Genomic DNA, 230686 nt, shown 5'->3' on the forward strand with positions numbered 1-230686 from the left:
TATTCTTTAGTTCATTATAAAGATAATAAGGAGGGACGATGTGGCCGCCATTTTTATTGAACGCGATTATAATTCCCGATTTTTATGTAAGTTTGTATAATAAAAATTGATCAAATGGCAACACTGATTATTGAGAGTTCCGATCCAAAAAATGTAAAATTGCTTACCGAATTGGCCAAAAGACTGGGTGATCGCGTGAAGTCCATCAGTGCTACGGAAACGGAAGACTTGCTTTTAGGGGATTTGATGAACTCGGTTAAGACCGGGGAATACGTAGACAAAGTCGACGTAATGAGCGCATTACGTTCCTAAGTATTGCCTAAAGTCTAAAGTTCAACCCTAACCCTCCATGAACCTAAAAGTTTGACAGATCTTTTTTGAAATCCGTTGAGAAGATTAAGGATGCTTTACTAAAACAGAAAATTGCGGATATCATCGATGATGTGGAATCCGCTCAAGATCTGAGCGACATTAAGCAACTCAAAAAGTTAAAAGGTTATAAATCCTATTACCGAATTAAGATCGGTGATTACCGTGTTGGCATCGAAGCCGGACAACCTGATGAGGTGACTTTCGTTGTCGTCGCCCACCGAAGAGAAATTTACCGGCGCTTCCCTTAGCATTTTTATATTTAGTCCGCGACAGATACGCAATTGCATTACAGCCCCACGTCCCCAGTGGTGGCACCGCCTTTGGCCGGCGTCGATCGCCGCGGCCAAATGATTACTAACAGATTTGCAAATCTGCCCTATCTTCTCGAAATTCGCGATACCTCACGACGGGTATAACTACATGTTAATGGCTCACAATAATCGCATCATCGGTCTATGTTTACTGCTTGCTGGTATTAATTATCAGGCTTTAGCACAGCAGGCAACACCCCATAATCAATATACCGACAGTGTTCTTACGGTCATTAGAAGTATAACGGATAAAGACAAAAAATTTACCAGCTATCTTGATCTAAGCCTTTACTGGAGCGAAATTGACACAACACAGGCTTATCGTTTTATTGATGAAGCAGAAAAGCTGCTTCCAGATCGCCCGTCTGATTTTCAAAAAGGATTAATCCAGCTTTATACAGCCAATGTGATTTTCCACCACGATATTGAACGTGCCAGAAAGGCCTATATGCATGCCGATAAATTACTTTCCACATACAAAACACCCACGTCGTATAAGTACCTTTCGAAAGTATGGAATAATTACGGGATCCTTTACCAATTAGCAGACCGCCCCGAAGCCTACATGCAGGTCATCATAGGCAAAGTGATTCCCTATGCCCGCCTTGCCGGAGACAGCTTAGCGGCAGCCAACGGTTTGACAAATATCGGCTTGCTGCTCACCAACAAATTGTTATATGACGAGGCCGACCGTTATTTCAGTCAGGCAATCCATGCTTTAAAACATTCGGAAGGAGATAAAAGAAATCTTTTTACGGCATATATCTATGCCGCAAACGCCGCCGTACTGGGGGGCCACCTGCAAAAAAGCCGGCACTATCTCGACGACGCTTCCACATTGAGCAAGTCCGTGCCCCACGCCATAGATATTCCGTACTATTACCGTACAGAAGGCCGTTATTATCGTCATATAAAAGAATACGACACGGCGAGAGATTACCTCTTGAAAGCCATAGAACTTGGCAAAACAGGCTATGACGATAAAGCCATCCGGGATAGTTATTATGAATTGTTTCAAACGTATCGGGATGAGGGCAATTACTCCGAAGCAAAAAAAATGCTCAGCCAATCCAATCAATACAATGCCGGCGTAATCGGGTCAGACACCTTATTGCATTTGCGCGAAATGGCCGATATCGATTACAAACTCGGCAATTACAGCGTGGCATTTGAACAAATGCAGCGATACGCGTTGGCGAAAGATAGCCTTTATCGCGCAGACCAAACCAATGAAATCATAGCACTTGAAAAGCGGTTTGAAACACTGGAAAAAGAAAACGAAATCCTCCGATTACAAGACGCTAACCAAAAACAGCGGCTCGCGTTGGATAAGAATCGCATGTGGGCTATTTTATCGACATCGTTAGGTATATTGGCATTGGTCGTTGCATTCTTTTTATGGAAATTGACAAGGGCCAACCGGAAGCGGCTCATCCAGAAAGAACAATTACATCAGCAAAAACTCCAATCCGTAGCGCAAAAAGAGCGATTAAACCAATACCAAACCATATTGCAGGTACAGGAAGAAGAACGAAACCGTATCGCTCGTGACCTGCATGATGGCTTAGGTGGCCTTTTGGCCGGAATAAAACTTCGCCTATCCACGCTGAATGCACGCAGTTTAAGCGTTGCTTCACAGGCTGAGGAAGAACAAGATATGTCGCTTATCATTGGGGATTTAAACCAAGCCTCCAATGAATTAAGGCGTATCGCCCGAAATATGATGCCCGAGGCGCTGTTAGACATCGGATTGGAGCATGCGCTTTCCGACCTGTGCCAATTCCTCGCCTCCTCCCGTACCCGCATTCTGTTTCAAGGATTGGATCTGAAACAAACGTATGTCAATCGTGTGATGATAAATGTTTACCGCATCGTTCAGGAGTTACTTAACAATGCACTTAAACATGCGGACGCTTCTCAAATCATTGTACAATGCAGCGATGAGCAAGACCATCTATTTCTTACCGTGGAAGATGACGGAAAGGGATTCGATACATTAAATCTGAAATCCAAAGGAATCGGATTGAAAAGCATCGAAAATCGGGTCGCCTTGCTAAACGGCCGGATGGAAATAGATTCACAGCTGCGTCGGGGTACTACCATCAGTATAGAAATTCCGTTATGACCAGAAAAATCAAACTCATCGTGGTAGATGACCACCCTGTCGTATTGCAAGGCTTTGCTTACATGCTACAGCACATCCCCGAATTTGAGCTGCTGGCAGATTTTAACGAAGCCAAGCCAGCAATGGCATTTATAGCAAGGGAAAAACCGGACGTAGTCCTGCTGGACATCAGCCTGCCCGATATCAGCGGAATTGAAGCCTGCAACCAAATCGTCAAGTCCAATCCTGCTATAAAAATCATCGGAATCAGTAATAGCAACGAATACAGTATCATCCGGCGCATGCTCGATGCCGGTGCATCGGGATACGTGTTGAAGAATGCTAATGCCGAAGAAATACGAACCTGTATCCATTCCGCGATAGCTGGCAAAACCGGGCTGAGTGAAGAAATAGACCGGCTGATCAACCATCCAAAGGCGAAAGACACATTTCCGGTACTGACCCATCGGGAACAAGAAGTACTTGAACTGCTTGCCCAGGGTCTCAATTCATACGAGATTGGAGAAAAAATTTTCATCAGTCATCTGACTGTTGAAAGCTATAGAAAGACGTTGCTTAAAAAATTCAATGCAAGCAATGTCGCCGCTTTGATTTATAAAGCTTCGGAGATGAAATATATTTAAACACTAATTAATCCAGAATGTACCGCCGTCAACCGCTGGCAGGGTATTCTCGCCTTCGGGCTTTATAATGATCACATCCGCACTATTGTCCATATTATAAACCTGTCCGTCGTTCGGGACTACGGCGAGGTTCCAATAAAAGAATGTCGGCCCGATTTTTTTTGCTACCAGCAAGTGTTTCCCATCCGGTGAGAAGTCGGCGTGAATTTCTCCATCACTGCTTTCCGTTACTTGCCGCAAATTGTTGCCGTCTACGTCCATCACATAGATATGATTGCTTACCATCATGGAAAGCTGGGTGCCCTGCTTATTCACCCTTAGGTTGCCCCATTGGGTGTATGGCATGTCTTTTACCAAAGATAGGCTCGTATATGGGGGAGCGGACTTGAGTATATACCGGTCGTCCAGCGTGAATAGGATGCTATTATCAGGAAGCCACAGCACCTCATCGCTGATTCCAAACGCCACAGGTTCCTGTCCGACATTTACAGCTTCCAAATGGGTGATTACGTTTCCGTCTAAATCAGTAATGACAATCCCATTGTCAAAAGTCGGGTTATACACCACTTTCGTATTGTCCGGGGACAGCAAAGCTGCTATGTCGGTGTCTGTCCCGTACGGCGAGTCGTAGTCAAATTCATCTACGATAGCTCCATCTTCATTGCGTACCAATGTAATTTTGGCCACATCAAACACGCCGGCCTCCCGTTCGCTGGTTAGCCTAAACTGCTCATCCAAGCTCATGTCCCAATTGTTGAATCCGTACGTATTGTAGGTGAAGAAGACACTTTGCTGGTTTGTTTTTAAGTCCAGCTGGTACACATTGCCGGTAAAAGAGTAAATCAGTTTTCCCGCTAACTGTTTAGACGAGCCACCGCCATTCCCGTCAGGATTTGTATCATCGTTTTTGCTACATGACAACACACCGAAAGCAGCAACCCAAGCAAGCGCAATAGCCTTTATTTTCGTATTCATAATACCTCAAGTTGTATGAAAACAAAGGTATACGGCGCTTTGATTCCAGACAATCCCCGAAAACAAGGAAAATGAAATGATACCGTTAGTTCTCAAAATCCTATGTATGTTTGTATCCTAAATAGCAGCCAAATGGACAATCACCTCCCTCCTATTATCGATGCTCAAGGGCTAAGTTCGCTTTTTCATGACCCCAACCTCATCGTCATTGACGCCAGCGGCGGAAAGGAGGCCAGACACAACTATGAGCAACGGCACATAGACGGTGCCTTGTTTGCAGACCTTGAAACGCAGTTAGCAGATACCAAAAGCGATCCCGCCACCGGCGGCAGGCACCCTTTGCCTACGGCCAGCCAGTTTGCCGATACACTTGCCCAGCTCGGCATCACAAAAACGAGCCATATTGTGATCTACGACGACAAGCACGGTTCAAATGCCGCAGCCCGCCTTTGGTGGATGTTGCGGGCCATCGGACACCAGCAGGTACAGGTACTCGACGGCGGCCTACAAGCCGCCGAACAATACGGCTTGCCGATAAATAACAGTCCGGTGGAGCGCAGACAAGTTGAGCCCTATGCGGCAACCGATTGGCTTTGGCCAAAGGCCAATATTGACGAAGTAGCGGACGCCGCACAAGACGCAAACCACATCGTCATCGACGTACGCGATGCCGACCGCTATCAGGGATTGACCGAGCCGCTGGATTTGATAGCCGGGCATATACCGGGTGCCATCAATGTGCCTTATACGACTAATCTTACTCCGGATGGCCGGTTTAAATCGCCTACCGAACTACGGGCATTGTACACCGATATATTGGGCAAAAAAACGGCCCACCAAACCATCGTGCATTGCGGTTCGGGTGTGACGGCATGCCATACGTTGTTGGCCATGGCCAGCGCAGGTTTTGATGTTCCAAAACTCTATGTCGGCTCGTGGAGCGAATGGTCGAGAAGCGGCAGGCCCATGGCAACGGCTTGAGGACTTTCATTATGGAACCATTCATCATCATGTTATCTAAAATATTGGTTGGCATTGTAGCAATTGAGCATCTTTATATTTTATGGATGGAAATGTTTCCCGCCGCCGAAGCATTAAAAACGGCAAATCCCCGCCCCACAAGATGGAAGCGAGGATTTGCCGGGGCTACGCACCGAGCATGGTCACGCAACGTTTAGTCCCTTACAAAGAAAGGAATATTGGCGGTGGCCACATTGTTATTGCCATCCGAAACATAGAGAAACAGCCGGTAGGCGCCGCCTTTGGCCGGAGCCTTAAGGGTAGCTTTGTCCACGGCTGTACTGCTCACCAGCCCCGGAATGGCTTCAGGCCTGCTCTCGCGGTCGCCGCCCTCCTTCAAATCCGTACTTTCCGGCAGCAGTTCCCATCGCGCCGTGAGCTTGTCGTTGTCCGGGTCGGTGACGTATACAGCCGCCGTGTACGTTTGCCCCGGCTTGAGGTAAATGAAGTCCAGCGTCTGCTTGCCATCCAGCAATACGGAGTCCAGGTGAGGCGCGCGGTTCTCGGGCCATTGGCCCGTCCACAGGTATTGCATCACGTCTACCACTTCGTTTTCCTCGCCGGTCTCAGTGAATAATCCGTACCACGTAGGGGTACGTTCCTGTTTCTGCCCCCACAAAAACACATAAGAGCCCAGGCAATGCTTGTCTTTTGCGATGGAAGCTTCATAGCGGCTTTTATAGACCGCTGCCTTCTGACTGCTTGTTTCTTCTACCGAGGCCTTCCAGGGTGTTTGCGGGCCTTCCCAATGGCCGGTAGGGCCCCATTCCGTGACGATGTAGGCTTTTTCCCAGCCGGTGGTCCTGATCTGCTCCGGCACCGACGCGAGCCCGCCGTATACCTGCACCGCAATCAGGTCGAGCGCGGGGCACTTTGCTTTGATGTAATCTATCTCCTTCTGGTTGATGCCTGCAAGCATCGTGGTGACGAGGTGGTTGGGATCGACTTCATGGATCATTTCGGCCACGGCATTCACGGCATCCCATACTTTCGGGTTACTGTAATGCAGGTTCAGCTCATTGCCTATCCCCCAAGCAAGCAACGCCGGATGGTCTTTGTATTTGAGCACTTCCGCACGGACGCGCTGCAATTGCTCAGCCACGGCTCCCGCATCGTTATAATCGAAACCATGGCGCTCATTGCCCATGCTGATGCCCATGGTCACCGTGAGTCCCAGCCGGTGGGCCTCGTCCAGCACCTGTTGTCCGTTAGCGGTGCTCCACGTACGGATGGAATTTCCGCCGTAGGCTTTCAATCGGTCCATATAACTGGTGCCGCCCGCTCCTTTGATGAAGTAAGGCTTCCCGTCGCGCAGCAACGTGTAGCCCCCGTCTTGTTTGACGATCTCGGTTTTTATGGGTTTGCTTGTCTGGGCTGATGCGTGGAGTGCCAGCAAGAACAGTCCAGCAAGCATCCACGTTGTCAACTTAGAAAAATTCATGATAATCGGTTTTTAATGTCCAAACGTTTCCTGTTACCTGAAATTTGTATTCGCGTCTATTTGTGTCTGCGGTATGGGCACATATTCGCTCTGCCCGGGTACGAAGTCCGGTCCGAACACCTGCTGTGCCCTTCCCGTGCGTACGAGGTCATTGAAACGTTCGCCCCACCACTCGCAGGCAAATTCGGCCCGGCGTTCATCAAGGATCTGATCAAGTGTGACGCCCGTAATAGGCTCCATATTAGCGCGTTCGCGCACCAGCCGGAAAGGCTCATCGCCGTTCTGCCCTTTACGCACCCTGGCTTCGGCATTCAACAACAGCACATCAGCGTAGCGGAGGATACGCACGTTGTTGTTGGCCCCATATTCCAAACGGCCCTCGGTCATCTGCGATGTAGGCAGGTACGTTTTGCCGTTGAAATACTTTGTCCCGAAATCATTGCCGTATACACGGTCGCCGCTGGGCGTTTCGACAAACGTCGTCGGATTGCCATCCACACCGCAGTATAAAATGGTGGTGCGCAACCGGGTATCGTCGCCGCGATTCGTCAGGAAATCAACGATATTTTGCGATGGTGGAACCCATCCCGCTCCGGAGATGGCACTCCCGCGCTGATCGCCTGCGGGTCCCTGCCAGCGGAAGAAGGTACCCCAATCGACACCGGGACGCACAATGTCTCCTGCCGGAAGACCAAAATCGGAATACTGCAACTCAAAGAGCGACTCGTTTGACAGCCTGCCGGGGAGCTTGAAAAGCTGGTAGAAATCCGGGTAGAGCGAAAACTTGTTGCTGGCGATGATCGCATCGGTGGCCTCCAGCACCGTGTCCCAGTATGGGCTCGCATTGTCGTTTCCAGCCAGATCAGCCGCTGCTTTGGCTTTCAACAACAGGGCCGAATACCGGGTGACCGCCCCTATATGTACGGACTCATTCGGCCGGGCGTCTTCCAGATCGGCAATACAAGCGTCCATCTCGGCGATGATAAACTGGCGGACTTCTGCGGCCGTGCTTTTTTCAATAGTCGTAAGCCGAGCGATATCACCGCTGTCTGACAGGATGGGTACATCGCCAAACAGGCGCGTGGCCATCAAATGGGCATAAGCCCGCAAAAAACGCACTTCAGCCTGATACTGCCTGTTGAGCGCGGCATCGGCGGTATTGCCTGAAGGGATCGTCTCGGCGAAGCGTTCCAATTCCATCAACGCATTGTTAGCGCTGATCGCGAGGCTGTAGTAGCTGATCCACGATTGATTGAGCCCCCAGTACGATTGTATCGTCACATCGCGCTGGAAATTTTTGATGCTCATCAGCTCCGGATTGTCATTCGGGTTGGGTGCTCCCTTCTCGTAGTCGTCTTCGCGTACGCACCGGATGGAGAGGTCTATCCAGTGTACCAGGTTGTCGTCAGACGCGGCACGATAGACACCCGATACGGGCGCATACATCAGCGAAAGATTGGTATAATCGATTTCTTCAGATCGCTGCTGGTTTTCCAGCGGCTTATCCAGGAATTTTTCGCATCCACTCAGCAAGGATGCCGTGGCGATGCATCCACTTAGCACGATATATTTATAGTTATTCATGGTTATCATATTTATGTCGTTCACACTTAGAAAGTAACATTCAGACCCAAGCTGTACGTGGCCGATACCGGGTACACGTTGGCATCATACCCCATGCCGGATACCTCCGGCGTAAATCCGTTGTAACCGGTGAAAATAAACGGCCTATCTGCCGTAGCAAACACGCGTACGGGTATGGTTTCGCGGATGTTGAAACTATATCCTGCCTGGATATTCTGAACGCGCAGGTAGGCGCCGCTTTCTACAAAGAAGGAGCTCGCCTGCAGGTTCCACGCGGCGACACTGCCTTGGGCCGATGGATAGGTGTTGGTAGACCCTTCGCCCGTCCAAAGCCCGTTGATAAAGGCTTCATCGGCATTCATCTGCGGGTACTTGCGCCGCATGGCCCGGTTGAGGTTGTGGATTTTATTGCCGGCCACGCCCTGCAACGCCACGCTGAAATCAAACCGTTTGTAATTGAGCGCGATATTAAGACCGTAAGTCAATTTAGGCAGGTAATTGCCCAAGTTTACACGGTCTTCCTCATCCAGCTCGCCGTTGCCATTCTGGTCTTTGTACTTCAAATAACCGGGTTGGATGGGAGCGCCCGGGTTGACAGCATTGTATCGGCTTGCAATCGGATCGGCATCGATTTCCGCTTGGTTTTGATAGACGCCCGCCACTTCATATCCGTAATAATAATTTATGGGTTCATTCTCCTCAATGCGTGCCGGGAATTCAGCCGTCCACTCCGGGAATCCATTCATGATGTTGTCAAGTCCACCGAGATCAGTGACCTTGTTGCGAAGCGTGGTGGCATTTACGCCGATGGAGTACCCCAATTGGCCGACCTCATCTTTCCAGTCCAATCCGATTTCCCAACCGCTGTTGGCTACGCTGCCCCAGTTGCCGTACACGCGATCCCAGAGGAAGGGTATCGGGCGGCTGAAGGCCAGGTCTTTCGTGCGGCGGTAGTAATAATCTACCGTACCGTTCAGCCGGTTGTCCAGCAGGGCAAAGTCAATACCGCCGTCCCATTCTTCTACCACTTCCCAGCTGACCTGCGTGAAGAACCTGCTCACCCGGTAACCCGGAATACGGCTTCCGTAGCTTGTACCAATGCTGCCGAATATCGCAGAATTGTTGTTGCCCGAGTTGATGATGGCATACCCGGCATTGGGCTGGATACCGTCATTACCCAGAAGACCCCAGCTTCCGCGGATCTTCAACAGGTCAAACAGCGACTGGCTCTCCATAAAACCTTCACGGCTGAGCACCCATCCCAAGCCTACCGAGGGGAAATACCCCCATTTGGTCTGGTATTTGGAGCTACCGTCTGCACGGAAGGTGGCGGTGAGCAAGTATTTATTGTCATAGTCATACGTGCCCCTCGTAAAGAAAGAAACCCCGGCATTGCGGAAGCCTCCTTCGCCGTAGCCGGTAGCCGATCCGATACCTTGTGCGCCCTGCCCTACATACCAGAATTCGGACGATTCCGGCACGTCGTTGGCAGATACCCACGTCTCCCGCCAGCGCTCTTCACGGGTAGACTGCCCAAGCAGCACCGTCCAGTGATGCGCTCCGGCATTATCCCGATAGGTGAGGAGGTTGTCGAGAATGTAATTATTATTCCGCGCTTGGGCCGATCGTAAGTAAGACCTATCGCTCCGCTGGTTGTTGTCAATATAGTATACCGGCGTGTAGCCAATGGCATGCGTAGATTGGTAGCGTTGGCTCAGCTGCGACCGGAAGGTGAGTTTCTTTTCCCAGAATTCGGCTTCTACATAGGCCGTGGGCAGTATCTGGAATCCTTTGTTTTCGCTGTGGTTGTAGTATGCCGTGGCAATCGGGTTGTTGAACCAGAAGCCGGAGGGAATGCCTATGGATGCGCTGGTTCCAAACTTGATTGGATCGGCGAGTTCCAAATTGGGATCGTATACCGGATACAGCGGAGATGCAAAATAGGCCTGCCGGAAGGCAACGTTATTCGGCGTAAACTCATTGAAATTGTTCAAGTGGGCGGTGATACCGATTTTTAGCCACGGTGCCACCCTCGCCTCGGTCTGCATCCGGATATTGTACTTACGGGAATAGTTTTCCGCATCCATGATACCATCTTGGTCCAGGTAGTTCGCGCCGAAGGTATAGGTGATCTTATCACTACCACCCTGCACGTCCACATTGTGGTTGGTGATGAGCGCCTGTGACCGCAGCAGCTCGCCATACCAGTCGGTATTCATGGTGGGGCTGTTGCCTTGCCCGCCAAACTGCGCTACCGAATTTTCGACGACATAGTTATCGCCTTTGGCGAGCGAATAGGCTGCAAATTGTGCCCCATCAGCCATTTTCAGCACATTACTCGGGGTCTGGAAACCGACGTAACCATTGTAGGTGACGCGGGGCTTCATATTGAGACTTCCTTTTTTGGTGGTGACGATGATCACACCATTTGCTGCCCTTACGCCATAAATCGCTGCACCTGAGGCATCTTTCAATACAGACATGTCGGCGATGTCATTGGGGTTTAGGAAATTGATGTTGTCCATAAACATCCCGTCTACCACATACAGGGGGCTCTCATTGTTAAATGACCCCACACCCCGCACACGCACGGTGGGCGAAGCGCCCGGCGCGCCGGAGCTTACTACCTGCACGCCCGTCACGGCGCCCTGCAAGGCGTCCATCGGGGTAGCGATGGTGCGCTTCGCGGCGTTCTCCATATTGACCGTGGCAACCGGCGCAGTGAGATCACCCTTGCGCTGCGTACCATACCCAATCACCACCACTTCGTCCAGATTAAAGCCCACGTCGGGCATCAATTGGATATTCATCGCAGTACCGGAAATCGCCAACGTCTGCCGCGTGTAGCCAACGGCAGAAACGATCAGCGAATCGGCTGCCGCCGGAACGGACAAGCTGAAGGTCCCGTCTTCGGAACTGGTGGTTCCGACACCGGGCAAGTCCTTTACGGTGATCGAGGCCACCAGCGGATTGCCCGCTTCATCAGTGACGTTGCCCGTCACTGCCCTACTTTGTGCCCATACATATCCATGCATGCAGGACAAAAGTGCTATCATACCAAGTAATAATACACCTTTTTTCATTAGCATAATTTTTGTTTTTAAAGCCATGAAGCTTGCGCAACTCATGCAGGTTTCATTAGCCATCTGTTAAATTTGGATCTTGTTTACAACTAGTGGGGTCAAAAATAGTGTGATGCCCCAAAAAACACACAAAGACCCACTACATCATTTCTACATCAACATGCCGTAATCCTTGTTTTTCGCTATATTTGCGTGTTGTAGACACTCATGATGCATAGCTGGCGGTTGCTATCCGTTTTATTCGTAATGCTTCCTTACGTCCTATGGGGGCAAAATACCCTGGGGATTCCGCTGGTGTTTAATTACAGCAAGGCCGTATTCCAAGGTGGAAGCCGTACCTGGGATATCAAGCAGGATAGCCGGGGTATCCTATACTTTGCCAACAACGACGGACTAATCACGTTCAATGGCCACTATTGGAGCACCTATCCCCTACCCAATACCACCATACTGCGATCGCTCGAAATCGATGAAAACGATCGGATTTATGTAGGCGGACAGGGGGAGTTCGGCTATTTTGAAGGGAGCCCCCGTACCACGCTGCATTATACCTCGCTCAATGACCTCGTGCCGCAAAACCACCGGAATTTTGCGGATGTCTGGAACACGGCTACTTTCGGCCAATCGGTTTTCTTTCGGGCCACTGATCGGATTTTCCAATTGACGGACGGCCGTATCGCCGTGCATACCCCTGCTGCCGAATGGCTGTTTCTGGGCCGGGCAGGCAAACGCCTGTTTGCCCAGGATAAAAACCGAGGCCTGCTGGAATTCAGGAACAACCAGTGGACATCGTTGGAAAACGGAAACCTGATGGAGGGGATAAATATCGCTTCGGTATTCTCCCTGGGCAGCGACAGCATCTTCGTGGCGACGATAACCAATAAAACTTTCCTGTTGCTCGGTAATACGCTCCAACGTATGGACACCGCACCATGGCAGGATCTATACACGCCGTCGTTTGCAAAAATCAGTGATTCCACTTATGTGGCGGCGACTGCTACGGCGGGATGTATCATTCGCAACTTGGACGGTAGCGCAATGCAGCACATCGCCAATGCGGAAGGCCTGCAAAACAATAATGTCTCCAAGGTATTCATCGATAAAGACCAAAATATATGGGCAGGCATCGACAATGCCATCGCCGTGATCAGCTACAACAGTGCGGTCAAGTATTTCCGTCCAAATCTGGAAAACGATGTCACGGGGTTCTCGACGCGGATTTTCAAGAATAACCTTTACGTCTCTTCCTCCAACGGCGTATATGTAGCGCCGCTGACTCCTGACGTAGCCGATCATAGCCTTTCCCGAAGCACCTTTTCGCTGGTCAGCGTCAGTGACAGGGGTGAAGCCTGGCGGCTGGAGGAAGTAAACGGGCAGTTGCTTCTTGCCCATAACAAAGGGGTCTTTGCCATAACGGACAGCATAGCCAGCCCGATTTCGACGGGTACGGGCTCCTGGATGTTCCTGCCGCTATCATCGCCGCCGGCGCGAGACGTTCTGGTAGGCACGTACCGTGGCATCGATCTGCTTCGTTATGCAAACGGCCTTTTTGAGCGGGCTGGTACACTTGCAGGCCAAGCTGATTCGTATCGCTTCCTGGAACGCGACGAGCAGGGTACCATTTGGGCATCACACCCGTATCGGGGCATCTACCGCCTCACCTTATCGCCGGATAGCACGGAATACACCGTACGCCTCTATACCAACAAAGACGGGCTGCCGTCTGCTTTCCAGAATTTTGTCTTCAACATCAGAAACCGAATCGTATTTGCTACCGAAGCGGGCGTGTATGAATTTGACAGGGCGACCGACCGCTTCATCCCGTCGGAATCGTTTGGGCAATTTACGGGTATCCCGATAAAGTACTTACAGGACGATGCCGAGGGGAATGTGTGGTTTTGCAGTGGGAAACGGATCGGCGTGGCCAAGTTTGCCTCAGGGAAGATCGCTGCCGGCATCACCTATTTTCCGGAGATAGAAGGGCTCAACACCTCCGGATTTGAAAACATCTATCCGTACGATAAAAACAATGTCTATATTGGTTCTGAAACGGGCATCATCCACATCAACTACGAGAAATACCAAGCAAACACGCCTCGGCCCTCGGTACTGCTCTCGCGCGTGAATACCACCAATGGAAAGGACAGCACCATCTTTGGTGGTTATTTCCCCAAAAACGGGACAGGCTCCTTCATCCAGGACAAGAAGCAGATACCCCGACTGCACGCGTCGTTTGATGCGTTCCATTTTGAATATGGCTCACCGAGCTATGGCATACAGCACCAGCTTACCTATAGCTATTGGCTCGAAGGCTATGATACCGGATGGTCGGCCTGGAGCGCCCATACCGAAAAAGACTATACCAACCTGCCGAGCGGCACGTATACGTTTAAAGTGAAGGCGCGCAATAACCTGAACGACGAGTCTGAAACGGCGGTTTTCTCCTTTGTAATCTGCCCGCCATGGTACCAAACGAGATGGGCCGTGCTGGGCTATGTGATCGCTGCCCTAATCGGCATATACCTGCTCATCCGATGGCAACAACGTATGTGGCGTCGGCAACGGAACAAATACGAAGAACAACTGGCACAGCTGCGCTACATCCACCAGTTGGAAATCGAAAAAAACGAGAAGGAGATCGTAAAGCTGCAAAATGAAAAGCTGGAAAATGAGGTTTGGGTGAAAACAAAGGAACTGGCTAATACCAGTATGCAGCTCATGGAAAATACAGATGCCTTGAGTAAAGTCAAGATCGAGCTGAAGAAATTACACCTAAGCCCAGAGGACGAAAGCGACCTGAAACGAATCACTTCGCTACTCAAGGATATCGAAAAGAATAGTGCCAACTGGGATCAGTTTGCCTCCCATTTTGATGAGCTGAACGATGGCTTTCTCAATCGGTTGAAAGCACAGCATCCCCACTTGTCGCGCAATGATCTCAAAGTATGCGCTTACCTGCGATTGAATTTTTCTTCCAAACAGATTGCGCAGCTTCAAAACATTTCGGTACGCGGCGTGGAAATACACCGCTACCGGCTCCGGAAAAAACTGGGCCTGCAAACCGAAGTATCGCTGAACGAGTACCTTACCTCCGTTTAAATTGTAACGTATACAGCGTTGGTGCGTCAAAGCCCCAAGACGATTAACCAATGCTGAAAAGAATAAACATGACCACCGAAGCTGCGCTCCTCGCGGGCTTCATCCTCGCAAAATTTGCCCTGCAAGCGATACTGATCAGTCCAGCATACGAGTTGCACCGCGACGAGTACCTTCACCTCGACCAAGCGAATCACCTGGCTTGGGGGTACCTGTCCGTGCCACCGCTGACGTCGTGGATATCTTACCTCATCAAGCTCTTGGGCAATTCAGTATGGTGGGTGAAATTTTTTCCGGCGTTATTCGGTGCGCTGACCCTCGTTGTGGTTTGGAAAGCTGTAGCGGCACTCGGCGGCGGACTGTTTGCCCGTGCATTGGCTGCCACCGGCGTGCTGTTTTCGGTATTGCTGCGCCTGAATACGCTCTACCAGCCCAACTCGGTGGATGTGCTGTGCTGGACAGCTTTTTATTACACGGTAATCCGGTATATCGGCACCGAGCGGCCAAGATGGTTGTTCATCGGGGCAGTGGTGCTGGCCATTGGATTCCTGAACAAGTATAATATCATTTTCCTGGTCGTCGGTCTGCTTCCCGCCATCTTGCTCACGACACAACGAAGCGTACTGTCCAACCGCCGGTTTTGGGCCGCGATGGGCCTCGCTTTACTGCTCATATCGCCCAACCTGATCTGGCAATACCGCAATGGCTTTCCGGTGGTGCAACACTTGGGCGAACTCGCGGATAGCCAATTGGTACATGTAGACCGTTGGGGGTTTCTGCGGGCACAGCTCGTTTTTTTCTTAGGCTCGGTGGTGCTCATCCTCGCGGGTTTATATGCCCTGCTTGCCTACCAGCCGCTACGACGGTACCGCCTGTTTTTCTGGTCGTTTTTTGCCACACTGGCCGTGTTTATCTATTTCAGGGCAAAGGACTACTACGCCATTGGCCTTTACCCGATATATCATGCTTTCGGGGCGGTCTTTCTCGCCGACGTATTGGACACGGGCTGGAAGCGGCTGCTTAGGCCTGTGCTGCTGCTCTTACCGCTCTTGTTTTTTATACCAATGTACCGCTTCGCCTTCCCAAATAGATCGCCAGCATATATCATGGCCCACCACGATAGCTACCGTGAGATAGGGTTGCTGCGGTGGGAAGATGGCAAAGACCACGATCTCCCTCAGGATTTTGCCGATATGCTGGGTTGGAAGGAACTGGCCCGCAAGGTGGATAGCGCCTATGCACAGGTGCCCGATCCCACACGGACGCTGGTGATGTGCGACAACTATGGCCAGGCAGGGGCCATCAACTATTATTCGGAGCGCGGGATACGCGCTGTGTCATTCAATGCCGACTATATCAATTGGATGGACCTGAGCCAGCCGTATAGCCACTATATACGGGTAAAAAGTGCTTGGGAAGTCGAAGACGAACTGGAAAAGACCAGTCCGTATTTTGAGCGTGCAAACATTACAGGGGCGATAAACAACCGCTATGCTCGGGAATACGGTACCACGGTCATGGTATTCACCGGAGCCAAGATAGACATCAATGAACGCCTACGGGCTGAAGTGATGGAGAAGAAAAATGCCAGTCGGCGCTAAGCCGCCATATCCCGCAGGATACCGATGGCTACGCCGATATCATGCACTTGCTCAAAGGCGATACGGAGCGAGCCTTTGACCTCCTTGAGGTTGCAGATGGTAGGATTTTGCTGCACGAACTGGAGCACCTTGCCAAAGCGGTCACTTTCGAAATAGCCGGGATTGGTGGCAAAATAGCCCCGCAGCAAATTGTTTTTATAAGAGATTTTCTCGAAGCCGATTTCACGGCCCAGCCATTGGAGGCGCAAGGTATTGAGCAGCTCTTCCACCTGACGGGGTACGGGACCAAAGCGGTCGCGCAGTGATTGCTTGAAGGCATCGAGCTGCTGCTCGTTTTCCAGCTTGGCGATTTCGTTGTACAGGTTATACCGCTCGGAAATATTGGTCACATACTCATCGGGGATGAGCACTTCCAAGTCGGTATCGATTTGGGTGAATGATACGTAGTCACGCGGTTTTACATCCTTGAAAAGGTCCGCAAACTCGTCATCCTTCAATTCCTGTATGGCCTCATCCAAGATCTTGTGGTACATCTCAAAGCCGATTTCGGCGATGAAACCACTTTGTTCAGCGCCTAATAGGTTGCCGCTGCCACGGATATCAAGGTCGCGCATGGCCACATTGAAGCCACTGCCCAGCTCGGAAAACTCTTCGATGGCACTGAGCCGCTTATAGGCCTCTGACGTGAGCGTGGAGAGCGGCGGGCTCAGCAGGTAGCAAAACGCTTTCTTATTCGTTCGTCCCACACGGCCGCGCATTTGGTGTAGATCGCTCAAGCCAAACATATGGGCATGGTTGATGATGATTGTATTGGCATTGGGGATATCCAGTCCGGCTTCGATGATGGTGGTAGCCACCAGCACATCATAGTCGTGGTTGATGAACTTGAGCATCACGTCTTCCAGCGCATCGCCTTCCAGCTGACCATGGGCTACTCCTACGCGGGCGTCCGGCACGAGCTTCTTGATGAGGAGGCCCAATTGCGGCAGGTCGGCCACGCGGTTGTGGATGAAAAACACCTGCCCACCACGGTCAATTTCATACGACACGGCCTCTTGTATCAACGTCTCATTGAAGACATGCAGCTCGGTCTGCACCGGCTGTCTGTTGGGCGGCGGGGTATTAATGATACTCAAATCGCGCGCACCCATCAGCGAAAAGTGCAACGTACGCGGTATCGGCGTAGCCGTAAGCGTAAGTGCATCCACGTTGGCACGAAGCTGCTTGAGCTTCTCCTTGACGCCCACACCAAATTTCTGCTCCTCGTCTACAATCATCAGGCCGAGATCCTTGAATTTGACGTCCTTGCTTACCAAGCGGTGGGTGCCTATAATGATATCCAGTTTGCCCTCGGCCAACCGCGTCAGGGTATCCTTGATTTCTTTGGTGGTCTTGAATCGGTTGATGTAATCAATAGAACAAGGAAAACCCTTAAGCCGCTCGGAAAATGTGCGGTGATGCTGCATGGCCAAGATGGTGGTCGGCACCAATACCGCCACTTGCTTGCTATCGGCTACGGCTTTAAATGCTGCCCGGATAGCTACCTCGGTCTTGCCAAAGCCCACGTCGCCGCACACGAGCCTGTCCATTGGGTGGGGCGATTCCATGTCGCGTTTCACGTCCAGGGTGGCCTTCTCCTGATCGGGCGTATCTTCGTAGATAAAGGATGCTTCCAGTTCGGTCTGGAGGTAGGTATCCGGGCTGTATGCATTGCCGGTCTGTGCCTTACGCTGGGCGTAGAGCTTAATCAGATCCCGGGCGATGTCCTTAACTTTTTTTTTAGTGGTTTTCTTGAGCTTATCCCAGGTGTCGGTGCCCAGCTTGTTCATCTTGGGTACCGTACCCTCCCTGCCTGTATATTTGGAAATACGATTAAGCGAGTTAATATTGACATACAGCAGGTCATTATCGGCATACACCAGCCGAATCATCTCCTGCATCTTGCCATTGACCTCCACCTTTTCCAACCCAGCATATTTGCCGATACCATGGTCGATATGGGTGATATAGTCACCGGGCTTCAGATCGCGCAGTTCCTTGAGCGTAATGGCCTGCGATCGCTCGTAGCCTTTTTTGCGCTTGTATTTGTAATAGCGGTCAAAGATCTGATGGTCGGTATAGCAGGCAACGCCCAGTTCCACATCGACAAACCCTTCGCGCAGGGCGGTATTGATGGGCGTGAACATGACAGATTTATCCAAATCATCCAAGATGGTGAGCAGCCGCTCAATCTGCTTGGGTGAGTCGCTGAAAATGCAATTGTGGATACGTGCTTTTTCGTTTTCCTTAAAGTTGTGTATCAGCAGGTTGAAATCTTTGTTGAATGAAGGCTGCGGGCGCTGATCGAACGGGATGGTTTCGGTAGGTTGGTAGAAAAACTGCTTCCCAAATTCTACCACGGCAAAATCATACAGCATGGCGGCAAGGTTTTTCTCGTCAATAAAATTATACCGGGGATTTACCCATTCGGGATTCTGATGCTTATCAGCCTCAGGGAGCGCCTTCCATAGTTCGCTTGCTTTCTTGTAACCTTTGGCTACGACATCCAGCGTGAATTGTACATCTTCAAACCAGATGGCTGAATCTGCCGAGATGTATTCCAATAGCGAAATGTTGCCTTCCGTCAAGAACTTGGCCTGCACATTGGGGACAATCGTGACGGTGTGTATCTTGCTTACCGACAATTGGCTTTCGATATCAAAGGTGCGGATGCTTTCAATATCATTGCCAAAAAATTCGATACGGTAAGGCAGGTCATTGGAAAACGAAAAGATATCCACGATGCCGCCCCGTATGGCGTACTGGCCCGGCTCATACACAAAGTCTACGCGCTCAAATTCATATTCTTGCAGAAACTCGTTGATGAAGTCGATATCGAGGTTGCTGTTTTGGGTAATTTCAAGCGTATTCTTCTCCAGATCATTCCGATTGATGACCTTTTCGGCCAGCGCTTCGGGATAGGTGACCACCATTTTGGGCAGCTCAGTCGTATGGTTGAGCGTACTGAGCGTCTCGGCACGCTGTAATACATGCGCGCTGTCCGTCTGTGTGAAGTCAAATGCCTTGCGGTAGGATGCCGGGAAAAACAGCACCTGCCTATCCAACAGGCCTTCCAAATCGCTGAGGAAATAGGAAGCATCCTCATGGTTGGGCAGCACAAATATCATGGGCCGCTCCTGCAACTGATAGCATGCCACAGCCGCCATCGCATCAGCCGATCCGATTAATCCACGAAGCTGGACTTTCGGATTTTTGCCTTGCAATGCCTTTGCCAAAGCGCGTGTGCGGTCGCTTTCCTGGTACTTCGCTAAAATATCACCTATACCCACTGTCTGAAAAACGGGGCAAAGGTACGGAAAAATTGGGGCTTATAAAACTATATTACCTTTTCCATACCCATTTCCGGTCTGCAAACTGGATGGCGCATACCGCGATAGTGACAAAAACGATGATGGGCAAATAGGCTTTGAGCCACAACAACGCGGCTTTGAGCTGCGGGAGATCGACCAGGTAGTAAAATACGGTAAGGGCCAAGAGCCCGGAAAAGATACCCAGCGCAAGGTGAATCGCATCTGCCCGGCGGTCTTTTTTGTCCTGGATCAGGATAATCTCAGCCATCACATCGTCTGCCAACCCCAGGTATGGTTCTTGGCTGGCCGTTGCCTTTTCCTTATCCAGCGATTCAAAGAGCAGGGTATATGCTTCGATGTCTGCCATCGTGAGCGGCGATTGTTCGGTTTCGGCTTGCTCTTGCAGCAATTTCTTCAATTGTTCGTCTGTCAATTTCATGAGTTCCCTCCTAGTTATACCAAGCTGGCCAATTTTTCTTTCAGCAATTTCCGCGCCCTGAACAGGTGGCTCTTTATCGTGCCCTCAGACAGCCCCGTTATTTGGGCAATCTCCTGATAGGAATAATCATCGATGTGAAACAGGCTAACCACCAACCGGTAATTCTCCGGCAGCTGGTCAATCATTTTCAAGATAAAGGTACGCATTTCCTTTTGATCCAGCGCATGTCCGGGATGGTATTCCCCGGCCAGCTTGTTCTGGTAGTCATCTACTTGATCAGTGACCGCCTGCCTCCGCATCATGCTTTTGAGGTAGTCCAGGCTGGTCGTGTAAGCAATCTGGGCGATCCATGTGGAAAGCCTGCTCTCCTGCTTGAAATGCTTCAGGTTTTTATATACCTTGATGAATACTTCCTGGCAGACGTCTTTCACACTTTCCTCATCTTTAATCACGCGCCGTACCATGCTAAGCACCAGCCGTTCGTTCATATTGACCAGCAACCTGAAGGCATGCAGGTTCCCCGCATTTATCTTGGCTATCAGTTCGTGGTCCGAATACATCATTGCCTGATTAGACGATGGGCGATGGCTACAGGTTTCAAAAAAAGAAAATTAAAATAGTTGCAACTTTCGGACGCCAAAGACCGTCACACGGGCAACATTTAAAAATTAAAGAAAATGAACGGACATGTTGAATCAATCATGGTGGTGGGAATCATCTTCTTCACCATCGCTTACATCATCGAAACCATACTGAAATATCGCCTACGCTCGCGGATTGTTGCTTCAGGCCTTACCGATGAGCGAGTCATCAAGGGGTTGTTTTCCAGCAAGGTGGATAATAAATTCAGCTCACTAAAGTGGGGGCTTATCCTGTTATTCAGCGGTATCGGACTTATCGTGCTGGAGTATGTGCCTCATGATTACGAATCTCCCCTGCCCTACGGCATTGAGGGGGCTTTCATTGCATTGGGGTTCCTGATTTATTTCTTTATCGTGAATGGCAGGCAACTCCAATCCAGCGGCACGCAGGAGCCGGGCATTGATTGACGAAAAACAGAAGGGATCGTCCATGCCAAAAAGCAGGGCGATCCCTTTTATTGTTTTATCATTTTCAGAAATCCAAGACCGGAAACAACGTTTATATAATGAAATGGCTTTAAGTGATGATACGGTTTAAAAACTGAAGTTTTTGCCGACAGCCGAATTCTGTTGATAGGTACTAGGAAGATTGGCCACAATACCTGCAAAAAGCTTGGTAACTACTTAGGCACGAAAAACATTACACTTATTAACCGCACACACGCCAATAGGTAAATGAATGCACAAAAAGGAAACGTTGCATAATCAATCTATAGAACTGAGCAATTTTTGCTCGTAAATTGCACTCAATGTTTCTTTCGAAAACGAAGCATTTAACCATTTGGAATCCAGCTCGACGTCATACTTTTTATAAAACCTAATCGCTGATTCGTTCCAACGCAGCACCAGCCCAGATATGCCGGTATACCCACCTTCTATAGATTGCTTGATTATACGTTCGAAAAGTAATTTTCCGATACCGCCGCTACGATGGGTTTCGCACACATAAAGCTCTTCAAGATAAAGCTGGCGGCCCGTCATGGTACTGTAACTGGCATAATATAAGGCGTACCCAATGATTAAGCCGCTATCCTCTGCTACATAAGCATCCCAAACTGGCATTGCACCAAAGCCGGCATCTTCAAACTCCGCCAGTGTAACTGTCATCTCCTCGGGTGCCTTTGAGTAGACGGCCAGTTCGTATATCAACCGCTGTAATCTCCGGCAATCCTCTTTTATTGCCTTTCTTATATGAATTTGACCGTTCAAATAAGAAGCTGTCTGATTCTGCATAAGTATTTCATTAATCGTTAAATTCTAAGTCTATTTTGATAATATCTGCTCATTTATACGGGTTTCAGCCATAGGTAAGCGACCGCCATAATCTTTCCATTGGCCCTGCTCCGTAACGCTTCACCCAAAAGTTACTGAGGGCGATCTGTAAGCAATAGATCATCACAGCGACGATCATTGATTGCCAAAGAGTTAATTTTCCAGACAAACCAAATGCGTAGCCGTAGAATAAGACCATGCAAAACAGGGTCTGAATTAAATAATTGGTAAGTCCCAGCCTTCCCGTATTACCGACCCAGCGGATCAATGTGCCCGACCGGGATTCCAGGGAAGTGGCGAGAAAACACAGGTAGCTTACCGTCAGTAACGGAGTTCCGATAAATTCACCCAGCGTAGCCAATAACACATTGTACCTCGTAGCGCTTCCGCTTAGCAACTGTACATTCAGCAGATCCAAGCAGGAGATGCCTTTTAAAACCAGCGCGCCCGGTAAAAGAATTATTGCAGCTTTGACCAGCTTTGGCTTTAATTCAGTTATCCGGCTAAACAAGTGCAACTTGCCCGCAATGAGCCCCAACAGGAACATGATTTCATAATGAATAAAACCCAGCAGGCCATTCATGACCGACATTATCCAAAGCATGGCCACGCCCAATTTTTGAAGACTGAGCACTCCGATAAACGAGCCGTGCTGCCAAGTTTGAACGACCTGCATGATTACTTTATCCATTTCCGGGTCGGGGACAGCGGTATCCGCGGGTGAAAAAATAACCGGCCTTGCCACTTGGAAAGTGATCTGTATGCACACTAATGTCGTGATCCAGCGCAGGATAATAGCTACGCTCTTTCTGCTGAAATAGATCAAGGTAAAACCCAACAGGGCATATTTATGCAAGATGTCGCCGAACCAAAACACGAAAGCGTGAACCAGGCCAAAAACCAGCAGCACCGTGAGCCTGCGTCTGAAAATTTTTATCCCGTCCAGCCCAAGGCGATTGTTCTTTTTCAGCATTAAGTAAAAACCCAGTCCAAAAAGAAAGCTATAGATCGTGTAAAACTGCCCTTTGATAAAAAGGTGGATAACGAACTGCACTGGTACATAGGTATCCGGCTGGTCCAGTTGAAGGTCGTAGACCTGCTGCGGACGCAGAAAGGCGAATAAGGCATACGTCTGGATGTTAAAGATCAGGATGCCGAGAAGCGCGATGCCTCGTATCACATCAATACTGACGATACGGATACCCTCGGAACCATTGGGCCGTGTTGGAAAATTGCTCATATATTTTGGTAATTAGTATGTTACTTTAAGGATTTTCATACTTATCCTTTTGAAACGTAAAAAGAGCAGTAATGATGCTGTCATTAAACTAAGTGTTAACCCACACCAGACACCTTGAGCGCCCCAATGAAACACAATACCCAAAACAAAGCCGATTGGTATACCGAATATCCAATAGGCCAGGAAATTGATAAAGGTTGGTATATTCACATCTCCCATACCACGCAGAATACCCAGGCCGACAACTTGCAGCCCGTCAAACAACTGAAAAATTGCTGCTATAATAAATAATTGCGCAGCCAGAGATACAACCGCCTGGTCTGAAGTATACATCAACGGCAGCAGGTGATTAAAAGAGGCGAAAATAATAGCGGTGAAGCTCATAAAGATGATCACAATATGGTAGGTCGAAATTGCCGACCGCTGCAAAAGATCAGCGTTCCCGGCACCAAAATGATTGCCTGATTTGATAGCGGCCGCTGCCGCAACTCCGCTGGCCATAATGTAAGTTAGTGATGCCATATTCATCGCAACCTGGTGGGCTGCCTGCGCTACCGGACTTATGGCACCAACAAGAATACCGGCTCCGGCAAAAGCACTTACCGCAAATAGCTGTTGCATCGATACCGGCAAGCCGATTCGTAACAATGCGTGAAAACTACGCCGATCAATATGTCTCCATAAAAATTTGGTTAAGTATTCCTTAAAGTGCGTTGAACGAAATACATAAAAAACCATGAAGACAGCCATCAGGGCACGTTCGATCAATGTGCTGTAACCTGTACCTCGAATACCCATCGGAGGAATACCGAATAGCCCCTTTACAAAGATGATCCCTAAAACAATATTCAGGATGCTACCCCAGATGGAGATCTTCATGGCCTGTTTCGTGAAGCCCAATCCTTCCGCAAACTGTTTGAAAGTATTGAAGATCATGAAGGGGATGAGCGATACACCCATAATGAACAAGAATGGCCGGGCCTGCTTAATCACCTCGGGAGATTGTCCCAGATAAGGCAGGGTCAACACCACACCTGCGCATACGACCGTAAACAATATAATTCCCGCCGCAGTATTTAGCAGTAAGCTATTGATCAAAAGCTTGCCGCATTTATCTTTGCGCCCCGCGCCACTGTATTGAGCGATCAGCGGTGTAATGCCATAGCAGACACCGAGGCCCATCATCAGCGGGATAATAAACAGGCTATTACCAAGCGATACGCCGGCTAGGGGGATAATGCCTCCAAAATGACCGATGACCACGCTGTCGCTCACTTGCGTTAAAATGTTCCCGGTTCGGGAGATAACCAGCGGAATGGCCAGCCGTAGATTTTCCCGGTAATGGGAATGGTATTTCGTATATAGTGCTTTCATGTAACAGCGTGTTGCGGTTCACCGAAAAACTCGCTAAACCGGCTGAAAGTAGCCAGTGCGGAAGCGGTAAGTGCGGAAGCCGCTTCCGGATCATCCGAGTAGGCCTCCAGGGCGTCCTGAAAGGCCTTCCACATCTTTCCTGTTTCCGGGCCGTAACCGGAAAAGAAAGACACTCCTTTGCAGATGCCATGCTTCGCCAGCATCTGCACGATGACGCTGCCGCCCATTATAGAGCCTTCCATGACGTACAAGGCACCCAGGGCTTGCGCGGTACTCGAAATTTCCGGCAGCTTTGGTTGGGGTAGGCTTTCGCTGCTGCCCCCGAGTTCCACAAGATCGGTTTTCAGACGTTCCGATTTACGTCTTTGGGCAAAATCTGGCAAGACGGTTTCGTTAATAAACGGGGCAATGGCCTTTTCCAGTGCGCTGAAGTAGCTGTAAAAATAGCCGAGCAAGCCGGCGTAATTTACTTCGCTGCGGATGGCTTCAAGTTTAAGGACCACGATTTTTTCGAGTTCCAAGTGTGCAGCCATGGTCGTGGCCTTGATGTGTAGACTGATCATAAGTTTCATAAATTAAAATAACGTGTGTCTGACAGATGTGCAATTGCCGAAGATAACCTGCTCAGCCATATCCGCTGGATTTCCGTCATCAAGCCCCGTTCAGTTTCTTCTCACCCAACAGCCACGCCGCTTTCCGTGGCGGCTCCAGCTTGATACCCGGCGATATCCGGGCATGTTTGCTGATATGCGCCACCACCTCCTCCACGGAGTCGGTAAAAAGCAGCAGATCCATGTCTTCGGGGCTGATGGTTTTTTCCGCTACCATATGCCGGACGTGAGCAATGGCTGCCTCATGGAAGCTGACCCCCATCACCACCATCGGAAACCGGTCTATCTTGCCGTTCTGGATCAGCGTCAGCGTTTCGAAAAATTCATCCAGCGTGCCGAAGCCCCCGGGTAGTACGATAAAGGCAAAAGAGTATTTCCGCAACAGTTCCTTACGGACAAAGAAATATTCCAAGGTCACAAACCGGTCGAGGTACGGATTGTGACCTTCCTCATGCGGCAAAACAATGTTGCACCCCACCGACAGTGCACCGGCCTCCCGGGCACCTCTGTTGGCGGCTTCCATGATACCCGGTCCGCCGCCGGTCATAATGGCAAATCCCAGTTTGCCGATCTCTGCAGAGACCCGTCGCGCCAAGTCATAGTAAGGATGGTCTTCTTTAAAGCGTGCCGAACCGAATACCGTGACACAGGGGCCGATAAAGTGCAGTCCCCTGAACCCTCTGAGGAATTGGATAAATACGCCGCCTATATATTTGAGTTCTATCCAGCGGCCGCGGGCCCCTTTCAAGAACTTCTTTTCTTCTTTAATAAATGGATTGTTCATTGGATCAAAAAGATAGGGCGTAACCGTATTAAAAGCTGATTTCCAAGGAGCGGATGCGTATTCATGAGGTAAGTGAAGTCTTTAAAATATTGAACAGCTTATTAAAGTATTCCGGATGCGTGTCCAAAGCGGTAGCTGATCGCCAGTTCATGCGTGGTGTTACTGATACCGCGGCTCAGCGATTTGCTCCCAGGATTGAACTGGTAGCTGTAGCCAACCCCGAAGCCATTCACATTTACCTGCACCATTCCCGCCAGTTCCCCGTAGTTCCGTATGTTCATCCCAAGGCCGAACACCTTTTTCGCAAAAATTAGTACCCCGCCCTCCACCTGTGGGCGCAGGCTCTCCGAATGGGTCACCAGCAGCGATGGTCGCAGGTGGAAGTCCGCATTCAACGCGAACACCGCACCCGCCGTCAGATGGTACACGTTGCGGAAGCTGTAACGGTTTTCCCTGCCGATCCCCAGGCTGCTCAGCATCAGGCGCGGCAGCGACAGACCCACATAGTAGCGTTCGGGGCGGAAAACGACCACCCCGAATCCCACCAGTGCGTCCGTCTCCATCACATCCGCTCGGAATGCCGGATCCGAGGGATCCAGTTGCGAGAAACGCCCGTTCAGGTAACTCACCCCGGCATTCAGCGACAGCCCCACAAACTCCCTACTGGATATCCGTACCGATTTTGCGAAAAATGCACTTGCTTCCGTCAGCTTCTCCACACCGAGGCTTTCGTGGCGTATGTTGGCACCTGCCGTCGCCCCCAGGTTTTTAATCCCCATATATCCGCTGCCCCAGAACACGGTAGGGGCACCCTCCACGCCTATCCATTGCCTGCGGCCGATGAAGGAAACCTCGCCCTCCATGCGTATTAAGCTGGCCGCCGGGTTCAATGCGGTACGCAACTGTCCGTAATGGGTGGGGGTCAATGGCTGCTGGCCGTTTGCGGTCAGGCCGGCCGCAATCAACAGGACTGTCGATACAATGTTTTTTATATCCTTATTCATAAATTTATTCCCTGTAAAGCATCAATATGCCAGTACAAAATATCCCTTCTCATACGCCATTTTTCCATTCACCTGCACCTCCACGAGGTAGAAGTACGTCCCGGCGGGAAGCTTTTTCTCACTTGTGCCCACCCCGCGGAAAGCAACCCGGTCATTGTCGTAGTTTTCGGCGCTGTAGATGATGGTCCCGTTGCGGCTGAACAGCGTCACTTTGTTTTCCGGATAGTCGCGTATCCCCTCGATGATCAGGAATTCATTGATTCCATCGCCGTTGGGCGACACGGCAGGGTGTACCTTTACGGGTAGCTTAGCCGAGGGATCGGCCACACGCACGGTGGCCGTTACCGGTTCGGCAGGTTCGTGGTTGGCATCGCCCGCCTGTGTGGCCGTGATCCGCACCGTGCCCAGCCGATGGATGTGCAATGCGGTGCCCTCTACGGTTGCCACCAGTGGATCGTCCACCGACAGCACAACCGGCAGGCCGCTCGTTGCCGACACCGGTATTTCCACGCTTCCCGCATCCCAGCGGACTTCCGGCGGCACGGACAGCGTGATGGTCTGCTTAGCCTTCCCAACGGTGAGCACCTGCGACACTTCCGGCCTGTTTTCGTAGTTTGCGTTTGCCGGCACGGTAGCCGTAATCGTGGCGATACCCGCCCCGGTAATGTGCATTCGTCCGGCGGCCGATACGGTGGCCACCGCCGGATCACTGCTGCTGTAGATCACCTCCCCCTCACTGCTTGACACAGCCCCGGCATCAAAGTCCGCATCGCCGTATACTTTATCCGGCAGCCCGGGGAATTCCAGTGACCGCCATGCGGGTTCCACACGGAGTGTGAATGTCCTGCTCGCTGCCCTGTAGTTCCGGGTTTCCGGAGCGCTTACCGACACGGTATAAGTGCCTGCATCCGTATAGAAACGTGCCGGAAGATAAACCGGATCGGACTCCGGATGGTTTAGCCGCACCGCCAGCTCCTTCGGTTTCCCATCGTAGATGAAAAGCTGCGTGGTTTCTCCCAGTATCCTGCTTTCCGCTTTATTCACCGTCAGCATCACCTCTTTGCTGACCGTTGCATAGGCCGCATTATCCGGTATAAAGGTTACTTTCAGTGTATGGCTTCCTGCGGGCAGGGATGTGCCGGCGGCTGGCGCATACGTAAAGCTGCCCTTCACATCCGCCGTGCCGTTCAGCTCAACGCTACTTAAGGCCGTGCCGTAGGTGATGGCTGCGGGCGGGTACCAAGTGATCACCGGTGTACGCACGCCGGTGATCCTAAGCGCCATGATCCTGCTGGCAGCTTCATGGTTCCGGCTCTGTGCAGCACGGATGGTAATACGGTAGGTACCCGCGTCGGTATAGCTTTGCTGTGGATCGTAGGTGAGCGGACTCTCACTGTGATTCAGCGTTGCGATTACCGACTTGGGCGTGCCGTCGTAAACGAATGTCTGCACTGGGTCGGCCGTAATAACGGCCTGAGCCCGGTTGATAATAAGATCTGCGGTTAGTACTTTATCCACGTAATTCTGTTGCTTTATAGTTGCAGTGACTGTATAATCGCCGGCATTTACCTGGTCATTGCCGGTGTATGCCACGGTTGCATCCTGCGGCAATCCCGCAACAGCCAGCGATTTAACGCTGCCGTCATAGGTAAACGTTCCGTCGGCCAGCGTTACGCCGGCGATCGTCGCCGGTTTGATGACCAGGGTTACCCGGATAAAGGCCGCTTCGTAATTCTGGCTTTGCGCTGCACGTACCGTAATGCTGTAGGTACCCGCATCGGTGTAGCGCTGCTGCGGGTCATAGGCCAACGTACTTTCGCTGTGGTTCAGCGTTGCGATTACTGACTTCGGCGTGCCGTCATAGGTAAAGACCTGCTCACGGTCTGCCGAAAGAACAGCCACTGCACGGTTGATTACAAGGTTAGCCGTCAGGGTTAGGTCTTCAAAGTTCGGCTTGCTGACCACCGCTGTTACCGTGTAGCTGCCGGCATCGGTTTGGTCATTGCCGGTATATTTTACCGTCGCATCTGCTGGTGCTCCGGCTACAGCAAGTGACTTGACCGTACCGTCGTAAGTAAAGCTACCGTCCGCCAGGCTAATACCATGGAACTGGGCAGGTAGGATTTCGAAAGTTACCGTAACACTTGCCGCTTCATAATTCTGCGTTTGAGCCGCACTAATGGTGATCGGGTAAACGCCCACATCTACGTAACTCTGCTGCGGCGTATAGATCAGCTGTGTTTCATTATGGTTCAGTTCGCCGGTGGCGAATTTATCTTGCCCGCCATACACGAAGGACTGGTACAGGTCGGCCGTGATGACAGCCACTGCACGGTTGATGACCAGTTGGGCCGTTAAGGTCAGGTCATCGTGGTTCGTCTGGCTCACCACAGCGGTTACCGTATATGTGCCGGCATTGGTCTGGTCATTGCCGGTGTATTTAACCGTTGCATCCTGCGGCAAGTCGGCAACTGACAGACTGTGTGGCTGGCCATCGTACGTGAATGTTGCATCCGCTAGCGTTATGCCAGTGATCGTTGCAGGAGTAATGGTTAAAGTACCGGTCACATCCGCAGCCGTATAGTTCGGATTATCCAAACCGGCAACTACCGCATAGGTTCCCGCATCCGTTGGCGCAGTAGCTGAGCCATCATAGGTTACCGTAACGGAGCTTCCCAGCCCGGTTGGCGTTGTGGTTACCGTAACGGCTTTTGCCGTGCCATCATACGTCTGCGTAAGGTTGCTTAACGCAAGCGTGGCTGTGGCTTTGTTGACTATAAAGCCGGTTGTATGCTGCGGCGCAGCATTAAATTCATTGTTGCCCGGCTGATCGGCAGCCAGAGTAACCGTACCGGCGCCGGTAATCGTAATGATATTATTGCTGATGGTGGCCGGGCCGCTCACAATGCTGTAGACTACCGGAAGCCCTGAACTTGCTGTGGCTACATCAGAAATATCAAAATCAGGATCACCGTAGGTCTTGTCAGCTATCGGTGTGCCAATGGTAATGGTCTGATCGGTTTTTAACGTAGTTACATTCGCCGGATTATCGGTAGCTGTTGTCAGGTTATATAACAGATCGGTGCCGGAGCCGTTGTATTCAACCACCATTACCCGGTAAACGGTGTTAGGCAGTAAGCCGGTGACCGGAGTAGTATGGCCTATATCATTATAAATGCAGTACCAGTCGGAACCGTCTAGTTGCGTATCTGCTGTTCCAAAAGCACTATTTGCCTCGTAGGCCGAACCATTTACCAGAACAGGCGTGCCATTTTCAGTAGCGGCCATGAATACCGCACGGCCCTCACCATTACCATTGGTCCAGTTGATGCCCGTAGACGTATTTTTTGTATCAACGAACGTGATCCCGCTTGCCTGAACAGTAGGCGTGGCATGATAAGGTAATTCATAGGCGCCCATATCTATCTGGTCTGCCTGAATCCGGACATTGCCCGCCAAATCCCTGGCTCCGGCCTGTAGGGCATACCCCTCATTATTGGTTTGCGGGTCGCCAGCATCCACCGCCGGGCTGCCTTTCATTAACGAATAATCGCCATTGGCCGCATTGACAAACAAGGGATCGGCAACTAAATTGCTGCCGCTTTGTGACATGTTCGCGACTATACTGTAGGAGAAATTAGGTTGCTCGCCCCAATAGTAATAAGAAGCAGACTCGCTTTGTGAGTTTCCCCCCGCGCTATTGCCCCATATGATGCTGTTGCTAAGAATCGTAAGCTCCGGATTATCAAGTTGGTACAGACCGCCGCCATCCCATTCGGCCTGATTGCTCACTATGGTGCAGTTGTAAATGTGACACCATGCCTGACCATCGTTCATGATGGCACCACCGGATCTACCGGCTATGTTTCCTGTAAAGAGGCAATTCATGAATGTAGGATGCTGACTTGCGTCATTCGCTACGTTATAAACACCTCCGCCATAATCCATGGCCCGGTTGCCCGAGATGATGCAATTCGCTACTTCCAGGGCAGACCCCAAAATCACCATGCCTCCGCCAGAATAATTGTAACCGAGCCAACCATAAACAGTTCCATTGGCAATATTATTATCAGCATTCCCACCGGTAACGGTAAATCCGTCCAGCGTAGCGGTACCCATGTTATTAACCGCGATAACCACTTTATAAGTATTGTCGCTGTTGTCATGTGGCACCCCTCTGTCCCCGGAAAGTATGGTGACATTCCGCTGCCAGTTTCTTTGGTTGCGGTCGCTTTCTGTACCAGCAAAACCACCATAGACCTCCACATTTGCAACCATCTGAAAGGCGTTGTAGCGTGTGTTGTCTTTATCGTCATCGCCATCAAATGGGCTGTATAGTGGCTTATAAGTGCCTTTTGCCACCCAGATCTGCAAAGGGGCGGCAGTCCAGCTACTGGCATGTTGTTTTGCCCATTTTAATGCATCAGCCAGCTCTGGTATTGCGTTACCCCAGCTATTGCCAGAATGATCGCCATCCGGAACAGCGCTATTGACGTACAGAATACTGTTGTTGTCTGGCGTGATGTTTATTACAGGGATTACAGGTGTAAAGGAAGATTCAAATGCGCCCATGTCTACCTGACCGGCCTGAACCCGCATGTTGCCTGCAAGGTCCGTATTTCCGACTTGCACAGCGTAACCTGCAGTATTTGTTTCGGGATCACCGGCATTAATAGCAGGGCTTCCTGATTGTAACGAATAATCGCCGGCTGTTTCATTGGTAAATAGCGGATCGCCAAAAATATTGCCTGTGCCGGGAGTAGAAGCACCTTCAACTAAACTATAATTAACAGTGGTGTTAGCGCGATACTCGGTCCTCATGTTCATCGTATACAAGTAGCCTCCGCTATCCTTGTTACCGTATAGGATAGAGTTATTAATTATACTATTAGTTCCTTGGGCATTATTGATACCACCTCCTTGCTGACTGGCAATATTTGCGGTGATCGTGCAGTTCGTAATCACCGGCGAGCTGGAATTAAAATTGAATATCCCGGCAGCCCAGGTGGCATTGTTTTTAATAATTAGACAGTTAACGATCTGCGGCGAGGAGTTATCATTGCTAATGCCTGCGCCATCATTCGCATTATTGCCGCTTATAATGAGATTGGAAAGAACCGGGGATGAATTTTGGTTAGAAATACCACCGCCATGACCGGTAGGAAGATTACCTCCGGTAATGGTGAAGCCGTCTAAAACGGTCAGGTTCGATACATTGTTGCTGACAACCACCGTACTGCCATTACCCTGCAAAGTAGTTACATTGGTGTTCCGGTTGCGTTCGCTTCGTGAACTTTCTGTTCCGGCAAAACCGCCGTATATACCAACGCCCTCAACCATGCTGAAAGAGGTGTTAGCTGTCGGTTGATAAGTGCCGGCAGCTACCCAGATCTCATCATGCGGCGAGGCCGCATTGATCATGGCCTGCAGGTTGCCTGACGAATTCAACCAGCTGCTTCCATCGCCCGTACCGCGGGGCGTTACATAATACACTTTGGGTTGCAGCTCGCTGCGGAAGACAGAAAGTGTATTTATGGGGTTATTTACGCCGCCGTTGGCTACTACCAGGTCTGCCTTTCCATCCCCATCCAGGTCTCCCGTGGCAAGACTGAAGTGTCCGCTGCCCGCAGTATAGTCAGCCCTCGGCGCAAATGAGTTGGTGCTGATACTTCCTTTTGAAGATATGTTGAGGAAGACCGACATGTTCGTCGCGGCCTCGCCTATCACCGCCAGGTCGGGGCGTTGGTCTCCGTTAAAGTCCCCGATGACAACTTTTCGCGGACGGGCTGCCGTCCTGGTATCAACTCTCGGCGCAAACGATCCTGCGTTAATGGTTCCCGGCGTGGCGGTATTCCGGAAGATGGACAACTGTGCAGTAGCGTAATCAGTCGAGATCAGGTCCGGCTTTCCGTCACCATCAAGATCGCTGATAGCTATGCAGCTAGCATTACTTGGGACAGCAAAATCTACATTTGCAGGAAATGAGTTTACGGAAAGGCTACCCACAGACGCCGTGTTTCGGAATACGGATAGGCTGGGGTTGGTGTCGCTATTTCTATTGGTTATCACTAACTCCGGCTTTCCGTCACCGTCCAGATCGCCAATCGCTATGCTGACCGGCACTGTTCCCAGTGCCAGGTTGATCACGACAGGAGGTTCAAACGAGCTTTGTGTAATAGCTCCCGGCACAGAAATAATATTGTGATACAGGAAGATCGAATTGTTGAACGTATTGACAACTGCAAAATCCAGCTTTCCGTCACCATCAAGATCACCAACTGCCACGTCGGCGGGGCTGGCGCTCGCTGTAAAATCTACTTGATCTGCAAACGACGACGCGGTTATGCCGCCTGGCTGCGTCTTATTGCGTAATATCGAAACCGCGCCATCGGCGTCATTTGTTATGATCAGATCGGGCTTTCCATCACCATCCAAATCACCGATAGCCACAGCCCTCGGCCCGCTTAAGGTAGCATAATCAACTTTGGCAGCAAAAGAGCCGACGCTGATCGTGCCGGCCGACGAAATATTCCGGTAGACCGAAACGGTATTATCATCCTTGTTTAGTGCCACCATTTCCGGTTTGCCGTCTCCATCCAGATCGGCAATGGCAACGTTCACAGGATTCCTTCCCGTTGCAAAATCGACCTTTGGCTTAAGATCGTAAAGCAGCATTGCACCTGCGGAAGAAACCAAACAGGTATGGCATACGATGGTGGAAAAAATAAGGTAGAACTTTTTATTCATAGTGGCAAATTGGATAGCTTTCTGACTTATTGCGGTTTGGTTTTCTTGACATATGTATAGGTTGGCGCTATGCTTCATGTGTCTTTTGGTAGTGCTGCCGGTAAATGAACCACCTCCACAGTCTTTCCAATGGGCCACTTTGATAATACCGAAGCCAGAGGGTACTCAGCATGACCTGAACAGCATAGATAACCACCGCACATATTGTCGCTCCCAGCAACGTGAGTTTACCCGAAAGGCCAAAGCCGTAGCCATAAAATAAGACCATACAGATCAAGGTCTGCGAAAGGTAATTCGTCAGTCCAAGGCGTCCGGCATTAGCGATCCATTGCCAGAACCGAGAACGGATATTTTGCAAAGCAATAACCAGAAAAATGAGGTAAATAATAGTAAGTATTGGGGTACCGACAAATGTGCACAGTGATCCGAACAGCTTCGCGTATTTCCCTGGACTCAATGGTAGTATAAATTCGAGGCAACTGATACATTTCAGGGCAAGGCCGAGCGGCAACAGCTGCACTGCAGCCGTTTTCATTTGTTGCCGATATCTGCCAATTTGCGAAAACAGGTCAAGTTTTCCGGCAATCAAACCGAGCAAAAACATGATCTCATAATGTGCCAGATTCGAAAGGCCGCTTTTTGCCAGCAATACATATAACATTGCTACACCCAGTTTCTGTAAACGAAGGATATCGATCAACGTACCGTGTTGCCACGTTTCTACTATCATCATCACCACTGAATCCGTTTCCCGAACATGAGCAGCATTTTCCGCCGCCGACGGGGACAAAAAAATCGTGGACAAAACTTGAAATGCAACGCTGGCCAGGCTGATGGCAATGATCCAGTTTTTCAATGACCGGACGGATTTTTTATTAAAGTACAGCAGTGTAAAACCAAGGAGCGCATATTTGTGCAGCACATCACCGAACCAGAAAATGAAGGCATGAACAAGCCCAAGAAATAGCAGGAACCATAACCGCCGTTTGAATAAACCGTCGCCATCCAGTTTGTTGGCAACCGATTTTTGCATCATCAAATGGAAGCTCAGGCCGAAAAGGAAACTATATATCGTATAAAACTGTCCCTTGATGAATACATGGATCAGGAACTGAACAGGCGCATAGGTTTCCGGCCGATCCAAGTGCAATGCGTACACCTGTCCCGGCCTGAGAAAAGCAAATAAAGTATACGTTTGGATATTAAAGATAAGGATGCCTAAAAGTGCGATTCCACGAATAATATCAACCGTAAAAACGCGTTGATTAATAGATTGATTCATAGCATTGCCATATTTTTAAGCTCTATCATCATGTTTCAATTAGATGGTATCCACCAAAAAAAACAACGCAATTCCCGCAAATGATATCCAGGCAAATGCAAGGAAAGACTTTTGAAGCTGTCTGGATCGGATGATATCTGCTACCCTCCCTGAATTTTTTAATCGTCCAGACCGATGCTTCTGGATTTTGTAAAGCAAAAAGGAAACAAAACAACATATAGCGAGCAGATCCACTATAGGCCAATGCGTAATGCTAAAAGTCATAGACAGATAAATTGTGTTTTTAATGGAATTGATCGCAAAAGTAGCCCGCAGTGTAAAGGGGGCTCATAAGGTTTGTTTCAGCAGTATATAAATATTGTTTCGCTGATGACTCTTATAGCTGATGCTCGTCTTATAACAAACTGATTCCAACACCTGGCAGGATGAGAATTTTTAAATTACTGGTAAGAACACACGGTTAAACATGCACCACTGGTAGCGAAGACTCATTGAGCGCTCTGCCTGATTGAAACAATATCGATAAGGAAATTGCACATATTTTATAGCCTATAAAAGATAGAAAGACCAATATTGCAAAGACTTTTTGCGAGTAGTAAGATTAATTATGCCTACGGATAAAGCAGATTACTTAAATGGATAACAAGTATCATTTATTACTTACATTTCACCCCAAATCATCCTGCCATACGTCTCTCAATAGAAATGAGACTATGTACAAAACCATTCAATTAAGCTGCTTGATATTTTTTTTATTTGTCCAAACCAGCGCTCCCGGCCAGTCCCTGAAGCCGCTTATAAAAAACGACGAACTACCCCAGTCCTTCGTATCGGGATTAGTGCAGGATACTACAGGGTTTATTTGGGTAGCTACCCTTAACGGATTGGCCAGATTCGATGGACACCAGTTTAAGATTTACCAGCATCATCATGACGACCCGCGGTCCATCGCATCTAACCTAATCATTTCCCTAAAAGAAGATCGTCACGGCGATATTTGGATAGAGCATGATTCGGGACAGATTGACCAATTAGCGGCGTCTACCGGAACTATCACGCATTTTCAAGCGATAAATTTTTTGAGAAAAACCGAACCCCGATATATCCGCAAAGCGTGGACCATTGATGCCGATCATACTTTTTGGGCCATTACTCCGACTAATGAATTAACCAGCATCCCGGAAAATGGCAAAAAACCAAGCTTTTATCAATTTACTGCAGGCGAAACCTTAAGCGGGGTTTTTGAGGATTCCAAGAACAATCTCTGGGTTTTAGCGCACAAGGCTATCTATTTATTTGATAGGAAACAGAAAAGATTCCAGCGTTACGCCATCCCGGGAAAACAATTATATCCTCCAGCGCTGGAAACATTCGGACAGATCGTTGATATTCATCAGCGTTTAAACGGCGAATTAATGTGGGCAGATCGGCAGGCACTATGGCTATTTGATACACAGAAGAAGAGGTTCAGAAATATTCCGTTGCCCAAAATATATAAATCAGTCGTTATGTGGATACGAAGCGGTCCGGACGGCAAAGCGTATTTTGAAACAGGCGGGGACGTGTTTCGATTTGATGATCCCGATCTAATACATATATCAACTCAACAGGAAACGCACCCGCTCGATGTCACTTCCTTTTTGGTTGATCGCCAGGGCCTTATTTGGGTGGGAACAAATGCGCAGGGAATTTATCGACTCGATGTGTCTGCACCACATTTTGATTCTTTTCAAGGGGACAGGCAGTTTCCGTCAGAATTGCTGCTGCAACAGTTGAATATATCGTTCTCCAGGGAATTTAACTGGACCGCTCAGGACAAGTCGACTTCCAATGCCGGATACCATTTTCGGTCCTTTTATGAACCTAACGGTCGGTTATGGATGGCACTTAAGAAAACGGTCTGCTATTATGATCCGAGGACAAAAAGATGCATTAAATTGCCGGTGGTCCCCTTCCTGGACGACGCGGCATCATTGCCTTCTACCATCAAGGGGTTAACCATTGATCCGATTGGTTGTATATGGGTGATCAGCTCTAAGGGACAGCTAATGTTTTTTGACAAGAAAGCCGGCGTATGGCACCCGTTCTGGGATCACGGCCAGCTTAGAAAATTAGTTAATCCCGATCTTTTGCCGCAAGATATGTGCTATGACGACGATAAACTCTGGTTAACCACGGAGCATGACGGACTGATAATTATCGACCTTAAAACGGACAAAATCAAACAAATAAAAGCGGCCAAAGGCGGGCTTCCTTCAAATCAATTACTTGGATTGTTGCCACAACGCCAAAAAGCTGACCATATCTGGATTGGCACCTATGAGGGACTGGTTTGCCTCAACAAAAAAAATCTATCCGTGAACGTGTTCTCTTTAGATGAAGGGCTGCCAGACAATAACGTTTATTCTGTACTTGAGGATACACAGGGTTTTCTTTGGTTGACAACCAATAAAGGGTTATGCAGATTTGACCCGGTAACCCATCGTGTCCGCATATTTAAGACTACGTACGGACTACCGGGAAACGAGTATAACAGGTTTCACCATTTCAAATTGCCTGACGGTAGGATTGCTTTTGGGGGGCCATACGGCTGGACGGTATTCGATCCATCAAAGATTACGGACGACCGTTATCAACCCCAAGTGGGTCTTACAGATTTACAGATCAATAACAAAACCCACATAGCGGAGCCTTTGAATGACGGTCATCGGTTGGTGTTGCCCTATGACCAAAACACACTCAAATTCAGTTTTGCAGGTTTTCAGTATAATCTGCCGGACGAACTGGTGTATCGCTACCGGCTCATTGGCTATGATAAAAACTGGGTGCCAAGCGGCCATGCCACGTTTGCACATTATACCAGGGTTCCGCCCGGAAAATATGTCTTCCAGGTAAACACTTCGAATACCTCGGGTATGTGGAGCAAGCATACCAAGTCATTGCTGATCACCATTGAGGAGCCTTGGTGGAATACCTGGTGGGCATACCTGATTTATCTGATTATCGGTTGCGGTGCCATCTGGCAATTTATCGCCTACCGTGTCAATAGCAAGGTTTACCGTCGGGAGCTGGCCTTAAAACAACAGGAGACAGCCCAGCTAAAAGAGCTGGATAAAATGAAGGATACATTCTTTTCTAACATCACCCATGAGTTTAGAACTCCATTATCGTTAATATTAGGCCCCGCGGAGAGACTCCGTACCGTAAATCTCAGCCGTGCCGAGCAGGAAAGTCTGGCGATGGTGATCAAAAAAAACGCTGAACGTTCACTTGAACTGATCAATCAGCTTCTGGATTTTGCCAAGATAGAGTCAGGCACAATAAGACCGATACTAAAGACGGGAAGCCCCGCTTTCGTCATACGGGCTTCACTGGATTCTTTTCTGGCAATAGGGCGTGAAAAAGGCATTAAACTCTCCTTTACCGATTTGACCGAAGGCCAGCTGTACCGCTTTGACAGTGACATGCTGGAAAAGATCGCCTATAATATGATTTCCAACGCCGTGAAATTTACGCCATTTGGGGGACATGTTGTATTGCACCTGCTCAATGGGGCAACAGGCGTAAAACTGATCGTCCGGGACAACGGAATAGGAATCCCTGCGGAGCAACAGCAATTGATATTTAAACGTTTTTATCAATTGGATCCAAACGGAAAGCAAACCTTATCAAAAGGCACCGGTATCGGTCTTGCGCTGGTACAAGAACTTGTTAATATACAGGGCGGCAAAATTACTGTTGAAAGCAAAACGGACAACGGTAGCTCTGGGACCATATTTTTAATCAGTCTGCCTTACAAAAAAGCCGACAGTCAAGGTGAGGACTTGGCTCAAGGGGGTTCCGTTAAGCATGGAATACTGATACGAAAAAACGACGCTGATCAACCCAAATGCAATATCCTGTTGGTAGAAGACAATGATGAACTTGCAAACTACGTCATTGGGCGCCTTTCCCCGATGTTTAACATACAACGAGCAGTGAATGGCCAGGAAGGCCTTGACTTGGCGGTGAAAAACTTCCCTGATATTGTCATCAGTGATATTCTCATGCCGGTAATGGACGGCTATGATTTTTGCAAAAAGATGAAGGAAGATATACGAACGAGTCATATACCCATCATCCTATTAACCGCAAAAAATTCACAGGAAGATCGTATGGAGGGTTTAGCGAGTGGGGCCGATGCTTACCTCATCAAGCCATTTTATGAGACTGAATTACTGTTAAAAATACAAAATCTGTTACAACGGCAGGCAAAGCTAAAAGAACATCTTCGAAAGCAACTGACCTCACCGGCATCGGTCATACAACTGGAAAACCCGGAGGATAATGACGCGTTTATCTCCAAGCTACATGGATTTATAGAAGATAATTTAGATGACTCATTGTTTAATGTTGAGGAATTGGTCGTTCTGACCGGAATAAGCAGAACGAGTCTTCACCGGAAAGTGAAAGCCCTGTCAGGACTTACAACCAGCGAATTTATCCGCAATTATAAGTTAAAAAGAGCGACTGTATTTCTTTTAGAAGGCTTATCCAGTACGGTAGCAGCTAATAAAACCGGATTCAGCAGCCCGGCCTATTTTACCAAATGTTTTCGGGAACTGTATGGCATGACTCCTAGTGAATTTATCAGACAAAGTACCAAGATTTAAGGCTGAGGAGGCATTTAATCTATGCTATAACTTTTTTACAATTAATCCCCGCTATGATCCAGACAATTATCATTGACGACGATCCGCACTGCGTCTCAGCCTTATTACACGACTTGGCCCGGTTATGTCCACAGATCCGTGTGGTCGCCACGTGCCAGTCGGGTAAGAAAGGTATCGCCGCAATCCGGAAACACAATCCCGAGCTCGTTTTTCTAGATATCGAAATGCTGGCGATGGATGGTTTTGATATGCTGGAGACCCTAGGAGAAGGCCGTGGGTTTCAAGTTGTGTTCACAAGTGCTTATGATGAATTTACCTTGAAAGCCATCCGCATTAATGCAGTGGACTACCTACTGAAACCCATTGGCGAAGCGGAGTTGACACAGGCTGTAGGTCGGGTTGAGCGGCATTTAAAAACCACTATGCATACAGATGAGCATATTAGCAATCTACTCCGCCAGATCCAGCGCGACGACGAACAGCACATCGCATTGCCCAATCGGAACGGTTACGAATTTATTAGTGTCCATGATATCATTTATTGTCAGGCAGACCGCTCGTATACACTTTTTAAATTGACCGATGACCGTAAAATATTGGTTTCCAAGGCATTAGGAGAAGTCGAGGAGTTACTGCCTGAACGGTTTTTTGTAAGGATACACCACTCGACGGTAGTGAATATCAAGAAAATCGTTCACTTAAGGAAACTAAAAACGAGTGTGATAGCACTAACCAATGGCGAATATTTGAATGTATCACGAGCCAGACGGCACGAATTGTTGCTACGGATGGGGGTAAAGTAACGGAAGAGGAATACACTTTATGACGAAAGGCAGGCCTATTAAGAGACATCTGAACACCGCAAGACGGTGGACGCATCTAAAACTGCTGAAAAAGCTGGCTTTCGTATTTCTTTTCTTGATTAGCTCATCGGTTGGAATTGGGCAAACGGACAAGACCTTTGTTTACGTTCTGTCCCCAAATTCGGCTAACATTATCCATGTGAATCATGCTATCTCAGGTGGCAATGGCTCAGGCGATTCATGGACCAACGCCATCTCTGAACTGGCCAATGCTTTGCGGTGGGCACGCGAGCAATGGGGAAAAGATGGGACTTGCGCCTCTTGGGATGAAGCAAATCCACTGCAAATATGGGTGGCGGCGGGTATTTATAAACCGTTGTACCATGCTGGAGATGATCGATATATGGTTGATGGAGGGCGTGACAATGCCTTTGTTTTGGTGCCACACGTAAAGCTTTACGGTGGTTTTCCTGCTGACGCTACCAATGACACGGGCATGGACGACCGCGATTGGGAAGCTAATAGGACGATCTTAAGTGGTGATTTCAATGACGATGACCTATTTGACGAGGCGGTTGGCTGGATGATGAGCGGTAATGAAGAGAATGCTTACCACATAGTGGTCTCGGCCGGGAACGTTGGTACGGCCGGGTTGGATGGTTTTACGGTGACGGGAGGCAATGCGGATGGAAATGGAATACACAGCCTTCAGGTGAACGGGTTGGATATAAGTAGGATGCGGGGTGGCGGAATAGTTAACCACTATACTTCTCCTATATTGACCAACCTGGTCATCAACGGCAACAGTACGGTGGGTGGTGGCGGTGGGATGGACAACCGCTGCGCTTCGCCAGTGCTTACAAACGTGACAATTAGCGACAACTTGGCAAACTACGGTGGCGGAATGGCGAATTCGTTTTGCGCCGCACCGACATTAGTTAATATGACTATCAAAGGCAACGCCGTGCCGAATGATGGCGGGGGTGTCTACAATGCTGATCGTGCTTCCCCGGTGCTGACCGGAGTAACCATTACCGGCAATTTGGCGAATGGCAACGGCGGCGGGATGAGCAACCATGCTGATGCAAGCCCGGTATTGAATGATGTGATTATCCGCTGCAACGTGGCCGCGAATGGCGGTGGATTGTTTAATGCTGGCAACGTTTCACTCACGTTGACCAATGTAGTTATCAGGGACAACTCGGCGGGCGATGGTGGTGGAATATATGTCGCTAGCCATAATGTGTCCATGATGCTGACTGATGTGGTCGTCGGAGGTAATTCGGCATTAGACGGTAGCAGTGATATAAGTATTATCGAAAACCGGAAAAAAGATTAAATAGAGGGAAACTATTCGCCGAGCCTGCCGACAGCACCTTGGCTGTGTGAGCTATCAGGAAGCGGTAGATACCTGATGGTGTTGGCCTTGCGCTCAACCCGCTTCATCAAGACTTCTGCCCTTCGTCTCCGGCACGAAACGCCAGAGGAATACAAAATACACAGCACAGATGCAGGCAAAGAGCAAGAATGTCTGCGCAGTGGAAAATCGATCCACAATGACGGGGAATGCATACGTCAATGCGAAGCAGGCTACCCAAAGCATCGTAGAGGATACAGCCACGGCCAGCTCACGCACTTTTGCCGGGAATATTTCCGAAATCAGTACCCAGGTGACCGGAGCTAATGTAGCAGCGTAGGTAGCAATAAATGCCAATACACTGGCACTAAGCAGGTACCCCGAAAACAGTTCCTGATAAAAACAATAAGCGATGAGCGCAAGGAAAAAGGCCATCAGCCCGGCTCCGGAAAGCATCAGCCGTTTACGGCCAACGCGATCGACCAGTTGCATAGCCAGCAGCGTGAAGAGCAAATTGACCGAGCCAATGAGCAACTGCTGGAAAAGCTGATCGCTGATGCTCATCCCCGCTTTCTCAAAAATAATGGGTGCATAAAACAAGACGGCATTAGCCCCCGATATCTGCTGAAATATGGCAATGGTAACACCAATGACCAACAAGGGTAATACGCCTTTTGCAAAAAGCACCTGAATGGGTGCGCTTTTCACGGGGTTGCTGGCCTGCTGGCTAATCAACATCATTTCACGATCCACCTCACCAGGGGGCAATAGTCGCTCCAACACCTTCCGGCCACGCGCCGCATGCCCTTTCCTGATCAGCCACCGTGGACTTTCCGGAATGAAGAATACGCCTAAAAAGAACAAGGTAGCGGGTACCGCCCCACTTCCAAACATCCAGCGCCAATTGCCCTCAAGCGGCGCAAGCAAGTAATTGGACGTATAGGCCAGGAGAATACCGATGACGATAGCCAGCTGATTGATGGAGACCATCCGGCCACGGACGGCGGCTGGGCTAACCTCAGCGATATACAAAGGTGACAGTACCGAAGCACCGCCTACGCCAATGCCGGCCAGGATACGCCATACGATGAGGGATTGGGAAGTCGCCGCCAGCCCCATCATGATGGAAGAAACCGCAAATACCACGGCAGCAAATATCAGCGGCCGTTTGCGGCCCAGCCGCTTGGTCAACCAGCCGGTAATCAACGCGCCAATCATGCACCCTACATACAGGCTACTGGCTATCCAACCCAAAGCCGCCGCATCCAACTGGAAATGCGGCTGGATAAACGGTATGGTTCCGGAGAATATGGCAATGTCAAATCCGAACAACAGGCCACCTAATGCGGCGACCAAACTGATGAGCCATGCTTGGCGGTATGTTGTATTCATGCTTGGAAGGGTCTATCTTTTGGATGGGGCTAAAATAAAGAAATCGGCTACACGCCGAAATGGAAAATACCTTACAAACAATGGACTTTCTTATCATCGGTTTTTGCGCATAAGGCTGAAAGAAAATAATCCAGCTTTAATCCAGCTTTATCCATTTTGGGTGATAGGATAACCCCTAAATTTGCGTTGAATCTTCATATAACTACACTTATAAACTTATGAATACCGGCGTAACGATTTGGACCGAAAGCATTAGTCTCCCCACATATCCCTCAGGCAAGCCCGAAAAGAATCCGATGTTTCTGGAAAAACGGGTATACCAAGGCAGTAGTGGCGTGGTGTATCCTTATCCGGTCATCGAGAAAATCGAGGATGAAAAAGTGGATCAACAATACCAGGCACTTTTTTTGGAAAACGACTATGTGAAAATCATGATCCTGCCCGAATTGGGGGGGCGTGTGCAGATGGCTTATGATAAAATCCGCCAACGCCACTTTATCTATTACAACCAGGTGGTCAAGCCGGCATTAGTGGGCCTCACGGGCCCCTGGATATCGGGCGGCATCGAATTCAATTGGCCTCAGCACCATCGGCCCAGCACGTTTTTGCCGGTAGATTACACCATACAGGAACATGCAAACGGAGCCAAAACCATATGGGTCAATGAGGTGGAAATCATGTTTCGTACCAAGGGAATGGCGGGTTTTACATTATATCCTGATAAAGCCTACCTGGAGATCGAAGCACGGCTTAGCAACCGCACGCCTTTCCCGCAGACGTTCTTATGGTGGGCCAACCCGGCGGTGAAGGTGAATGATCATTACCAATCGATCTTCCCGCCGGATGTACATGCGGTATTTGATCATGGCAAGCGGGATGTTTCCAGCTTCCCGATAGCCACGGGCACGTATTACAAAATGGACTATTCCCCCGGCACGGATATATCGAAATATAAAAACATCCCCGTGCCTACTTCATTCATGGCCGTAGGCTCCAAATATGATTTCATGGGGGGGTATGAACACGACGTTAAAGCAGGTGTATTGCACGTGGCCAACCACCACACCGTGCCGGGCAAAAAACAATGGACCTGGGGCAATGCGGACTTCGGCCAAGCTTGGGATCGCAATCTCACGGACGCGGACGGGCCCTATATCGAGCTGATGACCGGGGCTTATACCGATAACCAGCCTGACTTCTCTTGGCTACAACCCAATGAAGCGAAAAATTTCGTGCAGTACTTTATGCCTTATGCCGAAATCGGCATGGTCAAAAATGCCTCGAAAGACTTTGCCTTGAACCTGGAAATGCAAGACGGAAAACTCGTCATTGGTATATACGCCACAGGTACGTTTCCCGAGGCACACATATGCTTAACGAAAAAGGGATCGACCTATTGGAGCGAAACGACAACCTTATCGCCCGCGAACGCCTATGTCAAGCAAATCGACACCGTCCCCTCCGACGTGCCCGAATGGGACCAGTATGCGCTGGAAGTGTATGATGAGGAAGGAAATTTATTGCTGGCTTATCAGCCGGAAAAACACGAAGAAAAAGAACTGCCCGATCCGGCGACTCCGGCACCACCTCCCACCGAGGTGGGTACCACCGAAGAGCTTTACCTCCATGGCCTGCACCTGGAGCAATACCGCCATGCAACCTTCGATCCGCTTGCCTACTACCAAGAGGCACTAAGGCGTGATAGTGGGGATCTGCGCAACAACAACGCCATCGGATTGTGGTTGCTGCGGCGGGGTGCGTTTGATGAGGCAGAAGCGCATTTCAGAACAGCGCTTGCCCGGCTCACGATGCGCAACACCAACCCGTATGATGGCGAAGTGCTGTACAACCTGGCCTACACGCGCTTTTATAACGAGGCGTGGGCAGAAGCCTACGACCTGTTTTATAAAGCCGCATGGAACGCCGCATGGAAAGACAGTGCCTACCTCATGCTGGGCCGTATCGATCTGCACTTGCAACGCTATGAATGGGCACTCCGGCACATTGCCGAATCCCTCGTGCGCAATGCGCATAGCAGCCAGGCCCTCCACCTCAGGCTTGTGGCGCTCCGAAAGTTACAGCGCTACGACGAGGCCTTGGCGCTAGCGGCCGCGGCATTGGATCTCGATCCGTTTAACTACGGGGTCTATGTGGAGTGCTACCTTCTGCATGAGACTTGCGGCAGCGTGGAGTCGGCCACACAGGCGAAACATACGGCCATCGGGCTTATGCAGGATAGAACAGCCACCTATATTGAATATGCGCTTGACTATGACTGCGCGGGATGCTATGAAGAAGCGCTATTGTTTTTGGATTGGGCAGCCGAGGACGACAGGCAAGCCCAGCATCCCCTACTCCACTACCACTTGGGATATTTACATACCAAAGTCGGCAATGCCGAGAAGGCAACCGCTGCATACCAACGTGCTGCCGCCTGCCCGCCGGACTTTTGCTTCCCCAACCGCGTGGAGGATATGCTGGCACTGGAAGCCGCCTTGCAAGACCAGCCGCAGGATGCCAAGGCTTACCACTACCTGGGAAACTATTGGTATGGTAAGCGCATGCATGATAAAGGTATCCGTGCATGGGAGCAGTCCACCGCACGGGATCCGCACTACCCCACGGCGAAACGCAACCTCGCCCTGGCTTATTATAACAAGAAACAGGACTACCAGGAAGCCAAGCGGCTATTGGAAGAGGCCTTCAACCTGGATACCACAGATGCCCGGATATTGATGGAACTCGACCAGCTGTACAAATTGCAGCAAATAAGCCCGCAAGAGCGGCTTGCTAAACTGGATCAACTCCCCGCATTGGTGGCCGAGCGTGACGACCTGTATTTGGAGCGCATCACCCTGTTAAACTGGCTGGGAAGGTACCAGGAGGCTTTCCAACTGCTCACCGCCCGCAATTTCCATCCGTGGGAAGGTGGCGAAGGCAAGGTCACGGGGCAATACCTGATTGCCGGAACTGCACTGGCTAAGCAAGCGCTACTGGACAACCAACCAATGGAAGCGCTCCAGCAGCTCCAGTCGCTGCAACATTATCCGCACAACCTGGGTGAAGGAAAACTGCCCAACGCTCCTGAAAACGACCTGCATTACCTGATGGCGACTGCTTTTGAACGAATGGGCGACGGAGTCAATGCCGCCAATCACCTGCGAGAAGCGACAAAAGGCGATGACGAGCCGGTCCAAGCCATCTTTTACAATGACCCGCAACCCGACCAGATTTTTTATCAAGGATTGGCTTGGCGAAAACTTGGCAACATCGAGAAAGCGGCGGAAATCTTCCAAAAATTACATGATTTTGGCACTCGTCATATGGATGACAAGATAGCTATTGACTACATGGCCGTTTCGTTGCCGGACCTCCTTGTTTTTGAACAAGATCTGTCAGCGAAGAACCGCATACACTGCTTGTATATGATCGGACTGGCCACGCTTGGAAAAGCGGATTACCAGCAAGCCAAGCGTCTTTTTGAGGAGGTGCTCGGATTGAACAATAGCCATATGGGTGCACAGGTACACTTGGAAATGATTGGCTTCCTGCAGCAAATCGAGGCACTCAATGTATAAGGTGCATCAGGCACGCTGCTCCAAGTTATTGCGGTATACCGTGGGGGATACGGTCATGTGTTCCTTGAACAACCTGGAGAAGTAATACTGGTCATCAAATCCGATTTCGAGGGAAATCTCTGAGATACGCTTGTCCGAAAATTGAAGCAAGTGGCAAGCCCGTTGTATCTTCAGGTGATTGAGGTACTCAATGGGCGAATAGCCGGTCTTATGCTTGAATAGCTTTGAAAAGTGGGATACCGACAAACAAACGTGGCTTGAAATATCCGTCAGTGTTATCTTCCGGCTGAGGTTTGCCTTTAAAAAAGCAATGGCTTTTTCAACCACGTCGTGCTCTGCCAGACCGCTTACATCATTGAATTTTTCGGAGAATAAATACCCGCTAAGGAAATAAGGGAGCGACAGCGCGATGAATTCGAAGTTTTCCTTGGCATACCCCTGAAGCAGCAGGTTGTACATCCTGTTGAACAACTCAATATGCTGCTCACCCATGATCAACGTGTTGTTCTGCTTCAGCACCTTGCCGTAAATCCGATCAGCAACCACTGGCGCTTGGGTACCGCCGAAATGCATCCAATAGATGGTCCACGGAAAATGTTCATCGGCTTTGTAGAAGTGTTTTTTCTCAGCCGGAATCAAGATGAATTCATTCACGGCAAGGTGATGCCGCTGGCCGTCCACGATGACTGCACCTTTTCCATCCACACAATGAATCAGGATATGCTCCCTGCATCCACGGGTACGTTTGCAAAAATGGTGCATCGCCTTTGGATAGTACCCGATATCGGTAATATTGAAACTGTTCGAAATCGGGTTAGCTTTGTATTGTTCTACGACTACAGGCGGCACAATGATTCGCCGTTCACCGTCAAAACCTTCTTCTTTTTTTAAAATCATTGTCATGTTCGTCTATACCTATGGTCAAAAAAGAATATAATCCATTATAATGAATGATAATTCTATGAATCAAGCAGTCCGCAAGGAATATATTTGTTATCAAACAATATTATGAACCTTTTTTCAGAAATGAAAATTATTTGCATGAGATAGCATGATGGAGCAATATGTCATTGAAAACCGCAACGGAATGCGGGCGGGCATCCTCAACCGGGGAGCTACCATTACCGAACTATCATTGCCTACCCGACACGGCGGGCGGGTCAATACCGTATTGGCTTATCCACAGCCCGAAGACTACCTTACCGACCGCTATTACGTGGGTACAACAATAGGACGGTATGCCAACCGGATTGCCAACGGCCGTTTTATGCTGGGCGACTCTGCCTGCCAGCTTACCGTGAATGAAGTGGGGTGCAACAATCACCTCCATGGGGGACTCCACGGGTTTGATAAAAAATGGTGGTCAGTGGCCAAACACACCGCTGAAGAAATCGTGCTTCGTTGTGAAAGCCATGACGGCGAGGAGGGATATCCCGGCTGCTTACAAGCGGAGGTCACCTACCGGGTGTCTGATGAAGATGTGCTGGAAGTGCATTATGCCGCAAAAACGGACAGAACAACCGTAGTGAGCTTGAGCAATCATAGCTATTTTAACCTGAGTAAGGACGCACCATCTATCCAAGGGCATACTGTCCGCGTGTATGCGGATAAATTCACCCCGCTGGATGGGCGTAACCTCCCCATAGGGGCAATCGCATCAGTAGCAGATACGGTCTTTGACCTCCGACAGGGAAGCGATGTGAATGAGGTGATGGACTGCATCGTTAACACCAACTACGCCTTCGATCATACAGGAAACACGCTCGCCGTAATGGCGGTATTGACCGATAAGGAATCCGGCAGGATGCTCACCATTAGTTCAGACTATCCGGGCATGCAGCTGTATTTCGGCAATTTTCTGGGTGGGTATTTTAGTCTATGTCAAGGTATTTGCCTGGAACCGCAATACTTTCCCGACTCACCGAACAATAGCCATTTTCCTTCGGCGATACTTGAACCTGGCGAACATTATAAGCATACCATTAACTATAAATTTTCAAAATTTTAGTACCATTGCCAAAAAAGTGCCCCGCGCAATAGTTGTAAATCATTACGCCGGGGGACTGAGGAAAATCAAATCAATCGACAATGTTAAATACCAAATGGTTGGGCAGATCGATGGGCATCTTGTGGTTGCTATCCACATTTGGCACCACAAATGCAAGAACTGCCTATGAGCAAAAAGACGAAAATCTACAATTGTGGTACGACAAGCCAGCCCAGCAATGGGAAGAAACTATTCCGCTGGGCAATGGTAAAATCGGCATGATGCCGGATGGTGGTTTGCGTGAGGAGGCCATCGTATTGAACGATATCACGCTGTGGTCCGGTAGCCCGCAGGATGCCAACAACTATGAAGCGCACAAATACCTCCCGCGTATACGCCAACTGCTGCGTGAGGGAAAAAATGATGAAGCGCAGCAACTGGTGGATGCTCATTTTATCTGCGAAGGCTCCGGCTCTGGCGGGAAACAGTGGGGATGCTTCCAAACCATGGGAACCTTGCAACTGGCATATGGCTATGATGAGACGGCAGTCGGCGAACCAACCGGCTACAGGCGTCGGCTTGATCTGAATGACGCGCGCTCCACCACGGCTTTTTCCTTAGGCGGTACCCGTTATTTGCGGGAATACATTACCAGCTTTGGGGATGACGTAGGTGTCATTAAGCTCCAGGCCGACCAGTCGGGAAAAATCAATGTGCGTATTACCGTGGGCCGCCCCGAACGTGCGACCACCCAGACAGTGGGCGAAGAGCTTCAACTGATCGGACAACTTGATAATGGCATGGATGGAAAAGGCATGCGGTTTATCACCCGCATCCGGGCAAAGGCAACGGGCGGCGTGCTGCAAATGACAGAGGATGCCTTGATCATCCAGCAGGCTGACGCTGCCGAAATTTACCTGACCACCGCTACGGATTTCAGGGAAACGGACTACCTAAATGCTTCCGCAAATACGTTGGCAGAAGCGATGCGCAAGTCCTATGCCGACCAGTTGCGGCAGCACACCGCAAACTACCAACGGATCTTCAAACGGTTGCATATCCATATCGGGGAATCCACCGCTCATGAATTGCCTACCAACGAGCGGCTGGTTCGATTTGTGGAAAATGCAGACGCCGATCCGCAAATGGCGGCGTTGTTTTTCCAATATGGTAGGTATCTGAGCATCAGCAGCACACGGATAGGCCTTTTGCCTCCCAACCTGCAGGGGCTTTGGGCCAACCAGTTGCAGACCCCCTGGAATGGCGACTACCACCTGGACGTGAATGTGCAGATGAATCACTGGCATCTTGATGCAGCCAACCTCGGTGAATTGAACCTGCCACTGGTGGAACTGGTAAAAGGACTGGTAAAAAACGGAAGCCGGACTGCTAAAGCTTATTATCAGGCCGACGGCTGGGTGGCGCATGTAATTACCAATGTATGGGGTTTTACAGAGCCGGGGGAATCAGCTTCCTGGGGTGTGGCCAATGCAGGGTCGGGATGGCTATGCAATAACCTCTGGCAGCACTACGAATACAGTGGCGATACCGACTACCTGCACGATATCTATCCGATCTTGAAAGGTGCGGCCCAATTCTACAACAGCTGCCTGATGGAGCATCCGGAAACGGGCTGGTTGGTAACGGGGCCTTCGGTATCTCCGGAAAATGCATTCCAGCTGGCCAATGGAAATCATGCCAATGTGTGCATGGGCCCGGCCATCGACAACCAGATAACACGTGAGTTATTCACGAATCTCATCCATGCAGACGAGGTATTAGGCTTGGGCGATCCGTTTTGCGACACGCTACGTGCAAAGATACGCCGCCTTCCGCCTCCGGTGCAGGTAGCTGCTGATGGGCGTATCATGGAGTGGCTGGAGCCTTACCAAGAGGTCGATCCGCAGCATCGGCATATTTCCCACTTGTACGGCCTATTTCCTGCCAACCAGATTTCAACCGACCGTACTGGCGAATGGGCAGAAGCGGCGGCCAAATCTTTGGCCGTGCGCGGCGACGACGGCCCGAGCTGGGCTATTGCCTACAAGATGATTTTCTGGGCACGGCTAAAGGACGGCGAACATGCCTATAAACTATTTAGGCAGCTATTGACACCCCGCGTGGAGACCCATATCAATTATGGGGCGGGTGGCGGCACCTATGCTAACCTATTTACTGCTGGCCCGCCCTTTCAGATTGATGGCAATTTTGGCGGTGCGGCTGCCATCGCGGAGATGCTCATCCAAAGCCAGGACGGCTATATCGAATTGTTGCCGTCGCTCCCCCGTGCTTGGCAGGCAAAGGGTTCCGTCAGTGGGCTGAGGGCACGGGGCAACGTGACCATCGATGTGGCTTGGGAAAACGGCCAAGTGACCGACTATGCAGTCTACGCTACCCATCCGGGAAGCGTGGATGTGAAGGTAAACGGGCAACTGAAAAAAGTAAGCATGCGTCCGCTAAACATGGAATCGATGTAAACATATTATGTGGCAACACCCCATTTAGAAAAAACGACGTAAAGGCTCAGCATTGCCAATATAAGCAACAGCGATGCCCAATGCCGACGCTTCCATGGTGCCAACCCAACAACATCTGGCACGAATTCAGCGGTTTGGTGCCGCTGCATGGGCCATCGGCGGCCGATGGCCAACATCAATAACGATGTTGCCCCAAACAGGATAGCCAGCACATGGAGGAAATGGAGGCTGATATCCAGCACATATTGGCAGGTAAAATAACTTACCATAAAAAACAACAGGCCTGCCTTGGCGGCGGAGGGTGGCACCCGTTTGGTAAGAAACCCGATGACTACTATCGTGAAAATGGGGATACTGAACAAACCTGACACCTTTTGCAAGTAGGTATAGAAACCGCTGTGCGCAAACAGGATAAATGGTGCGGTAAACATCGCAAGCAGCGAGACGGCTATTTCAAACCGCTTACCGACACGAACAAGTTCGCCGTCGGTCGTCACGTGGCTCCGTTTGGCCTGATAGGGCTTGTAAATATTCAGCACGAACAAGGTACTGCTACCATGGAGGCCGGCGTTGTATGTGGTCATGGCCGCCCCGAAAACCAGGGCGGCTGTCAGGCCCAGCAACACACTGGGGAGCACATGGGCAGCCAGCACCGAAAATACCGATGCCGTATTTTCAATGCTGGGGTACAGGTGCACAGCGATAAGTCCAGGCAAATTGATGAGTACCGGGGTCACCAGCTTGCCCACAGCGGCAAACGCCATACCTTTCTGGGCATGTGCCAGGTTTTTTGCGACCAGCACCTGCTGGACAATATATTGTTCCATGCCCCAATAATAGATATTGACCAGCAACATACCCGTAAACAAGGTGCTGAAAGGTACGGCATCCGTTGCTGAACCGATGGCATTTAAATGCGTGGTGTGTTTGGTGAGCAACGCGGTCAGTCCCCCCACGATGTTGCCGTTGCCTAAGGTCTTCAATGCAAACCAAGGTAGGCAGATACCGATAATGAGCAACCCGCCGCCCAACACGGTATCTGAAATGGTGATGGCCTTCAACCCGCCCACAATGGTGTAGATACTTCCCACCAAACCAAGTATCCAAACCATGATCCAGATACATTGCCAATACGACACGCCAAACCAGGTGGGCAAATCGAACATGCCCGTCATGGCCACGGCACCGCCATAAAGAACCGGCGGTAGCAAATTGACCATGTAACTCAGTAAAAAGATGATCGATACCAGCCGCTTTGTCCCTTCATCATACCGATCGGCAAGGAAATCAGGCGTCGTAACCATACCACCCTTAAAATAGACCGGCAGCAAAAACTCGGACACCAGGAGCATCGCCACAACAGACGTGACTCCCCACGCCATGACAGACAGGTTATTTACATAAACCGACTCGTTCTCGCCGATAAACTGATTGGCGCTGAGGTTGGTAAGCAACAGGGAGCCAGCAACGACCAGGTAATTGTTGTTTTTTCCCGCCAAGAAAAGGCCCGAAACCGACCTTAGGTTGACCGAACGGGTCTTATACCAGGAGATAACCGCGACGAGTACGGTACAAGCGACAAAACTTATGGCAACTGTAGCATTCAATCAAAGTGATTTACGAAGGTACAACGCCGTGGGCACCACCTGCTGGATTTTTTCACGGGTAAGCACATAATTGGCTGCCAGTCTACCCATTTCCGCAAAATCGGCGGAAAAAGTCGTAATGCCACCCGCAATGATTTCTTTGACCACGTCGTCATTATGTGCCAACACGGCGAGATCCTTACCCAGTTTCCATTTTTTGCCCATCACATCTTTCAGGATGGCATAAAGCTCCGGATTGTGGATGGTGAAATACACCTTATTCTTCTCAATACTGCCAGGTTCATAGTGCTTTTTCACGGTACCTTTCAAGCCAGCGTCCTTCAGGAATTTACGGAAAGATTGCAGGATTTCAGGGGGTTCTGCCGTATGCTTCCGGAAGAAAAAGATGATTTCGTCATAGGCGGCCAGCTTGGGTGCCAACTGCTGAAACACGTTGTAGGAGGACAACCGAAATTCCTGTGTGATATAGGAATAATCTTCGCCAAGTGCCACATGACGGTCAATCACCAACAGCTTGAACGGCGGGATGGTAGTCAACAACGCTTTGATGCGATCGGTAGGTATCGGTGCCACAATATACAATCCATAATGGCCTGCAATCCGGTTGAAGATGGCTTCGAACACATCCGGATTATTGTGGTGGAAATATAGGTCTATGTGGATATCTTTTCCGATATGGGTTTTCAGGCTATCATAGAGCGTTTCCTGGAAGGTGTCAAAAGCATACATCAGTAGCGCAACCTTTTGCTGCTGACGGATATTGCCGCTGATGACAAAATAGCCTTTGCGGTTTTTCGAAGCGATGACACCCCGCTCCATCAACTCCTTGTAGGCTTTTACGATGGTCTCGCGTGCGTACCCCAATTCGCTGATCATCGTATTGACGGAAGGCAGTGCGGCATTCGTGCGCAGCCCGCCCTCATCAATGGCATCCAAAACACCTTGTACCAGCTGCTCATGCTTGGAGAGCGACTGCAAATTTTCCAACGCACGGATCTTTTGGATGACAAAAGTGACAGGATCGACCTGGTTTATCCCCATAGACGTTAGTTTTCTTTTGTAATCCGGTAAATATAGGCACCTTCTCCGTCAAAATCCACAACAAAATGTTGCTTAAACGATGTGCCACTGTCATCCAGCAACTCCGTAGCTTGATAAGTAGCCTCCGGATCAAGCCCCAAAGCCGATACGTCCAAACGTTGCTTAGTAGATACTTTACGATAGTTGAATACCGCTAAATAGGTTTGCCCAGCTTCATGCCGGATAAATGCCCGGCTGGCGGACACCCCGGTATTTCCCTCCACGGGCCGGAACGTTTGGCCGGTTTGGATCAGCGTTTTTACCGCAGGCCGTTGCAGCCAGTTTTTGACATGCTGCTGCCACGGAGCACTAATGGAATAATCGTCTCCCAAGATAACCGGTCCGGTGACCAGCCCGGATATCAACCGGGCACGGTTTGCCCCGATACTTTCCTGCTCAAATACGAGGTGATCGGCATCGATATAGTCATACAGGAAATCTTGCCACCACCCATAGGAAACACTATTAAGTGTGTATTCCGTGTCTTTGATAGCCTTCCAGGCATCACACGCGATACGACGCATGTGCACATAACGTGCGGAGGCCAGCGAAGGGGAAATCGCCGCATATACGAGCATGGTATTGTCGAGCAGGTCACACAGGTATTCCATGCCGACGCGGTATGCCTGCATTCCGGTAGTCACTGATTTGTCGTAGAATCCGGTGGATTCAATGGCGGCATGGCCCAGAAAATCAATCTTAATCATCTTGAAACCACACGCTTTCAGCTTGTTGAGGACAAACTCCATGCGCTTTCGGGTGCCCGGATGGGTGGGATCCAAGGCACGACCGCCATCCAGATCGTGGTAACCGGTAGCCGTGCGTGTCCACATCTCGGAAAAACGGTATGTGCTGCCTTCGGCAACCCTGTCCTTTCTTCCGCGGTGCCCCCAATCGGTAAAAGGCGCCCAATAAACACCCGGCTGCAGGCCCCTGGCCTCACAATAGGCCACAAATTCATTCAGCCGGGAAAAATCACCCCGAAAGCCCCCCTGTACCATATTGTCCCAAAACGAATCCAAATCGATGTATGCCGTTCCGTCTTCGTTCCGGAAATCCGGCACCTCCGTATGGAAGAAATCGGCCACACCTGTAGCCTTTTCATAGGTCAGGTGTTCTTTGATGACGCCCCAACTGTTCCACCCTACGGGCGTAGCCTTATCCCACGCGGCGATGTAGCGGCCGTTCAAGGCTGCTGCCCGGGCATACATTTCCATGCCATCGCGCCAGTCATTGAAATAGCCAATGAAAATCTTGGGTGAAAAAACCGTGTCACCTTTTACTATGCCATGCGGCATGGAATCGCGCGTCACCGCCACATCGGTATAGCCAGCCCATACATCCAATTGCGTCAACGCCCCTCCCTTACCTGCACTACGTACGCCGGTTTTCCAATCGGTATGTACCAAGGAACCCGTTACCAATCCCTTTTTGGTCTTGTCATCATAGACGATACCTACTTCTGCACTGGTATTGGCGGTATCGCTAAGGGATTTGGCTTCGTACCGGATAAACGTATCGTTGTCGAAAGGTACAAACAGGGTATGTACCTCCCCTTGGGTATCCAGTGCTGCCCGGCGGGCCAATAACGGCGCCATGTAATTTGCACTGATCTGCTTGCCTGCTATTTCCAATTCCGTCATCAAAAACTCCCGGTTGGTGTAGCAATAGAAATGCTGCTTAATCTTAAGACCGCCATTAAGCTGCCACACCACCGTGTACTTCACGCCGGATCCCTCGGCATCGCTGAATGAAGCCTGGCTAAACGTGCGCTCAACGGCATCGCCGCTGCCATACGTCGTCCCGTTGATGACGACGGCTGCCGCCGCATCGCTGATTACCGGGAAATCACCGTAGCGGACACTATACCGTCCGCTTTGTAGGTCATACGTCAGCTCATTGGCTTTGCCAAAGGATGCTTTCAATTGGGCCTGCGCAGTTCCTACCCACAGGACGGTTACCATCGCGATGGTGATTAAAAAAGGTGTTCTGCCCATGTTATTCCGCTGTTAGCTGGAGGATGACACTTTCCCGGCCTTTCCTTACCTGTGGATTAAACCCTATTTTCATTAAGAAATCACCCGAATATACCTGCTCACTGTGTATGGGTGACGATGTACCCGGATACAGGTTTAGCTCGGATATCCGGTAGTTGCGTGCAGGATCCAGTCCCGCCAATTTTATGGGAAGGTGGCTGCCTTCATCATACCGGTTATTTACGAGGTAATTGAATAGCACCCCCGCTGCTTTCTCTTTGTCTACGAATAGCATGCTGGCCACGCTGCTTTCACGCGGATGGGTCAACCGGTACTGATCGCCATGCCACACGATCCCCTTTATGCCATTATAAGTTTGTACGGCGTTTTGGCAGAATTTCAGGTCGCTGTCATTCAAATGGTCGATGACGATATCAAAACCCAGTTTACCCATCATGGCGACATCCGTGCGGAATTTGATGGGCTGCTTTCCCCAATCCGTCACGTGGTTTGCGCTGGCAATCGCTGGATAGAAGTAGGAGTTTTCCCATTGGATGAAGATACGTTCCATAGGGTCGGTATTATCGCTGGGCCAATATTCAGTAAAATATTGCAGTGCAGCATAATCAACCCGGCCGCCACCGCCCGAACAGAGCATCAGGGGCACCGTGGGATACTTGGCCCGTACCCTTTCCAATACCTTGTACAATCCGCGTACATATTCGATATACAGATGCGACTGATTGTCCAAATGCGCGGAATAGGCATTGTAAATGACCGCGTTGCAATCCCATTTGATATACGCCAAATCCGGATTTTTGGTAAACAGATCATCCACCACGCCGAATACAAAGTCCTGCACTTCGGGGTTGCTCAAGTCCAATACCAATTGATTACGAAAATAGTATTCATCGCGTTTGGGTTGCTTAATGACCCAATCTGGATGTGTTTCATACAGTTCGCTCTTGGGATTCACCATTTCCGGCTCAATCCAGATACCGAATTTTACCCCGTTGGCGGAAGCCTCTTTCACCAGTGTACCGATGCCATTAGGAAGCTTCGTCCGATTCTCCGCCCAGTCGCCCAATCCGGCCGTATCCCCGTTGCGGGGGTATTTGTTGGCAAACCAGCCATCGTCCAGCAAGAACAAATCTACACCAAGCTTTTTGGTATCCTTCAACAGCGCTTTCAACTTGTCTTCGTTGAAGTCGAAGTAGGTAGCTTCCCAATTATTCAGCAACGTAAGCCGCTGCCCATTGCCATCCAGCAGCTTGTGGTTGCGCGCCCAATTGTGCAGGTTGCGGCTGGCAAGTCCTTTGCCTTCAGCAGAAAACGTATACATGAATACCGGCGTGGCAAACACCTCCCCAGCTTCCAGCGAATAATCGGATGCGTAATTGTTGATACCTGAAATAATCCGCAGGTTATTTTGCGGATCCAATTCGAGGTCGGTGCGGAAATTGCCGCTCCATTGCAGGGAGCCCAGCAACACCTCCCCCTCGCGTTCCGTTGCCGGCCTGTCCAATGAGACCATGAAAATAGGCGGCTGGAACAGATTGGCCCGCGTGCCTAACTTGGAATCCAACACTTTGATACCATGTGTTAGCTTTTCTTCTTCCGGCTGCATCTCACGGGCCCAGTCGCCAAAGTACTGCCGAAGCCAGTATTCGCCTGCTTTCAGGTGAAGGTTGGCCGATGCGAATTTGTGCAGCGTAACCGTTCCCTGCTCTTCATGTCTGATCTCGCTCCATTGCTCCACGACATCGTCATTGAAATAGGCTTTGTAAAACAAGCGCACTTCAAAGGGATAAGCTGGATCTTTCAATAGGATTTTCAGCAGGGATATCCCTTCTCCGACCTGCTCCAGTTCATGGCTCACATACCGCAAATCCAGCGATTTGTTGCCATCGGCATGGGTGACCGTGATGGCAGGTTCTACCAGATTGCGGGAGCCCGACGGCGTATAGGCCGAAGACAGCAGACCTGTATAATCAGTGGCCTGCCGATATGTACCCGGGATAGCCCCATATTCGGCCGCCTTACCCAACCGGCGACCTAAATAAATAATATTGACGTCTTTTTGTTCGCTCACCTGGAGCACTAGTGCGTGGCGCCGCGTTTCCAATGGAATAGTCTGAACCTGTGAAAAAGCAATGCCATAAAAGCAACAACACATCATCAGATTAGTCAGCAATAGCAGCCGCACACGTTTTTTTTGCATCATCATGAATAAAAGTTTCAATGTTCGTTTTAGTTTATAATCCAGCGGTCGAGCAGACATCAAGAATAATACTTTCCCATAGCTATTCTACTCTGTTCTATCGAACAAAAATAATATATTATTTATAGAATCAAATACTTCAAACAGATTTTAGTCGCTGGAATAAGAGTGCTGTCGCTTTTTTTGGGCCATATGAACCCTATACCCACAAAAAGTTAAAAATTATTTTGGCATTGATTTATTTTTTTCTACTATTGCATATATATAGTATAGTATAGTATAGTATAGATTGAGGGTGATACCAATTCAAAAACCAAGCTAATTATTATGATGCGACACTGTACATCAGAAGGCCCCTTGTAAACCAAAAATAAAATGGATTCGGATATCTACATATTTCAAGAAACTAGACGGCCCCTGCGTAAGGGCTTAATCCATTTCTTTGATAAAAAAGTCTATGGATAACGATCCGGCAACCCGCTAATTTTGTTTGATTGTTCATTACCAATTTTAATCAATTATAAGCAGCTTATGTATTCCAATTTACACACCAAATCAATTATTGTGCGATACCTTGCGCTTTTCATGGTGCTCTTGCCGTTGTGGGGCATGGTGGCCAAGGCTCAAGTTGGCGAAAGCATCCGTATCACAGGACGTGTTACGGACAGTATCGGCACCCCATTGGAAGGAGTAAACATTACCGTCGTCGGGAATCCGGCAAGTGCCTCCACCGGCGCGGATGGTGGCTTCCAAATCACGGCCCCTTCAAACGGGACGCTTCGCTTCACCAATGTAGGCTTCATCAGCCAGGATGTGGCCGTCGATGGCCGGACATCCATTACGGTCGTTTTAGTAGAAGACGTGACTTCATTGACCGAAGTGGTGGTAGTAGGGGCATCCCTGAAACAACGTGATCTGACAGGCGCGGTGGTCAACATCAACGAGGCTACCCTGAAAGAGCGCCCCGTGCTGAGCATCAACGAAGCCCTGCAAGGCAAAGCTGCCGGGGTGCTCATCCAAAACTCGCCGCAACCCGGTGGAAATGCCTCCATTCGAATCCGGGGAAACAACTCCATGCAATACGGTGGCAACCCCATCTATGTGGTAGACGGCATCGTGATGGAAGGTGACTTCAACCTATTGAACCTACACGACGTGCAGTCGATAAACGTCTTGAAAGACGCCTCTTCTACCGCACTTTACGGATCGCGGGGCGCGCAGGGCGTGGTCGTCGTCACGACCAAGAAAGGCGGCGCGGGACAGGGCAAGGTGACTTATGATGGCTGGGTGGGGGTCCAGGAATTTGTCAATGAATCATTGACCTTGGGTGCCAAGGACATGTATGAGCTGCGCATCGAAGCACTGGAAAACTCCAACACGGTAGGCGGCAATTTTTATGCAAATAATCCCGGAGCCACCCACCAGGATTTTCTCGACCAAGAACTTTTCGCTCCTGGCAAGCTGTGGTTTGCCGATTATGAAAAGACCGCTTATGCAAATGGCAACAGCTACAATTGGCTGGATGCAGTGACCCGCAGGGCGGTACAACAAAACCATGCGCTGGGATTCTCAGGGGGTACTGACCGCAGCTCCTATTACCTGAGCTTTGCGCTGAATGACCAAAATGGTTTGGTAGAAAACTCCAACTATAAGAGCTATTCCGGGCGGATTAATGCCGAGCAACAAATCAATAAATGGCTGAAAGTAGGGACAAACACGTCATATACCAGCGGACGTGACGCCTATGCCGATGATAAAGTGTTTGGGGTGGCCCGTGCGGCTAATCCCTTATTACCCATCAGCGCTGATTCGCTATACTTGGCTTGGGGCAACAACTGGGATATCAACATGGAAAATCCGCTGCGCTCCTTGACCATCGACCGTGAGCGCACGCGAAATAAAGTACTATCCGCAAATTACTTGAATGTCAATCCGATTGAAGGATTGAATATCCGTACTTCATTTTCTATTGATGTGCTGGAACAAAAGTACTATGAATATATCCCCAGCGATATCCAACAAGCGAAACGCGACTCTTATCGCGGCAGGGCTATTCACAACATCGATTCCCGGAACAATTATCAATGGGACAACTCCATCACGTATGACAAAACCATCGGCGAACATTCCATCAGTGGGTTAGTGGCCACCAGCATGAGCAGAAATTCCTTTAACTATACCAATGTAACCGCCCGCGACTTCCCCATTGATGACTTTCGGTATTATAATTTAGGCGCTGCATTTGACAAGCCAAACTTTGCGTTGGGCTCGGATTTCGTTAGTTCCACGCTCCTCTCCTATTTGGCGCGGGCCAATTATTCTTATGCAGGCAAGTACTTAGCAACAGTGACCGGGCGGTTTGATGGTTCGTCCAAATTTGCAAAAGGCAACCAATGGGGCTTTTTCCCCTCAGTGGCCTTGGGATGGAACATCGCACGGGAAGATTTCCTGAAAGACGTTGAACAGATCAGCCAACTGAAACTCCGGTTTGGTTATGGCAACGTAGGTAATCAACGGATTCCTGACTATGCATTCTACAGCTTGTATAATCCGGCATATTCTTCGGGACAGGTTTCATTCAACTCTTCCGGACTCCGGGGTTCGCCGGATCTGACCTGGGAAAATCAGCGGCAGTTGAACGTAGGGGTGGATATTGGACTCTTCAGAGATCGGCTGACCTTGACAGCTGACTATTTCGATATCGTAAACTCCAATCTGCTGATGCGCCGGTCGCTCTCTACGCTGACGGGATACCGTGAGGCCATTGTCAATATCGGCGAGATGACCAACAGGGGTGTCGAGCTCTCGGTGAATGCCAACATTATCCGCAACAACAGCTTCAACTGGGACTTGTCTGCCAACATTTCTACCGATAAGAATACGATCACCCAATTGTATGGCGACGTGGATGCTATCTACGCCTTTGGCGGCTTCACGGGCACGGATATTCAGCGCGAAGGCAATTTCTTTCTGGGCGAGTCATTAAACACCATCTATATGTGGGAATTTGACCGTATCATCCAGGAATCCGATATGGATTATGTCAACAGCCTGGTGCTTCCGGGGAAACAATTACAGCCCGGTGATATCCTGCCGAAGGACCAACAAAACCCCGGGGAGCCCGGCTATGGTGTCATTGACGAAAATGATCGCGTGATCATCGGCAAAAAGGACCCCAAATTTTATGGCGGTTTCTCGTCCAACATAGCCTATAAAGGCTTATCGCTGAATGCGGTATTTGTGTATTCGTATGGCGCAAAACGCGTAAGTGGATATTACGAAAGCCTCATGAGCGGAACAGGCTACGGCCCCACCCATAAGGACATGTTAAACCGGTGGACGCCCACCAACACCAACACCAATATTCCAAGAGCTACGTATGATAACCCTGTCCGATTCTCCAGCGGAGAAACTTCCTGGGGCATACAAGATGGATCTTTCTTGCGCTTGGCTACCCTTTCGTTGGGATACAGTTTGCCTCAGCAGGTCTATTCCAAAGCAGGGCTGAGCGGGTTCCGATTGTATGTGTCTGGTAATAACTTATTCACGGTAACAAAGTATAAAGGATACGATCCCGAAAATGGCGATGGGTATCCTACTGCAAGGATGTTTGTGCTGGGGGTGAATGTTAGTTTATAGAAAAAGTAATAGCGATATATTATGAAAACGAAATTTATAAAGGCAATTTGCTGCTTCGTAGCGTTGGGTACGATCAGTGCGTGCTCAAACTTTTTGGATGAGCTACCCAAGACCAGTTTGACGGAGGAACAGGTATTTGGGGATGAAGAGAACATCCAACTGCTCATTTCCGGATTGTATACACAATGGCGGAATACCAAGCAAGATAGGGGTGGTTTCATGTTTACATTGGGTACTGACGAAGCCAAGCAGGGCGGACAGCAAGTACAGGAAAATAACGTACAGGCTGCGCTGGATAAGTACAGCAACGCACTGAATGCTCCCAACTCCTCACTGGCCGAACAGTGGAATAAACGGTGGCCCGTAGTCACTGCTGCCGCAAAAGCCGCTTATTATGCGCAGTCTAATAGCTTGAAAGCGCAGGCCCGCTTCATTCGGGCGACCATCAACTTTGAATTGGCTATGTTATGGGGCCCTATCCCGATCATCGACCAAGAGAACATGCGGGAGGCCAGGCAGCCCCTGACGGATGTTTTTGATTTCATCATCAAAGACCTGGAATTTGCCGCAGAGTATCTTGAAGACACGCAATCCGACAAGAAAATCCCTACAAAAGGGGCAGCATTGGCCTTGTTGGGGAAAGTATACCTGTCCGCACCGGAAGAAACGGGTTTCCGCGACTATGAGCGGGCCATCTCCTATTTTGACCAGGTCATTCCGCAGTATGCACTCCTGGATAACTATGCCGATTTATTCAACACGACATTAAACCAAAATTCATCGGAGTCCATATATGCCTTCCAATTCATCAATCTCTCTCCTGATAACAACATGGCCCAGCACCATGCCGGCTCAAGGGCGGTGGCTGATTTGGATGGAAACACGTATTTCGGTGGCTATGACCTGATCATGCCGACAGATTATTATGCCAATGATCAGACAAACGGCGGCGTATGGGAGCCCGGTGACACACGCAAATTGGCGAGCATCCGTTATGACTTTACCTTGCCCGACGGCCGTGTACCGACCATCACCTGGACGGGGCAACAGGACGAACTTGGCCCTCACACCCGTAAATTTGAAGACATCAGGACCCAAGGCGTACAAAACTTCTGGTATTCGGGTGGATTGATTCACTATTTGCGCTTAGCGGATATCCTACTATGTAAAGCGGAGTGCTTGAATGAACTCAATCAAACCGCTGAAGCTATTCAATTACTGAACACCACCGTACGCAGGCGCGCATTTGGCGGCACCATCCCCGAAGGATACTCTTGGGAAGGCATTTCAAGAGAAGAATTACGGGAGCGGATCATGGACGAACGTATTCGCGAACTCGGCTTCGAAGGATGGCGGAGGATGGATCTCATCCGTACCGGCAAATTGGTGGAATATGTCTCCGAACGCAATCCCTGGGCTAAAGCAGAGGGAGCAATACGGGAATTCCACAACCGCTATCCAATTCCGGAATCTGAAATCAAACAGAATGATATGATCAACGAAGAGGACCAAAATCCGGGATACAACTAAGTATTATTCCTTGTTCGGCCCTATACCGGCGGCCAAAAATCCATTGCTGTGTTCAGTACGTTGACATGGCAATGGATTTTTGCTGTGCCCCCTTTGGCATGGCCTTTGCCTTTTTTACCTTGTAAAACAAAACTATATCATTATGAAAAATCAAATGAAAGTATTTGGGGCGTTAGTGATAGCTTCATTGATGTTTGTAGTTTCATGTGACAAGGACACTGATCCTGCAGATAGGGACGTATTCGTAGGAACCTATGAAGGGACAATTACCTTCAATGACAGCGAACGAACAATCACGGACGAGGATGGCCGAGTGACGGTAACGAAAGTAGGTGATTCTTACTCGTTTATCTTCGGTAGCGGCATACCGGATATCACGGGCGTTCGTTTCGAACAAGGTGATGACAATGTCTATGTCGGCATTGGTGAAGGATTTACAGGCATCCGGATTACGGCAAGTTCACTCAACATAGCGGTAACAAACGGCCAAGGCACGTGGACTGCGGATTGCAGCCGATAATTATACTTAATTTTAGGGGCGACCGGTGACGATCGCCCCTTTTTTCTTATTTTGCGGGCCTATAAGAAACGTATGGAAAGTGTGACACCAAGTAAACAAGGCAAGACAACCCGAACAAAAACATGGACAAAGGCAAAAAATGGTAACATCAGCTTTATTCTGTTGATTACCATTGGTACAGCGTTTTTTTTGGTTTCATGCACGCTGGACAAGCAGGCCAAAGCACTAAGGGCCCTTGAAAAATGCCGCTATGAATTTGTCTCCGCAGACAGTGTGTTTTTAGCCGGTACAGATATAAACAAATTCATCGCCAATGGGCGATTAGACATCAGCCGTCTCCCTGGTGTCGCACTGGGTTTCCTAAACCGTGATATCCCACTTTCGGGCATCCTACGCATCCAAATCACCAATCCTACGGACAACTTGGCGGGAATCAGTCAGTTTGCTTACAAAATAGCCATCGAAGATAAGGAAGTGATCGATGGCACCTCAGATTTGCCAATAGAAGTGCCTCCCGGACAAACCATCACCGTACCGGTAAAACTACAGACCAACGTATATAAATTTCTTTCAGACGGGCAAACACTTGATAGGTTGCTTACATTTATTCAGCGTGCACAAAGCGGGACTGCGGACGAAAAAATCAATTTAACATTCAATATCAAACCCACCCTTGCCCTGGGCAACAAGCAAATCAACTATCCGGGCTATATCCGTATAGATAAACAGGTAGATGCCGACTTGCTCATAAAAAATGGCCTTATCCGTTAACGACTTGCATATTGCTCTTCATAGTACTGCTGGTAATGTCCGGAAGTAACGTCCTGTAGCCATTCTTCATTGGCCAAGTACCAGTCTACCGTCTTTTCCAGCCCTTCTTCAAATTGCAGGCTAGGTTTCCACCCCAATTCGCGCTTCAGCTTGGTCGCGTCAATGGCATAGCGGAGATCGTGGCCGGCACGATCTTTAACGAAGGTGATAAGTTGGGCCGATTCGCCTGCTGGCCGTCCCAGTTTACGATCCATGATGCTGCACAGCAAACCGATAAGGTCAATATTTTTCCATTCATTATGCCCACCGATGTTGTAAGTTTCTCCTGCGGCCGCCCGATGAAAAATCACATCAATGGCACGGGCGTGATCTTCAACCCACAGCCAATCACGCACATTCTCTCCCTTGCCGTACACAGGCACAGGCTTATTGTTCTTGATATTATTGATGGCCAATGGAATAAGTTTTTCTGGAAAATGGTGCGAACCGTAGTTGTTGGAACAATTGGAGATGACCGTATCAATGCCATACGTATCGTGATAAGCACGCACAAAATGGTCTGACGAGGCCTTGGAAGCCGAATAAGGTGAGTGCGGATCGTATTTGGTGTCTTCCGTGAACATGCCCGTATCCCCCAAAGCGCCATAGACCTCATCGGTAGAGACATGGTAAAATCGGTGTGTATCGTATGCACCCTGCCAATAGTTTCGGGCAGCATTCAGGAGCACAACGGTGCCCACCACGTTGGTCAGCACAAAATCAATGGGGTCGCTAATAGAGCGGTCTACATGTGACTCGGCGGCAAGATGGATAATGGCATCCGGTTGCTCCGAGGCAAACAAGCTGTCGATAAATGGCGCGTCGGTAATGTCGCCTTTGACAAAGCGGTAATTTGGTTGTGTTTCGATATCCCGAAGATTGGCCAGATTACCGGCATACGTGAGGTTATCAAGATTAATGATTTGGTATCCGGGATACGTGTTCACAAACCGACGCACGACATGAGAACCGATAAAACCAGCACCACCTGTTATGATTATTTTCTTCATCTTTACCTGAATTATTTCACCTTGCGAAATTAATCATTTAGTGGATTATCCTTCAAATACTGCTCCCATTTCCACGCCGAACGCATCATTTCTTCAATACCCAATTCAGCTTTCCATCCCAGTTCATCGGTCGATTTGGACACATCACCCCATACCTGCTCCACATCGCCCGCGCGGCGGGGGCCTATCTGGTAATCGAGCTTCACGCCTGTAGATGCTTCAAAAGCCTTGATAACCTCCAGTACGGAATTGCCCTTGCCCGTACCGATATTGAAGACATCGTAGTTGCCGTTTGGATTTCCTTTCTCGAGCAGCCTGATAGCCGCCACATGGGCTTTGGCTAAATCCACCACGTGAATGTAATCGCGGATGGCCGATCCATCCGATGTATTGTAGTCATTTCCAAATACAGTAATCGGCCCGCGTTTGCCGATCGCACTTTGTGTAATGAAGGGCACAAGATTTTGGGGAATACCCAATGGCAGCTCACCGATGAGCGCACTTTCGTGTGCCCCTACCGGATTGAAGTACCGGAGGGATACGATGTTGTAATTAGGGAACGCCGCGGCAGTTTCCGACAACACTTCTTCCGAGACCTGTTTCGTATTGCCGTAAGGCGACTCTGCCCGCTTTACCGGAGCTGCCTCCGTGACGGGCAATGCATCGGGCTGGCCGTATACGGTACAGCTTGATGAAAACACAAAATTCACCGGCTTTCCCTGATAGGCATTCAGCAGGTTGATGAGTGAAAAAAAATTGTTGTAATAATATTTCAGTGGTTCACGAACGGATTCTCCTACTGCCTTATAGGCCGCAAAATGAATAATGCCCGTAATGTCGGGGTGATTAGCGACAAATTGCCTGACCTTTGCCTCATCGCAAAGATCAAATTGGTAGAACTCGGGTTTGACACCGGTGATTTTACGGATTTGCTCCAGTACGCCAGCGTTCGAATTGGATAGATTATCGATTATCACGGGCGTATAACCGGCATGTTGCAATTCTACGACAGTATGGGATCCGATATAGCCCGTACCGCCTGTCACTACTATTTTAGCCATTTATTGTTTGTTATAATAGGTAAAGTCCTTGTGTTTTATCTCCTTATCCGGCAGGGACTTGAAATACTCATAGGTGATGCGCAGCCCCTCGGCACGGCCCACCCGGGCCTCCCAGCCCAGCAGCTCACGGGCCTTGGTGATGTCCGGCCGCCGCTGCTTGGGGTCGTCCACCGGCAAATCCCTGTATACCAGCTTCTGGGTGGTGCCCGTCAGCTTGATGATTTCCTCGCCGAACTGCCTGATGGTGATCTCATCCGGGTTGCCGATGTTCACCGGGTAGGGGTAGTCGCTGTGCAACAGCCGGTAGATGCCCTCCACCTGGTCGTCCACGTAGCAGAACGAACGGGTCTGCGAGCCATCGCCGAACACCGTGAGGTCCTCCCCGCGCAGCGCCTGCCCGATGAAGGCCGGCAGCACCCGCCCGTCGTTGAGCCGCATCCGCGGGCCGTAGGTGTTGAAGATGCGCACGATGCGGGTCTCCAGCCCGTGGAAGGTATGGTAGGCCATGGTGATGGCCTCCTGGAAGCGCTTGGCCTCGTCGTACACGCCCCGCGGCCCCACCGGGTTCACGTTGCCCCAGTACTCCTCCGGCTGCGGGCTCACCGTGGGGTCGCCGTACACCTCCGAGGTGGAGGCCACCAGGATGCGGGCCCCCTTGGCACGGGCCAATCCCAGCAGGTGGTGGGTACCCAAAGAGCCCACCTTCAGCGTCTGGATGGGAATCTTCAGGTAGTCTATCGGGCTGGCCGGGGATGCGAAATGAAGGATGTAGTCCAGCTTGCCCGGCACATGCACGAACGTGGAAACATCGTGGTTGTAAAACTCGAAATGCTCCAGGCTGAAAAGGTGCTCGATGTTACGGAGATCCCCCGTAATCAGATTATCCATGCCGATGACGTGGTAATCTTCCTTGATGAAACGGTCGCATAGGTGAGAACCCAAAAAACCTGCGGCACCGGTGATGAGTATGCGTTTTCTCGACATAATTGCGCAGTATAACCGATTAAGGAAACGGTTTTTGATATATTTGCTGCGAATATAACGATTTATCGTCAAGATGTGGGTGATCTATTTCTTCGGAATAAAAATTTATGGGCTGTTAATTTGGATTTTGTCACCTTTCAACGACAAGGCAAAAAAGTGGATCCATGGACGGAAAGGATTACTCGCACAGGTCGCCAGGGAAGTCGACCGTCATAAGGGTTGTATTTGGTTCCATTTTGCTTCCTTGGGAGAGTTTGAACAGGGGCGCCCTGTATTGGAAATGCTCAAATTACAGCGGCCAGGCAAACCCATTGTCATTACCTTCTACTCACCCTCAGGATATGAGATACGGAAAAACACACCCCTTGCTACACATGTATTTTACCTGCCTGAAGATACCCCACAAAACGCGGCAATCTTTATCCAACTAATCAACCCTGAAATGGCCATATTCACGAAATACGAATATTGGTATTTTTATTTCAAAACCTTGGCCTCCAAAGGCATACCGCTATATCTGATTTCGGCCATTTTCAGGCCGAACCAAGTGTTTTTCAAGTGGTACGGCGGTTTCTTCCGGCAAACGCTTGGTTATGTTACCTATTTTTTCACCCAAAATGAGGAAAGCCGTTTACTATTGAATCGCTTAGGTTTCACCCATGCGAGCGTAGCTGGTGATACCCGTTTTGACCGCGTAGTAACATTACCGGAAACACGGAAACACATCCCTGAAATCGAAGCGTTTGCCAATGGCAATCCGGTGCTGATAGCGGGTAGTACTTGGCCGGCCGACGAACAATTATTAACACATATACAGGAGCGGTTTTCTTCATGGAAAATCATTATTGCTCCGCATGAAATCCATGAAGAACACCTTTGTGCCATTGAGAAATTGTTTCCACAAGCCATTCGGTTTTCCGACAGCCAATTGGCCACCGATCACCGATCGCCAGCCCGTGTCCTCATCATTGACAACATAGGTATGCTTTCTTCGCTCTACGCCTATGGCACGATAGCTTACATAGGCGGAGGCTTTGGTGTAGGTATCCACAATACGCTGGAAGCAGCTGCATACGGGCTTCCCGTAATTTTCGGACCCAACTACCGCAAATTCCAGGAAGCGAAAGACTTGATTGCGAACGGAGCAGGCTTCAGTATACCGGACGGCGCGGCATTAGTAAACGCCTTCAGTCAATTGTGCAATACACAGCTGCGGGAGCAGGCGGGAAATACTGCAAAACAATATGTACAGGATCATGCAGGGGCAACTGCCCGGATACTTAGCCACTTAAACGTGGATGGCGATAATTAATCATACACGTTAAACAAACAGTTCTGCAGCAATGTGGTCTGCGAGCAGCTTGCCGTTTTGGGTAAGGGTGGCTACCGACCCTGTAAGTACCACGGCAGCATTTGACATAAAAGGCTGTAGCCCTGAATAAAGGGCGTCGCGGCAGTCCTTACCAAACACTTGTTCCACATGGTTCAGGTCTATTCCCCAGATGGTGCGCAAGGCCGTCATAATATATTCATTGAATTTATCCTGCTCACTCAATGATTCCCTGTCATAGGGCAATACGCCAGCCTGTAGGGCCCGGATATATTTAGCATTATTACTTACATTCCACTGCCTGCTGTGCCCGTTGAACGAGTGAGCCGATGGGCCAATGCCGAGATAGGCTATGCCCTTCCAGTAATTACTGTTGTGGCGTGCGTAATGTCCCGGCCTGGCAAAATTGGATATTTCATAGTGTATATAACCGTTGGCAGTGAGCATCTCCATCAGGTATTCAAATTGGGCTGCACTTTGCCCTTCGTCCATAGCAGATTGCTTGCCCTTACGGATAAAAGCGGCCAATGCGGTTTGCGGTTCCACAGTCATGCTGTAGGCTGAAATATGCGGAATACCGAAATCCAGCAGCCTGCCAATGTTATCGTGCCATTTGCCAGACGTAAGCAATGGATAGCCGTAAATGAGGTCGGCAGTGATATCCGTATATCCCGCATCCTGCACACGCTGTAATGCTTGCTTTGCTTCATCTGCAGTATGCGCTCGATTCATCCAACGTAAATCTTCTTCAAAAAACGATTGTATGCCGATGCTGAATCTGTTGATAGGCGTTTTCTTTAATGCTTGTAGTTTCGTACTGCTGAGGTCATCCGGATTAGCCTCGATGGTAATTTCAGCATCAGGCTGAATGTGGAAGCGCGCAGCAACCTCATCAATAAGTTGCAGGATGTCAATCGCCTCAAGCAACGAAGGCGTGCCGCCACCAAAGTAGATGGATTCCACCGGCTGCCCATTCAAATACGGCACTTGCAGGGCAAGCTCCCGTTGCATAGCATGCAGCATTTCATCCTTGTACTTCAATGACGTACTGAAATGAAAATCACAATAATGGCATGCCTGCCTGCAAAAAGGTATATGGAAATAAATGCCGGCCATGCTGCAAAGATAGTTAGCTTTTTATTAAATAATTGAAGGATTTATTTTGGCAATTTCTGCTGGCCGCAGGGGCTTTTTTGCGTTTGTGCGCAAGGCTTTTTCGTCCTCCATGCCGGACAGGCGTGGTACTTTTGCGATCAAAAGTACCCAAAAATCACCGCTTGGATCTTTTGCTACAAAGGTAGTGCATCAACCTGCTTGCCGCAAAATCTCCTATGCGGTAAGCCAAGCTATACGGAGGGTTGTTGCTGAAAGCCGGACGTGATTATCATCGGAGCCGGACCGGCTTAGGCCGTGGAGGAAGCCATCGGCAGCGAAGCATCCCCCTGTGGGAATAAAACGCGGTAGCGGACGTATTTAAGCAGACCGACGAAGCGAAGTAAGGGCACAGCGGGGGCGTCTGCGGGATGCGTCCGGGGATGCCGCAACGGATGGCAACGGAGCGGCCAGCCGAAGCGCTTTGGTTACTTTGGCGCGCCAAAGTAACATGCCCGCGCGGCATAGAGCGCAAAAGAAAGTCGCTTCCAGCGACAAAGGCCTGCATGGCCGCATGTGCATAAATTAAACCTTCCTTTCCATTACAAAAAGAAAAAACTCCTATCTTTCAACCATGGAAATCTTCCAACAACAGCTGGTATTGCGGGCACGGCCAAGGGGGTTCCACCTCATCACTGCGGAAATAAATGACCGGTTATCTGCCATTTCCCATTGGAAATCGGGGATATGCCATGTGTTTATCCAGCACACGTCGGCATCGCTCACTATCAATGAAAATGCAGACCCTACGGTACGGGGGGACTTCGAAACTTATTTTAATAAGGCCGTTCCGGAAAACGATCCAGACTATCTCCACGACTACGAAGGAGCTGATGATATGCCTGCCCACATCAAGGCCTCAATGATGGGCGTTTCGCTGACCATACCCATCGAAAACGGACAATTGGCACTGGGTACATGGCAAGGGGTATACCTTTGCGAGCATCGCAATCGTGGTGGTAGCAGGCGACTGGTGATCACGGCTTGGGGGGCATAAAAATAAAAAGCCGCAAGCAGACATGTCCGTTGCGGCTGATCATCCACTTACAATTATTATTAATTGCCAGCTTCACGCAGTGCTTCCTCTTTCATCTGATCATTGGCCACGATGACGATTTCCACCCGGCGGTTTTCAGCGCGCCCGGCATCTGTATTGTTATCCCCTATGGGTTCATGGAAGCTACGCCCCTCCGTCTTAATGCGGCGGGTAGCAAGTCCCTGTGACACCGCATAGTCCCTTACCGCTTTGGCCCGGCGTTCGGACAATCCCTGGTTATAGCTATCGGTGCCTTTATTATCGGTATGCCCTACGACCAAGATATCCGTGTTGGGTTCTCCATTGAGCGAAGCAACCAACTTACCGATGTTTTCCCGGGCAGCAGGCTTGACCTCTGTTTTATCAAAGTCAAATAAAATGCCCGAATCAAACTTCACAATAATACCTTCATCAGCCTTAATCACTTCTGCACCGGCTACTGTCCGCTCGATCTCCGCAGCCTGTCTGTCCATTTTTTTACCAATCAATCCACCAGCCACTCCCCCGATAGCCGCCCCGGCGAGCACGCCTACGGCGGTGTTACCGGCCTTGTTGCCAATGATGGCTCCTAATGCACCCCCTGCTACAGCGCCTGTGGCTGCCCCCTTCTGTGTATTACTCATTGACTGAATGGTACTGCAACTTCCCAACAGCATAGCTGACGTCGCTATCGAAAGCCCCAGTAAGGCTATTTTTCTATTCATCATTACCATAACATTGATTATTTTACAGCATAGATACAAACCCAATGCCAAAACTACATCGGGAATTATAATCAGTAGCTATTGGGCGGGATTGGCTTCTAATTTCGGCAGTTTGGGCGCTACCGGGCGACCATCCCGATCAAATTGCTTAAATGACTGGACGATATAAGCAGTAATGTCGTAGTCAGCCCAATACTGTGCTTTTTCGTAAGAAGGGCGATACCAAATCATAAAATTGGTCAGGTCGTCACCATCGAGACCGGTCAGCTCCTGGATTTTACCTCTACTGAATTTTTTGTCCACTTCCGTTTCTTCCAGTTCTTTTTCCATATAATTGCCAAAACGCCGTGCATTGCGGGGTGTACGGCCCAGTAGCTCATAAAGTGACGTAATGGGATTGAAAACATACGCTAAAGCGGGTGGCTTGCCATTATAATAAACACCCTGTTTCCGATAACCCCGCATGGCGTCATTGAGTTCAGCTTCTTTGCTCATCCGGTTTACATCGACCTGATCAAGCATGATGCTCCCCGGTCGCATATCGATGAGTATATCACTCAATGTCTTCACTTCGGTGGATATTGGCGTGTATCCCATGATGTTTGCCGTAAGTGTATCCCCTACCGAAACGTTTAGCTCAAAAGTACCTACACCACTGGAAACCGTGGATTGGCCTGTCTTTTTATTGGTGATCGTCACACTCCCTAACCGATTACTCGTACCGGCCTCGACGACAATACCCCGAATCGTCCCTGATTCTTGGGCGTAAAGCCATACCGGCGGCAACCAGACGGAAATAATCAGCATGATTTTAGCAAGACGACTCCTATGCATTTCCATTTGACTGCTTTTTATACTAAACGTTTAAAGGCCTCGTTTTCTTATTTGTCGATACGGCACCTTACGCTTTATACGGATAGAATACAAAATTGGCCCCTTCGGGTACAATAACAAATAAACACATGAAATTTTCAGGTTTCTTATACTGCTTGATAAAATGGGCCTTACGTTCTTCCTTGATAATCCCCCGTTCTACAAATTCTTCCAATGTGGAAGCATGGACAGACCATTCCGTACCCAATTCCTTCCTATCCAATATCAGCTCGCCCAAACTAACTTCGTGCTGGTGGGCAATGAAGATGGGATAAGCAGATAGTCCTTCCGCCATAATTTCTACGGCGATTTCCTTGATGGACTCACTGTAAAAATCCAAATCTACCTTAAGGCTTTTTAGTGGACTATCTTTTTTCGATTGCCCATCATCACCACCTTGCGCGCCAAGCAAATCTTGTAATTCCATAATGCTATCCTTTCCGTGTGAGCAAAGCTACGTTTTCAACATGTTGTGTATGCGGAAACATATCGACCGGCCGAATCCGACCAACCTCGTATTTTTCATTAAGCAATGCCAGGTCCCGGGCCTGTGTAGCTGCATTGCAGCTCACATATACGATTTTTGCCGCCTCCATCTCCAATAGACGGGCCACCACATCGGCATGCATACCGGCGCGGGGTGGATCGGTAATGACGACATCGGGCTTCCCTTGTGCTGCAATAAACTCGGGTGTTAGCACATCTTTCATGTCCCCGGCATAAAACCGCGTATTGCGAATGCCGTTGATGGCGGAATTAATCTTGGCGTCTTCAATGGCTGAGGGCACGTATTCCACGCCGACGACTTCATGCACATGCCGTGCAACGAAATTGGCAATGGTGCCTGCCCCCGTGTATAAGTCGTAGACCCGTTCATGGCCACCAAAGCCAGCAAAATCACGGGCTATCTTGTACAGTTCATAGGCCTGTGCCGAGTTGGTTTGATAGAACGACTTCGCGCCGATTTTGAAGCGCAGCCCTTCCATCTCCTCAAAAATATGATCGCGCCCCGCATATACCTGGATATCTTGATCAAAGATCGTATCGTTCTTCTTTTGATTGATGATATAAAGCAATGATGTGATGGCCGGAAATTCATGTTGGAGAAAGGTCATCATGTTGTCGATGGTATCCTGATCAACGTAAGCAAACACCACAATCACCATCAACTCGCCCGTGGATGCTGTGCGGATAATCAGATTGCGCAGTGCTCCTTCATGCTGCCGGAGGTCGTAAAAGGAAACCTGATGTTCCAGGGCGAAAGCCCTCAGTCTGTTGCGGATATCATTTGAGGGGGACTGTTGCAAATAACAGTGCTCAATGTCCAATATTTTGTCAAACCGGGAGGGCACATGAAATCCCAGCGCATTCATCTCCAGACTCGCCTGCTCGTCATCGATATTAGTAAGCCATCGCTTGTTGGAAAATGTGTATTCCAGCTTATTGCGATAGTATTGGGTCTGCGGTGCCGCCAAAATGATTTCCATCGAAGAGATGTCTACGCCGCCCAAGCGGGTAAGCGCGTTGTTCACGCTCTGCTGCTTGTAGGTCAATTGGGCAGCATAATCCATATGTTGCCATTTGCAGCCCCCACATACACCGAAGTGCTGGCAAAAAGGCGCAACCCGATGGGACGACGTGTTGATGAACCGCTTCACCCTGGCCTCGGCAAAATTCTTTTTCTTGCGAATCACCTCCACGTCCACCACATCTCCGGGGATGGCTTTGTCTACAAAGAGCACCAGCTCGCCTGCCCGGCCTACACCCTTGCCTTCTTCGGCAATATCGATAATCGAAATATCAGATAACTGCCGCTCTTCGGGCAAAATCCTTCTTTTACTCATAAGGATGCAAAGGTACGGCGTTTTTTTACCACTACCTAATCTACCGTGGCTTTGACCAAATAGGGCAGGATTTCCTTTTGGAAGGAAACGAAATTCTTCCGCACATCCGCCTCGCTGACCGACGTGAAAGCAAAAGAAAATACAATATTTTTACTGGCTTTGATAAGGAAGGTTAGCTTTTCAGGTTTTACGGCTTCGCCGATTTCCGCGTTATTGATAAAGGAGCTGATCAATAAAAACTCCAAATCATCTGACAGTGTGCGAAGATATTCCTGTGTGTTGGCAGATTCACGGATAAAATCCCAACCCAAAAATTCATTACAGATGGTATACGTAAGTCTGCTAACACGCAGAATAGTATTCCCCAAGTAGGTTTCGAGATCTGCCTGCTTACTATATTTGCTTAATAAATCCGCTACACTTTCGCGGATATAGTCCATTAAGATAGCATGCAAGACCAACTCTTTGCTATCGAAATACTTATATATCGTTGCTTTGGCGATTTTTGCTTTGCGGGCAATCTCATTGACGCTGGTTTTTTTATAACCGTAGCGTCTGAATAGTTCACGCGCTGCCTTTTTTATCGATTCTTTTACTTTATCGGCTTCCATTAGTTTGAAACGATTATGGTTTCGCCGCTCCGCTGTGCCCGGTAAGGCTTAAGCGGACATTCTGCGAGTTCAGCAGGCGATCCATTAACTAATACATAACGTGCACCCGAACAGGGATCCTTGGCTACAAGCCCCCCCTCCTCCACTTCTACGGCACACCGTCTTCCGGCATCTACCGTGCTGCATCGATCGTATGCCACATAGCCCTGTCCGGTATTCACTATTATTAAACCAGCTACACCACCCCGTTGGGTCACCGCATACCCTCCGGGTGTGTAAAGTTGGGAATACTGGACCATGGAAATCTGCTCCATGACCGACACATCCTGCACTACATTACATCCACCTTTCTTACAAGCCCCAGGCAGTACGATAACAGCGATGAATGCAATATATTTAATCATCTAAATGAGTTCCCCTTCAAACTGGCTTAAGAAGCGTACATCGTTTTCGGAAAATAACCGCAGATCTCTGATCTCGTATTTGAGATTGGTAATCCGCTCGATTCCCATACCGAAGGCAAAACCGCTATACGTCGTGCTGTCAATTCCACAATTTTCAAGCACATTCGGATCAACCATGCCACAGCCCAATATTTCCACCCAACCTGTTTCCTTGCACATCGCACATCCCTTTCCTTTACAGATGGTACAACTGATATCCATTTCTGCCGAAGGTTCAGTAAACGGGAAATATGACGGACGGAAACGCACTTTGGTATCTTCTCCGAACAACTCTTGAACAAAGTGATATAACGTCTGTTTAAGATCGGCAAACGAGACGCCTTCATCTACATATAACCCCTCGACTTGGTGAAAAAAACAATGTGCGCGAGCAGATATCGCTTCATTGCGGTACACCCGCCCTGGCATAATAGCCCGAAAAGGCGGTTTACCGTTTTCCATCATCCTTACCTGTACCGAAGAGGTATGTGTGCGCAACGCGATGTCATTGCCTTCCTGCTTTTTGATGAAGAAGGTATCCTGCATATCACGCGCGGGGTGCTCAGGCGGAAAATTAAGCGCAGTGAAATTGTGCCAATCATCTTCAATTTCCGGCCCTTCAGCAACGGTAAACCCTAATTTCTTGAATATTTCAACGATTTCCTTACGGACCAGCGATAGGGGATGGCGCGAACCAAACACAAACCCTTCGCCAGGTAAGGTAAGATCGGTTTCTGCTTTCTTTTTGGAGGTCTGTATGGTGGATGCAAACTGTTCTTGTAGTGTTTGATATTTTTGCTCTGCCGCTTGCTTAAATTCATTAAGAACCTTCCCAAGAATACGTTTTTGATCAGCGGATACCTCCTTAAACTCTTCAAACAGATTACGCACGATACCCTTGGCTACTAAAAACCTAAGCCTAAATGCTTCTACGTCTTCATGAGATTGAGGCACAAACCGCTCAATCTCTTTTGTATACTGCTGTATTTTCTCTTGCAACATGACGCCAAAGATAGGAAATTTCTCTTTAGCTTTTGAGGTTCACCTTTCGCCCATCCACTCACAAAGTACAATTTTCGGTTGCTCAAAACAAGGCATCCTCTTCTCCGTCATTTTCCTTAAAGTCTACGACGGAGCTGTCGTCTTCTGCTTTCTTAACAGACTGTTGGCTTGTACCACCCTGGCCACTTGGTGATTCAAAGTCGCTTTTGCGACCCAATAAGGTAAAGTTTTCGGCCACCACCTCTGTTGTATAGCGCCTTATCCCTTCTTTGTCTTCATAAGTCCTTGTCCTCAGCTTACCTTCTACATACACCAGTTTACCCTTAAATAAATATTTTGCTGCTACTTCCGCCAGCCCCCGCCACATGACGATGTTATGCCATTCGGTCTGTTCAACTTTGCGCCCATCCTTGTTATACATTTCCGAAGTGGCCAATGGGAAGCTTGCTACCGTGACGTTTCCCTCCAAATGGCGGATTTCTGGATCTTTACCTAAGTGACCTACTAAAATAACTTTATTGATGCCTGACATAATAATTTAGGTATATTTGGATACTTCTATTCAACCATATATTCCTCTAAAAAAGAATAAATTAGCTTCGGTTTAGCTAATGTACCTAAATCTTTCATAAAAACATAATTCCATTTCATTTTTTTACCTATAATTTCATCCTGTACATCAATGGCGATAAACTGGGCAAATAGGTTTTGATGGCTTAGCACATGTTTCACAGGACCAGCCACTAACCGCAAATCGGCGCCCTTACCGAAACATTCAGCCACTTCTTGTATACTGGCAAGCTCCCGCACATCCATGAGGTAGGGAGTCTCTATCAACGGCAGCTCATAGAGGTTTTCCCAAATGTCTCCCGTCCCCCGTTTATTCATCAACAAACGGTCGCCCATCGTTACCACGAAATAATTAAAATAGCGGTTTCGGCTAGCTTTCCCTTTTATCTTGACGGGCAATTGGTTTACACGCCTTTCTGCAAGTGCACGGCAATCCAAACGGAGCACACAGTTGGCACAATCCGGATGCTTAGGCTTGCATTGTATCGCACCGAACTCCATCACTGCTTGATTATAAAGACCAGGGTTTACCTTGTCCAGCAAGTCATCAGCCAGCCCCAGAAAAAGCTTTTTTCCTTTAGACGAATTAATGGGTTCGTCTATTCCAAAATAACGGGCCAATACGCGGAATACATTGCCATCAACTACAGCCTTGGCCTCATTGGCAGCAAACGAAGCGACAGCGGCAGCCGTATATTCGCCGACTCCTTTTAGCCGGATAAGATCTTCATATTTCTTCGGGAAGATACCATCATATTCCGCCACCACGGCCTTAGCCGCTTTATGCATATTGCGCGCCCTGGAATAGTAACCCAATCCCTGCCAATGGAGTAGTATCTCCTCCTCAGGGGCACCGGCAAAAGATATGACGTCAGGGTAATGCGTCAAAAATCGATAAAAATAGGGAAGTCCTTGCTCCACACGTGTTTGTTGCAGGATAACCTCAGAAAGCCAGATAACATAAGGGTTACGGGTGTGACGCCAAGGAAGATCCCGCTTATGCTGATTATACCAGGTAATGATTTCATCAGAAAATGCCATGAGGCAAAAATCTTAATTTTTTCTTATACCACAGCCATATGATGGTGGGATATCATTTGCCTTGTTCTACGATGCGGACATCGTTATTGCGATCCATGGTCAGATTTACATGCTGAAAAGCAGATGTGCCCGGTAGCTCTACCGTAATGTTGCGCATTCGGCTAAGTTCTATTTTTAGCGCACGGGATTCAAATCCAAAAACATGCCCGCCGGCCTGCTTGTCTGCAGTAAGTAAGTGGAAATGAAAACCGTCAACATTGATGTTTTTAAGAAAATGGGGCACAAAGAAACCAACCATGGTACCCTTTACTTCATTTAGCGTAAATGTATGTTGGTGATCGTTCAGGTGTTCAAGCAATGTTGGGTATGGGCGGTGGGCTGGAGCTGGGGCCCTGGTACGCACTTGCGCAAAATCGCCAATGATGCGGATGGCGTAAATATGATTTGCTTTCAACAGGCGGCCCAAGCGATCTTGGAGCCCTTCGTAACTAATGGGGCCATCAGCGGCATTAAATTCAAAAACAGTATCGCGCTGAAAAAATGTGGCAACGGCAAAAGGAGAGGTTTCTGAAGGTGCTACCGGATAGGCTTTGCCATCATGGCGAATACGATATAGCTCACCTTCATTCATGAATAGTTCACCATCTACGGCGTTAAATGTCCCAATACCAAAATCGCCCTGCGCACCCAAATCCGACATATGCAAATCACCTTCAAATACACCGCCCAACAGCGCGTCAATCGTGGAATATTGATACAGTAGATTATCACTCCGCTTATCCGGCGTATCCTCCCCTGAGCAAGCAACACTAAAAACACCTAACAAAAACCACCAGTATGTCTTTATCATATAGAAAAATTTTGAAAGCCCTCATTGACGTCGTGAAGATAACTTTTAATTTTCAATTAAACTATTTTTCCGCTGTTTTAGCTTCCGGCAAGCTGCCAAACTGTCATCCATTCAAAATATTATTGCTAACTTTGTAGCCTTTAAACAAACGACGATGTTTGAAATACCAACAAGTACGAAACAACACGACGAATCACGGCAGGGAGAGGCGCTGCTCTTGGAAAAAGATCCACAGAAAAGCAATGGCCGCAAGCTCTATATTGAAAGCTATGGCTGCCAGATGAACTTTTCCGATAGTGAAATCGTTGCCTCTATATTGCTGGATAAGGGATTTGAGACCACACGCGACTACAAGGAAGCGGATGTGGTGTTTATCAACACCTGTTCCATCCGCGAAAATGCAGAGCAACGTGTACGCAATCGGCTCAAGGAATTTGAATCGGCCAAAGCCAAGAATCCGGGCATGGTGGTGGGTGTGCTTGGCTGTATGGCCGAGCGCCTGAAATCCAAATTTCTGGAAGAGGAAAGGCTGGTTGATGTAGTCGTGGGGCCTGATGCATATCGGGATTTGCCTAATCTTATTGAAAAAGTAGATGAAGGCTCACGTGCCGTGAACGTATTATTGTCCCGCGAAGAGACGTATGCAGATATCAGCCCGGTACGCCTCAACACGAACGGCGTGACGGCATTTATCTCCATCATGCGCGGCTGTGACAACATGTGTTCATTTTGCGTAGTGCCCTTCACGCGCGGTCGCGAACGAAGCCGCGACTCACAATCCATCGTAAAGGAGGCGCGGGATCTCTTCGATGCCGGGTACCGCGAGGTGACGCTTTTGGGACAAAACGTGGATTCTTATAACCATGAAAACACAAACTTCGCCAACTTGCTGGAAATGGTGGCCTTGGTAAATCCATTGCTGCGTGTACGATTCTCCACGTCACATCCCAAAGATATCACCGACGAGGTGTTGTACACCATGGTGAAGTATGACAACATTTGTAAGTACATCCATTTGCCGGTACAATCGGGCAACTCCCGGATATTGAAGTTGATGAACCGCACTTATGATCGTGAATGGTACAAGGAGCGGGTAGATGCCATCCGCCGGATTATTCCGGATTGCGGGATTTCAACCGACGTCATCACCGGTTTCTGCAGTGAAACGGAGGAGGAATATCAGGATACCCTATCTATGATGGATTATGTCAAATACGACTTTGCCTATATGTTTGCTTATTCTGAGCGCCCGGGCACGTTGGCAGCCAAACGCTACGCTGATGACGTACCCGAAGAGGTAAAGAAACAGCGCCTGACAGAAGTAGTAGATCGGCAGCGGCAGCATAGCTTAGAACGACTGACAACATACGTTGGCAAAGTGCATAACGTACTGATCGAAGGGACGTCCAAGCGCTCGGACAAAGATTACTGCGGCCGGAATGATCAGAACACCATGGTTGTTTTCCCTGTGGACGAACGCTATAAAAAAGGTGATTATGTACGCGTCTATGCCGAGACATGTACCTCGGCAACGTTGATTGGTAGGATTATCGGTTAGTGACATAGAAAATGGATATTCAAGACATCAAAAATAGATTCGGGATCATAGGCAATTCGCCCTTATTGAATCGGGCCATCGATATAGCCCGGCAAGTAGCTCCTACCGACATATCTGTGCTCATCACCGGTGAAAGTGGCAGCGGCAAGGAAGTGTTTTCACACATCATCCACCAGCTCAGCGCACGCAAACATGGCCCTTTCATTGCCGTCAATTGTGGAGCAATACCAGAAGGCACAATAGATTCTGAACTTTTTGGGCACGAAAAGGGTTCTTTCACCGGTGCGCATGAGGCCCGAAAAGGTTATTTTGAAGTCGTAAATGGCGGCACGATCTTTTTGGATGAGGTAGGCGAATTACCATTAGGCACACAGGCCCGGCTGCTGCGCATCCTGGAAACTGGAGAATACATACGTGTCGGCTCGTCAAAGGTACAAAAAACCAATGTGCGTGTGGTGGCTGCTACGAATGTGGACATCTATGACGCTGTCCAAAAAGGCAAATTCAGGGAAGACCTTTATTATCGGCTCAATACGGTACCCCTTCGTACACCTGCCCTGCGTGATCGCAAGGAAGATATCCACTTGCTTTTCCGCAAATTCATCGCAGACTTCACGGATAAATACCGCAGTCCCAATGTGCAGCTAACCGAAGATGCGCAACAGCTGCTGGCCAATTACCCTTGGCCCGGCAATGTGAGGCAATTGAAAAATATTGCCGAACAAGTTGCCGTGCTGGAAAAAGAACGCCTAATAGACGCACGGATACTCCAGCAATACCTGCCAACGGACAATAGGAATACCTTGCCCATACATGTAGCATCTGGGGGAAACGATGATTTCTCCGAACGCGATCTGCTCTACAAAGTGCTTTTCGATATGAAGAAGGATATGGTGGAGTTAAAAAAATTGGTCGTTGAAATCATTCAAAATGGGATTAATTCGAGGATAGTCGAGGATAATTCACCCTATATCAATAAATTATACCGGGAAGTTGATAGTTCTACACCGGAGCAGTTGGTACCGCCTTCTACCTTGACCATCCACCATTCGCCTGCTGCGGGACAAAATGACGATTTTCATTTCCATACCCAGGAGGCTGAAGAAATAGAAGAAGAATCGCTTTCATTGGTAGAGAAAGAATCTGATTTAATTAAAAAAGCACTCAAAAAACACAAAGGCAAGCGCAAATCCGCCGCACAAGAACTCGGAATATCTGAGCGGACCTTATACAGAAAGATAAAGGATTTAAACCTTAATTGAACAGGATGATGGCATCAAAAATTATGGCAATGAGAAACCGTTACGTATTGCTGTTGTTTTCGGCCCTACTCATCCAAGGGTGTGGCGTCAAATATGGTTTTACCGGCGGGTCTATCCCCGAAGGAACCACAACATATACCGTAGAATTCTTTGAAAATACCGCACCGATAGTTTATCCTACACTCAGCCAGACATTCACCGAGGCACTCAAGGAACGCATCCGAAGCCAATCAAGCCTCAGCCAGGTAACCACAGATGGGGATGCTATTTTTGAAGGGCGGATCACGGGCTATAGCATTGCACCAGCCGCCGTGGAAGCCGGTACCGATCGCGCTGCACTCAACCGGCTTTCAATTACGGTCAACGTAAAATACACAAACAATAAGAAGCCTGAAGATAATTTTGAACAGCCATTCACCCGTTTTAAGGATTTTTCCTCGGCTGGGGGATCCATCCCGGCCCAAGAAGAATCACTGATACGCGATATAAACGTCATGCTTACCGAAGATATTTTCAACAAAGCATTTGCAAATTGGTAAACAGGCTAAATACAAGCGCCATAAATAACTTTGGTTGTCTTTAACAAGAATAGGTAGTGGAGCATATAGATTACAAAACGTTATACAACAAAGTATTGTCCAATCCGTTGGATGCCGATGCGGAAACATTGGCAAAACTGATCGACAGGTATCCCTATTCGCAGCCCTTACGTTATATTCAGGCGAGAAAGGACTATCAGGAGCAGGGATTAGCCAATGGTGACACCGCATTATTATACACCTCGTTTACCGATTGGTTGCTGGCCTATGTAATTTCCGATGAAGGAGACACAGGTGATGCAAACTTGAATGACGAGGTAGCATTACAAGACGAAGCAGCATTACAAGACGTCGTACCACCAGCAATAGAAGTAATAACTGCTGCGTCTGAAACCACAGGTGACGATCCGGATGCGATTGACCAGCCAGGCAATGAAGCCGAACTAATCGAGCACCCGTCAAGCATTGATTATTTCGTTTTCGAAGAAAAAACCGACAATAAACCCGTGGGAGAGGAGACCGAAGACGCTTCCCAAGAAGTGGTACCGCTATCACAGGCGACGCCGCACGAACGGGTGAGCCGTTATAATGACGAGCATATGCCTTATAGTTTTCTTTGGTGGCTTCACAAAACCCGTATTGAGTTTGCACACACGTACCAACCTTATGCACCGCTGGACGACAGATTACCAGATGCGGATAAATTGGAAGAGGAACAGGTATTAGACCAACAAATCAAGGAGCACATTTTCCACCTGCAATCTCCGGAGGAAAAGTTGAGCGCTGAGCACAGGGCCCAAACCGTGCCCTTCCAAATCCCCAAAAAGATAAATCCTGTCATCGAACGTTTTATCCGCGAAGAACCCCAAATCAAGCCTCCTCCCGCAGATAAAATTGACTTGGAAAATAAAGCACGGAAAAGCGCCGAAGATCAATTGACACTGGTTACGGAAACCTTGGCAAAAATATATGTGGAACAAGGCTTATATCCCAAAGCCATAGCCATCTATAAAAAATTAAGTTTGAAATATCCCGAAAAAAGTGCTTACTTTGCCACCCAAATAGCTGAGTTAGCGAATAAATTAACGTAACGGAATAAAGAAAAATGCAAACGTTGTTGATCATATTGATTATTTTGGCCTGTATCCTATTGGCTTTCCTCGTGCTCATCCAAAATCCCAAGGGCGGTGGGTTAGCAGCCGGTTTTGCTGGTGGCACTAACCTGATGGGGGTGAAACGTACGGGCGACATCTTGGAAAAAGGCACTTGGGGATTGGTGATTGCCATTATGGTATTCTCACTGCTTATAAATATCATGGGCCCATCTTCCGGTTCAGGCGGCAGTGGTTTGACCGATCAGATCACGCCTACAGCTCCTGCAACTTCCCCTGTCCCTCCGGCAGAAATCCCGGGCACCGTACAGGATACAGACACTACGCAATAAAATACAAGGATATAATTCCCATTGACACTTGCTCAAGGCTTGAAGCCTCCGGTAAAAACCGCGAGGCTTTTTCTTTTATTCCGGATTGCATGCTGCCATCTACACTGACATCCTGACATCATGATGACGAAAACCCCGCCCAATATCGGGTTGTAAAAATGAAAAAATGGCAAGGCTATACTGGAAAATCAAGAGTTGGCATAGTTGATGAGGTAAGGTGGGAGGAAAAATTAAAACACATATTAAATTAAAAATAAGATCAATTATGGCGTTAAGTATTAAACCTATCGGAGACAGAGTGGTGGTGGAAGCCGCCCCTGCAGAGGAAAAGACCGCATCAGGTATCTATATTCCGGATACCGCCAAAGAAAAGCCACAGCGCGGAACAGTAGTGGCTGTCGGTGCAGGAAAAACGGATGAACCTTTGACTGTAAAGGTAGGCGATCAAGTGTTGTATGGCAAATATGCCGGCACCGAAATCACTTATGAAGGAAAAGAATACTTAATCATGAAGGAATCCGATATCTACGCTATCGTATAAGCAAGTAGCGATCGGACCTGTGGTGTATTTCTTCATTCATGGGTACTTAATCATTTAATGGTAAACTTAAAAGTTACAAGTTTAACATCTCAAATCAATTAAAAAAATGGCGAAACAAGTAAAGTATAATGTAGAAGCACGTGATGCGCTAAAAAGAGGCGTGGACACGTTGGCAAATGCGGTAAAGGTGACATTAGGCCCACGCGGACGTAATGTGATTATTGAGAAAAAATTTGGTTCTCCTTCAATCACTAAAGACGGCGTTACCGTTGCAAAAGAAATTGAATTGAAAGACGCGCTTGAAAATATGGGCGCACAGATGGTGAAAGAAGTGGCTTCAAAAACTGCTGATCAAGCAGGTGACGGTACCACCACCGCCACGGTGTTGGCGCAAGCCATCATCGCTCCCGGCTTGAAAAGTGTAGCTGCTGGTGCTAATCCAATGGATCTGAAGCGCGGTATCGACAAGGCTGTTGCTACGGTAGTTGAAAGTCTGCAAAAACAATCACAAACGGTAGGTGAAGACAACAACAAAATCAAGCAAGTAGCCAGTATCTCCGCAAACAACGATGAAGTGATCGGTGCATTGATCGCAGAAGCGATGGAGAAAGTCGGTAAAGACGGCGTTATCACGGTTGAGGAAGCCAAAGGCACGGAAACAGAGGTTAAAACAGTAGAAGGTATGCAGTTTGACCGCGGTTACCTTTCGCCTTACTTCGTGACCAATACGGATAAAATGGAAGCCGAATTGGAGAGCCCTTACATCCTGATTTACGACAAGAAAATCAGTAACATGAAGGAATTGCTTCCCATCTTGGAAAAACAAGTACAAACGGGCAAACCCTTGTTAATCATCGCAGAAGATCTTGACGGTGAAGCTTTGGCAACCTTGGTAGTCAACAAAATCCGTGGCTCACTGAAAGTAGCTGCAGTAAAAGCTCCAGGCTTTGGCGATCGCCGTAAAGCCATGTTGGAAGACATCGCCATCCTTACAGGGGGTACAGTTATTTCTGAAGAAAGAGGATTCAAATTGGAAAATGCCGACCTTTCTTACTTGGGACAAGCGGAAAAAGTGGTTGTTGACAAAGACAACACCACCGTCATCAACGGCTCTGGCAATCCTGAGGACATCAAAGGTCGCGTAAACCAAATCAAAGCGCAAATCGAAACAACCACTTCCGACTACGATCGCGAAAAATTGCAAGAGCGTTTAGCTAAGTTGGCCGGCGGTGTAGCGGTATTGTACGTAGGTGCGGCTACCGAAGTGGAAATGAAAGAGAAGAAAGACCGCGTAGACGACGCTTTGCATGCAACCCGTGCTGCCGTGGAAGAAGGTATCGTTGCAGGTGGTGGTGTTGCTTTCATCCGCGCCAGCGAAACATTGAAAGACCTTAAAGGCGCCAATGAAGATGAAAACATCGGTATCGAAATCATCAAACGTGCCATTGAAGAGCCGTTGCGCCAAATCTGCAACAACTCCGGTATCGAAGGTGCTGTAGTGGTACAAAAAGTGAAAGAAGGCACAGCTGACTTTGGCTACAATGCCCGTACAGATAGCTATGAGAACCTGATTGGTGCAGGTGTAATCGATCCAACCAAGGTGACACGCATCGCATTGGAAAATGCTGCTTCCATCGCTGCCATGTTATTGACTACCGAAGTCGTATTGGCAGACGAGCCAGAAGAAGAAAAAGCTGGTGCTGGTGCTCCCCCGATGGGCGGAGGCATGGGCGGAATGATGTAAGAATTGTCCCGATATGTGTCGGGAACTATCATATACGCAAAAACGGTACATCACATGATGTACCGTTTTTATTTTAGTCGTTTTTTATTTCAGGTCGTGAAGCTTATTGTTATTCCGGTGTCGATCTGCATCCCGGATATTTTTCTTTTCCAGGTTTTTAGCTAACGCTTCCGTAAGGTCAATACCCGTCTGATTGGCCAAGCAGATAAGCACAAAAAGTACATCCGCCATTTCATCAGCAAGGTCTACCTGCTCATCGGATTTCTTGAAAGATTGCTCACCATATTTGCGCGCCATGATGCGGGCTACCTCCCCTACCTCTTCCATGAGGATAGCCGTATTGGTCAGCTCATTGAAATAACGGATGCCTGTCGTATTGATCCAGCGATCAATTTGTTCCTGCGCTTCTTTAATGGTCATAGCAAAAGCTTCGTCGGTTTTTATTTAATGGTTGTCTTTATCCCGGGTATCCATAATGATGGTTACAGGCCCATCGTTGACGAGTGAAACCTTCATATCAGCGCCAAATATCCCGGTGGCTACCGGTTTGCCCAAATGAGCTGAAAGTTCCACCACCATTGTTTCATACAGCGGTATAGCTTTGTCAGGTTTCGCCGCACGGATAAATGACGGGCGATTACCCTTTTTTGTCTGTGCAAATAGCGTAAATTGGGATATCAACAAAATATCGCCGCTGATATCGTGGATGGCTCTGTTCATCAATCCGTTTTCATCCCCGAACACACGCAAGCCGGCAATCTTTTGGGCCAGCCATGTCACATCTTCATGGTCATCGGTTTCCTCAACGCCCAATAATACCATAAACCCTGGCCCAATGGCTCCGGTAATGTCGCCATTTACCTTGCATGAAGCTTCAGATACCCGTTGGATAACCGCCCTCATTTCATTCAGAACACCTTGGCGAGCTACTTATTTGCCAATCCGATAAAGCCGCCCGCCGTCCGTAACCGCGTAAAGTGCACCATCGTTACCTTGTTTCACATCACGGAAACGTTGGGCTTGATCCTCCAACAGCCGTTCTTCGCCTACCACCTTATTGTCTACGATAACCAACCGCGCAATATGCACGCTGCTCAGTCCTGATATAAATAAGTTGTTTTCCCATTCGGGGATTGAATTTCCCTTGAAGAATGTAATACCACTGGGTGACAACACAGGATCATAATAATACACGGGCTGTTCCATTCCTTCTTGTTGCTGGATAGCATCGCCAACCTGGTTGCCGTTATACTCTATGCCATAAGTGATGGTTGGCCAGCCATAATTTTTGCCCGGCTGGATGAGGTTCACCTCGTCACCCCCGCGAGGGCCAAATTCGGTTTCCCAAAGATCCCCCGTGACCGGATGGATGGCCAGCCCCTGTACATTACGATGTCCATAGGAGTAAATCTCGGGCCGGGCATCGCTATTACCTTCGAAGGGATTGCCCGCCGCGGGTTTGCCATCCGTCGTAATCCGCAGCACCTTTCCCAATGCCGAATTCAACTCCTGAGCCTGTGGCCTGGTCACGATATCCGAGCGTTCACCCGTACTTACAAATAGGTTGCCATTTTTATCAAACAAAATACGCCCACCATAGTGCAGATTACTTTTGTGGGCCGGAGTGGCCTGGTAAATCACCTGTGCATTTTCAACGGTCTTTTCATCGGCAGCTAAGCTTCCCTTGGCTACAGCAGTAAGCGTTCCATTCGGTGTGTCTTGGGAAAACACCCAATAGATCATGCGATTGCTTTCAAAAGCAGGGTCAATGGTAATACCCAATAAGCCACCTTGGCCGTCAGCATTTACTGCAGGAATACCTGTAATCGCATCGCTTAACCCACCGTCTGCCGTAGCAATCCGAAGCGTTCCTTCTTTCTCGGTAATCAATAGCCGTCCGTCCGGCAAAACGGCAATACCCCATGGCCTGTTGAGTCCTTCACTCAACACCTTTACGTTGTAGGGTGAATTGGTTTTTACACCAGCGATCCGGGTTTGCCCCTCAAAAGCCGGCTTGTAAGTCGAATTGGCTGCTTTAGTTTCTACAGGTGCATAAGTCGAGTCTGCTTGTGTTTGGTCCGTTTCCTTGGACGCAGACGAGTCGCACGCAGCAACCATCAAGGTTAGTCCTGCAAATGCGCCTATTGTTCTTAGTGTGTATTGCATAGTGAAAATTTTCCCTAAAGATAACGACATTTTGGCCATAAAGTCAATGGCAGACCCACACACAAAAAAGCAAGTGCACCATTATTTTTACAATAGTGCACTCATCATCATCCATTTAAGGCCACACTGGGCTAAAATCGAACATTCAGTCCCAGCAGGAAATTTGCTGTCGCCTGTGGATAATAGAAATTATAATCCACCCTATCCGTTTCAGACAAATAGTACCCCCAGGTATACCCGCTCGATGAATATTTTTCGTTAAAAACGTTGTTGACCAGCAACGTTACCCCCACGTTCTTTAATTTCCACAATGAGGTATTGTATGCCAATCGGACGTGATTCACCAAAAAACCGTCGATGCTTCGGCCGGTATTGCCTGTATTGTCAAGGTATTGCCGAGACACATACTTACTGAGTAGCGCAAGTTCAACGAAGTTCCACGGTTTAATACCCAATTCACTTGACGCCACCCAATTCGGTGAAAATGAAATAGCCGTGGTTTCATAAAAATTCTCCACATCGCCCACCACTTCCGTGAAATCTTTGATCTTGTTCTGACTATAAGCCAGTGTCGCTCCCCAAGTAAGCCAACGCACCGGTGCCCACCTACCGTCAAATTCCAATCCGATACGGTAGCTATCATCGACGTTTCTACGCAAAGTTGCCCCCACATCATTGAGCTGCCCGGTAAGCACCAGCTGGTTCTTGTAAAGCATGGCGTAGCCATTTAACCCAACAGTAAACCGCGGTGATCGGATGCGGTAGCCCGCCTCAATATCATGTAATTGCTCGGCTTTGGGCGTTTGATCAACAGGCCAGTCCGTAAAATCGCTGCGTACCGGTTCTTTGTTGGCCAATGCATAGGAAACATATAAATTGCTTGCAGCCGACAAATGGTAGGTAAGCCCCACCTTGGGATTAAAGAAATCATATGTAGCATCCTGCGTAATGTCGCGCAGATCGTTGTCTATACCCGCGATGGCATAGTCGATATGCCGGTACTGGACATCCGCAAACAAAAACCAGTTGTCTAATTGATAAGAAGCTTTCACATACGTATTGAAGTCTTTTTTCGTCGCCTCTCCATCATAGTAGCGATATGCGGTTTGGAATACCCCTTCCGGCCCAGCAGGATATACCCTATCCGTAGCCAATGGGTATTCGGACCAAACGATATCACCATAATGCCCACCTTTGTATTGATTATACCCACCGCCCCACATCAGCTCAACACCAGCGTTGTTATCAAATACCAGCGAGTAAGTACCCCCGTAAAAATGATTATCCAGCCACCGTTGGCGCACGAGATCTGTCTCTGCTATCGTATTGTCACCGATAGCAATGGGAGACAGCCCGTAATCGGCAAAGTCATCTCCATCACGAAATTGCTCATAATACCCTTTACCGCGCGTATAGTGGAGGGCTGTATTCAACGTGAGCCGTTCATTCAGGGCCGAGGAAAACAACAATTGGTAATGTGTCTGTTGGTAATTGTCGGTCTCATTGTCGTACAGATATTTGTTATACCGCCGATCCGAGCGCAGCAGGTTTTCAATTTCATAGTCGGTCAATCCGTCGTCTCCCGCATAGGCCTCCATGGCAGCGACATCGCCTGTAAGCCGGGATTCTGGCGTGCCATACCATGCTTGGTATGTTTTCTCTTTACCACCAAATACATTGGCACGCAGCAAGCTGTTTTTGCCATGCCAAGCACCCGATAGGAAAAACGATTGTAGATCGGAGGTGGCACGGTCGATATAACCGTCGCTTTTGATACGGGACAGCCGTCCATCAAAGCTAAATTTATCATCGATAAGCCCTGTCCCCAGCCGCACCGTGTTTTTCCACGAATTGTAAGAACCAAAAGAATTATCCAGTTCAGCATACGGCTCCGCATTGAGGGTATTCGTCTGGATATTGAGGCTGGCACCAAAAGCACCCGCGCCGTTTGTAGACGTACCTACCCCACGCTGTATTTGTATGTTATCTACTGAAGAAGCAAAATCCGGCAAGTTGATAAAAAAAGAGCCGAGGCTCTCTGCATCATTCAATGGGATGCCATTGACAGTTACATTCGTACGCTGCGCGTCACTCCCCCGTATGCGCATACCTGTATATCCGATACCAGCGCCAGCATCAGACGATATCACCACACCCGGTGTTTGGTCGAGCAGGTAGGGGATATCCTGCCCAAGGTTGTTTTTGGCGATATCCGCTTTGCTCAGATTTTTGTAGGTAGTAGCCGTATTTTCGGTAGCACGTGTAGCCTGCACCACTACTTCCTCCGTCAAGAACGCGGTCCTTTTCAGCGACAAATGGATCTGTTGATCACCGTCAAGCGAGACCTCCTGTACTGCGGACAGGTAGCCCAGGTGGCTCACTGTAACGGTATAAATACCCGCTTTCACATTGCGGATAATGGCCTCACCATTAGCACCGGTCTGGCCTTGATACATGGTTCCCTCCAAACGTACGGAAGCCCCTGGCATGGACTCGCCACTATCGGCATTGGATACCATCACTGCTAGGCTATGCTGCGCCATGGAAATTCCTGCATACGCAAGAAATGCGATTCCTGCAATTAACTTTTTAAACATCTATAACCTGTAATTTTAGTTAAACCTTACTGTCATAAGGGGCCCATGGCAGTCCAATTATTTAACTTACCTTCCCTACGCCGGCATTATCCGGATCAGGTGCTTGGCGCCACGCGCCAATGGGTATAATCTCAGCCTTTATTCGTGTCTGTCGGTACAAACAAGGCACCCCTAATTGATGGAGCAAATCTATGTTATTTTTTACGCTATAGCAAATCGTGTATTTTTGTTGTTAATGGAAGGATTTTATTTTGCCAATTTCTGCTGGCCGCAGGGGCTTTTTTATTTGCTTTTGCGCTCATGGCTTTCCGTCGCTCGCCGCTTGGGTCTTTGCTACGGTTGGTAGTGCATCAACCTGCTTGCCGCAAATCCCCTATGTGGCATTTAATGGTGTACGGAGATTTCTTGCGCGCAGCCGCACGCGGATAAATTCATGGCCGGACCGGCTTAGGCCGCAGAGGAAGCCATCGGCAGCGAAGCATCCCCCGACGGAAATCATCGGCGCAGCGGACGTGGTTAAGCAGCCCGACGAAGCGAAGCGTAGGCCTTGTACTTGGGGGCGTCTGCGGGATGCGTCCGGGAATGCCGCAACGGATGGCGACGGAGCGGCCAGCCGAAGCAGCTTGCGCACTTGGCTGCCTCCAAGTGCGAGCCCCGCCGGCTTGAGGCGAAGAGAAGCAGGTCGCTTCCAGCGACAAAGGCCCGCACGGCCGCACGGGCATAAATTAAACCTTCATTTTCTCAAAACAACCCCCTAATTTATAACCATTCTAAATATCTGTGTTTTACACGTTTCTGACACAGGTCAGCAGATAGATATTGTACTTTTGTTACCGGAAATTAGTGAGTATAGTACAACCTTGAAGAATCTCAAAGTCATAGCGTTCACCCACAAACATGTGGATCTAAAGGATTTAGGCAACCTTGTTATTTGCAACGAGGAACTGGAGAGTCGGCTAATTAGTTTAAAAAATAGCTTTGACATCCCTGAAATTTTTTACATCGGCACTTGTAACCGTGTGGAGTTTGTCTTTTATGGAGCGCATGAGTTGAAGCCGGAGTTTGTCAAAGAATTTATGCACAAGCTCAATTTCTGTGTTCCATCGGAGCGGCTGGAATGTTTCCTCGGACAGGTAACCACCTATGAAGGCCTTGATGCGCTGAATCATTTGCTGCGCATGTCTTGTTCCCTGGAGAGCTTGGTGGTTGGCGAAAAGGAGATCCTTGCCCAGGTGCGCAGGGCTTACGAACGTTGCCGACAAAGCGGGTTTACAGGCGATTTTTTGCGGTTGGTAATGAATTGCCTGGTCAAAACGGCCAAAGAGGTATATACCCACACGCGGATATCCCGTAATCCGGTCTCCGTAGTTTCGCTTGCTTATCGCAAACTGCGGGAAATCAAATTGCATGACAATCCGCGCATCCTCATCATCGGTGCCGGTGAAACCAATCAAAACATTGCTAAGTACCTACAGAAGCATCGGTTTTCCAATTTCGTAATATTTAACCGTACATTAGGAAATGCACTCGCATTGAGTACCGAACTCAATGCCAAAGCTTTCCCATTGAGTGAGTTGCCTTATTATAAAGGTGGTTTCGACATGATGATCACTTGTACAGGTGCCCCTGAAGCCATCGTAGACATTGCCCTTTATCAATCACTCCTCAATGGAGAGACGGACAAAAAGGTCATTGTGGATTTAGCAATTCCAAACGACGTCCATCCAGATGTGCTCCAACACCATCCTATCCACTACATTGAGGTAAGTGGTTTACAGGCCATAGCTTCCAAAAACTTGCAGGAACGCTATGAAGAACTGGCTCATGCAGAACGTATCATTGCTGAAAACATCCGCGAGTTTATTCCCCTATTAAAGCAACGCCGGGTTGAACTGGCCATGCGTGAAGTCCCCGAAAAAGTAAAGGAAATTCGGTCGTTTGCACTTAATGAAGTCTTCGCCACTGAGGTCAATGCATTGGACGCCAATTCGCGTCAAGTGCTTGAAAAAGTGATCGATTACATGGAAAAAAAGTACATCAAGGTACCCATGGTCATGGCAAAAGACATTCTGGTAAAAACAAATCCGATAGACATCAATTAAATTGATTGGCTGCTTTCATTCTGTCTTCATTCATCCGCCCATGGATATTCTTTTGATATATCCGTTCGGGTAATACTTTTATTCGTTAAATTTGCTTATGCTAATAGAAGAACCCTTGGTAAAAACTGCGGCAAGCACACAAAAAACAGACCGAACACTCATCATAGGCACTCGTGGCAGTGAGCTGGCTTTGTGGCAAGCCAACTATATCAAAGACAAGCTGGCTGATATTGGCGTCAGTGCCGAACTCAAAATCATCAAAACTCAGGGTGATATTGTACAGCATTTACGATTAGACAAGCTTGAAGGGAAAGGTTTTTTCACAAAGGAATTGGAAGAAGAATTGCTGAATGGCAGTATTGATTTAGCCGTTCACTCGCATAAAGACCTGCCCACAGTGCATCCGGCGGGGTTGATTATTGCTGCCGTGAGTTCCCGCGAGGATCCCTCCGAATTGCTCATTATTCACAAAGATTGCGTAGATCTCAAAAAAAGGCTGGCACTGAAGCATAACGCCATTGTAGGCACCTCATCAAATCGCCGAAAAGCGCAACTGCTGGCCTTACGTCCTGATTTGGAATTTGATGACCTGCGGGGCAATGTTATTACACGTGTCGAAAAGTTGCGGGATGAAAATTATGACGCTATCATGCTTGCCAAAGCCGGCCTTACCCGCATAGCAGCAGATTTAAGTGATTTCCATGTGGAGGAATTGCCCCCCGTAGAAATCATTCCTGCTCCAGCTCAGGGCGTATTGGCGGTGCAAATCCGTGAAAACGATAAGCAACTGTATGACATCTTACAAACCATAAATGATGCTGACGTAGCCGACACTATTGCCGTGGAGCGTAAAGTATTAAACCTATTCGATGCAGGATGCCATGCTCCCCTCGGCTGTTATTGCCGCAAGCAGGAAAGCAAGTATGAGGTGTGGACGTCAAAGGCGGATGAGCAGGAAGAATTTCCAGATCGCCTCTACCTTTCATCAAGCAGTACGGAAGGCTTGGCCGAACGGATTGCCGCCAAATTTGACAAAAACCGCAAATTCCCCTCCCAGGTGTTTATCACGCGGGACATTTCAGAAACAAGCTATTTCCACAGGGCTATGGCCAAACACGGCATAGCGGTGGAAGGTCGTTCCCTCATCCGGATATTCCCCATTATTAATAAGCTTGACCCCTACATCCTCAAATATGTAGATTGGATTTTCTTTGGCAGCAAAAATGGCATTGAAAATTTCTTCCGGCTCCAACCACGTCTCAGCAAGCGGACAAAGTTTGCTGTCATCGGCCGCGGATCTGAAGAAATGCTCCGGCAATTTGGTTATGCACCCGATTTTTCAGGGGAGCAGCTGGGCATCAATATGGATGAAATAGCTATTGAATTTGCCAAGGTAGCGGCAGGAACTACCGTATTGATCCCAAGGGCCAAGGATTCGCTTGAAACGATACAAAAATCATTGACAACAGATACGAAGACGATTAATCTACCAGTCTATCAAACCCGGATGGACACCAATGTAGATAAATCAAACGCTGATGTCCTCATTTTTACCAGCCCAACCAATGTAGAAGCTTATTTCGTGGACAATTTAGTCGATCCCGGGCAAAAAATCATTTGCATAGGGCGCTCCACAGGCAAACGGATCGAAGAACTGGGCCTTTCATATACCCTCCCCTATTCGCCGGATGAAATTGGATTGGCCGAGGCGGTTTTTGGGCTGGACTATTGATGTTGGAAAGGACAGGGATGTTACGGATTAAAAAAAGATACTAAACACACATGTTGATACGACCCAGAAGGAACCGCAAATCGTCGGTTATACGCGATATGGTGCAAGAGACGCAGTTAAGCGCCGCCAACTTCATATTTCCTCTATTTATCATCGACGGAAATAATTTACAGACCGAAGTAGCTTCTATGCCTGGTATTTACCGGTATTCCATTGATAGGCTATTGCATGAAGTAGAAACGTGCATGAATCTCGGATTACGTGCATTTGATCTGTTTCCCAACATCGATGAATCACGCAAAGACAAGTATGCTACGGAAAGCTACAGGGAAGGAAGTTTGTACCTCCGTGCCATCAGCGAAGTAAAGCGGCATTTCCCCGAAGCATGCATCATCACCGATGTGGCTATGGATCCGTATAGCAGCGACGGCCATGACGGCCTTGTCGAGAAGGGCGAAATCCTTAATGACGAAACCCTCGCTATCCTAGCCAAGATGGCTCTGGCCCATGCACAAGCCGGCGCAGATATTGTTGCTCCCTCGGATATGATGGACGGCCGTATTGGTTACATCCGCAATGTGTTGGACGAAAACGGCTTTGCCAACGTATCCCTCATGTCGTATACCGCCAAATACGCCAGTGCATTCTACGGGCCCTTTCGCGATGCCCTAAATTCGGCCCCAAAACATGGGGATAAAAAAACGTATCAAATGAATCCGGCAAATCAGCGGGAAGCCTTGATTGAAGCCGAATTGGACACGCAAGAAGGTGCCGACTTCCTCATGGTGAAACCAGCGTTGGCATATTTGGATATCATCAAATTGCTTAAAGACAATTTTGACCTTCCAATAGCCGCATACAATGTAAGCGGCGAATACGCCATGATCAAGGCTTCGGCCCGCAACGGTTGGCTCGATGAACAACGGGCCACCATGGAAGTCCTCACGGGCATAAGGCGGGCAGGTGCCACCGCCATACTCACCTACCACGCCAAGGAAGTGTTAGCAAAGAAATGGCTTTAAGAATCTCAGGACAAACACGATCAAATTTATAATGCTAAATTCACTCAAAAAAGCTTTCGGCGGAAACGACGAACCCCGGCCTTCGTCCGGGAAAAAAGGGGATATAGTCCGAGAGAAGTCTGCCGAACTCTATGAGAAGGCCAAAACTTACTTTCCCGGTGGGGTCAACTCGCCCGTGCGGGCATTCAAATCGGTATATGGCACGCCTTTATTCATTGAGCGCGGCGATGGCTGTTTTCTTTGGGATGCAGATGGCAATCAGTTCATCGATTTCTGCTGTTCATGGGGCCCGCTTATTTTGGGGCACAACCATCCCAGAATACGGGAAAAGGTGACCAAAGCATTGGAAAAAGGACTAAGTTTCGGTGCCCCGACTGCCTTGGAAAACGAACTTGCCGAGCTGATTATCAAGCATAACAAATACATCGAAAAAATCCGTTTTGTCAGCTCCGGCACCGAAGCAGTGATGTCTGCCATTCGCTTGGCCCGCGGATATACCGCCCGCGATAAAATTGTCAAATTCGAAGGTTGCTACCACGGCCATTCAGACTCGTTGTTGGTCAAAGCCGGATCAGGGTTGGTTACCTTTGGCGAAACGTCTTCTGCTGGTGTGCCCAAAGCATTTGCAGATGAAACCATCGTCATCCCCTTGGACGACCGGACAGCATTAGAAACTGTTTTTTCGGATTTTAAGGAGCAGATTGCAGCGGTCATCATCGAAGGGATTCCATCCAACAATGGCCTGCTTATCCAAGAAAAGGAATACATCCAATTTCTGAGGGATATCACCAAGGAAAATGGCTCTTTGCTTATTTTCGATGAGGTCATCACCGGCTTTCGCCTGGGCTTTGAGGGTGCCGCCGCTCACTATGACATACAACCAGATATCATCACGTATGGCAAGATCATAGGAGGCGGTATGCCTGTAGGTGCTTATGGCGCTTCTGCCGAGTTGATGCGTCTTATCTCTCCAGATGGCGGCGTCTACCAAGCAGGCACCCTATCCGGCAATCCTGTAGCCATGGCGGCTGGGATCGCACAGCTCACCGAGCTGCGTACGAGCAACTTCTATAAAAACCTCAATACCAAGGCAGAAGAGTTCACAGGAGCCATCCAGCGGTATGTAAAAGCCAAAAACTACCGGGTCAATATCTTCAATGTAGGTTCAATTTTCTGGTTTGCCTTTACAGATAAAGCACATATCCGGGCTGCAGGTGATATCGATCCGGCCAGTATGGAGTATTATAAAGCCTTTCACCGCGAATTACTTAACCGAGGCATTTACCTCGGCCCCTCAGGTTATGAGGTCGGATTTGTCTCTGCTGCGCACAGTAAAATCGAATTAGAAAAAGCCAAGCGCGCGATTTTTGAAAGTCTGGATGAAGTATTTCGGCATAAGCCTGCGGTTTGATCCGCAAGCTTGTGCCCAGCCTATGCTAAAATCCTACGCTTTTCAATCGTAAACCTGCGGTCTCTTCAAGCCCGAATAGCAGGTTCATGTTCTGAACGGCTTGGCCGCTGGCCCCCTTCAGCAGGTTATCAATAATGCTCACAATAAAGAGCTTGTTGCCATGTTTTTCAACATGCAGGATGCATTTGTTGGTATTCACCACCTGTTTCAAATCGATGTTTGCCCCGCTTACGTGGGTAAAGGGATGCAATGCATAATACGCATCGTATAAGGCAACAGCCTCCACTTCATCGAGGTCACTATCCAGATAAATGGCGGATAAGATACCCCGTGTAAAATCACCTCGTTGGGGGATGATATTGATGCGTTGTTGCGCTTTTTTCAATAATACGCTTTCATCTTCAGGCAGGAAACCTGGCTGTAGTTTTTCCAACGACTCACTTATTTCCTGCAGATGTTGGTGCGCAAAAGCTTTGTAGGCTGACAGGTTATTGTTGCGCCAGCTGAAATGCGAGGTAGCGGAAGGTTTTTGTCCAGCACCTGTAGAACCCGTTGTTGCATTGATATGGATTTGGTTTGGCAACAATCCCTTAGCTGCCAGCGGCAATAGGGCCAGTTGGATACCAGTAGCAAAACACCCCGGATTGGCAATGTACTGTGCATTACGGATGGCCTCACGTTGCAGCTCGGGCAAGCCATACACAAAAGACACCCCTTGATATGCTGTATGGGTACTCAATCGATAATCCTGTGAGAGATCAATGATCTTGACACGCGGGTCAATGGCGTTGGCCTCCAAAAATTTCCGCGCGTCACCGTGCCCCACACAGAGAAACAATACGTCGATATCATCATGATAGGTATCGCTGAAGCGCAAATCGGTATCACCGAATAAGTCAGCATGCACATCTGATACCTTGTTGCCTGCATTGCTGGCACTATGTGCGAATACGATATCGACATCAGGGTGATAAATCAGGATGCGCAGCAATTCGCCACCGGTATAACCCGCCGAACCTATGATGCCTATTTTGAGCTTGAATCCGCGTTCCATCCTACTTCGCATTTACTTTATGCCAAATGGACACCTGGTTGCCAAATATTTTCGAAAAACCTTTCACATCATCGCCTGTCCAAGTATTATTCATTTCGCCGTAGCTTCCAAATTTGCTGGACATCAGATCGTGTGCCGATTCAATACCGATTACAACGAACCGGTAAGGGTGCAATTCCACGATGACTTTGCCGGTAACGGTTTCTTGGGCGCTTTGCAGGAACGCCTCGATATCACGCATAACGGGGTCATGTAACTGCCCTTCGTGCATCCAGCTACCATAAAATGCAGCCAGTTGGTCTTTCCAGCTCAACTGCCACTTGGTCAGCGTATGTTTTTCCAGTGTATGGTGCGCCTTTATGATGATCAAGGGTGCCGCAGCCTCGAAGCCCACCCGGCCCTTGATACCGATGATGGTGTCGCCTACGTGGATATCCCTTCCGATACCATACGGCTGGGCAATGGCCTGCAATTCCTGAATCACCCTTACCGCGCCGATACGTTCACCGTCCAATGCCACGGGCTCACCTTTTTCGAAGTCGATGGTGATGCGGCGGGGTTCGTTTGAAGTCGCGGGTGTGGGCCACGCTTCCTCCGGCAACGTCTCATGGGATGTCAGCGTTTCTTTTCCACCTACGGAAGTGCCCCATATACCTTTATTGATTGAATACTTCGCCTTTTCGGCGCTGAATTCCACACCATGCTTATGTAAATATTCGATTTCTTCCTCTCGGCTCAATTTCAGGTCACGGATAGGTGTAATGATTGCCACCTCCGGAATTAGAATATTGAAAATCATATCAAACCGCACCTGGTCATTGCCGGCCCCGGTGCTCCCATGCGCCACGTATTCCGCACCTATTTGCTTCGCATAATTGGCAATAGCCGTGGCCTGGCTCACCCGCTCGGCGCTTACTGAAAGCGGGTATGTGGCATTTTTCAATACATTGCCGAAAATAAGGTATTTGATACTGCTGTCGTAATAGTTTTGTGTTTCGTCTACCACGGCGTGCGATTTGACGCCGAGGGAATAAGCCCGCTTCTCAATTTGCGCCAGTTCTTGCGATGAGAATCCACCGGTATTGACGATGACCGAATGCACTTCTAAACCCAGATCCCTGGATAAATAAATACAACAAAATGAGGTATCAAGCCCCCCACTAAATGCTAATACGACTTTCTTCATTATTATTTATTGAGTTATGTGACTATACCGCTTTCGGGTGCCGGGCGATAAAGGCGGTAACCATCTTCTTGGTGGATTTCCACAATTTTGCCTCGATGCGCTTCAAGAGCGACGACTTTTTGGTAATTTGTTTCAACCGTTCTTTTGCTTTGGCTTTCATCTCGATCCGTTCACGCAATTCTTTTTCTTTCTCCACGGGATCCCACAGCATGGCCGTACACATGCAATTCTTGCGTTGCTTACTGGTCAGAATATCATAGTTGACGCAGCTTTGGCAACCTTTCCAAAATTCTTCATCCTGCGTAAGTTCCGAATAAGTCACCGGCTCATACCCCAATTCAGAATTGATTTTCATCACTGCCAATCCAGTGGTCAGTCCGAATATCTTCGCTTTAGGATATTTTTCCCTAGAGAGGTCGAAGATACGCTTTTTTATGGCCTTGGCCAAGCCTACCTTCCGGAATTCGGGATTGACCACCAAACCCGAATTAGCCACAAAGTCTCCATGACTCCACGTCTCGATGTAGCAAAAACCAGCCCATGCATTGTCTGACTTGCGCAATGCAATCACAGCCTTGCCCTCGCGCATCTTGTTTGCCACGTATTCCGGACTGCGGCGGGCGATGCCCGTGCCCCTGGCTTTTGCAGACTCAGCCATCTCATCGCAAATCTGCTCGGCATAACCAACATGCTGTTCGGTTGCAGGAATTACCAAAAAATCTGAAAGTTCCATTGAATGAAGGACCCCAAAAACTGAAAACAGCCAACCGAAGTTGTATGTTTTTAATGATGTTAAAAAACGCTAAATGTCATTGATGATGTACAGTTATCGGACCTAATTACTGTACGTTTTCGGAAAGGGATGCCCCACTATTAAGCCCGGGGCAATATGGGTCGTCGGAATCGAAGTACCGGTCGCTCGGCAGTTGAGTTTTCACACAAAAAACACATCATGCGATGCTGGAAGCACGACATGGTAGATACTGCGATTATAGTTTTTGTGTTCATCATTAAAGCTATTGCAGCCCTATTGCAATTTGGGTGCCAAATATAGGTTTTTTTTCTTTCATTGTATATTTTTTGACGAATTAATATTACATTTACATTTGCCCTACATAAACTTTGGTTAGATAGGCAATAGTTACCTGTCCAGCTACTTCATATTTATCAAACAACTCCCGAAGTGCTGACACCATGGCTGAATATCCCTCACTATTCTTTTGGGGCATATAAGAAGAGGATAATAACCTACCCTCCAATCCGTTATAATCAAGTTGCTGCGCATTAGGAAACGCCTTTAGCTGGTAAGCTTTAGGGCTATAAAAATCTCCTATTTCCTTTTCGCTGATATTCCGGTGATCTACTCGCTGGTAGTCCTGCGCATGGTCAATAACCAATCTTTCAAAAGCCTTCCCAAAATCGTCATCTTCCTGCCGCTCATTCCAAATAAGCACCACGAAGCCATTAGCCTTCAGTATTCGCTTAAATTCCGATTTGGCCTTCCTCCGATCGAACCAATGGAAGGCTTGGCCGGACAGGATGGCATCTACTGCTTGATCGGCTAAAGGAATATTTTCGGCCGTCCCATCCAATGCGGTGAAACGTGGGTAGCCCTGAAGGAGCTGAATCGATTTCTCACGCATTGGCTGATTTGGCTCTACACCAATTACCGTATATCCCTTTTTCAAAAATAACTCAGCGGAAATGCCCGTTCCACTACCGATATCTGCAATCACATGACCATCAGCCAAGCCATAGGTTTCCTGAAGAAAAGCAATAACTTCTGCGGGATAGTGTGGCCGATACTTCACGTAATCCTCCACGCGGCTACTAAATCTTGTCGTACTGTCCTGTTTCATTTGAGCAAAGTTAAAAAACCATATTTGCATTCCATGGGTTTTCTTCCGACCTTTGCGGCACTATGACTGGAACCAGTTGGTTTTTTATCGTTATTTTTGCCATACCGCTCATCGCTTTCCTCGTTTGGCTGATGAAACAGGATAAGCGTAAAGGGATATGGGGTATCATCATCGTTATCATCCTCACCGCCGGAGCCATATTCGCTTCCTCAAGGGCCAGTCGGAACGCTGTTGAAAATTTTGAATTACAAAAAAAAGAAGCACAAGGAAAAAGCACCCCTTCTCCTACTCCGTAATCCCTTCCAGTGCTAATAAAAATGCATATTCCAACGCCACTTCCTTGAGGTAGTCAAACCGTCCGGATGCCCCGCCATGTCCGAAGTCCATTTCAGTCTTTAGGAGAAGTACGTTATTGCCGGTTTTCATAGCACGCAATTTGGCTACCCATTTAGCAGGCTCAAAATATTGCACCTGGCTATCATGCAAACCAGTAGTTACCAATATATTCGGGTAATCCTTAGCCTCCACATTTTCATACGGCGAATAGCTTTTCATGTAGTCATAAGCCGCCTTCTCGTTGGGATTTCCCCACTCATCATACTCATTGGTTGTAAGCGGTATCGTTTCATCAAGCATCGTATTGACTACGTCCACAAATGGCACCTGCGCAACGATACCGTGCCAAAGGAGGGGTGCCATATTGGCCACTGCCCCCATCAATAATCCACCAGCACTACCACCCATTGCATATAGGTGTTCGGGAGCCGTATACTGCTGCTCCGTCAGAAATTGTCCACATGCAATGAAATCGGTAAACGTATTTTCCTTCTTCATCATTTTTCCATCTTCATACCATTGCCTCCCCATTTCCTGCCCGCCCCGGATATGCGCGATGGCATACACAAAACCCCTATCCAACAAACTCAACCGGCTCGAACTAAATGTCGGATCCATTGTCGCCCCATACGAACCATATCCATACAACAATAAGGGTGCGCTGCCATCTTTCTTGAATCCTTTTTTGTATACCAATGAAATAGGCACCTGGGTACCGTCTTCTGCGCGGGCATACAAACGTTCGGTCACATAATCCGCTACCTGATAACCTCCCACTACCTCCTGTTGTTTCAGCAAGGTCTTTTCACGGGTATGCATGTCATAGTCGTATGTGGATGATGGTGTGGTGAGCGACGTATAACCATAGCGCAGCGTAGTCGTTTCATACTCCGGATTGGTGGAAGGATATGCCGTATATGCTTCCTCACCAAAATCAAGGTAATGTGCGCTACCATCTTTCAAGTTGCGGATAGCCAATTGGGTAAGCCCATCCTTCCGTTCGGACACTACCAAGAAATCCTTAAACTCATCCACGTCTTCCAGCAACACATCCTCCCGATGAGGAATCACCTCTTTCCAGTTCGCTACGCCCGTTTGGTCCAGCGGACACTCCATCAATTTGAAGTTTGTAGCGTTTTGATTGGTCACAATGAGAAAACGGTCCTCCAGTGCCGTCACGTTATACAGCACGTCCTTCATGCGGGGCTGAAACACCTTAAAGGCACCTAATGGATTGTCCGCTTCCAAATAACGGGTTTCAGATGACAGCGTGCCACCCGAATAGATGTAGATGAACTTACCTGACTTGGCTTTCCCCACACCAATATAGTTTGTATTATCCGTTTCATGGTATACCGTAGCATCTTCCCGGCTATCCGTGCCCAATGTATGCCGCATAATCTTTTCGGTGAGCAACGTAGACGGGTTGTTTTTGGTATAAAAAAGCGTCCGGTTGTCATTGGCCCATACCGATCCGCCAGATGTGGCTGGAATAGCATCCGTCAATAGTTCGCCGGTTTCCAGATTTTTGACATGGATGGTATACTGGCGTCGTGATACGGTATCCACGCCATAAGCCAGCAATTTATTATCCGGGCTTATGTTGAATCCACCCGCAGCATAATACGGATGTCCTGCGGCCAAGGCATCGACATCAAGAAGCACTTCCTCAGCCGCTTCCAACGAGCCTTTCTTCCGGCAGTATTTATAATATTGCTTGCCCTCCTCGGTACGGGTGTAGTAATAATAGCCGTTTTTGAAATAAGGCACCGACTCGTCCTGCTCCTTGATACGACCTTTCATTTCATCGAACAGCTTGGCTTGCAGCGGCTCCGTAGCCTTCATCATCGTATCCGTATACTCGTTTTCCGCTTGAAGGTAGGCGACGACCGCCGTCGAATCTGCGCCCTTTTTAAAATAATCGTTCAGCCAGTAATAATTATCCATTACTGTATCACCATGCAGCGCCCGGATATGGGGTTTCACATCCGCTACCGGTGCAACAGCATCCGGCCATTCATAGGGTGTCCGACTAACGTTGGTTTGCGTACAGGAAGTAACTATCGTGCTCATTAGCAATATATAAGTAAATTTTTTATCCATGGCAGTAATCGCTGTCAAAAGTACCAATTCAAGACAAAATACATAAGCAAACGTATTACACATAACGTCTACTTCCATTACAAATGAAAGAATTATAATTCTTCAATTAAACTTTTCGTCTCGATATTTATCAAATTTTAACAATTACGTCGTAGCAATAAACAGTATATTTGCCCGCACACTTAAAAAAACCATTATATGGCGTTTCATAAACTGCTCAAAGCATTCCTCATCTTCTTGTTGCCCCTATTTTCTTTCGGACAAGCGAAAGACACTCCGCCAGCCAATTGGTTCAACCTGGATTATGAGCAGGATGGCGTAATGGGTATCAGTACGGAAAAAGCTTATGAGTTGTTATTGAAAGACAAAAAGAGTACCCCGGTAGTCGTGGCTGTAATCGATGGCGGTGTGGATGTAAACCACGAAGACCTGAAAGACATCATCTGGATAAATGAAAAAGACAGCGCCTCAACGGGCGACGACGCAGATGGTAACGGCTATATTAACGACAAATATGGCTGGAATTTTTTGGGTAATGCCAATGGCGAAAACGTACAATATGACAACCTGGAAGTAACGCGTTTAGTTCGGGTCTTGGAGCCTAAGTATGTATCTGTCCTTCCCACTACTCCCATGGATGGAGAAGAACGCCGTGAGTTTCAGGAATACCAAAAAATGGTCACTTATTATGCCAACAAAATGCAGGAGGCCCGGTTTGGTCAAATCAGTTACACCGGCCTTAAGCGCACAATAGACACGATAGTCACCCGCATTGGCAAGGAAAACCCCACACTTGCCGATTTTGACAGCTATCGGCCGGATGGCGACTTCGAAAAAATGGCCTTGCGAATTGTCAGAAAAGAATTGAAAGACAAACCGGATTTCCCGAAGTTTTACGAGGAATTGGAAGAAGGGGTAACCCATTTCAACAATCAAGTTGACTACCACCTCAACAAAGCATATGACTCCCGTTCCATTGTCGGTGACGATTACGAAAACAGCCGGGAACGTCATTACGGCAACCCAGACGTCGTTGGACCTGATGCTGAGCACGGCACCCACGTAGCCGGCATCATTGGCGCTGTACGCAACAATGACATTGGCATTAAAGGCGTGGCAGACGATGTACGCATCATGGTATTACGTACCGTGCCGGATGGTGACGAGCGCGACAAGGACGTAGCCAATTCCATCCGATATGCTGTGGAAAACGGCGCTAAAGTCATCAACATGAGCTTTGGCAAAGCCTTTGCCAAAGACAAACAGGTCGTCGATGATGCCGTACAATTTGCGATGGAAAATGATGTGCTCTTGGTACACGCCGCTGGAAACGAGGGACAGGACAACGACGCCAATCCCAACTTCCCCAACCGCAACTATGTAGACAGCTTAGGTATCAATAAAGGAGAAGCCGATGCATGGATAGAAGTAGGTGCTACCTCTTGGAAAAACGATGGCGATTTACTAGCCTCGTTTTCCAATTACGGTCGCCGATCCGTGGATGTTTGCGCTCCCGGTGTCGATATCCACTCCACCATGCCGGGCTCAACGTACAAAGACCAGCAAGGAACCAGCATGGCAGCCCCTGTTGTAGCCGGTCTTGCCGCGCTAATACGATCCTACTATCCACAGCTCCCTGCTATGGAAGTAAAACGCATCATCATGCAATCGGTCACACGCGTCGACCAACGGGTGAAGATAACGGGGCCTGACGGCCGGACTATGCGGGTGTCCATGAACGACGTCTGCGTAACGGGAGGTATCGTAAATGCATATAAAGCACTCCAACTCGCCGCAGCGCAAGCGACAGAATCCGAAAAAAAGAAATAATCCCGAAGGCGCATTCCCAGTACCATACTAATACACCATTTAGGACGTTATAATATACATATAGCAACTAATGACGGATGCTTATGACAGAAACGTATACCACCAAAAGCCCCGCTCGCGGGATCATCAAAAGACTAGACAAGGAAACTATTCGGTTAGATGTTGATGATCAACTATTCTATGAGTTGATCAAAAGTAAAATGGACACCATCCTCCGCCAGCCACATCCGGGAAGCATCACGAAAATTTCTTCCTATTCCAAGGCTTGGCGTACGCCGTTGACATGAGCGAAACAGCATATGCGCAAAAAGGAACGGTATCAGGCTTTTGTGGCCTATTTTTCCACGCACAACCCAGATGCACAGACCGAATTAAACTACAGCAATCCTTATGAGTTGCTCGTTGCCGTGATTCTTTCTGCGCAATGCACAGACAAGCGAATCAATCAGGTGACCCCCGCGTTGTTTAACCGTTTTCCCGATGCAGAAAGCCTCGCTGCAAGCACCCCTGATGAAGTATATACGTATATTCGAAGCGTAAGCTATCCCAACAACAAAGCAAAGCATTTGGTAGGCATGGCACAGAAGCTTGTCAATGATTTCGACAGCGTAGTGCCACAAAAGATTGAAGATCTCCAAAAATTACCCGGTGTGGGCCGTAAAACCGCCAATGTCATTGCATCTGTAGTGTATCAAGCCCCAGCAATTGCCGTAGATACGCATGTATTTCGAGTAGCAAATCGCATTGGGCTCACCGACAACGCAAAAACACCGCTCGCCGTCGAGAAACAATTGGTCAACTATTTACCTCAAGATACTTTGGCGATTGCCCATCATTGGCTAATTTTACACGGGCGATACATTTGTGTAGCCCGTAGGCCCAAGTGCGAGGAATGCCCGATTACAGGAATGTGTAGGTATTATGAGAAGAATCGGAAATTGAGCGCAGCGAAATCCTGAAGAATTTCGGGGCGAAGCCCTGATAAACGGCAGTGATATTGGGATCGGAAGTCATAAACAAAAAAATAGCTGATTTCCTATAAAAATCGAAAAAAATTAGTATTTAATCAAAATTAGCGTTACCTTTGACCGAATAATTACTAAAACCATGAGCAACCAAGAAAAATTAAAAGCTTTACAGCTTACTTTAGATAAACTGGAAAAATCTTACGGAAAAGGCACCATCATGAAGTTGGGTGATGCTGCGGTAGAACCTATTGACGCTATTTCCACTGGTTCCATTGGTTTGGATATCGCATTAGGTATCGGTGGCGTGCCAAAAGGCAGGGTTATCGAGATATACGGCCCCGAATCTTCCGGTAAAACTACCTTGGCCACACACATCATTGCCGAATCCCAAAAAAAAGGCGGCATTGCGGCATTTATTGATGCAGAGCATGCCTTTGACAAATATTACGCAAAAAAACTCGGCGTAGACATCGAAAATTTATTAATCTCCCAGCCTGACAATGGTGAGCAAGCGTTGGAAATTGCGGACAATTTGATTCGATCCGGAGCCATTGATGTGATCGTCATCGACTCGGTCGCTGCGCTTGTTCCTAAAGGTGAAATTGAAGGCGAAATGGGGGATTCCAAAATGGGCCTCCAAGCCCGTTTGATGTCTCAGGCTTTGCGGAAACTCACCGGCACCATTTCCAAGACCAAATGCTGCTGCATCTTCATCAACCAGCTACGCGAAAAAATCGGTGTCATGTTTGGCAATCCTGAAACAACCACCGGTGGAAACGCCCTTAAGTTCTACGCTTCCGTGCGTCTGGACATCCGCCGCATGGCACAAATCAAGGATGCAGATGAGGTAGCAGGCAATCGTGTAAAGGTGAAGATTGTGAAGAACAAGGTCGCTCCCCCTTTCCGTGTTGCCGAGTTTGACGTCTTGTTTGGCGAAGGTATCTCCAAAGCTGGCGAGATCATTGACTTGGGGGTAGACTTCAATATTATCAAAAAATCCGGTTCGTGGTTTAGCTATGGAGACACCAAACTCGGCCAAGGCCGTGATGCCGTGAAAAACTTGCTCCTTGACAATCCCGACCTCATGGACGAACTTGAAACCAAAATCAAAGCGGAAGTAACCGCAGAGAAACTGGAGGAGCTGTAAAAGCTCCTTTTTTGTTTTTTTCAGCTGGCCCCGTCGTCTATCAGATTAATCCAACACTTACAACCCCGTATTAAGGCCTCTTGATATTCCCTGAATTTACTACCTTCGCAGGGAAAACCAACGATGGCCGCATACTCCAACTATACGGATGAAGCATTGGTGCCTTTACTACAGAAAGGCGACAAAGCCGCCTATACCGAAATTTACAACCGCTATCATGGCCTTCTTTACATCTTTGCTTACAAACGCTTAACCGATCGGGAAGAGGCAAAAGACATTATCCATGAATTGTTCCTCAAGCTCTGGACCGATAGGGATAGGCTCGAAATCACCGGCCACCTTTCAGCCTACTTGTATGCTGCCGCGCGCAACCGCATCATCAATTCCATTGCCCACCAACAGGTAGCTACCCGCTACATCGATTCTTTCCTTTCGTATATTGAGCAGGTGGATCACCAGTCGGCCGATCACCTTGTGCGGAATAATGATCTACAAGCTTTTATTCAAAAGGAAATCAATAGCCTACAACCCCGTATGCGGGAGGTATTCGAACTGAGCCGCAACACCAATTTATCCCGCAAGGAAATCGCCGAAAAATTAGGTATCTCCGAAGAGACCGTCAAAAGCCATATGCACAACGCACTAAAGCTATTAAAAGCCCGATTGGGAGACCTGTTTCTTATGGTATTCTGATCATTTTTTAAAAAAGTTAACCTTTCACTCACCCCTACCCCCCGCTTAGCTGTCTTACTATACAACAGGCTAAAGGCTAACCATTATGGACAAACAAACTGCTGAAAATATCTTAGCACGCTATCGCGCCGGCAACTGCACCGAAGCTGAGCAGCAATTAGTAGAAAGCTGGATATTGCACGGCGTTACCAGTCCACTGGATTTGAACGACGCACAGCTACTGGAAGACCTGTTGGACATTCGGCTACGTTTGGAACGTAATTTACACGCACAGCATCCCACAAAAACATACCGCCTCCGCAAATGGCTGCCCTATGTCGCTGCCGCACTTATTGCATTGGCTGTGGGTGCCTTGGTAATTGGTGATCAGTGGTCGATAACTGGCGACCAATGGTCAGCGATTAATGATGCGGATATTGCTCCCGGAGGAAATCGAGCTACCTTGACCCTTGCCGATGGGCGCACCATTGATTTGAGCGAGGCGCAAGGCAGCATTATCATTGGAGACAGGATCACGTATGCTGATGGAAGCTTGGTGCTTAGTTCGGGGTCCGGGGAACAGCCCCCGAAGACTAACCATGACGAATCTCGTCTGCTGACGTTAACCACTCCCCAAGGCGGCACCTACCAAATCACTTTGCCCGATGGCACCAAAGTGTGGCTGAATGCGGCCTCCACGCTGAAATACCCGTCGCGGTTTGACAGGAAAGAACGGATTGTGGAATTGGAGGGCGAAGCGTACTTTGATGTCAGTGAACAGTGGTCTGCAGCCGATAGCAGGTCCGCGAACAAAAAAATACCCTTCCTCGTGAAAACGAAGGAACAGACGGTAGAAGTTTTAGGCACTCAATTCAACATTATGGCCTATGCAGACGAAGTGGAAACCAAAACTACGTTAGTAGAAGGTAAAGTAAAAGTATCGGACTTCACGCTAAAACCCGGCCAGCAAGCCACGCTTCGCGGAACGGCTATCGACATTCAAGTGGCAGACATCCAATCCGTAGTTGCCTGGAAAGAAGGTTATTTTGTGTTCAATGGCACCGAATTACGGGATGCGATGCGGCAATTGAGCCGTTGGTATAAGGTGGAAGTCATTTATGAAGGCAACATTCCGCGAACACCATTCTTTGGAAAAATCAGTCGGGACGATACACTGGTTGAAGTACTTGATATTCTTAAAGCGGGAAAAGTGAATTTTCGGATCGAACAGCGGGAAAAGATTAACCGAGTCGTTGTTATGCCATAAGTAGTCCTTTTTATAAATAACCAATTATTAATTTACCAAACTAAAAGCGATGATGAGAAATAAAAGAAAAACTTGACAGAGGTGGCGGTTGTTCGTAACAAAAAAGACCGGATGGTGTTGAAGCCACCGTCCGGCCGTAACGCTTGAATATACCGCTATCGACAAGGCGATCATTGATGTAACCAATTAATAACGTAATCCAAACAGTACAAACATATGATTTTTTGTTCATGTGTTAAAAGCCGTCCTTGGCTTTTGACAGACCGATTATTACTAACTATGAAACTAACCGTTTTTCTGACCCTGATGACGGTATTGCAGGTAAGCGCTGCGGTAAACGCACAGACGATTTCCCTCGAAGTGCGCGACATGCCCTTGCCCGAAGTCATGGAACGCATCCAGGCACAGAGTGGTTATCTTTTCTTCCTGCAAGGGGAAAAATTAGCGAAGATGAAGGTAAGCGCGCGTATCCAACAGGTTGAGCTTCGTGAGGCCATGGATATGCTCACCGATGATTTAGGACTGGAATGGGTATTGAAAGGCAAAACCATTATCCTCCGGCCCGCCCCCCCTACCGTGGTTCAGCAGCAGCGTGTCATCCAAGGGACCGTCGTGGATTCCCTGAATAGTCCGCTGGAGGGTGTTACGGTCACGGTCAAGGGAACAAGCCGGGCCACTACCACCGATTCCGCTGGCCGTTATCGCCTTACCTTACCAGCGCAAGACAATGCACTGGTTTTTTCGATGGTAGGCTTCCAACCCACGGAACTGGCCATCGGTGAATCTGACATGGTCAATGCCACCCTGCATATGTTGACCAGTGACATCAATGAAGTTGTTGTCATTGGATACGGTACGACCACGAAGCAAGACCTCACGGCCGCCGTTTCTTCCATTTCGCAGGAAGCATTAGGGCAACGGACAATGGTATCACTGGCCGACGCCATGCGCGGTAAAGCCGCTGGGGTACAAATCTCACAGGATGACGGCACACCGGGATCAGCCTTCACCTTCCGGATCCGGGGAGCCAGTTCCATCAGTGCGGGCAGTACGCCCTTGTTCGTCATCGACGGCGTATTGCAAGACAATGCAGATAACATCAATCCGGGGGATGTTGAGTCCATCGAAATCCTCAAGGATGCATCCGGTACAGCGATGTATGGCGCCCGTGGGGCAAACGGGGTGGTCATGATTACCACTAAAAGCGGGAAAGCCGGCCGGACAAATGCGGAATTTTATTCCAACCTTACCGTCCAGACACCAAGCCGACAGTTTCCGGTAATGGATGCCCAGGAATTTGCACGAGCACGTTTCCTGGCATCGGCATACGTATTTTCTCCTCCGAGCGCAAGCGACCCCAACGTTCCTGCCAACGTCCTGCCTGAATTTACCTACTTTCGGGACACCCCGCTCGGCGAGCCCGGAGGTTTCTGGGGAGTCGCTCAGGATGCCCTATACCACGACTGGGAAAATTACGGGTCGCCGGACTCGATCAATACCAACTGGCAGGATGCCATGTTCCAGCATAGCTTGGTACAAGAATACCGGCTAAACATTTCCGGCGGTACCGAGAAAACGAAGTTTTCCCTGATGGGTGGTTATTTGGGGCAAGGTGGGCTTGTCGTGTTCAGCGACTACGAACGGCTAACAGGCCGTTTCAACCTGCAACAGCAATTGTCACCAGCCATTAATATGACCTTGAACCTTTCGGGCGATCACTCCGCGACGAACGGCTTCATCGCCGGCTCCCTAAATGGTGGCGTCGTTTCCAATACCATCGTTACGGCCATGCTCGCCAAGCCGCCGACGGAGCCCTTGACGCAAAGCGACGTGGAAGACAATGTCGCCGTCGATGACTACATCACCACGAATCCCTATTCCTTGGCAAAGTATGTCACCAATAACCGGTATCCAACCAATTGGCTGGCCCGATTGAGTTTCGATGCCAAACTCAACAAACAGTTTACCTATAAGATCACCGGTACCTATTCGACTACCAATGTAAATACGGATGCCTATTATCCGAAGTTCACCGGCTCGGGTTCGCGGTTCAATGGTCGCGCTTACCTGTCCAGGGGTACGACCACCAAACTGATGAATGAAAATCTGCTGTATTATAAAAACCAATTCGGCGATTCCCATCGGATTAATGCGGTCGCCGGGGCCACGTTTGAACGGCAACGAATCAACTTGGTCACGGCAGAAAACCAAAACTACGACATCGAAATCCTGGGAGTCTACGGCCTTCAAAACGGCACGGTACCCATCATCCCCACCTATAACATCACGGAATGGACAATGGCATCGTTTTTTGGGCGGGCAGAGTACAGCTATAAGGGAAAATACCTCCTGACGGGAACATTCCGTGCTGATGGGTCTTCCCGTTTCAGCAGAAGCAGCAAATGGGGGTATTTCCCCTCCGCAGCCATCGCGTGGAACATTTTCCAAGAAGATTTTATGGAAAATGTACACGCCATATCGAATCTTAAGCTCCGGGCAAGCATTGGGCAAAGCGGAAATACGGCCATACCTTCCTACCTCACGCTATCTACCATTGGTACGTATTTTTCGCCCATGGATGGCAATACACCCAACTATGGTGTGGTCGTCGAGCGCCCCGAAAACCTCGCGTTGAAATGGGAGACCACCACCCAGGTGAATACCGGTCTTGACGTAGGTTTACTGGACAACCGGGTAAACCTGACCGCTGAATGGTATTTGAAGCGAACCCGGGACCTGCTTATCCAAAAGGTGACCCCGGGTTACAGTGGCTACCGAAGTACCTGGACAAACCTCGGCGCCATCCAAAACAGCGGCGTTGAACTGACCTTATCGACGACCATCTTCGACAAGCCTGATTTTGCGTGGAATCTCGACGCCAATATCGGTTTCAACCGTTCAAAGGCCCTAGAAGTAGGAGCAGATCTGGGCTTAGATCCCGGCGTGGTACCCGGCGTGGGAAACAGTGCCTTTATCCGCAATGGACAACCCATAGGCCAGTGGTATGGTTATGTCACCGACGGTATTTATCAATCGTACGAAGAGATTCTGTCATCCGGGCTCCGGTCCATCAACGGCCAAGCCATCGCAGCCGTACGGCCGGGTACGCGGCGGTTTATCGATCAAAACGGCGATGGCGTCATTGACGCCAACGACCGGGTGGTACTGGGTACCGGACAACCCGATTTTATGGGCGGGCTCACCAACCTGTTGCAATATAAGCAATTCAGCCTCAATACAGTCATCACCTACAGCTACGGCAATCAGGTCTACAACGCCAACCGGGTCGCACTGGAACACGGGCGCAACATCAACAACATGTCCAAAGGGCCTGCCGATGCGTGGCGGCCAAGCTTGTATGACTTAAATACCGGTGCGTTGGTTGAAACGGGGAATCCCACCAATGTATACCGGATGCCGGGTGGGCCGGAAGAGCTACTGATGCTGTCGGATTGGGTCGAAGACGGATCGTTCATCCGGTTGTCGGATGTCACCTTGTCCTACAACCTGGGGAATAATGGGATAGCCAAGCTAAAACGTTTTGGTATCTCAGGTTTAACCGTGTTTGCCAGCGGGAAAAACCTGTGGGTATGGACCGACTACTCCGGTTATGACCCCGAAGTAAATACCCGCCAGGGAAATTTCGGAGATCTGATGCCATCGCTGGATTATGCTTCCTATCCGCGGTCGCGGATGTATGCCCTTGGTTTTAGGTTGAGTTTTTAATTAGTCAATTCCTTTCATCATGAAAAAAATAACCATACGGATGAAAATCGATAACACAAAGCTTTGGATGATCGCATTGCCTTTGCTTTTTATGACATCGAGCTGTGAAAAATTCCTCGCTGAAGAACCCGAAACACAATACACAGCAGACAACTTTTTTGTCGATAAAGTGACGCTTGATGCAGGCTTGGTCGGCATGTACTCGTCGGCAAAGGACTTGTTTGGCGTATACACCAACACGCCCCTGTTTATGACGGAGCTGGGTACCGACGAAGCCATGTTCAAGGGTTCCACGGGCGTCCGCTTCAATTTTGACCGGTATACGTTTTCGATCAACGAAGGTGCTGTCGGCGAATACTGGTTCCGGCATTACGAGATTGCTGCGCGGGCTAATGTACTAATAGACGCCGCGCAAAAGGTTGAAGCGATTACCGAAGCCCAGCGCAATGAGGTGCTTGGCGAGGCACGGTTTATCCGTGCATTTGTATACTTCCGGCTGGTACAGGCATTTGGCGAACTGCCCATTGTCGCCGAACCGATTACCGGTGAGTTTGACTATGGACTACCCCGCAGGCCCATTAGCGAAGTATATGATTTTATTCTGGAAGACCTGCGTTTTGCTACCGGCGAAGGCATACTCACGACCGCCAAAACGAATAACGGGCATGCTAACCACTGGGCTGCCAAAACCTTGCTGGGCAAAGTCTACCTCACCATGGCCTCGGCCAAGGAGGCGGCAAAAGTACCGGGTTATGCCGGAATACCCCAACCTTCCGATGAATTGTATACGTTGGCGTGGGAGACCTTAAAGGATGTAAAAGACAATAGCGGAGCCGAGTTATTGCCCGTTTACGGAGACGTATTCAAAATTGAAAACAAAAACGTCAACAAAGAATCTATTTTTGAGCTCCAGTTCAGTGCCGTTGTACCCTACGGCACCCAATGGACCAAAGAATACGGCATGATTGCCTCGGGCACCATCAATGGCAATCCAGCCTATCACACCAACGCGATGATCGGGCAATGCAACCTCGTGTATGTCCCCAAATTCTACACCTACTACAAGCCCTCGCTTGATGCGCCGGACTATGATGTGAGGCGGCTCTGGAACCTCACGGATTCGATGGTCAACGTGATCAACAACGTTCCCGACTCGCTGACGTATATCTGGGGGACTGCCTATTCACCCGACAACTACAACCAGGTCGTCATGGGTCGTTGCGGGGTGACAAAATACCGCTGGGGCGACTCCTGGCGCGAGACTTCGGATTACCTCTATTCCAATGCCCCTAATAACGTGATTGTACTCCGCTTTGCGGATGTGCTCCTCATGTTTGCAGAAGCGGACTATAAGAAAAACGGGGTGATTTCGGACGAAGGGCTCGAAGCCATCAATCAGGTGCGTCAACGGGCGCGTGGACTGGGTGCCAACGGATTGCCGATTCCCGAATCGGAGACTCCCGGCTTCCTCAATTACACGGCCTCGGATATCGATATGGAAGAAATCATGATGGAGCGCGCGCGGGAGCTATGCTTTGAATTCCAGCGGTGGTTTGACTTGGCGCGTACCGGCATGTTTGAGTATTTCCTCGAAAAAACCCGTTCGGCTTCGTTTACGACCATCGTCAATACCAGCACGAACTTCGATCCGGCCAAACATTACCTCTTCCCGATACCCCAAAGCCAGATCGACCTTTCCACCAATCCGGAAGGTTTCCAACAGAATCCGAATTACTAAAAAATATCCAATCACATGCTATACAACAGGAATCAAATCATTAAGCTCACCATGAATCATACATTCGGCAAGACCGCTGCACGCTTTTTTTTCATCATCAGTATCTTCTTGGTCTTCTCCGGCTATTCGCGGCATGCCGCCGCCCATACCGCTCGCCATGAACCCACATCTGCTGACTTGATTGTGTATGGAGGCACGCCAGCAGGCGTCATTGCGGCAGTCGCTGCAGCACGGATGGGCCACTCGGTGATCATCGTTGAGCCACAAGTCCGGATCGGTGGAATGACCTCAGGTGGGCTTATCCGTACGGACGTGGGCGATGAAGAAACCATTGGCGGGCTATCCAAGGAGTTTTTCAACCGCAATTTGGCCTACTACGTCAAGCAATACGGCGAAGGATCCAAGCAGGTTGAAAAATCCTACCAAGGTTATTTTACCGAACCCCACGTAGCCGAACAAATCTTTAATGAGATGGTGAAGGAACAAGCCAACATCACCGTGCTGACCCGTCACCGATTGGTGGACGTGGCTATACAACAGCAGAAAATAGCTTCCATCGCCATTGAACGCGTCGCATCGGGTGAACAGCAAACCCTCTCGGGGAAGATGTTTATCGATGCAAGCTATGAAGGCGATCTGATGGCCGCAGCAGGCGTACCCTATCGCGTGGGGCGGGAGAGCCAATGGGAATATAACGAATCCTTTGCCGGAGTCAACTACGGCCCCAAGGAAATCCGTGGAATGGGTGACCATAAACTACAGGCATACAACATCCGGGGTACCCTCACGCGGCGCGAAGACATCCGTGTGTTGTTTCCAAAGCCGGATCACTACACGCCTGAACGTTTCGAGGCGATGAAACAGAAAATACTCCAGGAAGGCTATACGAAGCTGGAAGAATTGATGCCCCATCTCATCGGTGCGGAAATGCCCAATGGCAAACACGATAACAATGATGGCGATTTGCCGGGCGTAAACTTTGCCTATCCCGAGGCAAACTGGGAAGAACGGCAACAGATCTACGCCATGCACCGCGACCATTGGCTGAGCCTCTTTTACATGCTCCAAAATGACCCTGAACTTCCCGAGGCATTCCGTGCAGATGCGCGAAAATGGGGTTTGCCTTCGGATGAATACCCCGAAAACAACCACATCACGCCACAACTTTACGTGCGTGAGGCCCGGCGGATGGTGGGCAAATATGTGTTGACCCAAAATGATATCCGCACCCACCGCTACAAGGAAACAACCATCTGTGTCGGCAGCTACAACATGGACTGCCATGTGGTAGATTACCTCATGACAGCAAAAGGAATCGTGCCCGAAGGCGGTTTCATCGAACCCTGCGATGCCTATGAAATCCCTTATGAAATCATTGTACCCCACAGCAACGAAAACCTTCTGGTCATTGGTGGTTTTTCGGCCACCCACGTGGCTTATGGATCGGCCCGCATGGAGCCCGTATTCATGATGCTGGGCCATGCTGGAGGGTTGGCAGCACACCTTGCCCTGCAATCCGGTAGCGCGGTGCAGGATGTAGCCGTCAAGCAGCTACAATCCCTGCTGACCCAGCAAGGTGCCATATTGAAAGCCCCTTACCTGCCGGATGTGGCCATCCATTTCACGCCGGCCGAACCCAAAGTGGGCGAAGAAGTAACGTTTACCGTGGAGGAAAAGGATGTCCGCGCTCCACTCAAAAAAATCTGGTGGAGCCTGGACGGAACGGGAGAAATCAACGCCACTGACAAAATGGTTAAACACACGTTCACTTCAGCGAAGGTCAACGAGATTACCCTACTGGTGGAAGACGAAAACGGATTGCGTTCGCCATTTATCAAGGCAGAAGTCCCTGTCGGCGAATCGGCTATCCGTGACGTGAATGTAGAAGCCGAAGACGGCGAAATAACAGGCGAATGGATCCGCTCGCGCTCGCCAAATTATGATTTCCGGCTGCTGTATATCGACGGCGACACGAAAAAAGGTGGGAAAAAAACGCGGTTTGTCCCCGATTTGCCTAAAACCGGCCGGTACATGGTTTCGGTTGCCTATTCACCGGGTGAAAACCGGGCGACGAATGTACCCGTCACCATCCAGCATAGCGACGGCACCAGCAACGTTACGCTGGACCAATCTACGGCCAGTACCCTTTTTGTGTACAAGCCCTTGGGGGAATTCCGCTTCGAGGAAGGCGAATCGGGCTGGGTGGAAATCAGCAATGCAGGAACCACCGGACAGGTCGTTGTAGATGCAGTAAAATGGATCTGGCTCGGTGATGAATAGGAAAACATTTATTTGGGATTTGGGTGCCCTGACCGCCGGTTTCTCCGGACTGAGCTGGGCAGGGCACCCCTCCTATCTCAATCAAAGCAGTGAAGACGAGCCGTTGGTCGTGAATGCCGGGGTAAACGGCAACAATACACGGAACCTGCTGGCGCGGGTAGCACAAGACTGCCTGTCTCACCGGCCGGATCTGGTCATTCTCATGGTCGGCACAAACGACATGAACCACGGCAAGTACGTACCACTCAACGAATATGAAGCCAACCTCACCAAGCTTGCCGATCAACTAACAGCCAGTGGGAGTCGGCTGCTATTGCTGAGTATGCTGCCATTTTATGAACCTTATCTGCTGACCCGGCATCCGGAGGAGTTCTTCCAGCCCGAGGGTCCATCGGGACGACGGGCCGCATACAATGCCGTGATTGAAAAGGTGGCGCATGAAAGCGGCACTGCCTTTTTTGATATCGGGAAGATCTTCGAAAGAATCGGAAAAATCGGGCTGGATAACGATTCGCTGCTCCGCAACGAAGCTAACAGCGGTCGGACCGACGGTGTCCATCCCACACCGAACGGCTATCGCTTCCTCGCCTTAGCCGTCGGTCAATTTATCCAATATCACCAGCTCCCGATGAGGCGAATCGTCTGTTTCGGTGATAGCATCACCCGTGGCGACGGGTCGGTGGATAAAGAAAGTTATCCGGCTTATTTACGTAAATTGTTTATATTAACAACGTTATGAAAAAACTAAAAACGGTACTGTTTGCGCTAATTGCGCTATTAACCATTACGAGTTGTTCGTCTCCAGCCACGGATCACGCTGAAGCCGACATCATTATCTATGGTGGCACAGCCTCCGCGATCACCGCGGCGGTACAAGCTAAGCAACTGGGTAAATCGGTCATTGTGGTGTCGCCCGACAACCATTTGGGCGGCCTGTCTTCGGGTGGGCTGGGCTTTACCGACACAGGGGACAAGTCTACCATCGGTGGCCTCGCCCGTGACTTCTACCACCGGGTCTACCTCCATTATGAAGACAGTGCGGCATGGCGCTGGCAGCAACATTCGGAGTATGGCAACAAGGGGCAGGGCACACCGGCTATTGATGGCAATGCCCGCACAATGTGGATATTCGAGCCCCACGTAGCCGAAAGCGTATTTGAAAGCTATGTGGACGAAAATGGCCTAGACGTGCGCCGCGACGAGTGGCTGGACCGTGATTCAGGTGTGGCAGTGGAAAACGGCCAAATCGTTTCCATCACGACGTTGAGCGGAACGACCTACCGGGGCAAGATGTTCATCGATGCCACCTATGAAGGCGACTTGATGGCCGCGGCCGGAGTCAGCTACCACGTAGGACGGGAGGCAAACAGCGTATACGACGAACAGTGGAACGGTATCCAGACCGGTGTACTGCATCACAAACACTGGTTTGCATCGGATATCAGCCCCTATCAGGTCCCCGGCGACAGCACCAGCGGTTTGCTGTACGGCGTATCGACGGATCCGCCGGGTGAATACGGACAGGGCGATCATCGTTTGCAAGCCTACTGTTTCCGTATGTGCCTGAGCAATCACCCGGACAACCGCGTCGCTTTTCCGAAACCGGATGGTTATAATCCAGCGCACTATGAATTGTTGGCACGCGTATTTGCCTCGGGCTGGCGGGAGACGTTCGAGAAGTTCGACCCCATTCCCAATCGCAAAACGGACACCAATAACCACGGCCCATTCAGCACGGACTTCATTGGCATGAACTACGACTATCCCGAGGCCAGCTATGAACGGCGCCGGGAAATCATTAAAGAACATGAGGATTACCAAAAGGGCTTGATGTATTTCTTGGCCAACGATCCAAAAGTGCCCGAAGAAGTCAGGGAGGAAATGGCACAATGGGGGCTGGCCAAAGACGAATTTACCGACAATGGCAACTGGCCACACCAACTGTACATCCGGGAAGCCCGGCGCATGGTAGGTCAATACGTGATGACCGAGCACGACACCTTCAGCGAGCGGGAAATCACCGACCCTATAGGCATGGGATCGTACACGCTCGATTCGCATAACGCACAGCGCTACATAAAGCCGGACGGATTTGTACAAAATGAAGGCGACATTGGCGTCAGCACAAAGAAAGGGCCTTACCGCATTTCCTATGGCTCAATCATCCCCAAGAAAGGGGAATGTGCAAACCTATTGGTACCCGTATGCCTATCCAGCTCACATATCGCCTTCGGCAGCATCCGCATGGAGCCGGTGTTTATGATCCTCGGCCAGAGCGCCGCTCTTGCGGCCTCACTGGCCATCGATGGCGATATGGCCGTGCAGGACGTGGACTACGCCGATTTGGAAAAAGCATTGCTGGAACAGCAGCAAGTACTGTCAAAACCCAACAAGTAACCCATGAATGTAAAAACCAAACTCATTGCCGCCGTCACCGTGGCGGCCCTCGGTTACTTCGTAGACATCTATGACCTGCTCCTGTTCAGCATCGTGCGCGTGGCATCCCTCCAGGACCTCGGTCTCAGCGGTCAGCAGCTCACCAACACCGGCATCCTCCTGCTGGACATCCAGATGGCAGGCATGCTCATCGGCGGCATCGCCTGGGGTATCCTCGGCGATAAGAAAGGACGCCTCTCCGTCCTGTTCGGATCCATCCTCATGTATTCCATCGCCAATGTTGCCAACGGGTTTGTCACCTCCGTCACCCAATACGCCATCTGGCGCTTCATCGCAGGCCTCGGCCTGGCCGGTGAGCTCGGTGCCGGTATCACCCTCGTGGCCGAACTCATGCCCCGCGAAAAACGCGGCTTTGCTACCACGCTCGTCGCCTCCGTGGGCATATCCGGTGCCGTGGTCGCCTACCTCGTGTCCGACTTCTTCCACTGGCGCACCTCCTTCTTCATCGGCGGTGGGCTCGGCCTGGCCCTGCTCCTGCTCCGCATCGGCGTGGCCGAGTCCGGCATGTTTGACCATGCCAAAAAAACCGTGGGAAACCGCGGCGACTTCTTCGGCCTGTTCCGCTCCCGCAAAAACCTGCTCAAGTACCTCCGCTGCATCCTCATCGGCATGCCCCTGTGGTACGTGGTGGGCATACTCGTCACCCTGTCACCCGAGTTTGGCAGGCTGCTCGGCGTAAGGGGCGACATCAGCGGCGGGCAGGCCATCGCCTGGTGCTACGGCGGCATGACACTCGGCGACATTGCCAGCGGCCTGCTCAGCCAGGCGCTCCGCAGCCGCCTGAAAGTGGTCTATACCTTCTTGGGCATCGCCGTCGCCAGCATTGGCATTTACTTCTTCCTTACCCCGCAAAGCCTGGGCGCCTTTTACCTGCTCTGCGGCCTGCTGGGCTTCTCCGTGGGCTACTGGGTCATTTTCATGACCATAGCCACCGAGCAGTTCGGCACCAATATCCGCGCCACGGTCACCACCACCGCGCCCAACTTCGCCCGCGGCGCGCTTGTGCCATCCACCATCCTCTTCCACCTGGTGACCCAGTGGACGGGCTCCATGGTTACCGGCGGGCTCACCGTCGGTGTCCTATTGCTCGCACTGGCCTTCTGGGCGACTCTGGGCATGAAAGAAACCTTCCATAAGGACTTGGATTATGTGGAGGAGCTAAACTAAGCAGTGGGTGTGGCTAATTGCATTTTCCAAAAATTACGTATCTTTGGAAAAAAACCAATTATGCCACACCCATCACCAACGATCGATGCCGATGTAGTGCGTAGGCTACGTGACGGGGATAACATGGCTTTTGACGAAGTTTACAAAACCTTTGCTCCTGTACTCTACCAGCGTCTACTGCGCTTGCTGAAAGACACCGACACGGTGGAAGAAATCTTACAAGATACCTTTCTGAAACTTTGGGAAAAGCGAGAGCAAATTGATCCCCAACAGGGATTCAAGACCTACCTATATCGCATTGCAGACCATTTGGCCATTGACCTTTTCCGTAAAATAAGCCGTGATAAGGCATTGCAGCAAGAGCTGTGGGCCAGTACGGTAAGTTTTTATCTCCACAGCGAAGAGACGTTGATCGCCAAGGAACAACGTCAACTCATTTCTGCCGCCATCGATCGGCTCCCACCAAAGCGCAAGCAAATACTCTTGCTGTGCAAACTGGAAGAAAAGAGCTACCAAGAAGTAGCTGAACTGATGGGAATTTCCGTTTCAACCGTAAGCAATCAATTGGTAAAAGCCATCAAGGAAATCAAAAGTTACGTGCTCCAATCGACCCGTGATGAGCAAGCGGTTATCTTGTATCTTTTGTTGGCCTTTCATATCGCCTGACCATAGCTCACTATTTTTTTATTTTCCAATAGTGTGTTTGGTCTGCTCGAACGTATATACATACAAACGAATTATAACCGCATTATCATTGGAGAATCGCAAGGCAATACTCGATTTATTGACGGCCTATTTAAATAAGCAAGTCAGCCGCGAAGAATTTGACCAATTATTCACGCAGCTCGCTGCACTGGAAGACGAGGCCTTCAAGGAGATTATCCTTGATGCGTTGGACAGCGAATCTACTTTGAGCGATACCGATTTCATCCAAGCGCGCGTTGATCAATTATATCCACAGCTTCATGCGAAAATCAAGAAACTTCCCGAGGCAATCGCCGATCCAATAGATACACAAAAATCGACCCGTCAAATCTGGTGGAGTATGTCTGCCGCAGCCGCCATCCTCATTTTCCTGCTTGCGGGTATTTACTTTTTCACAGACAGATCGCGTCAATACAAACCCATAGCCATCACACCGGAACAAATTCTTCCGGGAGGTAATCGTGCGACGCTGACACTTGCCAATGGGCAAACCATTGATCTGAACATAGAGCAAAGTGGAATTGTCATTGGAGATGGGATTACTTATGCAGACGGAACTGATATTTTAGACGACAGATGGGCAGACGGAAAGGAAAGTCCAATGTCTAATGTCTCGCGTCTATTGTCTCTAAGTACGCCGAAAGGCGGCCAATACCAGATAACCTTATCCGATGGGACGAGGGTATGGCTCAATGCGGCCAGTTCGATCACCTATCCTGTCGCGTTTGAAGGCGGTAAGCGCGAAGTCTCTCTTCAAGGAGAGGCTTATTTTGAAGTGGCAAAAGACAAATCCAGGCCATTTATCGTAAATACCACCAAACAACGCGTGGAAGTACTTGGCACTTCATTCAATATCAACGCCTATGAAAATGAAACGGCCACGAAGACAACGCTGTTAACCGGATCGGTACGTATACAAGCATCCGAAGGGGCCCAAGCAAATGGAAACAGCCAGATGCTTGACCCAAATCAACAAAGCGTCGTGAACCATCAGGATAATAAAATTACGGTCAACCACATCGACCCAAGTGCCGCTGTGGCGTGGAAAGACGGATTATTCAACTTCCACGGATTAAGCATCGATGAATCGATGAAACAGATTGAGCGTTGGTATGATATTCATGTCGTGTATAAAGGCAAAAAACCTGAAGGCTATTTGGGCGGAAAAATGAGCCGCGGAGTGAAATTAGCTACTTTTCTCAGCTTTTTAGAGAAAGATTTCCACATTAAATCGGAATTGCAACCAGACCGTACACTTATCTTATTCGTTTCGAAAGAATCTAATAACTGATTAATAAACTTAAATTGAATAATCATGAGGAGACCACCACCATAACCCCAGCGGGATACCATAGAAAAAGCAGGGAAGTGTTGACGCCACTTTCCCCGCCATATGCCATGGGCTATCCCTGATACGATAATCGGATTATTTCACAAAGTATAACCTTAGCATCACAAAGTTATGAAAAAAAAGCGAGGCTTGGAAGGTTTTTGCCTACCTCCTAAGCTCCACACCAATAAATCTATTTTACGGCAAGTTGTCATGGTCATCAAAGTGAGTTATGTATTGCTATTGATTACTTGCATGCAATTGCAGGCCCGCACGTATTCACAGACCATCACCCTGAATACGAAGCGGACATCGCTGGAAAATGTATTTAAAGCGATTGAGCAACAGACCGGTTATGTGATACTTTACAACTACAACGAGTTGCAACGCGCTAAACCGGTTTCCATTTCGGCGACCCAAATGGATATTCACCGGTTTCTTGACAAACTCCTTTCCGATCAGCCTTTTACCTATACAATTGAGGATAAGACCATTTTGGTCACGAATAGGCCCGCGGCAACGGCACTATCCATCAATCCTGAAAAAGCAGTTACGCAGCTGCCCCAGCAACGATTGATCACCGGATCCGTGACGGACGAAACGGGCAGTCCGCTCGAAGGCGTCACCGTCACCGTCGACGGTACGTCGGCAGCTACCACAACCAATGCGCAGGGCAACTATCGCATTCAAGTGCCTGAAACCGGCACTATCCTGGTGTTTACCATTGTGGGATTTGAAGCCCTAAAGCAACCGATAGGTGATAGACACACCATCAATATTGTGCTGAAAGCATCCATGAGCGATTTGGACGAAGTGGTGGTGGTAGGATATGGCAGCCAACGTAAGCGAGATCTTACCGGTTCGGTTTCTTCAGTTGGCGCTGACCAGCTTGCGGCATACCCCACGGCAGGGGCCGTTCAGGCCCTACAGGGAAGGGCCCCGGGGGTGGCCGTATCGAGTGTAAACGGTGAGCCAGGCCAAGCCCCCCGTATCCGCATTCGTGGAGGTACGTCAATTAACGCAAGCAGCGAACCGCTGTACGTAGTTGACGGTTTTGCAGGCGGTTCGCCCCCTCCTCCGGAAGACATCCAGTCCATAGACATCCTGAAGGACGCTTCGGCCACAGCGATCTATGGATCTCGCGGAGCCAACGGCGTTGTACTGATTACAACAAAAAGCGGTAAAGCCGGAAAAACCCAAGTGGGGTTTAGCAGCTCCTATTCTATCCAAGAAATAGGCAAGAAGTTGACACTGCTCAACGGAGAACAGTTTGCCCAATACATCAACGAAATCTATCAAAATGACGGATCGTCCATTGTACCTTATCCCAACCCCGAGCAATATGGCGCGGGTACAAATTGGCAAGATGCGGTTTTCCGGACGGGTGGATTGGGGAATAGCCAGCTTTCTGCCAGCGGAGGTACCGACGGAATCAAATTTTATACATCCGTCGATTACTTCAACAATAAAGGGATCATAACCAATTCGCTGTTCGATCGCATATCTGGTATGTCCAACTTGGACATCAAGCTAAATGACCGTGTACGGTTCGGCACGAAGATGTTCTATTTACGTTCGAAGAGCGATGGCGTTTTGACACAAGAACCCAGCGGCGGGTCTACGGGTACCGGTGTGATTATGGCCGCGCTAAAGTTCGAGCCTGTCCAGGACATCTTTGGCCCGGACGGGACGTATACGCTGTCTCAGGTTGGCGACCCGCACGACAACCCGGTAGCGGTTGCCAGGGAACGCGAAAGCGGCAGGATAACCGATTTGTTCCAAGGCAATGCTTACGCCGAGCTGGATCTGTGGCGTGACCTGACATTTCGATCGACTTTTGGTATCCAGACCAACAATTACCGAACGGGCGAATATATCCCTACCACGTTGAATGCGGGAAGAAATTACGGGGGGATCGGCTCTATTGCCGCAAATAAGCAAACGATGGTCATCAATGAAAATTATTTGACTTATGACAAACGCATTGACGAGTCAAATAGGCTCATGGTGATGGGCGGCTATTCCTATCAGTTTTCCCGGGGCGAATACTGGCGGGCTTCCAATCAGAATTTTGTCACCAATTCATTCTCGTATTGGAACCTGGGCGGCGGCTCTAACTACCAAAACGCTGCATCGAGCCTTACCGAATGGGTACTATCGTCGTTCTATGGGCGATTAAACTACAACTTCAAGGACCGGTACCTGCTTACCTTCACCGGACGATACGACGGCTCCTCCCGTTTCGGCGCTAACAATAAATGGGCTTTTTTCCCATCCGGCGCCGTCGCATGGAACATAAAGGAAGAACCCTTCCTTCGGGATGCCGACATATTATCGCTGTTCAAAATCAGGGCAAGCTATGGGGAGACGGGGAATACAGAGATCGGCTCTTACCGATCCCTCGCCAAATTCTCGCCGTCGTTTACCATTATTAATGGCAATCCCGTCAATGCCGTCTTGCCTACCGATGTGGCCAATGCCAACCTGACTTGGGAAAGCACCCAACAGACCGATATCGGGATAGATGTAAGTTTCTTCAACAGCCGGTTGTCTTTCACAGCCGACTACTATAATAAGAAGACCATGCAACTGCTTTATGACGTGCCGCTTCCTGAATACTCCGGGTATACAACCTCACTGCAAAACATAGGAAGCCTGCGCAACAAAGGGTGGGAATTTGCATTGTCTACCATAAACTTGGATCGCGACTTTAAGTGGAATACCGATTTCAATATTTCCTTCAACCGCAATAAGATCCTGAAATTAGCTGGGGGTGATTTGCTATACTCTACCGCCCCGGGGCATATGCTTTCTACGGATTCGCAGATCCTACGTGAAGGGCAAGTTATAGGGGCGTTCTACGGTTGGGTATTTGACGGCATTTATCAAACAAACGACGATTTCAGTGCGGAACCCCACAAAAATCCAGGAGATGTCCGGTACCTGGATATCACAGGCCGGGACGCCGAAGGCAACCTTACCGGTGTTCCCGATGGCGTGGTGAATAATGACGACCGCCGGATTATCGGCAATCCACATCCCGATTTCGTGTTCGGGTTCAATAACGACTTCCGATTCAAAAACTTCGATTTCAACGTCTTTTTCCAAGGGAGTGTGGGCAATGACATGATGAACTATACCCGATTGGAACTGGACTGGATGGCGGGCAAGAGCAATGCAACAATTGATGCCTTGAACCGGTGGACGCCGACGAATACAGACACAGATATCCCAAGAGCCTCGGGCGCCAACAAATCGGAAGTATCATCCCGCAGCGTGGAAGACGGGTCTTACCTTCGGTTGAAGAACCTGACGATTGGATACAACATAGAAGAACCAAAATTGCGGCATTTGGGCGTGTCAACGCTGAGGGTATACGTCAGTGCCCAAAATATCTGGACGGTCACCAACTATTCGGGCTATGACCCGGAAGTAAGTTTCCAAGATTCCAACATTAATGTGGGATTAGATTATGGGAGTTATCCCAATGTCAAATCATGGACATTAGGAGTCCGTATCGGTTTTTAGTCAACTAAATAACGAAAAAAATGAAACGCATTATAACCTACTTATTTATCATTGCGACTGCGTTGGTACCCGTGGCCTGTACTGACTTGGAGGAAAACCCACAAGGTATCTTGGCACCCGAATCATTTTTCAAGACCCAGGCTGATGCCGAAGCTGCGGTGATGGGTGGGTATTCCTGGATAGCCAGTGAATACCTGTATGGCCGTAGGCTACTGATTGGACTACAGCTCCTGAGCGATATGTGTGACATCGGCGATATCGGTACCGCTTCCGAACGGGTACAAATGAATAACTTCCAGACCGATGGCAACAATGGAATTGTGACTACGCTTTGGCCCTATTTTTATCAGGTGATCGGCGCCGCGAATGCAGCCATAGACGGTATCCCCGCCGTCAGCATGGACGAAAACTATAAAAACCAGTTAATCGCTGAGGCAAAGATGTTGCGTGCCTTATGTTACTACCATTTGGTGCAGCTTTGGGGTGACATCCCTTACATCGGAGCATTTGTTTCCGACCCCAGTCAGATTTCGTCTATCTCGAAAACGCCGGCAGCAACGATTTACCAGCATATCATCGCCGATTGCGAAGACGGTATGCAGTACCTGCCCAACACGTATACCAACAACATCAGGAGTAGGCCCACGAGAGGCACAGCCCAGACGCTGCTGGCTTCCGTATACCTCACCATTGGCGATTACGGCAAAGCCCAGCAACATGCCGAGGACATCATCAGTAACGCAGGAACTTATGGATATGGACTGATGGAAGATTACCAAGACCTATGGCGAGCGGATTTGGGCGACCACAAGGAGCAGGTTTGGGCGGTAGATTTCAAAGGGAGTGTGCAGGGCTCCACTTATCCGCAAAATGTTGATTTCATGGCTCCAATTACAGGCGTGCGCGATGCCGACATGAACGGCTGGAGTGTTGTGGTAGCCTCTCCGGGTGTTTATGACAGTTTCGACGACCGGGATTATCGCAAAAAAGTCAGTTTCTTAACGGAAACGCCGGTCAACGGTGTAATGACGCCCTATACCGAATGGCGATGGCCCCGAATACACATTGCAAAGTGGTGCCTGTATCCGGGCGCCAACGCTACCGAAGATGGCACCTTGTCAGATCATAATTACACGATTTTCCGCTATGCAGAAGTCTTGTTGATTGCGGCGGAAGCGATCAATGAAGCACAAGGCGGGCCAAATGCCAGTGCCTATGCATACATCAATGCCGTACGGGCACGAGCCAGAAATTCTGGTGGCACGCCTGCCGCCTTCCCGGCAGACCTGCAGCCGGGCATGTCGCAGGAAGCGTTCCGCGCGGCCGTACGCGAAGAACGGCGCGTAGAACTTGCGTTTGAATGGAAACGATGGTATGACCTCGTGCGCTGGGATATTGCCGAGGAAGCATTCACCGGGCCAGATTCGTACGAACCACGGCCTAATTTCCGAAAGCACCATACTTTGCTGCCTCTTCCACAGGACGAGCTGAACCGGAATCCAAACCTCCTTCCTCAAAACGAAGGATATTGAAACGAATTACGTAGTTAAATACCAACAATGAAAAATAGTATGTTCAGTTTAATATTGGCAATCTTCTTCTGCTCGGTTGACTCATTGGCACAGGAACAAGTGGGACAACGGCTGTCCGAAACATTTGTTAGGCAAAAGCTGGATGACGCCATACAACAATATCGGATACTAATTCCGCAGGTTCCTGATGGATTTTTCCCCAGCACTTATCGCAAGGATGACGATTCATTAGGATTGGTAGAAAGCAAATCATGGGTGTCGGGTTTTTACCCCGGCACCTTACTGTACCTGTATGAATACAGCGGGAATGACGATTTACTCGCGGAAGCTACCAAACGGCTCAACCTATTGGAAAAAGAAAAAAACAACACGGGCACACATGATCTGGGTTTCATGCTTTATTGCAGCTTTGGCCATGCCCTACGCCTTACGGGTAGTCCGGACTACGAGCGGGTGCTGTTGACGGGCGCTGAGTCCTTGGCTTCGCGGTATCATCCGAAGGCGGGCTGTATACGATCCTGGGATACCAATGCCGCAACCGACCAATGGCAGTTTCCGGTCATCATTGATAATATGATGAACCTCGAGATGCTGAATTGGGCATCACGCTTTTCAGGAAACCAAACGTATCAGGTTATTTCCGAAAGACATGCCAATACGACGCTGGAAAATCATTTCCGCGAAGATAACAGTTCCTACCATGTCATCGATTACGACACGCTGTCCGGAAAAGTAAGGCATAAACATACCCATCAAGGTGCCCATCACGAATCGGCATGGGCACGCGGTCAGGCGTGGGGGCTCTATGGTTATACGATGATGTATCGGGATACGCAGAAAGAAAGCTATCGTCAACAGGCCAAAAAAATTGCCGATTTCATCCTCAATCATCCCAACTTGCCGGCAGATAAAGTACCCTATTGGGATCTAAGTATCGCACCGGAGGCCAATACGCCCCGCGATGCTTCCGCCGCCGCCATTACAGCCTCTGCATTATTGGAGTTGTCCGGCTACGTAGCGGAGCAAGAAAAAGAAACTTATGAAAAAGCTGCGGAACAGATGATATTCAGCTTATCGCAAACGCCCTATAGTGTCGAAACGGGCGCTTGCGGAGGATTTATCCTCGACCATTCCACAGGCCACCTACCCGCGAACCGCGAAATTGATGTGCCGCTGTCTTATGCCGACTATTATTACGTAGAGGCGTTGACCCGATATTTACGGATGTTGCAGGGGAAACCGATCATCGCTTATCCAAAATACTGATTGACTGATGGGGGGTATGAACAATTTTCACCCCCTATTCAATCGATTACTACCCCAAAAGATGCTTGCGCCAGCGTATCTTTACGCTTCAATTATGATAACCTGTAACATAGCATTAGTTAATTGTGAAAAGCGCTCGATTCATTACCGTATCTTTACTCCTATTATGCGTTGCCTCTATATCCCTGGCCCAACAAAAACACCGCCTGAATGAAAACTGGGAGTTCGTGCGGCAGGACCTCGGTGGCACCTGGGAGGCTGTAAGGCCTTACAAACCGGGTGATCCGGAAGCTTCCCCCAGTTGGACAGCGGTGACCTTACCGCATTGCTTCAATGCCACGGATGCCGTAGCTCCTGATGTCAATTACTACCAAGGGCCCGGTTGGTACCGTACGACGCTCCCCATCAACAACCCTTATGAAAACGGTCGCGTCCTGCTCCACTTCGAAGGTGCCGGACAAAAAACGGAAGTTTATATCCATACCCAGAAAGTCGCCGAACATGTCGGCGGCTACGATGAATGGACGGTTGACATTACCGATGCTGTCGCGGCATTCAAAACTTCTAAGGCCTTTACCGAACAATTCAACAAACAGGTGCCGTTGGTTATCCGTTGCGACAATTCCCGCGATCTGGAGCTCATCCCATCCGACTTGTCGGACTTCAACCTCTATGGTGGCATCTATCGCTACCTCAACCTGGTGTACGTCCCTGCGCTATCCATAGCTCAGTTATTCGCCTCGGCCACGACGGAGGCCGATGGCACCAACGGCCAGGTCACGCTAAATGCCCGTTTACATAATCCAAGCCAAGTACGGGAAGCCGCTATCACGGCACAACTTGTAGACCCAAAAGGCATGGTCGTTGCAACCCATCAGCAGCACCTCACGGCATTCAACGACCAAATTGACCTCTCAGGGTTCACCGTAAAACGCCCCGCAATGTGGTCGCCAGCGCAGCCACAGCTTTACACTGTCCGCATCGTCGTAGCGTCCGGCCAAGATACCTGCGTCCATACCGAACGCATTGGCTTCCGTCATTTCGAGTTTGCTACCAAAGGTCCATTTTACCTCAACGGCCAGCGACTGCTGCTCCGGGGTACCCATCGCCATGAAGACCATGCCGGTGTGGCTGCAGCCATGACGGAAGACCTGATCTGGCAGGAAATGCACATGATGAAGGAAATGGGCGTCAATTTTATCCGCCTGGGCCACTATCAGCAGTCGCGCATCGTGCTGGAAGCCTGTGACAGCCTTGGCATCCTCGTGTGGGAAGAAATCCCCTGGTGCCGCGGCGGTCTCGGCGGCGAGCAGTACAAACAGCAGGCCCGCCGGATGCTTACCAACATGATTGAGCAACATTACAACCATCCCGCGGTAATTATCTGGGGGTTGGGCAATGAAAACGATTGGCCCGGCGATTTCGAGGTGTTCGATCAGCAGCAAATCCGCACCTTCATGAAGGAGTTACACGACTTATCACACCGGATCGACCCTTCACGCAAGACGGCCATCAGGCGCTGCGATTTCTGTAAGGACATCGTGGATGTCTACTCGCCCTCTATCTGGGCGGGTTGGTACCGGGGTATCTATACGGATTACAAAACCGCTACCGAAGCTGAATTTGACAAGGTTGATCACTTCCTTCACGTGGAATGGGGCGGCGATAGCCATGCCCGGCGGCATTCCGAAAACCCGGACAATGGACTATCAACCGTCATGCACAGCACCACAGCTGATGAGCGGGCGGGCGACGCGTCGCTATTCGGTGGTCCTGCACGTGTATCCAAAGACGGCGACTGGAGTGAAAGCTACATCTGCAACCTCGTCGATTGGCACCTCAAGGAGCAGGAAACCATGCCTTGGCTCACCGGTACCGCCTACTGGCCATTCAAGGATTTCTCCACCCCCATCCGACCGGAAAACCCGGTGCCTTATGTCAACCAAAAAGGTGTTGTGGAGCGCAATTTCAACAAAAAGGAATCGTACTACATCTTCCAGTCCTATTGGACCGAAAAACCTATGGCCCATATTTATGGCCATAGCTGGCCTGTCCGCTGGGGTGAGCAAGGGGAAGAAAAGATGGTGAAGGTCTATTCCAATTGCACGGAAGCCGAGTTGTTTGTCAATGGTGTAAGCCACGGTATCCGTAAGCGTGACAGTCCGGATTTCCCCGCAGCGGGTCTACGGTGGATGGTCGTCTTCCAAGAAGGTGAAAACAAACTGGAGGTCGTAGCGAAGAAAGATGGAATCACCGTGACAGACAGCATCATCCAGCATTACCAGACAGCCAAATGGGATGCCCCATCATCTGTACGGCTTCGCACACTGAACGTCCACGCAGATACGCTAACCATTGAAGCGTTGCTGGTAGACAAAAACGGCGTACCCTGTCTCGATGCCGTAAACAACATCCATTTCTCTGCCGCAGGCGATGGCTACCTGCTTGCTGATTTGGGCACATCGGACGGCTCACGCAAGGTACAAGCCTACAATGGACGCGCCCTCATCCGGCTGAAACGCACGGGCAGCCACGTGATAGCCACCGCCGCTGTCGAAGGACTGGAAACGGCGATATTGCCGCTTCCCACTCCCTATTCACGGGATACGATTGCAGCCACCATCATCCATACCTTGCGGGAGAAAACGTTACAGGACGCCCAATGGGCGCTCACGCAACAACCCGAAACTGTTACCGCCAATATCGCCAAGCGCAGTGCAGGCAGCAAACATGATTTCTACTCGGAAGGCGATTATTGGTGGCCAGATCCCAATAATCCCGATGGGCCGTACATCCGCAGGGATGGGCTCACCAATCCGGACAATTTCGTCGATCACAGGCTGGCCATGATCCGCTTCAGTCGCATCGTCGGGGCGCTGGTGTCTGCCTGGAAACTGACCGGCGACGAACACTATATCCGTCATGCCCTCCAGCATATCATAGCATGGTTTATCGACCCGCGCACCCGGATGAACCCTTCCCTGCTTTATGCGCAGGCCATCAATGGGCATGTCACGGGAAGGGGAATCGGCATCATTGATACCATCCACCTTATCGAGGTGGCTCAAGCCTTACGGTTACTGGAAGAAGCCGGACTACTGGATGACGATATCCTGCATGGCACAAAAAAATGGTTCAGCGATTACCTCTTCTGGCTGTCCACCCATCCCTACGGGATTGAGGAGATGAATGCCAAAAATAATCATGGCACATGCTGGGTAATGCAGGTAGCCGCCTTTGCCCGCTATACACAAAACAACGTCTTGCTCCGCCGATGCGCCGAACAGTATAAGACCGTTCTGCTGTCCCAGCAAATGGCAAGCGATGGAAGTTTCCCACTCGAAACCGAACGTACCAAACCTTACGGGTATTCACTGTTCAATTTGGACGCCATGACGACGATTTGCCATTTGCTGTCAGACAACGGAAACAACCTCTGGACGTACCAACTAGACGACGGCCGCTCCATTGAAAAAGGAATCCATTATATGCTTCCGTATGTACAGGATAAAAACAGGTGGCCGTATAGCCGGGACGTCATGTATTGGAATGAATGGCCCGTTGCTCAGCCGTTCCTGTTTCTGGGCGCGCTTGCCTACGGCCATACGGAGTTGTTGAACACCTGGGTTGCATTAGAGCACCGCCCATCGGAAGACGAAGTCATTCGCAATCTACCCTTGCGTTATCCCCTGTTGTGGCTTCCTTGAACATTTTTTACCCCACTTTCAAACAATAATTACCCCATGGGGCGCGTCGCCACCCCTTACTTTTGCTCGCTGTAACTATTTTATAAACTCATATAAACCTATACAGATGAGCATACGTTCTACAACAAGACGAAGCTACGCCTTCGTAATCACACTGCTGGTTTGTTGGGCAAGCATCGCCTACCCACAGACGCCCATTACTGTGACAGGAAAAATCACTTCCCAAGATGGGACACAGGCGTCCGGTGTCAGTGTATCCGTTAAAGGCACGAGTACAGCTGCCGCATCGGACGCCGAAGGCAACTACCGTATCAACGCACCGGGCAACGGCATCCTCGTTTTTACGCAACTGGGCAGTGTCTCGCAGGAAATTCCAATCGACAACCGTACCGTTATCGACGTCACATTGGCAGAAGACGTCTCCACGCTCGATGAAGTAGTGGTGGTCGGGTTTGGTACACAGAAAAAAGTGAACCTGAGCGGCGCCGTAGCCCAGGTAACCGGCGCGGAGATTGCCAATAGACCCACACCCAGCCTTACCGGCGCCCTGCAAGGTGTGCTGCCGGGTGTTACGGTTATCCGCGGCAGCGGCCAGCCTGGCGATGAAGGATTAAATGTACGTATCCGCGGTTTTACCTCGGCAAATACCGCTCAAGCCTTGGTGCTTGTAGACGGTATCCAAATGGACATGAACCTATTGAATCCCGACGATATTGAGTCGATATCGGTACTAAAGGATGCTTCGGCGAAAGCCATTTATGGCGCACGGGCCGCAGCCGGTGTCATCCTCATCACCACCAAAAGGGGAAAAGAAGGCCGCACCCGTATCAACTTCAACAATTATTATGGGATAAACATTACCGCCCGCCAACCCCAGCGCCTCAACTCGTGGGATGAACAAACGCTCATTGACGAATCCCGTTTTAACGCCACAGGTACCCCTGAGTTCAGCGAGGAGCAAATTGAATGGTTAAAAAACCCAAATTTCTCCTATCGGCCCAACCCTGCACAAGATCGCTGGGAATATTTTGACAACAACAACTGGCTGAAGGAAGGCATGGACAAGGTCAATACCATGCAAAACTACTCCCTCTCCGTAGGAGGTGGAACCGATCGGCTCAATTACCTCGTCTCCGGAAGTTACTACCAGCGTGACGGGGTATTGCGTTACGGCCCTGACGACAATTCCCGCTATAACCTGAAAGCCAATATCAATGCGGAACTGAACAAATACCTGAGCGTGGAAGTAGTTGCGGGTTACATCGGCTCTTATATCAACCGGAATGCCTTCGGAACCGAACAAATCATCAATCGGCTATATCGAAGTAGGACGCGCCAAAGCCTGTATACACCCGAAGAGGACATGACCGGGCAGCCTTACAACGGCGACCTTCAAATCAATCCCGTTGACATCCAGAAGAACGGCGGCTTGGAAACACGCGACTATGAGACTTTCACGGGTAGGCTGAACCTCAAAGTAAAAAACGTCGTGAAAGGACTCACATTGGATCTGGTAGGCTGGCGAAACCAGGACTATTATTCCATGGAAAACAATAGACGGAGCATTACGTGGTGGGGTCGGACAACCAATACCACTCGTTTCCAGGTAAACGTACCCAACAGCATGAGCATGACCAAAAACCGGGGTTACCACAACAACCTGCAAGGCTACCTGACTTACAACCTCCAGTTGGCTGACAGCCATAATTTCACGCTGATGGGCGGCGCGTCGTTTGAAGAATACCGCAAGGATGAATTTGGAGCAAGCGCTCAATCCATGATTACAAACGATTTCTTCAGTTTCAACTTTGCGGACCCGCTCACCAAAACCAACCGCGATTTGGTGGAAACCTGGGCTATGGGTTCTTTTTTCGGGCGGTTGAACTACAACTTCCGGGAAAAGTACCTGTTTGAGGCTTCTTTCCGCTACGACGGCAGCTCACGCCTGGCACCCGAAAACCGCTGGGAGATCTTCCCCTCATTCTCCGCTGCCTGGCGTATTGACCAAGAAAACTTCATGCAGGACCAATCCGTTATTTCTGCACTTAAGCTTCGGGGGTCATGGGGGCGGTTGGGTAACGGTTCTGTCCTAGGATTGTACGACTATATTCCGTTGCTGATTAGCGGATTGACTGTGACAAACCAATCGAATTTGGTTTTCAATGACTTACGGACGCAATACTTTTTCCAGAACACCTTGGCCTCACCCCAAAAAACCTGGGAAACCGTGCAGGAAGCCAATGTCGGTATTGATGCGGGTTTCTTGCGGGATCGATTGACACTCACCGCCGATTATTACGTAAACCGCAATAAAAATATGCTGGCCCAATTGAATGTACCGAATATCATTGGTGTAGGTGTATCCAGCGTGAACATCGGCGAGCTGAAAAGCTGGGGCTGGGAGCTGGATGTCAAATGGCGCGACAACATCAATAACCTGGGCTACCGCTTAGGGTTCAACATTTCGGACAATCAGAATGAGTTGGTCAAATACGATGGCCGCAATTCGATAGGCAACGGCGGAGCCGTTAGTCTTCTGGAAGGTTATCCCCTCAATAGCGTATGGGGCTATCGTACCGATGGTTATTTCCAAACACAGGAAGAATACGATGCCTACAAAAGCAATGTATCCACGCCATTCTTTCCCGGCAACGCGGGCGCTGGTGACGTAAAATACCTCGACCTGAACGGCGATGGCGTCATCTCCGCAGGCGAAGGCACACCCGAAAACCCCGGCGACTTGGTTTACTTAGGCACCACCAATGCTCGTTATACCTATGGACTGGATCTGGGGCTCAATTGGAAAAATTTCGACCTGTCCGTCTTTTTCCAGGGAGCGGCCAAACGGGCATTCCTGATTGATGAAGGCACGCTATCTCCCATGCTGGGTACGGCCGACATGCCGTGGACTATCCATATGGATCGGTGGACGCCCGAAAACCCCGATGCGCTATTCCCACGGATGTACCAGACCAGTGCACATAACTTCCGGCCTTCAGACAAGTGGGCGCAAAATGGCAGCTATATCCGCCTGAAAAACGTGCAACTGGGTTACAACATCCCGATAAACCGCAGCTATGTGCAGCAGATGCGGGTCTTTTTTTCCGGCCAGGACCTTTGGGAATACACCAAGGTACTGAGTGTCTTTGATCCGGAAGTAGGAAATAACGTAGAGGCTACAGCCTATCCGTTCTTCCGTACCCTTTCCTTTGGTTTAAATGTCACCTTCTAAGTTGAAAATGTCATGAAAAGAATCATTCATAATATCCTGTTTTTATCGAGTCTAGCGATTTGCTTCGGCAGTTGCAGCCTAGATCGGTTCCCCGAGAGCGAATTTTCAGATGCCGATTTTTGGAACACCGAGTCAGATCTGATAAACGCTGCCAACCGACATTACCAATTGCTTGCCGGTTTTCAGTTAGACAGTCGGGCTGAAGACAACGTCAATCAGACGCCCAACCAAACAAGCAACGGAAGCCGTACCATTCCCAACACGAGCGACGACTGGAACCATCCCTACCGTGATATTTTCACGGCCAATAATATCCTGGAAAAAGGCGGCAGAGCGCAGGTATCCGAAGCTGTCCGCAATCGCTACTTCGGAGAAGCGCGTTTTTTCCGTGCTTATGCGTATTTCAGGTTGGTACAGAAGTATGGCGACGTTCCCCTCTTGCTGGAAACGCTGGACATCACCGATGAAGCACTGAACATGGGCCGTACACCCAGGGCTGAGGTGGTACAGGCCATCTACGACGACCTGGATTTCGCCGCGCAATGGCTTCCCTCGCGCGACGAACTGCCCGCCGCACAATACGGGCGCGTGACCAAAAGCACCGCCTGGTCGTTGAAAGCGCGTATCGCCTTATATGAGGGCACGCGGGCTAAATTCCACAACGACGGTGATTGGCAGCAACACCTCACCTTGGCGGTGCAGGCAGCGAGTGAAGTGATGGGGCAAGGCCATGTTCTGTATCCAGACTACGGCGCGCTCTTCCAGCACGAAGCCGAAGGGCCCAACAACACGGAAAACATCTTCGTCAAAATCTATGGCGTCAGCTCGGACAACCTCATCGTGGGGCACAACACGTCCCGCGATATGGAAAACGGCCGCAATGCGCCCACACGCAACCTCCTGCGCCAGTACCTCTATGCCGATGGCCTGCCTGCATTCACCGCCGAAAACACGCCATCCAATACGCGGTCTGTGTTCTTTGTAGAAGAAAGTGAGGAGACGAGCTATAACACCATCTTCGAAAACCGCGATCCGCGTATGAGCATGACCCTGTTCCGCGCCGGCGAAGAAGCCTACCTGGGGCCCTGGATCCCGCGCACATCCCTTGGATCACGGTCGGCCTATGCCGCCAAAAAAGGATTCAGCATTCTCGATAGGCAGGTAAACGGCGCAGCTACCGTGGATAAAATACTCATCCGCTACGGCGAGGTATTGCTCACGTATGCCGAAGCCAAGTATGAGCTGGATGGCGCTATCAGTGATGCCGACCTCGATCTCACCATCAACGCCTTACGGCAACGTGCAGGTTTTGACGCGCGCCTTACGAATGCGTTTGCCTCGGCCAACGGATTGGACATGCGCGAAGAAATACGCCGGGAACGTACCGTGGAGTTGGCGTTGGAGGGATTCCGGTATGACGACCTTATACGCTGGAAAACCGCCGAGAACCTGCTTCCCAGCCAGTTGCTGGGAGCCAAGTTCAATGCAGATGAATGGTTGGGAGCTGATCAATCCAGCCTCAACCTCAACGAAAATGAAATCCTCATTGTCGAAGATACTAACGTCCGCGCATTCAACCCTGCACGCGACTACCTCTACCCCATCCCGTTCAATGAAATTACCCTGAGCGGAGGCAACGTGATACAAAACCCCAATTGGCAATAATCAAAAAGATAGACAACCATGAAAACACGAAATATATTCATTACCTTGCTGCTGCTATCCAGCGGATGGTTCTTTGCCTGCGAGGATAAGGATTACCCTGCCGGACTTCCGGAATATGAACACCATTACTATATTGTGTACGTACCCAACAACAACAGCGGCGTAACGATCAATAGGACACAAACCGATTTGGTCAAATTTCCCGTTCAGTTTTATTCCGAATTTACACGCAATTACGATGCGGTGGCCCACTATGCCGTGGTGACGCCTGATGTACCCAATCCGGCTGTGCTTGGCGAAGACTTTCAAATCGTGGACAGGGATGGGAATACCATCCAGCCCAACAGTCAGGGAAAATTTTCCCTGACATTCCCACAGGCCAGAAAAGCAACGGATACGGTGTATGTGAAGCTCCTCAATAACCCCGAGCCGGGAAGCCGTGTGGTTGAAATCAACTTCGAAGACCACATTACGCCGGAGTACCGGGTCGATATTTTTTCCACCGCTTTCAGGCGGACGTTAACCATAGATTGATGCAACACCTCATTAAAACAAGTTTAATCTCCGGATTGCTGCTCCTGTCCCGCATCGGCGTTTCCCAAGACCTCGATGTGGGGCGGGTAATCCGTTTCAGTGAGGGCCAAATAGGACTCCTGCTGGAAGAAACGCGGTTGCTGACTTCTTCGGACGGACGGGTATCCCCGCGTACGCTGGATGCCGACGGCCGGTTACACCTGGTAGCACCCACCGATTGGACCAGTGGCTTTTTCCCGGGTATCTTGTGGCAGTTGTACGCCTTTACGGAAGCCGATAAATGGCTGGATGCCGCCCGGGAAATGACCACCAAGCTGGAAAATGAAAAATTCAATGGCCGCACACACGATATGGGATTCAAAATCTACTGCAGTTATGGACAGGGCTATCGCCTGACGGAAGATCCCCGCTATCGGGACGTAATCGTTCAGGCCGCACGAACTTTGGCTACGCGTTTCAATCCCAATGTCGGCTGTATCCGCTCCTGGGACCACAATAGCCACCGCTGGGATTTTCCCGTGATCATTGACAACATGCTCAATCTCGAACTGTTGTTTGCGGCTACCAAGCTTACCGGCGATTCCTCATTTTATTACATAGCTGTGTCCCATGCCAATACCACCTTGAAGAACCATTTCAGGCCGGATGGCGGCTCCTACCATGTCATCGACTACCATCCTGAAACGGGCGAGGTAGCACACCGCAATACCCATCAGGGATATAGCGATGAGTCGACCTGGGCGCGTGGACAGGCTTGGGCGCTGTATGGCTACACGATGTGCTATCGCGAGACGAAGGATGAAAAATACCGGCATAAAGCACTGGCCATTGCACAATGGCTGATGCGGCATCCGCACATGCCCGCGGATGGCGTCCCTTACTGGGATTTCGATGCTCCAAAAATTCCCGATGAGCCACGTGACGCTTCAGCTGCGGCCGTTATCGCCTCGGGCCTGTACGAACTCTGTACATTCACCACCGATTCGCTGGCATTGAAGCAATACGCAGACCATGTAGTCCATAGCCTTGCTACCCATTACAAAGCCGATGCCGACACCCATCATGGATTTGTATTGCTGCACAGTACCGGCTCCAAGCCGGCAGGTTCAGAGGTGGATGTGCCCCTCGTCTATGCCGACTATTACTTTCTGGAAGCACTTTCGCGCAAGCAACGGTTGGAGCGGTCAGGCGATCCTTCCTTGGCGTTGCTTTTGACAAGATAATTGTTGATATTGCGGGCTTTTAACAAACCAATTGACCATGCGGATAAGTCCGGCTAACTTTTTAATGCTTGCCCTTGTACTCCTTACGGGCCAGTTGCTCTTTGGTCAAGCGACTGACAAAAACCTGCGGTTTACACGTATTGGCTTGAGGGACGGCCTCTCACAAAGCAGCGTCTTCTCCATCTGTCAGGATTACCTGGGCTTCATGTGGGTGGGTACGCGTGACGGGCTTAATCGTTATGACGCTCGCAACATCAACATTTACCGCAACATTCCCACCGATAGCGCATCGTTGACAGACAATTACATCCTGTCGCTCCTCGAAGACAGCAAAAAGCGCCTGTGGGTCGGTACCGCTGCCGGGCTCAACCAATATGATCGGCAACGTGATCGGTTTGTACGGTTTCCCTTAGCCAATAACCAATCGGGAAACACCACGTCCGAGCCTATCATATCGGCTATTGTCGAAGACCGGCATGGCCGCGTGTGGGTAGCGACTTCTCACGGGCTATACTGTTGGGACGAGCATGCTGATGCACAACAGCTTATACAAGTATTTGATGCCAACATGTACAGCAATCGGGGAGTCCCGCTGGGCAGTAATAATGTGCAGTCTTTCTATGAAGATGCGACAGGTAACATCTGGCTTGGTACAGTAAATGGCGTGCTGATATTTGCACCGTATCAGTCACGCCAGCCATTACGGCTCGCTAAACATTTTCGCCGCGTTCCCGGGGAGCTCAATAGTGAAGATGTACGGGTGGTACAGGAAGTGGGCGATGGCATCTTCTGGATGGGCACCAAACAGGGTGGCATCAATGTGTATGACACACATACAAAAACCTTTACCTACCTCCAACATCAACCGGATGCCAACGGTCGATCCTTGGCCAACAACGACGTGCGAAGCATCATCAATGATCGCTTCGGCGGCTATTGGATTGGCACCATCAATGGCCTCAATTATTACACCGAGGAAACGGGCTTTACCACGTACACGGCAAATGACCATGACCAATTTTCACTCAGCAACAATTCCATCCGGCCCATCTTCCAAGACAAGCGGGGTTCTGTTTGGATCGGGACCTATTACGGTGGGATATGCGTGTACGACCGGCATATTCCCGTTTTTCAGAACTACGCACACAGTCCCTATGTAAGTAGCCTCAGCTATAATGTCATAAGTGGCCTACTGGAAGACGAGGCCCACAACCTTTGGATAGGTACGGAAGGCGGTGGCCTGAACTACATGGATCGTGCCGGCAACGTATACAACCATTTCAAGCACGACCCCAAAATACCGGGTTCGCTGAGCCACAACCATGTCAAGTCGTTACACCTAGACAGACAGGGCAACCTTTGGGTAGGTACCTACAACGGCGGGCTTAACTTGCTGACAAAAGGGACATCCTACTTCCAGCATATCAAGCACGACCCTGCAATCGCTCACTCCTTGTCAAACAACAACGTCTATGCCATTAAAGAAGATGCACAGGGTAATATGTGGTTTGGCACTTATGGCGGTGGCCTGAATCTCAAAAAAAATAGGGCCGGCATGCACTTTGAAAGCTACCGCGCAGGAAAAACGGGCCGCTACCACATCAGCTCCGATCTGGTAAGGACCGTTTTTATCGACAGCCGAGGCAATCTCTGGGTCGGTACCGAAGATGGGCTCAATCTCCGACGCGCAGGATCGGATCAGTTCGAGGTATTCCGTTTTTCGCTGGATGATCCGGGCAGCATCAGTGGCAATATCATCATCAGTATATTTGAAGATGCTGAACATCGGATATGGTTTGGCACTTACAAAAACGGGCTCAACCAGTACCACTACGATACCGGAACCTTTACCCACCTAACCGAGGACGACGGCTTGCCGGGCAATAATATCTTCGGCATATTGGAAAACGAGGGACTGCTATGGCTGAGCACAAACAATGGCATCTGTGCGTTTGATCCCACGTCAGGGGATATCAAATCATACAATACCAAGGATGGCCTGGGGGGCAATGAATTTTCCATCGGCGCGTACTGCAAGACCTCAGACGGCCAACTTATATTTGGTGGCTCACACGGGATTACCTGCTTCAATCCACACGATTTCAGCGCGAGCACATACGTGCCGCCTATTATCTTTACGGATTTCCGCCTTTTCAATAAACCCGTCACCCCCGGCGGCAACAGCGTGCTGAGCAAGCCAGTGTCCATGACGGACACCATCGTGCTCTCCCACGCCCAAAACATTTTCACAGTGGAGTTTTCGGCCATCAATTACGTGCTTCCCGAAAAAAACAAATATGCCTACCGACTGGAAGGCTTGGAAAGCGAGTGGAACTATGTCCAGACGCCCACGGCTACCTATACCAACCTCGATGCCGGGACGTATACGCTCCTGGCCAAAGGAGCGAGCAACGATGGCATCTGGAATGAGGTGCCTGCCCGCCTTACGATTAAGATATTGCCTCCGCCGTGGAAAACATGGTGGGCTTACCTTGGCTATGCCTCATTAGTGGCCGTAGGCATTTATTTGATTATCCGGTTTACCAAAATCCGGAGCCGTCTTGAACATCAACTGGAACTGGAACACCTGGAAAACGAAAGGCAGCGGGAGATCAACGAAATCAAGCTCAACTTTTTCACCAGTATTTCCCATGAATTCCGCACGCCGCTCACACTGATCCTCGCGCCTGTACAGCACCTGCTCACACATGCAAAGCTGGAAGAACACGCACGGACGATGATGAGCACCGTCAAAAATAACTCGTTGCGGCTGCTCAACCTGATCAACCAGTTGCTGGACTTCCGCAAGCAGGAAAGTGGGAATTTCCAGCTTGCCGTGACAGCCCATGACCTGGTGGCATTCGCCGACCGCATTGTCGCCGAATTCGGCCCCTATGCCGACGAACAGCACATCCGTTTTGAATACCGTAAGCCGGCATCACCCATTGACGTGTGGTTTGACCCCGATCAATTAGAGAAAGTGGTGTACAACCTCTTATCAAATGCCTTCAAATTCGCGCCTGTCGGCGGCAACGTTCGTTTCAGTATTGAAAAAATCGGCGCCTCCGAAAAATACAGCCAAGGAGCAGCCGTCCTGCGGGTGTGGGATAATGGCGAAGGAATACCGGGCGATAAGCTGGCTTCCATCTTCGAGTTTTATTACCAGCTTCGTACAGGCGGCGAGCAGCACCGGAGACACCTTGGTTCGGGCATCGGACTGGCACTTGTCAAAAACATTACGGAATTGCATGGCGGAACGATTTATGTAGACAGCCAATATGGCGAAGGAAAACCTACTTACACTTGCTTTACTGTTGAGCTACCATTGGGTGATACGCATTTCAACGGGGAGAACGTCATACGCCAACCGATCGAAACATCCGAAAAGGCAGCAGTATCCGATTCGGAAAATACAGCAGACGGCGATACCTACCCGGCGATTTCGGTAGCTATTGCCGAGCAGACCAGCGTACATCAACCGATTATCCTCGTGGTAGAAGACAATACAGAGATACGCACGCTGATTGCTCAAGCATTGCACGGCACATATACGGTATTGCAAGCGGCCGACGGGCACGAAGGGTGGCAGCTCGTCCAAGCCAAATTGCCCGACCTCGTGATTTCCGATATCATGATGCCGGTAGCAGACGGCATATCGCTGCTTAAAAATATCAAGCAGAGCGTGGAAACCAACCACATTCCGGTCTTGTTGCTCACGGCGCGCACATCGATTGAAAATGTGGTTGAGGCACTGCAATACGGAGGCGACGACTACATCACGAAGCCCTTTCACCTCGACGTATTGACACTGAAAATCCGCAATAGCCTTGCCGCGCGCGAACGCTTTCGCAAGAAATTTATCCGGGATTATGTATTGACGCCCCGGCAGGTTCTTGATGAACCGTCGGCAGACCGACGCTTTCTGCAAAAAGTTATCCAGCTTATTGAAGATAATCTCTCGGAAACACAATTCAACGTCAACAGATTGGCCAGCGAGCTGGGCATGAGCCGCCCCGTATTATACCGCAAGCTGAAACAAATGACAGACCTAAGCGTCATTGAACTTATCAATGTCCTACGGCTCAGAAAAGCGGCACAACTGCTTGCGCAAGGCAATCTCCCGGTAAGCCAAGTAGCTTATCACGTTGGCTTCAGCGATCCCAAATACTTTGGAAAATCATTCAAGGCCTATTTCGGGAAATCGCCAAGCGAATACGCGGCGCTGGATGCCACAGCACAGGAAGGTTTACTCTCCAAGGAACCGTATTGAGCATTGCCCCGTTTTATGAGACAAAACCAACAAATGCCCGTACCCAAATTTCAAGATTAATCCCTAACTTTGCCTTTATGATTGAACTTCCTGTCATCCCAGCACACCAATTGCAGCGCAAGCCCGATTGGTTGCGCGTCAAGCTACCGGTAGGCAAAGAATATAGGCATGTCCGCGGATTGGTAGATGAACATAAGCTCCATACCATCTGCGAGAGTGGCAACTGCCCGAACATGGGTGAGTGCTGGGGCGCTGGCACGGCTACGTTCATGATATTGGGCAATATCTGCACACGTTCCTGCTCATTCTGCGCCGTGGCTACAGGAAGACCGTTAGCAGTCGATCTGGATGAACCCAACCGGGTGGCTCAATCGGTGAAGCTCATGCAGGTAAAACACTGCGTGATTACCTCCGTAGATCGCGATGACCTTAAAGATGGGGGATCCACCATTTGGGCGGAGACGGTCAATGCCATCCGTCGCGAAAGTCCCGGTACTACGCTGGAAACCCTCATCCCCGATTTCAAGGGGCAATGGGATAATTTGGATCGTATACTTGCCGTACGGCCGGAGGTCGTATCGCATAACCTGGAAACCGTGCGCCGCCTCACCCGTGAGGTACGTATACAAGCCAAATATGATCGCAGCCTGGAGTGCCTGCGCCGCATTTCAGCTGCCGGGCTGCGCACCAAATCAGGCATTATGCTCGGCTTCGGCGAGACCGAGGCTGATGTCATCGAGGCAATGACGGACCTTTATGAAGCTGGCGTGCATATCCTTACCCTCGGTCAATATTTACAACCCACCAAGGCACATCACCCCGTAGTGGAATGGATTACGCCCGACCAATTCAAATATTACCAAGAGATAGGGCTACGCATGGGCTTTAAGTACGTAGAAAGCGGCCCGCTGGTACGATCGTCTTACCACGCCGAGAAACACTTATTTGATATGCAATAAGCGCCGCCTCTCAGCGGATGATTTCCGCTACATGTTTATTGATATTCTCCGCGATCTTGTCGATGGGCAGGTCATCCGGATCTTCCCCAAATGGATCTTCGATGGATTCGGCAATGATTTCCAACGATGCCATCACATAAAATACGAAGGGCACGGCCGCTATCACAAAATAACCCATTGAAAACACATAACCCAGCGGCAGCGTGACGACGTAAAGGATGATAAACTTCTTGATAAACGAGCTATATGACCAAGGTATGGGTGTATTCTTTATCCGCTCGCAAGCCCCACAGACATCGGTCAATGCCAGCAGCTCGTTATTGACCACAATCAACTGGTCGCCTGTGAGCAGCCCTTCCTTATACAACCGATTGGCACGGCTGTACATCAGCGCAGCCACCTGATTGGGACCGTGCTTGCGATTGTCCAACCCCTCAAATTCGGGATGGTGTTTCTCATCCAGCATAAATTTCGTCCTATTCGAACGCAGGTGCTCAAATAAGGTGTGCGCATACATGGCGATGGTTTTTCGGAAAAAGTCCCGGCTGGCCTCATCCTGCGGCGTAAGGAATGCATTTAGCTTGATGGCCATATTGCGGCTCGCATTGGTAAGTGCACCCCATTGCTTCCGTGCCTCCCACCAGCGGTCATACGCCGTGTTTGTGCGGAATACCAGTAAAATGGACATCACAAATCCCAGCAAATTGTGCAAGATGGTGATGTTTCTTACCCAACTCCGTTCAGAAAGTTTCAGGTATTCCAGTTCCCAATAAGCAATCCCTCCTGAATACAGCCCCATAAGCAATAGCAAGGGAAATAGCTTACGTATCGTATCCGATTTATGCAGCGTAAACGTGGCGTGGAACCAGTCTTTGGAACTATAAACAATCATAATGCAAACATAGCGAATTGGTAGGATTCACTATGTGGTTATTTTTTCTTGACCGTCGCTGCGCCGATAATTCAGCAAATATAACCAAGCCATAACAGCAATACCTGCAGTTCCATATAAAATAAAGGGTATACGGATAATCACATCGTGGTATATCCAGCCCGCCATCAGCGCTCCCACGCCAATGCCTGCCTCCAGCGCAATGTACATGGTCGCCATTGCCTTGCCACGATGTTGGGGATGGCTAAGGTCTATCGTCCAGGCATTCACCGCCGGAGAGAGGATACCCGTGGCAATACCATAGATGGCAGCCCCCACCATTAACCAAAACAGGCTATCACCCCATCCCAGCACACACAACGACAGTACCAGAATGACGAGTCCGTACTTGATGATCACTACCCGGCCATACCGATCGGACAGCCGCCCGGCGACAAAACGAATCAACAATGAGGCAACCGTAAAAGCAACAAAAAACAATCCCCGGTTAGTCACGCCCAAATGGCCCGTCCAATCGGGAATCAAGGTGAGAATGACACCATAAGCCACGTAAGACAGCAGCGTGACGACAGCTGCCGGCATCACTCGGCTATCAATAATGTCCGTCCGCGCGATACGGAAAGATGACCACCGTAGCCGCTGCCGTTGCTGCTGAGGCAGTGTCTCTTTCATGTTCATCAAAATGACGATGGAAAGCAGTGCAAAAGCCGACGAACAGTAAAACAAAGCGTTGATGGAATAATATTGACTGATAGCACTGCCTACCGCAGGGCCGATAGCCATCCCCATGCTAAAGCACAGCCCATGAATACCCGCAGCCTCCCCCCACCGCTCACGTGGCACGATATCGGCTACATAGGCGGCCGTAGCGGTAGGCTTGAAACCCGTGGAAAAACCATGAATAAGCCTTAAAAACAGGAACCCCGCTACGCTGCCCAACACGGGATAAAGAAATCCGCATACAAAGCATACGATAGAACCCACAGCCATCACAGGCACCCGACCAACCGTATCGGTCAGCTTCCCGCTGAATGGCCTCGATATCCCGGCCGTAAGTGTGAAAAGCGCGATGATAAGCCCCTTGTATTCTCCACCGCCCAAGCTACTCAGGTACGCGGGCAACTCCGGTATCAGCATGTTGAAGCTCGCCGAAAACAGCAGGGAGCTGAGGCAAAGCAAGGCAAACGGGACGTTATAGATGGGATGCGAAAGGTGCTGCATGGTGGCGGCAAAGTTAAGGAAATCATCCAGCAACCTGACGGAATTTCCGTATCATTGCATATGGAATATCAAGAAGCCTTCCTGCGCACGCCCCTCGGCATCACGGCCATTAAAGGTCATGCACATGGCCTTGTTTCCATTTCCGTTTTAAACACAAGTGCTGTGGAACCTACTGCTGCTATCCCTGATGATTTGAGACCAGCCGTGGAACAACTACGGGAGTATTTTGCAGGTAAGCGCAGCGCATTCGATCTTCCATTGGATTTCAAGGGCACAGACTTCCAGCGGCGTGTTTGGCTAGCGTTGTTGGACATTCCCTTTGGAAAAACCTGTTCTTACTTAGAACTTGCCAAAAAACTCGGCGACGTGAAAGCTATCCGTGCGGTGGCCGCAGCCAACGGGCAAAACCCCTTTTGGATTGTCGTGCCCTGTCATCGGGTCATTGGCAGCGACGGCTCGCTCATTGGCTATGCAGGCGGGCTGTGGCGCAAGAAGTGGTTGTTGGAACACGAAAGTCCATATAAGCAACAAGCGCTGTTTCCATAAAGAAGAAGGAATAAAAGGCTTGGAAATATATCCAATCTTCCTTAACTTAGCACTCAATCCTATCTATTAACCTTTTCCGTAAGCTTTTTATAACCTGCCCGTACCAACGTCGTACCTGCTTCATACCTTATTCGCCGTGAAGGCATATTGTATTCACCATGCATCCAAGGTGAGTCCAGGTTTTTCCGCAAAAAGGTGGACTCACCCTGGACTCAAGGTGGACTCACCCTGGATTCACTCCGAAGCAAGTACGAATAGGGTATCTAGTCGGTTCGGACGTAACCGAAGAAAAGTAGGGAATATATGAATCGAAAAAGCATAGTAGGTTTTGGTGAGACAAATATAACCAATTTCTTTGATATCCCCGTTTAATTCATAAAATTGCTATCTTCATCCCTGAAAACACGCGATGATGCCCACTGTACCACCACTGAAAATACTCAAAGCCTCGGCTGGTTCCGGTAAGACCTTCAGCCTTACGGCACATTACCTCACGCTGTTGTTTTCGGGTGAAAACAAATACCGCGAGATACTCGCTATTACCTTTACCAACAAGGCCACGGCCGAGATGAAAGGCCGGATATTGGAAGTGCTGGTGGCACTGGCCACGGGAGATGGCCAACAGGAAGACCATGCCTCCGGCTACCGCGAAATCCTGCTAGGAGCCTATCCCCAATGGGATACCTTCTTCCTACAACAGCGTGCGGCGGAGGTATACCGCAAAATCCTGCATGACTACAGTCGCTTTTCGGTGAGCACGATCGACGGTTTTACGCAAAAAGTCATCCGTGGATTCACATTTGAACTGGGCATCGATGCCGGATACAAGCTGGAGATGAATATCCGTAAGGTGAAAGCCGATCTCGTACTGCGCCTCAACCGTTTGCTCGACGAACGGCCCGACCTGCTGCAATGGATTATGGACTACGCACAGACGCGGATAGATCGGGATGAAAACTGGAATTACCGTTGGGCGTTAAGTGACCTCGCCTCGGAAATTTTCAAGGAGGATTTCCAGGACTTTGATAAGGCGGTGTCCGACATCCCCGAACAGGAACTTTTCGCCAGCTTAGACAGCTATTGCAAGGAAACCGTCAAACAGTTTGAAGAGGCGTTTGAGCAGCAGCTCAAAACAGCAGCCGACACCTTTGCGGCATCAGGCGTAGATGTGATGGACTTGGCCGGCAAATCGCGCAGCCAATTGGGCAAGTTGCCGAGTCTCTCCGCCCAAAATCCTTATGACACCATCAAAAAGCTCGAAAAATACATCCATATGCCGGATGAATGGCAGAAAGGCAGGCTGTCCGGGCAGATGGCCGTGTTATACCACGATTTGAATCCCCTACTCGAACATTTGTATACGCTATATACCGAACGAAGCGGAGCATATTACCTTGCCAAAGCTATCGACGAAAACCTGTACTACCTGCGCTTGCTCAAAGAGATGAGTACCTTGCTGGCCGAATGGCGCAGGGATAATGCGGCACAGCTCATCAGCGATGCGCAAATCCTGCTCAACAACATCGGCACCAACGAGTCCGGCGATCCGACTTTCATCTGGGAGAAGACCGGCAACCGCTTCCGGCATTTTCTCTTTGATGAGTTTCAAGACACTTCCCGGAAACAGTGGGACAATTTGCGGCCCCTACTCATCAACGCCATGGGCAATGCCTCCGGTAAACGAAGTGAACATCTCATCGTGGGCGACGTGAAACAAAGCATCTACCGCTGGCGCAATGGCGATTGGCGCATCCTGCTCGACCGCGCAGAGCAGCAAATCGGTACGGCATTCAACACAGCTTACACTTCGTCTCTCATCGAAAGTGAAACACTGGAAGTCAACTATCGCAGCCATGAAAACATCGTGGCTTTCAATAACGCCATTTTCGATCATGCGCCTAAATGGTTGCAGCAACGGCTGAATGACCATATCTTGAACGAGCTGGGCGAAGAACAATACGAACGCTGGTGGAAAACCTCCGGCAACCACGACACCATCGTCCGGGCCTACCAAGACAGTCGCCAGCGCTTGCCGCCGACCACACAAAAGAAAGGCGGCACGGTGCAAGTAGATTTTATCGACGTGGAAAGCAACAACCACCGCGCCAGCGCGGTGAAGGAAGAGGCTTTGATCCGTTTTGCGGATACGCTCTTGGAATGGGTGTCTTCGGGCACTTACCGCCCTGGCCAAATCAGCATCCTCGTACGAACGAACAACGAGGCCCGCGAAGTCATCCAATACTTGCTCGATCGGCAGCGGGAATCCTCCGTTACCTTTGACGTCATCTCGGGTGATGCGCTGGCCTTGACCAACCATCCTGCTATCCGGCTGCTGATCGACACCCTGCGCGCACTGGTGGGCAAACTGCCCGATGCGGTGCTGTACATGGCCAACTGCGTCCACCTGTATAACCAACTGCTGCGCCGGGAAACGGTCTCGCCGGATGAATGGGTGCGGCTAAGCGCCTGTAAGCCGGCCGAACTGACCGGACTGCTGCCGGAGCCGCTGTGCAGCAATTGGGAAATGTGGGCTCAGCTGCCGCTGGCGGAGCTCATCGAATCGCTCATCGTGGCCTACAGGCTCCAAACGAATGACGAAAGCATCCCCTATCTCCTGGCTTTCCGTGACCTCGTTGCCGCATTCACCGCCAACGGCGAACGCGGGATACCGGCATTCTTAGCTTATTGGGAAGAGGAAGGGATCGACAGGGCCCTTCCTGCCACTGGCCAAGCCGATGCCGTAGAAGTGCTGACCATCCATAAGTCTAAGGGATTGGCATTTGATGTGGTCATGATTCCGTTTTGCAGTTGGCCCATCGATGGACGCACCAACGGCAATTTTTGGGTAAGTACGGAAGACACCCCTTATGCTCTTTTACGCAAAACACCGGTGAAGTATAAAAGCGATCTCGGCAAGTCACGTCTCTATCAGGCATATTTTGAAGAGATGCTGTTCAACTATATGGATGCCCTGAATACGCTCTATGTGGCGACCACCCGAACACGCAAACACTTATACATCACGGCACCCGGTAAGAAAGGCACCGGAGAGATCAATGCTTTACTTGCCGGCGACCTGCTCCTGGAAGTGCTGCCCGGTATCGAAGATGAGTTGCACACCGTCTTTCATGGCGGCATACAACTGGGAGACACCCCAGAACTTATCCACACGGAGCATAAGCCTGGCCGAACTGGCTGGTCATTTAGTCACTATCCCGCTTCCGCCCGCATGAAGGAAGAGTTGGCTCGACCGGAAATACAGGCCGAACTGGACATCGTGCGGCTGGATGCAGCTAAACGCCATGGGCAACTGCTGCATGAGCTAATGGCAGATACGGCTTCTGCCATGGAGCTGGAAAGCCGATTGGATGCCCTGCAAGCGCAGGGATTGCTCCGGGAGGAAGAACGTGCGGACGTACTGACCCTTGCTCAAAACACGTGGAGCCACCCGCAATTGGCGCAGTGGCTCAATGGCGATTATGCACACTGGAATGAGCGGAGTATCATCCTGCCCGGTGGTAAGACATTGCGCCCGGACAAGGTCTTGGTACGCCCCGATGAAACCATTGTGCTGGACTTCAAATTCACCCAACATGAAGATGAAGCGCACCTCAAGCAGGTGGTCAACTATCAGTTGCTCCTCCGTGAAATGGGTATGCCCAATGTAAAAGGGTATGTGTATTATGGAGCGCTGGAAAAGTTGGTGGAGGTGTAATAGCATGTTAAAACAATGGACAACCTTTTAAAATACATTCATTCGCTAACAGATTTTTCTGACGAAAGCTGGAATCTACTGCAACCTGCATTGACAAAACGGGGATTTAAGAAAAATGAATGCTTATTAAAACAGGGCCAGATTTGCCATTCACTGTTTTACATCGACAGTGGTTACTGCAAAGTTATTACGAAATCGACGGAGTCGTGAAAAATACTGGCTTTTTCTTTGAAAATGAGATTGCAACAAACATCAGCAGCTTTGGTAGCGGACAAAAATCCGAATTTAACATCGTGGCTTGTGAACCGCTAAGCACCGTAGTTTTTGACAAGGATAAATTGTTTCAGGCAGCCAAGCAAGCCAGCGAAATAGAAACTTTGGGACGAAACTGCATACGCCTGTTTGCGACGAAACAAGAAGAATTTTCAACATTGTTCAAGCGCTTTTCAGCACAGGTACGATTGGAATATTTAGCGGCCAACTATCCTGAAATTTTACAACGGGTTTCACTTTCTCAATTAGCTTCTTTTCTTGGGGTGGCAAGAGAAACGTTAAGCCGGATTAGAAAACGTAGCGTGCTGAGTTCATCCTGTGACGATCGTCACAGGATGAACTCAGCTATATTTTTGACCTTTGTTGAAAATTCTCAGCGCTATGCCAGCAGGATTTATTGCCATCATCATTGACACCGAAGGAAACAGGGTCGGGCTCCACGCCGAGCAATAACACGGCTTGCGACAATTGATTGCGTAATTATACGGATACTTTTAATATATTTGTACGTATTACAAGAATTGCCATGGACACAAAGTTGACACTCAAATTGGATAAAGGCGTTATTGAAAGGGCGAAGGATTATGCGAAGCATAATCAGACAAGCCTCTCGCAACTAATCGAAAATTATTTAAGCTCGCTGACGGTCAATCCTGAGAAAAAAGCCAAACGAAAGGTTAGCCCCTTAGTCGAAAGGCTAACTGGCATCATACCTGATGAAGGCGTGAAAGATTATAGAAGTGAATATTATGAATATTTATCGAAGAAGTATTCTTAATGAAGAAGCTATTCATCGATACAAATATCGTGATAGACCTGTTGGCCAAGCGTGCGGATTTTTATAAAGATGCACAGGAATTATTTTCCCTGCCGGACTATAGCGACACCACACTCTATATATCCGCGCTGACTTTTGCCAATACGAACTACCTGCTTTTGAAACATTATAAGCCCAAGGCAGTTCGCGGTATCCTCGTCCAATTTAAAGTTCTGGTCAATATACTTACCACCGATGACCGGATTATCGAGTTGGCGTTGGGATCTGACTTTGATGATTTTGAAGATGCTACCCAACATTATACGGCGTTAGTTCATGATATGGATGCGATTATTACGAGAAATAAAAGGGACTTCAAAACCGCCAATCTTCCTGTTATGACCGCAAGGGAATTGCTTAACACGGCACCATAATCCGATAACCATGCCCCCATTTCTCCGACAAGTTGCAGCAGATTTATTGTCCCGGTTTGATGATGACCTGAAGGACGTGGCGGTGGTACTGACCAATAAACGACCCATTGTCTTCCTGCGCAAGCACTTAGCCGATCTGGCGGGTAAGCCGCTTTGGAGTCCTTCGTTTTTCACGATACAGGAGTTCCTCCGCCAATCTACGACTATACCGGAGGCCAGTTCGCTCATGCAATTCTTCATCCTGCACCAACTGCATAATGCATTGCTCCGCGAGGAGGGTCGCCCGGAGGAAACACCGGATGAGTTTTATCCATTGGCCGAAACCATCCTGAGCGACTTTGCCCAATTGGATTACGATCTGGCAGCACCGGAAGATGTTTATGCCGAACTGCGCGACATCGCCCTGCTCCAACAACGATTCCCACACCTGTCTGCCGAGCAGCAACGCTTCATGCGGCAGTTCTGGGAGTCTTTCTCTGTCGGTAAACAAACGGCTATCCAACAGAAATTCCTCCAGCTGTGGGGGCGCTTGCCGACCCTTTACCGACGGTTTAAGGATGAGCTTATCCGGCAAGGGCTGGCTACTACAGCGGGTATCTACCGCGACCTCGTGGAAGGCCGTGCCACCAATCCCGATTTTATGGTTGCATACAAGCAGGTGGCATTCATCGGTTTCAACGCGCTTAACCGCTGCGAAGTGCGTCTGTTCGTCCAATGGCAGGAGGTCGGTAAAGCATTATTCTATTTTGATGCAGACAGTTATTACCTGGATGACGACCTGCAGGAGGCGGGATTGTTTCTACGCAAAAACATCCGGCAATATGGATTGAAGCAAGCTTTGGGTGATGTTCCAGCCTTATTGGCCGCCAAAACCGGGCCAATAGACATCCGTGCTACTTCCGGCAAAGTGGCGCAAGCCAAATTGTTAGCTACTTTGATTGCGGATCGGCCTGCCGACAGGGATGCCCCCACCAGCACGGCTATCATCTTGGCCGACGAAAGCCTGCTGATTCCGGTGCTGCAAAGCCTGCCCGAGGGCATTGACTTTAATGTCACCATGGGCTATCCCTTGATACAGTCGACACTCTTCGGTTTCGTAGACCTTTGGTTGGGTGTCCAACAACAACTGGCTGCCAACCAAGGCCGCACTGTGCATCACCTCGACGTAGAAGCCGTCCTCACCCATCCACTGAGCGGTGTATTAGTTGACGAACGCGACGCATTGCAGAAAAAAATGGTCGCCAATGAATGGCTGGAAGTACCTGCAAGCGAACTCCAATTTGAAACAGGCAGCTATCCTGCGTTTTTTGTACCACAGACCAGCAATGATGCACTCCTTCAAGCCCTGCATATACTGTTGGATGGCGTGCTCCGACAACGCCAGGAAACCCATAGTCTCCGGCACATTGAAGCGGTGCTCATCCTTGCCGTGAAGAAAGCCCTTAACCTGTTGCAGGAGGGACTAGCTCACTATTCCGAACTGTCTTTGCCTTTCCTGTGCGCGCTCATCCGAAAAGCACTTCAAAGCATATCGGCGCCTATTGAAGGCGAACCCCTGAAGGGTATCCAGGTTATGGGATTGCTCGAAAGCCGCTGCCTCGACTTCGATGAGGTATACCTCATTGGCGCCAACGAGGGTACATTGCCCAACATCACGGCAGCGCCAACCTTCATCCCCGACTCCATCCGGCGCGCCAATGGCCTGCCCGTGCTGGAAAACCAGGACGCGCTTTCGGCTTATTTGTTTTACCGTCTGCTGCAACATCCTCGGCACATCACGGTCGTATACAACGCTGTGGTAGACGACAATAACAGCGGCGAAGTGAGTCGATTCATCCGCCAGTTGACTTTTGAAAGCCGGTTTACCTTCGTACGCCGCAGCCAGCAGCAACCCATCAAAACCATTCCTGCACCGTCGGCGCTCAGCGTGCCCAAAACCGGAGCAGTAGGACACAAATTGAGTCGCTACCTGAATGATACCAACACCGACCGTCCAAAATTGTCGGCCTCTGCATTGACCACTTACCTGCAATCGCCGCTCCTTTTTTTCCTTAAATACATCGCTGGCATCAAAGAACCACCCCGGGTGGCCGAAGAGTTTGAGATGAATAGGCTGGGTAGCGTCGTACACCAAGCGATGCAAGACACCTATGAGCAGTTAAAAGCAGAAAGCGACACCATCACGGCCTCCGCCATCCACCGGAAAATCAAGACCCTGCCCCAAATTTGTTTGCAGGCGTTGTCGAAGGAGTTATACGGCGAAGCAGGAAGGATACAGGCTCCTAACAGCATGCAGCGCATCCTGCTCAAGGTCGCCGAGGAATATGCCGCAGTGTTCCTGCATTATGACGCGACGCATGTAGCGCCGCTGCGCATTGTGGAACTCGAAAACGAGCGCGACTATTCCGTCGAATTTCCGATTACGGTGCAGGGTGAACTTCGGACGGTCAAGCTCTATGGCATCATCGATAGAGTTGATGAGGTAAATGACAAGACGCGCATCGTGGATTATAAGACAGGACGGGATGAGGTGAAGTTCCAAGGGCTGGACACGCTGTTTGCGCCCGCCTCGGCCAAGAGTAATAAGGCGATGATCCAAACGCTGTTTTATACCTATGTGTACGAGCAGGTGACGGGCAAACGCGGGGTAGAACCCAACCTGTACATTGCTCGCAAGCTTCGCAAGGAGGGGTCATTGTTCTACATGGGCGGTCGAGGGGGCAATTTCCTTGCTGAGGGAGCCGCATTGGAAGACATCAAGGATCAGTTTGTGGCCTTCCTGCGCCGGACATTGGAAGAGCTGTTTGATCCGGACGTGCCCTTCCGGCACAACCCTGATGCGGTGCTGTACCCGAATGACCCCTACCGGGAGTTTATCGGACAGGAAATGCTCGATAACGACGAAAGCTAACTAAACGGAAGCCTTTATTTTCAATTTCTGAAAAAAATCATTAACTTTATCTCAAGCAGTTAAACGGAGAACACCATGAAGGGTTTGGAACGCATCACACTTGATCCGAATGTAATGGGAGGTAAACCCTGCATAAGAGGCATGCGAATAACAGTGGGCACGCTCGTAGGGTTACTTGCTTCAGGTTATTCTAATAAAGATATCTTGAAAATGTATCCTTATTTGGAAGAAGAAGACCTGCGCGAAGCGCTGACTTATGCCGCATGGCGATCGGAGGAGTTTGAAGCTCCGCTCATTATTGCATGAAAGTACTGATTGACATGAACCTGTCACCCGACTGGGTACAAGCTTTTGGCCTTCATGGGATAGAAGCTGTACATTGGACAACTGTAGGCAGGTTTGATGCTCCCGATAGCATGTTGATGGATTGGGCCCGTGAAAATCAGCACATTGTTTTTACCCACGACTTGGATTTTGGTACAGCATTAGCGTTGACTAAAGCCGAAAAACCCAGTGTCATCCAAGTACGAACGCAGAACGTCACTGTGGAGTACCTAAGTCGAATAGTAATTACAACAATAAACGATTATCAAGCGATTCTGAAAAAGGGAGCATTGATTATCATTGATGAGCATAAAAAAAGAATCCGGATCCTACCCCTAAAATAATGCTACGACCTTACACCGACACGGATAGTCGCTCACCCCAACCGCTCCGCATATGCCGTGACGCCATGTTGTTTGGCTAACTCTACCGCCAAACGGCTCCGCTTGCCAGAAGTACAAAAAAAGACAATCGGGCGCCCGCTAACCACCCATTCATCCATACGGTGCGGCAACTCATACAATGGGATATTGATGTGGGCGCCGTCGTGACCTTCTGCGTACTCCCACGGTTCGCGTACATCTATCAGCAACGCATTATCCGTTGGGGCTACCACCTTGTCTGCCGCCACCTCATCCTGCGAAAATGCATCTTGCGGCTGTAGTGCCTGGATGTGCTTATTTTCTTCCATGGCCGAAAAGCTGAACAGTTGATAACCATTGCCGCTCACGTCTATCAACAACAGCTTGCCTGCCAGTACCTCACCGTAGCCACCCAGCACCTTTAGTGCCTCGTTGGCCATCAGCGTGCCGACAATGCCGGGCAGCACATTGAGTACACCATCGATGGCGCATGAACCACATACAGCGGGCGGCTCAGGGTATAGGCAGCGATAGGTAGGGCCTCCTGCGTAGTTGAACACGGATACCTGTCCGGTGTAGCGGTCTATCGCTCCCGAGACGAAGGGCACCTGCTGGATGACGCAAGCATCGTTGACCAGGTACCGGGTCTCGAAATTATCCGTACCATCCACTACCAAATCATGCGCACCGATGAGCGCCAGCGCATTGTCCACGGACAAAGCGTCTATATAGGCGGTGAACTGCACCAAAGGTTGCTGAGCCGATAGCCTTTGCACGGCGGTCTCTGCCTTATTTTTCCCGACATCCATCGGTGAAAACAGCACCTGTCGATGTAAATTGTGGTAGCTTACCGTATCGGGATCAATGACGCCAATATGGCCTACTCCTGCCATAGCGAGGTATTGTAAGACCGGACACCCCAACCCTCCTGCCCCCACCACCAGTACACGGGCAGCCCTTAGTCGCTGCTGAGCCTCCCGGCCAAAGCCGGCCAGCTTCAAGTGGCGATCGAAATAATGTGCTTCCGTTGGGGTGAGCGGTTGTACTTGCTGTGCCATTGATACAAAGATAAGATTTCGTTTACAACTGCAATGCGTGGTCCCAGTCTTTCCATACGGGCTCATACCCTGCGTCCTTAATGACTTGCGCGATGGCGGCCGGGCTTCGCCCGTCATCTATTTCGAACTGCTCCAAGCTTTGGGGTTCAACGGCGTAACCACCGGGATTGGTCTTTGAGCCCGCACTGATGGACGTGATACCCAGCTTGATGATATGGTCGCGGAAGCGGGGGCTTTCCCGCGTAGACATGGATAGCTCCACGTCGCCGTTGAACAGCCGCCACGCACAGATCAGCTGCACCAATTCGCGATCGGTAATGACCGACTTAGGCTGCAAACTGCCAACATGAGGGCGCAGGCGGGGAAACGACACCGAAAACTTGCTTTGCCAATAGGTCTTTTCCAGGTACTGCAAATGCAGTGCCGCGAAAAAGCTGTCCGCCCGCCAGTCGTCAAGCCCCAACAATGCACCGATACCAATTTTGTGGATGCCTGCCCGGCCGATGCGATCGGGACATTCCAGCCGGTAATCGAAGTTTGATTTTTTGCCCTTCGGATGGTGCGTCCGGTAATCTTCCCGGTGGTAGGTTTCCTGATAGACCAAAATGGTATTTACCCCCAACGTATGCAGTTCGGCATAGTCAGCCTCGTCCAGCGGCTGTACTTCCATGGCGATGTGTTGGAAATGCTGCTTCACCAAAGGTAGCATCTGGCGGAAATAAGGCATACCCACCTGTTGTTGGGCTTCACCCGTCACCAACAGAATATGCTGATAGCCCATCGCCTTCACAGCAAGCAGTTCTTGAAGGAGTTCTACCGCTGTCAACGTTTTGCGCGGAATCTTGTTATCGAGGCTAAAGCCGCAATACGTACAGATATTCTGGCATTCGTTTGAAAGGTACAGCGGCGCATACAGTTGGATGACCTTACCGAAGCGTTTTTGTGTAGCCTGTTGGCTCAGCCAAGCCATCTGTTCCAAATAAGGTGCCGCAGCAGGTGAAATTAGTGCCTTGAAATCGGTTAATGTCCGCTGCTCCCGTGCTAATGCACGCTGCACATCTCCTTCCGTCATCCCATAGATGGATCGCAGCTCATTGTCCCAGTTGTATTGATTGAATATCGGTGTAAACATGTTTTTTCTTTTGCTTTAGGCAGCAGGCTGTAAGCTTACGGCTTATAGCTTGTAGCCTATTGCTTATCACTAATCCAAAAAAGCCGTGAGCGGGCTTGTTGCTATGGCGGCGGCCTGCTGGCCGGGAAGCCCTGCTATAAAAGCCTGCCGTCCGGCCTTTACGGCCCACTTGAATGCCTCGGCAATACCTGCTGGATCGCCCGCCGTAGCCATCGCCGTATTGACCAGCACCGCATCCGCCCCAAGCTCCATCGCCTGAGCGGCATGGCTGGGCGCACCAATACCCGCATCTACCACGACCGGTACATGGGATTGGTCAATAATGATACGTAACATCTCTTGCATGGCCAACCCTTTGTTACTGCCGATAGGTGCCCCCAATGGCATCACGGCGGCCACGCCTACCTCCTCCAGCCGCTTGCATAACACCGGATCAGCGTGGCAATACGGCAAGACCACAAAACCTAGTTTCACCAATTGCTCCGCTGCGGCTAGGGTCTCCACGGGATCGGGCATCAGGTATTTGGGATCGGGATGGATTTCCAGCTTCAGCCAGTTGGTCTCCAGCGCTTCCCGTGCCAATTGGGCCGCAAATACCGCTTCTTTGGCATGGCGTACGCCCGATGTGTTGGGTAACAGGTGCATGTGACCATGCGCCAAGTGCTTCAATAAAGTATCTTGCTCCTGCGCAGCATGTTCCACGCGTTTCAATGCTACGGTTACCAATTCCGTTTCGGAAGCCAGCAGCGCCTCTTCCATGATTCGATGATTGCCAAACTTCCCAGTACCTGCAAACAGGCGTGACGAAAAAATCTTGTCGGCTATTTTCAGTGTGTCTTTCATTTTTTTGATAATGCGTGATCGGTGGTCAGTAACTGGTGATCAGTGGCCAGTAGTGCCGCAATAGCTTGGCATGCCGCTACCTTATCCGCGGCGTTGTGTATCGCTCCTGAGACCGCCACGCCATATATTCCGGTTTCCTTCAGCTTGTGGATATCCCCGGACATAATCCCGCCAATGGCAATTAGAGGAACATGGACGCCTTGAGCCCTCGCTGCGGCAACGATCCGGTGGATACCCATCAGTCCTAAAACCGGACTAAGCTTTTCCTTAGTCGACGTAAAGCGAAAAGGGCCCACTCCGATGTAATCGATATCATATCGGCTAAGCCGAAGCACATCTTCCAAGGTATTGGCCGTACAACCAATGATTTTCCCGGGGCCTAGTATATGCCGTGCATCCGCGGGGTGCATGTCTTCCGCGCCGATATGCACGCCATCAGCATCCACTACCTTGGCTACGTATACGTCGTCATTAACGATTAATTTGGCACCATAGCGTTTCAACCGCGGATATATTTCCAGCGCAGTGGCCAACCGTTCGTCCGTACTGGCTTGCTTCATACGCAACTGCACCCACATACAACCGCCTTTACAAACATCTTCCACCTGCTGGACGATGGGATAATCGGCCAGCGAATGGGTGATATAATGCATTTTATTGATATGTTCCATTTTTCTTTTGCAATCAAATACGTGATTAAACCTCCGGTTAGCATGCCGAAGAGGCCAACGGCAGGTCTGCGACGGCAGCCTGGCATGCCTCAAAGCGCTGCCGAGATCGCCCGGCTTCCCAAATATATCCCATGACAGCGGCAGCTTTGAAGCCATGCCGATACACGGTAGGCAAATGCTCGGGCGTGACCCCTCCCAACGCCACCCACAGCGTATTTCCTTCAGGCCTTGGGATGGTGAGTAACGATACATTGCCGGCATACCCCTTTTTGGAAATACTATCAAATACCGGGCTGATAAATGTGCGGTCGGCTACCTGAGCAGCGGCCTCGACCTCCGCTTGGGTATGCGCCGAGCAGGAAATTTGTCCCTTATTCTGCATGCCTCCTTTTTCAAGCAGTATACCCAAAGGAAGATGTACCCCCAATAGATCAAACTCGTCAAATAATGTAATATGGCTATGCATAATGATACATTTGTGAAAACAGGAATCGATTCTGCGTAGCAGCGCCCGCATCTCATAACGGCTTGCATGCGGTTTGCGGAGGTGAAGCCCCGTTAAACCCGCTTCAAATAGATCGTTGAGTGCATCTGCCTCCCCTTTGAAAAAATCCTCCCGCGTGATGACCGACAGCTGCATACCTTTCCCTTAAGAATAAAGCTCAAAATTGTTTTCCCGAAATTCTTTGGCCTTTTCATCCAGCCCTCTTGCTACCGCATCGGCACTATCCACCTTATTTTCCGCAGCATACTTCCGCACATCCTGCGTGATCTTCATGCTGCAAAAATGAGGGCCGCACATGCTACAGAAGTGAGCCGTCTTAGCCCCTTCTGCGGGTAAGGTTTCGTCATGGTATTCGCGGGCCGTATCCGGGTCGAGCGCGAGGTTGAACTGGTCTTCCCATCGGAATTCAAACCGCGCCTTGCTCATCGCATTATCGCGGTGCTGTGCCCCCGGATGTCCTTTGGCCAGGTCAGCGGCATGCGCCGCAATTTTATAGGTAATAACCCCATCTTTGACATCTTTCTTATTGGGCAAGCCAAGGTGCTCCTTGGGTGTCACATAGCAGAGCATGGCCGTACCGAACCAGCCAATCATTGCAGCACCGATGGCTGATGTGATATGATCATACCCCGGCGCAATGTCCGTAGTCAGCGGGCCGAGGGTATAAAAGGGAGCTTCCTTACATGCCTCAAGCTGTTTATCCATGTTGGCCTTAATCATATGCATAGGCACATGGCCAGGCCCTTCAATCATCACCTGCACATCGTGCCGCCAGGCAATGTCCGTGAGCTCGCCGAGGGTTTCCAGTTCGGCAAACTGTGCTTCGTCGTTGGCATCGGCAATGGAACCGGGCCGCAGACCGTCGCCAAGGGAGAAAGCCACATCGTACCGTTTCATGATTTCGCAGATGTCTTCGAAATGCGTATATAGGAAACTTTCCTGATGGTGGGCCAAGCACCATTTGGCCATGATAGACCCGCCCCGGGATACGATGCCGGTCACGCGCTTGGCAGTGAGTGGTACATAGGGCAACCGCACACCCGCATGGATGGTAAAATAATCCACGCCTTGCTCGGCCTGCTCGATGAGCGTATCCTTGAAAATCTCCCATGTCAGTTCCTCGGCTTTGCCATTGACCTTTTCCAACGCTTGGTAAATGGGTACGGTACCGATGGGCACCGGCGAATTGCGGATAATCCATTCGCGAGTCTCATGGATATTTTTGCCGGTGGAAAGATCCATCACCGTATCGGCCCCCCACCGAATCGCCCATACCAGCTTTTCCACTTCCTCTTCGATGCTGGACGTCACGGCAGAGTTGCCGATGTTGGCATTGATTTTCACGAGAAAATTGCGGCCGATGATCATGGGTTCTGTCTCCGGGTGGTTGATGTTGGCAGGCAATACGGCCCTACCCAGGGCGATTTCCTGCCGAACGAATTCGGGCGTGATGAAACCGTCATGGACATAGGCTCCGAAGTTTTGGCCTTTGTGCTGCTGCCACATCGCATTATCGTTGCGATAGCATGCTTCCAATCGTTGGTTTTCGCGGATAGCCACAAATTCCATCTCTGGCGTGATGATACCTTGCCGTGCATAATGCATTTGCGACACATTTTTCCCTGCCATGGCCGCACGAGGCTTCGCGCTATGTTCAAATCGTAGGTAGTTTAATGTAGGATCAGAAAGCCGCGCTTGGCCGTACAGGGAAGTAATGCCCGGCATTGACGCAGTATCGTTTCGCTCGGCAATCCAGCGTTCGCGGATGCGGGGGAGTCCTTTCCGCACGTCAATGTCGATATCAAGGTCGGTATATGGCCCACTTGTGTCATACACCGTTACCGGGGAGTTGTCTTCCACCTCGTTGTGGAAGCGATCGGTTGTTTTGGATAGTGAAATTTCGCGCATGGGTACACGGATATCCGGGGTGCTGCCATTCACATAGATTTTTCTGGACTGTGGGAACGGCATTCGCGTAATCGTTGTTTCGTTGGGGAGTTTTTCGGTTTTCATAACTGTGTTTATTTGAAGAAGTTGCGCTACCCTCCCTGGGCCGCTTTGATGATAGTAAGACGATCATTGGGTTGAAGTAATGCGGCATGCCAATGTTTTTGGGGGACAACGGTTTCATTGACGGCTACCGCCACGCCTTTGGGCTCCTGCACGCCATAGTCAGACAGCACCGCTGCAAGTGAGATTCCCTGATTAACGCTGACTGTTTGCTGATTGATAGTGATTTCCATATCGGCATGTTCATTAATTTCATGCCTTAGGAAGCCACCAAAAGGTGTGAGGACTCCGGTACTTTTCCCTTCGCAGGCATTATCCTGAGCAGGTTATGAGGGTTATTCTCAGCCTCCGCAATCACATGCGGAAAGCACCCCTAAAGCATTGGAGTCAAAGGTAGGTTTTTTTTGGATAATATTAATCGCTGATTGGGAAAAATGAAGGTTTTATTTTGGCAATTTCTGCTGGCCGCAGGGCTTTTTGTCGCTCGCCGCGACTTGGCGTTACTTTCTGGCCGCAGAAAGTAACCAAAGACTCGCCGCTTGGATCTTTTGCTACAAGGGTAGTGCATCAACGTGCTTACCGCAAAATCTCCTATGCGGCATTTGACGGTGTACGGTGGGTTGCTGCGCACAGCCGCATAGACTTACGTTCGGAGCGGGACCGATCCTCCGTACTGGCAGGAAATCTTCATTCGAAGCCGGACCGGCCTGAAAGTATATCGCCGCAGTGAGCAGCAAGATGGCACCAACCTTATTCCATTGCCGGAGGCATGCCGAAGATAAGCAGACCGACGAAGCGAAGGGCAGATGCCTGTGCAGGAGGGCGGCTGCGGGATGCGCCGGGCCAGCTGCAAACAACTGCAAGATAGGCTTTCCAGCCGAGCACCTTGGGTACTTGGGTGCTTCCAAGTACCGAGCCCGCCCGGCGGTGAGGGCAAAAGACCTGCGCGGCATCGCGCAAAAAGAAAGTCGCTTCCAGCGACAAAGAGCGTGTACGGCTCAACGTGCATAAATAAAACCTTCGTTTTACGACAACAACAATCGGAATAAAGGGCGACGCCGATTACCCTACAGCTTGCGCAATGGCCAATTGCTGCGCTACCTTTCCGGCAATGTCTAAAAATGCGGCAGCGGCGGGGTTATCTTCGTCCATCATCACGGGAAGGCCGTTGTCACCAGAATCACTGATGCCTTTTACCAACGGTATCTCACCGAGAAATGGCGCATTGAAGCGCTCAGCTAAGCGTTTGCCTCCGTCTTTACCAAAGATGTAGTACTTGTGGTTCGATAATTCAGCCGGCGTGAAGTAGGCCATATTTTCTACCACACCAAGGAGTGGAATGTTGATGGTGTCCATCAAGAACATGCCGATGCCACGCACGGCATCAGCCAGTGCCACATTTTGTGGTGTGGTCACGATCACAGCCCCGGCGATAGGGAAGCCCTGTGCTACGGTAATGTGCACATCGCCCGTACCGGGGGGTAAATCCACTACTAAGTAATCCAGCTCACCCCAGTCGGCATCATTAAACAGTTGCTTGACAGCGGTACTTACCATGGGGCCACGCCATGGAACGGGTTGGTTTGGATCCGTAAAGAATCCGATGGATAATAATTTCAGCCCATACTTTTCAATCGGTTCAATCTTTGTCTTGCCATCCGCCGTTTTGGAAGCCCTGGGATGCGCCCCTTCCAGCCCGAACATGATGGGCAATGAGGGTCCGTAGATATCGGCATCAAGAAGTCCCGTGCGGGCACCCGTAGCACCCAATGCCAGTGCCAAATTGGCTGCAACGGTAGATTTGCCTACGCCACCCTTGCCGGATGCAACGAGGATGATATTTTTGATATTGGATAGTTGGCTGCGCTTGGAGCCAATCACATGGGATGTCATATTGATTTCTACGGCGATATCTTTATCTATAAATAAAGCGATGGCATTGCGGCAAGCATGCTCAATAGGACCTTTCATAGGGCATGCCGGTGTGGTAAGCACCACATCGAAACGAATTTTCGATGGCGTGATTTCCACGTTTTTAATCATATTGAGCGTTACCAGATCTTTTTTGAGATCGGGATCGTCTACATGGCTCAGCGCATGCAACACTTGTTCTTTCGTAATCATCGCTCCTATCACTGTTTGCAACGCAAAACTACGGAAAGCCAAACACAAACTTGTCATATCTTTGTTTTTAATGATATTTATCCCGTATTTAGGCGCCAGAATAAGCCGGCATTGTTGCGAATTATATGTTTAGGGAACTTTTAAGTAAAATCACCAAAAGACAGCTTGTCATCGGGGGGAGCATAGTGGCTGTATTAGTGGTGGGCATCATTATCGCCTTTGCGATTGCATACAACAAACGTGAAGCGATGCTGGCATCTACTATTGCCCGAATACAAGCTGCCTTGGCTGAAAACCACCAGCTAGATCTCACGATAGGAAGCGCCTATTTTTCAGGGCTGACCACGGTGACACTCGAAGATGTCAAAGCGATTCCCAAAGGCAAGGATCAGCTGGCTGGCGTGAAGGCAGTTTCTGTGAGCGTAAAATTGTTTCCACTGATTACGGGCGACGTAAGGTTTGGCCGTTTACGTGTACAGGATGCCCATATTCAGCTTGTCAAAAAAGACAGCATCAGCAATTATGACTTCATTTTCCAAGCGACAGATACCTTAGCCATCGATACTGCCGAACTTATGGAGCATACGGAAGAGTCCAACGTCAATATGGCCAGAACTGCCAACCGTATGCTCAACAACATCCTTTATAAAATTCCCGAAGACATGGAGTTGCGCAATTTCTTGCTGACCTATCGCGACGATAGCATCCAGCAGCGTATCAGTGTCCCTAAAGCGGATATCGACAACGGTAATCTTGCCTCTGCTGTATTTCTCAACGACAGCGAAGCGGCTTGGCAGGTATCCGGGAAGCTCAATCCGGGCAAACGACAGCTTTATGTAAAGATCCATGCCAACGGGCAGCAAATCGCGTTGCCGTTGCTTGAGGAAAAATTCGGATTGAAATTGAGTTTCGACACGATTGAAACGCGCCTACGGGAGGTCTACTGGACTAACAATGAATTACTGCACATTAAAGGCGAATGGGCTGTAAAAAACCTAAACGTCAACCATTGGCGAATTGCCCAAAAAGATGTGGCAGTTCCCGATGCACATATTGATGCCGAAGTAATCGTGGGCAACAATTATGTGGAGCTTTCTAACGAATCAACGGTAACCGTCAAAAAACTGCAAATCCATCCTTATGTCCGTTATACCACTTCACCCAGCAAGACCTACGCCGTCGCGCTGGAAACTCCGGAAATGGAAGCACAGGATCTATTTGACGCATTTCCCGCTGGGCTTTTCGAGTCATTGGACGGCATACGTGTATCTGGCAATATCCAGTATAAACTGGAGGCTTTTCTTGACTCCAGCAATCCGGATAGCGTCCAATTCAGCTCCAAGATGGAACAGGAGGACTTTAAAGTCAACGCATGGGGCAAGGCCAACATTCCAAAGATCAACACAACTTTTGTGTATACACCCTATGAAGAGGAAAAACCCGTACGCGACATTGTGGTAGGCCCGGAAAATCCAAATTTCATTCCGATTGCGGAGATTTCACCCAATCTTAAGCATGCCGTTCTTACGACAGAAGATCCTTCTTTCTTTAGCCACCACGGCTTTGTAGAAGATGCCATACGCAGCTCAATTGCCATCAATTATAAAGAAAAAGCGTTCAAGCGCGGTGGCAGCACCATCTCCATGCAGCTCGTCAAGAACGTATTTCTGAACCGGAATAAAACGATAGTGCGCAAGCTGGAAGAGATACTCATTGTCTGGCTGATGGAAAGTACACGGGCCGTAAGTAAAGAACGAATGTATGAGGTATACCTTAATATCATTGAATGGGGGCGCAATGTATATGGCATTAGTGAGGCAGCACGCTATTATTTCAGCAAGCACCCCTCGCAGCTCACATTGGGAGAGAGCATTTACTTAGCAAGCATTGTGCCCAGGCCCAAGACCGGCTTGTATTCTTTCGATTATGATGGCCGCCTTAAACCGTATATTTCGCCCTATTTTAATTATATAGGTGACATTATGGCCAGGCGCGGTTTAGCCCCTGCCGACTCTTCGGGAGCCTATGGTTTTTATGCAGTAAGCTTGCGCGATGCCCTGCGCCCCGAGAAACCCGCCTCCGCAGATACCTTGCAACTGCAAATGCCCGCTACTGATTTTGAAGTAGAACTGGAGGAAGTCCGCGGCTTATTGGAACGTATATTCGGCAAGGATAAAAAACAAGAAGAAAACCCACCGGATCACCCATGAAAGTAACCATCAATCAAAAAACATTCGAACGCATCATTGATTACAACCAAATCAAAAAGCGGATTCGGCTCATCGGTATCCAATTGAATGTGACTTATGAGCACCAGCACCCTGTTTTCATCGGCGTGCTCAATGGATGTTTTATGTTTATGGCCGATTTGATGAAACAAATCCATATGGCCTGTGAGGTGTCTTTCATCAAACTTTCATCATACGACGATTCATCACGGCGGGACAAGGTGGATGAGCTTATCGGCCTGGACACCAACCTTGAGGGCCGGGAAGTCATTATTGTCGAAGATATCGTAGATACCGGCAACTCCTTAAAGCATACACTTGATTTGGTAAATAAACAAAAGCCTGCTTCGGTGGCAGTGTGCACATTATTGATGAAGCCCAATTCGGTGCAGTATACGTTTGACAATATCGCCTACGTAGGATTCGAAATCGCCGATGACTTTGTGATTGGGTATGGCCTTGACTACCAAGGTATGGGACGGACTTTGCCCGATATCTACAAAGAAATCACTTCTTGAGGATCCCAGAAAACGGCACTAAAGTTTACCACTTTGTCATCCACCACTTCCACGCCTTCATTTTCCAGTAACTGCTGCATCAGTGATGGGCTTCCAAACGCCATCTTTCCGCTCAGCACGCCAATCCTGTTGACCACCCGGTGAGCCGGTATGGGTGGGTTGGCCCGATGTGCCGCGCGCATCGCGTATCCAACCATACGCGAAGAACCCGCAGTACCCAATGCACGGGCAATTGCGCCATAGGAGGTGACCCGCCCTTCCGGAATCTGCCGGACGATTTCGTACACCCACTCAAAGAAGTTGGTTTCGTTATTTGCCTTCATATTGCTTACGACATCGTTTTCGTAAAAAAACGCTACACAACTTGTACTTTTGCCTCGAAAAATCGTTATAATTGAAAAAATCAATTATAATCAACGACAGCAAAGCTAACTATTTATTTGATTAACTTACCGATAGCGTTATGAGCACTTCTTTATACAGCAAAGGTTTACGATTAACGGGCTTAGTTGCGATCACGTTGGCGTGTACCGTACTTATTTCGTGCACTTCCAACGAGGCAAGCGATGGATGGCAATCCCTATTTGACGGCGAAACACTGGATGGATGGCGATCTGTAGGAGGCAATGCTCCTTATGCAATCGAAGATGGCGCCATTGTAGGGACGATGACCGCGGGCACCCCCAATTCATTCCTGATTACCGAAAATGAGTATGGCGACTTTATCCTTGAATTGGACATCAAGCTGGAAGGCGAAACGACCAATTCTGGCGTCCAGACGCGTAGCCACATCGACGAAACGGCCAATAACGGCCGGGGCCGTGTATATGGCAGGCAGGTGGAGATAGACCCTGCACCCCGTGCATGGACCGGTGGCATCTATGATGAAGCCCGCCGTGGCTGGCTTTATCCGCTTGATCTGAATGAAGCAGCCAAGGCGGCTTATAAAAAGGAAGCATACAACCATATCCGTATCGAAGCCATTGGCAACGAAATGAAAACCTGGGTGAATGACATCCCGGTAGCCCATGTGGTGGACACCATCGACGCCACCGGATTCATTGGCTTACAGGTGCACAGTATCGGCGATTCTGCGTTGGCGGGGAAAAAAGTATATTTCAAAAACATACGGATACAGACCGAAAACCTGCAACCGCAGGATTTCCCCCAGGGTATCTATACGGTAAACTTGACACCAAATAGCCTCACGGCCTACGAAACGCAAAGCGGGTATGAACTACTGTTTGACGGGCAAAGCAATGCCGGCTGGATAGGCGCATACCAAGACACGTTCCCAACGAAGGGGTGGGAAATAAAAGATGGTAACATCACCGTACTACCTGCCAATGGCAGCGAATCCACCAACGGAGGTGATATCGTGACCACGGAACAGTTCGGCGCTTTTGACCTGTCATTCGAATTTAAACTTACTGAAGGTGCCAATAGCGGGGTGAAATATTTCGTCACATTGAGCGAACAGAATACCGGGTCGGCCATCGGGCTTGAATACCAGGTACTGGATGACGAACGCCACCCTGATGCCAAGATGGGCAAAGACGGCAACCGTACACTGGCTTCGCTTTATGATTTGATCCCTGCCCAGAAAACCAACCGCTCAACACGTCCGATCGGGGAATGGAACAAAGGCCGTGTTGTCGTCGCACCGGACAACACGGTAACCCACTACCTAAACGGTGAGAAGGTATTGCAGTATGAACGAGGTTCGGATGAATACAAAAAACTGGTCAGCGAAAGCAAGTATAAAAACTGGGACAATTTCGGCCAAGCGGACAGCGGACATATTTTGTTGCAGGATCATGGAAATAGGGTAAGTTTCCGCAACATAAAAATCAAGCGCTTATAAAACCATTGATTTTTAACTAACTTTACTGCCTTAATTCGACTTATGGCAATAAAGTGGTGGTTTGTATTGGTAATCGGCTTGTGGTGTGCCCATTCAACCGCTGTTTTTGCGAGTGCCTCAGCTTTTTTGCCACAAAATCCATCTGCCGTATCCGTCCGGGATTCGATCAGGCAAGCACAATTGGCCGAAAAAAAACGGATGGCGGATTCTGTAGCGCGCATACAAGATGCCTTACGCATGCAGTACATCGGTTTGCCGGATCCTGGGCGGCCCAACCAGTTTGTGGATAGTTTGCGGAAGCTGGTGGTGGTAGAAAAAGGAGATTTTATCCGGTGGATCGCATTCGCTCGTTCGCTTGAAAAACACACCGAAATGGACAATGAGAAAGCCACGCGGGAGCCTTGGATGATCATTGCCGCGGGCTTGTTGCTACTTTTCCTCGGGATCATTCGGGCTGCTTTTCCCAATGAGGTGGTATCCATTATTCACGCATTTTATAGCGATCGCGTGTTGCTGCAAATCAACAAGGAAGACACCTTATACAGTTCTTGGCCATTCGTTTTTCTATATATATTATTTGGTTTTGCGCTCGGCCTGTTTCTCTATGTATGTAACCTATACTATGTCACGCATAGCCGCAACAATGGCATAGAATCATTTTTGGGGATATCCATATTCGTGATGTTGCTGTTTATCCTGAAAATCATAGCCACACGGTTTTTGGGATTCGTTTTTGATGTACAGCGCCTCGTGCGTGAGTACATCTCTATATTATATTTAAGTTATTTTAATGCTGCTTTGGTGTTTTTGCCCACGATATTGGCATTAACTTTAGTCCCACAAAACCAAATGGTTTGGATTATCCCCCTATCACTTACCATTGTGTTGTGTTTGTTTCTTTTCCGCCTTACAAAAACGGTCGCCAACCTATTGACCAATCATCGATTTTCAAAATTTTATTTATTTATGTATCTTTGCTGCCTCGAAATCGCTCCGGTACTTATTTTGGTAAAAGTACTCAACAATTAACGTAAAAAACATGCAAGTGTCAGAAGCAGATAGAGCAAAGAAAGTAAAAAGCATTTTAGTAACGTTGCCTAAGCCCGAAAATGAGAAGTCACCGTACTTTGCTTTGGCGCAAAAATACAACCTAAAGCTTGATTTCAGAGCCTTTATCCATGTGGAAGGGGTTCCTGCACGTGAGGTGCGAAAAGAACAGCGTGTCAATCTCGCAGATTTCACCGCGGTCATCTTCACCAGTCGGAATGCTGCAGATCATTTTTTTCGCATTTGTGAAGAGATGCGTTATGAAGTGCCCGCAGACTTGAAATACTTCTGCCTCTCTGAAACCATTGCCTTATACTTGCAAAAATACATCCAATACCGTAAGCGTAAAATTTTCTTTGGCAAGCAAACGGCTAAAGATTTGGCCGATGTATTGAAAAAACATGCCAAAGAGAAGTTTTTATACCCATGTTCGGACGTGGCCAACGAAGAAACTTATAATTGGCTTCAGGAAAATGGCTATAATGTCACACCTGCAGTACTTTTTCGTACCGTCGTCAGCGATTTATCGGATTTGAAAGATGTTTTTTATGACATCATCGTCTTTTTCAGCCCATCCAGCGTACAATCCTTGTACGAAAACTTCCCTGACTTCAAGCAAAATAACACACGTCTTGCCGCCTTCGGATCCAGCACCCACCAAGCTATACTGGACAGGGGTTTGATTTTGGATATTGCAGCCCCCACACCGGAGGCCCCAAGCATGACCATGGCGGTTGAGCAATATATTAAAGCGGCAAACAAGTAGTCCGTTTGCATTGTGCTAAGCCGTGCTGAAAATGACTTTTTTAAAATTATCTTTTTCTTCATAAAGAAATATCATTTCTTTTAATAAATTTATGCCGTTATTCCGATAAGGAATGGCGGAGAATTTCATCTACTTATAAAACGTTATTTTTGAGCATATTGGAAAAAAGATATTTACATTTGTGCGAATGGAGCAAGCAAGCTATTTAACTATAATTTTGGTTTGAAATTTGCTATCACAAAGCGTTATTGATCATGGACTTTATGAATAAATCATTAAAGTTGTTTATAAAATCGGGGAAAATGGTTAATGATCATGTAATTTCGCACCACAATCATGAAATCTAAATGAACAAAAGATATTTACCGCTACTATCCATTGTTATATTAACGATTTTTTCAGTTGGTTGTAGCAACTCCGGGGGAGGCGAGTTAGTTGGGGTAAAACGTGAGCGCCTAAAAACCAATCGGGCTCCCTACGGGATGGTGCTTGTTCCCGGAGGCACATTTATTATGGGGCAATCCGATCAGGATATTACATTTGCCCAAGTGGCTCAGAATAGACAGGTGACCATCTCGTCGTTTTATATGGACGAAACCGAAATATCCAACAGTGAATACAGGCAGTTCGTCAATTGGGTACGTGATTCCATCTTGATATACAATTTTTTACAAGATGACAGTTACTTTGTCGAAGTAGAAGGCACCAATGAACGATACATCGATTGGTCCAGGGTAAACAACGGCAAGCGATCGTTATGGAATTCGAGGGATCAGGCCGTCCGTGAGCGTACACGGGAGATGTATTATCAAGGTGAAGACCGTATTTTCGGCAAAGAAGAACTCGACGTACGCCTATTGCGCTATCACTATGAGTGGTACGATTTGCGCGCTGCTACCGCAGCAAAAAACGATCCTACGAAGACACGCTCCGATTTTATCAGGCGGGATACTATCCTGGTATATCCCGATACGACTGTATGGCTCAATGATTTCAGCTATGCACAGAATGAACCCATGGTCGAGGGCTATTTTTCGCACCCGTCGTTTGATGAATATCCGGTAGTGGGTGTCACCTGGCGCCAAGCCCAAGCCTTCAACACGTGGCGTTCCCGGCTTTTCGAAAATCACCAACGGAGCCGAAGGGGAGGAAACCGGGAAATCAGACAGCCTTATATGCTTCCATCCGAAGCGGAATGGGAATATGCAGCACGGGGCGGCCGCGTAGGTTCGCAATACCCTTGGGGCGGTCCATCCGCACGGAATGCGAAAGGCTGCTTGATGGCAAACTTCAAACCAGGAAGGGGAAATTACATCGATGACGGCGCTGGTTATACGGCTCCTGTTTACTCCTATTTTCCTAACGATTTCGGCTTATATAACATGGCTGGCAATGTGGCAGAATGGACTTCTTCCTCTTTCAACGAGTCTGCTTCTTCGTTTGTCCATGACATGAATCCTACTTATCGATATGACGCCGAACCCGGGGATCCCCAATCCTTGCAGCGTAAGGTCATACGGGGTGGTTCTTGGAAAGATGTCGGGTATTTCCTGCAAAATTCTGCACGTGCTTATGAGTACCAGGACACTGCCAAATCTTACATTGGTTTCAGAAGTGTGTCGGCTTATCCGGGAGTAGACCCAATGAATAATTAAGAAATTTTACAATCAACTTTCACATAATTTATTTTATTATCTATCACTACCATGGCAGAAAAACGCAAATTAAAATTCGGCATTAACACACTCATCTCATGGGGAGCCTCTGTGGTTATCGTTGGCTTGATGTTCAAGATATTACATTTCCAGGGAGGAGAATGGATGATTGCTATAGGGCTGACTGTAGAAGCATTATTATTTTTCGTCTTGGGCTTCCAAGCCGAAGCTAAAGAACCCGATTGGACACGCGTATATCCCGAATTGGCGGATGGCTACCAAGGCGAATTGCCGAAAGCATCTACCAGGTCAGGCGCCAGCGTGGGTACCACCGCTGCACTTGACAAAATGCTTCAAGATGTACAAATAACGCCCGATTTGATTGGAAACCTGGGCACAGGGCTTCGCTCATTCGGCGATAAGGTGGCTGCCATATCCAACGTATCGGATGCTTCGTTGGCTACCACCCAATTTACAGACAAACTAAAAGTAGCTACTTCCGGATTTGATAAACTGAACACCGCCTTTGAAAAGGCGTCCAATGATCTCGCCAATATCGGTAGTGCCAGCGCCGATGCAAAAACTTACCAAGAGCAAGTAGGCAAACTTGCGAATAACCTGCAACAACTCAATACCGTATACGAGCTGGAACTCAAGGAATCCGGAACGAAGCTGAAAAGCATCACCCAACATTACGACAGCATTGCGCAGACGTTGAAAAATTTCAATGAATCGGCAACAGATACCCATCAGCTTAAAGAGCATGTAAGCCATCTGAACAAGAACCTCGCTTCACTCAATGCCATCTATGGGAATATGCTGGCCGCAATGAACCAACCCCGTGTATAACATAAACAAATTATAAAGAAAATTAGTTAATCTAAAAAAAAATAATTTGTTACAATGGCAGGCGGAAAAGAAACCCCAAGGCAGAAAATGATCGGAATCTTATATTTGGTGCTACTGGGTTTGGTAGCATTGAATGTAAGTGATTCCGTACTTGATGCCTTTAAGAACTTAGCAACAAGTTTGGGCACATCGACACAGAACACCCAGACGGGTATAGATAATATGTTCAGTGCGTTTCGGGAAACTAAACTCAAAGACGAACCTGAACGAGCAACTCCCATATTGGCCAAAGCAGAGGAGGCCAGCCAATTGGCGAATACCCTTTCTTCCCATGTAGATTCGCTGCAGGCGCTGTTGACGGAAGCCGGTGGCGGAGAAAATGAAGCTACAGGTGATCTAAGGAACAGGAGCAGTACGGACATTAGTTTCCGGCTGATGGTACGTGGAAAACGGGCTGAAAAGCTACGTGCGCTCATCAGCGAAACGCGCGAAAAACTGCTGGCTATATCAAATAACGAGGTTGGATTTTCATTAGATGCCCAGGATCCGCCACCACGTGCTGGTATAAAGAAAAATTGGGAGGAATCCAACTTCGGTGATGGTATACCGCTCACGGCAGCTATTACCTCGCTGGAAAAAATAAAGGCCGACGTCAAAAATGCGGAAGCAGCCGTAGTCAAACACATCTTCGGTGAAATGGACATGGCTGTTGTAAACCTGGACAGGTTTGCCGCGGTAGCTGTGGCCCCTTCGTCGTATATTATACAAGGGCAGCCGTATACGGCCAAAGTATTCCTGACGGCCTATGATTCCAAGGCCAATCCTGAAATTTACGTGGGGAATAGTCCATTGCCTGTGACTGATGGGCAAGCCAATTACTCCGTCAACACAAACAGCGAGGGTGTTTTCAATTGGACAGGCACCATCCGCGTAAAACAGACCGACGGTACAGTCAAAGAATACGTCACCGAACCCCAGACCTATCAAGTAGCCCGGCCATCGGCAGTGGTATCGCCAGATGCGATGAACGTCCTTTATATCGGTGTCGACAACCCCATTTCCGTGTCTGCACCAGGTATCCCCAAAGAGAGTTTGTCCGTAAGTGGACAGGGCGTAAGTGTATCTGGATCGGGTGGCAAATATGTAGCCCGCGTAACCCAGACTGGCACGGCAAGTATCAATGTATCTGCTAATATAGGCGATAAAACACAATCCCTTGGTTCTACTAATTTCCGTGTAAAGCGCATTCCGAAACCGCAGGCACGCGTAGCTGGCCGGTCAGGGGGAACTGTGGCTGCAGCTCAAATCAAAGGACAGAACCGTATTTTTGCGGCGCTTGACGATTTTGAGTTTGATGCCAAATTTAACATTTCCCGTTTTTCAATGCTGATACAGAAACCGAGGGTCGATCCGATGGGGCCGTACCAAGGCACGGACGGAACGCTTTCCGCCCCCATGCAAAACGCTTTAGGTTCTGTCTCACAAGGCTCTTTTGTATTCTTTTATGGCATCATTGCTGTAGGACCTGATGGTGTACAGCAAGAATTAGATCCAATTTCGTTTAGAATTAATTAATTTAGCGATTTAAGGAGGTTATGACAATGAAAGTGTATGTTTTTTTGGTTTCAATGTTCATTGTGCTTACCACGTCAGCCCAACAGGGTAATCTTTCTAATAGCACAACTCCAATTACGGCGGAAGAACCCCCTGTAGACGGCTATTACGTCAAATCGGACATATTGGGCAGGGAGGTCATTCCTTACCCCATCATACGTCCCACGGATGTGGCTTATGTAAAGCGGATATGGCGTGAGTTTGATATCCGTGAGAAGATGAACAGTCTCTATGCTTCACCAAAGTCCAGGCTGATAGACGTAATTATGGAGGCCGTATTGGCAGGTGAGCTTACGGCATATGATCCGACACCCACCGAGGACGATCCTACTGGTGATAGTTTCAAGACACGGCTTGCCCCTGACCAGGTATTAGGTAGGTTCGGTACGGACAGTACGCTAGTGGAAGAGTTTGATGAAAATGGCAACGTGGTTGCTTCCCACTTTGAGGCAGCCACCTTCAACCCTGAAGACATCGTTCGTTTTCGCATCAAAGAAGACTGGATATTCGACAAACAACGCTCCGTGTTCGAACCCCGTATCATTGGCATCGCTCCACTGATTACACCAAAAATTGATGAAATCATGGGTGGGGCTACTGACGATATCGGGGCAGGTGCACCCGCGGACGTCCCCAGCATGGGTGCGGCAGATAATCCTTCTATCGCAGCAGATGCCTACCCAGCCTTTTGGATTTATTTTCCAGAAGCCAGGCACGTCTTTATAAATAAGGAGGTAACATCTCGCCAGAATGATGCAACGGGGTTGAGTTATGACGACGTATTCATTAAACGTCTATTTGCCAGTTATATCGTTAAACAGTCCAATCCCGAAGATTTGCGTATTCGGGATTACATTGATAATGGGCTGAACCGCTTATATGAAGCTGAACGCATTAAAAAGGGTTTGGTTGATTTTGAACAAGACCTGTGGTCTTATTAGGAATAGCGGAAAAAAATGATTTTCATCACATAGCACTGGCTTTTTACTTTTTGGCACGTAAATCGTTATTACCTTTTTATAATGCGAATGTAAAATTGGTGTATACGAAATTGGAGCATATGAAGTTTTTCTAAGTTTGCATTAACGCGTTAACAATTAGCTTTACAAACAAATATTAAGTCGTGCAATTAAAAAAAGTAGAAAAAATCTCCGGGATAAGCTCGGCTGACTTTGTCAAAAATTACCTCGACAAAGGCGTCCCTGTCATTATGGACGACTTTGTTAGTAAGGATAGCCCTGCTTGGACCAAGTGGAGTTATGACTATTTCAAGGAAATAGCCGGAGATGCCCAAATTTCCCTCCACGGACGGGAAGACGCTTCGAATGATCGGGCGGCCAGTGCTCCTGTGACAAAGATGAAATTCAGTGAATATTTGGATCTGATCGAACGCCAACCAACGGATTTGCGTATTTTCTTATTCAATCTGATGAAGTTGAAGCCGGAGCTCAACCATGATCTAATTTACAACGATGTGACAGGTGGAAAAGTATTGCAATGGCTACCTTATCTTTTCTTTGGGGGAGAAGGTTCCAGCACCCGCAATCACTTTGACATTGATATGTCCCATGTCTTTATTACCCAATACAAGGGGATTAAGAAAATTTGGTTATTTCCACTGGAGCAATCGGATCTGATGTATAAATTGCCCTACAATTTCCACAGCATTGCCAACCTCAAAAATCCGGATTATGCAAAGTTTCCGGCATTGAAGTATTTGAATGGTTATGAAGCAGAGATACATCCAGGTGAAACCTTATTCATGCCTTCGGGATGGTGGCATTATATCCAATACGTCACGGAAGGGTATTCCATCAGTGTAAGGGCACTGCCTTCGAAAGCATACGATAAATGGCGTGGATTCCGCAATCTGGTCATTACCCGTAATTTTGACAATACCATGCGGAAGATTTTCAAAGATCGCTGGTTTAATTACAAAATTAGTGCTGCAAACAGGCGTGCCGAAAAAGCCCTGCGAAGGACGAAATAGGCCTTTCCAAGTAATAAGGAAAAAACAACCATCCCGGAGGCCTCCGGGATGGTTGTTTTTTTCCGCTAACTGCCGTAACTTCGTAGTATCATGTATTTTTTCAGAAAAAAAGATCCCAATAGGCCTGACAGCTTCAATCTTCGGGTCATGCATGCGATAAACGCAACAGCCATCATCCTATTTTTGCTGGCTATCTTATACAAAATTATATCACTTTTTTTTTTCGCCTGAAGATGAACTAAAAAATTCATCCCGTACATACCATAAAACGATGTCCATCAACAAAGAAATCATCAACACCACACAAGCACCGGCCCCCATTGGGCCTTACAACCAGGCAATCAAAGCGGGCAATACGCTCTATGTGTCTGGTCAGATCGCACTTATACCCGATACTGGAGAATTGATCCAAGGTACCGTCTCCGATGAGGCACATCAAGTGCTTAAAAACATCAATGCGGTATTAAGTGCTGCCGGATATACCTTTGCAGATGTTGTGAAGACCACCATCTTTCTACGCGACATGAATGATTTTGCCGCAGTCAATGCCGTCTATGGGGAGTATTTTATCGAGCAAGCGCCTGCGCGGGAAACCGTTGCCGTGGCGGGGTTGCCCAAAAACGTCCATGTAGAAATTTCCGTCATTGCCTATAAACCATAAATGCAGGGCCGCATAGCGTATTTCTCCGCAGCTTTTTTCGCTGCGGCACTTTGGGGCTTTATGTCCATTCCTTTGCGGGCCATCCAAGCATGGCCGGCGGGAGATATCCTTTATTACCGCATCTTTGTTTCGACGCTATTCATTTGGTTATTCATTTTGGCCTTCCGTAGAAGCCAGTTGCGATCAGATGTTCGGCATGTCAGGCAGCTCCCGCCAATACAGCGAAGACAATTGGCCTGGCTCACCGTGGTTGCCTCGCTACTCATCATGGGCAATTGGTTTTCATTTATCTATGCCGTCAACCATGTGAGCATCCAATCAGCTGCCTTTGCCTACTTAGTCTGTCCGCTGCTTACTACCCTGGCTGGATTTGCCATTCTCAAGGAGCAACTGTCTACCCTCAAAAAAATCAGTATCGGTGTCGCCTTTGTCAGTGTTGCCATGCTGGCCCAAGGTTCTTTTTATGAAGTATCATGGTCGGTAGGCATTGCGTCATTTTACGCCCTATACTTAGTTGCCCAGCGCATCATCCGGCAAGTAGATAAACTGAACGTGTTGGCAGCACAGCTGACCCTATGTAGCCTGCTCATCTTACCATTGCTGCTCTGGCAACAACATCCGCTCCCACTTGATCCAAAATTTTGGACCAATATTGTCATCATCGCCATTCTATTTACTATCATTCCGCTCTACATGAGCATGTATGCGCTTAATGGTTTGTCTTCAACAACCGTGGGCATCATGATTTACATCAATCCCATTATTGCTTTCATCGTAGCGGTTGTCTATTTTCAGGAACATATCACTGCGCATCAATTAATGGCCTATATGGTATTGTTGGTAGCGGTATTCTTATTTAATTGGGGTACACTTCGGAAGGTTTTTCATAAATTCGCATAAAAACCGTTGAAATCAAAAGACTGGTGTGGCACCATTCAGCTCCATAACTCCCATTGAATACCTCAAAGGTGTCGGCCCCAGCCGTGCCGAAGTACTCAAAAGCGAATTGAATGTCCATACGTTCGGCGACTTGCTGAAGCATTACCCTTTCCGTTACATCGATCGCACACAATTCCACAAAATCCAGCAGGTGCATCCCGATATGCCTGCCGCGCAGGTCATCGGACGGCTGACCCATTTGGAGGAAATCGGTGAACGTAAGGGGAAACGCCTTGTAGGACATTTCAAAGACGATACGGGCATCATGGAATTGGTATGGTTTCAAAGCATCAGTTGGCTGAAAAAATCGTTGAAGGTGGGCGCTGCTTATGTCATTTATGGAAGGCCCAGCGTATTCAATAATCAGCTGTCGATGACGCATCCCGAAATGGAACTTTATCATCCGGGCGTCAAGCAGGCCGGCAATATGAGCTTACAGCCGGTGTACAACTCCACCGAGAAGCTAAAAAAATTTACGCTTGACAGTCGGGGGATCCAAAAGTTACAGGTAGCATTGCTGGAAAGTATTGCCCATCAGTTACAGGAAGCATTGCCTGATTACTTATTGCATGAGCACCGTCTCATGCCGTTGCCAAGCGCACTGGTAGCCATCCATTTTCCCCGCGACCAACAGGAACTCGCTCAGGCTATCCATCGGCTCAAATTTGATGAACTGTTTTTCATCCAATTAAAACTCTTAAAGAACAAGCTGCTCAACACCCATAAATTCAAGGGCCATCATTTTGATGTGGTAGGCAACAGGTTTAATACGTTTTACAATGAACACCTTCCCTTCTCGCTCACCAATGCCCAAAAACGGGTCATCAAGGAGATCCGGAAAGATACGGCTTCGGGAGCGCAGCTCAACCGGCTTGTACAGGGCGATGTAGGCAGTGGGAAAACAGTGGTAGCGCTGATGAGCATGCTGCTTGCCGTAGACAACGGCTTCCAAGCCTGCTTAATGGCCCCTACGGAAATACTCGCCCAGCAACACTACCACAGCATCAAAAAATTATTGGGCGAAGGTATTGCTTCCGTACAGCTGCTTACTGGCTCTGTTGCCAAAAAAGACCGTCGGATTATCCACACACAACTGGAGGATGGCACATTGGACATCCTTGTAGGTACCCATGCCTTGATTGAAGATACCGTACGATTTAAAAACCTTGGCTTTGTCGTGATTGATGAGCAGCATCGTTTCGGCGTGGAGCAACGGGCTAAACTCTGGCGCAAGAACAGTACGCCCCCCCATATGCTGGTGATGACAGCCACCCCTATTCCGCGCACGTTGGCCATGACCTTATACGGTGATCTGGATATCTCCGTGATCGACGAGCTACCTGCTGGCCGCAAGCCCATCAAGACATTGCACCTTTATGAAAGCAGTCGTTTGCGCATGTTTGGCTTCATGAAAGAAGAAATCACGAAAGGAAGGCAGGTATATATTGTGTATCCGCTCATCAAGGAAAGCGAGAAAATAGATTTGCTGTACCTCGAAGCCGGACTGGAAACGCTGATGAATGAATTTCCGCTACCGCAATACCGCATCAGCATTGTGCATGGTAAAATGCCCGTAAAGGATAAGGAATTTGAGATGCAGCGATTCGTCAAGGGAGAGACACAAATTATGGTTGCGACTACCGTAATCGAGGTGGGGGTGGATGTTCCAAACGCTTCGGTAATGGTCATCGAAAACGCAGAACGTTTCGGTTTGTCGCAATTGCATCAGCTACGCGGTCGCGTAGGGCGCGGCGCAGAGCAATCCTATTGCATCCTGATGTCAGGCAGCAAGCTGAGCAAAGAAAGCAAACTTCGCCTAGAAACCATGGTGCGTACCAATGATGGCTTTGAGATCGCCGAAGTAGACCTCCAATTGCGTGGCCCCGGCGACATCGCGGGCACGCAGCAAAGTGGCGTATTGGATCTCAAGCTGGCCGACCTCACCACCGACCAGGCTTTATTGACCGAGGTACGCAATAGCGTCATTGGTATTTTCGAAGCTGACGGCCAGCTGGCCAAGCCAGAAAATGCACGATTGCGGGAATACCTTACTGAGCGCGAGCCGACCGTCGCTTGGGAAAAAATATCTTAGCGTCTTATTGTTCTTCGGTAACCGGTTCATCCCAAACCAATTTTGGCTTACCCCCTTCACAAATAATACGGTCCGGCGGCAATAGCAGCATACAATCTGATACCACATCCCACTTGCGATTATATTCCTTCTGCAGTTCGGTATAGGTGGCTACTTTTATTAAAAATGCTGTCGTATCCATTTGCGTGGAATAAGCAATGAACCCAGCAGGGCCGCCGCAAGCCTTCTCGCCTATCGCTGTAAAACGCCATTGCTCCACATCCGCACAGGAATATTGGGCAGCCAGCGAATCAACCTCTTGGCGCAGGGCTTCCAATTGTAGACTTTCTGCCTCAGGGCTCCCCATGAGGGTCTGCTTTTCGCATGCCAATGCGATCATTATTGTACACAGCCCTGTCAGAAATATCAACTTTCTATACATACCCATTATCCTTTTCTTAGTAGACGAAAATACCGAATTTTTGCTACAGCTCAAAGGTGCGTCTCCGGGTGTATCTTTCGTCTACGAAAATATGCCTTTCGTCTAATGCCTTATCCATTCGTCGACAATTACGGGCCTTTGGTCTATTATCACCTATTTCCATGCAACGTTTTTCGCGATCTGTCGTCTTATCAACAGAAAACAACGTAAAAAAGTATAGTTATGAAATCAATCGTATTGAGCGCCGTGATTTGCGCAACAGTAGTAGGACATAGTGTAGCAAGCACTTATGCCGCTAATGATGTAACGAAAGGTCATGTTAAAGAACTCGTAAATGACCAAAAAAGTGTCGAGGCATTTAAACAGGCAATCGGATTTCACGAACGCAATGTAGATGTTCTATGGGAACAATACGGGCTGGCTGAGGCGCGTATCCGGGAAAGTCGGGGCAACCATGCCGAATTGGATCGCGATAAAGACTTCTTCACGGGTGTATACCAAGAAGATATCAACAAAGGCATCCGTGTAGATGAAAGCAAGAAAGCCATCGAAGAAATTAAAGCAATGTACACTGAAAAACACGCCCAGCGGGATGCGTACGAGAAAAAAGAAGTGACGCGGTTGCAAGCACAGCTGAAAGCCGAATTGAATGGCGAGAAAAAAAGGTTCGACAAAGCCAAGAAAAAATATGCTGGCTTGGTCAATGAAGAAACCTTGCCCCTATTGCGTAAAGCAGAAGAACATTTTGCAAAGGCTATCGATCGTGCAAATAGCTTCCCCTCGGATACTGCTATTGCGGCACGATAAGTAGGCCTCCAAGGCATCATATAGCTCATATGGCAGCCCCTTTTCAACAAGGATGGCTGCCATTCTTGTTGGAAAATATACGTAAGTTTGCTTAAAAGACAATACCGCTATGCTTGGACTCAAATTGTTGACCGACCCACGTTGGGCCAATGTTGCTGAAACTAACCTGGAAGAAATCCTGACGGATCATGCTTGGTGCGAACAGAAGGCAGCCTCCAATGCCATCTCGTTGATTACCCAAAATTCCGAGCATCAAGATCTGGTGCATGAGTTGACGGCCATCGCCATCGAGGAGATGCAGCACTTCGAAATGGTCATTGACATCATCAAACAGCGCGGCTACACGCTCGGCCGCGAGCGGAAAGACGATTATGTAAACCAGCTCATGAAATTTACCAAGAAAGACGGCAGCCGCAATACCGCCTTTATTGATCGGTTGCTCTTTGCAGCCATGATAGAAGCGCGCAGCTGCGAACGGTTCCGCGTACTCTCCCAAAACATCCATGACGAAGAACTGGCCAAATTTTATCATGACCTGATGGTGTCAGAGGCCAACCATTATACCACCTTTTTGAATTTTGCCCGCCGCTATACCGTTGACGTCAATATCGAACAACGTTGGAAGGAATGGCTGGAATTCGAAGGGGAACTGATTAAGTCATACGGCAAGAAAGAGCATATCCATGGGTGATTAATCATTAGCCATCTGCATAAAAAAGGGACACCGAAATGTCCCTTTTTCAATGATCACCGCTCCCACCATACTTTGGTATGGAAATCATCCGCCCCCATGCGCTGTACAGCTTCCTGATATTTCTCGGCATTGAACCGACGCACGTCCGTATGGTACATGAAACGTGTAGGCATCCGGCCCTCATACAGCATGTAAGGTGTTTTTGGCAATTCAGGATATCCCGTACGCCGGTATTCAAACCATTGCTGGTAATCGTTGAAAAATAGCGCCAAGTATTTTTGATTCATTATACGGGCAAAGGTTCCGTCAAATCGAGCTGCTTCATTCTCAAAATAATTGTCCGGCATCACTCCGCCTTTCCACTGTGTAACCGCTGCCGTCACTCCCCGCTGATATGCCGCTTCCGCGGCTGTTTCATCCCCTTGGAAAAATGCCACTTCGGCCTTGATAAACTCGACCTCGGCATAGCTCATCATGACCTCAATGATCTCCGTACCCAAGGTCGTGTATACCATCAAATCACCATTAGGCGTGCTGGGATCGTAATTATATTGCGACGCATCTCCCGAATGTGCACTCGGTATGCCGCGATAACCCAAATCCACGTATTCACCGTTTTCCAACCGCCTGGCGCGGGTCATAAACAATGGTCGACGTGGATCTTCCAATTCGTTCAGCATGTCTACAAAAAACTCCGCCATTGCTTCGAAATTGACGTAATCTTGCCGCCTTCCCCAGGCATAATCATAAGGCGTCAGCCCAGAAATAGGCACCAACGCCGCGTCTTCATTGGAGGTAAACACCGGATATTCGTCCGGGTTAGCAATTATTGCCTGCAAGCGCACATAGCTGTTCTGTTCGGTGCGCTTGGACATCCGCAGAATCATTCGCATCAACAGGGAGTTATTGAACCGGCGCCATTTCGTTGCGTCATTGCCATAAAGCAGGTCATTGCCAGCCATATTGCCACCGGCCGCATAGACGCGGTTTGCTTCCTCCAATTGGTCGATAAGGCTGAGGTAAATTTCCTCTTGCGTATCAAACCGTGGTTGGTTGAGCCCTTCCTCTGCTTGCATGGCCTCGCTAAACGGCACGTCCCCGAAACTGTCCGTGAGTATCCCTACGATGTAAGCACGCAGCGTCGCCGCCACCGCTTTGTATATCGGCTGCCCGTATTCATCGGCGGCATCATCCATTTCGCGTAGATTGCGTAACAGGCGGTAACACGTGTTCCATGTGCCATTACCGGAATTTTCCTGCATATAGTACCAGTGCACGGCATTGCCCGAGCTGGGATGCGGCAGTGCAACCTGCATCAGTTGCCACGTAAAATCATAGCTCCTCACCGTGAAATAGGTACTCATTCCATAAATCGTCGGGGTGAGCATACTACCCGGCGTTACCTTCTCAATCTTATTGGGGTCGGTATTGATTTCCTCAAATTCATGCGTACATGATGTAGCCAGCAGCATGATTACCAAGCTTCCCGTTAGCGTATTGCGATTCAAAATATTCATGTTCAAAAGCGTTGTAAGTCCTTTTACTTTAAAATTGCAGCCTCAAATTTACGCCCCATGTCCTTGGCGTGGGCAACTGCCCCATCTCTACCCCGGGTACGATGGTGGCCCCATTAAGGCTTGCCGTCTCGGGGTCAAAAATTGGAAAGTCCGAAATCATCGCCAGATCCCGGCCATACACGGCAATGCTTGCCCCAGCCAAGCGCCAGCGCGACACCACCGATACCGGCAGGTTGTATTCCAAGCGGACTTCCCGCAGCTTCAGGTAAGACGCATCAAAGCTGTTCGTCTCGATATTGGCCCGCCGATAATAATCAGCATACCACGTTTGGATCGGAACCGGCATGGTATTGGGCGAATAACTACCATCGTCATTCATCACGACACCCTCGCCGATGACGGTCATGGTTTCCCGGCCCAGCAAGGTATGCCGCAGTTTTCCCTGTTCGGTCATCTTGTGGTGGCTCTGCGAATACAATATCCCACCGTATTGTCCATCAACAGTAGCGCTTAGCCGCCAGTTCTTATATTGGAATTCATTGACCAGGCCAGCTTTCCAATCGGCATAGGCATTGCCAATCTTGGTGATATCACTGGGCTGTAGTGCCAGCCCCGTTGTGCCGTTAAATACGACCTGCCCATCGGAATTCCGCACCAACCCATACCCCCATATATCGCCGATACTACCGCCCACGGTAGCTAACAACGTGGCCGTACCACTGGTAGCGATAATTTGTTCTTCGCCTTCCACATCATCGCTCAACGACAGGATTTTGTTGTCATTGGTAGACCAGGTAGCCGTAGCTGTCCACGAAAACAGATCGTTTTTTACCGGACTTCCGCTCAACATCACCTCAATACCCTTATTGCGGATTTCACCGGCATTGATGAACGCACTGCTATAACCCGTTGTGATATCTAAAGGCACCGAGAGCACTTGGTTTTCGGTCGTAATGGCATATAAATTCACATCGGTATTAATACGGTTGTTGAACAATGCTACGTTTACACCAGCTTCCCATGACCGTGATATCTCGGGTTTCAAATCTGCATTATGGAGTACCGATGGGGCTTCAGCAGAACCCGGGAAGCTGGTCTTGCTGTAATACTTTGCCGTGCGGTAAGGATAGGTGTCATTGCCTACCATTGCCCATGAAAGGCGGGCTTTAGCAAAGCTGACCGCTTCAGGCAGTGAAAAAATATCGCTCAGGATATAGCTGCTGCTTACTGAGGGATAAAAATAAGAATTATTGCCATTGGGTAATGTAGAAGACCAATCATTCCGTCCGGTGATATCCAAGAAAACCAAATCGCGGTACGAGAAGTTGACAAAGCCATATACGCTGTTTGTACGACGCCGCTGCAAATCATTATCGGCCAAGGCTTGTTCCAAGGCATTAGACAGCTTGTAAATACCGGGCAGCAACAATCCTCGGGCGATGGCGTTATTGGTCTTGGACTCATAGCGCATCGCATTTGCCCCCAACGAGGCGCGCAAATCGATAGCCGGCGTAATTTTATTCTGGTAAGTGAGCAACATGTCGGTATTTGATTCGAAGAAATAGACATCTTGTTCTTTGTAGTATCCCTGCGGGAAATTTGCCGTGTTGTAGGGTCTGCGGTTATCCCGTTTGTCCTGCCGCATATTTAGGCCCGACCGCACCATGAGGCTCCATCGGTCATCAAACGTATAGATTCCCTGCAAGTTGCCTTCCACGGTGTTGCTCTTCAACCCATTGGTCATTTCATAGGCTATGAGGTAGGGATTTTCAATATACGAGCTGAAGGGGTGAATTTGTTCCAATTGCTCCCTACCTTGTTTCCAGGTGGGACGGTACCATTCCAGATCAACGTTTGGATTCTGGAATATCATGAAATAGCCGATAGATTGGTTGTTGTAGCCCGTACCCGGTAGATTGTCACTACTTTTAGACGTATAGCTCATCTTGGCATTCACCTGTAGTTTTTCCGAAAGATGGGCGCTGCTATTTAATGATGCCACGATACGTTCAAATCCCGTATTGGGCATGATCCACTCATTTTTTGTATGGGTAAGTGATGCCCGTGCCGAAAAGCGGTCTGTCGCCCCATCCAGCGCGACACTATTGGTCAAATTGAGTCCCGTACGCCAAAACCCCTTGATATTGTCGGTATACGGCTGCCACAACTGCCGTTCGGCAGATTGCCCTTCTACGGTAGGATCATACTGGAAATAATATTGACCATCAAACTTTGGACCGAAAGCACTGGAAGTTGACCCTGTATTGGCGCCATCCTCCGACAATTGATAGGAATAATACAAATCACCGTCTGCATTACGGTTGTTGTTGCCTTGTCCATATTCGTACTGCCAGTCTGGCCATCGCAGCACATCCTGGATGCTGGTATTGGAGTTGATGGTGATACCAATACCCCCCTCCCGCTTACGGCCGCTTTTGGTAGTAATAATTAGCGCACCGTTGGCGGCGCGGCTGCCGTAGAGCGCCGATGCTGCTGCGCCTTTTAAAACCGTTACGGATTCGATATCATCGGGATTAATGTCCGAGAGCCCGTTGCCAAAATCAATCGGAATATCTTTATCGACACCGCTTGCTCCGGCACCATAAGCTTGGTCTACGCCCGAGCTGACCCTTCCATTGATCATCGGGATGCCGTCTATGACTACCAATGCCTCATTACCGGCTATATCCAGCGATCGATCCCCCCGCAGGTTAATCCGAGTAGCGTTAAGCGGTCCAGAACCGGTCTGCGTAAGGTTCAAACCCGCTACCTTACCCTTCAAAGCGTCCGACCAGTTGTTTGAGATCGCATCCGTGAGGTCTTCGCCTTTCACCACCGACACGCCGTAGCCCAATGCTTTCTCTTCACGCTTAATGCCCAGGGCGGTCACTACCACCTCGGATAATGCTTGGTTGTCTTCTTGCAACACCACATCCAACTGGGCACGGCCCGACAACGGTACTTCCTGCCTTACATATCCAATAAGCGAAAACACCAACGTGGCATCTTCAGGCGCAGCAATGGTATACTGGCCGTTTATTCCTGTGGACACTGTAGTGGCCACTCCCTTCACGCTCACCGAGACACCGGCCAATGGCTCCCCTTCTCCCGATGTGACCCTGCCCTGCACCGTCATTTGCTGATGGATCACGGGATTGCTGCTGGCTCCGTCAGCCACATCTCCGGGGAAGACTACCAACAAATCGCCTTCTATCCGATAGGTGAGCCCCGTCTCGGACAGCACTTCCGCCAGTAATCGCTCTGGCGGCAATCCGGTACGCGCCGTATGTGCTTGCTTGCCTTCCAATTGCCTGGCATCATATACCAATTTCTTATTGATGCGTGAAGCAATTTCTTTCAATACTTGTTCGAGTAAAATACCCGTGCGTACATGTTGTGCCGGCACATGGTTGGCTCGTGCATACTGCTGGGCAGCCACCGGCCCCCAACATACGGACAAAAATGTCCCGTACAGCAATGCGCGTTTTGTTAAATACTGTCGATTTGATTCCATACTGATGTGTTATATATGTCGTGAATAATCTTGATTAAAAATTGCGTTCGCGCAGGACAATGGCTGAGCCGCCATCTACCCGGACAAGTTTATTGACCAGACAGACAGATGCTAAAACCTCATCCAGTGTGGTTTGTGGTGTAAGGGTAGCCGTAAAGCGGTAATCCCGGTTTGGATCTACGTCAAGAACGATGGTGGTTGCATACTTGTCTTCCAGTGCCCGTATTACGTCATTCAGCGAACGCTGCATGAAACTCAGCCCTCCAGTGCGCCAGATGCCCGCTTTTTCCGAGCCCGTTGTATGACTCATCGCATGGGTCGCCCGGCTGTATAGTACGCCCTCCCCTCGCATCAACCTGAATACCTCCTGTCTACGAGCAGTATCTACAGGCCTCACTTCCACCTTCCCCGTCTCAACGGCAACGCCCATTTCATCGGTATCTGGTTGCACCTGCACATTGAAGGACGTACCAAGTACCCGTGTTTCAAACCATTCGGTCTTGACCGCAAAGGGCTTGGATGGGTCTGGCGTCACCTCAAAAAAAGCTTCGCCACGTATCAAGCGCACCGTACGTTCGCCACGGCCAAAATCTTCCGGATATTCCACCAGCGAATTTGCATTCAGCCAGATAACCGAGCGGTCTGGCAATATCACCTGCTTACGTTCGCCGGAGTTTGTCTGTGCCGCATACATTGTGGGCGCTGTATCGCCCAAAGGCCCTAAGCGCCACCCCAATGCGGCAAGCGCAACAACCAACACGGCTGCAGCTGCGACACGGATCAACATCCCCAGCCTTCGTATACGTGTAGCACGCAATTGTTTCCGTATAACGGATAACATTTCCGTCTTTATCCGCTGTTCGTCCGCTGTGTCGAGCGACAACGGCTTTTCCCGTTGCTGCTCAAGCCAGCGCTCCACAAGTTCTCTTTCGGAAGGAGTAGCCTCCCCATTGCGGTATCGATCAATAAGTTCCTTGAATAGTAATGGCTTCATACCTTTATCTTTGCCATACTATCCAAAAAAGGAAGGGATCGTACTATCGGGATTAATTAAGAAATTATTAAAAAAACATGAAGAAAAGCACCGCGAAGACCATATCGCGACATAAAATACGCATGCGTTTACGTGCTGCGGTGAGTTGATTTTTTATCGTTTGCTCGGACAGCCCAAGCTGTTGTGCTATTTCTGCTACGTTGAGCTGTTCCTCAACACTCATGCGCAGCACATTTTCCATAGCGGGTGGCAATTTGGCCATCTGCCGGTTCAGGGTGGTTTCCAGTTCCTTCAGTGCAATGGGATCTAGTTGCACAGCGAAAGCATTCACCAGCTCGTAGGAAAGGGGCTGATGAATCCGGTCGCTTTCCAATAATCGTGAAGCACTGTTCAATACTTTATACCGGACAGCCTTATGAAGATACGCAGCAAGGGTCGTCGTAATTTCGATTTGTTCGCGCCGGATCCAAAAACTGACGAAAACTTCCTGAACAGCATCTTTCGCGTCAGCTTCGGAACGCAACACGTTCCATGCAAACCGGTAAAGTTCATGCCAATAGCGATCATACAGGGCTTCGAAAGCATGCTCATGCCCATCCTGTATATAATCCATCAATTGCTCGTCCGAACAACCAACATAGCGCCTGCTTCCCATATTCGATCCCCGCCTACGTGGTACAATGTAGGCGGTGCCAAATTATCGGTACAATATTAACTGGAGATTAAGTAGCTGTAAAAACTCCTATTTTAAAGACGCGAAATCGTGACATCAATACCTGTCAAAATCAATCAAAGTTTTGTAGATTAGCCTCGCACACCTAATTCAACAACAAAACGTATAAAGCATGGAAAAGAAAATTCTCTTAACTGAACGGGATATGCCCACGCAATGGTACAACATTGTCGCTGACATGCCCAACAAACCCCTACCACCCCTACACCCAGCCACAAAGCTACCCGTGGGGCCAGATGACCTCGCGCCACTCTTTCCGATGGAGCTCATCAAACAGGAAGTGGCCGCCGAACAATATATCGATATACCGGAAGAGGTGCAGCAAGCATACCGCATCTGGCGGCCTACACCACTCATACGTGCCACCAACCTTGAAAAAGCGCTCGGGACAACCTGTAAAATCTATTATAAGTATGAAGGTACCAGTCCCAGCGGCTCCCATAAACCTAATACAGCCATCCCACAAGCTTATTATAACAAGCAGGAAGGTGTGAAGCGCATTATCACCGAGACCGGTGCAGGCCAGTGGGGCACAGCCCTGAGCTTTGCGTGCAGCCAATTCGGCATCGACTGCGAAGTGTATATGGTGCGCATCAGCTTCGACCAGAAACCCTATCGAAAAATCCTAATGAACACCTTTGGGGCAACGGTATATTCATCGCCAACGAATCAAACCCAGGCAGGACGAAACGCGTTGGCAGCCAATGCCAATACGCCGGGCAGTCTCGGACTGGCCATTTCAGAAGCTATCGAGGTGGCCATTAGCGACGAGCAGACGAAGTATGCGTTGGGCTCTGTATTGAACCACGTACTGCTCCACCAAACCGTCATCGGCCAAGAAGCCAAGAAACAACTGGAATATACGGGCGATTATCCCGACATTGTGATCGCTCCTTTAGGTGGCGGTTCTAATTTTGCCGGTCTTTCATTTCCTTTTTTGAAAGACAAAATCGCAGGCCAGCCCGTGCGCTGTATTGCAGTGGAACCTGCTTCATGCCCAAAGCTCACCAAAGGGAAATTTATGTACGACTTTGGCGATACACAAGGATATACACCGCTCCTACCCATGTATACACTTGGCCATACCTTCACGCCTGCCGCCATTCATGCCGGTGGATTGCGCTACCATGGTGCCAGCGTACTATGCAGCCAGCTGCTCAAAGATGGTCTTATTGAGGCACAGGCTATCCAGCAATTGGAATGCTTTGAGGCCGGCGTATTGTTTGCAAAAGCCGAAGGCATTGTACCAGCCCCCGAAGCCAACCATGGCATTGCACAGGTCGTTCGGGAAGTCAACAAGGCCAAGGAAGAAGGGGTAGCAAAAACCATCCTCTTCAACCTCTGTGGACACGGCTTCGTGGACATGGCTGCATACCAAGACTACTTTGACGGCAAGCTCCAAAACCATTCATTCACCGATGAGGAACTGACTGCCGAAATCAGCAAGTTGGAAGCACTGCAGCCTTAGCGTTTTTTTATAAAACTTGCGCAACCGGATAATTGCAGCTATATTCACCACCAATTAGTTGCAAAAGAAAGATATAATTAAATAAATAGATTTACCATGAAACGAACGGTATTAACCGTCTTATCCGTCCTCTTTGGACTTTTGCTTATTAATGGCGGATTGAACAAATTCTTCAACTACATGCCTGTCCCGGAAGATATCCCGGAAGCCACGGCCAAAGATTTCGGCGCCCTTATGGAAATCGTATGGCTAATGCCGCTCATTGGTCTGGCAGAATTAGTAGGCGGTGTCCTCATCATCTTTCCAAAAACCAGGGCATTGGGGGCATTGGTGATCTTTCCCGTCATGGTAGGCGTCTTGCTAACGCATATCTTTGTCGACACCAGTGGATTGATCACCGCTATCGTCATCTGGGTAATCCTGCTATGGATAATTTACGAAAATCGTGAAAAGTACCTTCCAATAGTTAAATAATCTGCAACGTAGCCTGTGCAATGCTTCAGAAGCATTGGATAAATTAGCTGCGTCCGGGCATTAAAGCCTGATTTTAAAATCTTCCTTGGCTTGGCCTTGATGGAAAAATACCAATCCGGCATGAAATAGGTCTACCGTCACGGTTGCTTCAGGCTCGGCTTTGAGGGCACGCCATAGCCGCTTCATCCCGTCATTGCGGTGAATACCTTCCAGCACAACCACGCTCCCGGGATGCAATGCAGACCAAAGTCCTTCTATTTGGAGGCTTATCCAATCTGCATCACCGCTTTCGGCGATGACAAAATCCAACGGCCCCTCCAGTCGTTCATCGCCCAGCACATATACCTGGGTTGGCTTAACACGTTCGATGAGCCGAGCGGTCAACCGTTTGAAAGGGTCACGTGGCTCGCTTGTCTGTCGTTTGGCATAGATGACTTCATCCACCAAGTGGTATAGGAAAGGCGAGTGGGTACCATGTCGGGAGTTGGCCGACAAGAAATGGATGAGCTGATCGAGGTAAAAGCGGAGGTACACTCCGACAAAGATAGCAGAAATCGGCTTTCATAAGCGCACCAACAGGCAAATGACAGCGATCCAAGTTTACTTAGCACTTACAGAATATTGAATCCCAAAGAAAGACTGAATGTACGTGGTTTTTGCTCCAGCCTATCATGCATCGTGGTCAGACCAAAACCGTACCGTGCATCAAATGTCAGCCGTCCTACATCAACGCCCGCATTCAGCACGCCCCCCACGTTAGCCCGCTTATACGCCGTGCGAGCAGGTGCGAGCGGGCTGTTCAGATTGAGGGCTACCGCTGGTCCCGCAGACACCCGTAGGTTCATGCTACCGTTATTGATGATTTTATAGCCTGCCATCAAAGGTACATCCAACTGCCGGAATGTAGGCGCGTATGGCGTCTCTCCATAGCTGTATGTGGCACGCAACGTAGAAAAATTAACCTCAGGCTGAACATAAAAGTCCCCTCCAGTACGGGCAAAAAAACCGACATGCAGCCCACGCTTTCCAGATACATTTCGTACAGCGTCGGAGCTGCTATGCAGCGATCCGAAATTGACTCCGGCCTTAATACCCAAATCCATCATTTGGGCGTACGTGGCTCCACCACTCATCAGTACAGCCAAAAAGACTATACTCATTCCCATTGTTTTCATACGTTTTATTGTGTTCATGTTGTAAATCGTTGGCATTTACAGCAAGACAACATAAACCGGATTTACCCTTATACAACTGCAAGAAAACGTAATGTGAATGGCCTACCATTGGTAACGTATGCCACTGACTATCCCAAGATGGATTGTCTGGCCTGTTTTACTATTATGATACCATTTCCACCCATTGATGGGATTTGAAAGACTATTGCTTTCACGATTTGTATAATTGATTGTGGGGCCGGCGATAATACCCCAGTGCCGACCGATCCCGAGCTGCGGTAGCAACCGGATCGACGACTGATCTTCGCTATCCGTTTTGAAATTTGTGCTAATCCTATTGACTGCCTCCGCATCTAACAGGAACCATTCGTGCTGCACAATATGAATACCCAATCCCACTTCAAGCGCATACTTCATTGGACTGCTATCCATGTAGTGGCCACCGCCAACCAGGCCATACAATCGCCGCCCACCGGAGCGAAAAGCAACGTGCGCCATGCTCGACTCATCTATCCCTATCGCTATGCTTTTGCGCCCGTTTTTAATCAGGTTGATGATACCCAGTGGATAATCGCTGCTATCGGCTACGTTCACCAAGGCGGCAAATTGGACACCTGCTACCTTACCAGCCACATTCACCAGCCCCGCCAGTTGAAACCCTTTTATGCTATCGGCTACATTGACCGCTCCCGCGACTTGCACCCCTCGAAGACTTTCCGCAACATTGAATATCCCGGACAATTGCATGCCTTTTACATTACCGCTTTGATTACTCACCCCTGCAACCTGCAAACCAGCAACATCCCGCACTACCCTGTTTAATGCCCCAGCCAACTGCACGCCACGGACATCGCTGCCCACCAGGTTGAATAAACCTGCCGCCTGAAAATAATGTGCATGCTGTTGATTGATGTTAAACACACCTCCTACTTCAACACCGTTTACCCCGGCGGTATGGCCGCCAACGATATTCAGTGACACTTGATTGACGACTTGGCTATTGAAGAGCCCCTGTGAGCTCAAGCCCGGCATCAAAGAAATTTGGTAAGGGTTGTAAGCAAGAAATCCACCCAGGTTGATGCGTTGGATACGTTGCTTGGAGTTGGTGAAAAAGCGTCCGAAGGCCGTGCCATCCAGTCCATCACCATGGCCATCAGCCGAAAAAAGCCAATAACGCCTTTCTTTGTGTTTTGAACCGACCTGCACAGGTGGCAACAATGCAATAGTGGTATCCCGATAATTTTCCTTGCTGATCGTCAGCCATATGGTTTCGTCCGGCCGTTTGATGGTCAGTTTAAAATTACCCGTAGGCCCCGATAGTGTAGATACCAACACATTACGTTCATAAATACTGGCCAGGTATATCCCATTGTCATTATTGGCATCCCTGATCTGGCCCGCTATCACCAATGGCCTGCCCCGCTCTTTCTCTACGCGGAGGATAAGCTTCATCGCACCCGGCGCATAACGAATGATGACATAGCCCGGGGTCTCCTTAAATTCGTAGTCGCTGCCAAATATGCGTTCGAGAAACCCAATCAATGTACCGCGATAGTTTGGCACGTTAACCACGCTATCGACGGCGACGGTATTGCTGTTATAGGCAAAGTAAAAGGCTTGATTATGGCTTATGCGATCCAGTAAATCACCGACACGCTGGTTGCTGGAGTCATTAATGGCAATGTCATTCATGAGGTAATTTTGCGCATCACATACAGAAGCCTCCATGACGCACGCCACAATCAATAACCATTTCAAAAGCGATCTTCCAAAGAAACTAGCTATGGTCATACGCGAAGCAGCTATTTGAATACAATGGTATCGGCTTGTTTCGCCACGGTTATCCCCAACGTCTTGGCGATGAGCTGCAGCTGCTCATCTAACGTACCTGCTCGTAATGTGGTTGTCATTGGCAAATCACGTATTTCACCACGGGCGACCACGATGGTTACGCCGTAAGCTTCCCCCAATAATTCTGCAATGCGCCAAAGCGGCGTATGATCCAACACTAAACCCTTGCGGGCCGTCTGCTCAAATTGTTGGGTCTGGGTATTGACCGTTACTTGTTGGTCGGCTGTCAGCTCCACCATTCGATTAAGCCCTTCGACCTTCACCTTTCCGCTTTCGACGATGACTGTTGTTTCGTCGCCATTGTGCTTCACATGGAATGAGGTGCCGAGTACGGTGATGGTTACTTTTCCAGAATGGATGACAAATGGTTTGCTTTTATCCGGGGCAACGTTGAAAAACACCTCGCCTTCGTGCAGCTTCACCAGTCGCTGGCGCTGGAGTGGGCCTTGGGAAAATCGCAGCGATGCGCGTGCGCCCAGGGTAATGATAGAACCATCAGCCAGCGTATCAGTGTTGGGATAGTTAGTGGCTTCATAGGTGGTACCCAACAATAGGCCATCGCTCGGCACCAAAAGGTAATAGCTTAGACCCATTGCAACTGACACCAAGGTCAATACAGCTGCGATACGCAGCCATCTCATCGTTCGAAGTATATTCGGGGAAGTTCGCCCTCGAAGGTCAGCCTCGTCCCGCCGCTGTACAAAACGTTGCCAAGCCTCTTCCTCATCGATATCGTTCGTATCTGCAAGCCGTTGGCTAGCTTCCCATACAAAACGAAATTGTGCATAATACTTTTCGTTGTCAGGATGCGCAGCTATCCATTTGCGCACGGTAGCAGCCTCCGCCGCATCCGTTTCGTTCAATACGTACTTGGTAAGCAAAATATCATCCATAACGTCATATATTAAATAATATGATAGTCAGTAAAGGCAGGAAATCAGCCAGCCGGAGCCTCAGCGATTTCAACGCCTTTGCCATATGAGCTTCCACGGTCTTCAGGGAAATACCGAGTCTATCGGCAATCTCTTGATATTTCAGTTCTTCAAAGCGACTCAATTGAAACACCGTCCTGCACTTTTCGGGCAGTTGCCTGAGCGCCTCTTGCAACTGCCGCTGCAATTCCTTATCTGCTGCTACTTCAGCAGCTTGCTCTTGTTTATGGGCCATCATCGCTTCCGCTATATATTTCCGTTGAACCTTTTTATGTTTTAAGTGATTGAGGGTATCATGGTAGACGGATTTATACAGGTAAGCCCGTAATGAAGTGTGGATAGCTAACCGCTCCCGGTTTTCCCACAATTTCAAAAAAACAGTCTGTACAATTTCTTCAGCTACATTTTCGTCCTGAAGCATCGTATACGCATAGGCATGCAATGCCTTAAAATTAGTTTTAAAGGCCTCTTCAAAGGCGCGCTCATGACCGGGATGTACCAATGTGTCTATTTTGGCCAAAGTTACTTCCATTTGCTTAGTCTGACAACTTGGGTCTGTTTTACCCTTATTTAAAAAAAGATTTTTTTGCAGATTGCTCACAACGGTATAGCCTATCGCATCTGTCATAGCGCTACCATGGCGTAATATGGAAATCAAATAGTTTTTTCGTAGCTTTGTCATAATGAACGAGAAAGAGTTAAATTCACTTATCAAATTGCTCGACGACCCAGACGCCGAGGTATTCCGGCATGTGGAACAAAAGCTCATCACGCTGGGGCCGGAGGTTATCACCCGACTGGAATCCGTATGGGAGCAATCTTTCGATGTCATGCTGCAAACACGCATCGAGAACCTCATTCATAAGATACAGTTTGAAGACGTATTGCAGGAACTCGAACTTTGGAAGTTAAGTGGTTCTTTTGATTTATTACAAGGGCTGATTATCGTTAATAAGTACCAGTACCCCGATATGGACGAGCAGAAGGTCGTCAATCAAATCGAGGCCATTAAACGCGATGCTTGGTTGGAAATGATTTACAGCATGAGTGCCGTGGAAAAAGTGCGCTTGCTCAACAATATCATTTACAATGCCTACGGGTTTTCAGGCAATACAAGCAATTACCACGATCCGCAAAACTCTTACATCGGCCAAGTATTGGAGAGTCGCAGGGGCAACCCCATCCTGCTGGCTTGTATTTACAGCATTGTGGCTCAAAAGCTCGATATCCCTATTTATGGGGTGAATCTACCGAAGCATTTTATTCTCGCTTATACTGAAGATCATGCCCCAGTGGAAAGCAGGCACGGCATCTTGTTTTACATCAATGCCTTTAACCGGGGGCAAATATTTGGCAGGCATGACGTGATTGCATTTCTCAAGCAGCTCAACCTAAGCCCGAGCGACAATTTTGTGCTGCCCTGTAGTAATCTCGACATTGTCATGCGTGTATTACGCAACTTGGTTACGTCTTATTCCCAAGCAGGCAACACGGTCAAAACAGAAGAAATCGGCCGCATGCTGGATACGCTTGCTTAGTAGCGTGTAGTAATAAAAACCTGCCTCCGCTGTAAATTATTGCGGTACCGGTATTCCCCTTGCATCCAGAAATATACTAAATGGTGTCCGGTTGGGAGAATCAAATGTAATCGTCGCCTCGGGCGCTACATTTCCACTATCAGACAGTTTGAACCGGGATACCTTGCGGGTTGTTTGATCGGCTACATAAATGGTCTTTCTATCTGTCCGGGGATCGATGGCTACGTCGATTGGCCCCGAAAGGCCAGTCAGTTCACCGGAGATTATACGTGTGGGCCTCACGGTAGCCGAAGGCTGGGCCAAGTATGCTTTTATACCCTCGATAATGTACACCTTGCCCGGCACCTGTTGGGTGCCAAAATCAGCCATAACCATCACATCAAGCGAGTCGACGAAAGCAATGCCCCGGATACTAGTCGCACCTTCAACGCGAACGTTGGAGAGTGCTGCAAAGTTTGTCTCTACGGAATCCCCCTGCGCTAAGTTGCGATAGAGCAATACCCCGCCGTCTTGTCCGGAATTTGATACCAATAAGCTGTCATCCGATGGTTTGCCATTCCATAGCGATACAGCCCAAGGGACAATCCCACTTTCCAACTGCAACGCCCGTCTTGGACGGGTGAAACCGTTTTTGTTTACCGGCTGATGAAAGCCATAAAGATGGGAGGTTTCTCCGATATTGGCTACATACAGCATTTCGGATGGGAAGTGGTAGGCCAACCCCCGCATAAGATTCAATGAACGATTGCCAAGTCTACCCGCGGTCGCCAATTGGCCTAAATTATTGACCCGCATAATACGGATAAGTGTATCCAAACGTCCCGACTGAAACACCAGTCCGCCAATCGGACTAAAGTGGATACCAGCCCCGCCCACTGCTCCGGAATTGAAATCGAAATCGATCTCCATAGCCTCGCCATCAGCGGGGTCAATCAATGCAATATTGTCTACGGGTACTTCAACGTCATTTTCGGTGACATCCTGAAACGATACGTACAACCTTGATATCGGTACTATGGGCACTGGCGGTTCATCGTCATTGCGCATGCAACTACCAAGGGCGAGCAGTGCACCGACCATTACGGCAAGAAAACCAAACGACTTCTTCATCCAACAGGGTTTTGGGCAAAGTTATGAATTTTTAGGGGGAGAAACCTCATGAGGTTGCAGGCAATGGCACAAACGCTGTTTCACCCGGTACCGGATCAAACTGCTGTTCCCGCCAACGCTGCTTTGCTGCTTCTATCTTTTCGCGGCTGGTCGACACAAAATTCCAGTAGATATGGCGTTCTTCGGGAAATGGCTCACCACCGAAAATATAAATGCTGGTATCCGCATGGATGGTAAATGTACACAATGTGGCCTCTTTGGCCACCAGGATCTGCTTCGGCGAATAGGTATGCCCTTCACTTTCAATGCTGCCCTTGAGGATGTACAAGGCCGACTCGCCGAACAGCTGCTGGCCAATGCTTAGCGGCTGATCAATGGTGCTATGTATCTCCAAAAAGAACTGCCTGCTATATACCGGTACGGGCGATCGACGGCCGAAGGCTTCCCCTGCTATGAGCCGGAAAGCCACATTGCCTTCTTCCCAATAGGGAATATCCTTGGCCTCTACATGATGGAAGGAAGGCTCTTCATCTTCAAGATCTTTGGGCATAGCCACCCAAATCTGCAGGCCATGCAGGTTCTTATCGGAATGACGCAGGTATTCAGGCGTCCGCTCAGAATGGACTACGCCGCGCCCAGCCGTCATCCAATTGACTGCCCCAGGCTGTATTTCCACTTCGGTGCCCAAACTATCGCGGTGCATCATGCTACCTTCAAAAAGGTAGGTAAGCGTGGATAAGCCGATATGTGGATGGGGTGGTACATCTACGTTTTGTGTATCACTGAGCTTGGCAGGCCCCATATGATCAATGAAAATATACGGCCCTACCATGCGTTTGCCCCGGAAAGGCAACAGCCTTCCCACCATGAAGTTGCCGATATCTGCAGGCCGCTCCTCGATGATCATTCCTACGTTTGACATGGTATGAGAAATCTTATTTGCGTAATGGGATCTAAACAAACATACGGATAAAAAATGGACTCCACCAACCATTTGCAACAATGTGCTATAATCAGTAATATTGCATTTTCAAAAAAGTGGGCATGAAGACGGAAACTACGGGAATCAAACGCGAAAAATTGGAACTACCAAACGGCGAAAACAAATTGCTGTTGCACTCGTGTTGTGCGCCCTGTTCGGGTGAGGTGATGGAAGCATTGATTGCATCCGATATTGATTTTACGATCTATTTCTACAACCCCAACATCCACCCCCGCAAAGAATATGACCTGCGCAAAGACGAAAACATCAAGTTTGCCGAAAAACACGGCATCCCCTTCGTTGATGCCGACTATGATGTAGACGACTGGTTTGCCCGTGCCAAAGGCATGGAACATGAGCCGGAGCGTGGCATCCGTTGCACAATGTGCTTCGACATGCGCTTCGAGCGCACGGCCCTATATGCCCACGAAAACGGATTCCCGGTGATCACCAGCTCACTGGGCATCTCCCGCTGGAAAAATTTTGAACAGATAAACGACTGTGGTGAGCGTGCTGCCGGGCACTATCCCGGCATCACCTATTGGACGTACAACTGGCGCAAGAAAGGCGGCTCCTCGCGCATGCTTGAAATCAGCAAACGCGAACACTTCTACATGCAAGAGTATTGCGGCTGTGCCTACTCCTTGCGCGATACGAACCACTGGCGGCTTCAGCATGGCCGCGAGCGGATTGAGATCGGCAAGAACTATTATGGCGATGAAGGTGCTACGCCAGCTTGCTCTTAAAGAAGCCAATTGTCCGCTGCCAAGCCAGCTTAGCAGCCGCCTCATCATACCGCGTGGGTGAGGTGTCGTTATTAAAAGCGTGGTTTACCCCATCGTAGACAAACAACTGGTAATCGACGCCATTTGCCTTTAATGCTCCTTCATACACCGGAATACCTGCGTTGATACGTTCGTCCAATCCGGCATAATGTAGCAGCAGGCTGGCTTTAATCTTTGGCACATCGGCCACATTGGGCTGGCTGCCATAGTAAGCCACGGAAGCCTGTAATTGTGGGTCGTTTACGGCAAGCCTTCCGGCCATCGCCCCACCCCAGCAAAAGCCTACACAGCCCACTTTGCCATTGCCTCCGTCCGCAGTACGCAAGTAATCGAGCCCTTTCAGGTAATTCTGGACGGTCTTCTCCATATCCAGCTTGCCGATAAGTTCCCGCCCTTTGTCTTCATCGGCAGGCGTACCACCAAAAGGCGAAAGGGCGTCTACCCCCAACGCAATAAAGCCTTCGGCAGCCACGCGCTTGGTGACATCAACGATGTGCGGGTTCAGCCCCCGATTTTCATGGATAACCACTACACTGCCGATGCCCGTTTTATTCTTGGGTTTGGCCAATACAGCTTTTACATCGCCATCTACACCGGGGTAGGTGATGTTTTCGGAAATAATATCGTCACTTTGAAATGGCATTGCTTCCGCGTAATTGTTTTGCAGGAGCGGCAACAATGCCGTCGCCGCAGCCGTGCTGCCAGCAAGCATAGCCAGTCGTTTCATAAATTCCTTCCGGGTAAGCTGGCTGTGTGTGTACTGGTCGTAGAGATTAATGATTTTCTGATCCATCGTCGTCGGTTTTTATTAAGGGTTTACGGCTGCCAAAGCGGCCGCATAGTTGGGCTCTTGTGACAACTCAGACACTTGTTCTTCATACACGATTTTGCCCTGTGGGTCGATGACGACCACAGCCCTGCTCAATAAGCCCCGCATGGGGCCATCGGCCAATTGCACGCCGTATTGCAGGCCAAAGTCTGATCGGAAGTCGGACAACATCACCACCTTATCAATACCTTCCGCACCGCAGAATTGCTTTTGCGCAAAAGGCAGGTCTTTGGAAATGCATAACACCGTGGTATTGGGCAAGTTTGCTGCATCCTCATTGAACCTGTGTACAGATAGTGCACACACTCCCGTATTTACGCTCGGGAAAATATTGAGGATGATGTATTTACCTGAAAAATCCGTTAACGTCTTATCGGCAAGATCCACATTCGCTAAGGTGAAATCTTTTGCCTGCGATCCTACTGCTGGTAAGGTCCCAACCGTATGCACCGGTGTACCCCGCATGGTGATAGTCGTGGACGAATTACCCCCTGTCAATTGCTGGGCCATCGCCGGCGAACAAATTGCCTCTGCGATAATGCCTAAGCAAAGCGCTAGCCCAGTTACATACTGATGTTTCATGGCTTTTACTTAAAGTTTATTATAGTAACGTTTTTAAGCCTATTTATTATACGGTTCATTGAAAATGATACAAAGATAACCTGAGACATGGTCTTAAAATACCTTCTACTGAGTATTTTTTCATTTTTACCGAACCTATATCTTTACCACATCAAAAATCGGACTACTATGAAAAACTACTGGATTAAACCTTGTTTAACGACCCTGATCTGTATAGGTCTTATCTCGGCCTGTAAAAAAACGACCCTGTACCAGACGATGATGGCTTGGAAGACCGCACGCCCGTTGAAGTAATCGAAGACATCACGAATAGCATGGCCAATGCAGACAGCATCAGCGTATTTGTCGATGCCCTTAAATCCTTAACCCTTCAACAAGAAGACGTTGCTGAAGGGTGAACCGTATTCGCGCCGTTGAACCCTGTGGACAATGACATACAAGCTATCAGCAAGGTAGCCGCAACCGAGCCACTGGATGATTTCTCGGGCGATGACCTTACGGATTCTGTATTGATGGATCACTTGGTTAAAGGTGTCTTCGGTTTGGACGATTAACGGATGGGAAGACGCTGACGAGTCTTAGCGGCAAAACCCTATTGGTGACCAAAACAGGGAATAAGATCTGGATTAATGGCGTTCCCATCAGTGGCGAAATTGCTCCTGACGGTCGCCAAGTCATCTACACTGTGAAAAAGCCCCTGACTGGCACAACCGTGGACGACGCCCTCCAGACAACCACGATTGAAGTGACCGTATGGGATGCAATGGGATGGGAACCCAACCACCCCAAAGGGACAGCTGTTGCCCAAGCGCAGGTATTTCTCTATGCTTCCCAAACCGATTATACCAATAATACGCCTGCATATGACCACGGAAATCATTGCGGCTGGGTATTATTCCCTCCTCCCTGACCAAAATGTTTTCCGTGCTAATAGCGCCGAAATCATCTGGGCTTCCCCTGTAGTACTGGGCGGCGCAATCAAGGAATACTTCTATCAACGGGATCAATTGCCTTTCTTAAGGTTACGCGAAGCCTACTTCATGAACATCGAAGCCAATGTCGCTATCGGAAACATGGAAGCAGCAACAAATGCCTGTAACGTACTGCTATCACTGAAAGGTATGCCCCCGCTTACGCCCGGCATCTCCACGGCAGCGCTCATGACCCAGTACTAAGATCTGTGGATGAGCGACATGAAGCGGGAGGGGCTCCAGTTTGCCAACCTGATTCGCTGGGAGCGCGCTGCCGAGTTCCTTGCCGCACGTGGATACAGTGAACCAAAACATCGCTTACTGCCCATACCCATGGTCGTACTTGATGCCAATTTACAGCTGATGCAGAACCCCGGCTATTAGAAGGGTACCACTGTGTCAAACAACACTTTATCCACTTATCCACACAAAAACTTTCATATCTTATAATTTATATTTACCTTTGCAGGCTCAATTGTGGGACGGTGAATTATTTGAAGCAATATCGGATACCTTTTACAGGGTTGAGTTTGGGTACGCATGACTTCGAATTTGATGTGGATAAGGCGTTCTTTGATTGTTATGACTATTCCATTGTGAAAGATGGCAATCTTAAAGTATCGGTAGACCTGCACAAGCAAGAAAACATGATGATACTCTGGTTCCATATTGCAGGCACCGTCAACCTGACATGTGATGTATGCCTCTCCACATTCCCATCAAAAACGGTTATTGAGGAGCGGCTCATCGTCAAATTCGCAGACGACGAAAGCGATGACATGGCAGAAAGCAGTGAAGAAATCCTGGTGCTTGCACGGCATGAGCATGAAGTGGATATCGCGGGGTTGTTGTATGAATACATCAACGTCGCTGTACCGCACTACATCAAGTGCAGCGAACAAGGTGATAATATTACTTGCGATGAGTCCGTGCTAGCGAAGTTGAATAACCTTGCGCCGGAACAACACGAAGAAAAACAGGCAGATCCCCGTTGGGATGCATTGAAGAACATAAAATATAACTAAAATAACAGTACGAGATGGCACATCCAAAACGTAAAACCTCCAAAGCACGGAGAGACAAAAGAAGGACGCATTACAAAGCTGAACGGCCTACCTTGGCAACTTGTAAGGAAACGGGTGCTGTGCACCTACCTCACCGCGCATATTTGGTCGATGGCAACCTTTATTACAACGGCAAGCTAATCATCGAAAACGCTGCCTCCGCCTAAAGTTGATCTTTCAAAAAATTGAACATCCCATAACGTGTAACCGATATTTTATACGTTACTTTGGGGTGTTTTTGCGTATTATTGGATTGAAACTGCCGCATAGCGACGAAAGGAAATTCGACATGGCGGTTCCTTCCGGCCTTTAAAAGTAAACTTTTGCGGAAGAAAAATAATAACGGATGAAGATTGGGTTAGACATACTGGGTGGTGATTTTGCACCAAAAGCAACGGTAGAAGGGGCCATTCTGGCTTCGAAATTGCTTTCGGGAGATCAGAAAATCGTACTCATAGGCGACCAAGACATTGCGAAGCAGCACGTTGAACAAGCAGGCGAGGACCCTGCTTTTTTTGAATACGTACACGCCCCGGACAACATCGGCATGGGCGAACATCCGACTAAGGCAATTGCGCAAAAGCCCGATTCGAGTATTAGCCGCGGATTTCAACTGCTTAAGGAAGGTGCGATCGACTCCTTTGCTTCCGCCGGCAATACGGGGGCTATGTTGGTGGGTTCGGTCTTCAGTGTGAAGACTATTCCCGGGGTTATCCGCCCTGCCATTGCAACCAATGTTCCCAAAATTAAAAGCGGCTTTGGTATCCTGCTGGACGTAGGGGCAAATGCGGATTGCAAACCTGAGATGCTTCCCCAATTTGGCCTGCTTGGCAGCCTCTTTGCCGAACATATTTACGGCATTCAAGCGCCCACCGTAGGCCTGCTTAACATTGGTGAGGAAGAAGAAAAAGGCAATATGCTTACCCTGGCTGCCCATCCGCTCCTGAAGGAAAACGATCGCATCCGTTTCATCGGCAACATTGAAGGGCGTGAGTTGTTTGACGATAAGGCCGACGTAATCGTATGCGACGGGTTCGTGGGTAATGTGGTACTCAAACTTGCCGAATCTTTTTATGTGCTCACTCGGAAGAAAGGATTCAGTGACGCATTTTTCGACCGATTCAACTACGAGCAGTATGGCGGAAGCCCCATATTGGGCGTGAATGCCCCTGTAATTATCGGGCACGGCATTTCCAGTCCGGAAGCTATTAAAAACATGATACTGCTCTCCAAAAGCATGATTGAATCCAATATTATTGAAAAAATCAAATCTGCTTTCAACTAAAATACTATATGTCAAAAATACATGCTGCCATCACGGCTGTAAACGGGTACGTACCGGATTATATCCTTACCAACCAGGAGCTCGAATCCATGGTCGAAACCAATGATGAGTGGATTACGACACGTACAGGCATCAAGGAACGTAGGATATTGAAAGGCGAGGGTAAAGCAACATCTGACATGGCTGTACCTGCTGTGAAAGGACTGCTTGAAAAACGGGGCATCGGCGCAGAAGAAATCGAGTTGATCATTTTTTGTACCTGCACGCCCGACATGCCATTCCCTGCGACGGCGAATATCTTAGCTGATAAAATCGGTGCGGTAAATGCTTGGGGATACGATTTGCAAGCTGCTTGCTCGGGTTTTATTTACGGCCTCACCACTGGTGCCAAATTCATTGAATCCGGCATGCACAAAAAAGTGCTTGTGGTGGGTGGCGATAAAATGTCGTCTGTAATTAATTACAAAGACCGCACGACTTGTATCATCTTTGGTGATGGCTGCGGTGCCGTATTGCTCGAACCGCATGAAGAAGGGTTGGGCGTGATGGATGCCATTCTCAAGAGCGATGGCTCGGGATGTCCTTACCTCAACATCAAAGCCGGGGGCTCGCTTTATCCCGCTTCACATGCTACGATAGATGCGGATATGCATTATGCCTACCAAGAAGGCCGTACCGTGTTTAAATTTGCCGTGACCAATATGGCGGATGTAGCTGCAGAAATTATGGAACGCAACCACCTCACTGCCGATGACGTGGCTTGGTTGGTACCGCACCAAGCCAACAAACGTATCATCGACGCCACTGCCGACCGCATGGGCCTCCCTGAAGAAAAAGTGATGGTGAATATCCAGCGCTATGGCAACACAACGGCTGCTACCATTCCCTTATGCTTATGGGAATGGGAAAACCAGCTAAAAAAAGGCGACAACCTCATTCTCGCTGCCTTCGGTGGAGGGTTTACATGGGGAGCGGTCTACTTGAAATGGGCGTATGGGCAATAAAACACCAATTTAATTGTTAATTAATAGATTAGACTATATTTTTTGATTCTTATTATCAAACCTACTAAGCAATGAGCATGGATATCAAACAGATTCAAGACCTGATTAAGTTTGTGGCTAAATCAGGGGTGAACGAAGTAGCTATAGAAGAACAAGATTTCAAAATCACCATAAAAACCAACCAAGCCCCCACTTATGTGACGGCTACGGTGCCGACGCCAGCTCCGATTCCGGCTGTTCCTGCATCCGTGCCCGCACCCGCAGAAACACCGCTTCCGACCACCTCCAAAACGGATGACACGTCTGGCTACGTGACCATCAAATCGCCAATGATTGGGACATTCTATCGCTCCTCATCGCCTGACAAACCGGTTTTTGTAAATGTAGGTGATGAAATTACCGCCGGAAAGGTAGTTTGTATCGTGGAAGCCATGAAACTCTTCAATGAAATCGAATCTGAAGTTTCAGGTAAGATAGTCAAAGTGTTGGTAGACGACGCACAACCTGTAGAATACGATCAACCGTTATTCTTGGTTGAGCCTAAATAATTGCGCTGCGTCAAATCCATTTGCTATATCAAATTGTATAAATTGTATAATTAAGCATATACTACCCATAGAAGAAAGCTGACATTCATGTTCAAAAAGATATTAATAGCCAACCGTGGGGAAATCGCATTGCGCATCATCCGTACGTGTCGCGAAATGGGTATCAAGAGCGTAGCGGTATACTCCACCGCCGATCGCGATAGCCTGCATGTACGCTTTGCCGATGAGGCCGTATGCATAGGCCCCCCCCCCAGTAAAGAATCGTACCTCAATATACCGAACATCATCTCTGCCGCTGAGCTGACCAACGCGGATGCCATACATCCCGGATATGGGTTTCTTTCCGAAAACGCCCGGTTCTCATCGATATGCAACCAGTACGGCATCAAGTTTATCGGTGCTACCGCTGAGCAAATCCAACAGATGGGAGACAAATCGTCGGCCAAGGAAACCATGAAAAATGCCGGTGTACCGACCATCCCCGGCTCAGAAGGATTGGTTAAAAACATCAAGGAAGGCATAAAAATAGCCAATGACATTGGCTATCCTGTAATCCTCAAAGCCACCGCTGGCGGTGGCGGACGCGGTATGCGCATCGTGTGGAAAGACGAAGAGTTTGAGCCTGCATGGGACTCCGCACGCCAAGAGGCGGGTGCCGCATTTGGCAATGATGGGATCTACCTCGAAAAATACGTGGAAGATCCGCGCCATATTGAAATACAGGTGGTCGGTGATCAGTATGGCACGGTATGCCACCTTTCAGAACGTGACTGCTCCATCCAGCGGCGCCACCAAAAACTTATCGAGGAAGCCCCCTCTCCTTTTATTACGCCTGAACTACGCAAGGCCATGGGCGAAGCAGCCATCAAGGGAGCCAAAGCCGTCAACTATGAGGGAGCGGGTACCATCGAGTTCTTGGTAGACAAGCACCGTAATTTCTATTTCATGGAAATGAATACACGGATTCAGGTAGAGCACCCCGTCACCGAGGAGGTCATCAACTTTGACCTTATTAAAGAACAGATTAAAGTAGCCGCCGGTATCCCCATCTCAGGCAATAACTATGAGCCGACGATGCATGCCATCGAGTGCCGCATCAATGCTGAAGACCCATTCAATGGGTTCAGGCCATCACCGGGCAAAATCACTAATTTCCATTCGCCCGGCGGCCACGGTGTACGGGTAGATACCCATGCATACTCCGGCTACGTGATCCCACCTAATTACGATTCCATGATTGCCAAGCTCATCTGCGTGGCGCAGACCCGCGAGGAAGCCATCTGCACGATGGAACGTGCGTTGAGTGAGTTTGTCATTGAAGGCATCAAGACCACTATCCCGCTGCACTTAAGGCTGATGCGTGACCCCAATTTCAGGGCGGGCAACTTCACCACCAAGTTTATGGAAACGTTTGATTTGAGCGAATAAATGCAAGATACCGTGAAGTACATACCATTCTTATCAATTAGAATGGTATTTTTGTTTTTTATATCACCATGAGCAAGTTATCCGGAAAGAAACTGATTGATACCATCAAAAATAAAGGCAAGAACCTAGAAGCCGAAATGTCGTTTTTTGACCACCTTGAAGTGTTGCGCTGGCACCTTATCCGATCGGCCATCGCAGTTGCGGTCTTTATGGTGCTGGCCTTTTCATTTTACGATTTCATTTTTGATGACATCATCATGGGGCCTAAAAATCCCGATTTCTGGACTTATCGGATGATGTGCAAAATCGCGGAATGGATCAATGCCCCTGATTTCTGCGTGACTGAAGTGCCGGGTACCATCATCAATACGCAGATGGCTGGGCAGTTTATCTTACAGATCAACTCGTCGCTTATCATGGCCGTCGTATTGGGTTTTCCCTACCTATTGTATGAGGTATGGCTATTTGTCAAACCTGCGCTGACCGACATCGAGCGTAAATCAGCCAGTGGGTTCGTATTCTATGCCAGCATGCTATTCATACTTGGTTTGCTATTTGGCTATTTTGTGGTCGTACCCCTTGCCATGAATTTTTTGGCCAATTATTCCATCAGCGCAGACATCTCAAACACCATCACCATTGACAACTACCTGTCTTTCGTGGCGACGCTTGCGCTCGGATGTGGCATCGTATTCGAACTGCCCATCGTCATCTTTATCCTTTCCAAATTGGGCATTATGACTCCCCAATTTATGCGGAAGTCACGCCAGTATGCTGTTGTCATTATCTTGATCATCGCCGCAATTATCACCCCTACACCGGATATCATCACCATGCTTACGGTAAGCTTTCCCATGTTTTTGCTTTACGAGGTGAGTATCATCGTCGCCGGTAGGGTGGAAAAAAGACGGAAGAAAACCGAGCTGGATTTTTATAGCGGGAAAAATGACTAACCACATACATACCATGACAGCCAACAAAACGATTGCCATTGGCGGCGACCATGCCGGATTTGATCATAAGGGTGCGCTCATAAGCTACCTCAAAGATGCGGGGTATTCCGTCAAAGACTTCGGCACGTATACAGCCGAATCGGTTGATTACCCTGATTTTGCCCATCCCGTAGCAGCAGCGGTGGAAAGCGGCGAGTTTGATTGTGGAATATTGGTTTGTGGCAGTGCGAACGGCGTGGCCATCACAGCGAACAAACATCAAGGGATCCGGGCAGCCATTTGCTGGCTGGAAGAGCTTGCCTCCTTGGCTCGCCAACATAACGACGCCAACGTGGTATGTATCCCCGCCCGGTTTATCGACGTGGAATTGGCCAAGACTATCGTCAGCACATTTCTGGCAACCAGCTTCGAAGGCGGACGCCATGCCAATCGCGTAAACAAGATCTCGTGTTAAGTCGGGAGCCAGAAGCCCAATGCCTGGCAGCTCCTACCTGGTGACTCACCCTCAAGTTTATAAAAAAGTAGCAAAATGAAGCGATTTTTATCCTTATTTTTCCTAATCCCAGCTTTTTACGGATGCATTGTAGCGCAAGATCCGGTACGACAAAGATATGCTGCCGAAATTAACCCCGAAGCGGCCAAGGCACATCTTTCCATTTTGGCTTCGGCAGCATTTGAAGGCCGCGGTACCGGTGAGGCCGGAGGCGAACGAGCTGCGGCCTATATCGCCAGTGAATTTGAAAAGCTGGGATTGACGGCTCCTGTAAATGGCTCATATTTCCAGCCTGTAAAGCTAGTAAGGACAAGCTTTGAGGTCAAGGATTTTGCTATTGACGGTAAATCCTTTGTCAATGGTAAGGATTTTTACTTTGTAGGCAACGGGCCTGAGACCAGCGTGGACGCAAAAGAAATCGTCTTCATCGGCTATGGTATCAGCGAAGGGAAATACGACGACCTCAAAGGCATCGATATTAAAGGCAAAGTTGTCTTGCTGCTGAGTGAAGGCGAACCCAAAAACGCCCAAGGTAACTCCTTGATCACCGGCACCGATACACCATCTGAGTGGGTGACGTCACGCACCAAGCGGTTGCAGAATATCACAGCGAAAGAACCCAAGCTTATTATCGCGGTATCAAATACCATCAAAGAATCGCTCGAACGCTTTGGCGCACGGCTTGTGCAGCCCCGTATCTCGCTTGAAGAGGGTGCCAACCAGCCAGTGATCAATACCACGCCCGTGGCCAACATCAGCACAGAAATGGCTGACCTGCTTCTGAGAGGGGCAAAAATGACCATAACGGCATTGGAACAACAAATCAACAATACGCAGCAACCGCAAACGAAAACGTATAGCGGGAGATTCCATACGGCTTTTGGCACTGTCATAACGCCTTTTACTTCCCCCAATGTATTGGGCTACCTCGAAGGTACAGACCTAAAAGGTGAGCTCGTAGTCATCTCCTCCCACTACGATCATGACGGCAATCAAAACGGCACCATTTTCTTCGGTGCGGACGACAATGGCTCCGGCACAACGGGTGTATTAACACTTGCGCGCGCATATACCAAAGCTAAAGCAGAAGGCCATGGCCCCCGGCGAAGCATCCTTTTCATCACCTTTACGGCCGAAGAAAAAGGATTGTTGGGTTCAAACTATTACGCGCGAAATCCTGTTTTTCCATTGGAAAGCACGGTCGTAAACCTCAACATGGATATGATAGGCAGGATAGATGACAAACACCTGCGCGGCAACCACAACTATGTGCATGCGATTGGATCAGATAAACTCAGTTCCGAACTGAAGGCCATCAATGAAAATGCCAACGCCGAATACACGCATATGGAACTGGATTATATGTATGACGATCCGAAAGATCCCATGCGTATCTACTACCGTTCAGACCAGTACAACTTTGCCAAGCATGGTATCCCGGTGGTGTTTTATTTCAGCGGATTACACCCGGACTACCACACCCCTGCAGACACGGTAGATAAAATTGATTTTGAGATGCTGGCCAGGCGTGCCCAGCTGGTATTCTATACTGCATGGGAAGTCGCCAACCGGGATAAACGTTTGGTGGTAGATTCAAACAAAGAGTAACACCGATGATGATCGCCGTAGCCATACCATTGATTACAAACGATGCGATAGTCTTCGGTGTATTGATGGTTGTCCTCGCTGGCGTATTTTATACCTCATCGTTAAACCATTGGTTTTTTAAACGGTTGTATTCCGTATTGCCTCCCCTCTTGCTTTGTTATTTCATTCCGGGCTTATTAAACTCTATTGGCGTTATTGATGGGAAAAATTCAGCATTGTATGGCGTGAGCTCAAATTACTTATTGCCCGCTTGTTTAGTGTTATTTACGCTGAGCCTCAACCTTCCCGAATTGTGGAAACTACGCAAACACGCCGGGATAATGTTTGCAACGACGGTAGTAAGCGTGATGTTTGGTGGTGCCTTGGCCGTATATGTAGTTGGATTATTTGCGCCTGAGGTAGTGGGCGGAACAGGACCTAACGAAGTTTGGCGGGGTTTAGCCACATTAGCAGGTTCGTGGATAGGAGGTGGTGCCAACCAAGCTGCCTTATACCGGATCTTCGAGCCATCTCCCGAATTATTTTCAGCAACTATCGCCGTTGATGTATTCATTGCCTACGGTTATATGGCGCTCTTGCTTTTTGGCGCAGGTAAAGCCGAACGGATGAACAGATTCTTCCGTGCTGATAACCGTGCTGTGGAAGAATTGACAAAAAGGATGGAGGTCTATCAAAGCACAAACACCAGAACTCTTCAAATAAAGGACTTAATGATCATGTTGGGGTTGGCCTTCGGTACCACAGCCATCGCTCATTTCTTCGGCAGTTCAATCGCCAAATGGATCAATGCCCATGCCCCCTATCTTGATAAATTCAGCCTTACATCCGATTTTTTTTGGATCATTCTGATTGTCACCGTGCTTGGCATCCTGCTCTCTGCCACTAAAGCGAGGCAATTCGAAGGAGCTGGTGCCTCCAAAATAGGAACGGTATTTCTTTATGTGCTTATCGCCAGTATTGGCATGCAGATGAATATTTTCTCAATATTTGATAACCCCGGGCTATTCTTAGTCGGCATCATCTGGATGCTGTTTCATGTAGTATTCCTGGCCATTGTGGGATGGCTTATACGTGCTCCTTTTTTCTTCTTCGCGGTATCAAGCATGTCAAATATCGGTGGGGTCGCTTCAGCATCTGCTACCGCTGCAGCCTTCCATCCATCGTTAGTATCGGTGGGTGTGATCCTATCGATATGTGCCTATGCTGTCGGCACCTACGCCGGCTATTTATGTGGTATATTGATGCAATTGGTTTCACCCTAAGGGCCAGAACCGCGTAATAGCAGCATGTTACTGCTGTAGATTCAGCCGGATGGGCAAGGTGTAAGCCACTCGCACGGGCCTGCCATTCTGAATGCCCGGAGACCAATTGGCGCTCTTTTGCAATACGCGGATGGCTGCATCGCCTGTACCATAGCCTAAATCCCGAACCAACTTCAGGTCCGTAAGGCTACCGTCTTTATTGATGATGAAGGATACCTGCACCTGGCCATTCACCCCCTGATCAATGGCCTCTTGCGGATAGTCATAATTTTTCCCGATATACTCCATAAACGCCCGCAATCCACCCGGTGGCTCTGGATTAACTTCTACGGATTGAAAAAGCGCATCGGAACCTTCTTCTGCGGCGGCATCCTGTGGCGTATCTTCCACCTTAATGGTAAGGTGTTGCTGTATTTTTGGCTTTGGAATCACAACGATTTCCGGCGCTTTTTTATCTGTCTTAGCCGAACGCGGATCCACAGGTGGGGGAGGCGGGGGTTCGGCAGCGTATCCGATGATGACTAAATCTCCCAATTGCGTATGATCCGGTGACATCGGAGGAGGTGGCGAGGATAAGTCCGTCGATGCTAATCCTTGTATCTTAAAGGTGATGGTAAACATATTTTTCCCTTCGGGAGCCAGCCGCTCCACCTCTTCCTGCTGCATCACGCGCAATACCTCAGCTTCCTGACCGTGCCCCAACCTATTCAGGAACTGGATACTTTCAAAACTGTTGCCTACTTTTTCATAAGCCACGGCCAACATTCCCTGCATATTATTTGCTAGGGCATCTTTGCTATAGCTGACCTGCTGCCCAAGGGCTTTTCTAAAATCGTTCGTATCCAATCCGGTGGCTGCGGTCATTTCTGTTTCCTTGCCATTGTCTCCGCCGCTTTGGTTGCATGCTATCGAAAAAACAGCCAACCCAACTACGATGGGCAGCAGCCACACGTACCTGAATAAGCGTTGTTGAGGCGATTTATCACGCAGGAGCATGCTTATCCGGGACGTTAACAGGCGTTTGTCCGAAAATGTATTGGCCAATAGCCTGCGTTCCACTCCCATGGCATGGGATACCAACAACTCGGCATAGCCAATATCATCACCGGCAGCTGTTTTTCCATCCGCGATGTACTCGTGTTGTAATTTGATAGCACGTTCGTAACGATACACTACAGGGTTGAACCAGTTGAAAATTTTAACCAACTCTATCAGTAAAATATCTATGCTATGCCACTCGCTCACATGTACCTGTTCATGGCGGTTTATCAACTCGTGGCCGCCTAATGCACGGTCTATGCGGATGGCTCCAAAAAACGAAAAAGCTTTGCCTCGGGATCGCCCATTTAACAGGCGGAGTGTGCCGAGCAGGCGAAATGCAAACAGCAGGAACGCCACTGCGCATCCGGCTACATAGCCATAAACCAATATATATTGGCGCGTAGCGGTCGTCAGATTTACTTCCTCAGCAGCTGTATACTGAACTACCACGGTATCGTTGGCCTGTATTACAGGCAAATAAGGCCGGTATCCTGTATAAGCGTGCCATGCTGAATATTCCATAAAAGGCAAGGTATATGCCAACACCATGCCTCCAAGCAGGTAAATCCGATTCCACCGAAAGAACGTTTCTTTCCGCAGGGATAAGTAATAAAAGCCATAAAAAATGACCAGGTAAAAATTGGCCAGTAGTAAGTACATCATCATGATTTACCTCCGTTGTTTCCGTGCTTCTTCCAGTAACTTTAAGAGTTCGTCAGCATCTTTAAGATCGAGTTGCTCCTCTTCCAAAAAGAAGGATAACATATTTCTCGCCGAATTATTGAAGTAGCCGTGTAATAACTTGCCTGTAGCAAACGTGCGGTACTCTTCCTTAGATACCAAGGGATAATAGCGGTGGCTTTTACCGAAAGCCTCATGGCCAACAAACCCTTTCGTCTCTAATATCCGTACAATGGTAGATACGGTATTGTAAGCAGGCTTCGGCACGGGCAGCCGGTCAATAATGTCTTTTACAAAAGCATTTTTAAGATCCCACAATTCCTGCATAATCTGTTCCTCGGCACGTGTCAATTCTTTTAATTCTTTCATGATTTTGTCGTTGGTTAACCTCTCTTGCATGAGCTATAAGCAAATATAAAACTAACAATTTAGTTTCGCAACTAAATCCAAATTTTTTTAACGCCATCATACCAATCTTTTTACGTTCTCGTGAACATCCCTTCGGAAAATTTATCCGTATTTTGTGGTAAAGCAAATTGAAGGGAGCAAATGAAGATAGGTATTGTGTGCTATCCCACCTTTGGTGGAAGCGGTGTGGTGGCTACAGAACTCGGTAAAGCCTTGGCGGCCAGTGGCCATCAAGTCCATTTTATTACATATAGCCAGCCTGCGAGGCTGGATTTTTTCTCGGAGAACCTCTATTACCATGAGGTGACCATATCGAAGTATCCCTTGTTTGACTTTCCACCTTATGAATTGGCCCTAGCCAGTAAGCTGGTGGATGTCGTTCGGTTTGAAAAGCTTGATTTGCTTCATGTACACTATGCCATCCCCCATGCATCGGCGGCATTCATGGCGAAGCAGATTTTAGCCACTTACGGCATTCATATTCCTGTGGTGACGACATTGCACGGCACAGATATCACGCTCGTGGGCAAAGATGCCAGCTACAGTCCGGTAGTGACCTTTTCCATCAATCAATCGGACGGTGTGACCGCTGTATCCCACAATTTGAAGGAAGAAACGTTAAGCTACTTCGACGTAACGCGGGAAATCCGCGTCATCCCCAACTTTATCGATTTGGATCGCTTCAGCCTCAAACCTCGCCAGCATTTTAAACAAGCCATTGCTCCAGGAGACGAGCGCATCTTGGTACATACCTCCAATTTCCGCAAGGTAAAACGCACCACTGATGTCATCCGCATCTTTAAGAAAGTACAGGAAAAAGTACCCAGTAAGCTGCTCATGGTGGGTGACGGGCCGGAACGGACAGCTGCCGAACAACTGTCCCGTGAGCTCGGCGTGGCCAATGATATCCGTTTCTTGGGCAAGCAGGACGCCATCGAGGAAATCTTGTCGGTGTCCGACCTTTTCATCATCCCTTCAGGCTCGGAAAGTTTTGGCCTTGCGGCACTGGAAGCCATGGCTTGCAAAGTACCCGTTATCTCGTCCAACACTGGAGGGTTGCCCGAATTAAATGTGAATGGCGTAACAGGCTTCCTCAGCGACGTCGGCGACGTGGATTCCATGGCCAATAATGCTATCCATATCCTTGAAGACAACACGCGCTTGGAGCAATTCAAGGAAGCCGCCTTGGAGCGTGCCAAGGACTTTAAATTGGCCAATATCATGCCGCTATATGAGCAATATTACCAAGAAGTCATCGATAGTGTACAGCAAAATGCCTGATTGCCTGTAAAGTCAAATCCGACAGTTAAAAAAAATCTTTTATCTTTGCCGCTTGGAAAGTCCCTCTCCAAGACAGCAAGTTATATGAAATACAAACGCATCCTACTCAAACTCAGCGGAGAAGCCCTCATGGGCGATCAAAACTATGGTATTGATATCAACCGCGTAGCTCAATACGCCAAGGATATCAAAGAAATTCATGACAAAGGCATGGAAGTAGCTATCGTCATCGGAGGTGGCAACATCTACCGCGGGCTCAGCGCCGAAAAGGCCGGGATGGATCGCGTGCAGGCAGACTATATGGGCATGCTGGCGACGGTCATCAACAGCATGGCGCTGCAAGATGCGCTGGAGAAACGGGCCATTAAAACGCGTCTGCTCACAGCCATTAAAATGGAACAAATCTGCGAACCTTTCATCCGGCGCCGTGCAGTACGCCACCTTGAAAAAGGAAGGGTGGTCATCTTCGGTGCAGGTACGGGCAACCCTTATTTTACTACGGATACAGCCGCATCGCTCCGTGCCATCGAAATCAATGCCGATGTGGTGCTCAAGGGCACACGCGTAGACGGCATTTACACAGCCGACCCGCTGAAAGATCCCACGGCAACCCGCTTCGATGAAATCACATTCCAGGATGTATACAACCGTGGGCTCAATGTGATGGATATGACGGCCTTCACCCTTTGCCAGGAGAATAAGCTGCCCATTATCGTGTTTGACATGAACAAACCCGGCAACCTTGCGGCACTTGCCAATGGCGAGCCCGTTGGAACTTTAGTACGAGAATAATTATCTTTGACCAAAACCAATAAACGCGAATTACCATGGACGAATTGATATCCTTACAATTGGACGACAGTGCCGAGCAAATGAAAAAGGCCGTGGCACATACCGAATCCGAACTCACTAAGATCCGGGCAGGCAAGGCGATGCCTTCCATGCTTGACGGTATTTATGTAGACTACTATGGTGCTGCCACACCGCTCGCACAGGTGAGCAACATCAATACGCCCGATGCGCGCACATTGGTGATCCAGCCTTGGGAAAAAAACCTGTTATCTACCATCGAAAAGGCTATTCTGGATGCCAATATTGGGCTTACTCCCCAAAATGATGGGATCGTCATCCGGCTCAACATCCCACCCCTGACGGAGGAACGTCGTCGTGATTTGGTAAGGAAAGTGAAGGAAGAGGCCGAAAAAGGCCGTGTAGCAGTACGTAATCTCCGCAAGGAAGCCAACGACGGCATTAAAAAACTGAAAAGTGAAGGTGTCTCAGAAGATGAAATCAAGGCCGGAGAAGCCGAAGTACAGAAACTGACCGACAAATACATCGCCGACGTGGATAAACTCGCGGAGGCGAAGGAAAAAGATATTATGACGGTGTAGTCGTGTATCTCCAAATAAAATTCAAGAGCCACCCTAAACAAATGGGTGGTTTTTTTTGTTCACAAATCCACCCTGCAACATTGTCACCAAAGCATCAGGATAACCAGACGAATTTGCAGGGCTTCGTCTGATTTGTTATATTCGTGGAATCGGTGCAGCCACATCGTCAGTAGAAGATGCTCGGTATGCTTTTTGTAATAATCAACACGATAATTATTTAGGAAAAAACAAACAGTGAAAAATAAATTATGATGGCAGGATATTGGATTATTTTTATCGGGATCATGTTGGTCAGCATGATTGTGCAATGGCGTTTCAGAAGTAAATTCAAGCATTACTCCGAAATGCCGCTAAGTAGCGGAATGACGGGACGGGATGTCGCCGAAAAGATGTTGCATGACCATGGCATCTATGATGTACAGATTATTTCAGCACAAGGCCAGCTCAGCGACCACTATAACCCAGCGAATAAAACAGTGAATCTGAGTCCGGAAGTGTATAGTGGACGCAGCATTGCGGCCGCGGCGGTGGCCGCTCACGAATGCGGGCACGCTGTCCAACATGCCAAGGCTTATTCGTGGCTGCAATTCCGATCGGCGATGGTGCCTGCGGTAAACGTCGCTTCCAAGCTTGTAACTTGGGTATTGATGATTGGTGTGTTTATGGCCTTTTCAGGCAACCTTTGGGTATTGGCTATCGGTGTAGCGGCATTAGCCATCACAACGCTGTTCAGCTTTGTGACCCTGCCCGTGGAATTTGATGCTTCCAAGCGTGCATTAGCTTGGTTGGACAACAAGAGCATTACGCACAGCAGTGTGGAACACGACGGTGCCAAAGACGCCTTATGGTGGGCTGCTATGACATATGTAGTTGCTGCATTATCATCTTTGGTCACCCTGCTTTATTACGCCAGTATGCTGTTGGGGAGAAGAGATTAATTTTCATAGTTTAAGTTTAGGTGGGTCCGCTCCGAGCGTTTCGGGGCGGGCTTTTTTATGACAGATTTTGTACCTTTGCATTTCGTTCATCTTTTATATAGCAACTGACGATGTTTCAGAATCTACAAGATAAGTTAGACAGGGCCTTTAAAGTATTAAAAGGCCAGGGTAATATTACCGAAATCAACGTAGCGGAGACCATGAAGGAAATCCGCAAGGCGTTGCTGGATGCTGACGTGAATTACAAGACCGCCAAGGCATTCACGGACGAGGTAAAGCAGAAAGCGCTCGGCCAGAACGTGCTTACCAGCATATCGCCGGGACAGTTGCTCACCAAAATCATGAACGACGAGCTGACCACACTGATGGGCGGCTCGGCTACCGAATTGGACTTATCCAAAAACCCTACGGTCATCCTCATTGCCGGGCTCAACGGTGCGGGTAAAACCACGTTTTCGGGCAAACTGGCGAAATACCTCAAAGAGAAAAAAGGTCGGAAGCCATTACTGGTAGCCGGCGACGTATACCGCCCAGCGGCCATTGACCAATTGCAGGTACTGGGCCAACAGGTGGATGTACCAGTATATGCCGACAGGGAATCAACGGATCCGATCGGAATCGCCAAGGCCGGTGTGGCCGAAGCCAAGCAAAAGGGCTACAATTTGGTCATCGTGGACACTGCCGGACGCTTGGCTATTGATGAGGCGCTGATGAACGAAATATCAGCCGTGAAGGAAGCTACCCAGCCTCATGAGATCCTTTTTGTCGTGGATGCCATGACCGGTCAGGATGCGGTAAATACGGCTAAGGCCTTCAACGATCGACTAGATTTCACCGGAGCAGTGCTCACCAAGCTCGATGGCGATACCCGCGGCGGTGCGGCTCTCTCCATCAAATCGGTGGTCAATAAGCCCATCAAATTTATCGGTACCGGTGAGAAAATGGATGCGCTTGACGTATTTCATCCGGATCGGATGGCCTCACGTATCCTGGGAATGGGCGACGTCGTCTCCCTCGTGGAACGTGCCCAGCAACAATTTGATGAGAAGCAAGCTGCTGAACTGCACCGCAAAATCCGCAAAAACAAGTTTGATTTCAACGACTTCATCAGCCAAATCCAGCAAATCAAAAAGATGGGCAACATGAAAGACCTCATGGGCATGATTCCCGGTGTAGGTAAGGCGCTCAAAGATGTGGATATCGACGATGATGCGTTCAAACCTATTGAAGCTATCATCAACTCCATGACACCCTACGAGCGGGAAAACCCGGATATCATCGACCAGAAGCGCCGTGCGCGCATCGCTAAAGGATCAGGTACGGACTTGGTGGAAGTGAATAAACTGATGAAACAATTCAACGACATGCGCAAGGTGATGAAGCAGATGTCCAACCCCGCAGCCATGGCCCGCATGATGCGCGGCATGCCCAAAATGCCTATGGGTAGGTAAATAAATGGTACTGTTTGAAAAAAACCTCATGCGATAATCACATGCTTAGTATGGAATCGAATCATGAAAAATTTATTGTTTTTCGCTTTCTTCTTTCCTTCCATTGCTTTCAGCCAGCCTAACCAAGTATTGGAACAGGCTTATTCTTTCATTATTTCAGACGGGGAGGTTGCTAAAATTAGTCAGCGAAATGATACACTGTATCAATGGCATGGCAATATCATAGCCATCGACCCGGAATTATTAATTGCAATTGATGATGAGCCCAAGAATCGCTACCGAATCATCGCCACGACAGACGCAGACAATCTCACCTTGCTAAAGCTGGAACACCTTGATTCCATACCCTTGACAACCGATCCTTTTCCAGCGAATCGCTTCTTAATATTAGCAATAAAACATATATCCGACGATAAAATAGGTTATTTACCTATTCAGGGAAATCTCACTAAGGAAGAACTGGGGCATTACGAATTTCCGATTGAAAGTTTAGGTGACAAATTTTTTCTCACCTATTTCAGTGAACCTTACTGGCATGGGCTTGCTAAGCAACGGAAAATCACTACCAAGGAAGAAGCTCAACAAGTTTTGGACTATTTAAACAGTGAAGAAGTAAAAAAGTTAGTGCAAATTTACCGGGAAACTGACGTGCCCGATATGTACGGATCTGGCTTGTTTGCAGAACTCATAAACATAGCTTGCATAAAATTCGGCTTTAGCCCGATTGGGGCTAACAAAGTCCTACAAGAATTTATACAGTGATATATACTGAGCAGTTGATCAAGGCGACGAAAACCGCTTGACTTCGACTTTCTTCTCCTCCACTTTCAGGATGAACAGTGGCCCTGAATTAATTTCTCCGGCCTTTACCTCAGCCTGTTGAACAGGCAATTCAGCAGACACATACTGGGGCATTTTATTGTCCAGCATGCTGAACTCATAGCTCCCAGCAGGCAAAAATAACACATAATTCCCCTGGCTATCCGTCACCGCGCGGGTGGTTTGGCCCGTTGCCGTATTTTTTGCGGTAATAGTAAATCCACCGAGCACCGTATTTGCCTCGTAGCTGATACGCTCATCAAATACATATTTTACGTGCCCCGTCACTGTGCCCGCTTGTTGTAATGCAAGGGTGGCACTGACCTGCCTGGCCGAAAGCTGCAGGGAAGTCACCGGGGCATACCATCCGTGTTGTACAGGGACACTAACGTGCTGTGCCCCGTAAGGGACACGATCATAAGCAATCCGTCCGTTATTGCCTGTGATAAAGATGGTATTATTTATCAATACCGTCACATTCTGGGCAGGAACGTCTCCCTCATTATAGCGCCCATCGGTGTCGTTATCGTAATAAACAAAGATACTGATATTACCCCGTTTCTGTCCTTCACGGCCACGATTTTCTGGCAGCGCCTGCTGGATGCCCAATTGGAAGTTTGTGTTGAAAAAACCAGGATAATAAGCGGTGCTGTATCGGTACACCTGGCCCACCAGGAAGAATGCCGTTTTGTTGTTTACCGCATATTGTACCCTCCCGTTGCCTGTCCAGTTTTCGCCGGAGAAGCTATCTTTATAATAGCTCAATCCGGCTTCCGCCTGGATTCGTTTTCGCATCAAATCTTTACGCACAGCCGCTGACGCGCCGACACGATAAGCGTTTGAGCGACCAAAATACCAGTTGTTGGCCGCTTCGATTAATGAAAAATTACCACGCTGAATATTAGCATTGGCATGAAACCACGCGTAGTTATAAGATAAATTGGCCCGCATTTGCCAACGGTAGCCCTCAATCCATGCAGACTGCATCATTCCGCTTTCCATCGTAAGGTATGCGGCGTGCTGATAATGGCGGCTTCTCCAATTGAGTGTACCATTGAGACGGTAAGATCGGGCATACAATAATGGCGTATTGGCAAGGGTACCAAAAGCGTACGCACCTTTTTCAAATTCATGAAACGGAGTTACTGAAAGGCTCAAAAAATCCGTAAGCGGAAAGGAAGCCCCTGCTTCTACCCGGGATACCAGAACGTTGGTGCGATAACGCGGTTGTACTTCAAAATACTTCGGCGTATACCGGTAAAGGCTGTACCCTATCCATGCATTTGCACGGTTTATCCGACGGCTCACCCGCTGATTGAGTTGCAGGGCACCCCTGCGGATCCCCGGATAGTAACCGGTGCTATAGTAGTTGACGCTGTTTAACGTATAACCAGCGATATTGGCATTCAGTTGAAGCCCCGATGCCAATGCGGGTTGATACGTATCGACAGGCCCACCGCTGCGATACAAAGGCCATATTATCGCAGGCCCGAGATCGGCAATCAACTGTATTTTGTCTTTAAGCCCTTGGCCGACCAGATCAAATGAGTTCATATAGAGTATACTCTCGCTATTTTCTGCAGGCAGGCGCTCATAGATAGCTGTGCCGGTATATCGCTTTCGTTCAGGTATACCCTCTCCGAGCCGTGTGCGGAAATAGGCCGTAAATCCATTTCCAAAATCCGTTCGGTAGTCGGATCCCAACAGGTCAAAAGTGCGATCTACCACACCGACTTCGATGTATTTGGATTTCAGCGAATCGGCAACGTAAACTTTAATACCCCTTCCGTTGACATATGTTTCGAGATTTTCTGCTATATTGCCAATTGTGATTCCCTTATTTTTATATTCATAATTAATCCATGTGTTGTTCAGAACCGGCCGATTTCCCCACCCTCCCCACTGGTAAGCAAACGTACTGAAATCAAGCTTTCCCCTTGTAAGCTGATAACTTCCGCTGCCGTTTAGCTGCCAGGATTGATTGTCCTGAAAAAGATTGCGGGCCATGAAGACAATCCGGTTGGGCTGATAGACCGACCTATTTGCCGATCGATTCGGATCTTTATACTGCCTATGTGAGGAAGCATTCTGCACATATATGGATGCATTGCCAAATAACTCCCCATCACTATACATGCCTGCTACGTTTACGGTGAAACGTTCAAGGCTTATCATCGTCCGATCAATGATATAGCCAAAAACCACTGTCGTATCATCCGCGGCCATCAATTTCAATTGGCGCTCGGCAAAACGCCGCCCACCATACTGATCAGGCATGGATACGATTACCTTAACTTGTTCTGGTTGATTCCCAGCATTACGGAGCGTTAAATGGATGACCAGTGAGTCGCCTTGACGATGCATGAGTTCATTCGGATTCAGCGCCTGCAACAACACTGCTCTTTTGGGTTGGATTTCCAGTGTGGTCTGTGCGCTGGCCAACACGCTGTTGTCTAGCCCAATCCACCGAATGGTGATCGTATGGCGGCCAGCAGCAGCATCTGCGCCTACTTGAAACTTGACAGGCAAAAATTGTTTTCCCTTAGGCGCTATGGTGACGTTGGGGGACAGATTGCCCAAAATCACTATTGATGATGGAACCGAGATTTCCAACCTCCCCTTTACGGTGTCTGTAGTCACGTTGGATAGGCCTCCCGTCAATCCGACAATATCCCCATTTTCCGCGGGCAGCAACGAGTCTATCACCAATGCGTAATCATTTTGGCGAGCCGGCACTACCGATTGCTGTGCCACTGCCGGTCTTGTAGATCCGGCCCAACTTATTGTCAAACAAGCCATACCATGATGTAACCATTACCCCGCATGCTTATCGGCTTTATTGAGGCACTAATTGATACAGCAATGTCGTGGCATATACTCCTGAGCGGGCATTTAACAGCCGCTCATCATTACCTGCCGTCCGGTAAGTAATGTTAAAGAATTGCGGTCCTTCACGTTTGTCAGCTGTCGTAAACAGTGGTTGATAATTATTTGACAGGGCAATCTCCTCATAATTGCCATTCGGCACCGAAGTACTGCCGGGCTGAAGCCGGACGTAGATTACCGAAACCGGCATCGTAGCCTGCCCGTCTGAAACGGCGGTCATTGCCGACGCTATGGCCTTCACAGTGATGGTATACCCTGTATTGGCATTGATTTTAAGCGCATCTATATAGGTCGCTGTGACTCCCTCAACATAGTTATTTATGTTACCAAATTCCAGGCGGCTGTCGTGCGCATCCCCAAGTATTTCGATACTATAAGCTGGTTCTGCAGGTGGGGTACCCGAAAGGGACTGGTTTACCTGGATACTGTACTGCACATCTTGATACCCCAAAACCACCCCTTTATGGTCATACAGCGTGAAGGTCACCGGCACGGTGTACACGATAATCTGATACGGCATCCGGTTTTTGAATTGATCAAGATAAGTTCCGCCAACGACCTGCATGCTAAAATAAAGATGAAACTGCATGCTTCCACCATACTGGCTTTGGTAAGCAATTGGCGCTTTGGATTTGGGAATAATTATCGTCTCACCGATGGCATTAAATGGGATAAAGGACGTACTGACACCGATTTCGGCCAATGTAGGCGGATTGCCGTCATCGTGTGTAAACCGGAAACGGATTCGATCCGCGGGGAAGGGCAACCCCGACATATTTTCACCGGACATCGGCCGGATAGGGCCATTTATACGCGCGCTAATAGACCAATTTTCCTCGTTGATCTGCTGGCCGGCATATTGGATGTGAAATTGATGGCTTCCTTCCGGTGTCATATAGCCCGAGTACTCCGTAATATTGAAATAACCGCCACTGTATACATTGAACCGCAATTGAGCATTTGCGGTATTCGCCGACTGAAAAAACACCATCAGCACCATCCAGACTAATGGACTAAATTTCATGGGAAAATTCAAGCTCTGCAATTTTTACCGTGTTTGCATCACCATAATTGATGATAGCCGTCGCGATGTAATGCCCCACTTCCAAATCGGCAGGCAACTCCAAATAGTGTTGCCGTTTGTCTCCCGGCATCGAATAAAACAGCACATCTGGCAATATCCGCTTAGTTCCCGTAGATTGGTTAAGCAACTCCAGACTAATTCGACCGTCTCCCCAAACATCTCCAATATTATCAAAATGCAGTACCAGACTGGCCGCTTCTTTCTTCTCATACCTGAAATTGGTGATCTCCAGCACCGGGTTATATTTGCCCGGCTGTCGTTGATATAATTTGATACCTGTCCGCACCGCTATCCGGATATTCGCACCTTCGTGGTCAACCCCTTCCCGCGGATTGAGTTGGGTCACATACAGGACAGCCGTATGCACTGGTACGGCGACATCTTGATTAGCCGCAGGCACAGTCATTTGTACATCGATTTCTTTGCTTTCACCGGGTGCCAAAGAAAAATATGCTTCCGGTACGGTAAGCCACGCTGCGCAGGATGTCGGTAGCTTGCCCGGTTCATACATCACATTATTGCCATAGGAATCGTATTCCCAATCTTCAAATGTCACAGCCAGATCCAATGTGTAGTCCTTGCTGGGATTTGCCACCAGCACTTTTTCCGTTTGGCTTTGCCCTGGTCCGATGACATAATAAACGCGTGGCGGACTGATAGAAATCCCTGTTTGACCTTCAGCCAACAGGTACCATGAGTTTGTAGTAAAAATGAGTATAAGATACCGTATTTTGTTCATAGCACATCATGTTTTTCAGGTAGCAAAGGGGTTGCATCCTTGATCAGATACAACCCCAAAGATTCTCAGATATCTCAGCAGGCACTATTCGCTGACTATTGTATATACAACGTTTACTGTGTATTTTGTTTGTTGCCCGTTGAATAATTTGTTCATATATGCGTTATCCCCAGCGGCTTTGTACTCTACGTCATAGGCCTTATCCACAACATTTGCATTTTCACTGTGATGAAACAATTCAGCGCCATTTGTTCCGCCATTGATATCATTGATTTTCCGTGAATATGCATAGACACCGGATTGGGCTAAGCCTGTTATCGTGACCGTACTACCGTCAATCGTATTTTGGTTGCCATTCTCACCAAGCAAATTTGGCGTTGACGATTTAACAAAGAGCTTGTATCCTCCGCCGATATTTGTGACATGCAGATGGCCACCGGTCGTCGTATAACTTACACCATTTTCGTAGTCGTTTGCCGTTTCGTATACCAAATTGATTTGGTCATGGCTCACTGTCAATGTTCTTACCGGTTTCAATATTACATTCAATGCAACTTGAGCGGGGCTACCATCACCTACTGGGCCTATCTGGTTGCCTGATGCACCTGTTGTCTGTGCATCCGCTGTGCTGACGAGCAGGCCTGCTGCCACCAACATTGTACTTATTAATACCGTTCTTCCTTTCTTTTTAATTACGCTTTCCATTTTAATTAACATTTTTTTATCCTTCAAACTATTGTTATTTCTTACTATGAAATTAACAATACAAAGGTAGGAGTGTCGTACCATCTAAAAAATATCAAAAAGCGCACTTAAAATATATGTTGCGACATTTATGTAGGAAAAATCCGACAACGGCGTCAGTAGTGGCTCAGTTTTCGAAACTCCGTGGGCCTCATGCCTTCATGATTGAGGAAAAACGTACTGAAATTTTGTTCTCCGCTGAAGCCGAGTTGCAGGCTTATTTCCTTGACGGTTAATGGAGAATGGATAAGCTGCCATTTGGCCTCACGCATGACATGTGCAATTATCAAGTCCTTCGCTCCCATACCGATTACATGTTCAACGGCATGGTGCAGCCGACGTTCAGTGATGTTCATTTTATCAGCATAGAAGTGAACCGATTTTTCGGCAGTAAAATGTTTGGAAATAAGCAATTTATATTGTGTTACCAGAAAATTATCCTGTCCTTCCTTAAAATCAACGATGTTAATGGATTTAAAATACATAGAACCCAATATCAAAATCTGTTCTACCAAATTGTGGGCAAGATCTTTTCGCAGTCCGGCAAAGTTGTTTCGTGCGGCGTACAAAAGAAAAACAATAACCTTACTATACTGCAATCCTTCCTCCGGTAGTTCACCGTAATAAGCCTGATCGAAATCATGGAATAGATGCAAATGCTGGAGAAAAAAAGTATCCCGTTGTGACCGATTATAGAACTTTTCTGAAAACAGGAGCACATAAGTTCCTATAGTCAATCGCTTGTCAAAACAGGAAAGCCGGTCGGGCCCAACATATAATAAGGTATGTGGTGGCAAATCGATTTCTTTTCCACCAACGTGGTGTTTAGCACCCCCAGGGCCTGAAAGAATGACCATATAAATATTTTGCCGTGATGGCTCATACATGGTAGGAAGATGTTGATATAATTTTTCTACTTGATAGATTCCAAAGTCAATTTCTGCCATATTGTTTGATCGTTTGTTAACGTCAAGGCAAAATAAATGCCATAGTACCAACGACCACATCGATGATGTACAATGAGGGGCTCTTATAGACTTATGGTTATTTCACTTGAATACTATATAAATATAAGGGGCGTGGCGAGATTGTTCGTCTTCTCGTCAGGATCTTGCTGCTTTCCAGATTGGAATAAGGCATATAAGATGGGGGATCAAGCTTAGTCATTGTGATTTCAAACACGGAGGTACCAAAGACCTGAATCAGTTCCCTTCGATCATCCTCCTTCTTTGAACCGTCAGTAAGCAACGGGCTATCAGCTGACTTACCACCGATATAAATCATCTGGACTGGCTTTAATACGATACTTACACCCACTTTGCCATCTCTCCGCTGCGCAAAACAGTTGAAACTTGGGCATAATAAGTATGCGGCATACAGCATGCACAGCCAAATATATCTTTTCATACCGAGGTTAGTTAGTGACTGCAATTTAGAGAAAAAATGGAGATGATGTAGACTATCCGAGAAATTAATAATTTCGTTATCTTTGAGCCATGGATGTGTCCGACTACTGGCGTGATAACCCGGCACAAATAACCGAATTTGGCAAAATACTCCTTATCGGAGTAATGGGTATCCTATTGGTGCTATTTACCTTATTGCTGGGTAAGCTCATTTCTCCCAAAAAACCGACTCCCGAAAAGCTGAGCACTTATGAATGCGGTGAAGAAGCTGTGGGTAGCTCATGGATACCATTCAATTCCCGATTTTATGTGATTGCATTGGTGTTTTTACTGTTTGATGTGGAGCTGGTGTTCATCTTTCCATGGGCAACGATTTTTGGCCGCCCTGAATTAATAGGCGCCGATGCACGCTGGGGTTGGTTTACCTTAGCGGAAATGGCCGTCTTTGTGGGCATCTTGATTATCGGATTGGTATATGTATGGCGAAAAGGCGACCTCGAATGGGTGAAACCACGTACTGTGCTGCCTCGGGTCAATGTCAACATTCCCCAATCGGCATACGATAGACTCAATCGCGAATCTTATCGTGTACGACCATTCGAGATGGCACCCCAAACAGCTGACAAGCACAGCGGCTCGGAGATAAGCACCGAGGTAAAGAAACCTGCTTTCAAACCTTTATTTAGAAAACCTGGGGCGACCCCATCATCATGAGTATCAACAAACAACTGGAACGTAATGGCGTAGTCGTTGCCAAACTGGACGATCTGCTCAACTGGGCACGGCTGTCGTCTATGTGGCCAATGAGTTTCGGTATTGCCTGCTGTGCCATTGAAATGATGGGTGCCATGGCCGCGACCTATGATTTGGATCGCTTTGGTGTGTTTCCCCGGCCTTCGCCCCGGCAATCGGATGTCATGATTATTGCCGGTACGGTCACCTTCAAGATGGCCGACCGCATACGGCGATTGTATGAACAAATGCCTGATCCGAAGTACGTCATCTCAATGGGCTCATGTGCCAACTGTGGCGGCCCTTATTGGCAGCACGGCTACCACGTCGTCAAAGGAGTCGATCGCATCATCCCCGTGGATATTTACGTGCAGGGTTGTCCGCCCCGGCCTGAGGCGCTTATCGGAGCTTTCCTGGAATTACAGAAAAAGATAGCGGATGAACATATCGTAGCCGACAAATTACAATCGGCACAAGCATAACCTTTAGCAATTATTCGACCTTGTTTATGGCAAAAGATTTTTATGGCGAACTACAATTAGGTATCCTTGGCGGCGGGCAACTGGGCCGCATGCTTATTCAAGAAGCCATCAATTTCAATGTAAACATCCATATTCTCGACCCCGACAAGAATGCACCATGTCGTAACCTTTGCAACCGTTTTGTCCATGGTGCATTAGATGATTTTGATACGGTATATGCCTTTGGTAAGGGCCTTGACATGGTGACCATCGAGATCGAAAAAGTCAACGTCGATGCACTCGAAAAGCTGGAAGAGGAAGGAGTGACGGTATATCCACAGTCACGCATCATCCGGCTCATCCAAGATAAAGGGTTGCAGAAACAGTTTTTCAAGCAAAACAACATCCCTACCGCCCCTTTCCAGCTGATCTCAAACAAGGAAAACTTGGCAAACACTGCTATCCCACTACCTTATATCCAAAAGCTGCGTAAGGATGGCTACGATGGCCGCGGTGTAAAAAAAATCATCAGCGAAGCGGACATCGAAACAGCCTTTGAAGCCCCTAGTCTCATCGAGCAATGGATCGATTTTGAAAAGGAATTGGCTGTTATCGTATCGCGCAATGACGATGGCGATGTGGCTACTTTTCCTTGCGTGGAAATGGAATTCAATCCGGAGGCCAACTTGGTGGAATTTCTTATCTCCCCGTCTTCGCTACCCTTCGAGATCCAGCAACGGGCAGAGCTATTGGCCAAGAAGATAGCCGAAGACCTACAAATCGTGGGACTGCTGGCCGTAGAACTATTTCTCACCAAAGATGGCCAGCTCTTGGTAAACGAGCTCGCTCCACGGCCCCATAACAGCGGGCATCAAAGCATTGAAGGCAACTTTACATCACAGTTTGCACAGCACCTGCGCGCCATTTTTAACCTTCCTCCGGGTGATACCGCCGCACGCAGCAACGCCGTAATGGTCAACCTGCTGGGCGAAGCGGGCCACGAAGGACTGGCCCGTTATGAAGGCATCGAAGAAATTTTAGCTCTGGAAGGTGTATATTTGCACCTGTATGGCAAGAAATTCACCAAACCTTTTCGCAAGATGGGTCATGTATGCGTGGTCAATGAAGATCGCGAGATGGCCATCAACACGGCAAGAAAGGTGCAACAGACCATTAAAGTGATTACGTGATGACAATGAAATCAACTATGCCCGAAGTAGGTATTATCATGGGCAGTAAATCGGATTTGCCCGTGATGATAGACGCAGTGGAAGTATTAAAACTACTGGGGGCCCATGCAGAGGTGACCATCGTATCGGCACACCGCACACCCGACCGCATGTTTGACTATGCCAAAAGCGCCGCATCGCGGGGTCTGAAGGTCATTATTGCTGGCGCTGGTGGCGCTGCCCACCTGCCGGGCATGGTAGCTTCCATTACGCACCTTCCTGTCATCGGTGTGCCCGTGAAGTCGTCAAACTCTATTGATGGCTGGGATTCGGTGCTATCCATCCTGCAGATGCCTAACGGTATCCCTGTGGCCACCGTGGCCCTTAACGCAGCCAAGAATGCCGGCATCCTTGCTGCTCAGATTTTAGCGGTGTCTGACAAGCAAATCGCACAAAACTTACTTAATTTCAAGGCTGACCTCGCTAAGAAAGTAGAGGAAAGCGCAAAGGAAGTGGAAGAAGGTGGGCATTAACTCCCACCACTGTTCCGCGTTTCCAAACAGCATTATACCTTCGGGATTTTATATCCATTATGGTACTCCGCCGCCAATAGTTTATTTGCTGAATCGCTGCTGAATCGCCCCTTTTGTGCGTCCCAATAAACTTTTTCGCCGGTACGGTAAGCGATATTGCCCATCTGCGAAAAAATAGCGATATGCGCACCAGCAGTAATCGGCGCATTTAAAGCCTCCAGTTTCCGCGAACGGACGACGTCTATAAAATTGGCGGTATGCTTCTCCAATCCGTTGTCCTGGCTCTTTTGTAGGGATACAGGCTCCATCCGATCCCCTTCTGGGATAACCTCCCATCCACTCCTATCTACGACAAGGGTACCATAGTTGCCGATAAATGCCGTACCGTGGTTGCGCCCGTAAGGGCCGCCGTCTATACCATTGGCGTGTTCCCATTGTACCGTAAAATCGTCAAACTCATAGACGGTGGTGAGTGTATCCGGCGTTTCGGCAGCATCATCCGGATAGGCAAATTTCCCTCCTGTAGCCATGATGGATTTCGGTGTCGTAGCTTTCATGCCGATCAACGCAAAGTCAAGCATGTGCACCCCCCAGTCGGTCATCAATCCGCCTGCGTAATCCCAAAACCACCGAAATTCAAAATGAAACCGATTGGGATTGAATGGCCGCTGCCTTGCCGGTCCCAGCCAACGCGTGTAATCGACTCCCTCGGGCGCGGGGCCATCAGGTTTCACTGGGATGCTCTTCATCCAGCCTTGATATGCCCAAGCCTTCACCAAGCGGATTTTGCCGAGTTTGCCCGAGTGCACAAAATCCATTGCGTCTCTGAAATGCTGCTGACTGCGCTGCCATTGTCCTACCTGTACAGCCCGACCATATTTCTGAGCAGCAGCTACCATCGCATTGCACTCTGCAATGGAATTGC

189 protein-coding genes, 1 pseudogene and 1 riboswitch (1 of these 191 cut by a window edge) are annotated in these 230686 nt (G+C 49.0%); of the genes and pseudogenes, 111 read left to right on the plus strand and 79 right to left on the minus strand.

The annotated features are described in order from the left end of the window. The first annotated feature begins 114 nt into the window (after positions 1 to 114). The 4 genes and pseudogenes from BMW65_RS18715 to BMW65_RS18730 all read left to right on the plus strand — a co-directional run bounded on the left by BMW65_RS18715 (position 115) and on the right by BMW65_RS18730 (position 3431). A complete protein-coding gene (locus BMW65_RS18715; RefSeq protein WP_090607753.1) occupies positions 115 to 312 on the plus strand; it encodes a hypothetical protein in 198 nt (65 codons plus the stop codon). Positions 313 to 371: 59 nt separating this feature from the next. Next, positions 372 to 620, plus strand: a pseudogene (locus tag BMW65_RS18720) (type II toxin-antitoxin system RelE family toxin); the annotation flags it as partial. A 178-nt stretch (positions 621 to 798) separates the two neighbouring features. After that, positions 799 to 2808 (plus strand): tetratricopeptide repeat-containing sensor histidine kinase, encoded by a 2010-nt coding sequence (locus BMW65_RS18725; RefSeq protein ID WP_177181214.1) that lies wholly within the window; start codon positions 799 to 801, stop codon positions 2806 to 2808. After that, positions 2805 to 3431 carry a response regulator gene (locus BMW65_RS18730; RefSeq protein WP_090607759.1) on the plus strand — a complete coding sequence of 209 codons (627 nt, stop codon included), beginning with the start codon at positions 2805 to 2807 and terminating at the stop codon, positions 3429 to 3431. The genes BMW65_RS18725 and BMW65_RS18730 overlap by 4 nt, the downstream gene beginning before the upstream one ends. A gap of 3 nt (positions 3432 to 3434) precedes the next feature. On the opposite strand, the gene BMW65_RS18735 is transcribed toward BMW65_RS18730, so the two are convergent. After that, entirely contained in the window at positions 3435 to 4406 is a 972-nt protein-coding gene (locus tag BMW65_RS18735) for a TolB family protein (protein ID WP_090607760.1), read from the minus strand. 132 nt (positions 4407 to 4538) lie between these two features. On the opposite strand from BMW65_RS18735, the gene BMW65_RS18740 reads away from it, so the two are divergent. Beyond that, entirely contained in the window at positions 4539 to 5387 is an 849-nt protein-coding gene (locus BMW65_RS18740; RefSeq protein WP_090607762.1) for a sulfurtransferase, read from the plus strand. A gap of 11 nt (positions 5388 to 5398) precedes the next feature. Beyond that, positions 5399 to 5584, plus strand: coding sequence for a hypothetical protein (locus BMW65_RS24285; RefSeq protein ID WP_177181215.1), 186 nt, complete (start codon positions 5399 to 5401; stop codon positions 5582 to 5584). Here the strand turns inward: BMW65_RS24285 and BMW65_RS18750 are convergent. From BMW65_RS18750 to BMW65_RS18760, 3 genes are read right to left on the minus strand one after another with little or no spacing between them, the layout of a single operon-like run. After that, positions 5581 to 6867 (minus strand): glycoside hydrolase family 2 TIM barrel-domain containing protein, encoded by a 1287-nt coding sequence (locus tag BMW65_RS18750; protein WP_143053929.1) that lies wholly within the window; start codon positions 6865 to 6867, stop codon positions 5581 to 5583. The two genes, BMW65_RS24285 and BMW65_RS18750, sit on opposite strands and share 4 nt — an antisense overlap. Before the next feature lie 33 nt (positions 6868 to 6900). Next, positions 6901 to 8451, minus strand: a complete 1551-nt coding sequence (locus tag BMW65_RS18755) for a RagB/SusD family nutrient uptake outer membrane protein (RefSeq protein ID WP_177181216.1) — start codon at positions 8449 to 8451, stop codon at positions 6901 to 6903. Between the two features lie 26 nt (positions 8452 to 8477). Beyond that, a complete protein-coding gene (locus BMW65_RS18760) occupies positions 8478 to 11534 on the minus strand; it encodes a SusC/RagA family TonB-linked outer membrane protein (RefSeq protein WP_177181217.1) in 3057 nt (1018 codons plus the stop codon). Positions 11535 to 11741: 207 nt separating this feature from the next. Here BMW65_RS18760 and BMW65_RS18765 point away from each other — a divergent pair, with 207 nt between their 5' ends. Beyond that, positions 11742 to 14633, plus strand: coding sequence for a triple tyrosine motif-containing protein (locus BMW65_RS18765; RefSeq protein ID WP_090607773.1), 2892 nt, complete (start codon positions 11742 to 11744; stop codon positions 14631 to 14633). A 50-nt stretch (positions 14634 to 14683) separates the two neighbouring features. Beyond that, positions 14684 to 16231 carry a glycosyltransferase family 39 protein gene (locus tag BMW65_RS18770; protein WP_245747691.1) on the plus strand — a complete coding sequence of 516 codons (1548 nt, stop codon included), beginning with the start codon at positions 14684 to 14686 and terminating at the stop codon, positions 16229 to 16231. Here the strand turns inward: BMW65_RS18770 and mfd are convergent. The 3 genes from mfd to BMW65_RS18785 are packed head-to-tail and all read right to left on the minus strand — an operon-like array spanning position 16228 to position 20583. Beyond that, the gene (gene mfd, locus BMW65_RS18775; protein ID WP_090607777.1) at positions 16228 to 19560 is read right to left on the minus strand and encodes a transcription-repair coupling factor; all 3333 of its coding nucleotides are present in this window, start codon (positions 19558 to 19560) and stop codon (positions 16228 to 16230) included. The genes BMW65_RS18770 and mfd overlap by 4 nt on opposite strands. 52 nt (positions 19561 to 19612) lie before the next feature. Continuing rightward, positions 19613 to 20020 (minus strand): hypothetical protein, encoded by a 408-nt coding sequence (locus BMW65_RS18780; protein WP_090607779.1) that lies wholly within the window; start codon positions 20018 to 20020, stop codon positions 19613 to 19615. A 14-nt stretch (positions 20021 to 20034) separates the two neighbouring features. Continuing rightward, positions 20035 to 20583 carry an RNA polymerase sigma factor gene (locus tag BMW65_RS18785; protein WP_090607781.1) on the minus strand — a complete coding sequence of 183 codons (549 nt, stop codon included), beginning with the start codon at positions 20581 to 20583 and terminating at the stop codon, positions 20035 to 20037. A 114-nt stretch (positions 20584 to 20697) separates the two neighbouring features. Between BMW65_RS18785 and BMW65_RS18790 the strand changes: the two genes are divergently transcribed. Then, positions 20698 to 21069: a DUF6249 domain-containing protein gene (locus tag BMW65_RS18790; RefSeq protein ID WP_090607783.1), complete on the plus strand. Its 372-nt coding sequence runs from the start codon at positions 20698 to 20700 to the stop codon at positions 21067 to 21069. A gap of 297 nt (positions 21070 to 21366) precedes the next feature. Here BMW65_RS18790 and BMW65_RS18795 read toward each other — a convergent pair whose 3' ends face one another. The 8 genes from BMW65_RS18795 to BMW65_RS18830 all read right to left on the minus strand — a co-directional run bounded on the left by BMW65_RS18795 (position 21367) and on the right by BMW65_RS18830 (position 34975). Further along, positions 21367 to 21894 carry a GNAT family N-acetyltransferase gene (locus BMW65_RS18795; protein ID WP_090607785.1) on the minus strand — a complete coding sequence of 176 codons (528 nt, stop codon included), beginning with the start codon at positions 21892 to 21894 and terminating at the stop codon, positions 21367 to 21369. 64 nt (positions 21895 to 21958) lie between these two features. Further along, positions 21959 to 23173, minus strand: coding sequence for a DUF418 domain-containing protein (locus tag BMW65_RS18800; protein WP_090607787.1), 1215 nt, complete (start codon positions 23171 to 23173; stop codon positions 21959 to 21961). A 12-nt stretch (positions 23174 to 23185) separates the two neighbouring features. Further along, on the minus strand, positions 23186 to 24547 hold the full coding sequence (locus BMW65_RS18805; protein ID WP_090607788.1) for an MATE family efflux transporter: 1362 nt from the start codon (positions 24545 to 24547) through the stop codon (positions 23186 to 23188). Then, the gene (locus tag BMW65_RS18810; RefSeq protein ID WP_245747692.1) at positions 24544 to 25119 is read right to left on the minus strand and encodes a biliverdin-producing heme oxygenase; all 576 of its coding nucleotides are present in this window, start codon (positions 25117 to 25119) and stop codon (positions 24544 to 24546) included. The genes BMW65_RS18805 and BMW65_RS18810 overlap by 4 nt, the downstream gene beginning before the upstream one ends. 79 nt (positions 25120 to 25198) lie before the next feature. Next, positions 25199 to 25942 (minus strand): LOG family protein, encoded by a 744-nt coding sequence (locus BMW65_RS18815; RefSeq protein ID WP_090607790.1) that lies wholly within the window; start codon positions 25940 to 25942, stop codon positions 25199 to 25201. A gap of 101 nt (positions 25943 to 26043) precedes the next feature. After that, positions 26044 to 26946, minus strand: a complete 903-nt coding sequence (locus tag BMW65_RS18820) for a PorP/SprF family type IX secretion system membrane protein (RefSeq protein WP_090607792.1) — start codon at positions 26944 to 26946, stop codon at positions 26044 to 26046. Between the two features lie 21 nt (positions 26947 to 26967). Continuing rightward, complete coding sequence (locus tag BMW65_RS18825; protein WP_177181218.1) at positions 26968 to 33693, minus strand: FG-GAP-like repeat-containing protein; 6726 nt, start codon at positions 33691 to 33693, stop codon at positions 26968 to 26970. 67 nt (positions 33694 to 33760) lie between these two features. Then, positions 33761 to 34975, minus strand: a complete 1215-nt coding sequence (locus BMW65_RS18830; RefSeq protein WP_090607796.1) for a DUF418 domain-containing protein — start codon at positions 34973 to 34975, stop codon at positions 33761 to 33763. Positions 34976 to 35715: 740 nt separating this feature from the next. Here BMW65_RS18830 and BMW65_RS18840 point away from each other — a divergent pair. The 3 genes from BMW65_RS18840 to BMW65_RS18850 all read left to right on the plus strand — a co-directional run bounded on the left by BMW65_RS18840 (position 35716) and on the right by BMW65_RS18850 (position 41769). Next, entirely contained in the window at positions 35716 to 39627 is a 3912-nt protein-coding gene (locus BMW65_RS18840; RefSeq protein ID WP_177181219.1) for a hybrid sensor histidine kinase/response regulator transcription factor, read from the plus strand. A 53-nt stretch (positions 39628 to 39680) separates the two neighbouring features. Then, positions 39681 to 40430: a LytR/AlgR family response regulator transcription factor gene (locus tag BMW65_RS18845; protein ID WP_090607802.1), complete on the plus strand. Its 750-nt coding sequence runs from the start codon at positions 39681 to 39683 to the stop codon at positions 40428 to 40430. Between the two features lie 199 nt (positions 40431 to 40629). After that, positions 40630 to 41769 carry a hypothetical protein gene (locus BMW65_RS18850; protein WP_143053930.1) on the plus strand — a complete coding sequence of 380 codons (1140 nt, stop codon included), beginning with the start codon at positions 40630 to 40632 and terminating at the stop codon, positions 41767 to 41769. A gap of 93 nt (positions 41770 to 41862) precedes the next feature. Here BMW65_RS18850 and BMW65_RS18855 read toward each other — a convergent pair whose 3' ends face one another. Further along, a complete protein-coding gene (locus BMW65_RS18855) occupies positions 41863 to 43179 on the minus strand; it encodes a sugar porter family MFS transporter (RefSeq protein WP_090607806.1) in 1317 nt (438 codons plus the stop codon). A gap of 218 nt (positions 43180 to 43397) precedes the next feature. Between BMW65_RS18855 and BMW65_RS18860 the strand changes: the two genes are divergently transcribed. Beyond that, complete coding sequence (locus tag BMW65_RS18860; RefSeq protein WP_090607808.1) at positions 43398 to 46757, plus strand: DUF5107 domain-containing protein; 3360 nt, start codon at positions 43398 to 43400, stop codon at positions 46755 to 46757. Between the two features lie 6 nt (positions 46758 to 46763). Here BMW65_RS18860 and BMW65_RS18865 read toward each other — a convergent pair whose 3' ends face one another. Further along, positions 46764 to 47660, minus strand: coding sequence for a helix-turn-helix domain-containing protein (locus BMW65_RS18865; RefSeq protein ID WP_090607810.1), 897 nt, complete (start codon positions 47658 to 47660; stop codon positions 46764 to 46766). A 148-nt stretch (positions 47661 to 47808) separates the two neighbouring features. On the opposite strand from BMW65_RS18865, the gene BMW65_RS18870 reads away from it, so the two are divergent. Both BMW65_RS18870 and BMW65_RS18875 read left to right on the plus strand, forming a co-directional pair. Then, complete coding sequence (locus BMW65_RS18870) at positions 47809 to 48765, plus strand: aldose epimerase family protein (protein ID WP_090607812.1); 957 nt, start codon at positions 47809 to 47811, stop codon at positions 48763 to 48765. 80 nt (positions 48766 to 48845) lie between these two features. Further along, the gene (locus BMW65_RS18875) at positions 48846 to 51221 is read left to right on the plus strand and encodes a glycoside hydrolase family 95 protein (RefSeq protein WP_090607814.1); all 2376 of its coding nucleotides are present in this window, start codon (positions 48846 to 48848) and stop codon (positions 51219 to 51221) included. Positions 51222 to 51226: 5 nt separating this feature from the next. On the opposite strand, the gene BMW65_RS18880 is transcribed toward BMW65_RS18875, so the two are convergent. The 4 genes from BMW65_RS18880 to BMW65_RS18895 are packed head-to-tail and all read right to left on the minus strand — an operon-like array spanning position 51227 to position 58111. Next, positions 51227 to 52828 carry a solute:sodium symporter family transporter gene (locus tag BMW65_RS18880; protein ID WP_090607816.1) on the minus strand — a complete coding sequence of 534 codons (1602 nt, stop codon included), beginning with the start codon at positions 52826 to 52828 and terminating at the stop codon, positions 51227 to 51229. Next, on the minus strand, positions 52829 to 53869 hold the full coding sequence (locus BMW65_RS18885) for a GntR family transcriptional regulator (RefSeq protein ID WP_090607818.1): 1041 nt from the start codon (positions 53867 to 53869) through the stop codon (positions 52829 to 52831). Between the two features lie 5 nt (positions 53870 to 53874). After that, positions 53875 to 55905, minus strand: a complete 2031-nt coding sequence (locus tag BMW65_RS18890) for an alpha-amylase family protein (RefSeq protein WP_143053931.1) — start codon at positions 55903 to 55905, stop codon at positions 53875 to 53877. 1 nt (position 55906) lies between these two features. Beyond that, the gene (locus BMW65_RS18895; protein ID WP_245747693.1) at positions 55907 to 58111 is read right to left on the minus strand and encodes an alpha-galactosidase; all 2205 of its coding nucleotides are present in this window, start codon (positions 58109 to 58111) and stop codon (positions 55907 to 55909) included. A 525-nt stretch (positions 58112 to 58636) separates the two neighbouring features. Between BMW65_RS18895 and BMW65_RS18900 the strand changes: the two genes are divergently transcribed. From BMW65_RS18900 to BMW65_RS18915, 4 genes are all read left to right on the plus strand, one after another. Then, complete coding sequence (locus BMW65_RS18900) at positions 58637 to 61744, plus strand: SusC/RagA family TonB-linked outer membrane protein (protein ID WP_090607822.1); 3108 nt, start codon at positions 58637 to 58639, stop codon at positions 61742 to 61744. A gap of 21 nt (positions 61745 to 61765) precedes the next feature. After that, positions 61766 to 63274, plus strand: a complete 1509-nt coding sequence (locus tag BMW65_RS18905) for a RagB/SusD family nutrient uptake outer membrane protein (RefSeq protein WP_090607824.1) — start codon at positions 61766 to 61768, stop codon at positions 63272 to 63274. 142 nt (positions 63275 to 63416) lie between these two features. Continuing rightward, on the plus strand, positions 63417 to 63794 hold the full coding sequence (locus BMW65_RS18910) for a hypothetical protein (protein WP_090607826.1): 378 nt from the start codon (positions 63417 to 63419) through the stop codon (positions 63792 to 63794). A 72-nt stretch (positions 63795 to 63866) separates the two neighbouring features. Then, a complete protein-coding gene (locus tag BMW65_RS18915) occupies positions 63867 to 64565 on the plus strand; it encodes an LEA/WHy family protein (protein WP_090607828.1) in 699 nt (232 codons plus the stop codon). On the opposite strand, the gene rfbB is transcribed toward BMW65_RS18915, so the two are convergent. Genes rfbB through BMW65_RS18930 form a run of 3 tightly spaced genes read right to left on the minus strand, consistent with a single transcriptional unit; the run spans position 64562 to position 67659 of the window. After that, on the minus strand, positions 64562 to 65614 hold the full coding sequence (gene rfbB, locus BMW65_RS18920; protein ID WP_090607830.1) for a dTDP-glucose 4,6-dehydratase: 1053 nt from the start codon (positions 65612 to 65614) through the stop codon (positions 64562 to 64564). The genes BMW65_RS18915 and rfbB overlap by 4 nt on opposite strands. A 29-nt stretch (positions 65615 to 65643) precedes the next feature. Next, entirely contained in the window at positions 65644 to 66675 is a 1032-nt protein-coding gene (gene galE, locus BMW65_RS18925; protein WP_090607832.1) for a UDP-glucose 4-epimerase GalE, read from the minus strand. Then, positions 66676 to 67659, minus strand: a complete 984-nt coding sequence (locus tag BMW65_RS18930; RefSeq protein ID WP_090608146.1) for a UDP-glucuronic acid decarboxylase family protein — start codon at positions 67657 to 67659, stop codon at positions 66676 to 66678. It abuts the gene before it with no gap. A gap of 127 nt (positions 67660 to 67786) precedes the next feature. Between BMW65_RS18930 and BMW65_RS18935 the strand changes: the two genes are divergently transcribed. Continuing rightward, positions 67787 to 68971: a 3-deoxy-D-manno-octulosonic acid transferase gene (locus BMW65_RS18935; protein WP_317040493.1), complete on the plus strand. Its 1185-nt coding sequence runs from the start codon at positions 67787 to 67789 to the stop codon at positions 68969 to 68971. Between the two features lie 9 nt (positions 68972 to 68980). On the opposite strand, the gene hemW is transcribed toward BMW65_RS18935, so the two are convergent. Next, entirely contained in the window at positions 68981 to 70105 is a 1125-nt protein-coding gene (gene hemW, locus BMW65_RS18940) for a radical SAM family heme chaperone HemW (RefSeq protein ID WP_090607836.1), read from the minus strand. Between the two features lie 610 nt (positions 70106 to 70715). Here hemW and BMW65_RS18950 point away from each other — a divergent pair. After that, positions 70716 to 71138 (plus strand): secondary thiamine-phosphate synthase enzyme YjbQ, encoded by a 423-nt coding sequence (locus BMW65_RS18950; RefSeq protein ID WP_090607839.1) that lies wholly within the window; start codon positions 70716 to 70718, stop codon positions 71136 to 71138. 59 nt (positions 71139 to 71197) lie between these two features. On the opposite strand, the gene BMW65_RS18955 is transcribed toward BMW65_RS18950, so the two are convergent. The 10 genes from BMW65_RS18955 to budA all read right to left on the minus strand — a co-directional run bounded on the left by BMW65_RS18955 (position 71198) and on the right by budA (position 79115). Beyond that, positions 71198 to 71884 carry a YiaD family glycine zipper/OmpA-like lipoprotein gene (locus tag BMW65_RS18955; RefSeq protein ID WP_317040494.1) on the minus strand — a complete coding sequence of 229 codons (687 nt, stop codon included), beginning with the start codon at positions 71882 to 71884 and terminating at the stop codon, positions 71198 to 71200. Positions 71885 to 71959: 75 nt separating this feature from the next. Beyond that, positions 71960 to 72721 (minus strand): carboxypeptidase-like regulatory domain-containing protein, encoded by a 762-nt coding sequence (locus BMW65_RS18960; protein ID WP_090607843.1) that lies wholly within the window; start codon positions 72719 to 72721, stop codon positions 71960 to 71962. Between the two features lie 61 nt (positions 72722 to 72782). Then, the gene (locus BMW65_RS18965; protein WP_090607845.1) at positions 72783 to 73181 is read right to left on the minus strand and encodes a hypothetical protein; all 399 of its coding nucleotides are present in this window, start codon (positions 73179 to 73181) and stop codon (positions 72783 to 72785) included. A gap of 4 nt (positions 73182 to 73185) precedes the next feature. Continuing rightward, positions 73186 to 74598, minus strand: a complete 1413-nt coding sequence (rlmD, locus tag BMW65_RS18970; RefSeq protein ID WP_090607847.1) for a 23S rRNA (uracil(1939)-C(5))-methyltransferase RlmD — start codon at positions 74596 to 74598, stop codon at positions 73186 to 73188. A 35-nt stretch (positions 74599 to 74633) separates the two neighbouring features. Further along, positions 74634 to 75209, minus strand: a complete 576-nt coding sequence (locus tag BMW65_RS18975; RefSeq protein ID WP_090607849.1) for a TetR/AcrR family transcriptional regulator — start codon at positions 75207 to 75209, stop codon at positions 74634 to 74636. After that, on the minus strand, positions 75209 to 75613 hold the full coding sequence (locus BMW65_RS18980) for a hypothetical protein (RefSeq protein ID WP_090607851.1): 405 nt from the start codon (positions 75611 to 75613) through the stop codon (positions 75209 to 75211). Before BMW65_RS18980 ends, BMW65_RS18975 begins: the two co-directional genes overlap by 1 nt. Further along, positions 75614 to 76654, minus strand: coding sequence for a phenylalanine--tRNA ligase subunit alpha (pheS, locus tag BMW65_RS18985; protein WP_090607853.1), 1041 nt, complete (start codon positions 76652 to 76654; stop codon positions 75614 to 75616). Between the two features lie 82 nt (positions 76655 to 76736). Next, complete coding sequence (locus BMW65_RS18990; RefSeq protein WP_090607855.1) at positions 76737 to 77186, minus strand: single-stranded DNA-binding protein; 450 nt, start codon at positions 77184 to 77186, stop codon at positions 76737 to 76739. A 26-nt stretch (positions 77187 to 77212) separates the two neighbouring features. Further along, a complete protein-coding gene (gene mutY / locus BMW65_RS18995) occupies positions 77213 to 78265 on the minus strand; it encodes an A/G-specific adenine glycosylase (RefSeq protein ID WP_090607857.1) in 1053 nt (350 codons plus the stop codon). Positions 78266 to 78317: 52 nt separating this feature from the next. After that, the gene (budA, locus tag BMW65_RS19000) at positions 78318 to 79115 is read right to left on the minus strand and encodes an acetolactate decarboxylase (RefSeq protein WP_090607859.1); all 798 of its coding nucleotides are present in this window, start codon (positions 79113 to 79115) and stop codon (positions 78318 to 78320) included. Between the two features lie 154 nt (positions 79116 to 79269). Between budA and miaB the strand changes: the two genes are divergently transcribed. The 7 genes from miaB to groL all read left to right on the plus strand — a co-directional run bounded on the left by miaB (position 79270) and on the right by groL (position 86203). After that, complete coding sequence (gene miaB / locus BMW65_RS19005; RefSeq protein ID WP_090607861.1) at positions 79270 to 80673, plus strand: tRNA (N6-isopentenyl adenosine(37)-C2)-methylthiotransferase MiaB; 1404 nt, start codon at positions 79270 to 79272, stop codon at positions 80671 to 80673. An 11-nt stretch (positions 80674 to 80684) separates the two neighbouring features. Next, complete coding sequence (locus BMW65_RS19010; protein ID WP_090607863.1) at positions 80685 to 81935, plus strand: sigma 54-interacting transcriptional regulator; 1251 nt, start codon at positions 80685 to 80687, stop codon at positions 81933 to 81935. A 29-nt stretch (positions 81936 to 81964) separates the two neighbouring features. After that, positions 81965 to 82474 carry an LptE family protein gene (locus BMW65_RS19015; RefSeq protein WP_090608148.1) on the plus strand — a complete coding sequence of 170 codons (510 nt, stop codon included), beginning with the start codon at positions 81965 to 81967 and terminating at the stop codon, positions 82472 to 82474. Positions 82475 to 82530: 56 nt separating this feature from the next. After that, positions 82531 to 83565: a hypothetical protein gene (locus BMW65_RS19020; protein WP_090607865.1), complete on the plus strand. Its 1035-nt coding sequence runs from the start codon at positions 82531 to 82533 to the stop codon at positions 83563 to 83565. Between the two features lie 14 nt (positions 83566 to 83579). Next, positions 83580 to 83918 (plus strand): preprotein translocase subunit SecG, encoded by a 339-nt coding sequence (secG, locus tag BMW65_RS19025; RefSeq protein ID WP_090607867.1) that lies wholly within the window; start codon positions 83580 to 83582, stop codon positions 83916 to 83918. Between the two features lie 265 nt (positions 83919 to 84183). Next, positions 84184 to 84459 (plus strand): co-chaperone GroES, encoded by a 276-nt coding sequence (gene groES, locus BMW65_RS19030; RefSeq protein ID WP_079718112.1) that lies wholly within the window; start codon positions 84184 to 84186, stop codon positions 84457 to 84459. A gap of 106 nt (positions 84460 to 84565) precedes the next feature. After that, positions 84566 to 86203, plus strand: a complete 1638-nt coding sequence (groL, locus tag BMW65_RS19035) for a chaperonin GroEL (protein WP_090607869.1) — start codon at positions 84566 to 84568, stop codon at positions 86201 to 86203. 84 nt (positions 86204 to 86287) lie between these two features. On the opposite strand, the gene BMW65_RS19040 is transcribed toward groL, so the two are convergent. The 5 genes from BMW65_RS19040 to BMW65_RS23935 all read right to left on the minus strand — a co-directional run bounded on the left by BMW65_RS19040 (position 86288) and on the right by BMW65_RS23935 (position 91597). Next, positions 86288 to 86623 carry a nucleotide pyrophosphohydrolase gene (locus tag BMW65_RS19040; RefSeq protein WP_090607871.1) on the minus strand — a complete coding sequence of 112 codons (336 nt, stop codon included), beginning with the start codon at positions 86621 to 86623 and terminating at the stop codon, positions 86288 to 86290. Positions 86624 to 86647: 24 nt separating this feature from the next. After that, positions 86648 to 87106 carry a D-aminoacyl-tRNA deacylase gene (dtd, locus tag BMW65_RS19045; RefSeq protein ID WP_090607873.1) on the minus strand — a complete coding sequence of 153 codons (459 nt, stop codon included), beginning with the start codon at positions 87104 to 87106 and terminating at the stop codon, positions 86648 to 86650. A gap of 27 nt (positions 87107 to 87133) precedes the next feature. Continuing rightward, positions 87134 to 88369 carry a PQQ-dependent sugar dehydrogenase gene (locus BMW65_RS19050; RefSeq protein WP_090608150.1) on the minus strand — a complete coding sequence of 412 codons (1236 nt, stop codon included), beginning with the start codon at positions 88367 to 88369 and terminating at the stop codon, positions 87134 to 87136. A gap of 131 nt (positions 88370 to 88500) precedes the next feature. After that, entirely contained in the window at positions 88501 to 90966 is a 2466-nt protein-coding gene (locus BMW65_RS19055) for a TonB-dependent receptor (RefSeq protein WP_090607875.1), read from the minus strand. 373 nt (positions 90967 to 91339) lie between these two features. Then, positions 91340 to 91597, minus strand: coding sequence for a hypothetical protein (locus BMW65_RS23935; RefSeq protein ID WP_143053932.1), 258 nt, complete (start codon positions 91595 to 91597; stop codon positions 91340 to 91342). Positions 91598 to 91826: 229 nt separating this feature from the next. On the opposite strand from BMW65_RS23935, the gene hemA reads away from it, so the two are divergent. The 4 genes from hemA (at position 91827) to hemL (ending at position 97233) form a co-directional block, all read left to right on the plus strand. Continuing rightward, complete coding sequence (gene hemA, locus BMW65_RS19060) at positions 91827 to 93068, plus strand: glutamyl-tRNA reductase (RefSeq protein WP_090607876.1); 1242 nt, start codon at positions 91827 to 91829, stop codon at positions 93066 to 93068. Positions 93069 to 93165: 97 nt separating this feature from the next. After that, positions 93166 to 94800: a hydroxymethylbilane synthase gene (gene hemC, locus BMW65_RS19065; RefSeq protein ID WP_090607878.1), complete on the plus strand. Its 1635-nt coding sequence runs from the start codon at positions 93166 to 93168 to the stop codon at positions 94798 to 94800. A 50-nt stretch (positions 94801 to 94850) separates the two neighbouring features. After that, complete coding sequence (gene hemB / locus BMW65_RS19070) at positions 94851 to 95822, plus strand: porphobilinogen synthase (protein ID WP_090607880.1); 972 nt, start codon at positions 94851 to 94853, stop codon at positions 95820 to 95822. A 31-nt stretch (positions 95823 to 95853) separates the two neighbouring features. Beyond that, positions 95854 to 97233: a glutamate-1-semialdehyde 2,1-aminomutase gene (hemL, locus tag BMW65_RS19075; protein ID WP_090607882.1), complete on the plus strand. Its 1380-nt coding sequence runs from the start codon at positions 95854 to 95856 to the stop codon at positions 97231 to 97233. Positions 97234 to 97258: 25 nt separating this feature from the next. Here hemL and argC read toward each other — a convergent pair whose 3' ends face one another. The 4 genes from argC to BMW65_RS19095 form a co-directional block, all read right to left on the minus strand. Further along, entirely contained in the window at positions 97259 to 98287 is a 1029-nt protein-coding gene (gene argC, locus BMW65_RS19080) for an N-acetyl-gamma-glutamyl-phosphate reductase (RefSeq protein ID WP_090607884.1), read from the minus strand. A 1-nt stretch (position 98288) separates the two neighbouring features. Then, positions 98289 to 99476, minus strand: a complete 1188-nt coding sequence (gene argG, locus BMW65_RS19085) for an argininosuccinate synthase (protein WP_245747701.1) — start codon at positions 99474 to 99476, stop codon at positions 98289 to 98291. A 19-nt stretch (positions 99477 to 99495) separates the two neighbouring features. Next, positions 99496 to 100206, minus strand: a complete 711-nt coding sequence (locus BMW65_RS19090) for an N-acetyltransferase (RefSeq protein ID WP_090607888.1) — start codon at positions 100204 to 100206, stop codon at positions 99496 to 99498. A 367-nt stretch (positions 100207 to 100573) separates the two neighbouring features. Continuing rightward, positions 100574 to 101332 (minus strand): class I SAM-dependent methyltransferase, encoded by a 759-nt coding sequence (locus BMW65_RS19095; protein WP_090607890.1) that lies wholly within the window; start codon positions 101330 to 101332, stop codon positions 100574 to 100576. A gap of 62 nt (positions 101333 to 101394) precedes the next feature. On the opposite strand from BMW65_RS19095, the gene BMW65_RS19100 reads away from it, so the two are divergent. Then, positions 101395 to 101628, plus strand: a complete 234-nt coding sequence (locus BMW65_RS19100) for a hypothetical protein (protein WP_090607892.1) — start codon at positions 101395 to 101397, stop codon at positions 101626 to 101628. On the opposite strand, the gene BMW65_RS19105 is transcribed toward BMW65_RS19100, so the two are convergent. Continuing rightward, positions 101618 to 103741: a S9 family peptidase gene (locus tag BMW65_RS19105; RefSeq protein WP_245747694.1), complete on the minus strand. Its 2124-nt coding sequence runs from the start codon at positions 103739 to 103741 to the stop codon at positions 101618 to 101620. The genes BMW65_RS19100 and BMW65_RS19105 overlap by 11 nt on opposite strands. Positions 103742 to 103969: 228 nt before the next feature. Between BMW65_RS19105 and BMW65_RS19110 the strand changes: the two genes are divergently transcribed. The 24 genes from BMW65_RS19110 to lipA all read left to right on the plus strand — a co-directional run bounded on the left by BMW65_RS19110 (position 103970) and on the right by lipA (position 144974). Next, positions 103970 to 105601, plus strand: coding sequence for a S8 family peptidase (locus tag BMW65_RS19110; protein ID WP_090607894.1), 1632 nt, complete (start codon positions 103970 to 103972; stop codon positions 105599 to 105601). Between the two features lie 83 nt (positions 105602 to 105684). Further along, the gene (locus tag BMW65_RS19115; RefSeq protein ID WP_143053933.1) at positions 105685 to 105888 is read left to right on the plus strand and encodes a hypothetical protein; all 204 of its coding nucleotides are present in this window, start codon (positions 105685 to 105687) and stop codon (positions 105886 to 105888) included. Positions 105889 to 105900: 12 nt separating this feature from the next. Continuing rightward, on the plus strand, positions 105901 to 106560 hold the full coding sequence (gene nth, locus BMW65_RS19120; protein ID WP_090607898.1) for an endonuclease III: 660 nt from the start codon (positions 105901 to 105903) through the stop codon (positions 106558 to 106560). Positions 106561 to 106708: 148 nt separating this feature from the next. Then, positions 106709 to 107716 carry a recombinase RecA gene (gene recA / locus BMW65_RS19125; RefSeq protein ID WP_090607900.1) on the plus strand — a complete coding sequence of 336 codons (1008 nt, stop codon included), beginning with the start codon at positions 106709 to 106711 and terminating at the stop codon, positions 107714 to 107716. Positions 107717 to 107839: 123 nt separating this feature from the next. After that, the gene (locus BMW65_RS19130) at positions 107840 to 108409 is read left to right on the plus strand and encodes an RNA polymerase sigma factor (RefSeq protein WP_090607902.1); all 570 of its coding nucleotides are present in this window, start codon (positions 107840 to 107842) and stop codon (positions 108407 to 108409) included. A gap of 85 nt (positions 108410 to 108494) precedes the next feature. Further along, a complete protein-coding gene (locus tag BMW65_RS19135) occupies positions 108495 to 109655 on the plus strand; it encodes a FecR family protein (RefSeq protein ID WP_090607904.1) in 1161 nt (386 codons plus the stop codon). Between the two features lie 279 nt (positions 109656 to 109934). Continuing rightward, positions 109935 to 113381, plus strand: coding sequence for a SusC/RagA family TonB-linked outer membrane protein (locus tag BMW65_RS19140; protein ID WP_177181220.1), 3447 nt, complete (start codon positions 109935 to 109937; stop codon positions 113379 to 113381). A 19-nt stretch (positions 113382 to 113400) separates the two neighbouring features. Continuing rightward, positions 113401 to 115119: a RagB/SusD family nutrient uptake outer membrane protein gene (locus BMW65_RS19145; RefSeq protein WP_218145466.1), complete on the plus strand. Its 1719-nt coding sequence runs from the start codon at positions 113401 to 113403 to the stop codon at positions 115117 to 115119. A gap of 51 nt (positions 115120 to 115170) precedes the next feature. After that, positions 115171 to 117399, plus strand: a complete 2229-nt coding sequence (locus tag BMW65_RS19150; protein ID WP_177181221.1) for an FAD-dependent oxidoreductase — start codon at positions 115171 to 115173, stop codon at positions 117397 to 117399. Beyond that, positions 117392 to 118138, plus strand: coding sequence for an SGNH/GDSL hydrolase family protein (locus tag BMW65_RS19155; RefSeq protein ID WP_090607910.1), 747 nt, complete (start codon positions 117392 to 117394; stop codon positions 118136 to 118138). Before BMW65_RS19150 ends, BMW65_RS19155 begins: the two co-directional genes overlap by 8 nt. Further along, positions 118135 to 119796 (plus strand): FAD-dependent oxidoreductase, encoded by a 1662-nt coding sequence (locus BMW65_RS19160; protein ID WP_090607912.1) that lies wholly within the window; start codon positions 118135 to 118137, stop codon positions 119794 to 119796. The genes BMW65_RS19155 and BMW65_RS19160 overlap by 4 nt, the downstream gene beginning before the upstream one ends. A gap of 3 nt (positions 119797 to 119799) precedes the next feature. Then, on the plus strand, positions 119800 to 121023 hold the full coding sequence (locus BMW65_RS19165; protein ID WP_090607915.1) for an MFS transporter: 1224 nt from the start codon (positions 119800 to 119802) through the stop codon (positions 121021 to 121023). Positions 121024 to 121083: 60 nt separating this feature from the next. Then, positions 121084 to 121689 (plus strand): RNA polymerase sigma factor, encoded by a 606-nt coding sequence (locus BMW65_RS19170; protein WP_090607917.1) that lies wholly within the window; start codon positions 121084 to 121086, stop codon positions 121687 to 121689. 88 nt (positions 121690 to 121777) lie between these two features. Then, positions 121778 to 123019, plus strand: a complete 1242-nt coding sequence (locus BMW65_RS19175) for a FecR family protein (protein ID WP_177181222.1) — start codon at positions 121778 to 121780, stop codon at positions 123017 to 123019. A 171-nt stretch (positions 123020 to 123190) separates the two neighbouring features. Further along, the gene (locus tag BMW65_RS19180) at positions 123191 to 126586 is read left to right on the plus strand and encodes a TonB-dependent receptor (protein WP_090607921.1); all 3396 of its coding nucleotides are present in this window, start codon (positions 123191 to 123193) and stop codon (positions 126584 to 126586) included. A gap of 20 nt (positions 126587 to 126606) precedes the next feature. Continuing rightward, positions 126607 to 128118 carry a RagB/SusD family nutrient uptake outer membrane protein gene (locus BMW65_RS19185; protein ID WP_090607923.1) on the plus strand — a complete coding sequence of 504 codons (1512 nt, stop codon included), beginning with the start codon at positions 126607 to 126609 and terminating at the stop codon, positions 128116 to 128118. 27 nt (positions 128119 to 128145) lie between these two features. Then, entirely contained in the window at positions 128146 to 129384 is a 1239-nt protein-coding gene (locus tag BMW65_RS19190) for a glycoside hydrolase family 88 protein (RefSeq protein WP_090607925.1), read from the plus strand. A gap of 125 nt (positions 129385 to 129509) precedes the next feature. Further along, complete coding sequence (locus BMW65_RS24770) at positions 129510 to 133091, plus strand: alginate lyase family protein (RefSeq protein ID WP_317040495.1); 3582 nt, start codon at positions 129510 to 129512, stop codon at positions 133089 to 133091. Between the two features lie 106 nt (positions 133092 to 133197). Beyond that, the gene (locus tag BMW65_RS19200) at positions 133198 to 136323 is read left to right on the plus strand and encodes a SusC/RagA family TonB-linked outer membrane protein (protein WP_090607927.1); all 3126 of its coding nucleotides are present in this window, start codon (positions 133198 to 133200) and stop codon (positions 136321 to 136323) included. A gap of 12 nt (positions 136324 to 136335) precedes the next feature. Then, positions 136336 to 137988 (plus strand): RagB/SusD family nutrient uptake outer membrane protein, encoded by a 1653-nt coding sequence (locus BMW65_RS19205; protein ID WP_090607929.1) that lies wholly within the window; start codon positions 136336 to 136338, stop codon positions 137986 to 137988. Positions 137989 to 138006: 18 nt separating this feature from the next. Then, on the plus strand, positions 138007 to 138522 hold the full coding sequence (locus BMW65_RS19210) for a hypothetical protein (protein ID WP_090607931.1): 516 nt from the start codon (positions 138007 to 138009) through the stop codon (positions 138520 to 138522). Beyond that, on the plus strand, positions 138522 to 139745 hold the full coding sequence (locus tag BMW65_RS19215; RefSeq protein WP_090607932.1) for a glycoside hydrolase family 88 protein: 1224 nt from the start codon (positions 138522 to 138524) through the stop codon (positions 139743 to 139745). The genes BMW65_RS19210 and BMW65_RS19215 overlap by 1 nt, the downstream gene beginning before the upstream one ends. A gap of 37 nt (positions 139746 to 139782) precedes the next feature. Continuing rightward, positions 139783 to 144015, plus strand: coding sequence for a hybrid sensor histidine kinase/response regulator transcription factor (locus BMW65_RS19220; RefSeq protein ID WP_090607934.1), 4233 nt, complete (start codon positions 139783 to 139785; stop codon positions 144013 to 144015). Positions 144016 to 144092: 77 nt separating this feature from the next. Next, positions 144093 to 144974, plus strand: coding sequence for a lipoyl synthase (gene lipA / locus BMW65_RS19225; protein ID WP_090607936.1), 882 nt, complete (start codon positions 144093 to 144095; stop codon positions 144972 to 144974). A 10-nt stretch (positions 144975 to 144984) separates the two neighbouring features. Here lipA and BMW65_RS19230 read toward each other — a convergent pair whose 3' ends face one another. Both BMW65_RS19230 and BMW65_RS19235 read right to left on the minus strand, forming a co-directional pair. After that, positions 144985 to 145866, minus strand: a complete 882-nt coding sequence (locus tag BMW65_RS19230) for a bestrophin family protein (RefSeq protein WP_090607938.1) — start codon at positions 145864 to 145866, stop codon at positions 144985 to 144987. Between the two features lie 30 nt (positions 145867 to 145896). Continuing rightward, on the minus strand, positions 145897 to 147087 hold the full coding sequence (locus BMW65_RS19235) for an MFS transporter (RefSeq protein WP_090607940.1): 1191 nt from the start codon (positions 147085 to 147087) through the stop codon (positions 145897 to 145899). On the opposite strand from BMW65_RS19235, the gene BMW65_RS19240 reads away from it, so the two are divergent. From BMW65_RS19240 to BMW65_RS19275, 8 genes are all read left to right on the plus strand, one after another. Then, positions 147070 to 147633 carry a methylated-DNA--[protein]-cysteine S-methyltransferase gene (locus BMW65_RS19240; protein WP_245747695.1) on the plus strand — a complete coding sequence of 188 codons (564 nt, stop codon included), beginning with the start codon at positions 147070 to 147072 and terminating at the stop codon, positions 147631 to 147633. The two genes, BMW65_RS19235 and BMW65_RS19240, sit on opposite strands and share 18 nt — an antisense overlap. Positions 147634 to 148042: 409 nt before the next feature. Next, a complete protein-coding gene (locus BMW65_RS19245; RefSeq protein WP_090607941.1) occupies positions 148043 to 151348 on the plus strand; it encodes a UvrD-helicase domain-containing protein in 3306 nt (1101 codons plus the stop codon). A gap of 119 nt (positions 151349 to 151467) precedes the next feature. Then, positions 151468 to 152034 carry a Crp/Fnr family transcriptional regulator gene (locus BMW65_RS19250; RefSeq protein WP_218145467.1) on the plus strand — a complete coding sequence of 189 codons (567 nt, stop codon included), beginning with the start codon at positions 151468 to 151470 and terminating at the stop codon, positions 152032 to 152034. 113 nt (positions 152035 to 152147) lie between these two features. Continuing rightward, on the plus strand, positions 152148 to 152399 hold the full coding sequence (locus BMW65_RS19255; RefSeq protein WP_090607944.1) for a DUF6364 family protein: 252 nt from the start codon (positions 152148 to 152150) through the stop codon (positions 152397 to 152399). Continuing rightward, complete coding sequence (locus BMW65_RS19260; protein ID WP_090607945.1) at positions 152399 to 152812, plus strand: type II toxin-antitoxin system VapC family toxin; 414 nt, start codon at positions 152399 to 152401, stop codon at positions 152810 to 152812. Before BMW65_RS19255 ends, BMW65_RS19260 begins: the two co-directional genes overlap by 1 nt. A gap of 10 nt (positions 152813 to 152822) precedes the next feature. Continuing rightward, the gene (locus BMW65_RS19265; RefSeq protein ID WP_090607947.1) at positions 152823 to 155723 is read left to right on the plus strand and encodes a PD-(D/E)XK nuclease family protein; all 2901 of its coding nucleotides are present in this window, start codon (positions 152823 to 152825) and stop codon (positions 155721 to 155723) included. Between the two features lie 75 nt (positions 155724 to 155798). Beyond that, positions 155799 to 156029 carry a DUF433 domain-containing protein gene (locus BMW65_RS19270; protein ID WP_090607949.1) on the plus strand — a complete coding sequence of 77 codons (231 nt, stop codon included), beginning with the start codon at positions 155799 to 155801 and terminating at the stop codon, positions 156027 to 156029. Further along, positions 156026 to 156391 (plus strand): DUF5615 family PIN-like protein, encoded by a 366-nt coding sequence (locus tag BMW65_RS19275; protein ID WP_090607951.1) that lies wholly within the window; start codon positions 156026 to 156028, stop codon positions 156389 to 156391. The genes BMW65_RS19270 and BMW65_RS19275 overlap by 4 nt, the downstream gene beginning before the upstream one ends. Before the next feature lie 32 nt (positions 156392 to 156423). Here BMW65_RS19275 and BMW65_RS19280 read toward each other — a convergent pair whose 3' ends face one another. The 7 genes from BMW65_RS19280 to thiS all read right to left on the minus strand — a co-directional run bounded on the left by BMW65_RS19280 (position 156424) and on the right by thiS (position 162861). Next, positions 156424 to 157467, minus strand: a complete 1044-nt coding sequence (locus BMW65_RS19280) for a HesA/MoeB/ThiF family protein (RefSeq protein WP_090607953.1) — start codon at positions 157465 to 157467, stop codon at positions 156424 to 156426. A 22-nt stretch (positions 157468 to 157489) separates the two neighbouring features. Next, positions 157490 to 158599, minus strand: coding sequence for a 2-iminoacetate synthase ThiH (gene thiH, locus BMW65_RS19285; protein ID WP_090607955.1), 1110 nt, complete (start codon positions 158597 to 158599; stop codon positions 157490 to 157492). A 69-nt stretch (positions 158600 to 158668) separates the two neighbouring features. After that, positions 158669 to 159442, minus strand: a complete 774-nt coding sequence (locus BMW65_RS19290) for a thiazole synthase (protein ID WP_090607957.1) — start codon at positions 159440 to 159442, stop codon at positions 158669 to 158671. Further along, positions 159439 to 160113, minus strand: coding sequence for a thiamine phosphate synthase (locus BMW65_RS19295; protein WP_177181223.1), 675 nt, complete (start codon positions 160111 to 160113; stop codon positions 159439 to 159441). Before BMW65_RS19295 ends, BMW65_RS19290 begins: the two co-directional genes overlap by 4 nt. A gap of 37 nt (positions 160114 to 160150) precedes the next feature. Beyond that, positions 160151 to 160753 (minus strand): thiamine phosphate synthase, encoded by a 603-nt coding sequence (locus BMW65_RS19300; RefSeq protein WP_090607960.1) that lies wholly within the window; start codon positions 160751 to 160753, stop codon positions 160151 to 160153. 9 nt (positions 160754 to 160762) lie between these two features. Beyond that, complete coding sequence (thiC, locus tag BMW65_RS19305; RefSeq protein WP_090607962.1) at positions 160763 to 162631, minus strand: phosphomethylpyrimidine synthase ThiC; 1869 nt, start codon at positions 162629 to 162631, stop codon at positions 160763 to 160765. A 26-nt stretch (positions 162632 to 162657) separates the two neighbouring features. Continuing rightward, positions 162658 to 162861, minus strand: a complete 204-nt coding sequence (gene thiS, locus BMW65_RS19310) for a sulfur carrier protein ThiS (protein ID WP_090608160.1) — start codon at positions 162859 to 162861, stop codon at positions 162658 to 162660. Positions 162862 to 162909: 48 nt separating this feature from the next. Then, positions 162910 to 163013: riboswitch (TPP riboswitch) on the minus strand. A 353-nt stretch (positions 163014 to 163366) separates the two neighbouring features. Between thiS and BMW65_RS23940 the strand changes: the two genes are divergently transcribed. Further along, positions 163367 to 163639 carry a hypothetical protein gene (locus BMW65_RS23940; RefSeq protein WP_143053934.1) on the plus strand — a complete coding sequence of 91 codons (273 nt, stop codon included), beginning with the start codon at positions 163367 to 163369 and terminating at the stop codon, positions 163637 to 163639. A gap of 51 nt (positions 163640 to 163690) precedes the next feature. Here the strand turns inward: BMW65_RS23940 and BMW65_RS19320 are convergent, their stop codons facing one another. After that, on the minus strand, positions 163691 to 164752 hold the full coding sequence (locus BMW65_RS19320) for an Mrp/NBP35 family ATP-binding protein (protein ID WP_090607966.1): 1062 nt from the start codon (positions 164750 to 164752) through the stop codon (positions 163691 to 163693). A gap of 125 nt (positions 164753 to 164877) precedes the next feature. Between BMW65_RS19320 and BMW65_RS19325 the strand changes: the two genes are divergently transcribed. Then, complete coding sequence (locus BMW65_RS19325; protein ID WP_090607968.1) at positions 164878 to 166962, plus strand: biosynthetic peptidoglycan transglycosylase; 2085 nt, start codon at positions 164878 to 164880, stop codon at positions 166960 to 166962. Then, positions 166959 to 167498, plus strand: coding sequence for a hypoxanthine phosphoribosyltransferase (hpt, locus tag BMW65_RS19330; protein WP_090607969.1), 540 nt, complete (start codon positions 166959 to 166961; stop codon positions 167496 to 167498). Before BMW65_RS19325 ends, hpt begins: the two co-directional genes overlap by 4 nt. Here hpt and BMW65_RS19335 read toward each other — a convergent pair. After that, positions 167477 to 167821, minus strand: coding sequence for an MGMT family protein (locus BMW65_RS19335; protein WP_090607970.1), 345 nt, complete (start codon positions 167819 to 167821; stop codon positions 167477 to 167479). The genes hpt and BMW65_RS19335 overlap by 22 nt on opposite strands. A 140-nt stretch (positions 167822 to 167961) precedes the next feature. Here BMW65_RS19335 and BMW65_RS19340 point away from each other — a divergent pair, with 140 nt between their 5' ends. The 12 genes from BMW65_RS19340 to recG all read left to right on the plus strand — a co-directional run bounded on the left by BMW65_RS19340 (position 167962) and on the right by recG (position 180975). Next, the gene (locus BMW65_RS19340; protein ID WP_090607972.1) at positions 167962 to 169362 is read left to right on the plus strand and encodes a 3-keto-disaccharide hydrolase; all 1401 of its coding nucleotides are present in this window, start codon (positions 167962 to 167964) and stop codon (positions 169360 to 169362) included. A 42-nt stretch (positions 169363 to 169404) separates the two neighbouring features. Beyond that, complete coding sequence (locus BMW65_RS19345) at positions 169405 to 170391, plus strand: DUF4271 domain-containing protein (RefSeq protein WP_090607974.1); 987 nt, start codon at positions 169405 to 169407, stop codon at positions 170389 to 170391. 10 nt (positions 170392 to 170401) lie between these two features. After that, entirely contained in the window at positions 170402 to 171175 is a 774-nt protein-coding gene (locus BMW65_RS19350) for a uroporphyrinogen-III synthase (RefSeq protein ID WP_090607976.1), read from the plus strand. Between the two features lie 347 nt (positions 171176 to 171522). Continuing rightward, positions 171523 to 172830 carry a T9SS ring complex lipoprotein PorK/GldK gene (gene porK, locus BMW65_RS19355; protein ID WP_090607978.1) on the plus strand — a complete coding sequence of 436 codons (1308 nt, stop codon included), beginning with the start codon at positions 171523 to 171525 and terminating at the stop codon, positions 172828 to 172830. A gap of 51 nt (positions 172831 to 172881) precedes the next feature. Next, on the plus strand, positions 172882 to 173679 hold the full coding sequence (gene porL / locus BMW65_RS19360; protein ID WP_090607980.1) for a type IX secretion system motor protein PorL/GldL: 798 nt from the start codon (positions 172882 to 172884) through the stop codon (positions 173677 to 173679). Between the two features lie 54 nt (positions 173680 to 173733). After that, on the plus strand, positions 173734 to 175254 hold the full coding sequence (porM, locus tag BMW65_RS19365) for a type IX secretion system motor protein PorM/GldM (protein ID WP_090607982.1): 1521 nt from the start codon (positions 173734 to 173736) through the stop codon (positions 175252 to 175254). A 26-nt stretch (positions 175255 to 175280) separates the two neighbouring features. Further along, entirely contained in the window at positions 175281 to 176234 is a 954-nt protein-coding gene (gene porN / locus BMW65_RS19370; protein WP_177181224.1) for a type IX secretion system ring subunit PorN/GldN, read from the plus strand. A 182-nt stretch (positions 176235 to 176416) separates the two neighbouring features. Then, a complete protein-coding gene (locus BMW65_RS19375; protein WP_090607987.1) occupies positions 176417 to 177283 on the plus strand; it encodes a cupin-like domain-containing protein in 867 nt (288 codons plus the stop codon). Between the two features lie 90 nt (positions 177284 to 177373). Then, positions 177374 to 177514, plus strand: coding sequence for a DUF6728 family protein (locus BMW65_RS24775; RefSeq protein WP_317040497.1), 141 nt, complete (start codon positions 177374 to 177376; stop codon positions 177512 to 177514). Positions 177515 to 177554: 40 nt separating this feature from the next. Further along, positions 177555 to 177944: a RidA family protein gene (locus BMW65_RS19380; protein WP_090607990.1), complete on the plus strand. Its 390-nt coding sequence runs from the start codon at positions 177555 to 177557 to the stop codon at positions 177942 to 177944. Beyond that, the gene (locus BMW65_RS19385; RefSeq protein ID WP_090607992.1) at positions 177945 to 178844 is read left to right on the plus strand and encodes an EamA family transporter; all 900 of its coding nucleotides are present in this window, start codon (positions 177945 to 177947) and stop codon (positions 178842 to 178844) included. Positions 178845 to 178869: 25 nt separating this feature from the next. Then, entirely contained in the window at positions 178870 to 180975 is a 2106-nt protein-coding gene (recG, locus tag BMW65_RS19390; RefSeq protein ID WP_090607994.1) for an ATP-dependent DNA helicase RecG, read from the plus strand. A gap of 4 nt (positions 180976 to 180979) precedes the next feature. On the opposite strand, the gene BMW65_RS19395 is transcribed toward recG, so the two are convergent. Beyond that, complete coding sequence (locus BMW65_RS19395) at positions 180980 to 181396, minus strand: hypothetical protein (protein ID WP_143053935.1); 417 nt, start codon at positions 181394 to 181396, stop codon at positions 180980 to 180982. A gap of 222 nt (positions 181397 to 181618) precedes the next feature. Here BMW65_RS19395 and BMW65_RS19405 point away from each other — a divergent pair, with 222 nt between their 5' ends. Together BMW65_RS19405 and miaE are read left to right on the plus strand one after the other, a co-directional pair. After that, positions 181619 to 182203, plus strand: coding sequence for a hypothetical protein (locus BMW65_RS19405; protein ID WP_090608000.1), 585 nt, complete (start codon positions 181619 to 181621; stop codon positions 182201 to 182203). 109 nt (positions 182204 to 182312) lie between these two features. Beyond that, positions 182313 to 182894, plus strand: a complete 582-nt coding sequence (gene miaE, locus BMW65_RS19410; RefSeq protein WP_090608002.1) for a MiaE family protein — start codon at positions 182313 to 182315, stop codon at positions 182892 to 182894. A 56-nt stretch (positions 182895 to 182950) separates the two neighbouring features. Here miaE and BMW65_RS19415 read toward each other — a convergent pair whose 3' ends face one another. The 4 genes from BMW65_RS19415 to BMW65_RS19430 form a co-directional block, all read right to left on the minus strand. After that, a complete protein-coding gene (locus BMW65_RS19415) occupies positions 182951 to 184414 on the minus strand; it encodes a SusD/RagB family nutrient-binding outer membrane lipoprotein (RefSeq protein WP_090608004.1) in 1464 nt (487 codons plus the stop codon). Between the two features lie 28 nt (positions 184415 to 184442). Further along, complete coding sequence (locus BMW65_RS19420; RefSeq protein WP_245747696.1) at positions 184443 to 187928, minus strand: SusC/RagA family TonB-linked outer membrane protein; 3486 nt, start codon at positions 187926 to 187928, stop codon at positions 184443 to 184445. Positions 187929 to 187962: 34 nt separating this feature from the next. Next, positions 187963 to 188922, minus strand: a complete 960-nt coding sequence (locus tag BMW65_RS19425; RefSeq protein ID WP_090608006.1) for a FecR family protein — start codon at positions 188920 to 188922, stop codon at positions 187963 to 187965. Positions 188923 to 188989: 67 nt separating this feature from the next. Beyond that, positions 188990 to 189577, minus strand: a complete 588-nt coding sequence (locus BMW65_RS19430) for an RNA polymerase sigma factor (protein WP_090608008.1) — start codon at positions 189575 to 189577, stop codon at positions 188990 to 188992. Positions 189578 to 189767: 190 nt separating this feature from the next. On the opposite strand from BMW65_RS19430, the gene BMW65_RS19435 reads away from it, so the two are divergent. Both BMW65_RS19435 and BMW65_RS19440 read left to right on the plus strand, forming a co-directional pair. Further along, positions 189768 to 191123 carry a TrpB-like pyridoxal phosphate-dependent enzyme gene (locus BMW65_RS19435; protein ID WP_090608010.1) on the plus strand — a complete coding sequence of 452 codons (1356 nt, stop codon included), beginning with the start codon at positions 189768 to 189770 and terminating at the stop codon, positions 191121 to 191123. A gap of 96 nt (positions 191124 to 191219) precedes the next feature. Further along, positions 191220 to 191597: a DoxX family protein gene (locus BMW65_RS19440; protein ID WP_090608012.1), complete on the plus strand. Its 378-nt coding sequence runs from the start codon at positions 191220 to 191222 to the stop codon at positions 191595 to 191597. A 60-nt stretch (positions 191598 to 191657) separates the two neighbouring features. On the opposite strand, the gene BMW65_RS19445 is transcribed toward BMW65_RS19440, so the two are convergent. The 5 genes from BMW65_RS19445 to BMW65_RS19465 all read right to left on the minus strand — a co-directional run bounded on the left by BMW65_RS19445 (position 191658) and on the right by BMW65_RS19465 (position 196087). Beyond that, positions 191658 to 192131: a hypothetical protein gene (locus BMW65_RS19445; RefSeq protein ID WP_090608014.1), complete on the minus strand. Its 474-nt coding sequence runs from the start codon at positions 192129 to 192131 to the stop codon at positions 191658 to 191660. Between the two features lie 77 nt (positions 192132 to 192208). Beyond that, positions 192209 to 192790: a porin family protein gene (locus tag BMW65_RS19450; RefSeq protein WP_177181225.1), complete on the minus strand. Its 582-nt coding sequence runs from the start codon at positions 192788 to 192790 to the stop codon at positions 192209 to 192211. A gap of 84 nt (positions 192791 to 192874) precedes the next feature. After that, the gene (locus BMW65_RS19455; RefSeq protein WP_143053936.1) at positions 192875 to 194563 is read right to left on the minus strand and encodes a hypothetical protein; all 1689 of its coding nucleotides are present in this window, start codon (positions 194561 to 194563) and stop codon (positions 192875 to 192877) included. Positions 194564 to 194574: 11 nt separating this feature from the next. Next, positions 194575 to 195516, minus strand: a complete 942-nt coding sequence (locus BMW65_RS19460) for a FecR domain-containing protein (protein ID WP_090608020.1) — start codon at positions 195514 to 195516, stop codon at positions 194575 to 194577. A 4-nt stretch (positions 195517 to 195520) separates the two neighbouring features. Continuing rightward, positions 195521 to 196087, minus strand: a complete 567-nt coding sequence (locus BMW65_RS19465) for an RNA polymerase sigma-70 factor (RefSeq protein ID WP_090608162.1) — start codon at positions 196085 to 196087, stop codon at positions 195521 to 195523. A gap of 151 nt (positions 196088 to 196238) precedes the next feature. Here BMW65_RS19465 and BMW65_RS19470 point away from each other — a divergent pair, with 151 nt between their 5' ends. After that, entirely contained in the window at positions 196239 to 197093 is an 855-nt protein-coding gene (locus BMW65_RS19470; RefSeq protein WP_090608022.1) for a transglutaminase-like domain-containing protein, read from the plus strand. Positions 197094 to 197129: 36 nt separating this feature from the next. Here BMW65_RS19470 and BMW65_RS19475 read toward each other — a convergent pair whose 3' ends face one another. Both BMW65_RS19475 and BMW65_RS19480 read right to left on the minus strand, forming a co-directional pair. Beyond that, complete coding sequence (locus tag BMW65_RS19475; RefSeq protein WP_090608023.1) at positions 197130 to 198203, minus strand: hypothetical protein; 1074 nt, start codon at positions 198201 to 198203, stop codon at positions 197130 to 197132. A 46-nt stretch (positions 198204 to 198249) separates the two neighbouring features. Beyond that, positions 198250 to 199125 carry a pirin family protein gene (locus tag BMW65_RS19480; protein ID WP_090608025.1) on the minus strand — a complete coding sequence of 292 codons (876 nt, stop codon included), beginning with the start codon at positions 199123 to 199125 and terminating at the stop codon, positions 198250 to 198252. A gap of 122 nt (positions 199126 to 199247) precedes the next feature. Between BMW65_RS19480 and BMW65_RS19485 the strand changes: the two genes are divergently transcribed. Beyond that, the gene (locus tag BMW65_RS19485; RefSeq protein WP_090608027.1) at positions 199248 to 199931 is read left to right on the plus strand and encodes an epoxyqueuosine reductase QueH; all 684 of its coding nucleotides are present in this window, start codon (positions 199248 to 199250) and stop codon (positions 199929 to 199931) included. Here the strand turns inward: BMW65_RS19485 and BMW65_RS19490 are convergent. Then, on the minus strand, positions 199912 to 200763 hold the full coding sequence (locus tag BMW65_RS19490) for a dienelactone hydrolase family protein (RefSeq protein ID WP_090608029.1): 852 nt from the start codon (positions 200761 to 200763) through the stop codon (positions 199912 to 199914). The genes BMW65_RS19485 and BMW65_RS19490 overlap by 20 nt on opposite strands. Positions 200764 to 200778: 15 nt before the next feature. Beyond that, positions 200779 to 201381 (minus strand): thiol peroxidase, encoded by a 603-nt coding sequence (gene tpx / locus BMW65_RS19495; protein ID WP_245747697.1) that lies wholly within the window; start codon positions 201379 to 201381, stop codon positions 200779 to 200781. A 266-nt stretch (positions 201382 to 201647) separates the two neighbouring features. Here tpx and BMW65_RS24710 point away from each other — a divergent pair, with 266 nt between their 5' ends. The 15 genes from BMW65_RS24710 to BMW65_RS19555 all read left to right on the plus strand — a co-directional run bounded on the left by BMW65_RS24710 (position 201648) and on the right by BMW65_RS19555 (position 211997). After that, on the plus strand, positions 201648 to 201779 hold the full coding sequence (locus BMW65_RS24710) for a hypothetical protein (RefSeq protein ID WP_262497343.1): 132 nt from the start codon (positions 201648 to 201650) through the stop codon (positions 201777 to 201779). 24 nt (positions 201780 to 201803) lie between these two features. Then, complete coding sequence (locus BMW65_RS24715; protein WP_262497344.1) at positions 201804 to 201935, plus strand: hypothetical protein; 132 nt, start codon at positions 201804 to 201806, stop codon at positions 201933 to 201935. A 44-nt stretch (positions 201936 to 201979) separates the two neighbouring features. Then, entirely contained in the window at positions 201980 to 202291 is a 312-nt protein-coding gene (locus BMW65_RS19500; protein ID WP_177181226.1) for a hypothetical protein, read from the plus strand. Then, on the plus strand, positions 202245 to 202556 hold the full coding sequence (locus BMW65_RS19505) for a hypothetical protein (RefSeq protein ID WP_090608035.1): 312 nt from the start codon (positions 202245 to 202247) through the stop codon (positions 202554 to 202556). Before BMW65_RS19500 ends, BMW65_RS19505 begins: the two co-directional genes overlap by 47 nt. Before the next feature lie 9 nt (positions 202557 to 202565). Continuing rightward, complete coding sequence (locus BMW65_RS23945) at positions 202566 to 202736, plus strand: RagB/SusD family nutrient uptake outer membrane protein (RefSeq protein WP_143053937.1); 171 nt, start codon at positions 202566 to 202568, stop codon at positions 202734 to 202736. Positions 202737 to 202837: 101 nt separating this feature from the next. Further along, complete coding sequence (locus BMW65_RS19510; protein WP_090608037.1) at positions 202838 to 203377, plus strand: YceD family protein; 540 nt, start codon at positions 202838 to 202840, stop codon at positions 203375 to 203377. A 14-nt stretch (positions 203378 to 203391) separates the two neighbouring features. Then, positions 203392 to 203583, plus strand: coding sequence for a 50S ribosomal protein L32 (gene rpmF, locus BMW65_RS19515; RefSeq protein WP_090608039.1), 192 nt, complete (start codon positions 203392 to 203394; stop codon positions 203581 to 203583). Positions 203584 to 203762: 179 nt separating this feature from the next. Beyond that, positions 203763 to 204701, plus strand: coding sequence for a phosphate acyltransferase PlsX (gene plsX, locus BMW65_RS19520; RefSeq protein WP_090608041.1), 939 nt, complete (start codon positions 203763 to 203765; stop codon positions 204699 to 204701). Positions 204702 to 204709: 8 nt separating this feature from the next. Continuing rightward, complete coding sequence (locus BMW65_RS19525) at positions 204710 to 205705, plus strand: beta-ketoacyl-ACP synthase III (protein WP_090608043.1); 996 nt, start codon at positions 204710 to 204712, stop codon at positions 205703 to 205705. A 71-nt stretch (positions 205706 to 205776) separates the two neighbouring features. After that, positions 205777 to 206253, plus strand: a complete 477-nt coding sequence (gene accB / locus BMW65_RS19530; protein ID WP_090608045.1) for an acetyl-CoA carboxylase biotin carboxyl carrier protein — start codon at positions 205777 to 205779, stop codon at positions 206251 to 206253. An 87-nt stretch (positions 206254 to 206340) separates the two neighbouring features. Further along, on the plus strand, positions 206341 to 207681 hold the full coding sequence (gene accC, locus BMW65_RS19535) for an acetyl-CoA carboxylase biotin carboxylase subunit (protein ID WP_090608047.1): 1341 nt from the start codon (positions 206341 to 206343) through the stop codon (positions 207679 to 207681). A 68-nt stretch (positions 207682 to 207749) separates the two neighbouring features. After that, the gene (gene tatC, locus BMW65_RS19540; protein WP_090608049.1) at positions 207750 to 208634 is read left to right on the plus strand and encodes a twin-arginine translocase subunit TatC; all 885 of its coding nucleotides are present in this window, start codon (positions 207750 to 207752) and stop codon (positions 208632 to 208634) included. A gap of 13 nt (positions 208635 to 208647) precedes the next feature. After that, entirely contained in the window at positions 208648 to 209088 is a 441-nt protein-coding gene (gene rpiB / locus BMW65_RS19545; RefSeq protein WP_090608050.1) for a ribose 5-phosphate isomerase B, read from the plus strand. A gap of 75 nt (positions 209089 to 209163) precedes the next feature. Continuing rightward, positions 209164 to 210735 carry a M28 family peptidase gene (locus tag BMW65_RS19550; protein ID WP_090608053.1) on the plus strand — a complete coding sequence of 524 codons (1572 nt, stop codon included), beginning with the start codon at positions 209164 to 209166 and terminating at the stop codon, positions 210733 to 210735. A gap of 5 nt (positions 210736 to 210740) precedes the next feature. Then, positions 210741 to 211997 (plus strand): DUF819 family protein, encoded by a 1257-nt coding sequence (locus tag BMW65_RS19555; protein WP_218145468.1) that lies wholly within the window; start codon positions 210741 to 210743, stop codon positions 211995 to 211997. A gap of 27 nt (positions 211998 to 212024) precedes the next feature. On the opposite strand, the gene BMW65_RS23950 is transcribed toward BMW65_RS19555, so the two are convergent. Further along, positions 212025 to 213704: a TonB family protein gene (locus tag BMW65_RS23950; RefSeq protein WP_143053938.1), complete on the minus strand. Its 1680-nt coding sequence runs from the start codon at positions 213702 to 213704 to the stop codon at positions 212025 to 212027. A gap of 3 nt (positions 213705 to 213707) precedes the next feature. Then, a complete protein-coding gene (locus BMW65_RS19565) occupies positions 213708 to 214088 on the minus strand; it encodes a BlaI/MecI/CopY family transcriptional regulator (protein ID WP_090608168.1) in 381 nt (126 codons plus the stop codon). A 180-nt stretch (positions 214089 to 214268) separates the two neighbouring features. On the opposite strand from BMW65_RS19565, the gene bshA reads away from it, so the two are divergent. From bshA to BMW65_RS19595, 6 genes are all read left to right on the plus strand, one after another. Beyond that, positions 214269 to 215408: an N-acetyl-alpha-D-glucosaminyl L-malate synthase BshA gene (bshA, locus tag BMW65_RS19570; protein ID WP_090608055.1), complete on the plus strand. Its 1140-nt coding sequence runs from the start codon at positions 214269 to 214271 to the stop codon at positions 215406 to 215408. A gap of 84 nt (positions 215409 to 215492) precedes the next feature. Beyond that, a complete protein-coding gene (pyrH, locus tag BMW65_RS19575) occupies positions 215493 to 216200 on the plus strand; it encodes a UMP kinase (RefSeq protein ID WP_090608057.1) in 708 nt (235 codons plus the stop codon). Positions 216201 to 216235: 35 nt separating this feature from the next. Continuing rightward, entirely contained in the window at positions 216236 to 216799 is a 564-nt protein-coding gene (frr, locus tag BMW65_RS19580; RefSeq protein WP_090608059.1) for a ribosome recycling factor, read from the plus strand. A 251-nt stretch (positions 216800 to 217050) separates the two neighbouring features. Further along, on the plus strand, positions 217051 to 217737 hold the full coding sequence (locus BMW65_RS19585) for a zinc metallopeptidase (RefSeq protein ID WP_090608171.1): 687 nt from the start codon (positions 217051 to 217053) through the stop codon (positions 217735 to 217737). Between the two features lie 110 nt (positions 217738 to 217847). Next, positions 217848 to 219188 carry a signal recognition particle protein gene (gene ffh, locus BMW65_RS19590; protein ID WP_090608061.1) on the plus strand — a complete coding sequence of 447 codons (1341 nt, stop codon included), beginning with the start codon at positions 217848 to 217850 and terminating at the stop codon, positions 219186 to 219188. Positions 219189 to 219251: 63 nt separating this feature from the next. Further along, on the plus strand, positions 219252 to 219950 hold the full coding sequence (locus BMW65_RS19595; protein WP_090608063.1) for a hypothetical protein: 699 nt from the start codon (positions 219252 to 219254) through the stop codon (positions 219948 to 219950). Positions 219951 to 219968: 18 nt separating this feature from the next. Here the strand turns inward: BMW65_RS19595 and BMW65_RS19600 are convergent, their stop codons facing one another. The 6 genes from BMW65_RS19600 to BMW65_RS19625 all read right to left on the minus strand — a co-directional run bounded on the left by BMW65_RS19600 (position 219969) and on the right by BMW65_RS19625 (position 226867). Then, positions 219969 to 222761: a carboxypeptidase-like regulatory domain-containing protein gene (locus BMW65_RS19600; protein ID WP_090608065.1), complete on the minus strand. Its 2793-nt coding sequence runs from the start codon at positions 222759 to 222761 to the stop codon at positions 219969 to 219971. 82 nt (positions 222762 to 222843) lie between these two features. Further along, on the minus strand, positions 222844 to 223917 hold the full coding sequence (locus BMW65_RS19605) for a hypothetical protein (protein ID WP_143053940.1): 1074 nt from the start codon (positions 223915 to 223917) through the stop codon (positions 222844 to 222846). Then, a complete protein-coding gene (locus BMW65_RS19610) occupies positions 223907 to 224716 on the minus strand; it encodes a fimbrial biogenesis chaperone (RefSeq protein WP_090608069.1) in 810 nt (269 codons plus the stop codon). The genes BMW65_RS19605 and BMW65_RS19610 overlap by 11 nt, the downstream gene beginning before the upstream one ends. Before the next feature lie 84 nt (positions 224717 to 224800). Next, a complete protein-coding gene (locus BMW65_RS19615; protein ID WP_143053941.1) occupies positions 224801 to 225421 on the minus strand; it encodes a hypothetical protein in 621 nt (206 codons plus the stop codon). Between the two features lie 155 nt (positions 225422 to 225576). Continuing rightward, a complete protein-coding gene (locus BMW65_RS19620; protein WP_177181227.1) occupies positions 225577 to 226407 on the minus strand; it encodes an AraC family transcriptional regulator in 831 nt (276 codons plus the stop codon). A 97-nt stretch (positions 226408 to 226504) separates the two neighbouring features. Beyond that, positions 226505 to 226867, minus strand: a complete 363-nt coding sequence (locus BMW65_RS19625) for a hypothetical protein (protein ID WP_090608075.1) — start codon at positions 226865 to 226867, stop codon at positions 226505 to 226507. Between the two features lie 89 nt (positions 226868 to 226956). Between BMW65_RS19625 and BMW65_RS19630 the strand changes: the two genes are divergently transcribed. The 4 genes from BMW65_RS19630 to purE are packed head-to-tail and all read left to right on the plus strand — an operon-like array spanning position 226957 to position 229761. Continuing rightward, positions 226957 to 227580 (plus strand): NADH-quinone oxidoreductase subunit A, encoded by a 624-nt coding sequence (locus BMW65_RS19630; RefSeq protein WP_090608077.1) that lies wholly within the window; start codon positions 226957 to 226959, stop codon positions 227578 to 227580. Beyond that, positions 227577 to 228080, plus strand: coding sequence for an NADH-quinone oxidoreductase subunit B (locus tag BMW65_RS19635; RefSeq protein WP_090608079.1), 504 nt, complete (start codon positions 227577 to 227579; stop codon positions 228078 to 228080). Before BMW65_RS19630 ends, BMW65_RS19635 begins: the two co-directional genes overlap by 4 nt. Before the next feature lie 26 nt (positions 228081 to 228106). After that, on the plus strand, positions 228107 to 229249 hold the full coding sequence (locus tag BMW65_RS19640) for a 5-(carboxyamino)imidazole ribonucleotide synthase (protein WP_090608081.1): 1143 nt from the start codon (positions 228107 to 228109) through the stop codon (positions 229247 to 229249). A gap of 5 nt (positions 229250 to 229254) precedes the next feature. Next, positions 229255 to 229761 (plus strand): 5-(carboxyamino)imidazole ribonucleotide mutase, encoded by a 507-nt coding sequence (purE, locus tag BMW65_RS19645; protein ID WP_394332227.1) that lies wholly within the window; start codon positions 229255 to 229257, stop codon positions 229759 to 229761. 32 nt (positions 229762 to 229793) lie between these two features. On the opposite strand, the gene BMW65_RS19650 is transcribed toward purE, so the two are convergent. Continuing rightward, a protein-coding gene (locus BMW65_RS19650; protein WP_090608084.1) for a Gfo/Idh/MocA family protein crosses the window boundary here: on the minus strand, positions 229794 to 230686 show its 3' portion. The gene runs 409 nt beyond the window's last position; the window shows 893 of its 1302 coding nt (coding positions 410-1302); its start codon lies off the right edge, out of view; it ends in the stop codon at positions 229794 to 229796.

This window comes from Parapedobacter koreensis (assembly GCF_900109365.1).
Taxonomy (GTDB): domain Bacteria; phylum Bacteroidota; class Bacteroidia; order Sphingobacteriales; family Sphingobacteriaceae; genus Parapedobacter; species Parapedobacter koreensis.

Coding starts and splice junctions, on each gene's coding strand:
- BMW65_RS18715 (WP_090607753.1), top strand. CDS start 115: ATGGCAACACTGATTATTGAGAGTTCCGATCCAAAAAATGTAAAATTG.
- BMW65_RS18725 (WP_177181214.1), top strand. CDS start 799: ATGGCTCACAATAATCGCATCATCGGTCTATGTTTACTGCTTGCTGGT.
- BMW65_RS18730 (WP_090607759.1), top strand. CDS start 2,805: ATGACCAGAAAAATCAAACTCATCGTGGTAGATGACCACCCTGTCGTA.
- BMW65_RS18735 (WP_090607760.1), bottom strand. CDS start 4,406: ATGAATACGAAAATAAAGGCTATTGCGCTTGCTTGGGTTGCTGCTTTC.
- BMW65_RS18740 (WP_090607762.1), top strand. CDS start 4,539: ATGGACAATCACCTCCCTCCTATTATCGATGCTCAAGGGCTAAGTTCG.
- BMW65_RS24285 (WP_177181215.1), top strand. CDS start 5,399: ATGGAACCATTCATCATCATGTTATCTAAAATATTGGTTGGCATTGTA.
- BMW65_RS18750 (WP_143053929.1), bottom strand. CDS start 6,867: ATGAATTTTTCTAAGTTGACAACGTGGATGCTTGCTGGACTGTTCTTG.
- BMW65_RS18755 (WP_177181216.1), bottom strand. CDS start 8,451: ATGAATAACTATAAATATATCGTGCTAAGTGGATGCATCGCCACGGCA.
- BMW65_RS18760 (WP_177181217.1), bottom strand. CDS start 11,534: ATGAAAAAAGGTGTATTATTACTTGGTATGATAGCACTTTTGTCCTGC.
- BMW65_RS18765 (WP_090607773.1), top strand. CDS start 11,742: ATGATGCATAGCTGGCGGTTGCTATCCGTTTTATTCGTAATGCTTCCT.
- BMW65_RS18770 (WP_245747691.1), top strand. CDS start 14,684: ATGCTGAAAAGAATAAACATGACCACCGAAGCTGCGCTCCTCGCGGGC.
- BMW65_RS18780 (WP_090607779.1), bottom strand. CDS start 20,020: ATGAAATTGACAGACGAACAATTGAAGAAATTGCTGCAAGAGCAAGCC.
- BMW65_RS18785 (WP_090607781.1), bottom strand. CDS start 20,583: ATGATGTATTCGGACCACGAACTGATAGCCAAGATAAATGCGGGGAAC.
- BMW65_RS18790 (WP_090607783.1), top strand. CDS start 20,698: ATGAACGGACATGTTGAATCAATCATGGTGGTGGGAATCATCTTCTTC.
- BMW65_RS18795 (WP_090607785.1), bottom strand. CDS start 21,894: ATGCAGAATCAGACAGCTTCTTATTTGAACGGTCAAATTCATATAAGA.
- BMW65_RS18800 (WP_090607787.1), bottom strand. CDS start 23,173: ATGAGCAATTTTCCAACACGGCCCAATGGTTCCGAGGGTATCCGTATC.
- BMW65_RS18805 (WP_090607788.1), bottom strand. CDS start 24,547: ATGAAAGCACTATATACGAAATACCATTCCCATTACCGGGAAAATCTA.
- BMW65_RS18810 (WP_245747692.1), bottom strand. CDS start 25,119: ATGAAACTTATGATCAGTCTACACATCAAGGCCACGACCATGGCTGCA.
- BMW65_RS18815 (WP_090607790.1), bottom strand. CDS start 25,942: ATGAACAATCCATTTATTAAAGAAGAAAAGAAGTTCTTGAAAGGGGCC.
- BMW65_RS18820 (WP_090607792.1), bottom strand. CDS start 26,946: ATGAATAAGGATATAAAAAACATTGTATCGACAGTCCTGTTGATTGCG.
- BMW65_RS18825 (WP_177181218.1), bottom strand. CDS start 33,693: ATGAATAAAAAGTTCTACCTTATTTTTTCCACCATCGTATGCCATACC.
- BMW65_RS18830 (WP_090607796.1), bottom strand. CDS start 34,975: ATGAATCAATCTATTAATCAACGCGTTTTTACGGTTGATATTATTCGT.
- BMW65_RS18845 (WP_090607802.1), top strand. CDS start 39,681: ATGATCCAGACAATTATCATTGACGACGATCCGCACTGCGTCTCAGCC.
- BMW65_RS18855 (WP_090607806.1), bottom strand. CDS start 43,179: ATGAATACAACATACCGCCAAGCATGGCTCATCAGTTTGGTCGCCGCA.
- BMW65_RS18860 (WP_090607808.1), top strand. CDS start 43,398: ATGAATACCGGCGTAACGATTTGGACCGAAAGCATTAGTCTCCCCACA.
- BMW65_RS18865 (WP_090607810.1), bottom strand. CDS start 47,660: ATGACAATGATTTTAAAAAAAGAAGAAGGTTTTGACGGTGAACGGCGA.
- BMW65_RS18870 (WP_090607812.1), top strand. CDS start 47,809: ATGATGGAGCAATATGTCATTGAAAACCGCAACGGAATGCGGGCGGGC.
- BMW65_RS18875 (WP_090607814.1), top strand. CDS start 48,846: ATGTTAAATACCAAATGGTTGGGCAGATCGATGGGCATCTTGTGGTTG.
- BMW65_RS18885 (WP_090607818.1), bottom strand. CDS start 53,869: ATGGGGATAAACCAGGTCGATCCTGTCACTTTTGTCATCCAAAAGATC.
- BMW65_RS18890 (WP_143053931.1), bottom strand. CDS start 55,905: ATGGGCAGAACACCTTTTTTAATCACCATCGCGATGGTAACCGTCCTG.
- BMW65_RS18895 (WP_245747693.1), bottom strand. CDS start 58,111: ATGATGATGCAAAAAAAACGTGTGCGGCTGCTATTGCTGACTAATCTG.
- BMW65_RS18900 (WP_090607822.1), top strand. CDS start 58,637: ATGTATTCCAATTTACACACCAAATCAATTATTGTGCGATACCTTGCG.
- BMW65_RS18905 (WP_090607824.1), top strand. CDS start 61,766: ATGAAAACGAAATTTATAAAGGCAATTTGCTGCTTCGTAGCGTTGGGT.
- BMW65_RS18910 (WP_090607826.1), top strand. CDS start 63,417: ATGAAAAATCAAATGAAAGTATTTGGGGCGTTAGTGATAGCTTCATTG.
- BMW65_RS18915 (WP_090607828.1), top strand. CDS start 63,867: ATGGAAAGTGTGACACCAAGTAAACAAGGCAAGACAACCCGAACAAAA.
- rfbB (WP_090607830.1), bottom strand. CDS start 65,614: ATGAAGAAAATAATCATAACAGGTGGTGCTGGTTTTATCGGTTCTCAT.
- galE (WP_090607832.1), bottom strand. CDS start 66,675: ATGGCTAAAATAGTAGTGACAGGCGGTACGGGCTATATCGGATCCCAT.
- BMW65_RS18930 (WP_090608146.1), bottom strand. CDS start 67,659: ATGTCGAGAAAACGCATACTCATCACCGGTGCCGCAGGTTTTTTGGGT.
- hemW (WP_090607836.1), bottom strand. CDS start 70,105: ATGGCCGGCATTTATTTCCATATACCTTTTTGCAGGCAGGCATGCCAT.
- BMW65_RS18950 (WP_090607839.1), top strand. CDS start 70,716: ATGGAAATCTTCCAACAACAGCTGGTATTGCGGGCACGGCCAAGGGGG.
- BMW65_RS18955 (WP_317040494.1), bottom strand. CDS start 71,884: ATGATGAATAGAAAAATAGCCTTACTGGGGCTTTCGATAGCGACGTCA.
- BMW65_RS18960 (WP_090607843.1), bottom strand. CDS start 72,721: ATGGAAATGCATAGGAGTCGTCTTGCTAAAATCATGCTGATTATTTCC.
- BMW65_RS18965 (WP_090607845.1), bottom strand. CDS start 73,181: ATGGAATTACAAGATTTGCTTGGCGCGCAAGGTGGTGATGATGGGCAA.
- rlmD (WP_090607847.1), bottom strand. CDS start 74,598: ATGAGTAAAAGAAGGATTTTGCCCGAAGAGCGGCAGTTATCTGATATT.
- BMW65_RS18975 (WP_090607849.1), bottom strand. CDS start 75,209: ATGGAAGCCGATAAAGTAAAAGAATCGATAAAAAAGGCAGCGCGTGAA.
- BMW65_RS18980 (WP_090607851.1), bottom strand. CDS start 75,613: ATGATTAAATATATTGCATTCATCGCTGTTATCGTACTGCCTGGGGCT.
- pheS (WP_090607853.1), bottom strand. CDS start 76,654: ATGTTGCAAGAGAAAATACAGCAGTATACAAAAGAGATTGAGCGGTTT.
- BMW65_RS18990 (WP_090607855.1), bottom strand. CDS start 77,186: ATGTCAGGCATCAATAAAGTTATTTTAGTAGGTCACTTAGGTAAAGAT.
- mutY (WP_090607857.1), bottom strand. CDS start 78,265: ATGGCATTTTCTGATGAAATCATTACCTGGTATAATCAGCATAAGCGG.
- budA (WP_090607859.1), bottom strand. CDS start 79,115: ATGATAAAGACATACTGGTGGTTTTTGTTAGGTGTTTTTAGTGTTGCT.
- miaB (WP_090607861.1), top strand. CDS start 79,270: ATGTTTGAAATACCAACAAGTACGAAACAACACGACGAATCACGGCAG.
- BMW65_RS19010 (WP_090607863.1), top strand. CDS start 80,685: ATGGATATTCAAGACATCAAAAATAGATTCGGGATCATAGGCAATTCG.
- BMW65_RS19015 (WP_090608148.1), top strand. CDS start 81,965: ATGAGAAACCGTTACGTATTGCTGTTGTTTTCGGCCCTACTCATCCAA.
- secG (WP_090607867.1), top strand. CDS start 83,580: ATGCAAACGTTGTTGATCATATTGATTATTTTGGCCTGTATCCTATTG.
- groES (WP_079718112.1), top strand. CDS start 84,184: ATGGCGTTAAGTATTAAACCTATCGGAGACAGAGTGGTGGTGGAAGCC.
- groL (WP_090607869.1), top strand. CDS start 84,566: ATGGCGAAACAAGTAAAGTATAATGTAGAAGCACGTGATGCGCTAAAA.
- BMW65_RS19040 (WP_090607871.1), bottom strand. CDS start 86,623: ATGACCATTAAAGAAGCGCAGGAACAAATTGATCGCTGGATCAATACG.
- dtd (WP_090607873.1), bottom strand. CDS start 87,106: ATGAGGGCGGTTATCCAACGGGTATCTGAAGCTTCATGCAAGGTAAAT.
- BMW65_RS19050 (WP_090608150.1), bottom strand. CDS start 88,369: ATGCAATACACACTAAGAACAATAGGCGCATTTGCAGGACTAACCTTG.
- BMW65_RS19055 (WP_090607875.1), bottom strand. CDS start 90,966: ATGTTTAAAAAGTTAATTGCAGGAATCGCATTTCTTGCGTATGCAGGA.
- hemC (WP_090607878.1), top strand. CDS start 93,166: ATGCTAATAGAAGAACCCTTGGTAAAAACTGCGGCAAGCACACAAAAA.
- hemB (WP_090607880.1), top strand. CDS start 94,851: ATGTTGATACGACCCAGAAGGAACCGCAAATCGTCGGTTATACGCGAT.
- hemL (WP_090607882.1), top strand. CDS start 95,854: ATGCTAAATTCACTCAAAAAAGCTTTCGGCGGAAACGACGAACCCCGG.
- argC (WP_090607884.1), bottom strand. CDS start 98,287: ATGGAACGCGGATTCAAGCTCAAAATAGGCATCATAGGTTCGGCGGGT.
- BMW65_RS19090 (WP_090607888.1), bottom strand. CDS start 100,206: ATGGAACTTTCAGATTTTTTGGTAATTCCTGCAACCGAACAGCATGTT.
- BMW65_RS19095 (WP_090607890.1), bottom strand. CDS start 101,332: ATGAAACAGGACAGTACGACAAGATTTAGTAGCCGCGTGGAGGATTAC.
- BMW65_RS19100 (WP_090607892.1), top strand. CDS start 101,395: ATGACTGGAACCAGTTGGTTTTTTATCGTTATTTTTGCCATACCGCTC.
- BMW65_RS19105 (WP_245747694.1), bottom strand. CDS start 103,741: ATGAGCACGATAGTTACTTCCTGTACGCAAACCAACGTTAGTCGGACA.
- BMW65_RS19110 (WP_090607894.1), top strand. CDS start 103,970: ATGGCGTTTCATAAACTGCTCAAAGCATTCCTCATCTTCTTGTTGCCC.
- BMW65_RS19115 (WP_143053933.1), top strand. CDS start 105,685: ATGACAGAAACGTATACCACCAAAAGCCCCGCTCGCGGGATCATCAAA.
- nth (WP_090607898.1), top strand. CDS start 105,901: ATGCGCAAAAAGGAACGGTATCAGGCTTTTGTGGCCTATTTTTCCACG.
- recA (WP_090607900.1), top strand. CDS start 106,709: ATGAGCAACCAAGAAAAATTAAAAGCTTTACAGCTTACTTTAGATAAA.
- BMW65_RS19130 (WP_090607902.1), top strand. CDS start 107,840: ATGGCCGCATACTCCAACTATACGGATGAAGCATTGGTGCCTTTACTA.
- BMW65_RS19135 (WP_090607904.1), top strand. CDS start 108,495: ATGGACAAACAAACTGCTGAAAATATCTTAGCACGCTATCGCGCCGGC.
- BMW65_RS19140 (WP_177181220.1), top strand. CDS start 109,935: ATGAAACTAACCGTTTTTCTGACCCTGATGACGGTATTGCAGGTAAGC.
- BMW65_RS19145 (WP_218145466.1), top strand. CDS start 113,401: ATGAAAAAAATAACCATACGGATGAAAATCGATAACACAAAGCTTTGG.
- BMW65_RS19150 (WP_177181221.1), top strand. CDS start 115,171: ATGAATCATACATTCGGCAAGACCGCTGCACGCTTTTTTTTCATCATC.
- BMW65_RS19155 (WP_090607910.1), top strand. CDS start 117,392: ATGAATAGGAAAACATTTATTTGGGATTTGGGTGCCCTGACCGCCGGT.
- BMW65_RS19160 (WP_090607912.1), top strand. CDS start 118,135: ATGAAAAAACTAAAAACGGTACTGTTTGCGCTAATTGCGCTATTAACC.
- BMW65_RS19165 (WP_090607915.1), top strand. CDS start 119,800: ATGAATGTAAAAACCAAACTCATTGCCGCCGTCACCGTGGCGGCCCTC.
- BMW65_RS19170 (WP_090607917.1), top strand. CDS start 121,084: ATGCCACACCCATCACCAACGATCGATGCCGATGTAGTGCGTAGGCTA.
- BMW65_RS19180 (WP_090607921.1), top strand. CDS start 123,191: ATGAAAAAAAAGCGAGGCTTGGAAGGTTTTTGCCTACCTCCTAAGCTC.
- BMW65_RS19185 (WP_090607923.1), top strand. CDS start 126,607: ATGAAACGCATTATAACCTACTTATTTATCATTGCGACTGCGTTGGTA.
- BMW65_RS19190 (WP_090607925.1), top strand. CDS start 128,146: ATGAAAAATAGTATGTTCAGTTTAATATTGGCAATCTTCTTCTGCTCG.
- BMW65_RS19200 (WP_090607927.1), top strand. CDS start 133,198: ATGAGCATACGTTCTACAACAAGACGAAGCTACGCCTTCGTAATCACA.
- BMW65_RS19205 (WP_090607929.1), top strand. CDS start 136,336: ATGAAAAGAATCATTCATAATATCCTGTTTTTATCGAGTCTAGCGATT.
- BMW65_RS19210 (WP_090607931.1), top strand. CDS start 138,007: ATGAAAACACGAAATATATTCATTACCTTGCTGCTGCTATCCAGCGGA.
- BMW65_RS19215 (WP_090607932.1), top strand. CDS start 138,522: ATGCAACACCTCATTAAAACAAGTTTAATCTCCGGATTGCTGCTCCTG.
- BMW65_RS19220 (WP_090607934.1), top strand. CDS start 139,783: ATGCGGATAAGTCCGGCTAACTTTTTAATGCTTGCCCTTGTACTCCTT.
- lipA (WP_090607936.1), top strand. CDS start 144,093: ATGATTGAACTTCCTGTCATCCCAGCACACCAATTGCAGCGCAAGCCC.
- BMW65_RS19230 (WP_090607938.1), bottom strand. CDS start 145,866: ATGATTGTTTATAGTTCCAAAGACTGGTTCCACGCCACGTTTACGCTG.
- BMW65_RS19240 (WP_245747695.1), top strand. CDS start 147,070: ATGCGAAAGGTGCTGCATGGTGGCGGCAAAGTTAAGGAAATCATCCAG.
- BMW65_RS19235 (WP_090607940.1), bottom strand. CDS start 147,087: ATGCAGCACCTTTCGCATCCCATCTATAACGTCCCGTTTGCCTTGCTT.
- BMW65_RS19245 (WP_090607941.1), top strand. CDS start 148,043: ATGATGCCCACTGTACCACCACTGAAAATACTCAAAGCCTCGGCTGGT.
- BMW65_RS19250 (WP_218145467.1), top strand. CDS start 151,468: ATGCTTATTAAAACAGGGCCAGATTTGCCATTCACTGTTTTACATCGA.
- BMW65_RS19255 (WP_090607944.1), top strand. CDS start 152,148: ATGGACACAAAGTTGACACTCAAATTGGATAAAGGCGTTATTGAAAGG.
- BMW65_RS19260 (WP_090607945.1), top strand. CDS start 152,399: ATGAAGAAGCTATTCATCGATACAAATATCGTGATAGACCTGTTGGCC.
- BMW65_RS19265 (WP_090607947.1), top strand. CDS start 152,823: ATGCCCCCATTTCTCCGACAAGTTGCAGCAGATTTATTGTCCCGGTTT.
- BMW65_RS19270 (WP_090607949.1), top strand. CDS start 155,799: ATGAAGGGTTTGGAACGCATCACACTTGATCCGAATGTAATGGGAGGT.
- BMW65_RS19275 (WP_090607951.1), top strand. CDS start 156,026: ATGAAAGTACTGATTGACATGAACCTGTCACCCGACTGGGTACAAGCT.
- BMW65_RS19280 (WP_090607953.1), bottom strand. CDS start 157,467: ATGGCACAGCAAGTACAACCGCTCACCCCAACGGAAGCACATTATTTC.
- thiH (WP_090607955.1), bottom strand. CDS start 158,599: ATGTTTACACCGATATTCAATCAATACAACTGGGACAATGAGCTGCGA.
- BMW65_RS19290 (WP_090607957.1), bottom strand. CDS start 159,442: ATGAAAGACACACTGAAAATAGCCGACAAGATTTTTTCGTCACGCCTG.
- BMW65_RS19295 (WP_177181223.1), bottom strand. CDS start 160,113: ATGGAACATATCAATAAAATGCATTATATCACCCATTCGCTGGCCGAT.
- BMW65_RS19300 (WP_090607960.1), bottom strand. CDS start 160,753: ATGCAGCTGTCGGTCATCACGCGGGAGGATTTTTTCAAAGGGGAGGCA.
- thiC (WP_090607962.1), bottom strand. CDS start 162,631: ATGAAAACCGAAAAACTCCCCAACGAAACAACGATTACGCGAATGCCG.
- thiS (WP_090608160.1), bottom strand. CDS start 162,861: ATGGAAATCACTATCAATCAGCAAACAGTCAGCGTTAATCAGGGAATC.
- BMW65_RS23940 (WP_143053934.1), top strand. CDS start 163,367: ATGGCACCAACCTTATTCCATTGCCGGAGGCATGCCGAAGATAAGCAG.
- BMW65_RS19320 (WP_090607966.1), bottom strand. CDS start 164,752: ATGATTACGAAAGAACAAGTGTTGCATGCGCTGAGCCATGTAGACGAT.
- BMW65_RS19325 (WP_090607968.1), top strand. CDS start 164,878: ATGTTTAGGGAACTTTTAAGTAAAATCACCAAAAGACAGCTTGTCATC.
- hpt (WP_090607969.1), top strand. CDS start 166,959: ATGAAAGTAACCATCAATCAAAAAACATTCGAACGCATCATTGATTAC.
- BMW65_RS19335 (WP_090607970.1), bottom strand. CDS start 167,821: ATGAAGGCAAATAACGAAACCAACTTCTTTGAGTGGGTGTACGAAATC.
- BMW65_RS19340 (WP_090607972.1), top strand. CDS start 167,962: ATGAGCACTTCTTTATACAGCAAAGGTTTACGATTAACGGGCTTAGTT.
- BMW65_RS19345 (WP_090607974.1), top strand. CDS start 169,405: ATGGCAATAAAGTGGTGGTTTGTATTGGTAATCGGCTTGTGGTGTGCC.
- BMW65_RS19350 (WP_090607976.1), top strand. CDS start 170,402: ATGCAAGTGTCAGAAGCAGATAGAGCAAAGAAAGTAAAAAGCATTTTA.
- porK (WP_090607978.1), top strand. CDS start 171,523: ATGAACAAAAGATATTTACCGCTACTATCCATTGTTATATTAACGATT.
- porL (WP_090607980.1), top strand. CDS start 172,882: ATGGCAGAAAAACGCAAATTAAAATTCGGCATTAACACACTCATCTCA.
- porM (WP_090607982.1), top strand. CDS start 173,734: ATGGCAGGCGGAAAAGAAACCCCAAGGCAGAAAATGATCGGAATCTTA.
- porN (WP_177181224.1), top strand. CDS start 175,281: ATGAAAGTGTATGTTTTTTTGGTTTCAATGTTCATTGTGCTTACCACG.
- BMW65_RS24775 (WP_317040497.1), top strand. CDS start 177,374: ATGTATTTTTTCAGAAAAAAAGATCCCAATAGGCCTGACAGCTTCAAT.
- BMW65_RS19380 (WP_090607990.1), top strand. CDS start 177,555: ATGTCCATCAACAAAGAAATCATCAACACCACACAAGCACCGGCCCCC.
- BMW65_RS19385 (WP_090607992.1), top strand. CDS start 177,945: ATGCAGGGCCGCATAGCGTATTTCTCCGCAGCTTTTTTCGCTGCGGCA.
- BMW65_RS19395 (WP_143053935.1), bottom strand. CDS start 181,396: ATGTATAGAAAGTTGATATTTCTGACAGGGCTGTGTACAATAATGATC.
- BMW65_RS19405 (WP_090608000.1), top strand. CDS start 181,619: ATGAAATCAATCGTATTGAGCGCCGTGATTTGCGCAACAGTAGTAGGA.
- miaE (WP_090608002.1), top strand. CDS start 182,313: ATGCTTGGACTCAAATTGTTGACCGACCCACGTTGGGCCAATGTTGCT.
- BMW65_RS19415 (WP_090608004.1), bottom strand. CDS start 184,414: ATGAATATTTTGAATCGCAATACGCTAACGGGAAGCTTGGTAATCATG.
- BMW65_RS19420 (WP_245747696.1), bottom strand. CDS start 187,928: ATGGAATCAAATCGACAGTATTTAACAAAACGCGCATTGCTGTACGGG.
- BMW65_RS19425 (WP_090608006.1), bottom strand. CDS start 188,922: ATGAAGCCATTACTATTCAAGGAACTTATTGATCGATACCGCAATGGG.
- BMW65_RS19430 (WP_090608008.1), bottom strand. CDS start 189,577: ATGGGAAGCAGGCGCTATGTTGGTTGTTCGGACGAGCAATTGATGGAT.
- BMW65_RS19435 (WP_090608010.1), top strand. CDS start 189,768: ATGGAAAAGAAAATTCTCTTAACTGAACGGGATATGCCCACGCAATGG.
- BMW65_RS19440 (WP_090608012.1), top strand. CDS start 191,220: ATGAAACGAACGGTATTAACCGTCTTATCCGTCCTCTTTGGACTTTTG.
- BMW65_RS19450 (WP_177181225.1), bottom strand. CDS start 192,790: ATGAACACAATAAAACGTATGAAAACAATGGGAATGAGTATAGTCTTT.
- BMW65_RS19455 (WP_143053936.1), bottom strand. CDS start 194,563: ATGACCATAGCTAGTTTCTTTGGAAGATCGCTTTTGAAATGGTTATTG.
- BMW65_RS19460 (WP_090608020.1), bottom strand. CDS start 195,516: ATGGATGATATTTTGCTTACCAAGTACGTATTGAACGAAACGGATGCG.
- BMW65_RS19465 (WP_090608162.1), bottom strand. CDS start 196,087: ATGGAAGTAACTTTGGCCAAAATAGACACATTGGTACATCCCGGTCAT.
- BMW65_RS19470 (WP_090608022.1), top strand. CDS start 196,239: ATGAACGAGAAAGAGTTAAATTCACTTATCAAATTGCTCGACGACCCA.
- BMW65_RS19475 (WP_090608023.1), bottom strand. CDS start 198,203: ATGAAGAAGTCGTTTGGTTTTCTTGCCGTAATGGTCGGTGCACTGCTC.
- BMW65_RS19480 (WP_090608025.1), bottom strand. CDS start 199,125: ATGTCAAACGTAGGAATGATCATCGAGGAGCGGCCTGCAGATATCGGC.
- BMW65_RS19485 (WP_090608027.1), top strand. CDS start 199,248: ATGAAGACGGAAACTACGGGAATCAAACGCGAAAAATTGGAACTACCA.
- BMW65_RS19490 (WP_090608029.1), bottom strand. CDS start 200,763: ATGGATCAGAAAATCATTAATCTCTACGACCAGTACACACACAGCCAG.
- tpx (WP_245747697.1), bottom strand. CDS start 201,381: ATGAAACATCAGTATGTAACTGGGCTAGCGCTTTGCTTAGGCATTATC.
- BMW65_RS19505 (WP_090608035.1), top strand. CDS start 202,245: ATGACCACGGAAATCATTGCGGCTGGGTATTATTCCCTCCTCCCTGAC.
- BMW65_RS23945 (WP_143053937.1), top strand. CDS start 202,566: ATGAGCGACATGAAGCGGGAGGGGCTCCAGTTTGCCAACCTGATTCGC.
- rpmF (WP_090608039.1), top strand. CDS start 203,392: ATGGCACATCCAAAACGTAAAACCTCCAAAGCACGGAGAGACAAAAGA.
- plsX (WP_090608041.1), top strand. CDS start 203,763: ATGAAGATTGGGTTAGACATACTGGGTGGTGATTTTGCACCAAAAGCA.
- BMW65_RS19525 (WP_090608043.1), top strand. CDS start 204,710: ATGTCAAAAATACATGCTGCCATCACGGCTGTAAACGGGTACGTACCG.
- accB (WP_090608045.1), top strand. CDS start 205,777: ATGAGCATGGATATCAAACAGATTCAAGACCTGATTAAGTTTGTGGCT.
- accC (WP_090608047.1), top strand. CDS start 206,341: ATGTTCAAAAAGATATTAATAGCCAACCGTGGGGAAATCGCATTGCGC.
- tatC (WP_090608049.1), top strand. CDS start 207,750: ATGAGCAAGTTATCCGGAAAGAAACTGATTGATACCATCAAAAATAAA.
- rpiB (WP_090608050.1), top strand. CDS start 208,648: ATGACAGCCAACAAAACGATTGCCATTGGCGGCGACCATGCCGGATTT.
- BMW65_RS19550 (WP_090608053.1), top strand. CDS start 209,164: ATGAAGCGATTTTTATCCTTATTTTTCCTAATCCCAGCTTTTTACGGA.
- BMW65_RS19555 (WP_218145468.1), top strand. CDS start 210,741: ATGATGATCGCCGTAGCCATACCATTGATTACAAACGATGCGATAGTC.
- BMW65_RS23950 (WP_143053938.1), bottom strand. CDS start 213,704: ATGATGATGTACTTACTACTGGCCAATTTTTACCTGGTCATTTTTTAT.
- BMW65_RS19565 (WP_090608168.1), bottom strand. CDS start 214,088: ATGAAAGAATTAAAAGAATTGACACGTGCCGAGGAACAGATTATGCAG.
- bshA (WP_090608055.1), top strand. CDS start 214,269: ATGAAGATAGGTATTGTGTGCTATCCCACCTTTGGTGGAAGCGGTGTG.
- pyrH (WP_090608057.1), top strand. CDS start 215,493: ATGAAATACAAACGCATCCTACTCAAACTCAGCGGAGAAGCCCTCATG.
- frr (WP_090608059.1), top strand. CDS start 216,236: ATGGACGAATTGATATCCTTACAATTGGACGACAGTGCCGAGCAAATG.
- BMW65_RS19585 (WP_090608171.1), top strand. CDS start 217,051: ATGGCAGGATATTGGATTATTTTTATCGGGATCATGTTGGTCAGCATG.
- ffh (WP_090608061.1), top strand. CDS start 217,848: ATGTTTCAGAATCTACAAGATAAGTTAGACAGGGCCTTTAAAGTATTA.
- BMW65_RS19595 (WP_090608063.1), top strand. CDS start 219,252: ATGAAAAATTTATTGTTTTTCGCTTTCTTCTTTCCTTCCATTGCTTTC.
- BMW65_RS19605 (WP_143053940.1), bottom strand. CDS start 223,917: ATGAAATTTAGTCCATTAGTCTGGATGGTGCTGATGGTGTTTTTTCAG.
- BMW65_RS19610 (WP_090608069.1), bottom strand. CDS start 224,716: ATGAACAAAATACGGTATCTTATACTCATTTTTACTACAAACTCATGG.
- BMW65_RS19615 (WP_143053941.1), bottom strand. CDS start 225,421: ATGGAAAGCGTAATTAAAAAGAAAGGAAGAACGGTATTAATAAGTACA.
- BMW65_RS19620 (WP_177181227.1), bottom strand. CDS start 226,407: ATGGCAGAAATTGACTTTGGAATCTATCAAGTAGAAAAATTATATCAA.
- BMW65_RS19625 (WP_090608075.1), bottom strand. CDS start 226,867: ATGAAAAGATATATTTGGCTGTGCATGCTGTATGCCGCATACTTATTA.
- BMW65_RS19630 (WP_090608077.1), top strand. CDS start 226,957: ATGGATGTGTCCGACTACTGGCGTGATAACCCGGCACAAATAACCGAA.
- BMW65_RS19635 (WP_090608079.1), top strand. CDS start 227,577: ATGAGTATCAACAAACAACTGGAACGTAATGGCGTAGTCGTTGCCAAA.
- BMW65_RS19640 (WP_090608081.1), top strand. CDS start 228,107: ATGGCAAAAGATTTTTATGGCGAACTACAATTAGGTATCCTTGGCGGC.
- purE (WP_394332227.1), top strand. CDS start 229,255: ATGAAATCAACTATGCCCGAAGTAGGTATTATCATGGGCAGTAAATCG.